General features: G+C 68.1%; 232 protein-coding genes and 5 tRNA genes (2 of these 237 running past the window's edge). 113 read left to right on the plus strand and 124 right to left on the minus strand.

Translation table 11 applies throughout. The features are described 5' to 3' along the window. On the minus strand, positions 1 to 57 hold the 5' end (the start) of the coding sequence (locus tag RYH79_RS02345) for a PadR family transcriptional regulator (RefSeq protein WP_370895839.1). Its footprint begins 225 nt before the window's first position; 57 of the gene's 282 nt are visible here — the first part of the coding sequence; the start codon lies at positions 55 to 57; its stop codon lies off the left edge, out of view. A 264-nt stretch (positions 58 to 321) separates the two neighbouring features. On the opposite strand from RYH79_RS02345, the gene sucC reads away from it, so the two are divergent. The 4 genes from sucC (at position 322) to uppS (ending at position 4376) form a co-directional block, all read left to right on the plus strand. Then, a complete protein-coding gene (gene sucC / locus RYH79_RS02350; RefSeq protein WP_370895841.1) occupies positions 322 to 1467 on the plus strand; it encodes an ADP-forming succinate--CoA ligase subunit beta in 1146 nt (381 codons plus the stop codon). Beyond that, positions 1464 to 2330, plus strand: a complete 867-nt coding sequence (gene sucD, locus RYH79_RS02355) for a succinate--CoA ligase subunit alpha (RefSeq protein WP_370895843.1) — start codon at positions 1464 to 1466, stop codon at positions 2328 to 2330. Before sucC ends, sucD begins: the two co-directional genes overlap by 4 nt. A gap of 51 nt (positions 2331 to 2381) precedes the next feature. Then, positions 2382 to 3308 (plus strand): mechanosensitive ion channel family protein, encoded by a 927-nt coding sequence (locus RYH79_RS02360; RefSeq protein ID WP_370895845.1) that lies wholly within the window; start codon positions 2382 to 2384, stop codon positions 3306 to 3308. A 129-nt stretch (positions 3309 to 3437) separates the two neighbouring features. Then, the gene (gene uppS, locus RYH79_RS02365) at positions 3438 to 4376 is read left to right on the plus strand and encodes a polyprenyl diphosphate synthase (RefSeq protein ID WP_370895847.1); all 939 of its coding nucleotides are present in this window, start codon (positions 3438 to 3440) and stop codon (positions 4374 to 4376) included. 8 nt (positions 4377 to 4384) lie between these two features. On the opposite strand, the gene RYH79_RS02370 is transcribed toward uppS, so the two are convergent. Together RYH79_RS02370 and RYH79_RS02375 are read right to left on the minus strand one after the other, a co-directional pair. Next, complete coding sequence (locus RYH79_RS02370) at positions 4385 to 4831, minus strand: RNA-binding protein (protein ID WP_370895849.1); 447 nt, start codon at positions 4829 to 4831, stop codon at positions 4385 to 4387. Between the two features lie 52 nt (positions 4832 to 4883). Further along, positions 4884 to 5111, minus strand: coding sequence for a DUF1918 domain-containing protein (locus RYH79_RS02375; RefSeq protein ID WP_370895851.1), 228 nt, complete (start codon positions 5109 to 5111; stop codon positions 4884 to 4886). Between the two features lie 107 nt (positions 5112 to 5218). Between RYH79_RS02375 and RYH79_RS02380 the strand changes: the two genes are divergently transcribed. The 5 genes from RYH79_RS02380 to RYH79_RS02400 all read left to right on the plus strand — a co-directional run bounded on the left by RYH79_RS02380 (position 5219) and on the right by RYH79_RS02400 (position 7241). After that, on the plus strand, positions 5219 to 6013 hold the full coding sequence (locus RYH79_RS02380) for a glycosyltransferase (RefSeq protein WP_370895853.1): 795 nt from the start codon (positions 5219 to 5221) through the stop codon (positions 6011 to 6013). Further along, complete coding sequence (locus tag RYH79_RS02385) at positions 6006 to 6485, plus strand: GtrA family protein (protein ID WP_370895855.1); 480 nt, start codon at positions 6006 to 6008, stop codon at positions 6483 to 6485. Before RYH79_RS02380 ends, RYH79_RS02385 begins: the two co-directional genes overlap by 8 nt. 82 nt (positions 6486 to 6567) lie before the next feature. Continuing rightward, positions 6568 to 6642, plus strand: a tRNA-Met gene (locus tag RYH79_RS02390). Between the two features lie 128 nt (positions 6643 to 6770). Continuing rightward, a tRNA-Thr gene (locus tag RYH79_RS02395) sits at positions 6771 to 6843 on the plus strand. 173 nt (positions 6844 to 7016) lie between these two features. Further along, complete coding sequence (locus tag RYH79_RS02400) at positions 7017 to 7241, plus strand: hypothetical protein (RefSeq protein ID WP_370895857.1); 225 nt, start codon at positions 7017 to 7019, stop codon at positions 7239 to 7241. A gap of 264 nt (positions 7242 to 7505) precedes the next feature. Here RYH79_RS02400 and RYH79_RS02405 read toward each other — a convergent pair whose 3' ends face one another. Together RYH79_RS02405 and RYH79_RS02410 are read right to left on the minus strand one after the other, a co-directional pair. Beyond that, complete coding sequence (locus RYH79_RS02405; protein WP_370895859.1) at positions 7506 to 7772, minus strand: phospholipase D-like domain-containing protein; 267 nt, start codon at positions 7770 to 7772, stop codon at positions 7506 to 7508. Between the two features lie 151 nt (positions 7773 to 7923). Beyond that, entirely contained in the window at positions 7924 to 12039 is a 4116-nt protein-coding gene (locus RYH79_RS02410) for a DEAD/DEAH box helicase (RefSeq protein ID WP_370895861.1), read from the minus strand. A gap of 1461 nt (positions 12040 to 13500) precedes the next feature. Between RYH79_RS02410 and RYH79_RS02415 the strand changes: the two genes are divergently transcribed. Genes RYH79_RS02415 through RYH79_RS02425 form a run of 3 tightly spaced genes read left to right on the plus strand, consistent with a single transcriptional unit; the run spans position 13501 to position 16817 of the window. Then, entirely contained in the window at positions 13501 to 14013 is a 513-nt protein-coding gene (locus RYH79_RS02415) for a DUF6884 domain-containing protein (RefSeq protein WP_370895863.1), read from the plus strand. Beyond that, positions 14013 to 15284 (plus strand): tRNA-guanine transglycosylase, encoded by a 1272-nt coding sequence (locus tag RYH79_RS02420; RefSeq protein WP_370895865.1) that lies wholly within the window; start codon positions 14013 to 14015, stop codon positions 15282 to 15284. Before RYH79_RS02415 ends, RYH79_RS02420 begins: the two co-directional genes overlap by 1 nt. Next, entirely contained in the window at positions 15285 to 16817 is a 1533-nt protein-coding gene (locus RYH79_RS02425; protein ID WP_370895867.1) for an ATP-binding protein, read from the plus strand. A 43-nt stretch (positions 16818 to 16860) separates the two neighbouring features. Here the strand turns inward: RYH79_RS02425 and RYH79_RS02430 are convergent, their stop codons facing one another. The 6 genes from RYH79_RS02430 to RYH79_RS02455 all read right to left on the minus strand — a co-directional run bounded on the left by RYH79_RS02430 (position 16861) and on the right by RYH79_RS02455 (position 29357). Beyond that, the gene (locus RYH79_RS02430; protein ID WP_370895869.1) at positions 16861 to 17544 is read right to left on the minus strand and encodes a DNA repair protein RecN; all 684 of its coding nucleotides are present in this window, start codon (positions 17542 to 17544) and stop codon (positions 16861 to 16863) included. Continuing rightward, positions 17534 to 20521, minus strand: coding sequence for a P-loop NTPase family protein (locus tag RYH79_RS02435; RefSeq protein WP_370895871.1), 2988 nt, complete (start codon positions 20519 to 20521; stop codon positions 17534 to 17536). Before RYH79_RS02435 ends, RYH79_RS02430 begins: the two co-directional genes overlap by 11 nt. Further along, positions 20518 to 21342, minus strand: a complete 825-nt coding sequence (locus tag RYH79_RS02440) for a hypothetical protein (protein WP_370895873.1) — start codon at positions 21340 to 21342, stop codon at positions 20518 to 20520. Before RYH79_RS02440 ends, RYH79_RS02435 begins: the two co-directional genes overlap by 4 nt. A 177-nt stretch (positions 21343 to 21519) precedes the next feature. Then, the gene (locus tag RYH79_RS02445) at positions 21520 to 22464 is read right to left on the minus strand and encodes a hypothetical protein (protein ID WP_370895875.1); all 945 of its coding nucleotides are present in this window, start codon (positions 22462 to 22464) and stop codon (positions 21520 to 21522) included. Next, entirely contained in the window at positions 22461 to 27227 is a 4767-nt protein-coding gene (locus RYH79_RS02450; protein WP_370895877.1) for a DEAD/DEAH box helicase, read from the minus strand. Before RYH79_RS02450 ends, RYH79_RS02445 begins: the two co-directional genes overlap by 4 nt. Before the next feature lie 144 nt (positions 27228 to 27371). Further along, positions 27372 to 29357, minus strand: coding sequence for a DUF5591 domain-containing protein (locus RYH79_RS02455; protein WP_370895879.1), 1986 nt, complete (start codon positions 29355 to 29357; stop codon positions 27372 to 27374). A gap of 431 nt (positions 29358 to 29788) precedes the next feature. Between RYH79_RS02455 and RYH79_RS02460 the strand changes: the two genes are divergently transcribed. Both RYH79_RS02460 and RYH79_RS02465 read left to right on the plus strand, forming a co-directional pair. Next, the gene (locus RYH79_RS02460) at positions 29789 to 30157 is read left to right on the plus strand and encodes a hypothetical protein (RefSeq protein ID WP_370895881.1); all 369 of its coding nucleotides are present in this window, start codon (positions 29789 to 29791) and stop codon (positions 30155 to 30157) included. 240 nt (positions 30158 to 30397) lie between these two features. Continuing rightward, on the plus strand, positions 30398 to 31303 hold the full coding sequence (locus tag RYH79_RS02465) for an HNH endonuclease (protein ID WP_370895883.1): 906 nt from the start codon (positions 30398 to 30400) through the stop codon (positions 31301 to 31303). A 96-nt stretch (positions 31304 to 31399) separates the two neighbouring features. Here RYH79_RS02465 and RYH79_RS02470 read toward each other — a convergent pair whose 3' ends face one another. Both RYH79_RS02470 and RYH79_RS02475 read right to left on the minus strand, forming a co-directional pair. Further along, positions 31400 to 32167: a hypothetical protein gene (locus RYH79_RS02470; RefSeq protein WP_370895885.1), complete on the minus strand. Its 768-nt coding sequence runs from the start codon at positions 32165 to 32167 to the stop codon at positions 31400 to 31402. Between the two features lie 141 nt (positions 32168 to 32308). Beyond that, the gene (locus RYH79_RS02475; protein WP_370895887.1) at positions 32309 to 32662 is read right to left on the minus strand and encodes an ArsR/SmtB family transcription factor; all 354 of its coding nucleotides are present in this window, start codon (positions 32660 to 32662) and stop codon (positions 32309 to 32311) included. Positions 32663 to 32765: 103 nt separating this feature from the next. Here RYH79_RS02475 and RYH79_RS02480 point away from each other — a divergent pair, with 103 nt between their 5' ends. Further along, positions 32766 to 33029 (plus strand): hypothetical protein, encoded by a 264-nt coding sequence (locus RYH79_RS02480; protein ID WP_370895889.1) that lies wholly within the window; start codon positions 32766 to 32768, stop codon positions 33027 to 33029. A 429-nt stretch (positions 33030 to 33458) separates the two neighbouring features. Here RYH79_RS02480 and RYH79_RS02485 read toward each other — a convergent pair whose 3' ends face one another. Next, positions 33459 to 34127, minus strand: a complete 669-nt coding sequence (locus tag RYH79_RS02485) for a hypothetical protein (protein ID WP_370895891.1) — start codon at positions 34125 to 34127, stop codon at positions 33459 to 33461. 119 nt (positions 34128 to 34246) lie between these two features. Between RYH79_RS02485 and RYH79_RS02490 the strand changes: the two genes are divergently transcribed. Further along, positions 34247 to 34939 carry a phosphoribosyltransferase gene (locus RYH79_RS02490; protein WP_370895893.1) on the plus strand — a complete coding sequence of 231 codons (693 nt, stop codon included), beginning with the start codon at positions 34247 to 34249 and terminating at the stop codon, positions 34937 to 34939. 82 nt (positions 34940 to 35021) lie between these two features. On the opposite strand, the gene RYH79_RS02495 is transcribed toward RYH79_RS02490, so the two are convergent. Then, positions 35022 to 35555 (minus strand): DUF5815 family protein, encoded by a 534-nt coding sequence (locus tag RYH79_RS02495; protein ID WP_370895895.1) that lies wholly within the window; start codon positions 35553 to 35555, stop codon positions 35022 to 35024. Between the two features lie 143 nt (positions 35556 to 35698). Here RYH79_RS02495 and RYH79_RS02500 point away from each other — a divergent pair, with 143 nt between their 5' ends. From RYH79_RS02500 to RYH79_RS02555, 12 genes are all read left to right on the plus strand, one after another. Continuing rightward, a complete protein-coding gene (locus RYH79_RS02500; protein WP_370895897.1) occupies positions 35699 to 37090 on the plus strand; it encodes an NAD(P)/FAD-dependent oxidoreductase in 1392 nt (463 codons plus the stop codon). Positions 37091 to 37166: 76 nt separating this feature from the next. Continuing rightward, positions 37167 to 37916, plus strand: a complete 750-nt coding sequence (locus RYH79_RS02505) for an MBL fold metallo-hydrolase (protein ID WP_370895899.1) — start codon at positions 37167 to 37169, stop codon at positions 37914 to 37916. Between the two features lie 89 nt (positions 37917 to 38005). Next, positions 38006 to 38665: an ArsR/SmtB family transcription factor gene (locus tag RYH79_RS02510; protein ID WP_370895901.1), complete on the plus strand. Its 660-nt coding sequence runs from the start codon at positions 38006 to 38008 to the stop codon at positions 38663 to 38665. Positions 38666 to 38674: 9 nt separating this feature from the next. Further along, a complete protein-coding gene (locus tag RYH79_RS02515) occupies positions 38675 to 40024 on the plus strand; it encodes a S8 family serine peptidase (protein WP_370895903.1) in 1350 nt (449 codons plus the stop codon). Between the two features lies 1 nt (position 40025). After that, a complete protein-coding gene (locus RYH79_RS02520) occupies positions 40026 to 40421 on the plus strand; it encodes a DUF5658 family protein (RefSeq protein ID WP_370895905.1) in 396 nt (131 codons plus the stop codon). 121 nt (positions 40422 to 40542) lie between these two features. Continuing rightward, the gene (locus RYH79_RS02525) at positions 40543 to 41181 is read left to right on the plus strand and encodes a 50S ribosomal protein L1 (RefSeq protein WP_370895907.1); all 639 of its coding nucleotides are present in this window, start codon (positions 40543 to 40545) and stop codon (positions 41179 to 41181) included. Further along, on the plus strand, positions 41178 to 42242 hold the full coding sequence (locus RYH79_RS02530) for a 50S ribosomal protein L10 (RefSeq protein ID WP_370895909.1): 1065 nt from the start codon (positions 41178 to 41180) through the stop codon (positions 42240 to 42242). The genes RYH79_RS02525 and RYH79_RS02530 overlap by 4 nt, the downstream gene beginning before the upstream one ends. A gap of 15 nt (positions 42243 to 42257) precedes the next feature. Then, complete coding sequence (rpl12p, locus tag RYH79_RS02535) at positions 42258 to 42614, plus strand: 50S ribosomal protein P1 (RefSeq protein ID WP_370895911.1); 357 nt, start codon at positions 42258 to 42260, stop codon at positions 42612 to 42614. A 125-nt stretch (positions 42615 to 42739) separates the two neighbouring features. Further along, the gene (locus tag RYH79_RS02540; protein ID WP_370895913.1) at positions 42740 to 43948 is read left to right on the plus strand and encodes a tripartite tricarboxylate transporter permease; all 1209 of its coding nucleotides are present in this window, start codon (positions 42740 to 42742) and stop codon (positions 43946 to 43948) included. Positions 43949 to 44021: 73 nt separating this feature from the next. After that, a complete protein-coding gene (locus tag RYH79_RS02545) occupies positions 44022 to 44204 on the plus strand; it encodes an HVO_2753 family zinc finger protein (protein WP_370895915.1) in 183 nt (60 codons plus the stop codon). A 2-nt stretch (positions 44205 to 44206) separates the two neighbouring features. Next, the gene (locus tag RYH79_RS02550; RefSeq protein ID WP_370895917.1) at positions 44207 to 44473 is read left to right on the plus strand and encodes an elongation factor 1-beta; all 267 of its coding nucleotides are present in this window, start codon (positions 44207 to 44209) and stop codon (positions 44471 to 44473) included. Between the two features lie 33 nt (positions 44474 to 44506). After that, positions 44507 to 44899: a hypothetical protein gene (locus tag RYH79_RS02555; protein ID WP_370895919.1), complete on the plus strand. Its 393-nt coding sequence runs from the start codon at positions 44507 to 44509 to the stop codon at positions 44897 to 44899. A 5-nt stretch (positions 44900 to 44904) separates the two neighbouring features. Here RYH79_RS02555 and hisF read toward each other — a convergent pair whose 3' ends face one another. Continuing rightward, a complete protein-coding gene (hisF, locus tag RYH79_RS02560; protein WP_370895921.1) occupies positions 44905 to 45720 on the minus strand; it encodes an imidazole glycerol phosphate synthase subunit HisF in 816 nt (271 codons plus the stop codon). A 90-nt stretch (positions 45721 to 45810) separates the two neighbouring features. On the opposite strand from hisF, the gene gcvT reads away from it, so the two are divergent. Next, positions 45811 to 46926: a glycine cleavage system aminomethyltransferase GcvT gene (gene gcvT / locus RYH79_RS02565; protein WP_370895923.1), complete on the plus strand. Its 1116-nt coding sequence runs from the start codon at positions 45811 to 45813 to the stop codon at positions 46924 to 46926. A gap of 43 nt (positions 46927 to 46969) precedes the next feature. Then, positions 46970 to 47344, plus strand: a complete 375-nt coding sequence (gene gcvH, locus RYH79_RS02570) for a glycine cleavage system protein GcvH (protein ID WP_370895925.1) — start codon at positions 46970 to 46972, stop codon at positions 47342 to 47344. Here the strand turns inward: gcvH and RYH79_RS02575 are convergent. From RYH79_RS02575 to RYH79_RS02600, 6 genes are all read right to left on the minus strand, one after another. Continuing rightward, positions 47338 to 47727, minus strand: a complete 390-nt coding sequence (locus tag RYH79_RS02575; RefSeq protein ID WP_370895927.1) for a hypothetical protein — start codon at positions 47725 to 47727, stop codon at positions 47338 to 47340. The two genes, gcvH and RYH79_RS02575, sit on opposite strands and share 7 nt — an antisense overlap. 42 nt (positions 47728 to 47769) lie before the next feature. Then, complete coding sequence (locus RYH79_RS02580) at positions 47770 to 48231, minus strand: NuoI/complex I 23 kDa subunit family protein (protein ID WP_370895929.1); 462 nt, start codon at positions 48229 to 48231, stop codon at positions 47770 to 47772. Position 48232: 1 nt separating this feature from the next. Beyond that, positions 48233 to 49297, minus strand: coding sequence for a complex I subunit 1/NuoH family protein (locus RYH79_RS02585; RefSeq protein ID WP_370895931.1), 1065 nt, complete (start codon positions 49295 to 49297; stop codon positions 48233 to 48235). A gap of 609 nt (positions 49298 to 49906) precedes the next feature. Continuing rightward, a complete protein-coding gene (locus tag RYH79_RS02590; protein ID WP_370895933.1) occupies positions 49907 to 51574 on the minus strand; it encodes an NADH-quinone oxidoreductase subunit D in 1668 nt (555 codons plus the stop codon). Between the two features lie 7 nt (positions 51575 to 51581). Next, on the minus strand, positions 51582 to 52289 hold the full coding sequence (locus RYH79_RS02595) for an NADH-quinone oxidoreductase subunit B (protein WP_370895935.1): 708 nt from the start codon (positions 52287 to 52289) through the stop codon (positions 51582 to 51584). Beyond that, positions 52286 to 52702, minus strand: a complete 417-nt coding sequence (locus RYH79_RS02600) for an NADH-quinone oxidoreductase subunit A (protein ID WP_370895937.1) — start codon at positions 52700 to 52702, stop codon at positions 52286 to 52288. The genes RYH79_RS02595 and RYH79_RS02600 overlap by 4 nt, the downstream gene beginning before the upstream one ends. Before the next feature lie 146 nt (positions 52703 to 52848). On the opposite strand from RYH79_RS02600, the gene RYH79_RS02605 reads away from it, so the two are divergent. Then, the gene (locus RYH79_RS02605) at positions 52849 to 53985 is read left to right on the plus strand and encodes a hypothetical protein (RefSeq protein ID WP_370895939.1); all 1137 of its coding nucleotides are present in this window, start codon (positions 52849 to 52851) and stop codon (positions 53983 to 53985) included. A 151-nt stretch (positions 53986 to 54136) separates the two neighbouring features. Continuing rightward, the gene (locus RYH79_RS02610) at positions 54137 to 54790 is read left to right on the plus strand and encodes a Panacea domain-containing protein (RefSeq protein ID WP_370895941.1); all 654 of its coding nucleotides are present in this window, start codon (positions 54137 to 54139) and stop codon (positions 54788 to 54790) included. Positions 54791 to 54795: 5 nt separating this feature from the next. Here the strand turns inward: RYH79_RS02610 and purE are convergent, their stop codons facing one another. The 3 genes from purE to RYH79_RS02625 all read right to left on the minus strand — a co-directional run bounded on the left by purE (position 54796) and on the right by RYH79_RS02625 (position 58987). Next, positions 54796 to 55428: a 5-(carboxyamino)imidazole ribonucleotide mutase gene (gene purE / locus RYH79_RS02615; protein ID WP_370895943.1), complete on the minus strand. Its 633-nt coding sequence runs from the start codon at positions 55426 to 55428 to the stop codon at positions 54796 to 54798. Then, complete coding sequence (locus RYH79_RS02620; RefSeq protein WP_370895945.1) at positions 55425 to 56771, minus strand: 5-(carboxyamino)imidazole ribonucleotide synthase; 1347 nt, start codon at positions 56769 to 56771, stop codon at positions 55425 to 55427. Before RYH79_RS02620 ends, purE begins: the two co-directional genes overlap by 4 nt. Before the next feature lie 317 nt (positions 56772 to 57088). Further along, positions 57089 to 58987, minus strand: a complete 1899-nt coding sequence (locus tag RYH79_RS02625; protein ID WP_370895947.1) for a flippase activity-associated protein Agl23 — start codon at positions 58985 to 58987, stop codon at positions 57089 to 57091. Positions 58988 to 59095: 108 nt separating this feature from the next. On the opposite strand from RYH79_RS02625, the gene RYH79_RS02630 reads away from it, so the two are divergent. The 4 genes from RYH79_RS02630 (at position 59096) to RYH79_RS02645 (ending at position 61423) form a co-directional block, all read left to right on the plus strand. Then, positions 59096 to 59536, plus strand: a complete 441-nt coding sequence (locus RYH79_RS02630) for an SHOCT domain-containing protein (RefSeq protein ID WP_370895949.1) — start codon at positions 59096 to 59098, stop codon at positions 59534 to 59536. Between the two features lie 68 nt (positions 59537 to 59604). Next, positions 59605 to 60012, plus strand: a complete 408-nt coding sequence (gene ribH / locus RYH79_RS02635; RefSeq protein WP_370900742.1) for a 6,7-dimethyl-8-ribityllumazine synthase — start codon at positions 59605 to 59607, stop codon at positions 60010 to 60012. Continuing rightward, positions 60005 to 61165 (plus strand): pyridoxal phosphate-dependent aminotransferase, encoded by a 1161-nt coding sequence (locus tag RYH79_RS02640; RefSeq protein ID WP_370895951.1) that lies wholly within the window; start codon positions 60005 to 60007, stop codon positions 61163 to 61165. The genes ribH and RYH79_RS02640 overlap by 8 nt, the downstream gene beginning before the upstream one ends. Before the next feature lie 51 nt (positions 61166 to 61216). Then, positions 61217 to 61423 (plus strand): hypothetical protein, encoded by a 207-nt coding sequence (locus tag RYH79_RS02645; RefSeq protein WP_370895953.1) that lies wholly within the window; start codon positions 61217 to 61219, stop codon positions 61421 to 61423. A 20-nt stretch (positions 61424 to 61443) separates the two neighbouring features. Here the strand turns inward: RYH79_RS02645 and RYH79_RS02650 are convergent, their stop codons facing one another. Genes RYH79_RS02650 through RYH79_RS02670 form a run of 5 tightly spaced genes read right to left on the minus strand, consistent with a single transcriptional unit; the run spans position 61444 to position 67947 of the window. Beyond that, positions 61444 to 62748 (minus strand): ABC transporter ATP-binding protein, encoded by a 1305-nt coding sequence (locus RYH79_RS02650; RefSeq protein WP_370900744.1) that lies wholly within the window; start codon positions 62746 to 62748, stop codon positions 61444 to 61446. An 11-nt stretch (positions 62749 to 62759) separates the two neighbouring features. Further along, the gene (locus RYH79_RS02655) at positions 62760 to 63821 is read right to left on the minus strand and encodes an ABC transporter ATP-binding protein (protein ID WP_370895955.1); all 1062 of its coding nucleotides are present in this window, start codon (positions 63819 to 63821) and stop codon (positions 62760 to 62762) included. Continuing rightward, positions 63818 to 64969 carry an ABC transporter permease gene (locus RYH79_RS02660; protein WP_370895957.1) on the minus strand — a complete coding sequence of 384 codons (1152 nt, stop codon included), beginning with the start codon at positions 64967 to 64969 and terminating at the stop codon, positions 63818 to 63820. The genes RYH79_RS02655 and RYH79_RS02660 overlap by 4 nt, the downstream gene beginning before the upstream one ends. Next, positions 64969 to 65949, minus strand: coding sequence for an ABC transporter permease (locus tag RYH79_RS02665; RefSeq protein ID WP_370895959.1), 981 nt, complete (start codon positions 65947 to 65949; stop codon positions 64969 to 64971). Before RYH79_RS02665 ends, RYH79_RS02660 begins: the two co-directional genes overlap by 1 nt. Before the next feature lie 36 nt (positions 65950 to 65985). Beyond that, on the minus strand, positions 65986 to 67947 hold the full coding sequence (locus tag RYH79_RS02670) for an ABC transporter substrate-binding protein (protein WP_370895961.1): 1962 nt from the start codon (positions 67945 to 67947) through the stop codon (positions 65986 to 65988). 318 nt (positions 67948 to 68265) lie between these two features. Between RYH79_RS02670 and RYH79_RS02675 the strand changes: the two genes are divergently transcribed. Further along, on the plus strand, positions 68266 to 69303 hold the full coding sequence (locus RYH79_RS02675; protein WP_370895963.1) for an NAD(P)/FAD-dependent oxidoreductase: 1038 nt from the start codon (positions 68266 to 68268) through the stop codon (positions 69301 to 69303). Here RYH79_RS02675 and RYH79_RS02680 read toward each other — a convergent pair. The 6 genes from RYH79_RS02680 to RYH79_RS02705 all read right to left on the minus strand — a co-directional run bounded on the left by RYH79_RS02680 (position 69300) and on the right by RYH79_RS02705 (position 75508). After that, positions 69300 to 70097 carry a DUF4097 family beta strand repeat-containing protein gene (locus RYH79_RS02680; protein WP_370895965.1) on the minus strand — a complete coding sequence of 266 codons (798 nt, stop codon included), beginning with the start codon at positions 70095 to 70097 and terminating at the stop codon, positions 69300 to 69302. The genes RYH79_RS02675 and RYH79_RS02680 overlap by 4 nt on opposite strands. A 97-nt stretch (positions 70098 to 70194) precedes the next feature. After that, positions 70195 to 70404, minus strand: coding sequence for a YgaP-like transmembrane domain (locus tag RYH79_RS02685; protein ID WP_370895967.1), 210 nt, complete (start codon positions 70402 to 70404; stop codon positions 70195 to 70197). Positions 70405 to 70430: 26 nt separating this feature from the next. After that, positions 70431 to 70874, minus strand: coding sequence for an acyl-CoA thioesterase (locus RYH79_RS02690; protein WP_370895969.1), 444 nt, complete (start codon positions 70872 to 70874; stop codon positions 70431 to 70433). A gap of 40 nt (positions 70875 to 70914) precedes the next feature. Next, a complete protein-coding gene (locus tag RYH79_RS02695; protein WP_370895971.1) occupies positions 70915 to 73362 on the minus strand; it encodes a GAF domain-containing protein in 2448 nt (815 codons plus the stop codon). After that, positions 73359 to 74468, minus strand: coding sequence for an FIST signal transduction protein (locus RYH79_RS02700; RefSeq protein WP_370895973.1), 1110 nt, complete (start codon positions 74466 to 74468; stop codon positions 73359 to 73361). The genes RYH79_RS02695 and RYH79_RS02700 overlap by 4 nt, the downstream gene beginning before the upstream one ends. Positions 74469 to 74650: 182 nt before the next feature. After that, positions 74651 to 75508, minus strand: a complete 858-nt coding sequence (locus RYH79_RS02705; RefSeq protein ID WP_370895975.1) for a 3-hydroxyacyl-CoA dehydrogenase family protein — start codon at positions 75506 to 75508, stop codon at positions 74651 to 74653. Between the two features lie 143 nt (positions 75509 to 75651). Here RYH79_RS02705 and RYH79_RS02710 point away from each other — a divergent pair, with 143 nt between their 5' ends. The 4 genes from RYH79_RS02710 to RYH79_RS02725 all read left to right on the plus strand — a co-directional run bounded on the left by RYH79_RS02710 (position 75652) and on the right by RYH79_RS02725 (position 79276). Continuing rightward, positions 75652 to 76548: a DUF7409 domain-containing protein gene (locus tag RYH79_RS02710; RefSeq protein WP_370895977.1), complete on the plus strand. Its 897-nt coding sequence runs from the start codon at positions 75652 to 75654 to the stop codon at positions 76546 to 76548. A gap of 90 nt (positions 76549 to 76638) precedes the next feature. Next, positions 76639 to 77457 (plus strand): class I fructose-bisphosphate aldolase, encoded by an 819-nt coding sequence (locus tag RYH79_RS02715; RefSeq protein WP_370895979.1) that lies wholly within the window; start codon positions 76639 to 76641, stop codon positions 77455 to 77457. Continuing rightward, a complete protein-coding gene (locus RYH79_RS02720; protein ID WP_370895981.1) occupies positions 77457 to 78299 on the plus strand; it encodes a class 1 fructose-bisphosphatase in 843 nt (280 codons plus the stop codon). Before RYH79_RS02715 ends, RYH79_RS02720 begins: the two co-directional genes overlap by 1 nt. A gap of 110 nt (positions 78300 to 78409) precedes the next feature. Beyond that, on the plus strand, positions 78410 to 79276 hold the full coding sequence (locus tag RYH79_RS02725) for a hypothetical protein (RefSeq protein ID WP_370895983.1): 867 nt from the start codon (positions 78410 to 78412) through the stop codon (positions 79274 to 79276). Positions 79277 to 79326: 50 nt separating this feature from the next. Here RYH79_RS02725 and RYH79_RS02730 read toward each other — a convergent pair whose 3' ends face one another. The 3 genes from RYH79_RS02730 to RYH79_RS02740 form a co-directional block, all read right to left on the minus strand. Further along, positions 79327 to 80172 carry an aldo/keto reductase gene (locus tag RYH79_RS02730; protein ID WP_370895986.1) on the minus strand — a complete coding sequence of 282 codons (846 nt, stop codon included), beginning with the start codon at positions 80170 to 80172 and terminating at the stop codon, positions 79327 to 79329. 38 nt (positions 80173 to 80210) lie between these two features. Next, a complete protein-coding gene (locus RYH79_RS02735; protein WP_370895988.1) occupies positions 80211 to 81557 on the minus strand; it encodes a sodium-dependent transporter in 1347 nt (448 codons plus the stop codon). Positions 81558 to 82434: 877 nt separating this feature from the next. Then, positions 82435 to 82509: transfer RNA gene (locus RYH79_RS02740), tRNA-Val, on the minus strand. Between the two features lie 135 nt (positions 82510 to 82644). Between RYH79_RS02740 and RYH79_RS02745 the strand changes: the two genes are divergently transcribed. After that, positions 82645 to 83175: a hypothetical protein gene (locus RYH79_RS02745; RefSeq protein ID WP_370895990.1), complete on the plus strand. Its 531-nt coding sequence runs from the start codon at positions 82645 to 82647 to the stop codon at positions 83173 to 83175. Here RYH79_RS02745 and RYH79_RS02750 read toward each other — a convergent pair. The 4 genes from RYH79_RS02750 to RYH79_RS02765 are packed head-to-tail and all read right to left on the minus strand — an operon-like array spanning position 83169 to position 85683. Continuing rightward, a complete protein-coding gene (locus RYH79_RS02750; protein WP_370895992.1) occupies positions 83169 to 83702 on the minus strand; it encodes a cob(I)yrinic acid a,c-diamide adenosyltransferase in 534 nt (177 codons plus the stop codon). The two genes, RYH79_RS02745 and RYH79_RS02750, sit on opposite strands and share 7 nt — an antisense overlap. Next, positions 83699 to 83950 (minus strand): glutaredoxin family protein, encoded by a 252-nt coding sequence (locus tag RYH79_RS02755; RefSeq protein ID WP_370895994.1) that lies wholly within the window; start codon positions 83948 to 83950, stop codon positions 83699 to 83701. Before RYH79_RS02755 ends, RYH79_RS02750 begins: the two co-directional genes overlap by 4 nt. A gap of 38 nt (positions 83951 to 83988) precedes the next feature. Next, positions 83989 to 84861: a serine/threonine-protein kinase Rio1 gene (gene rio1, locus RYH79_RS02760; RefSeq protein ID WP_370895996.1), complete on the minus strand. Its 873-nt coding sequence runs from the start codon at positions 84859 to 84861 to the stop codon at positions 83989 to 83991. A gap of 51 nt (positions 84862 to 84912) precedes the next feature. Next, positions 84913 to 85683: a transcriptional regulator TbsP domain-containing protein gene (locus RYH79_RS02765; protein ID WP_370895998.1), complete on the minus strand. Its 771-nt coding sequence runs from the start codon at positions 85681 to 85683 to the stop codon at positions 84913 to 84915. Between the two features lie 305 nt (positions 85684 to 85988). On the opposite strand from RYH79_RS02765, the gene RYH79_RS02770 reads away from it, so the two are divergent. The 8 genes from RYH79_RS02770 to RYH79_RS02805 all read left to right on the plus strand — a co-directional run bounded on the left by RYH79_RS02770 (position 85989) and on the right by RYH79_RS02805 (position 95022). Beyond that, positions 85989 to 87509, plus strand: coding sequence for an extracellular solute-binding protein (locus tag RYH79_RS02770; RefSeq protein WP_370896000.1), 1521 nt, complete (start codon positions 85989 to 85991; stop codon positions 87507 to 87509). Positions 87510 to 87728: 219 nt separating this feature from the next. After that, positions 87729 to 88739 (plus strand): carbohydrate ABC transporter permease, encoded by a 1011-nt coding sequence (locus RYH79_RS02775; protein WP_370896002.1) that lies wholly within the window; start codon positions 87729 to 87731, stop codon positions 88737 to 88739. A gap of 236 nt (positions 88740 to 88975) precedes the next feature. Further along, positions 88976 to 89887: a carbohydrate ABC transporter permease gene (locus RYH79_RS02780; protein ID WP_370900746.1), complete on the plus strand. Its 912-nt coding sequence runs from the start codon at positions 88976 to 88978 to the stop codon at positions 89885 to 89887. A 6-nt stretch (positions 89888 to 89893) separates the two neighbouring features. Continuing rightward, the gene (locus RYH79_RS02785) at positions 89894 to 91081 is read left to right on the plus strand and encodes an ABC transporter ATP-binding protein (protein WP_370896004.1); all 1188 of its coding nucleotides are present in this window, start codon (positions 89894 to 89896) and stop codon (positions 91079 to 91081) included. 1 nt (position 91082) lies between these two features. Continuing rightward, on the plus strand, positions 91083 to 91277 hold the full coding sequence (locus RYH79_RS02790; protein ID WP_370896006.1) for a DUF8005 family protein: 195 nt from the start codon (positions 91083 to 91085) through the stop codon (positions 91275 to 91277). Positions 91278 to 91345: 68 nt separating this feature from the next. Beyond that, entirely contained in the window at positions 91346 to 92398 is a 1053-nt protein-coding gene (locus RYH79_RS02795) for a Gfo/Idh/MocA family protein (RefSeq protein ID WP_370896008.1), read from the plus strand. A gap of 138 nt (positions 92399 to 92536) precedes the next feature. Continuing rightward, complete coding sequence (locus tag RYH79_RS02800) at positions 92537 to 93607, plus strand: zinc-dependent alcohol dehydrogenase family protein (protein ID WP_370896010.1); 1071 nt, start codon at positions 92537 to 92539, stop codon at positions 93605 to 93607. Then, positions 93604 to 95022 (plus strand): DUF4147 domain-containing protein, encoded by a 1419-nt coding sequence (locus RYH79_RS02805; RefSeq protein WP_370896012.1) that lies wholly within the window; start codon positions 93604 to 93606, stop codon positions 95020 to 95022. Before RYH79_RS02800 ends, RYH79_RS02805 begins: the two co-directional genes overlap by 4 nt. Before the next feature lie 53 nt (positions 95023 to 95075). On the opposite strand, the gene RYH79_RS02810 is transcribed toward RYH79_RS02805, so the two are convergent. Genes RYH79_RS02810 through RYH79_RS02925 form a run of 24 tightly spaced genes read right to left on the minus strand, consistent with a single transcriptional unit; the run spans position 95076 to position 108032 of the window. Beyond that, a complete protein-coding gene (locus tag RYH79_RS02810; RefSeq protein ID WP_370896014.1) occupies positions 95076 to 95570 on the minus strand; it encodes an uL15m family ribosomal protein in 495 nt (164 codons plus the stop codon). After that, the gene (rpmD, locus tag RYH79_RS02815; protein ID WP_370896016.1) at positions 95567 to 96031 is read right to left on the minus strand and encodes a 50S ribosomal protein L30; all 465 of its coding nucleotides are present in this window, start codon (positions 96029 to 96031) and stop codon (positions 95567 to 95569) included. The genes RYH79_RS02810 and rpmD overlap by 4 nt, the downstream gene beginning before the upstream one ends. Next, on the minus strand, positions 96031 to 96687 hold the full coding sequence (locus RYH79_RS02820; RefSeq protein WP_370896018.1) for a 30S ribosomal protein S5: 657 nt from the start codon (positions 96685 to 96687) through the stop codon (positions 96031 to 96033). The genes rpmD and RYH79_RS02820 overlap by 1 nt, the downstream gene beginning before the upstream one ends. Before the next feature lies 1 nt (position 96688). Next, on the minus strand, positions 96689 to 97246 hold the full coding sequence (locus RYH79_RS02825) for a 50S ribosomal protein L18 (protein ID WP_370896020.1): 558 nt from the start codon (positions 97244 to 97246) through the stop codon (positions 96689 to 96691). Then, on the minus strand, positions 97246 to 97707 hold the full coding sequence (locus RYH79_RS02830) for a 50S ribosomal protein L19e (protein ID WP_370896022.1): 462 nt from the start codon (positions 97705 to 97707) through the stop codon (positions 97246 to 97248). The genes RYH79_RS02825 and RYH79_RS02830 overlap by 1 nt, the downstream gene beginning before the upstream one ends. Further along, positions 97700 to 98419 (minus strand): 50S ribosomal protein L32e, encoded by a 720-nt coding sequence (locus RYH79_RS02835; protein ID WP_370896024.1) that lies wholly within the window; start codon positions 98417 to 98419, stop codon positions 97700 to 97702. The genes RYH79_RS02830 and RYH79_RS02835 overlap by 8 nt, the downstream gene beginning before the upstream one ends. Further along, positions 98420 to 98959: a 50S ribosomal protein L6 gene (locus RYH79_RS02840; RefSeq protein ID WP_370896026.1), complete on the minus strand. Its 540-nt coding sequence runs from the start codon at positions 98957 to 98959 to the stop codon at positions 98420 to 98422. Between the two features lie 10 nt (positions 98960 to 98969). Beyond that, positions 98970 to 99362 (minus strand): 30S ribosomal protein S8, encoded by a 393-nt coding sequence (locus RYH79_RS02845; RefSeq protein ID WP_370896028.1) that lies wholly within the window; start codon positions 99360 to 99362, stop codon positions 98970 to 98972. Positions 99363 to 99364: 2 nt separating this feature from the next. Then, positions 99365 to 99559 (minus strand): 30S ribosomal protein S14, encoded by a 195-nt coding sequence (locus tag RYH79_RS02850; RefSeq protein ID WP_370896030.1) that lies wholly within the window; start codon positions 99557 to 99559, stop codon positions 99365 to 99367. After that, entirely contained in the window at positions 99556 to 100083 is a 528-nt protein-coding gene (locus tag RYH79_RS02855; RefSeq protein ID WP_370896032.1) for a 50S ribosomal protein L5, read from the minus strand. The genes RYH79_RS02850 and RYH79_RS02855 overlap by 4 nt, the downstream gene beginning before the upstream one ends. Before the next feature lie 46 nt (positions 100084 to 100129). Further along, positions 100130 to 100828 carry a 30S ribosomal protein S4e gene (locus RYH79_RS02860; RefSeq protein ID WP_370896034.1) on the minus strand — a complete coding sequence of 233 codons (699 nt, stop codon included), beginning with the start codon at positions 100826 to 100828 and terminating at the stop codon, positions 100130 to 100132. A 1-nt stretch (position 100829) separates the two neighbouring features. After that, on the minus strand, positions 100830 to 101192 hold the full coding sequence (rplX, locus tag RYH79_RS02865; RefSeq protein WP_370896036.1) for a 50S ribosomal protein L24: 363 nt from the start codon (positions 101190 to 101192) through the stop codon (positions 100830 to 100832). Next, positions 101189 to 101587 carry a 50S ribosomal protein L14 gene (locus RYH79_RS02870; protein WP_370896038.1) on the minus strand — a complete coding sequence of 133 codons (399 nt, stop codon included), beginning with the start codon at positions 101585 to 101587 and terminating at the stop codon, positions 101189 to 101191. The genes rplX and RYH79_RS02870 overlap by 4 nt, the downstream gene beginning before the upstream one ends. 46 nt (positions 101588 to 101633) lie before the next feature. Then, complete coding sequence (locus RYH79_RS02875) at positions 101634 to 101960, minus strand: 30S ribosomal protein S17 (protein ID WP_370896040.1); 327 nt, start codon at positions 101958 to 101960, stop codon at positions 101634 to 101636. Beyond that, entirely contained in the window at positions 101945 to 102424 is a 480-nt protein-coding gene (locus RYH79_RS02880; RefSeq protein WP_370896042.1) for a ribonuclease P protein component 1, read from the minus strand. Before RYH79_RS02880 ends, RYH79_RS02875 begins: the two co-directional genes overlap by 16 nt. 4 nt (positions 102425 to 102428) lie before the next feature. Then, entirely contained in the window at positions 102429 to 102635 is a 207-nt protein-coding gene (gene rpmC / locus RYH79_RS02885) for a 50S ribosomal protein L29 (protein ID WP_370896044.1), read from the minus strand. A 2-nt stretch (positions 102636 to 102637) separates the two neighbouring features. Beyond that, positions 102638 to 103561, minus strand: coding sequence for a 30S ribosomal protein S3 (locus RYH79_RS02890; protein WP_370896046.1), 924 nt, complete (start codon positions 103559 to 103561; stop codon positions 102638 to 102640). Next, on the minus strand, positions 103561 to 104022 hold the full coding sequence (locus tag RYH79_RS02895) for a 50S ribosomal protein L22 (RefSeq protein ID WP_370896048.1): 462 nt from the start codon (positions 104020 to 104022) through the stop codon (positions 103561 to 103563). Before RYH79_RS02895 ends, RYH79_RS02890 begins: the two co-directional genes overlap by 1 nt. A gap of 4 nt (positions 104023 to 104026) precedes the next feature. Continuing rightward, positions 104027 to 104449: a 30S ribosomal protein S19 gene (locus RYH79_RS02900; protein ID WP_370896050.1), complete on the minus strand. Its 423-nt coding sequence runs from the start codon at positions 104447 to 104449 to the stop codon at positions 104027 to 104029. A 3-nt stretch (positions 104450 to 104452) separates the two neighbouring features. Then, positions 104453 to 105175, minus strand: coding sequence for a 50S ribosomal protein L2 (locus RYH79_RS02905; protein ID WP_370896052.1), 723 nt, complete (start codon positions 105173 to 105175; stop codon positions 104453 to 104455). Between the two features lies 1 nt (position 105176). Further along, positions 105177 to 105428: a 50S ribosomal protein L23 gene (locus tag RYH79_RS02910; protein ID WP_370896054.1), complete on the minus strand. Its 252-nt coding sequence runs from the start codon at positions 105426 to 105428 to the stop codon at positions 105177 to 105179. Further along, the gene (gene rpl4p, locus RYH79_RS02915) at positions 105425 to 106171 is read right to left on the minus strand and encodes a 50S ribosomal protein L4 (RefSeq protein WP_370896056.1); all 747 of its coding nucleotides are present in this window, start codon (positions 106169 to 106171) and stop codon (positions 105425 to 105427) included. Before rpl4p ends, RYH79_RS02910 begins: the two co-directional genes overlap by 4 nt. Next, positions 106168 to 107184 (minus strand): 50S ribosomal protein L3, encoded by a 1017-nt coding sequence (locus tag RYH79_RS02920; protein WP_370896058.1) that lies wholly within the window; start codon positions 107182 to 107184, stop codon positions 106168 to 106170. Before RYH79_RS02920 ends, rpl4p begins: the two co-directional genes overlap by 4 nt. Positions 107185 to 107207: 23 nt before the next feature. Further along, positions 107208 to 108032 (minus strand): putative RNA uridine N3 methyltransferase, encoded by an 825-nt coding sequence (locus tag RYH79_RS02925; RefSeq protein WP_370896060.1) that lies wholly within the window; start codon positions 108030 to 108032, stop codon positions 107208 to 107210. Between the two features lie 344 nt (positions 108033 to 108376). Here RYH79_RS02925 and RYH79_RS02930 point away from each other — a divergent pair, with 344 nt between their 5' ends. The 6 genes from RYH79_RS02930 (at position 108377) to RYH79_RS02955 (ending at position 115345) form a co-directional block, all read left to right on the plus strand. Continuing rightward, positions 108377 to 108835: a hypothetical protein gene (locus RYH79_RS02930; RefSeq protein ID WP_370896062.1), complete on the plus strand. Its 459-nt coding sequence runs from the start codon at positions 108377 to 108379 to the stop codon at positions 108833 to 108835. A gap of 111 nt (positions 108836 to 108946) precedes the next feature. After that, positions 108947 to 110506 carry an amidohydrolase gene (locus tag RYH79_RS02935; protein WP_370896064.1) on the plus strand — a complete coding sequence of 520 codons (1560 nt, stop codon included), beginning with the start codon at positions 108947 to 108949 and terminating at the stop codon, positions 110504 to 110506. Positions 110507 to 110709: 203 nt separating this feature from the next. Beyond that, the gene (gene nadA / locus RYH79_RS02940; RefSeq protein ID WP_370900748.1) at positions 110710 to 111843 is read left to right on the plus strand and encodes a quinolinate synthase NadA; all 1134 of its coding nucleotides are present in this window, start codon (positions 110710 to 110712) and stop codon (positions 111841 to 111843) included. 2 nt (positions 111844 to 111845) lie between these two features. After that, complete coding sequence (locus tag RYH79_RS02945; protein WP_370896066.1) at positions 111846 to 113480, plus strand: L-aspartate oxidase; 1635 nt, start codon at positions 111846 to 111848, stop codon at positions 113478 to 113480. Further along, entirely contained in the window at positions 113477 to 114319 is an 843-nt protein-coding gene (gene nadC / locus RYH79_RS02950) for a carboxylating nicotinate-nucleotide diphosphorylase (RefSeq protein WP_370896068.1), read from the plus strand. Before RYH79_RS02945 ends, nadC begins: the two co-directional genes overlap by 4 nt. An 87-nt stretch (positions 114320 to 114406) precedes the next feature. Next, positions 114407 to 115345, plus strand: a complete 939-nt coding sequence (locus RYH79_RS02955; protein WP_370900750.1) for a universal stress protein — start codon at positions 114407 to 114409, stop codon at positions 115343 to 115345. Positions 115346 to 115373: 28 nt separating this feature from the next. On the opposite strand, the gene RYH79_RS02960 is transcribed toward RYH79_RS02955, so the two are convergent. Next, on the minus strand, positions 115374 to 116180 hold the full coding sequence (locus RYH79_RS02960) for a DUF7537 family lipoprotein (RefSeq protein WP_370896070.1): 807 nt from the start codon (positions 116178 to 116180) through the stop codon (positions 115374 to 115376). Positions 116181 to 116297: 117 nt separating this feature from the next. Here RYH79_RS02960 and RYH79_RS02965 point away from each other — a divergent pair, with 117 nt between their 5' ends. Next, on the plus strand, positions 116298 to 116477 hold the full coding sequence (locus RYH79_RS02965; RefSeq protein WP_370896072.1) for a DUF7836 family putative zinc-binding protein: 180 nt from the start codon (positions 116298 to 116300) through the stop codon (positions 116475 to 116477). Positions 116478 to 116487: 10 nt separating this feature from the next. On the opposite strand, the gene RYH79_RS02970 is transcribed toward RYH79_RS02965, so the two are convergent. Continuing rightward, on the minus strand, positions 116488 to 116892 hold the full coding sequence (locus RYH79_RS02970) for a translation initiation factor IF-2 subunit beta (RefSeq protein WP_370896074.1): 405 nt from the start codon (positions 116890 to 116892) through the stop codon (positions 116488 to 116490). Between the two features lie 189 nt (positions 116893 to 117081). On the opposite strand from RYH79_RS02970, the gene RYH79_RS02975 reads away from it, so the two are divergent. Continuing rightward, entirely contained in the window at positions 117082 to 117321 is a 240-nt protein-coding gene (locus RYH79_RS02975; RefSeq protein ID WP_370896076.1) for a UPF0058 family protein, read from the plus strand. A gap of 51 nt (positions 117322 to 117372) precedes the next feature. On the opposite strand, the gene RYH79_RS02980 is transcribed toward RYH79_RS02975, so the two are convergent. Next, positions 117373 to 117873 carry a DUF555 domain-containing protein gene (locus RYH79_RS02980; RefSeq protein ID WP_370896078.1) on the minus strand — a complete coding sequence of 167 codons (501 nt, stop codon included), beginning with the start codon at positions 117871 to 117873 and terminating at the stop codon, positions 117373 to 117375. Between the two features lie 118 nt (positions 117874 to 117991). After that, a tRNA-Gly gene (locus tag RYH79_RS02985) sits at positions 117992 to 118062 on the minus strand. Between the two features lie 161 nt (positions 118063 to 118223). Here RYH79_RS02985 and RYH79_RS02990 point away from each other — a divergent pair. Further along, positions 118224 to 119270 carry a thiamine pyrophosphate-dependent enzyme gene (locus RYH79_RS02990; protein WP_370896080.1) on the plus strand — a complete coding sequence of 349 codons (1047 nt, stop codon included), beginning with the start codon at positions 118224 to 118226 and terminating at the stop codon, positions 119268 to 119270. A gap of 6 nt (positions 119271 to 119276) precedes the next feature. Here RYH79_RS02990 and RYH79_RS02995 read toward each other — a convergent pair whose 3' ends face one another. Next, on the minus strand, positions 119277 to 120095 hold the full coding sequence (locus tag RYH79_RS02995; protein WP_370896082.1) for a hypothetical protein: 819 nt from the start codon (positions 120093 to 120095) through the stop codon (positions 119277 to 119279). 448 nt (positions 120096 to 120543) lie between these two features. Next, a tRNA-Ala gene (locus tag RYH79_RS03000) sits at positions 120544 to 120615 on the minus strand. Between the two features lie 149 nt (positions 120616 to 120764). On the opposite strand from RYH79_RS03000, the gene RYH79_RS03005 reads away from it, so the two are divergent. Beyond that, a complete protein-coding gene (locus RYH79_RS03005; protein ID WP_370896084.1) occupies positions 120765 to 121448 on the plus strand; it encodes a DUF1405 domain-containing protein in 684 nt (227 codons plus the stop codon). A 107-nt stretch (positions 121449 to 121555) separates the two neighbouring features. Here the strand turns inward: RYH79_RS03005 and rpsJ are convergent, their stop codons facing one another. The 4 genes from rpsJ to RYH79_RS03025 all read right to left on the minus strand — a co-directional run bounded on the left by rpsJ (position 121556) and on the right by RYH79_RS03025 (position 124691). Beyond that, positions 121556 to 121870, minus strand: coding sequence for a 30S ribosomal protein S10 (rpsJ, locus tag RYH79_RS03010; RefSeq protein ID WP_370896086.1), 315 nt, complete (start codon positions 121868 to 121870; stop codon positions 121556 to 121558). Beyond that, the gene (tuf, locus tag RYH79_RS03015; RefSeq protein WP_370896088.1) at positions 121871 to 123136 is read right to left on the minus strand and encodes a translation elongation factor EF-1 subunit alpha; all 1266 of its coding nucleotides are present in this window, start codon (positions 123134 to 123136) and stop codon (positions 121871 to 121873) included. It abuts the gene before it with no gap. A gap of 164 nt (positions 123137 to 123300) precedes the next feature. Then, a complete protein-coding gene (locus tag RYH79_RS03020) occupies positions 123301 to 123969 on the minus strand; it encodes a ribulose-1-phosphate aldolase (protein ID WP_370896090.1) in 669 nt (222 codons plus the stop codon). Next, a complete protein-coding gene (locus tag RYH79_RS03025) occupies positions 123966 to 124691 on the minus strand; it encodes a ribulose-1,5-bisphosphate 5-phosphatase (RefSeq protein ID WP_370896092.1) in 726 nt (241 codons plus the stop codon). The genes RYH79_RS03020 and RYH79_RS03025 overlap by 4 nt, the downstream gene beginning before the upstream one ends. A 92-nt stretch (positions 124692 to 124783) precedes the next feature. Between RYH79_RS03025 and RYH79_RS03030 the strand changes: the two genes are divergently transcribed. Continuing rightward, positions 124784 to 125029 (plus strand): hypothetical protein, encoded by a 246-nt coding sequence (locus tag RYH79_RS03030; protein WP_370896094.1) that lies wholly within the window; start codon positions 124784 to 124786, stop codon positions 125027 to 125029. 27 nt (positions 125030 to 125056) lie between these two features. On the opposite strand, the gene RYH79_RS03035 is transcribed toward RYH79_RS03030, so the two are convergent. Next, complete coding sequence (locus tag RYH79_RS03035; RefSeq protein ID WP_370896096.1) at positions 125057 to 125830, minus strand: DUF5781 family protein; 774 nt, start codon at positions 125828 to 125830, stop codon at positions 125057 to 125059. A gap of 165 nt (positions 125831 to 125995) precedes the next feature. Between RYH79_RS03035 and RYH79_RS03040 the strand changes: the two genes are divergently transcribed. Then, complete coding sequence (locus tag RYH79_RS03040; protein ID WP_370896098.1) at positions 125996 to 128179, plus strand: elongation factor EF-2; 2184 nt, start codon at positions 125996 to 125998, stop codon at positions 128177 to 128179. Positions 128180 to 128245: 66 nt separating this feature from the next. Next, the gene (locus RYH79_RS03045) at positions 128246 to 129040 is read left to right on the plus strand and encodes a DUF6338 family protein (RefSeq protein ID WP_370896101.1); all 795 of its coding nucleotides are present in this window, start codon (positions 128246 to 128248) and stop codon (positions 129038 to 129040) included. A gap of 12 nt (positions 129041 to 129052) precedes the next feature. On the opposite strand, the gene RYH79_RS03050 is transcribed toward RYH79_RS03045, so the two are convergent. Beyond that, entirely contained in the window at positions 129053 to 129505 is a 453-nt protein-coding gene (locus RYH79_RS03050; protein ID WP_370896103.1) for a PadR family transcriptional regulator, read from the minus strand. 307 nt (positions 129506 to 129812) lie between these two features. Between RYH79_RS03050 and RYH79_RS03055 the strand changes: the two genes are divergently transcribed. Together RYH79_RS03055 and RYH79_RS03060 are read left to right on the plus strand one after the other, a co-directional pair. Beyond that, positions 129813 to 130400, plus strand: coding sequence for an amino acid-binding protein (locus tag RYH79_RS03055; RefSeq protein WP_370896105.1), 588 nt, complete (start codon positions 129813 to 129815; stop codon positions 130398 to 130400). Between the two features lie 2 nt (positions 130401 to 130402). Beyond that, positions 130403 to 131374 carry a homoserine dehydrogenase gene (locus RYH79_RS03060; protein WP_370896107.1) on the plus strand — a complete coding sequence of 324 codons (972 nt, stop codon included), beginning with the start codon at positions 130403 to 130405 and terminating at the stop codon, positions 131372 to 131374. Between the two features lie 36 nt (positions 131375 to 131410). On the opposite strand, the gene RYH79_RS03065 is transcribed toward RYH79_RS03060, so the two are convergent. From RYH79_RS03065 to sdhC, 3 genes are read right to left on the minus strand one after another with little or no spacing between them, the layout of a single operon-like run. Beyond that, on the minus strand, positions 131411 to 132295 hold the full coding sequence (locus RYH79_RS03065) for a succinate dehydrogenase/fumarate reductase iron-sulfur subunit (RefSeq protein ID WP_370896109.1): 885 nt from the start codon (positions 132293 to 132295) through the stop codon (positions 131411 to 131413). A 2-nt stretch (positions 132296 to 132297) separates the two neighbouring features. Beyond that, positions 132298 to 132669: a succinate dehydrogenase hydrophobic membrane anchor subunit gene (locus tag RYH79_RS03070; protein WP_370896111.1), complete on the minus strand. Its 372-nt coding sequence runs from the start codon at positions 132667 to 132669 to the stop codon at positions 132298 to 132300. Between the two features lies 1 nt (position 132670). Continuing rightward, the gene (gene sdhC, locus RYH79_RS03075; RefSeq protein WP_370896113.1) at positions 132671 to 133063 is read right to left on the minus strand and encodes a succinate dehydrogenase, cytochrome b556 subunit; all 393 of its coding nucleotides are present in this window, start codon (positions 133061 to 133063) and stop codon (positions 132671 to 132673) included. Between the two features lie 113 nt (positions 133064 to 133176). Here sdhC and RYH79_RS03080 point away from each other — a divergent pair, with 113 nt between their 5' ends. Further along, positions 133177 to 134289, plus strand: coding sequence for a TrmB family transcriptional regulator (locus tag RYH79_RS03080; protein ID WP_370896115.1), 1113 nt, complete (start codon positions 133177 to 133179; stop codon positions 134287 to 134289). A 52-nt stretch (positions 134290 to 134341) separates the two neighbouring features. Further along, on the plus strand, positions 134342 to 135784 hold the full coding sequence (locus RYH79_RS03085; protein ID WP_370896117.1) for a replication factor C large subunit: 1443 nt from the start codon (positions 134342 to 134344) through the stop codon (positions 135782 to 135784). Here the strand turns inward: RYH79_RS03085 and RYH79_RS03090 are convergent, their stop codons facing one another. The 3 genes from RYH79_RS03090 to RYH79_RS03100 all read right to left on the minus strand — a co-directional run bounded on the left by RYH79_RS03090 (position 135785) and on the right by RYH79_RS03100 (position 137428). Next, positions 135785 to 136258 (minus strand): pyridoxamine 5'-phosphate oxidase family protein, encoded by a 474-nt coding sequence (locus RYH79_RS03090; protein WP_370896119.1) that lies wholly within the window; start codon positions 136256 to 136258, stop codon positions 135785 to 135787. 77 nt (positions 136259 to 136335) lie between these two features. Next, positions 136336 to 137100 (minus strand): DUF2103 domain-containing protein, encoded by a 765-nt coding sequence (locus RYH79_RS03095; RefSeq protein WP_370896121.1) that lies wholly within the window; start codon positions 137098 to 137100, stop codon positions 136336 to 136338. Positions 137101 to 137146: 46 nt separating this feature from the next. Next, positions 137147 to 137428, minus strand: coding sequence for a DUF5808 domain-containing protein (locus RYH79_RS03100; protein ID WP_370896123.1), 282 nt, complete (start codon positions 137426 to 137428; stop codon positions 137147 to 137149). 204 nt (positions 137429 to 137632) lie between these two features. Here RYH79_RS03100 and RYH79_RS03105 point away from each other — a divergent pair, with 204 nt between their 5' ends. Continuing rightward, a complete protein-coding gene (locus tag RYH79_RS03105; protein ID WP_370896125.1) occupies positions 137633 to 138214 on the plus strand; it encodes a hypothetical protein in 582 nt (193 codons plus the stop codon). Between the two features lie 35 nt (positions 138215 to 138249). Beyond that, complete coding sequence (locus RYH79_RS03110) at positions 138250 to 138990, plus strand: SDR family NAD(P)-dependent oxidoreductase (RefSeq protein ID WP_370896127.1); 741 nt, start codon at positions 138250 to 138252, stop codon at positions 138988 to 138990. Here the strand turns inward: RYH79_RS03110 and RYH79_RS03115 are convergent, their stop codons facing one another. Beyond that, a complete protein-coding gene (locus RYH79_RS03115) occupies positions 138991 to 140139 on the minus strand; it encodes a pyridoxal phosphate-dependent aminotransferase (RefSeq protein ID WP_370896130.1) in 1149 nt (382 codons plus the stop codon). It lies immediately after the preceding gene. 495 nt (positions 140140 to 140634) lie between these two features. Here RYH79_RS03115 and gatE point away from each other — a divergent pair, with 495 nt between their 5' ends. Beyond that, entirely contained in the window at positions 140635 to 142503 is a 1869-nt protein-coding gene (gene gatE / locus RYH79_RS03120) for a Glu-tRNA(Gln) amidotransferase subunit GatE (RefSeq protein ID WP_370896132.1), read from the plus strand. Between the two features lie 12 nt (positions 142504 to 142515). Here the strand turns inward: gatE and RYH79_RS03125 are convergent, their stop codons facing one another. Then, positions 142516 to 142953: a DUF7575 domain-containing protein gene (locus RYH79_RS03125; RefSeq protein WP_370896134.1), complete on the minus strand. Its 438-nt coding sequence runs from the start codon at positions 142951 to 142953 to the stop codon at positions 142516 to 142518. A 97-nt stretch (positions 142954 to 143050) separates the two neighbouring features. Between RYH79_RS03125 and RYH79_RS03130 the strand changes: the two genes are divergently transcribed. The 3 genes from RYH79_RS03130 to RYH79_RS03140 are packed head-to-tail and all read left to right on the plus strand — an operon-like array spanning position 143051 to position 146640. Beyond that, positions 143051 to 144754 (plus strand): tRNA uridine(34) 5-carboxymethylaminomethyl modification radical SAM/GNAT enzyme Elp3, encoded by a 1704-nt coding sequence (locus tag RYH79_RS03130; protein ID WP_370896136.1) that lies wholly within the window; start codon positions 143051 to 143053, stop codon positions 144752 to 144754. A gap of 49 nt (positions 144755 to 144803) precedes the next feature. Further along, entirely contained in the window at positions 144804 to 146105 is a 1302-nt protein-coding gene (locus tag RYH79_RS03135) for a mechanosensitive ion channel family protein (protein ID WP_370896138.1), read from the plus strand. A 49-nt stretch (positions 146106 to 146154) separates the two neighbouring features. Next, positions 146155 to 146640: a redoxin domain-containing protein gene (locus RYH79_RS03140; protein ID WP_370896140.1), complete on the plus strand. Its 486-nt coding sequence runs from the start codon at positions 146155 to 146157 to the stop codon at positions 146638 to 146640. A gap of 28 nt (positions 146641 to 146668) precedes the next feature. On the opposite strand, the gene RYH79_RS03145 is transcribed toward RYH79_RS03140, so the two are convergent. The 3 genes from RYH79_RS03145 to RYH79_RS03155 are packed head-to-tail and all read right to left on the minus strand — an operon-like array spanning position 146669 to position 152752. After that, the gene (locus RYH79_RS03145) at positions 146669 to 147418 is read right to left on the minus strand and encodes a creatininase family protein (protein ID WP_370896142.1); all 750 of its coding nucleotides are present in this window, start codon (positions 147416 to 147418) and stop codon (positions 146669 to 146671) included. A gap of 40 nt (positions 147419 to 147458) precedes the next feature. After that, a complete protein-coding gene (locus tag RYH79_RS03150; RefSeq protein ID WP_370896144.1) occupies positions 147459 to 148586 on the minus strand; it encodes a DNA topoisomerase IV subunit A in 1128 nt (375 codons plus the stop codon). Further along, complete coding sequence (locus RYH79_RS03155; RefSeq protein WP_370896145.1) at positions 148583 to 152752, minus strand: ATP-binding protein; 4170 nt, start codon at positions 152750 to 152752, stop codon at positions 148583 to 148585. The genes RYH79_RS03150 and RYH79_RS03155 overlap by 4 nt, the downstream gene beginning before the upstream one ends. 175 nt (positions 152753 to 152927) lie before the next feature. On the opposite strand from RYH79_RS03155, the gene gyrB reads away from it, so the two are divergent. Together gyrB and gyrA are read left to right on the plus strand one after the other, a co-directional pair. After that, positions 152928 to 154862, plus strand: a complete 1935-nt coding sequence (gene gyrB, locus RYH79_RS03160) for a DNA topoisomerase (ATP-hydrolyzing) subunit B (RefSeq protein ID WP_370896146.1) — start codon at positions 152928 to 152930, stop codon at positions 154860 to 154862. A 68-nt stretch (positions 154863 to 154930) separates the two neighbouring features. Then, positions 154931 to 157420 (plus strand): DNA gyrase subunit A, encoded by a 2490-nt coding sequence (gyrA, locus tag RYH79_RS03165; protein WP_370896147.1) that lies wholly within the window; start codon positions 154931 to 154933, stop codon positions 157418 to 157420. 6 nt (positions 157421 to 157426) lie between these two features. On the opposite strand, the gene dnaJ is transcribed toward gyrA, so the two are convergent. Beyond that, entirely contained in the window at positions 157427 to 158608 is a 1182-nt protein-coding gene (gene dnaJ / locus RYH79_RS03170; protein ID WP_370896148.1) for a molecular chaperone DnaJ, read from the minus strand. A gap of 101 nt (positions 158609 to 158709) precedes the next feature. Here dnaJ and RYH79_RS03175 point away from each other — a divergent pair, with 101 nt between their 5' ends. Continuing rightward, positions 158710 to 159258 carry a GNAT family N-acetyltransferase gene (locus tag RYH79_RS03175; RefSeq protein WP_370896149.1) on the plus strand — a complete coding sequence of 183 codons (549 nt, stop codon included), beginning with the start codon at positions 158710 to 158712 and terminating at the stop codon, positions 159256 to 159258. Positions 159259 to 159264: 6 nt separating this feature from the next. On the opposite strand, the gene RYH79_RS03180 is transcribed toward RYH79_RS03175, so the two are convergent. Continuing rightward, on the minus strand, positions 159265 to 160470 hold the full coding sequence (locus RYH79_RS03180) for a DNA cytosine methyltransferase (RefSeq protein WP_370896151.1): 1206 nt from the start codon (positions 160468 to 160470) through the stop codon (positions 159265 to 159267). Between the two features lie 132 nt (positions 160471 to 160602). Here RYH79_RS03180 and RYH79_RS03185 point away from each other — a divergent pair, with 132 nt between their 5' ends. The 9 genes from RYH79_RS03185 (at position 160603) to RYH79_RS03225 (ending at position 169687) form a co-directional block, all read left to right on the plus strand. Continuing rightward, on the plus strand, positions 160603 to 160893 hold the full coding sequence (locus tag RYH79_RS03185; protein ID WP_489753359.1) for an ArsR family transcriptional regulator: 291 nt from the start codon (positions 160603 to 160605) through the stop codon (positions 160891 to 160893). Then, positions 160886 to 161992: a hypothetical protein gene (locus RYH79_RS03190; protein WP_370896155.1), complete on the plus strand. Its 1107-nt coding sequence runs from the start codon at positions 160886 to 160888 to the stop codon at positions 161990 to 161992. Before RYH79_RS03185 ends, RYH79_RS03190 begins: the two co-directional genes overlap by 8 nt. Before the next feature lie 68 nt (positions 161993 to 162060). Next, positions 162061 to 162546 carry a DUF5810 domain-containing protein gene (locus RYH79_RS03195; protein WP_370896157.1) on the plus strand — a complete coding sequence of 162 codons (486 nt, stop codon included), beginning with the start codon at positions 162061 to 162063 and terminating at the stop codon, positions 162544 to 162546. A 182-nt stretch (positions 162547 to 162728) separates the two neighbouring features. Then, positions 162729 to 164489, plus strand: coding sequence for a DNA primase DnaG (gene dnaG / locus RYH79_RS03200; RefSeq protein WP_370896159.1), 1761 nt, complete (start codon positions 162729 to 162731; stop codon positions 164487 to 164489). Positions 164490 to 164541: 52 nt separating this feature from the next. After that, positions 164542 to 164961: a DUF5791 family protein gene (locus tag RYH79_RS03205; RefSeq protein ID WP_370896161.1), complete on the plus strand. Its 420-nt coding sequence runs from the start codon at positions 164542 to 164544 to the stop codon at positions 164959 to 164961. Positions 164962 to 164963: 2 nt separating this feature from the next. Further along, positions 164964 to 165899: an NAD-dependent epimerase/dehydratase family protein gene (locus tag RYH79_RS03210; RefSeq protein WP_370896163.1), complete on the plus strand. Its 936-nt coding sequence runs from the start codon at positions 164964 to 164966 to the stop codon at positions 165897 to 165899. A 93-nt stretch (positions 165900 to 165992) separates the two neighbouring features. Beyond that, complete coding sequence (locus RYH79_RS03215) at positions 165993 to 167168, plus strand: DHH family phosphoesterase (protein WP_370896165.1); 1176 nt, start codon at positions 165993 to 165995, stop codon at positions 167166 to 167168. An 85-nt stretch (positions 167169 to 167253) separates the two neighbouring features. Beyond that, entirely contained in the window at positions 167254 to 169428 is a 2175-nt protein-coding gene (metG, locus tag RYH79_RS03220; RefSeq protein ID WP_370896167.1) for a methionine--tRNA ligase, read from the plus strand. Between the two features lie 88 nt (positions 169429 to 169516). Continuing rightward, the gene (locus tag RYH79_RS03225) at positions 169517 to 169687 is read left to right on the plus strand and encodes an HVO_0758 family zinc finger protein (RefSeq protein ID WP_370896169.1); all 171 of its coding nucleotides are present in this window, start codon (positions 169517 to 169519) and stop codon (positions 169685 to 169687) included. A 4-nt stretch (positions 169688 to 169691) separates the two neighbouring features. Here the strand turns inward: RYH79_RS03225 and RYH79_RS03230 are convergent, their stop codons facing one another. After that, complete coding sequence (locus RYH79_RS03230; protein ID WP_370896172.1) at positions 169692 to 170786, minus strand: aldo/keto reductase; 1095 nt, start codon at positions 170784 to 170786, stop codon at positions 169692 to 169694. 101 nt (positions 170787 to 170887) lie between these two features. Continuing rightward, entirely contained in the window at positions 170888 to 172009 is a 1122-nt protein-coding gene (locus RYH79_RS03235; protein ID WP_370896174.1) for a glycosyltransferase, read from the minus strand. 129 nt (positions 172010 to 172138) lie between these two features. Here RYH79_RS03235 and RYH79_RS03240 point away from each other — a divergent pair, with 129 nt between their 5' ends. Then, positions 172139 to 172540: a helix-turn-helix domain-containing protein gene (locus RYH79_RS03240; RefSeq protein WP_370896176.1), complete on the plus strand. Its 402-nt coding sequence runs from the start codon at positions 172139 to 172141 to the stop codon at positions 172538 to 172540. A 42-nt stretch (positions 172541 to 172582) separates the two neighbouring features. After that, positions 172583 to 172798 (plus strand): YgaP family membrane protein, encoded by a 216-nt coding sequence (locus RYH79_RS03245; protein ID WP_370896178.1) that lies wholly within the window; start codon positions 172583 to 172585, stop codon positions 172796 to 172798. Here RYH79_RS03245 and RYH79_RS03250 read toward each other — a convergent pair whose 3' ends face one another. Beyond that, positions 172799 to 173230, minus strand: a complete 432-nt coding sequence (locus RYH79_RS03250) for a halocyanin domain-containing protein (RefSeq protein WP_370896180.1) — start codon at positions 173228 to 173230, stop codon at positions 172799 to 172801. 99 nt (positions 173231 to 173329) lie between these two features. Between RYH79_RS03250 and RYH79_RS03255 the strand changes: the two genes are divergently transcribed. From RYH79_RS03255 to RYH79_RS03270, 4 genes are read left to right on the plus strand one after another with little or no spacing between them, the layout of a single operon-like run. Then, complete coding sequence (locus tag RYH79_RS03255) at positions 173330 to 174892, plus strand: long-chain-fatty-acid--CoA ligase (protein ID WP_370896182.1); 1563 nt, start codon at positions 173330 to 173332, stop codon at positions 174890 to 174892. 48 nt (positions 174893 to 174940) lie between these two features. Then, entirely contained in the window at positions 174941 to 175507 is a 567-nt protein-coding gene (locus RYH79_RS03260; protein ID WP_370896184.1) for a hypothetical protein, read from the plus strand. A gap of 48 nt (positions 175508 to 175555) precedes the next feature. Continuing rightward, entirely contained in the window at positions 175556 to 176389 is an 834-nt protein-coding gene (locus RYH79_RS03265; RefSeq protein ID WP_370896186.1) for an enoyl-CoA hydratase/isomerase family protein, read from the plus strand. A gap of 38 nt (positions 176390 to 176427) precedes the next feature. After that, positions 176428 to 177696, plus strand: coding sequence for a DUF4365 domain-containing protein (locus RYH79_RS03270; protein ID WP_370896188.1), 1269 nt, complete (start codon positions 176428 to 176430; stop codon positions 177694 to 177696). Here RYH79_RS03270 and RYH79_RS03275 read toward each other — a convergent pair. Then, positions 177693 to 178007 carry an ASCH domain-containing protein gene (locus RYH79_RS03275; protein ID WP_370896190.1) on the minus strand — a complete coding sequence of 105 codons (315 nt, stop codon included), beginning with the start codon at positions 178005 to 178007 and terminating at the stop codon, positions 177693 to 177695. The genes RYH79_RS03270 and RYH79_RS03275 overlap by 4 nt on opposite strands. A gap of 122 nt (positions 178008 to 178129) precedes the next feature. On the opposite strand from RYH79_RS03275, the gene RYH79_RS03280 reads away from it, so the two are divergent. Then, positions 178130 to 178468 carry a 2Fe-2S iron-sulfur cluster-binding protein gene (locus RYH79_RS03280; protein WP_370896192.1) on the plus strand — a complete coding sequence of 113 codons (339 nt, stop codon included), beginning with the start codon at positions 178130 to 178132 and terminating at the stop codon, positions 178466 to 178468. Positions 178469 to 178522: 54 nt separating this feature from the next. Here the strand turns inward: RYH79_RS03280 and RYH79_RS03285 are convergent, their stop codons facing one another. Continuing rightward, positions 178523 to 179737: an MBL fold metallo-hydrolase gene (locus tag RYH79_RS03285; RefSeq protein ID WP_370896195.1), complete on the minus strand. Its 1215-nt coding sequence runs from the start codon at positions 179735 to 179737 to the stop codon at positions 178523 to 178525. 59 nt (positions 179738 to 179796) lie between these two features. Here RYH79_RS03285 and RYH79_RS03290 point away from each other — a divergent pair, with 59 nt between their 5' ends. After that, positions 179797 to 180438, plus strand: a complete 642-nt coding sequence (locus RYH79_RS03290) for a rubrerythrin family protein (protein WP_370896197.1) — start codon at positions 179797 to 179799, stop codon at positions 180436 to 180438. Positions 180439 to 180514: 76 nt separating this feature from the next. On the opposite strand, the gene RYH79_RS03295 is transcribed toward RYH79_RS03290, so the two are convergent. Beyond that, complete coding sequence (locus RYH79_RS03295) at positions 180515 to 181123, minus strand: undecaprenyl diphosphate synthase family protein (RefSeq protein ID WP_370896199.1); 609 nt, start codon at positions 181121 to 181123, stop codon at positions 180515 to 180517. A gap of 103 nt (positions 181124 to 181226) precedes the next feature. On the opposite strand from RYH79_RS03295, the gene RYH79_RS03300 reads away from it, so the two are divergent. Then, positions 181227 to 181760, plus strand: coding sequence for an Rrf2 family transcriptional regulator (locus RYH79_RS03300; RefSeq protein WP_370896201.1), 534 nt, complete (start codon positions 181227 to 181229; stop codon positions 181758 to 181760). A 21-nt stretch (positions 181761 to 181781) separates the two neighbouring features. Here the strand turns inward: RYH79_RS03300 and RYH79_RS03305 are convergent, their stop codons facing one another. Then, the gene (locus RYH79_RS03305) at positions 181782 to 182030 is read right to left on the minus strand and encodes a DUF8142 family protein (RefSeq protein WP_370896203.1); all 249 of its coding nucleotides are present in this window, start codon (positions 182028 to 182030) and stop codon (positions 181782 to 181784) included. Positions 182031 to 182077: 47 nt separating this feature from the next. Further along, on the minus strand, positions 182078 to 182368 hold the full coding sequence (locus RYH79_RS03310) for a DUF7520 family protein (RefSeq protein ID WP_370896205.1): 291 nt from the start codon (positions 182366 to 182368) through the stop codon (positions 182078 to 182080). A gap of 82 nt (positions 182369 to 182450) precedes the next feature. Between RYH79_RS03310 and cdd the strand changes: the two genes are divergently transcribed. Further along, on the plus strand, positions 182451 to 182858 hold the full coding sequence (cdd, locus tag RYH79_RS03315) for a cytidine deaminase (protein WP_370896207.1): 408 nt from the start codon (positions 182451 to 182453) through the stop codon (positions 182856 to 182858). A 90-nt stretch (positions 182859 to 182948) separates the two neighbouring features. Here cdd and RYH79_RS03320 read toward each other — a convergent pair whose 3' ends face one another. Beyond that, positions 182949 to 183794: a DUF8054 domain-containing protein gene (locus RYH79_RS03320; protein ID WP_370896209.1), complete on the minus strand. Its 846-nt coding sequence runs from the start codon at positions 183792 to 183794 to the stop codon at positions 182949 to 182951. Positions 183795 to 183958: 164 nt separating this feature from the next. Between RYH79_RS03320 and RYH79_RS03325 the strand changes: the two genes are divergently transcribed. Then, a complete protein-coding gene (locus tag RYH79_RS03325; RefSeq protein WP_370896211.1) occupies positions 183959 to 184465 on the plus strand; it encodes a halocyanin domain-containing protein in 507 nt (168 codons plus the stop codon). A 2-nt stretch (positions 184466 to 184467) separates the two neighbouring features. Here RYH79_RS03325 and RYH79_RS03330 read toward each other — a convergent pair whose 3' ends face one another. The 7 genes from RYH79_RS03330 to RYH79_RS03360 all read right to left on the minus strand — a co-directional run bounded on the left by RYH79_RS03330 (position 184468) and on the right by RYH79_RS03360 (position 192809). Then, positions 184468 to 185163, minus strand: coding sequence for a DUF7546 family protein (locus RYH79_RS03330; RefSeq protein ID WP_370896213.1), 696 nt, complete (start codon positions 185161 to 185163; stop codon positions 184468 to 184470). Then, entirely contained in the window at positions 185160 to 187829 is a 2670-nt protein-coding gene (locus RYH79_RS03335) for a heavy metal translocating P-type ATPase (RefSeq protein WP_370896215.1), read from the minus strand. Before RYH79_RS03335 ends, RYH79_RS03330 begins: the two co-directional genes overlap by 4 nt. Next, positions 187826 to 188596: a sulfite exporter TauE/SafE family protein gene (locus tag RYH79_RS03340; RefSeq protein ID WP_370896217.1), complete on the minus strand. Its 771-nt coding sequence runs from the start codon at positions 188594 to 188596 to the stop codon at positions 187826 to 187828. Before RYH79_RS03340 ends, RYH79_RS03335 begins: the two co-directional genes overlap by 4 nt. Positions 188597 to 188609: 13 nt before the next feature. Beyond that, a complete protein-coding gene (locus RYH79_RS03345; protein ID WP_370896219.1) occupies positions 188610 to 188801 on the minus strand; it encodes a DUF8131 family protein in 192 nt (63 codons plus the stop codon). Between the two features lie 127 nt (positions 188802 to 188928). Then, on the minus strand, positions 188929 to 190377 hold the full coding sequence (locus RYH79_RS03350) for a D-aminoacyl-tRNA deacylase (RefSeq protein ID WP_370896221.1): 1449 nt from the start codon (positions 190375 to 190377) through the stop codon (positions 188929 to 188931). Beyond that, on the minus strand, positions 190374 to 191705 hold the full coding sequence (locus RYH79_RS03355) for a sodium:calcium antiporter (RefSeq protein WP_370896223.1): 1332 nt from the start codon (positions 191703 to 191705) through the stop codon (positions 190374 to 190376). Before RYH79_RS03355 ends, RYH79_RS03350 begins: the two co-directional genes overlap by 4 nt. Positions 191706 to 191750: 45 nt before the next feature. Continuing rightward, positions 191751 to 192809 (minus strand): calcium/sodium antiporter, encoded by a 1059-nt coding sequence (locus RYH79_RS03360; RefSeq protein ID WP_489753345.1) that lies wholly within the window; start codon positions 192807 to 192809, stop codon positions 191751 to 191753. A 165-nt stretch (positions 192810 to 192974) separates the two neighbouring features. On the opposite strand from RYH79_RS03360, the gene aroE reads away from it, so the two are divergent. Further along, complete coding sequence (gene aroE, locus RYH79_RS03365; RefSeq protein WP_370896225.1) at positions 192975 to 193784, plus strand: shikimate dehydrogenase; 810 nt, start codon at positions 192975 to 192977, stop codon at positions 193782 to 193784. Positions 193785 to 193852: 68 nt separating this feature from the next. Here the strand turns inward: aroE and RYH79_RS03370 are convergent, their stop codons facing one another. The 4 genes from RYH79_RS03370 to eif1A are packed head-to-tail and all read right to left on the minus strand — an operon-like array spanning position 193853 to position 196450. After that, the gene (locus tag RYH79_RS03370; protein WP_370896227.1) at positions 193853 to 194920 is read right to left on the minus strand and encodes an enolase-like domain-containing protein; all 1068 of its coding nucleotides are present in this window, start codon (positions 194918 to 194920) and stop codon (positions 193853 to 193855) included. Positions 194921 to 194945: 25 nt separating this feature from the next. Next, positions 194946 to 195686, minus strand: a complete 741-nt coding sequence (locus RYH79_RS03375; protein ID WP_370896229.1) for a DUF1405 domain-containing protein — start codon at positions 195684 to 195686, stop codon at positions 194946 to 194948. A gap of 50 nt (positions 195687 to 195736) precedes the next feature. Next, positions 195737 to 196111 carry a WNWW family protein gene (locus RYH79_RS03380; RefSeq protein WP_489753346.1) on the minus strand — a complete coding sequence of 125 codons (375 nt, stop codon included), beginning with the start codon at positions 196109 to 196111 and terminating at the stop codon, positions 195737 to 195739. Between the two features lie 48 nt (positions 196112 to 196159). Further along, positions 196160 to 196450 carry a translation initiation factor eIF-1A gene (gene eif1A, locus RYH79_RS03385; RefSeq protein ID WP_370896233.1) on the minus strand — a complete coding sequence of 97 codons (291 nt, stop codon included), beginning with the start codon at positions 196448 to 196450 and terminating at the stop codon, positions 196160 to 196162. A gap of 96 nt (positions 196451 to 196546) precedes the next feature. Here eif1A and RYH79_RS03390 point away from each other — a divergent pair, with 96 nt between their 5' ends. Then, complete coding sequence (locus tag RYH79_RS03390) at positions 196547 to 196726, plus strand: DUF7470 family protein (RefSeq protein ID WP_370896235.1); 180 nt, start codon at positions 196547 to 196549, stop codon at positions 196724 to 196726. A gap of 7 nt (positions 196727 to 196733) precedes the next feature. Here the strand turns inward: RYH79_RS03390 and RYH79_RS03395 are convergent, their stop codons facing one another. Further along, on the minus strand, positions 196734 to 197744 hold the full coding sequence (locus RYH79_RS03395; RefSeq protein ID WP_370896237.1) for a tyrosine--tRNA ligase: 1011 nt from the start codon (positions 197742 to 197744) through the stop codon (positions 196734 to 196736). 54 nt (positions 197745 to 197798) lie between these two features. Beyond that, entirely contained in the window at positions 197799 to 198893 is a 1095-nt protein-coding gene (locus RYH79_RS03400; protein WP_370896239.1) for a LolA family protein, read from the minus strand. 110 nt (positions 198894 to 199003) lie between these two features. Here RYH79_RS03400 and RYH79_RS03405 point away from each other — a divergent pair, with 110 nt between their 5' ends. The 4 genes from RYH79_RS03405 (at position 199004) to RYH79_RS03420 (ending at position 202464) form a co-directional block, all read left to right on the plus strand. Continuing rightward, positions 199004 to 199600: a DJ-1/PfpI family protein gene (locus RYH79_RS03405; RefSeq protein WP_370896241.1), complete on the plus strand. Its 597-nt coding sequence runs from the start codon at positions 199004 to 199006 to the stop codon at positions 199598 to 199600. A 318-nt stretch (positions 199601 to 199918) separates the two neighbouring features. Beyond that, positions 199919 to 200905: a universal stress protein gene (locus tag RYH79_RS03410; protein ID WP_370896243.1), complete on the plus strand. Its 987-nt coding sequence runs from the start codon at positions 199919 to 199921 to the stop codon at positions 200903 to 200905. 46 nt (positions 200906 to 200951) lie between these two features. After that, positions 200952 to 201833, plus strand: a complete 882-nt coding sequence (locus RYH79_RS03415; RefSeq protein ID WP_370896245.1) for an NOP5/NOP56 family protein — start codon at positions 200952 to 200954, stop codon at positions 201831 to 201833. Beyond that, positions 201817 to 202464: a fibrillarin-like rRNA/tRNA 2'-O-methyltransferase gene (locus tag RYH79_RS03420; RefSeq protein ID WP_370896247.1), complete on the plus strand. Its 648-nt coding sequence runs from the start codon at positions 201817 to 201819 to the stop codon at positions 202462 to 202464. Before RYH79_RS03415 ends, RYH79_RS03420 begins: the two co-directional genes overlap by 17 nt. Here the strand turns inward: RYH79_RS03420 and RYH79_RS03425 are convergent, their stop codons facing one another. Further along, positions 202465 to 204282: a DEAD/DEAH box helicase gene (locus tag RYH79_RS03425; protein WP_370896249.1), complete on the minus strand. Its 1818-nt coding sequence runs from the start codon at positions 204280 to 204282 to the stop codon at positions 202465 to 202467. Between the two features lie 138 nt (positions 204283 to 204420). Here RYH79_RS03425 and RYH79_RS03430 point away from each other — a divergent pair, with 138 nt between their 5' ends. The 3 genes from RYH79_RS03430 (at position 204421) to RYH79_RS03440 (ending at position 206038) form a co-directional block, all read left to right on the plus strand. Then, positions 204421 to 204711, plus strand: a complete 291-nt coding sequence (locus tag RYH79_RS03430; protein WP_370896251.1) for a hypothetical protein — start codon at positions 204421 to 204423, stop codon at positions 204709 to 204711. Then, positions 204712 to 205239, plus strand: a complete 528-nt coding sequence (locus RYH79_RS03435; RefSeq protein WP_370896253.1) for a PIN domain-containing protein — start codon at positions 204712 to 204714, stop codon at positions 205237 to 205239. It abuts the gene before it with no gap. Between the two features lie 67 nt (positions 205240 to 205306). Beyond that, positions 205307 to 206038 carry a hypothetical protein gene (locus RYH79_RS03440; protein ID WP_370896255.1) on the plus strand — a complete coding sequence of 244 codons (732 nt, stop codon included), beginning with the start codon at positions 205307 to 205309 and terminating at the stop codon, positions 206036 to 206038. On the opposite strand, the gene RYH79_RS03445 is transcribed toward RYH79_RS03440, so the two are convergent. From RYH79_RS03445 to RYH79_RS03455, 3 genes are all read right to left on the minus strand, one after another. Continuing rightward, on the minus strand, positions 206035 to 206655 hold the full coding sequence (locus RYH79_RS03445) for a hypothetical protein (protein ID WP_370896257.1): 621 nt from the start codon (positions 206653 to 206655) through the stop codon (positions 206035 to 206037). The two genes, RYH79_RS03440 and RYH79_RS03445, sit on opposite strands and share 4 nt — an antisense overlap. 78 nt (positions 206656 to 206733) lie before the next feature. Further along, positions 206734 to 207294 carry a TATA-box-binding protein gene (locus RYH79_RS03450; protein ID WP_370896259.1) on the minus strand — a complete coding sequence of 187 codons (561 nt, stop codon included), beginning with the start codon at positions 207292 to 207294 and terminating at the stop codon, positions 206734 to 206736. A 171-nt stretch (positions 207295 to 207465) separates the two neighbouring features. Next, positions 207466 to 207870 carry a hypothetical protein gene (locus tag RYH79_RS03455; protein ID WP_370896261.1) on the minus strand — a complete coding sequence of 135 codons (405 nt, stop codon included), beginning with the start codon at positions 207868 to 207870 and terminating at the stop codon, positions 207466 to 207468. A 231-nt stretch (positions 207871 to 208101) separates the two neighbouring features. Between RYH79_RS03455 and RYH79_RS03460 the strand changes: the two genes are divergently transcribed. Continuing rightward, positions 208102 to 208854 carry a hypothetical protein gene (locus tag RYH79_RS03460; RefSeq protein WP_370896263.1) on the plus strand — a complete coding sequence of 251 codons (753 nt, stop codon included), beginning with the start codon at positions 208102 to 208104 and terminating at the stop codon, positions 208852 to 208854. A 5-nt stretch (positions 208855 to 208859) separates the two neighbouring features. Here RYH79_RS03460 and RYH79_RS03465 read toward each other — a convergent pair whose 3' ends face one another. From RYH79_RS03465 to RYH79_RS03490, 6 genes are all read right to left on the minus strand, one after another. After that, the gene (locus RYH79_RS03465; protein ID WP_370896265.1) at positions 208860 to 209156 is read right to left on the minus strand and encodes a DUF8124 family protein; all 297 of its coding nucleotides are present in this window, start codon (positions 209154 to 209156) and stop codon (positions 208860 to 208862) included. A gap of 38 nt (positions 209157 to 209194) precedes the next feature. Next, positions 209195 to 209794, minus strand: coding sequence for a DUF655 domain-containing protein (locus tag RYH79_RS03470; protein WP_370896267.1), 600 nt, complete (start codon positions 209792 to 209794; stop codon positions 209195 to 209197). A gap of 129 nt (positions 209795 to 209923) precedes the next feature. Beyond that, positions 209924 to 210097, minus strand: a complete 174-nt coding sequence (locus tag RYH79_RS03475) for a hypothetical protein (protein ID WP_370896269.1) — start codon at positions 210095 to 210097, stop codon at positions 209924 to 209926. A gap of 376 nt (positions 210098 to 210473) precedes the next feature. Further along, positions 210474 to 211412: a branched-chain amino acid transaminase gene (locus RYH79_RS03480; protein ID WP_370896271.1), complete on the minus strand. Its 939-nt coding sequence runs from the start codon at positions 211410 to 211412 to the stop codon at positions 210474 to 210476. Positions 211413 to 211697: 285 nt separating this feature from the next. Further along, positions 211698 to 212495 (minus strand): hypothetical protein, encoded by a 798-nt coding sequence (locus RYH79_RS03485; protein WP_370896273.1) that lies wholly within the window; start codon positions 212493 to 212495, stop codon positions 211698 to 211700. Between the two features lie 357 nt (positions 212496 to 212852). Continuing rightward, complete coding sequence (locus RYH79_RS03490) at positions 212853 to 213230, minus strand: hypothetical protein (protein WP_370896275.1); 378 nt, start codon at positions 213228 to 213230, stop codon at positions 212853 to 212855. A 278-nt stretch (positions 213231 to 213508) separates the two neighbouring features. Between RYH79_RS03490 and RYH79_RS03495 the strand changes: the two genes are divergently transcribed. The 7 genes from RYH79_RS03495 to RYH79_RS03525 form a co-directional block, all read left to right on the plus strand. Continuing rightward, positions 213509 to 214720 carry an MFS transporter gene (locus RYH79_RS03495; RefSeq protein WP_370896277.1) on the plus strand — a complete coding sequence of 404 codons (1212 nt, stop codon included), beginning with the start codon at positions 213509 to 213511 and terminating at the stop codon, positions 214718 to 214720. A gap of 220 nt (positions 214721 to 214940) precedes the next feature. Beyond that, the gene (locus RYH79_RS03500; RefSeq protein ID WP_370896279.1) at positions 214941 to 217166 is read left to right on the plus strand and encodes a CDC48 family AAA ATPase; all 2226 of its coding nucleotides are present in this window, start codon (positions 214941 to 214943) and stop codon (positions 217164 to 217166) included. Positions 217167 to 218105: 939 nt separating this feature from the next. Next, complete coding sequence (locus tag RYH79_RS03505) at positions 218106 to 219071, plus strand: AAA family ATPase (RefSeq protein ID WP_370896281.1); 966 nt, start codon at positions 218106 to 218108, stop codon at positions 219069 to 219071. Positions 219072 to 219075: 4 nt separating this feature from the next. Continuing rightward, complete coding sequence (locus RYH79_RS03510) at positions 219076 to 220149, plus strand: DUF58 domain-containing protein (RefSeq protein ID WP_370896283.1); 1074 nt, start codon at positions 219076 to 219078, stop codon at positions 220147 to 220149. Then, positions 220146 to 222464, plus strand: coding sequence for a transglutaminase TgpA family protein (locus tag RYH79_RS03515; protein ID WP_370896285.1), 2319 nt, complete (start codon positions 220146 to 220148; stop codon positions 222462 to 222464). Before RYH79_RS03510 ends, RYH79_RS03515 begins: the two co-directional genes overlap by 4 nt. A gap of 239 nt (positions 222465 to 222703) precedes the next feature. Further along, positions 222704 to 222997 carry a stress response translation initiation inhibitor YciH gene (gene yciH / locus RYH79_RS03520; protein WP_370896287.1) on the plus strand — a complete coding sequence of 98 codons (294 nt, stop codon included), beginning with the start codon at positions 222704 to 222706 and terminating at the stop codon, positions 222995 to 222997. Positions 222998 to 223122: 125 nt separating this feature from the next. Further along, on the plus strand, positions 223123 to 224810 hold the 5' portion of the coding sequence (locus tag RYH79_RS03525; protein WP_370896289.1) for a CARDB domain-containing protein. Its footprint extends 565 nt past the window's final position; the window shows 1688 of its 2253 coding nt (coding positions 1-1688); its start codon is at positions 223123 to 223125; its stop codon lies beyond the right edge, outside the window.

Consider the following 224810-nt stretch of genomic DNA (forward strand, 5'->3'; position numbering starts at 1 on the left):
GTCTAGACCGGCGATCACGTACAACAGGTCTCGCTGGAAGCCTGTCAGGTCGTACATCGGTGATGTCTGTCAGACCGTTAGTGTCGAACAGAAATAAACATACCGACGACTCTCACTGAAAGCCCATCCACCCGGCGTCTCCCGCCGTCTCCCGCCCGCTCGCCGTCCGCCGAACCCGTCAACCGACTGTGACGAATTCCGTCGTCCGCCCGTCCACCCGCGGCCGTCGCCGTAACTAACAGAAATCCGACACTCGTGGCGAGGGGTCGAGCGGACCGAATCGACTGGATTTAAGCGGCCGGTTCCCCCCAGTCCAGACGCATGCGACTCCACGAGCACCAGGCGAAGGACGTCTTCTCCGAGGCTGGGGTTCCGATCCCGGGGTCGGCGCTGGCGACGACGACCGACGAGGTCGTCGACAGTGCCACGGAGATCGGGTTCCCGGCCGCGGTCAAGGCGCAGGTCCACGTCGGCGGTCGCGGCAAGGCCGGCGGGATCGAGATCGTCGAGAGCGCCGACGAGGCCCGTGCGGCCGCAGACCGCATCCTCGGGATGGATCTCAAGGGGTACACCGTCGAGAAAGTCCTCGTCGAGGCCGCCGTCGACTTCGTGAACGAACTGTACGTCGGGATCACGATGGACCGCGGCGCGGGGAAGCCGGTCCTGATGGTGTCGACGGAGGGCGGCGTCGACATCGAGCAGGTCGCCGAGGAGACGCCGGAGGCGATCGCGCGTGTCCACGTCGACCCCGTCGCCGGACTGCGGCCGTACCAGGCCCGGAAGGCCGTCTACGAGGCGGGTGTCCCGGACGACGTAGCCCTGGACGTGGCGGGCGTCCTCTCGACGCTGTACGACCTGTTCGACGAGCGTGACGCCTCCGAGATCGAGATCAACCCGGTGATGGTGACTGACGACCGCGAGGTCGTCGCCGCCGACGCCGTGATGAACGTCGACGACGACGCCCTCTTCCGCCAGGAGGAGCTGGCAGCCCTCGAAGAGGAGTCGTACACGAACGACCTCGAACGGAAGGCCGGCGAGTACGGCTTCGACTACGTCCGGCTGGACGGCAACGTCGGGATCGTCGGCAACGGCGCCGGGCTCGTCATGACGACGCTGGACCTGGTCGACTACTTCGGCGGGGCGCCAGCGAACTTCCTCGACATCGGCGGCGGGGCGAAGGCCGAACGGGTCGCCAACGCGCTGGACGTGGTGTTCTCCGACGAGAACGTCGACAGCGTGGTGTTCAACATCTTCGGCGGGATCACCCGTGGCGACGAGGTCGCGGAGGGGATCAACACCGCCCTGGAACAGCTCGAGGAGATCCCGAAGCCGGTGACGGTACGGCTCGCCGGGACGAACGCAGAAGAGGGGATGGAGATTCTGAACACGGACCTCGTCCAGGTGGAGGCGACACTGGAGGACGCGGTCGAGCGTGCGGTGGCCGACGCCACGGAGGTGGACGAATGAGCATTCTCGTCGACGACGACACTCGTGTGGTGGTCCAGGGGATCACCGGCGGGGAAGGGAAGTTCCACACGGAACAGATGCTAGCGTACGGCACGAACGTGGTCGCGGGCGCGGTGCCCGGCCGTGGCGGCCAGGAGGTGGCGGGTGTCCCGGTGTACGACACCGTCACCCGGGCCGCCGAGGCCGAAGACGCCGACGCGAGCGTGATCTTCGTCCCGCCGGCGTTCGCCGCCGACGCGATCTTCGAGGCACTGGACGCGCCGATCGACCTCGCGGTCGCCATCACCGAGGGGATCCCCACCCAGGACATGGCTGCGGTGAACTCCGAGCTGTCGGACACGGACACGACGCTGGTGGGTCCCAACTGCCCCGGACTGATCACACCCGGCGCGGCGAAGCTGGGGATCCTGCCGGGCAACATCTTCGAGGCCGGCAACGTCGGGCTGGTCTCCCGCTCGGGGACGCTCACCTACCAGGTCGTCTCCAACCTCACCGACCGCGGGCTCGGCCAGTCGACGGCCGTCGGGATCGGCGGCGACCCGATCATCGGCACCTCCTTCGTGGACGCGTTGGAGCTGTTCGAGGCGGACCCGGAGACGGACGCCATCGTCATGTGCGGCGAGATCGGCGGCGAAGACGAGGAACAGGCGGCCGCGTTCATCGACGAGCACGTCGACACGCCGGTGGCGGGCTTCATCGCCGGCCGCACCGCCCCGCCGGGCAAGCGGATGGGCCACGCCGGCGCGATCGTCTCCGGCTCCGGCACCGGGACGGCACAGTCGAAGATCGACGCGCTGAACGACGCGGGCGTCCCGGTCGGCGACACCCCCGAGGAGGTCGCAGACCTCGTCGAAGGGTTCTGAGTCGGGCGCTGGCGGCCCCGAACTTTTAACCCCCGGAACTGTCGCTGGGGTATGGTCGGTGTCTCACCCGTCCCCGCCGGGGGCAGTGTGCTGTTGCAGAGCGGCGACATCGTGTTCCAACTGTTCGGAATCTCACAGGAGGAGCTCGGGAGGCAACTACTCGACGTCGCGACGGCGGCGGTGACGTTCGTCCTGGCGTTCACCGCGGTGTACGTGGCCGGGTCGCGGCTGTTGTCACCGTTGGCGGCCCGGGCGATGTCGAGCCGGGAGTTCGACGACACGGTCCAGAGTCTCGCCGAGAGCGTGGTGAACGCGGCCGTCCTGTTCGCGGCCGTCGCCGTCGCGTTCACCGTCGCCGGCTTCGGGTCGTTCCTGACGGCGTTCGCCACGTTCGGGTCGGCGTTGGCGCTGGCAGTCGGCTTCGCCGCCCAGGATCTCGTCGCCAACTTCGTCGCCGGGATCTTCATCCTGAAGGACAAGCCGTTCGAGGTGGGTGACTGGATCGAGTGGTCCGGCGGCTCCGGGCGTGTCCGCGACATCGACCTCCGGGTGACCCGGATCCAGACGTTCGACAACGAACGGATCACGGTGCCCAACTCCGACCTGGCGAACGACGCCCTCGTCAACCCGGTCGCCTACCAGACGCTCCGCGGGAAGTTCACCTTCGGGATCGGCTACGACGACGACATCGACCACGCGACGGACTGTATCCTCGACGAGGCAGAGAACGTCGACGACGTGCTCTCGGACCCGGCGCCGTCCGTCCGGGTGACGGAGCTGGGCGACTCCGCCGTCGGGCTCCAGGCCCGTTACTGGATCGACGAGCCGAGCCGCGGCGACTACGTTCGAGTGCGGTCGGAGCTCGTCTCGGCGGTGAAACGTCGGTTCGACGCCGAGGGGATCGACATGCCGTACGTCCACCGGGAACTCACCGGTGACGTCGAGGTGATCGAGCAGGCCGTCGAGGAGCCCGTCTGACGCCGTCTGAACGTCGCCGGTCGGAGCGCCGCGCCGGCGACGTGACCCCCACCCCGAGACGCGCTGGCGGCCGACCACCGCGACGTATCTCACAAAACACATTAGGAGGCCGGTCGGAATCGTACCGTAGTGACTGACAGGGGCCGACTCCGCGGGCTGGTCCACGGGGCCTACGAGCGACTCCTCCGCCGCGAGATCGACGGTGCGCCGACACACGTCGCCATCATCCAGGACGGCAACCGACGGTACGCTCGTTCGAACGGCGGAGACGCACCGGACGGCCACCGGGCCGGAGCCGAGACGACAGAGCAGGTGTTAGACTGGTGTAGCGAACTGGGCGTGGAGGAGCTGACGCTGTACGCCTTCTCGACGGAGAACTTCCAACGGCCGGACGAGGAGCTGGAGCCGTTGTTCGACCTGTTGGAGCGGAAGCTCCGCGAGTTCGCGGACGCCGACCGGGTCCACGACCAGGGGGTCCAGATCCGCGCACTCGGCGACGTGGCGATGTTGCCCGAACAGGTGCGGTCGGCCGTCGACTACGCCGAGCGCCGGACACGGGAGTACGACCAGTTTCGGCTCAACGTCGCGCTGGCGTACGGCGGTCGGAACGAACTGCTGTCCGCGGTGCGGGCGGTCGCGGGCGACGTGGCCGCCGGGGAGCTGTCGCCGTCGGCCGTCGACACCACCGAGATCGAGTCGCGACTGTACGACCGCCCGGTGCGGGACGTGGACCTGATCGTCCGGACCGGAGGGGACGAACGCACCTCCAACTTCCTGCCGTGGCACGCCAACGGGAACGAGGCGGCGGTGTACTTCTGTACCCCGTACTGGCCGGAGTTCTCGAAGGTGGACTTCCTCCGGGCGATCCGCACCTACGAGGCCCGCGAGGAGTCGTGGCGACGAGCGCGGGTCGAACGAGCGGTCGCACTCCTCCAGGCCGTCGCGCAGGCGGAGTTGGCGGAGGCGCGGACGGTCGCGGGACGGCTCCGCGACCGGCTCCCCGGCGGGACGGAGGAGGCGGTCACGGAGGCGCTGGAGTCGACAGAGCCGACGGAGCCGGCCGACTGACCTCCCGACTACGCCGGCTCCGTCTCCTCGCGCAGCGTCGACAACACCTCGTGGGCGTTCTCGACGGCGTTCTCGTGGCGTGCCGGGTACGCCTCCACCTTCGCGCGGAGGGTGAGCCCCTCGCCGAGGCTGACCCGGCCACCGAAGGCGTCCTGTTTGTCGAGTCGGAGGAACAACGAGCAGTTGTCGTCGACCCGGTCGTCCAACTCCGACAGCACGCGGTCGATCTCCGCGAGGCTGGCGAGCCGCGAGAGGACGTGTCGCACGTCGTCGGCGTTCTCGACGCGGGTAGAGAGGGTCCGGATCCGGTCGCCGTTGTGTCCCTCGACGGTGTCCCGATCGATGTCGAACTCCTCCGGGAGGAACGTCCGGAGGGCGTCCTCGACGCGACGGTCGTCCTCCGTGGCGTACGAGAACGTCCGGAGATCGACGTAGTGGAAGGGTACACGAGCCATACCGGTCGCTACGCGACTCGGGGTCAAAAAGGGCCGACTCTGTAGCGGGCGACTACTCCTCGTCGGCGTCCGTGTCGGCTCCGCCCGCGTCGCCGTCGGACTCGACGAGTTCGAGCTGGTCTGCGGGGATTCCCTGCTCTTGGCCGTCTTCGAACGAGACCGTGTAGGTGGCGTCGCCGAACATCGTCTCCATCACCTGGGTGACGGTGCCGGTCTCCCCGTCGAAGTCGCTGTGTTCGTCCGAGAGTTCCACGCTGTCGTCCTCTTCGAACTCGGTCATGCGGCAGGCTTCGACGCGCCGGTACAAAAGCGTCGTGAAACGCTGGCTCGCCGGTGTCGTCCCGCGAGTCCGTACGGTTTTTGTCCAGCCCCGGAGAAGACCGCTCCATGTCGAACAGTGTCGGGGTGGTGGTGCCGGCCTACCGGCCCGACCCAGACCGGCTCCGTTCGTACCTCCGTGCCCTCCGCGAGACGGTCGCCCCGGAGACGATCCGGGTGGAACTGGACGCCCCCGACCCCGGCGGGGTCGACTTCTCGCTCCCGCAGTGGGTCGACGTGGACGTCTCTCGGCGCCGCCGCGGCAAGGGCGGCGCGATCACGGACGGGTTCGAGGCACTGTCGACGGACGTGCTCGTCTTCGCCGACGCCGACGGCGCGACCCCGGCGTCCTCGCTCGCGGCCGTGATCGACGCCGTCCGCGCGGACGGGGGGCTGGCGGTCGGCTCCCGCCGACACCCGGAGGCGTCGATCCGGTCACACCAGACGTTCGCTCGGCGGTTCCTCGGCGACGGCTTCGCCTGGATCGCCCGCCGGCTGTTGGACGCACAGCTGTACGACTACCAGTGTGGCGCGAAGGCGATCGACGCGACCGTCTGGCAGGCCGTGCGCCCACACCTCTACGAGCCGGGGTTCGCCTGGGACATCGAGCTGGTCGCCGTCACGGCGGCGATGGAGTACCCCGTCGCGGAGGTGCCGGTGACGTGGGAGGACCAGCCGGGCTCTACCGTCTCGCCCGTCCGTGACGGGCTGGCGATGGCCCAGGGACTGCTCGTCGCCCGCCACCGCGCCCGACTCCTACGGAACGACCGCCTCCACCGGCTGTTCGACAGCGGCGACGACACCGCGCTCGTCGACCGCGACCCACACTCGGCAGACGAGCCCGGAGGTGTCGACGGTGAGTGACGACCGGACGACGGCGCCGGACGGCGGAGAGTCGTCGACCGGCACCGTCGACGCGTTGCTGTCCGGCACCCGGATCGGTCAGTTCCTCTCCGTCGGCGTCGCCGGCGCGACCCTGGAGACGGTCGTGTTGTCCCTGTTGGACCCCGTGCTCGGACTGCCGTTCCTGGTCGCCAAGGCCGTCGGTGCGGAGGCGTCGATCACGCTGATGTTCCTGTTGAACGACAACTGGACGTTCGACGGCGAGTCCGACGCCTCCGTGGTCCGGCGGTGGCTCCGGTCGAACTCCGTCCGGATCGTCGGCGTCGGGATCGCCGCCGGGATCGGCCAGGCGCTCGTCACCTTCGTCGACCCCGGGGTGGTCGTCGCCGGCTTCGACGTCTGGGCGCCCGTCGCCAACCTCGCCGGTATCGGGGTTGCGATGGTCGTCAACTACGTCGCCGAGAGCCTGTTCACCTGGCGAATCGGCGTGTGACCGACGGACCGTGGTGTGTGACCGCGGGACAGCGTCGACTCCTAACGCAACCCTTACAAGTCGCGCAGCGTTCGTACCTGGTAGCGGGATGGGATAGCCAGGAGATTCCGCCGGGCTCATAACCCGGAGATCGGTAGTTCAAATCTACCTCCCGCTACTCCTCTGGTGACCGACGCCCCCCAGCGTCGGGTCCGTCCCTGCCTCCGTTCTCGCTCGTGACTGTGTCCCAGGACGGCGTCCTTTCGGAACGATTAAGTCTGGGACGGCGATACGTCGTGGTGAAGCGCCGGTGTAGCTCAGCTGGCAGAGCGATTCCTTCGTAAGGAATAGGCCGAGGGTTCAAATCCCTCCACCGGCTTCCTGCCGTGAACGAATGTGAACAGCGGAAGCCGTGCGGAGTGGTTTGAACCAGGGAACGGAGTGTGTGGCCGGGTCTGAGATCCGTGGCAACGCGACTGATTTCGGGCAGGGAACGAACGCAGTGAGCGACCGTGGTTCAAATTCCTCCACCGGCTGTACGACGGAGGTTCGATGTCCGAGGAGGCACCGACGCACAGATTGAATCTCCGGCGTGTCGTCTCCCGCCCGACCTCCGAGATTCGGGCTGCACAGGAGCGTTGGGCACGGCTGGTGTTGATCGCCGGCGTGGTGATGGGTACCAACAGAGAACTGCTACGGCCACTGTCGGAAGGAGAGCGCCGATTCAGCCAGCAAGCCTCCGCAGGGAACGTCGGCGACCGTTCCGGGTTGATCTGACGGCCATCGGTGAAGCCGGTGGTGTCGGTACCCAAGCGGAGTGTAACTCCTCCGAGGAGCTGCGTTGTCTCGTCACAAGAACGGCGGTGACGCGGCAGGTCATCAGAAATCCAGACTTCTCCCGGTCGTTCGCGGCCAAGCACGGTGTCTCTCCGTCAGTTGTCGTCGGCTGTAACGATCGATTCGAGCTCGGGTCTGCACTCGAAGCCGAACTCTGGAGACGAACCACCCGGCGTCAAAACCCCGATGGAACGACAGGATCCGTCACCAGTCCAGCTGTAGTTCCGCGTCGAGGAACGCTTCCACACTCCCGTACTCGTTCTCGACGACCTCGCACAGTTCGCGGTTGTCCCGGAGCCCGCCGCGGGTGATGTTCGCCGATCCGACGTAACGGAACTCCGGTGTGACAATCGCCTTCGCGTGAAGGTCATCGACGCTCTCGACACGGACGCGTTCGGGGAGCCGGCGCCGGACGTAATCGTTGTGTGACTCGCCCTCGCGCAGGTACACTTGGACTTCCGTCTCGACCACGGAGAGTGCAGTCGAGAGGCGTACTCGCCGCGGTAAACCACGCTCGGGGTCGGTCACTGGTAGCGAAATCCGCACGTCGCTCAGCCACGGAGAGACGACGGCGACCCTCTCCGACCGCACCAGTGCGAATCCGAGGAGCGCTCCCAGCGCGTCAGAAGTCGAGGAAAATGCTCGTGTCATCGAACTCTGCCGCAGGTGTGGTTTCGAGGCCGAACATCGTCTCGACCGTCGCACTCGCGTCGACACTCCGGAGGAGGTGGTTGCGGAGTCGCTCGGCAACGACGTAGCTAAGCCCGTCGCCCTGCTCGACGCCAGCGATACAGCCCGACAGCTGAAGCGTCTCGACACAGTCGTCTACGTCCGGAGAGTGGAACAGCGTCTCTAGTCGGTCGTGATCGACGCTGTCGTCGACGAGGGTGTCGACGGCCGACTCGGGGTACTCGCGCTCCCCGCCCAACTGGGCCTCGGCGACAGTGTGTTTGATCCTGAGCGCAGTCGTAGTCGACAGTGTCTCCGAGTCGCGCCCGAGCTGCCGACAGCGGTCGACCCCCGCCAACACCTCTTGTGTCACCTGGTCGACGACGTACTCGAACGGGGTGTCGAGCGTGGCGTCAACGGCGGCTCGAACGCCTGACTCGGCGATGTCTGGAGAGAGCCGGTCGACGAACGCTTCGCTGGTCCACAGCCGTTCGGCTTCGACCTGTGGGTTGTAGCCGACACGGAGAAGCGACTCCAGAACGCTCCCTGGGTCGCGGTCGATCTCCTCGAAGGCGAGGTCAACGACACCCTGGCCCCCTTCGGTCCGTTCGAACACGTACACCTCCCGTTCGGCTTCGTCGAACCCGTACAGGAGACTCGTCGTGTTGACACTGCTCACGTCGGCGACGAGCTGAAGCAGGAAGTGCGCGGCCGTGTGGTGGACCAGATACTCGAACGGTACGTCGGCGTCCTCGGGCTGGTACTGCTCTACGGCCGCTCGGACACCGTCACCGAGGCTGTCGAGGAACGGTCCGAGGTCGAACACGAGCCCCCGGGTGTTCAGGTGAAATCCCAGCGGGCGCTCCGGGCTCTCGATCCGGCGTTCGTCTCGCTCGGATGCGAACCGGTACACCCACTCGCCGTCGACCTGTATCGGATCCGCGGGCGTGATTTCGAGTGTGACCCCTTCGAGCGTGACTGTGGGCGACACGTCCGCGAGTGCGAGGTTGCCGACCTGTTCGTCGACGTGCCGGTCTCGCAACTGGGTGGCGACTTCCGGTTCGGCGTGGATCTTTCCCTCTTCGTAAGTGTCGTGCCGGAGACAGTCTCCGTCGGTGTGGGTCAGACAGACCGGACAGTACTGGACGACGTTCTGCGCCTCGTCGCCGGCGAGATCTTCGTACTCCGTGAGCCGGATCTCGTCGGGGACGAGGACACCGTCCTCCTGACGGCCGTCGACACTCTCGGTGAGCGTGAACTGGACGGTGCCGTCGTCGGTGACCTCCGTCCGCGGGAGGAAGGCACGAAGCGTGCCCTGGTCGGACCGGTACTCGCTGCGGTACGGAACGTACGTGCTGAGGATACTGTCGATCGACTCCTGGCTACCGTCGACCGCGTTCTGGTCGCCGAAGACAGTGACGAACCGACCGGCAGAGCCGTAGTAGTCCGGTGGGACGAACCAGATCTCTTCGTCCACCGACTCGCCGGCCGCTTCCCAAAACCGACTGACGTAGTAACTACACCGGAGAAGGTGTTTGACGCCGTACAAGCTCTTGTACGGCTGCTCGCTCAGGTCGATGTACGCTTCGAGTTCGTCGACTGCTTCACCGAGATAGAACAGTTGGGTCCGTTGGTCGAAGTACCGTTCCAATCGGCCGTCCGACTGGAGATCACGGAGCCGTTCGAGCACGTCGTCCACCTCGTCGAGTCGACCGGCGTTCACCCGGGGGACAGCCCCGTCGTCGGCACGGTCGGCCGCCCGTTGGATCGGACGCATCCGCCCCGAGACACCGAACAGCCTGTCGACGACGCTCTCGAACTCGGAGACCGACTCGGTCGGTGTCCACGACCCGCGCGTCGCCGCCGCCGTCTCCTCTCGTAGCGCCTCGAGTTCGGCTTCGAGTTCCTCCGGGTCTCCCGGCGGTGACTCCCCGGCGCTCTCGATCCGGTCGACGTAGCCCTGAATCTGTCCCCGGAGGCTGTCGATCAGGTCTCGGAGCTCGTCGCGGACACGGAAGGTGTACTCTCGGACGGCCTCGCTTCCGCGGACGATCGTGTCGCCGTCCCGATCGAAGTGTTCGGTCAGCTCGGCGAGTTCGGCGTCGACCTCCTCGGCGGTCGCCTCGACGGCGGCCGATAGCCCCCCGGCGACGTGCTCCGACAGCGCTGGCTCGCCCGGCACGTCGACCGAGCGGTCGAACCACTCGTCGAAGAACGTCTGCGGGTCGGTCACGAACTCGTAGACGGCATCGTAGCCCAACTCCTCACGGAGGAACCGGTCGAGAAACTCGAGGTGTTCGTCTCGCTTCGAATCGAACCCGCCGCGGTACTCCGCCTCGACGGCGCTCGCACACTCCGAGTACAGCCGCAACGTCGAGTGAATCCACTCGACGACGGGGTTGTCGATCTTCAGCGGAGTCCGAATGTCCGATCCGAGGAAGCGTTCGGCCCGGTAGAAGACGTTCGCGTCGTCGGTGAGGTTCGAGAGGAGCACGACGACGTGAGCGTCGTCTCCACGCTGACGCCCGGCGCGTCCGGCACGCTGGTTGAACGACGACAGGTCCCACGGTGTCCGGTACTGGGTGACGACGCCGATGTCACCGATGTCGATTCCGACCTCCAAGAACGAGGTGGAAAACAGGAGGTTGCTGTCGGCCGCCTCGCCGGCGTCGAACCCCTCGTCGGCGTACACGCGGGTCGTGTTCAACGGTCTGTCGACGAACGACCGGCCGAACGACGACGCGACCGCCGGCCAGTTCTCCTCTCCGTCACCGCCGAAGTGGTAGCGCCACAGCCCCCGGTCTGCGTCTGCCTTCCGGAACTGCGCGGACTTCTGGTTGATCTGGGAGATACTGTCGATGAAGGACAACACCTTACTCTCGCTGCCGTCGGCGTCGGGGCCGGTGAGGGTGTGCCCGAGCAGCATCGACTGTTGGATCGCCATTGAGGAGACGGGGACATCCTCGGCCGCAGACAGGAAGTAGTAGTGCACACTGTCGTCGTGGCTGTCGTCGTAGTCGCTGTCCGGGGGTTCGACGGTCTCGATCCGGTCGTCGTCGTCGATGCCGAAGATCCGCCGACCGAACTGTTCGGGGTCGTCGATGGTCGCGCTGGAGCCGATCCACCGCAGCGGGCTCTCGGAGACGCTGTCGACGTTCCGGACGATCCGCGCCGCGTGAGCTCCCCGAAGCTGAGTGTAGAGGTGGACCTCGTCGAGCACAATCGTGTCGAGGTGGTCGACGAGATCGTAGTTGGGCTTCAGTGCGAAGCTCTCCAGCGATTCGAGCGTCGTCAGCAGGATGTCGGGACGACTGTCGTGGACGACATCACTGCGCGGGAGGACAACCTGACGGTGGTCGAACCGGTGGCTCGGGTCGGCCTCACACTGGAGTCGGTAGCCCCGACCGTCACGGGTCACTTCGAAGGCGTTGGGGTCGCCGTCGTCGCCACACCAACAGTTCGTGAGTGCGAGCCGGTCGGGGCCACCGGCGCTCCGCTCGACGTAGTCTCTCTGGCCCACCTTGTCGTTCCGGTACGGCTGGCCGCCGGTGTAGAGCCCGACGGAGAGGTCTGTCCCCGTCTGCTCGCCGATCCGGTGGACGTACTCCAGCACACGTTCGAGTTGGTCTTGCAGCAGTGCTCGCCGTGGGTAGACCATCGCCACGCTGTCCTGTCGATCGTCGACGAGGTGCTGGAACAACGCCCCCAGGAACGCCTCCGTCTTGCCGAAGCCCGTCGGCGCCGACAGGACGGCCGCGGTCGACGACCCACGACGCTTCGCCTGGCGGTGGAGCCGATTCACCGTCTGCCAGCTGTCCACTTGGAAGTCGAGCGGATCGAACTCGAAGATGTCCGCCACCCGCTGGACGAACTCGTCGTCACCGTCGTACGGCGAAGAGGCACGCCGGTCCTGCCGCTCGTGTTCGTACTTCACCGCGTCCGCGACGTACGGACGATCACCCTGATCGTCCGAGTCGAACAGCTGCCGGTTGGACAACATCGCGTCCAGTAAATCGGCGACTCCGTCGGGGTACCGCGTCTCGTCGGAGGCTCGATCGAAGTAGCGCACGTCGCCTCTCTGGAGGGTGAGAGGGCGTAAAAAAGGTCGGGTCCCGCCGAGTCTACCGGAGATCGCGCGGACCGACGGCGTTGTCACTATCCGCCGTCGCTGGCGTCGTGGTGGGAATCATCTGTCGTTGGGCGTGACTTTGAGTTTAGACGTAGCTCGCCGCGGGGCGAGCGTCGGTCGGTTCATCGCTAGCCTCGGTTCAGGTACTTGAGTGCCGCACAGACGAGCGGGACAGCCAGAATCCCGACAGGCACCCACGGGGGCAATGTGAAGCCTATCAGCCAGGCCAATCCTTTGAGGAGACCGACCGCTGGGCTAATCCGACAGTAACCCTGCCAAATCTCCTGCATCGGTGTGACCTGCCCACCGTTGGATGGTCCGTCACCGTCGCTGTCGCTGTCAGTTGTCTCGCTGTTCGCCTCGTTCGTACCTCGTGTCTTCTCAATCATATCAGATTTTAGCGCTGGGTAGCCGCCCATCGCCGTCGCTGTCGCTGTCAGTTGTCTCGTTGTTCGCCTCGCCCGTGCCGCGTGTTGTCTCAGTCATCTTTCGATTTGGCTGTTGCTGGTACCCCCGATACACCGGCGTCTGTCGCAGTCGGCTGGAGCTATCGCTGCTCCTCCGCCCCTGCGGCCGCTTGACACCCTGGCGTCGGGGTGGTGGCCGAGAAGCTTCACGCTTCACGACCACGTCGTGCTGGTTCGCTCCGCCAGTCCCCTCGCCCACTTCTGTAGCAGGGACAGGTTCTCTTCCGCCTGGCGGTGGTCTCCTCTTCACGCTGACGTACGGCGGACTAGCTCGCCCCTTCTTGCACCCATCGCCGGGCGCAGCAAGACTTGCCATCCGTTCCCGAGGGTTCTCAATGCCTCGGGGAGTCGCGTACATTCCCGTGTATATAACAGGGAGGCCATGGTTATAAACCTTTGTTCCAGGATTACAATAGATAGATAAACAAGATAATGTCGACTATATTTTGCCTTGTATGTAGACAGTATGATCAGGAGTAGAAATTTGAGGATTTCCTGTGGTCTGTGAGGGGAGGGGGAGGGGGGTCCGACGAGGTTGTGTGTGGTATCGAGCCTAAAGTTTGAATCAGACATCCATGGTTTGGACACAAGTCTCGGCGGGGATGGCTCCTCCTCTTAAATGGGTGTCTTCGCCCAGGTTTATTTGGAATGCTGATGCTTGAAATAATGTTTGAGGGTCGGACTACTTCTGCAGTGACTCCTACACTTTGGAGGCAGTATTTCATAGTTCTGGAATTCTGGCCCTCCCGTATACTGCCTCTCCAGCCAGCACAATAGCTCCAAGGGCGCTCTAGAGAGAAATTCGCTCTAAAGAGAGGCTTACGAAGCACAGCAGTAATTCAAGACGCATCAATACAGCCAGTGTAATAGCTATGACATGAGAGCGCCAATGCAGAGACAAAGATCTTAACCCACACGATCCCCACCACGCTCCGTGAACACGCTGCTCGTCCAATCCTGCTCTTCTCGGAAGACAGCAACGACAGAGCCTCTCCCGGCGATAGAGCTGTACGACGGCTACTTCTACCGCATCCTGAAGAAGGCGCGCCGTGAGACGGATGAACTCCCGGTCGATATCCGGATTCTGTCTGCCGAACACGGACTACTCCACCCGGAGACGCCCATCGAGCCGTACGACCGAGAGATGGACGCCGAGCGCGCCGCCGAGTTACGCGAGTCCGTCGTCGCGACGCTCGCCGACCTCGCGGGCGACTACGACCGGGTGGTAATTGTCGGGGGCACACAATACCGCTCCGCGACCGAGGGGCTCGCGGCGGCGACGGACACGCCGGTCCACTACGTTCGCGGCGACGGGATCGGGGAGATGGGGGGGAAGCTGAAGCGGTTCCTCCACGGTGACGACGCGGCAGTCGTTGACGACACCTCGACGGACGACGATCCACGTCGAGCAGACGAGCAACGACCGTCGAGCTGCGCGGGGGACTGATGTCGAACACGCGCACGCACGCGGACGGAGACGAGCGAGACGGAGACGAGCCACCGTTCGCGTTCACCGTCGAGGCGACCGCCGGCGACGCGCGAGCGGGACGGCTCCGCGTCCGCGACACGGAGCTTCCCACCCCGGCGATGTTCCCGGTGGTCAACTTCTACGGCGGTGGTCGCCCGAGAAGCTTCTTCGGCGGGGGGATCTACCGAACCGTGAAGGAACTCGCCGTCGGTGTCGAGCGTGTCGACGGCGTCGCCGCGCCGGAGTACTTCGACGCTACGATGATGTCCGTCGCCTCGCTCACCGACTACGGAATCTCCGAAGACCTGTTCGAGACGTACCGCGACACGGAGCTGTTGGAGCGTTCGGAGTTCGAGTCGTTAGAGAGCCTGCTGTTCCTCGACTCGGGCGGGTTCAAGTTCCTCGGCGACGGCCAGTTGGAGGGGAACGGCTTCGCCGTCGAGATGGACCAGACGGCTGTGTACGAGATTCAACGTGATCTCGGCGGCGACGTGCTCGTCAACCTCGACCACCCGATTGCACCGGACGACGACCACGCGACCCGCGTCGAGAAGGCCAGGAAGACCGCCGAGAACGTCGAGACGTTCCTGTCGCTGACGGCCGACAGCGACGCGGCGCTGTACCTCACTCTCCACGGCTACAACTATTCGATGATGGACGAGTTTTTGGAGACAGTCACGGATGTCGTCCCGGCGTCGGTGCTTCGGGAGGGGTTCGACGGCATCGCGCTCGGGAGCCTCGTTCCAAAGAAAGACGATCGCGAGGCGTTGATCCAAGCGGTGAGTGACTGCCGTGAAGTGCTCGCCGACTGGGGAATGCGCGACCGACCATTGCACGTCCTCGGAATCGGCAGCCGTGCTATCCCGCTCCTCGTCGGAATGGGCGTCGACAGCTTCGACTCGACGACGTACGTCCAGAACGCCATCAACGGGAAGTACCAACAGTCGTTGGTCGACACCGTCCCGCTGGACGACGCCGACTTCGACCGGTGCGACTGTCCGGTGTGTTCTTCCGACGTGCTCGTCTCGCGGATGCGTGGCGACGCCGAGTACAAGAAAGACGTGCTCGGACCCGTCGCCGTTCACAACCTGATCGTCCAGAAGCGCGACGTGGCGGCGCTCAGAGAGACCGTCGCGTCGGGCGAGACCGGGCAAGTAATACAGTACCTCGAAGATACACTCGGACACCACGAGACGATGAGGAAACACGCACACGCAGTCGTCAACCGTTCGTTGGGAGGGTACTTCTGAATGCTCCGTGAACCGACAGTGAACGAGGTCAACGAGTTTCTGGAGATCGCCTCCGACTTCGAGGACCCGTTGGAGGTGATCCGGGAGTCGTTGTCGAACGCCTACGACGCCGAGGCGACGACGGTCCGGATCGCCATCGAGCACGCCGAGAACGGCTCCGACATCGTGGTCGCCGACGACGGCCACGGCATGGACGACCGCGACCTCGCGTCGTTCTTCGACCTCGGTAACTCCCGCAAAGAGGACAGTATCGGGTACAAAGGACACGGAACCAAGATTTTCTACAAGTCCGACCGGATCACAGTCGAGACGGTCCACGACGGGACGGAGCGACGCGCGGTCATGGACGACCCCTGGCGAAAGCTCAACGACCGTGTCCTCCCGGAGTACGAGGTGACGGAAGACGACACGGACCTCGACGAGATGTCGACTCGAATCCGGATCGAGAACTTCCGGTCTGGCCAGGGGTTCGACCCGTCGAAGCTCACCTACAACAAGATCGAACACTACCTCTACTGGAAGACAATCGTCGGGTCGACCGCACACCACTTCGGAGACGACCACCGTCGGATGCAGGTCGTCGTCGACCTCGACGAGCGAATCGACGACACCCGAGACAGTCTCGACACCCGGACGGGGTTCGAGTTCCCGGACGAACAGCTCGACCCCGGCGACGGCGACCAGCCGGCGGCGTACATGTGCAAACACTACCCACCCCGGGAGCTGTCGGTCGAGTACGACGGCGGGGAGACGACGGTTCAGATGGTCGGGATGGTCGGCGGGAAGGCGGCGCGAAACGAACTCCCGACCTACGGGAAACACTCCGCGCAGTTCGGCGTCTGGCTCGCCAAAGACCACATCAAAGTCGAACGGATCAACGACACCCTCGCGCACGACAACGAGTTCCTCCACTTCATGTTCGTCGCCAACTGCCAGGACATCGAACTGGCCGCCAACCGGGAGTCGATCCGGAACAAGGCGAGTCCGGTGTTCGCGGCCATCCGCGAGGAGGTCTCGTACTACATGTCGAAGGTCGCCAACGACCCCTGGTTCGAGACGTACCTGGAGGCTCGAAAGCGTGGTCGGTACGAGCGCCGCGTCGACGACGAGGCCGGCGGCGTGTCCGAGCGTCGCGCGGCCGTCGCCGACCGTGGCGGCTTCTCACCGTCAAACCGCCCGGAGCTGCTGGTCGGCCTCCAGCGTGCTACGGCCCGCGACGACACTCTCGACGTGACCGTCGAAGACTTCGCTCCCGGCTCCGAGGTCAACGCGCTGCTCACACGCGACGGAACGCTCGAGAACGCCGCCGTCGCACACACCCTCACCGGGCTCCTCGACGACGGCGTGCCACTCGAACCGGTCGACGTGGTCGTCTGTTGGGAGCAGGGCGACCCGACGGAGCTCCGCGAGTGGGAACGGCGCGACTACTTCGGCGGCAGCCTCGCAGTCGACACCGACGCCGGACGGCTCACCTACGACTCCGACGGTCGCCACACAGTCGACGTGCTCGAACTCGCACCGTACTTCGAGTGACGGCGGGAGGGTCAGTCCGCCACCCGGGTCACTCTCGGTCAGTTCACGACAGCGACAGTTCGACGTACGCCGACAGGTCCGACTCGGCAAGCAGCTCTCGTTCTTCTGCCGACAGATCACCGTAGGTGAGCCGTTCGTCGTCGAGCAGTCGCTGGACGACCGGCCACACCTCCGTGCCGCGGTACGGACCGAACAGTTCGTCCTGCAGCTCCTGTGAGTGGCCACGGAACTCGTCGCCCACCGTCGCTGCGTCGTCGAGCGCAGCCTCGAAGTCGTCCGCGCCGACCTCAACGTTCGCCCGCCAGTTCCAGTCGTCCAACAGAGTCTCGATGGCCGCCAGCCGCTCGGGGTCGACCCGCTCCACCCGTTCGTTCAGCCGTTGCATCGCTCGGACGCGATTCAACGCGTCGAGCCGCTTCGGCTGCACCTCGTTTTCCAGTCGTCGCTTCGCGGCAGACACCTCCGTCGACACGTCGTCGAGTTTCTCGTCTAGGCTCGCGTACGAACCCTCGTCGAGCAGTCCTCGAGCGTCGTCGACCGCCGCCTGCGCCTCCGGTTCGATTTCGAACTCGGCGTCGAACAACGCTGCCGCGAACGCACGCTGGAGGAGTGTCTCTTCCATCTCCACCGCGAGGGCCGACAACGACTCCGCCAGGTCTCGTCGCCGATACCGCTCCTGTGTCTGTCTGAGCTGTTCCGCGAAGCCACCCGTCGTATCACTCGACATAGTAGTTGCTCACCTCCGAGAACCGGCCCCCGAGACTGTCGGTCTCACTGCCCGGGTCGAGCGTGACGTTCTGGAACCGCTCGTACGGCTCGCTCCGCCGAACGTACACGTCCAACAGCCGCACCCGCAGTTGGTCTAACGGCGACCGACTCTCCGCGAGTTCGAGCGCCCCGTGTGCCGCGTCGATGGTGTCCTCGAACGCCTCGTCGTCGACCCGGGCGAACTTCGCCAGCGACTCCCGCACCTGCGGGCTGACACTGTCGTACGTTCGGAGCGTCTGGTGGATCTCTCTCACCTCGCCGAGGTCGATCACCCCGAGTTCGTTGACGACCGTCTCGATTGCCGTAGGGTTACCGCCCGTCTCGATCAGCGCGTCGACACGCTGCCGGAGGTCGTACGCGCCGTTGGCGACCGATCGGAGCTTCTCGTCGCCGATTCGCACGTCCGTGCTGATGTTCTGGATGTACCCTCGACCGAGGTACTTCAGCACCTCGTGCGGGGGACTGTTCGACAGTCGACTACGAAGCTCCGGCAGATCTAACGCCGAGCCGCCGACGCCGAGTAGTTCACCCAGCAGGTCTTCGAGCACACCGGCGTCTTCGACCGCCGACTTCAGCTCTCGGAACTCCTCGACCGACAGGCTCTGTTCACACCAGTCGACGACACGGGGGTGGATCTCGAAGTCGTCGGTCTCACCGTACCGCTCGGCGAACGTCTCCGCGGTCACCGGTCGGGTGGGGTCTTCGAACACCATCGCCGCCGCGTACGTCGAGACGGCGAAGTCCACGAGACCGTAGTCTGCGTGCCGCTTGTACAGTACGTCGTCGTCTTCGAGGTACGTCGCCCTGAGCGTCCGCCGCCAGGCGTCGGCGTACCCCGTCAGCTGCGTTCCCATCCGGTCGAACAGTTCGTCGCGCCGCGGCGTCCCCGTTCCTTCCTCACACCGAACACCGTACGCCAGGAGTCGACGGAGCGCAGACGACCGGAAGTCGTCCGGGTCGACCTCGATCTGGTACGGTTCCGGCGCGTCGGTCGTGTTGCCGAAGACGAACGGGTCCTGTTGGTTGCTGACGTTGAACGTCAGGTTCGTCCCCTCGTACAGCGCGAATCCGTCGGTGAGGTACTTCAGCGCGTCACGCAGCCCGGCACGGAGGTAGATCCCCGTCTGGCTGTTCTCGCCCGGTCGTTCCTTCCAGGCACCGACGAGCGGCTTGTGTTCGTCGATCTTCTCTTGGACGAGGTCCCGTGTCGTTCCGCCGGTCCCGCTGCCGCCACCACCAGTGCCAGTGCCGCCGCCACCTGTGCCAGTGCCGCCGCCACCTGTGCCAGTGCCGCCGCCACCCGTGCCAGTGCCGCCGGTGGGGGGCGACCCCCCGCCACCGCTCCCGGAACGAATCCGAAGTGTTCCGTCGTCGCTGTCGCGGCCCCCTTCGACGTGTTCCGGGAGTTCGTCGACATCGAAGCCGAACGCCATCGGGAACCGGTAGTCGACGTGTATCCACCCGTCGTTCTCCTCGCCGTACCACCGGAACACCTCCGCGAGCTCCGGGTGTGCCTCCTCTACGTCGTCGTCGACGAGCAACGGCTGTTTCAGCGTCTTCAACGCGCCGGCGCTCGACGGCGCGTCGACGCGACCCTTGTAGTAGTCCTCCAACACCTCGAACACGATCATCACGATCTCTCGTGGCGACTGCTGGCTCTCGGGCAGTCCGGCGTACACCCGTTCGACGAACCGCTCGTGGAACGGGAACAGATCGCGGAACGACTCGTCACACAGCCCACACGTCGCACAGGTGGTCCCGTCGGGTGCCGGGCGCAGACGCTCGACGGCCCCGTCCGCGTCGCGGTCGTACGAGACGCTCCCGTCGAGCGACTTGAAGTACCCCAGGTACGGCCTGACGAAGTCGACGACCGACTCCTCGTCTAGGAACAACACGCTGTTGGAGTCGGGGTCGTTCGTCTGGAAGAACTCGAAGCGGTCCTCTGCAGTCCGCGTGTGGAGTACTTCCGTAGAGTCGCGAGTGCCGGCGACGACGAAGTCCCAGTTGTCGCCGTCCTTGTCACGCTCCATGTAGTTGCGGAGCTGACGCGCCTCCATCGCGGTGATGGCGAAGTCCTCGAACACGATCACCGGCCGGGTGTCGTCGAAGGCAGCCCCGACACGTTGGAGCACCTCGTTCAACGACGCCGTGCCGTACCGGTCACGGATCTCTCGCCACAACTCCGTGTTCAGCGCGTCGATGGCAGTCTCCTCGTCTGGGGCCTCCCCGTCTGTGAACACCTCGAAACAGTCGCGCTGCCGGTATGCACCCTCGGAGACGAACTTCACCTCCGTCCCGTACTGCTCGCGCTCAACGAGCTGTTGGAGCTGACTCCGGACGTGATCCTGAATGCCGTCCTGTTGCTCGTTCGTGTAGTCGACGTCGAACCCGCGGTCCGCGAGGTTCAACAACGCGCCCGAGGACGCGTACCGCGCGACGGCGTCGGGCGTCTCGCGGATGTCCGCCTCCAACTCCTCGAACTCTGTCTTCCCCGGCAGTTCCTCACCGACGTGTTCCTGGTAGAAGTCGGGAATCCGGTCGGTCAGCAACGACATCAGGTCGTCGTCTTTGTCGACGTGGAGAATCGGCCGGTCGTCGTCGTCGAGCCGGTGGGCGAGGTACGCACACAGCTCCGACTTCCCGGTGCCGACCTCTCCTTCGATGACGACGGCGAAGTTACCCCTGCGACTCTCGGAGAACAGTTCGTACACCTCGTCTTCGGAGACGACCGGCGCACTCGACACGTTCGCGCCAGTCGACCGGTAGACGTCGATCTCTCGGTGCGTGAAGTCGAACAGGTCCCGATCTTCCGACCGTACGGCCGCGACCTTGCTGAACAGTCGCCGGAGCGTCTCCTCTTCGACGTTGTCGAAGTGTGGACACCGGTCGTACTCCCAGGCGTCCGACTCCGCCGCCGGCGTCGTGTTCTGACTCACGACAGCACCTCGATCGTGTTCGCCTCGGTGTCGATTCCGGACCGTCGCGGCACGTCGTCGAGCCCGACTGCACCCGCGTCACCCCGTTCGACGAGTCGAATCGTGCCGTCACGCACGAGTTCGAACAACAGCCGGGCCAGCGGCGCTGGCACGGTCCCCTCCTGGAGCGTGACCGGCAGGAGGTTCGTCTGGAGCCACTCGAAGTACTCCCGAATCCCGAGGTAGTCGTCGCCGTCGGCCGCGAGCCTGACCGACGCCTCGATCAACTCCGGGGTCGGTCTGACGGCGTGCTCCCGGCCGGTCGTCTTGTACACTAACCCGAGGAAGTTCGCCTGCCGCGACCAGTTGACGAACTTCGGGTCGTTCAGCGTGATCGACCCCTGTGAGGACTGCGGATCGTAGCTCAGTTCGCTCCGGTACCAGTCGTCGATTCTGTCGTACAGCCCCGTGTCGTTGTTCTCGAAGTACTGGACATCGTGTTCGAGCATGTACTTGTAGATCAGGAGCACGACTGACTGCTTTCCCCAGTCGGGGCCCGTACACTCCCGGGCGAGGTTGTGGAGGATCGTCAACCGGAAGTCACGGTCGTCGTCACCGGTGTCGAAAGCGTACTCCACCGTGTGGAATTCGTAGTCTTCCTTGCCAATCATCCGATACTGTCGCAGGCCGTTCAGGCCGTCGCTCAGCCGTTCTTCGTCGAACCCCAGTTCCGCTTCGAGTTCGTCGCGGGCTGTCACTCCACGATCGATTGCGTCGTAGAGGGGTTTGATCGGCTCCGGCGTCTGGAGCGTGTTGAGAACGTACCCCTCACTCGTACTCATACCCACATATCGGCCACGTATATTAATGTAGCTTACTGTCGAGCAGCGACAGTACACCCGACGACCGTCGCGCCCCCGAGGAACACCGAAAAGCGGGGGTCACGACGGAGCCACATCGACCACCCGATTGTGCCTGGACCCCCGCGGTCGACGACTGTCACCAGCTACGATCGAGACTCACACGACTGCCGTGAGCGACCGCGTCAGCCACCCGTGGAGTCGCGCGTCGACCGGCGACGCGTCGGCTCTCAGTCGATCCGCGGCGTCTCGGCCCCGCTTGAGCGCCGGCATCTGGTTCGCGTGTGCCGGATCGAACGTCTTGCCGTCTCTCCCGACCCGCCTGTTGTACTCGGCGACGATCTCGCGTGCAGTGCCACGGTCCAGCTCCACCCGACGGCGGAGCCACCGCGAAACGTCGTCGACGGCGTCGTCCGAGTCCAGCGGCGCGGTACCGTACTCCTCCGGCCGCGAGAACAATGCCGCGAACGTGTCGTACAATGGGAGGTACGGCGCGTCCGGCAGCGCCTCGAACAGTTCGACGGTGGTGCGGGGCGGCTCGCCTTCCACGAGCTCGTACAGCAGCGCGTTGTCCTGGACGAAGAGGTTCCGGGTGTCGGACAGCGGGAGGTGGTGGCCGAACCGCTCGTACCGACGCTCGAACGCGTCGAACACGCGGTCGTAGTCGCCGATCCGGTCTGCAAACGGCTCCTGATCCAACGGACGCTGTCCGCCGACGGGGGTGAACCGCCGGTCGTCCGTCACGACGACGAGCGACCCCTCGTGGGTGTACCGCTCGATTACTGCCGAGACGGAGTGGGTCGTCTCCGTCTCGTAGTGTCCGTTCGTCACGATACACAGTTCCTCTGGTTGGTCGTCGTCCGGCCCGAGCTCCGAGAGGTGTCGGTAGGCGAAGTCGAGGTAGTCGTACTGCTCGTACCCCCAAATCTGGCGCCACGTCGTCGGGTACGTCACGTCGACGACACCGAGGTACCGCAACGCCGGAACGGCACGCAACAGCCGCCACCGACTGTTGTCCACGGGGTCGTAGACGACCGACACCCGACTCTCGCACAGCCGGGCGAGAACGGGCTCCTCCGGTGACGGGTCGGACGTGCGGTTCATACGGTTCCCTCGGCCCCAACACTCGCCGTCTCACCCCGCTGTCCGAAGACGGCCTGGAGGGTGTGTCGGTGGAGGAGGTCGTTCTCGAGGTAGTGTGCAGGCGTCCGTTCGAGCAGGAGACACTCGTCGCAGTAATCAGTACAGTCACAGTCAGCGACCTGAGTAGCGTTGCGCTCTATCCGGTTGAGCTGGTCTCGCACCTGTCGCGCGACCCCGTTGCCGCCCTGCCGGGCGTCGACTACGTGGACGAGAACCCGCCCACCACTCGTCCGGGAGACGATCCGGAAGTCATCGAGGTCGGAGTCGGTGACGACTGAGACCGACCGTCGGAGCGCTTGCTCGAGACTCGTCAACGCCTGCGCCCACGACGCCGTGTCGTGGCCGACGGCGGCGACCCGACTCCGGAGCTCCGTCTCGTCGAACTCGAGCGTGACCCCGCGGGTCCCGTACTGCTGGCCGACTGGGCGGTACGTCTCCTGTTCTGCGTCGGCCATCTGCTCGCGCCACGAAGTGGCGTCGGTAGTGGATCCCGAACTGTCCTGTTCGATCAGCGCTTCCGACGGGAGGAGTTCTTTGTCGGGACTGCTGCTGTGGTAGCGCTCGAATGCGTACACGAAGTCGGTGACGTTCCGGAGCCCGTACGTGACCGTACAGTCCAGCCCGAACATCGTCGCCTCAGCTGTCTCTTCGTCGGCACTCGTGTCGGTGTCGACGTAGGTGGTCGTGATCCCTCGAGTGCTGTAGTTGCGCTGGCCTCCCCGCGCGAGCTCACACTCTACCGAGTCGATTCCGTGGACCGTGGTCTCGGCCAGCTCTGTCTCACAGTGGGGACAGAGGTCTACGTCCGGCTCGTAGCTGTGGAACGGCCGCCCACAGTCGTCGTTCGTACACAGCTTGACGCTGACGAGCGGCTCTGTCGTCCCTCGCACGTCGTCGACGAGGTACGTGTTACCGTGGAGTGTCACCGCCCCACCCAGCCCATTCCCCTCGCCGGGGAACATGTCGTGGAGTCGTCCGCTCCCTTCGAAGCTAACCTCTTCTCGCCTGCCAGAGAAGGTCACGGGGAAGCTCCCACCGAAGCTCCGGTAGTTCGCCAGGAATCCCAACTGTCGGAGCCACTGGTCCAGCCGTCTGTTCTTCTGGATTACGTCTTCGCCGGCGCCACCCCCGCCGGTGACGAGCTTCGAGTACGTGTTGTCGACCCGGTGCGTGAGCGACAGCGCGCCGTCACCGTCGAACACCCGTTCGAACACCTCCACGCCGGCTTCGCCGAACACGTTCTTCAGGTGTCGCCTCAGTGCCGTCGCCCGTTCGTCGAGCGTGAACTGCCGGAGAACGTCCATCCGCTTGCGAACCTCCTCGACGAACGCCTCCGTGCTCTTGTTCGTCTCCTCGATCTGGTACATCTTCTGGAAGACGTTCTCTTCGTGCGGGTTGCGCGCGAGGTAACCGAACACCTCCGTGACGACGTGGCCGGCGAGCAGTTCCTCGTACTCGAACGGGTCCGGGACAGAGACTGGCTCCATCGTCTCGAAGAACTCGTCCAAGTCACTGTAGTAGTGGCCGTCCACCGGGTGGTTCCCACGGATTGCAGTGACGACGAGCGAGGAACTCCCTCGCGAGCGTCCCGTCCGACCGCTCCGTTGGACGTAGTTCGTCAGCGTCGGTGGGATGCCGACCTGCCCGACCGTCTCCAGCGTCCCGATGTCCACCCCGAGCTCCATCGTCGGCGTGGCACTGACGACGTTCACTTCCGGGTCCTCGCGTCGGAACCCCTCTTCGATGGCACCACGGACTGCGTGGGGGGTGTCGCCCTTGTGGATCCCGACGGTGATGAACTCCGGCTCGTCTCCGCCACGGATTGGCGTCGTCACGTCGTGAGCCCAGTGGTCGAGAGCGTACGACCACTCCGACGAAAGCTCCACGTACCCCGGGTCGGCGACGAGCCCGTCGTCGCCCTCACTGAACCGCTCGGCGACCACCAACGACGACCCACAGTCCGGACACCGCTCGACGGTCGTCCCGTCGTCGAACGCCGGGACGGCATCGTAACAGTCCGGACAGACCCCGGCCGTCCGCACGAGCCGGAGGTCGGAGTCGTCCTTCCGTGTGGTGCGCGTCAGGAGACCGCTCTCGGGGTTGTCGACGACCCCACGCTCCGCCAGCGACTCCTTGGCGTCTTCGAGGTACTCGCGCACCTCGGCTTTCTTCTCGTCGGCGACGTTCCCCTTCGTGACCCGTTCTCTCACGTCGTTGTGTGACGCTTCGACGAGGATACCGGCGTCGAGGAACGCCTGGAGAGCGTCGTCGAGCACTGCGCCGATCTGCTCTCGGTCGAAGCCGACCCGAGACTCCAGGCGGTCGAGCAGCTTCGGTCGGGTCAGCCCGTCGAAGCTCACCTTGTTCATCGTGAACCCCGTGTTGGGGTCGAGCACGAACAACGTGTACAGCCGGTGTCTGACGAGCAGGTCCACCGGGTCGTCCGTGTCGAAGACGGGCACGGCCGTGACGAGGGCGCTCTCCAGCAGGTGCTCGCAGTTGTACAGCGAGGCCTGTTCCTCGATTCGGTCGCGGTACGCGACGAGGAACTTGAACGCCTCCCCGTTCTCGTCCATCTCCGTCTGCATCAGTGGCTCCCAGTACTCCTCGCGGAGTCGGTCGGCGACGGCGCTGTAAGCGTCGTAGTTGTCGAGCCGCCCCTCGTTTGCCAACAGCTCGCGGACGTACAGCGTCTCCGCCATCAGCCCGTACTCCGTCTCGATAATCTGGTCGGCGACGCTCTCGGCGGTCGCCCGGGAGTCGGAGAAGACGAGTGTCTTCTCCGAGGGCGTGTCCCGGCTCATCTGCGTCAGCATGTACGAGAACAGCGTCGGCGTCGGCACTGTCACGTCCGTCAGATTCGGCGTCCGACCACAGCCCGGACAGGTGCCCGTCTCGACCCACCCCGTCACCGGGCGGAACGACGCTTCGCTGCGGCGGCCGGGAGACCCATCTTCGGTCTCGTCTGCCTCGACGTACACCTCGCGGCAGCGCTTACAGAACTGGATCTCCGGAAGCTCGCGGTTACACTCCGGACAACTGTCCTTCCGTGTTACTTGTTCGCAGTCCCGACACCAGTACACCTGTGCCGGCGGCTTCAGGAACGTGTGATACTTCTCCGTCACAATGCCGGCCAGCCGGCCGAACGCCATCACGGTCGACAACGCTCCAACGGGGTCGTCTGCCCCCTCGTCGACCGCTCGGCGCCGGAGTTCGTCGTACTCCAGAAACCCGACTTCGCCGGTCGTGCCTTCGTCGAACCACGCAGCGAATCTCGCCACCTCTGGGACGCGTTCTGTGACGAACGCCACCCAGCCGGAGTCCGTCCCGCTGGCTTCCAACACGGCCTCGCTGAGCCGGTTACGCCCTCGGCGCGTCCGGACCACGTCCGCCGCGTCCTCGAACCCCGGCTCCGTCAGCAGCTCGTCGAGCGTCTCGTCGACCGGATCACGCAGCCATGGCCCCGCCGCGGATCCGAGACTGAGCGTGTCGCCGGGGCTCAGGAGTCGAACCTCGCGGAGCGTCTCGATTGCTCCGTCGAGTTCGAACCGCTCGCGAGCGGTCTCGACGCTCACGTCGCCGGCCCGCGCCAGCGCGAGCACCTCCGTGATGTCGTCGACGCTGCAGTTGGCGAACCGACCGAAGTCCGGCTCGTCTGTTACTCCGAAAGAGCGCCCGGTGAAGGTCACAGCGTCGATGTCCTCTGGCTGTCCACCCGTGAGTCCCGCTGCGAGCTCTCGTGGGTTGTCGACGGTCGCTGACACCATCGTCACCTGTGGGTCACGGTCGGCGTAGAACTCCTTCAGTCGTCGAGCGAGCAACGAGATTGCTGCACCCTGAATTCCACTCCAGACGTGGGCCTCGTCGAACACGATGTGTTTCACCGGGTTCGCGCCCGGCTCGTGGCCGAGTATCGACCGCGTGTCCGGATTGTCGGAGACGAACATGTAGTCTAACGCCTCCGGGTTCGTCAGGAGAATATCGACACCCTGTCTGATCGACTCTCGTGTCACTCGGAGCCACGGATACTGGTGGCTGTCCGTCCCGACACCGATGTCGTCGAAAATCTTCAGCTTCGTGTCCTCCTGGCGAGGGCACTCCAGCCCGCGAACGAACGAGCCGTTCTCGATCTCGTAGTCCCGGGTGCCGACTCGTTGCGGGGTGTCGGAGTCCCAGATTCCGACTGTGATCCGATCACCCGGGTCGCGGTAACGGTTGATCTGGTCGAGGTACGCGACGAACCGGTTGAGCTGGTCGACACCCAACGTCTTCATGGGGTACAAGATGATAGACTTCAGCCCCGGTTCGTCCGTCTCCAGACAGTGCTGGAGAATCGGGAGGAAGAACGACTCTGTCTTCCCGGTCGCGGTCGGTACCGCGAGAACATTGTCGTTGTCCGACCTCGCAATATTCTCCATCGTCTCTGCTTGGTGACGGTAGAACTGTCCTTCCTCGCCACCGAACAGCTCCTGACGCACGGCGTCGACGACCGCCTCGTCGTACTCCAGTTCCGACAGCAGTTCACTGCCGGATCGGTCGTCGAACGCTGGCGCCTCGACGTACTCCACGTACGGTCCCTTCTGTTCGATTAGCTCGTTCTCGACGAACTCTCGAGCGTTCTCGACATCCGGCACGTCGACCAGTTCCGTAACGTTCCGGTTCCACCAGGTGATCTCTGCGGCCCGGTCGACGGCGTTCCCGAGGGTCTCCTGTGGATCTGTCATTCTCGTTCGAGTCGCGGCGCCCAACCGCGGGCACCGTCGTCTGTGATCCTCGTTAGTTCTCGGCACGTAAGAAACCCACCGGACGACGAACACTCTCGGACGACCTCCGTGTCTGACAGTCCGACGCCTATCGACGACACTCGGTCACGCCTGCTCGTCGAGGTACGCCCGGAGCTGCTCGATGTTCGAGTTCCGGAAGTACTCCGACAGCTGGAGTGCCTCCGGCTCACGGGGGAACACCTCGCCACGCCCGTGGCTCTCGAACGCGTCGACGACGACTTGGCGGTACGTCTTGCTCGTCACGTACGCGAGAATCTGGTCGTAGGCGCTCCCGTGTTCCTGCAAGAACTCCACGAGTCGGTCGGTCACCCGTCGAATCTGTCGTTCGTCCTCCTTCGCCAGGACGTACTCGTAGCTCAACACTGACTCCTCTTCCTCGTACTCCTCGGGCACGGGACCGTACATCCCCGAGACGGACACTTTGTGCACTCGGTCGGTCCGGTCACCGAGCTTGTCCCACAACACCCGGTGAGTCCGAGACTCCGAGTACGGTTTCGCCTGACTGCACGGGAGGATCAACAACACGTCTTCGTCCGGAGGGGTGAACGACTGTCGTCGGAGGTCGAAGCTCTCTGGACCGTACTTCAGTGATACGCTCCGCGCCTCGTCGGTCTCCTCGATTCCACCGCTCCACCGTGAGAGCTTCGTCTGATCGCTCGTGATCGCCGGACCAGGGAGGTGGTCGTGAGCCCCACGCTCTCGTACCGCCGCCCGAAGGTGTTTGTCACGCCGCTGTGCGTACCGAAGCCCCTTCGCAATCTCTTCGTGATCACGGGCGAAGTCGATCAGGTACGACAGCAGTTCTCCTTCACGGATGCGTTCGCGGACTCGCGCCATCTCGTCGTTGTACACCTCGAAGTTGTGACGCGCCAGCAGCGCGTAGTAGTAGCTCTTCAGCTTCTCGTCCGACTCGTCGCTCCGCCGTCGTTGCATCTCCTCGTAGCCGTAGTCGTCGTTGATGCCCTCGACGAGGTCCTGGTAGTCGAATCCATCTGAACCGTACAGCGGGCTGTGATCCATCTCTCCCGGGAAGGATCCGTCCTCTCCGACGACTGCTTCGAGATCGTCGAGCGTGTACCGCTCCCATGTCTCCGGGTGGATGAACTTCCGGTACTGTGCGGCCTGGACGTGTGTCGAACAGTCGAAGGAGTCGACACCCAGTAGTGACAGCAGCGAGACCTGCTTACCCCCGATTCCAAACACATGGAGGCCGATTTCGTCTCGCCGACCGTTCGGAATCGCGTCTTTGGCCCCCTGGACGATGTCGACGAGCACCTCCGTGCTACTCCGGAGTGGGACCAGAGAGCCGACCGCGAACCCTTCGAACGACCGCGAGACGGACTCCTCTTCGATTCGTTCGAGGAAGTTCCCGACGTACCAGTTGATAGTCTCGTAGTCGTGACCGTGGAGTGCGACGTAGACGCCCGGATCCTCACCTGCGTCGATTCGCTGTTGCAGCCGCTCGGCCGCGCGGTCGTTCTTGTCGAACGCCTCGGCGAGCCGTTCCGGTTGCTCCAGTAGCTCCAGGCACTCGACAGCACTCTCGATGCTGTCCCGCATCCTCTCGACCTGCTCGGCGTCGTTGAGCTTCGGCGGGATGGGGTAGTCCAGTGTCGCCAGCAGGTCGCCGCCGAAGTCGACCTGTAGTCCGAGGATGCTCTGCGGGTCCGTGTACAGCCCCCACTCGTTCTCGACTCCTCCCTCGGACGGCGCCTCACCGAACGTGTCGGAGTTCATCAGCTTGAATCCGCCAGAGTCGACGAACACCGGCACATCGAGCTCCTCGAACCGCTCGTGGAACGACTGTTCTCGCCACCACTCCAGGTTCTCCGGTGTGACACCGTACTCGGTGAAGCTCATCGCCTGGAACATCACTCCTTGGAGCCGATTACTGGTCAGCAGCTCGTCACGGATACGGCTCCAGATTCCACCGGACTTCTTCGTGGTCCCCCCAATAAGATTGATAACTGGAAACAGCGCAGGCGTCTCTACTGGGCCATGGGGGATGTCGAGTTCTCCCGTTCGGCCGAAGGCGTCGTCGTCGTCGACAACCGATCGAAAGGACGGCATCGAGTTTACTCACGTCTCTCGGAGTTAGGGTGAAAAAGGCGTTTGGATCTGATGTGTCGATGTCCCCTTCACTGTCTGGCTTCAGGTACTCCACTCGTCGGAGTACCACAGCGGCGAGGCGTGGGACTCGCCTGTAGTACAGGCGAAATCTGCAGCTGTTCAGCCGTCCGACCGCCGCGGGCGTGATGTGCCGCCGCGACCCACCGTGTCGGCGAGGTGGACGAGCCGTTCGAGCGGCGTCGTCGGCGCTGGACCTCGTCGAGCGCCGCGGTGACGGGCTCCGACTCCGCCCGCTCGGTGCCGAGGTCGCCCGGGTCACTCGCCGCGTCGAGGGCGGGGTGAGACAGGCACTCGACCGGATCGACGACTGGAGCAGGTCGCGTCGGCGGTTCTGTGATCTCGCGCCGCGCTGGGGAGACTTGACCCGACGTGTGTTGTACCGGTACCCGGCGACGGAGACACTCGTGACCGAACTCCAACGGCTCGCGGACGACGGTGTCGCGTCGCCGACAGTCGTCGACGTCGTGCGTCGACTCCACGAGCTCCGCCCGGCGTTCGCCGTCGAGTTGTTCGTCCGGGGCAGTGACGCCGCCCGTCGGCGCGTCCTCGACGACGGCGGCGGTCTCCGCGAGGCCGCGCTGACGGAGTCGAGCGTCTATCACTCCCCGACGCTGTTCCAGTACAAGACGATGCTGTACCACGCCGGCCTGCTCGCGGAGCGGGGAACGGAGCCGTCGGAGCTGGACGACCCGACGGCGACGAACTGGGGCTTGTGTGAGCCGTTGTCACGTGCGGGGTGACTGTCTGACGAGTCGTCTGTACGAGTGTAACGACCCGCGTTCTGTGCAGGTGAGTGATTCGTCGGTCACACGGGAGCGGGTGAGGACCGAGGTCGAAAGTCACTCGCCGAAGACGACCGATTGCACAGCCCAGGAGTCCGAGTCCGAACGTGACACGACAGCAGAACACTTCTCTTTTCGGCAGCTTGGCCCAGCCCGACCACCACCAGTAACTTCACCCTCGTGGCCACACCGACAGACGTGTCGCGTTCACCGCTGTCGGAGTCGCTCACCGTCGACGAGACCCTGACCCAGGCGGAAGTCGAGTACCGGTTCGACACCAACTTCGGCTACCAGTTCAACGGGATCACATACCGCAACCCCGACGCGGGGCGGTACGTGATCCTCCTGGCGAACGAGGGTGCCGTCTACGACGACCGCCTCGGCGGCGGCGAGACGTTCACCTACGTCGGCGAGGGGGTGCCGGAGAAGGGGGATCAGGAGGAGACGCACCGGAACCGGGCGTTGTTGGACGCCGTCGACGAGGCGTTTCCGATCTACCTCTTCACGAGCACGGACGGCGAGGATCGGTACCGCTACGAGGGGCTCGTCGAGGTGACGGACGCGGCGTACGTCGACGACGGTGACCGGATGGTGTACCGCTTCCAGATGCGTCGTCTCGGCGTCGCGTCGTGGAGTGAGTACACCGACGGGGTGACCGAGATCGAACGGCAGTCGAGGGAGCCGCCGACACTGAACGCGGACCGAGAGACGAGTCGGGGGGAGCGAGTCACGCGCAGCGCCGCGTTCGCGCGGCGCGTGAAGGAGCTGTACGACGACCGTTGTGTCGCCTGCGGCGCGCGACGACGTTCGCCCGAGGGCACACCGGAGGTCGAGGCCGCACACGTCTACCCCGTCGCGGAGGGCGGGCCGGACGACCTCCGGAACGGGATCGCGCTGTGTCGCACCCACCACTGGGCGTTCGACCACGGGTGGTTCGCGGTCGACGACGACCGACGGATGCTCGTCCGCGAGACGGATCGAGAGCCGCCCGCGACGGTCGCCCGCCTGGCCGGCGACAGGCTCCGCGAACCGTCGGATCCGGCGTTCGCGCCACACCCCGACTACCTCGCCGCACACCGAGCGTATCGGGGGTTCGAGCGCTGAGTCGGGTCGAGCGATCACGGGGCGTTCACTCGCCGGACGGCAACACGCCCGCCGCTCTAGACGAAGTTCCACGCCCGTAGCGGACCTCACACCCAGCTACGACCCACCACCGTCGCCGGCCGCGCCCCCCGACGACACGCCCGGACCGGGACCAGACACACGCTCCGGCTCGCCCGCGTCGAACTCCGAACGCAGCGCTTCCAGGTCGTCGATGGCCCCCTCCAGCGCCTCGCGGGCGGTCGCCTCGTCGTAGAAGTTCGCCAGCGAGTGGAGACGGTTCTCGACGGCCTTCTGGCAGGCGTCGATCTCGTCGTACCAGTCGTGGCCGTTCTGTTTCATCAGGTAGTGGATCGACACCCAGTCGCCGACGCCGGCCGGGTTCTCCTCGCTCGGCTCGGCGACGGCCGGGAGGTCCTCCTCGAACTCCTCCAACAGGTGGACGGTCGTCCGGGCGATCAGGGGGCGCAGCCGGAAGCTGCGGTCGCCGCCCACCGGGCCGAAGTTGTCGAGCATCTTCTCGCGGGCGCTGTCGTACGGACTGTCCGCGTCCGCCCACGGTGTCACCTCGACCGTGTCGAGCAGTCCCTCCTCTCGCAGTCGCTCCCAGCGGTCGCGTTCCGCCTCGACGACCGGCGCCGGGTCCTCCCCGGTCACGACCAACACGACCCCGCCGCCGTCGACGGTCTCTCCCTCGGCGAGTTCGACCGGCGGCTCGTGTCGGGCCACGTCGCCGAACCGCCAGAAGTACGCCGAGCCGACGGCCGAGTGGGCGTCGAACCGGTCCCACGCCGCCGTCAGGTACTGTCGGAGGAACGCTCGTTCTCGATTCAGTCGCATCCGAAACGTCACCTGGACGCTCTGCACGCTACACACCCCGGCCGCCGGAGTGAAAACTGCTCGTAGAAACGAGTTTCTAAAAGTCTGCTGACACGTCTGGCGACAGTTCACCGGAGCACTCGACGCGGTCGGCGACGGTGTCGGGGGCGGCGCCGAGAGTCGCCGGCGTCAGGCGTGCTCGGCGAGGTGGACGTGGACCAGTCGGTCGCAGTCCGTCTCGCCACACACCGGACAGGCGCCGTCGTCGGTCGGCTCGGTCTCGACGCGCACGCCGCCCTTGCCGGCGACGACGAGCCCTTCGCCACGGTAAGTGAGGGTGTACCCCTCCTCCGTCCGGCGGACGAAGTGTTCCCGGAGTTCGCCGAGGTGGTAGTTGAACCGTCCGGGGTCGGCGACGTCGACGCGCGACTTCAGCTCGGTGAACGTCAGCGGGGCGTCGGCGTCCGCGAGTGCCCGGAGCACCTCCACCCGGGCCTCGTGAGTGAGCGCCGATAACGCCCCCGTGAACTCCTGGTCGACCACGACTACACTACCGCCACGCACCGTGGTGTAGTTTGTGGGCCGTCGGTACACGCACCACGCGAGGGAAGAACAGGAACCGTGTCACGGACGGTCGCCGTCCGCGGTGGGCGCTCTGTTCGCGCCCGTCGGCGTCACCTGGGCGGCCGTCGAATCACTGGCGGCACGACCGTCACCCGGACCGTCTCCCAGCGGGCTCCGCGGCGAGGCACTGCGGGTAGACGCGCCGCTGTCAGTGTTCGCGGGCGGCGTCGGCAGCGTCGCCGGCGGGCTTGTACTCGTCGACGCTGTACTCGTCGCGGCGCTGCGCGGGATCTCGGCGAAGACGCGAATGACGACGGAGGGGGCAGATGTCGGGCAGGAACAGTAGACCGACGACCACCGTGATCGGTGATCCTGATCTACGAGTACAGCATCACAGTGACACTACCGACAGACGCGGACGACAACCCGTCGGCAACGGGGAGGTAGTCGCCAACCCAGATCACAGAGACCCGAGGAGTTCGTATACGAAGTCTGAGCCCGTCGCCAGCGAGAGAAACAACACAGTGAAGATTATGGCGAGACTCAAGCTGAACGTCAGCAACAGGCCAACCGGCCCAACCTCAAGTGCGATGAGCGGAAACGTAGCTGCTCCCAGAAGTACGACAGCGGCCAACGTGTTAGCGTACCAATCGACTGCCGACCGCCTGAGCCCAGACGCGTTTCCACTTCGATTCATGCTTATTGTACTTGATAGCGCTACCGAAGTCGCCCTATACGTTCTAGAGTAGGATCTAATGGATAAAGAATCTTTTGTCTAGTCCTCTCTCTCCCACCCGAAACCCGCACCGTATCCTCTTCCGTGTTCTCGTACGGTGTGCCTAGTACTGTCGTGAGCTCCCTCGGATACCTCGTCGCTGCTCTCCCTGGCCGATTCCTTCTGGTTCGTAGATGGGACCGGATCCGTCTCCTCCCGCCCCCGACTCTCGCTTGCCAAGGCGAGTACTGGAGCGAAGCACGAGAGAATGAAGGAGAGTCCCGTGAACAGGAGTGCCCAGACGAACGACACCTGTGTAAAAATCTTTAGACTGGCAACTACAGCCAGGAACGCCGACACAGAGACAAAGAGGAGTGCTAAAAGCACCACGAGAAACAGTAGCTTGTCGTTCTCGGCATCGAACCGGGAAGACGAGTCCATGAACCGAAACGCGGCGACGATCACAGCGAAGTACAAGACGGCGACCTGCATCAGACGAGGGGCCATTTCGAGCCGTGTGCCAGGTCTGTAACTAGGCGACACTGTCGGCACGTCCACGTTGAACGAGACCACGAGACTGTTCAGAGACTGCGAGATCGCAGGCACGACGTACAGATCTATGAGGGCGATCGGCACGGATAGTAAAACCGACGCAAGAAAGGTGTAGACCAGTAGTCGTACATCGGCCGTACCTGTTCTAGCCTCTCTGTCCTCGCCTTCACTAGTCATATTTGTCTTCGTCGTATTGAGAGACGACTAGCACACCAGTAAGATAGTAACGATCCTCTCCGCCACTCCCACCCCGACTCTAAACGCTTATTTCCCTGCCAGTGCCACTACCGGGCGGAATGAGCGATCTCCCGGAGGAGTTCGACTGCACGATCACGAACTGGGAGTACATCTACGACCTCTGTCGTGAGGTGTCGAACCAGGTGAAGGCGGACAACTTCGAGCCGGACGTGGTCGTCGCGCTCGCCCGCGGGGGGTGGTTCGCGGGCCGCGTCGTCTGTGACTTCCTGGGACTGAACGACCTGACGAGTCTGAAGATGGAACACTACGTCGGGACGGGCGAGAAGTCCGGCGAGCCGACGGTGCGGTACCCGATGCCGGAGGGGAGCGTCGAGGGGAAGGACGTGCTCATCATCGACGACATCGCGGACACGGGCGGCTCCATCGAGCGCGCCCACGAGTACGTCACCGACCGCGACGCGGCGGCGGTGCGGACGGCGACCCTCCAGTTGCTCCAGACCTCGGAGTTCGAGCCGGAGTTCGTCGGCGAGCGGCTGTCGGAGTGGACCTGGGTCGTCTACCCGTGGAACTTCCTCGAGGACATGGTGGACCTGACCGCGAGCGTGTTGGAGAAGGGTGACGGCGGACCGTACGGCCGCGAGGAGATCAGGAGTCTGTTGTCGGAACACCACGGAATCGACCGGATGGAGATGGAGATCGCCCAGCCCGGTCGCCTGGGGGAGGTGTTAGACGAGATGGTCCGCCGAGACGTGGCGGCGGAGGCCGGCGACGGCTACCGGCTCGTCGACTGACGGCGACGCCGCCCGGTGCCGACGACGGTCGTCTCGCGCGCGGTCGGACGGTCGACACCGAGAGCGGCGTGTCCCGCGCCGGTCAGGCGTACACGTCGTCGGCTTCGACCTCCCGTTCCCGGCGGTACTGATCGACGAACTCCGTCACGTCGAACTCCAGCATCCGTTCTTCGAACGACGAGACGGCGTTCGGGTCGTCGCTGTGGGAGACGGCGTGTTCCATCAGTTCGACGACCAACTCCACGATCACCTCGTGGAGCCGGCGGGCGTCGAACGTCGACACCCAAAGCATCGTGTAGCCGATCTCCTGGTCGTCGCTCACGTCGACGACGGCCACCTCGCTCGGGAACTCCTCCAACACGATCCCGAGGAGGTGTGGCGTGCCGAACTCCGGCATCTCCTCGCTGGTCGTCTCGACAGCCTCTTGAAGCGTCCCGACGAGGAACTCCGGCAGGAATCGGTCGGGGGGGTGAACGTCCGTCACGACGGCGTGGGTCTCTCCGCAGTCACAGTCGAACTCCCGCATCCCCATGTCGACGTCGCGGAGGCGCAGCGTCTCGCCACACGGGAGGTCCGTCGTCTCCCCACCGCCGCCCGGCACTCGCGGCTCTGTCATACTGTCGTCGCCTACGAGTGCGACGGGCATAAAAGCCGAACTTTCCCGCCACCGTGTCGCCTCCGACGAGCGACAGGTCCGTCGGCGCGCCGACCTGGTCGCGGTTCCACAAGCGACTTACTCCGGCCACGCGCACACGGCGTATGATCGGAATCGTCGGCGGCGGGCTCGCCGGGCTGGCGGCGGCCTACCGACTCCAGCAGCACGGTCACGAGGTGACCGTCTACGAGGCTGGCGGGCCGGAGGCGCTCGGTGGACTCGCCCGGACGTACGAGACGAGCGGGGACGACGTCGAACAGTTCTACCACCACCTCTCGAAGAACGAACAGACGATCGTCGACCTCGCGGGAGAGATCGGCGTCGGCGACGAAGTGGAGTGGCTCGTCGGCAAGAACGCCTACTACGTCGACGGGACGGTGTACCCGATGGACACGCCGTGGGAGCTGTTGGCGTTCCCGTACTGGAGTCTGTACGACACGTTCCGCCTGGGGATGTTGACGCTGGACGTGGACGTGCGCGGCGGGGTGCCCTCTCTCGACACCTACGAGAACCTCACGGACTTCGAGGACCAGACTGCAGTGGAGTTCGCCCGCGAGCACACCACGGACAACGTGTACGAGACGTTCTTCGACCCCCTGCTGGAGGCGAAGTTCGGGTCGCTCAAAGAGGAGGTGAGCGCGGCCTGGCTGTTGGGCCGGATCAAGTTCCGCGGCGAGCGGGACCTGTTGCGCGGGGAGATCCTGGGTTACTTCCAGGGTGGGTTCCGGACGTTCCTCGACGCCTTGGTCGACGCGGTGGGACGCGAGAACATCGTCACTCGTGCGCGCGTGAACGACCTCCACACGGCGGACGGCGCGGTCGAGGCGCTCACGGTCGAGCGGGCCACCGAGCCGGTCGCGGCCGACGGCGCCGGCGAGGCGACCGAGGGGGCCGGCGAGACGGAACCGCCGGCGACGGAGACGGTCACGGAGTCCGTCGACGACGTGGTCGTGGCGGCGATGCCGAACGTCCTGGAGGAGCTGACGGGCTACCCCTGTGACGTGCAGTTCCAGGCGTCGGTGTGTGCGGTCGTCACCCTGTCGGAGGGGGTGACGGACACCTACTGGCTCAACGTCGCCGACGACGCGCCGTTCGGGGCGTTGATCGAACACACCAACTTCGTCCCGCCCGAACGGTACGGCGGCGACCACCTGTTGTACCTCGCCAGCTACGTGCAGGAGGAGTCGGAGTGGCTGTGGCAGGCGGACGACGACGAGGTGGAAGAACGGTGGCTGTCGGGGGTCGAGGAGCTGTTCCCCGGGTTCGACCGGTCGACGGTGGAGTCGTTCCGGTTGGCCCGCGCGCCGCGGGCGGCCCCGGTGTACGAGTGTGGCTACCTCGACTTGGTCGTCCCGTACGACCTCGCGGACGATGTCGCGGACGGGCTCTACTACGCCGGGATGGCGAGCGAGGCGCAGTACCCGGAGCGGTCGACGAACGGCGCCGTGCTCGCCGGCTACGAGTGTGCAGACCGGATCGACGAACGGCGGAACTGACGGGAGCCGGTCGCTCTCGCCGAGCTCCACCGCAGACACCCAGACGACTCTTGCCGACGGAGACCGTAGTCTGTTCGTGTCACAGCAACTCGGCGAGGCGGTCTGGCGGATCGAGGGGTCGGCGGCCAACGTGTTCCTGACGGTCGACCACGCGGCTCCAGTCGACGAGGACGACGCCGTCCGGACCGGCGACGACGGGCCGACCGGGGCCCTGGTGTTGGTGGACGCCGGGACACCCGGCGACGCCGACACGATCCGGCGCGGGGTCGAGTCGGCCGGGTTCGCCGTCGGGGACGTGTCTCGGGTGTTGCTCACACACTACGACTACGACCACGTCGGCGCGCTGTCGAAACTGGACGAGCTGTCGGCGACCGTCTACGCCCACGAGCCGGACGCCTCGTTTCTGGACGGGAGCGACAGCCCGGGGCTGTGGCCACACAAGGCGTTGCTCCAACGGGCGACGGCGCGGTTCCTCGACACGCCGGGGCTGTCCGTCGAGCGGGTGCGCGACGGGGACACGGTCGGGAGCTACACCGCCTACCACACCCCCGGCCACGGGCCGGGGCACCTCGCGTGGGTGAGTGAGACGGCACGGACGGCGTTCCTCGGCGATCTGGTGCGGGAGTCCGGCGGGCAGCTGTCGCCGTCCCCGTGGCTCGTCAGCTACGACACGGACGCGGTCCGGGACAGCGTCGGGGAGTTGGCCCGGCGGGCACCGTCGTTCGACACGGCCGGGGTCGGCCACGGCGCGCCGTTGTCGTCGGACGCAGACGAGGCGCTCGCGGCGCTGGCGACGGAGCTATCGAATTCACCACACTCCGAGTGAATCACGGACGGCACCGAGAAGATACATCCAGCCTGTGGTGTGAGAAACGCTCCCGAACTGTTTTATCACAGCCTGTGGTACGTATCCGTATGTCGGAGCCGATGCCGTCGGAGCCGGACGACTCCGGCCGAGACGGGGAGCCACCGGAGACCGACGGTGGCGTCGTCCGCCAGTCTCCCGGCGGGGTCGTCGGCGAGGAGACGGCCGGTGAGCCGGACACGTCTGCCCGGATCTGTTGGCTCGACGACGACGACGCCGAGGACGTGATCTGTGCGTTGTCGTCGGACACTGCGCGGTCGATTCTCTCGGCGATCCACGAGCGCGACCGGACGGCCTCTGAACTGGCGGAGGCGGCCGACACCTCCGTCCAGAACGTTCGTCACCACCTCGACAACCTCTCGCAGGCGGGGCTGGCAGAGGTAACTGACACGCGGTACTCCGTCAAGGGCCGCGAGATGGACGTGTACGGTCCGCCCGAAGAGCAGACGGTCGTCGCCGTCGGCCGGGAGTCGGAGTCGACCTCGCTGTTCGACTCGCTGCGCGACCTCCTCGGTGGACTGGCGGCGCTGGGTGGCGTGAGCCTGTTGATCCAGGCGTGGGCGACCCGGACCCCGACGGGTGCGTCGCGGGTGCCCGACGCCGTCGGCGCGCCGGCGACCGGGGCCGGGCTCCCGCCGGGGCTGCTCGTGTTGCTCGGCGGGCTCGCGTTGTTGACCGGAGTCGCGGTCGTCGCTCGGCTGTCGGCGTAGGTGGTGATCGTGATCGGGGCAGACCGTGGGACGGCCGGCGGCTCGGGGTCGCGCCGTCGCGCGTACCTCGCGGTCGTGTTGCTCGTGGCCGTGACGACCAGCGGCGCGGGCGTCGCGAGCCCCGGCGGGCTCGGTGGGCTCCCGGGCGCGACCGTCGTCGGCGGGGAGTCGGCGGCGGCCGTGGCCGCGGCCCAGGGGGACGACCCGGTTCGGGTCGGCGTGATCGGCAGCGCGTTCGCTCCCGAACGGGGTGCCGTCGCACAGCGGGTGGTCGCACAGCACGATGTCGGCGGCGGTCTCGGCTGGGGCCGGCCGACCGCCCACGACACGGCCGTCGCGGAGGTGGTGGCCGAACGGTCGCCGTCGGCGGCGCTGTACCTCGCTGGCGTCGGGAGTCGACCGACGGCCGACCGCTACGCGGCCGCCGTGGAGTGGCTCCTGGAGCGTGAGGTCGACGTGATCGTAGACGCAGGGAGCTACTTCCCGCGGACGGCCGCGGGGCTGGAACGGTTCGAGGCGGCCGCACGGTCTGTGTCGGCCGCCGGCGCCGTCTTCGTCACGTCGGCGGGCAACTACGCCGACCGCCACTGGCGCGGGAGCACGCCCGCCGACGACTGGGTGCAGTTCCGAACGGGCGTGACCCGGAACCGACTCGCGGCGACGGACGGTCGGGTCGCCGGTCCGGTGACGCTCCGGCTGTACTGGCAGGGGGAGGCGGACTACGACCTGTACCTCTACCGCGATGTCACCGACGGCCCGGACCACCTGGTCGCTCGCTCCGTCCGCGAGACCGGAACGGCGGAGGCGATCGACACACAGGTACGGCCGGGCGACTACTACGTCCGTGTGCACGCAGACGAGGGGACGGCACCGGTCGACCTGTTCGCCGCTCGCCACGACCTCACACACGCCGCCGGGGGCGGCGGGACGCTCCCCCCGGCGACGGCGCCCGGGGTGGTCTCGGTCGGGGCGGTGACGAACGGTGGGACGGTGGCGTCGTACTCCGGCGACGGCGACGTGAGCGCCGTGGACACGGTCGTGACCGACGCCGCGGGGGAGTTCCGCGGCACCTCGGCGGCCACGCCGGTCGTCGCCGGGACGGTGACGGAGGTGGTCGCCACCACCGACGGCAGACTCTCGCCCGGCGAGGTGGAGACGATCATCCGGGAGACTGCAGACGGGGAGTACCGACAGCTCGATCCGGACGCCGCGCTGGCGCGTGCCAACCGGGTCGGCAACTGGAGCCGGCCGTCGCGTCGAACCGGCAGTCGTGACACTGCCTCGACGGGGGCGGACGGCGACGAGACGGACGGCAACGACACCGGCAACGAGACGGACGGCACGAACGAGGCCGACTGACGTGGTACTCCGTTCACTGGACGACCGCGAACTGACGGCCCGTGTCGGGGAGTACTGGGACTGGATCGCCGTCGCTCTGTTCCTGCTGACGACGGTGGACCTGTTGACGACGTTGTTGGCGGCCGCGGCCGTCGGCGTCGCCTACGAGGGGAACCCGTTGGTGCGGTGGTTGTTGCGTCGGTCGCTGCCGGCGTTGGTGGCGGTGAACCTCCTGGCGGTCGCGGCCGGCGCCGTCGGCTTCCGGGCGGTCGTCGCCACGCTCCGCCGGACGCCGCCGCGGATCCGGCCGTACTACGCGCTCGTCGTCGAGGTCTGGCTCGGACTGTTGGTCGCCGCCGGGCTGTCCGTGTTCGCCAACAACGTCTCGGTGATCCTGTTGGGCCGGAGTCTGCTGTGACCGGCTGCGTTCCGACGGTTCGACGGCCTTAAGAGGCTCGTGACCGACTCCTGGAACGAGACAGGCAAACGCCTGTTTCACTGACCCGTAGGAGCGTTCCTGCGTACTACGGAGGTGAAAGATGGCAAATTCGATAGAAGACGCAGTCTCCCAGGCGCTCGAGGAGGCCCCCGGTCGCAACTTCACCGAGACCGTGGACCTCGCAGTCAACTTGCGCGATCTGGATCTTAACGACCCGTCGAACCGTGTCGACGAGGAGGTCGTCCTGCCGGCCGGAACCGGCCAGGAGACCTCTATCGTCGTCATTGCGGAGGGCGAGACAGCCCTCCGTGCAGAAGACGTCGCCGACGAAGTGCTGTCCGGTGACGACCTCGGTGACCTCGCCGACGACGAGGACGAGGCGAAGGACCTGGCGGAGGAGACGGACTTCTTCGTCGCCGAAGAGGCGCTGATGCAGGACGTGGCCTCGAACCTCGGTCGAATCCTCGGCCCTCGTGGGAAGATGCCGACCCCGTTGGGCGTAGACGAGGACGTCGTCGAGACGGTCAACCGGATGACCAACACCGTCCAGTTGCGGTCCGGCGACCGCCGAACCTTCCACACCCGCGTCGGTGCGGAAGACATGTCCGCGGACGAAGTGGGAGAGAACATCGACGTGATCATGCGCCGGCTGGAGGCGGACCTGGAGAAGGGGCCGCTCAACATCGACACCGTCTACGTCAAGACGACGATGGGGCCGGCGGTGGAGGTGCCCGCATGAGCGACGCAGACACCAGCCACAAGACCGCGAACGTCCCGCAGTGGAAGCGCGAGGAGGTGGACGAACTCGTCGAGTTCGTCGACTCGTACGACGCGGTCGGCGTGGTGGATCTCACGGGGATCCCCTCCCGGCAGCTCCAGGACATGCGCCGTGAGCTCCACGGCCAGGCGTCGCTGCGGATGAGTCGGAACACGCTCACCGTGCGCGCCTTGGAGGAGGTCGGCGACGGAGTCGCCGACCTCACGGAGGAGATGACCGGCCACGTCGGACTGATCGGGACGAACGACAACCCGTTCGGCCTGTACAAGCAGCTGGAGGCGTCGAAGACCTCGGCACCCATCGGTGCCGGCGAGGTCGCCCCCAGCGAGGTCGTCATCCCGGAGGGGGACACGGGGGTCGACCCCGGTCCGTTCGTCGGTGAGCTCCAACAGGTGGGCGCAGACGCGCGCATCCAGGAGGGGTCGATCCAGGTGTTGTCGGACTCCGTCGTCGCCGAGCCCGGCGACGAGGTGAGCGCCGACCTCGCCAACGTGCTCGGAGAGCTCGGTATCGAGCCGAAGGAGGTCGGACTCGACCTCCGTGCCGTCGTCGCCGACGGCGTCGTGTTCGAGCCGGACGACCTGGCGATCGACGTCGACGAGTACCGCGCGGACGTCGAGGCGGCGGCCGCCGGCGCTCGGAACCTCTCGATCAACGCCGCAGTCCCGACCGCCCGGACGGCCGGCGCGCTGCTCGGGAAGGCGGCCGGCGAGGCGAAGAGTCTCGGGCTGTTCGCGGCCGTGGAAGACGAGGACCTGATGCCGGACCTCGTCGCCAAGGCCGACTCGCAGGTCCGTGCACTCGCCGCCGAGATCGACGACGAGGAGGCGCTTCCGGAGGAACTGCGCGGTGTCGAGCCCGCAGCCGCCGAGCCGGACGACACGGAGTCCGAGCCGGACGCGGAGCCGGACGCCGAGGAGACGGCAGACGAAGACGCACAGGAGACGGCAGACGACGCCGAGGAAGACGACACCGACGACGACGACGGTGCTGCCGGACTCGGCGACATGTTCGGAGACTAACAACGGAGGACAAAGATGGAGTACGTCTACGCAGCACTCATCCTGAACGAGGCGGGCGCAGAGATCGCAGAAGACAACGTGACCGAGGTCCTGGAGGCCGCGGGCGTCGACGTGGAGGAGTCCCGCGTCAAGGCGCTGACCGCAGCCCTGGAGGACGTCGACATCGAGGAGGCCGTCGAGACGGCCGCCGCGGCCCCGGCAGCCGGCGCAGCCCCGGCTGGCGGCGCCGACGCCGACGAGGCCGACGAGGCAGAAGACGACGCCGAAGAGGAGGCCGACGAGGCCGACGAGGCCGAGGAAGCCGCCGACGAGGCGGACGACGACGACGACGACGACGCCGCGGGCGAGGGCCTGGGCGAGCTGTTCGGCTGATCGGCGGCGACGAACCACCAGTCGCGGTCGCGGTCACGACTTCTTTCGACGCGACTCTCCAGTGACGCCGCTCCCCAGCGACACGCCCCCCAACGTTCAAATCCTGGCGGGCGACCACACCCCCGGTGACGGACGGCACGGCGCTCGCGGCGGCGACGGTGGCGGGCTGTGGGCTCGGACTCTGTAGCGGGCTGGTCCCGGGGTTGCACGCCAACAACCTCGCAGTGCTCCTGTTGGCGGCGGCGCCGCGGCTCGGCGCCCCGCCGCTCGTGCTCGGGTGTGCGATGCTGTCGGCCGGCGTAGTCCACACGTTCTTGGACGTGGTGCCGTCGCTCGTGCTGGGCGTGCCGGACGCCGCGATGGCTGCGAGCGCGCTGCCGGGCCACGAACTCGTGTTGGGCGGGCGGGGCCGGGAGGCGTTGCGGCTGTCGGCCGTCGGGAGTGGGCTGGCGCTGGCGACGGCCGTCCCCGTCGCGCTGCCGCTGACGGCCGTCGCCGTGGATCTGTACCCACGGCTCCGGCCACACCTCCCACTGTTGCTCGCCGGGGTGGCGGTCGTCGGAGTAGCGACGGAGCCGACGTGGCGCCGACGCGGCGTGGCGGCGGTCTCGTTCCTGTTGGCCGCACTGCTGGGGGCGGCGACGCCGGAACGGACGCCGACGGCGCTGGTGGCCGTCGGTGGCACGCTCACGCCGTTGTTCGCCGGGCTGTTCGGCGTGCCGGTGCTCGTGGACGCGTTGGACGGCGGCGGTGTGCCGCCGCAGGCGGACGCGCGGCTCGCGTTGGCTCCACGGGCGGTCGGGGTCGCGGCCGGGGCGGGCACGGGCGCGGGCGCGGCGGTCGGCTACCTCCCCGGCGTGTCGGCGGGCGTGGCGGCGACGCTGGCGCTGCCGTTCACGACCGGGCGTGACCCCGCCAGAGAGTACATCGTCGCCACGAGCGGGGCGAACACGGCGACGGCGGTGTTCGCACTGTTCGCGTTCGTCGCCCTGGGTACTCCGCGGTCCGGCGTACTCGTCGCGATGTCGGAGGCCGGGGTCCCGCCCCGACTCCCGCCGTTGCTCGCGGCGACGGTCGTCGCCGGCGGCGTCGGGGTGTTGGGGGTGACGCTCGCCGGCGACGCGGCGTTCGCGGTCGCCCGCCGCGTGCCACAGCGAGAGCTGGTCGTCGCCGTCTTGGGGTTCGTGACGGCGTTGTCGGCGGCGTTCGCCGGTGTCACCGGCGTGGTCGCGCTGGCGGCCGCCGGCGCCGTCGGCTTCCTCCCCGCTCGGTTCGGCTGTCGACGGGTCCACCTCATGGGGGTGTTGTTGGGGCCGATCGTCGTCGGTGCCTGACGGTACCACGTGCAGTCCCGTCGGCCGCGCACGAAAGACAACGGTTAAAGCCCACGGCGCGGTTCGTACGCACATGAGCGACGCACGAACGGACGACACCGAGCGCCGGTGTGTCTCCTGTGGCGTCAACGTCGCGAGCCTGTCGGCCGCGTCGTTCGACTGCCCGGAGTGTGGCACCGGCATCCACCGCTGTGGCACCTGTCGAAAACAGAGCAAGCTGTACGAGTGTCCGGACTGCGGATTCAGGGGGCCGTAACGATGGGGAAGGTCGCCGCACAGCTGAAAGTGATGCCGGAGAGCCCCGAGATCGACCTCGACGGACTCCAGGAGACGCTGGAGGAGGCGCTGCCGGAGGGCGCCGAGATCAGCGGCATCGAACGTGACGACGTCGCGTTCGGGTTGGTCGCGCTGCTCCCGACCGTCATCGTTGCCGACGACGAGGGCGGGACGGAGGCCGTCGAGAAGGCGTTCGCGGAGCTGGACGACGTGGAGTCCGTCTCCGTGGAGTCCGTCGGCCGGCTGTAAGCGACGACGCCGGACCACCCTCTCAGTGTTCCCGTGACCACTGTCGACCAGCGACTGAGCCGCGTGGCCGTCTCCGTCGTCGCCGGAGCGCTGGGGTTCTACGCGCTGTCGGAGCCGTTCTTACGGGCCAGCGGCGTCACCGGTCGCCGGGCTGTCCCGGTGTTAGTCGGCTGTGCCGTCGGTCCGGCGTTGGTCGCCCGGGTACTGTACCCGGGCGTGCGTTCGAGACTGTCGGGACCGGCCCGGGTGACACTCGCCCGGGCGTTCTACTTCGCGTCGTCGTTCGCGGTGTTCTTCGGCGTCGGCGCGAGCGTGGCGTACGTCGCCGGGACACAGTTCCTCCCTGGGGTGGGGCTGTCGACGCTCACGGCGGTCTGTGGAACGCTCTCGGGTGTCGGGCTCTCCGTGGTGTTCTGGCGGGACTGACGCCGTTACAGCCGCACCGGAACGCCACGCTCGTCGAGGTACTGCTTCACCTCGTCGATGCCGAACTCGTCGAAGTGGAAGATCGACGCCGCCAGCCCGGCGTCCGCGTCGGCCTCGGTGAACACCTCGTGCATGTCTTCGGGGCCGCCACAGCCGGAGGAGGCGATGACGGGCGTGGAGACGGTGTCACACACCGCCCGGGTGAGCGGGATGTCGTAGCCGTCCTTGGTGCCGTCGGCGTCGATGGAGTTGACGAACAGCTCGCCGGCGCCCCGGTCTTCCGCCTCGGCGACCCACTCGATCACGTCCACGTCCGTCCCCTCGCGGCCGCCCTTCACGGTACACTCGAACCAACAGGACTCGCCGTCGACCTCGGCGTAGTGTTCTCCCTGTTCGTCGAACCGACGGCGGGCGTCGACACTGACGACGATACACTGGCTGCCGAAGGCGGCGGCACCCTCCTCGATCAGCGCCGGACGAGCGATGGCGCCGGAGTTGATCGACACCTTGTCCGCGCCCGCCCGGAGCGTCTCCCGCACGTCGTCTCTGGTACGGATGCCGCCGCCGACGGTCAACGGGATGAACACCTCGTCTGCGACCCGTTCGACGGTGTCCAGCATCGTCTCGCGCCCCTCGGCGCTGGCGGTGATGTCGAGGAAGACGAACTCGTCTGCGCCGGCAGCGTCGTACTTCCGGGCCATCTCCACCGGGTCCCCGGTGAACTCCAGGCTCTCGAAGTTCACGCCGGTGTAGACGGCCGCGTTCCCGTCGTCGTCCAAGTCCACGTCGATACACGGGATGATCCGTTTCGTGAGTGTCACTGTCGGGGGATTCGCCGGACGCCCGCTTGTCGGTTTCGGCTCCCCGGTCGCTTCGCAAGGCATTACTCGATTCCCTCCGACCGCGGAAACGTGACACTACGAAAGCCCCCGCTGCGAGACCACCACGCCGACCGAACGGGAAAGTTCACCGAGTTCGGCGGCTGGGACATGCCGGTGGAGTTCGACTCCATCACGACGGAACACCGGGCAGTCCGGCAGTCGGCCGGGATCTTCGACGTCTCGCACATGGGCGAGATCGAGGTGGCCGGCCCGGACGCGACCACCCTGATGCAACGGCTCACCACCAACGACGTGACGACGATCCAGCCGGGAGAGGCGCAGTACACCGGAATCGTCGACGAGGACGGGCTCCTGATCGACGACACGGTCGTCTACCGACTCCCGGACGAGCGCGTCCCGGAGATCGCCGACGGGGACACGACCGAGGGAGCGGCGTTCCTGTTCGTCCCCAACGCCGGCAACGACGAGGACGCTCACGACCGCTGGCTCGACTTCCGCGACGAGGCCGACCTGACGGCGACCGTCCGGAACGCGACGGAAGACTGGGCGATGTTCGCGGTCCAGGGCCCGGAGGCGCCGGAGCTGGTCGACGCGACGACGGAGACGGATCTGACGGCGCTGGGGCGGTTCGACGCGACGTTCGCGGCCGTCGCGGGCGCGGAGTGTCTCGTCGCCCGGACGGGCTACACCGGCGAGGACGGGTTCGAGGTGTTGTGCCCCTGGGAGGCAGCCGCAGACGTGTGGTCCGCCTTCGACGCTCAGCCGTGTGGCCTCGGTGCCCGCGACACGCTCCGCATCGAACAGGGGTTCCTCCTGTCGGGCCAGGACTTCCACCCGGACGACGACCCCCGCACCCCGTACGAGGCCGGGATCGGCTTCGCCGTCGACACGGACACGGAGTTCGTCGGCCGTGACGCGCTCGCGGACGTCGCCTCCCCGGACGAGCAGTTCGTCGGGTTGGAGCTGCTGGACCGCGGGGTGGCCCGCCACGGCTACGACGTCGTCGACGAGGACGGCCACGTCGTCGGCGTCGTCACCAGCGGGACGAAGGTGCCGACCCTGGAGCGTGCGGTCGCGCTGGGCTACCTGCCGACGGAACACACGGACCCCGGGACCCGTGTCGGCGTGGTCGTCCGTGGCCAGGAGAAACGCGCCCAGGTGGTAGAGCCGCCGTTCGAGAGCTAACGGAACCGACAGTTACACGGCGGCGACACCCGAGGGTCCGCACGTGAGCTTCGACGTACCTGCCGACCGCCGTTACTTGGAGTCCCACGAGTACCTCACAGACGACGAACCCCACCGCGTGGGGATCACCGACTTCGCACAGGACGAACTCGGCGACGTGGTGTTCGTCGAACTGCCGGACGAGGGCGAGGAGATCGACGCCGGCGAGGAGTTCGGCGTCGTGGAGTCGATCAAGGCCGTCTCGGACCTGTACATCCCCGTCACGGCCGAGGTGACGGCCGTCAACGAGGACCTGTTCGACCGCCCGGAACTCGTCAACGAAGACCCGTACGGCGACGGCTGGATGCTGGAGGTGGAGCCGACCGGCGACGACGACGACCTGTTGACCGCAGACGAGTACGACGACCAGATTCAGTAGCCTCGCAGTTCGATTCTGCCGCGAGTCTCCCGCGCCACCCTCCGTCCTCGACACTCCCGAGCCCCGCGAGCACCACTCACACGAGCGGGACGGCGGCGACGACGAACGCAACGTCCAACAGTGCCAACGATCACCAGAGTCGCGCCGGAGACGCCCGCGAGCCCACAGACGACGACGGCAGCCAGCGACAGTTCGACACCCGCCCCGAGGCGGTTGGCGACGACAGAGACGACCCCGAGGGTCGCGTTCACCGCGAGCGCCCTCGCCGCCTTCGGCAGGCGGTAGCCGACGACGCACCCGACCAGCGCGACCGCGACGACCCCGAGTATCCAACGGTGTGACCGTGCCTCGACGTGGGCCGGGGAGATGGCTCTCGTGGACACGTCACCCGCGAGAAGGCGGCCGTAGACGACGCTCTCGCGTCGCTACTGGTAGTCCACTTCGCCGTCGCCCTCGCCGATCCAGGCGCCACGGTCCGGCTCCCGGGACTCCAACGGGTCGATCCCCTTGTACCACGGGACGTTCTTCAGCTGTTCTTTGTTGTAGACGAACTCGTCTTTGGTGTCGGCGGTGAACTCGAAGTTCTGCGTCAGCAGGATCGCGTCCACCGGACACACCTCCTCGCACAGCCGGCAGTAGATACACTGCCCGATGTGGAGGTTGTACTGTTCGCCGTTGCGCATGTCGTCTTGCACGATCTGGATCGTGTCGTTCGGACAGACGTTCTCACACTGGCGACACCAGATGCACCGCTCCTGTGAGAACTTGTGAACGCCACGGAACCGGGGGCTGACCTCCGGTGCCGTCTCCGGGTACTGCACCGTGAACGTCTCTCCGCTCAGTGCGTGCTTCATCGTCGTGGCCATCGACTTGAGAACTCCGATCATGTTACACGAGCACCCCCACGATCACGGCCGTGAGGACGAGGTTTGTGAACGACAGGATCAGCATCCCCTTCCAGCCCACGTTCATGAACTGGTCCGGTCGGAGACGCGGCACTGCCGAGCGAGCCCACTGCGTGAACAGGTAGAAGGCCCACATCTTGACTGTGAACCACACGAACTCGGGGATGAACGAAAGCGCCGAGATGGGCGCGGAGCCACCGCCGAGGAACAACACCGCCGCCAGCGCGCCACCCAGGAAGATGTGGATGAACTCCCCCAGGTAGATCAACACGAAGTACACCGAGGAGTACTCCGTCTGGTAGCCGGCGACGATCTCCGTCGGCGCCTCCGGAATGTCGAACGGGTTCCGTCCGACCTCCGCGAGGTTCGCCAACAGGAACAACGCGAACGCGAACGGGTTGACGAACGCGAACCACTGCGGGATCGACACGCCAGCGAACGCGATCAGCGAGTTGTTCGCCTGCTGGGCGACGATCTCACTCATCTGGAGCGTCCCGGTGAACAGGACGACGGACGCGGCCGTGACGACGAGCGGGATCTCGTAGGCGATGTTGGACGCGACGGCCCGCAGCCCACCCAGCAGGGAGTACTTGTTGTTCGACGCGTACCCCATCATCAGGAGTCCCAGCGACGCGATGGAGGAGGCGGCGAACGCGAACACGAGCCCAGTCTCCGGATCTGCCAGCTGGACGCCGTTGCCCATCGGGATCACGGCGAAACCCAGCAGCGCAGAGAAGGGGATCAGCAACGGCGCGAGGTCCCACGCGGGACGGTCGACCCCCTCCGGGACGATCAGCTCCTTCGACAACAGCCGGAGCGCGTCTGCGACGATAATGAACAACCCGAACGGCCCGATCCGGTTGACCGCGATCCGGTCCGTGAACGCGGCCGTGATCTTCCGTTTCGCCCACGGACCTGCGACGGCCGTGTTGACGAGCAGGAAGTTGGCGATCAGGAACGCCCCGATCAGGGCACTCAGGATCTCACCGGCCAGTCCACCGACGGGGAGGTACCCGCCGATGACGTCGGAGAGCTGTAACGGTGTCATGCTCTCCCGTCGGCGACCGGCCGTCCGGTCGGTGCGGTTCGGCCCGCCGCGGCGGCGAGCGACGCGCGCGCTACAGTGAGGTCCATCTACCCGACACTACGTGAGCCACCACATAAGACTTCTCAATCGCCACACTCCGGCGCTTATTCGGTTTTGAGAGGTCTTATCGGGTGATCTGTCGTTGGGTGGCGGATCCAGATTCGGTTGTGGGGTGTCTCTCCGGCGGGCGTGGATCTGTGAGCGGCTCGGAGGGCGCCCTACGAGTTGTTCACCGCCACGAGCGCGGAACGACGAACGACCCGAAATCCCCACCCGTATCGGTCCCACCCGAGACCGCAACCACACCCTCCCCGCCGACTGTGCTCCTCGGTCGCTCACTCCGTTCGCTCCCTCCGGTGCCCGTCTTAGGTCGGAGCGAGCCCCGACGAGGTCTCGCTCGCTTCGCTCCCAACGACCGTGGTAACCGTTCGCGGGGCTCCTACCCCGTTCGGACACACGAGAAAGTCGGAGGAGCGAACGAATCGCGGGGGTTCCACCGGACGAGGACACACCAGAGAAGAACGGCGAACCGAACGAGAGAACCGGGAGAAGAGACGGACCGAAACGGATCTACCGGTCCACTTCGCCCATGATCGTGTCGAGGCTACCGAGCGACGCGATCAGGTCCGGAATCTGGCCGCCCTCGGCCATCACCGGCAGGGCCTGGAGGTTCGAGAACGACGGTCCGCGGATCTTGAACCGACCCGGCGTGTTCGTCCCGTCCGCGCGGATGTAGATCCCGAGTTCACCCTTCGCGGCCTCTACTGCGCTGTAGATCTCCTCGTCACTCTCCGGCTTGAGCGTCCGTGGAACGTTCGACTGGACGGTCCGGTCGTCCTCCGGCCAGTCTTCCAAGAGGTCGACACACTGCTCGATGATCTTCCCGGACTCCTCCACCTCGCGGAGGCGAACGAGCAGTCGACTGAAGTTGTCACAGCCGTCCTCGACGGCGACGTCCCAGTCGAGGTTGTCGTAGTAGCCGTACGGGTCGTCCCGACGGATGTCGTAGTCGACACCCGACCCGCGGACGACCGGCCCGGTGCAGCCGTACGACTTCGCCTCCTCCGGCGGGAGCACCCCGGTGTCCATCGCGCGCACCTGGATGATCTCGTTGGAGGTCAGCAGGTCGTGGTACTCCTGGAGCCGCTGGGGGAGCTCGCTGAGGAACGACCGCACCTTGTCGAAGAACTCCCGACGTGGCTCCGGCAGGTCCCACGCGACACCACCCAGCCGGAAGTAGTTGAACATCAGCCGTTGGCCCGTCAGGTCCTCCAGGATGTTCTGAACCACCTCGCGGTCCCGAATGGCGTACATGAACGTCGCCGTGAAGTCGCCGACGATGTCCAGCGCGTACGCCCCGGTCGCCAACAGGTGCGAGAGGATGCGGCTCAGCTCGGCCGCCATCGTCCGGATCACCTGTGCGTACTCCGGCACCTCGATGTCGTTCAGCCGCTCTGCGGCGCGTGCGTACGCCCACTCGCTCGTGAGCCCCGCCCCGCCCCAGTCCCACCGATCCGGGTACGGCATGATCTGGTGGCGGTAGGTGCCCCGCTCGCACATCTGTTCTTCACACCGGTGGATGTAACCGATGTCCGGCTCCACGTCGGCGACCTGCTCCCCGTCCAACGTCGCCTTGACGTGGAGCACGCCGTGCGTCGCCGGGTGGTGCGGGCCGATGTTGAGGAACATCGTGTCCCCGTCGCCCTCGTGGTCCTGCTCCAACGGGTTCGCGTGCTCCCGCAGCGGGACGATCTGGGGACGATCCTGGTCGTAGTCGTTCGACAACGGGTGCCCCTGCCACGTCTCCGGCAGCAGGATACGCCGCATGTCCGGGTGGTCGTCGTACTCGATGCCGAGGAGATCGTACGCCTCCCGTTCGTGCCAGTCGGCCGTGCGGAACTGCGGGGAGCCGGACTCGCTGACGGGGTCGTAGCTGTCCGTCGGGACGACGACGCTCACCTCCTGTGTGGGGTCGTCGTACTTCTTCAGGTGGTAGATCGTCTCGTACCGGTCCTCGTACTGCTGGGCGGTGACGCACGAACAGTGGTCGTAGCCCGCCTGCGTGCGCAGCCGCTCCAGCGTCTCCTGGACCGTGTCCGGCCGGACGACGAACCCTGGCGCGTTGAGGTGGTCGTCGCGGCCGATCACGAGATCCCCCAGCAGCGTCTCCAGCTCCGCGTCGGACCGCTGCACCGTCGTGGCGTCCGTCTCCGGATCGCGTGGATCTTCGAGACTCATCTGTCGATCACGGGCTGTCTGCCCAGTTGTACCGCATGACGAGATCCTCCTCGTCGATCTGGTCCGCGAGCTTGTCCACGATCTCGTCGCGGGTCAGATCGCCGAACTTCTCTAGCTCGTACGGCTTCACCGTCACCGGCGAGGACTCGCCGTTGGCGACGCGCTCTTGGAGCTTGGCGACGCCGTAGACGAGCGCCTCCGGCCGCGGCGGGCACCCGGGGACGTGGATGTCGACCGGAATGACCTCCTCTGCGCCCTTGATGACGTTGTACCCTTCCTGGAACGGGCCGCCGGAGATCGTACACGACCCCATGCCGACGACGAACTTCGGCTCCGGCATCTGGTCGTACACGCGCTTCATCCGCGGGGCGAACTTCGACACGATCGTCCCCGGGACGATGATCACGTCCGCCTGACGGGGCGACGCCCGGGGGACACCGGAACCGAACCGGTCTAGGTCGTGTTTCGTCCCGTAGGTGTGCATCATCTCGATGCTACAGCAGGCGATCCCGAACTGTAGCATGAACATCGACGACCCCCGCACCCAGTTCATGAACTTGTCGAACTTGGTGAGGATGAACGGCGAGGAGCCGAACGCCTCCCGCAGCTTCGAGTTGAAACGGTTGTCCTCGCCGGAGCCCGTCATCCGGGCGTCGCGCGTGTCGGTCAGTACCTCCGAGTCGTCCGTGACGAACGGCTGATTTTCGCTGCTCATGAGTTACGTTCGATCCGGTTCCGCGTGGCGCGTGGACTGGACGCCCAGTCGACCGCGCCCTGTCGCCACGCCCAGACGAGTCCGATCACCAGCGTCCCGATGAAGACGAGCATCGGTAGCAGGATTCGGGCCAATCCGACCCCGGCCTCCAGGGCGGACCCGTAGATCACCGTCCACGGGAACACGAGGACGGTCTCGATGTCGAAGACGACGAACAACAACGCCACCATGTAGTACTGGACGTTGAACTGGATGCCCGTCGCCTCGCCGGTCGGTATCTCCCCGGACTCGTACGTGGTTCGTTTCCCCTGTTCCGGCACGCTCGGGCGCAGTACCCACGACGCAGCCATCATCCCGACCGGGATGCCTACGCCGACGAGCGCCAACGCGCCGATTGCTATCCATGGACTCATACCGGGTGCTCCGTGTGAGCGGGGCTTGGTGAGGCGACTACATAAGCGCTTCACCTCGGGGGTTGGGATGGACAGGCGACGAGACATTGAATATGAAGTCGTTTGTTTCGAAACTCAATTATAGGGTCTGTTTCTGATTCGGAGGCGTGCAACGACGAACGCTCGGGATGCTCTCGTCGTACGATGTCGTCTCGAAGTCGATTCCCGGGGTTGTGATCAGTGCTGTTGCCGTCTCCCTGTACCCGAACAGCACCGACGTGCTCTCGATACCTATCGGAAACAACCTTGCAGACTACGCGCTGATCCTGTTTGCCTCTCTGTTGTTGGCGTTGTTCATCGGGGAAGGGGTCCACATCGCAGGCATATTCCTTGAGAAGACGCTGCTATTTCTCGGGCGGTCAGTTCGTAGTATCGGGGTTCGTCTCATGCATCTGTACCGGTGGGTTAAAAAGTGGTTCCGGACTCTGAGCATCAGTCCGATCGGATTCCTGCTCGGACTGTTGGCTGGGCTCCTTTCCCGTATACGCGATTGGGTCCCACTTGCTGGTCTTCCTGATTCTCTCAAGGGTCCTGTTAGCTCAGTCAGCACCAAACTTGAGCAGGCCTGGGACTGGGCACGCAAACGTCCTGGGGAGGTCCATCAGACAGCTGTCGACTGGCTTGACCGGCGGTACTGGGGACTCCACGACACGTTCAAAGCGCATAGACTACTCTTTGCAGACTCGTTAATGTGGAACTTCGCAAAGGGTGAAGGACTCAAGAAGACTATTGGGGACCGGTGGAACAAGGGGGAGAAGGACCTCCCCTACGATCGGTTTAATAGGGTACTGACAGAAGGCTTTGACAAAGACATTCAAAAACTCGATGTCGATGACCTCCAGTTTGAGAACGAACTCCAGAACCTGTACACGATGGTTCGGGCCGAGATCGGCGCTGCCAACACTGGACAGTCGGCTCGATACCAGGCAGTCTACGCCTTCTGTCGCAGTATGTACTTAGTGTGTCTGCTGACGGCGTTCACGTATGCCGTTGTCCTTGGGTTTCGGCCAACGGTGGCACCTCCTTTTTTCGTTCACACACAAAAAATATACAAAACAAAATTGATCGCGTCTCTCCCCCCTGGTTCACACGAGTTTATCCCAGTAGCCTCTTTTGGACTGGCAATTGTGTTTATGATTGGTGCTGGTCGGTACAAGCGACACTTCGTCGACTACACCATTGCAGAGTTCTCTACTGCGGTGGGTCAGCAGTACGACACAGTAGGCACGACTGATGAGGACTGATCAGATCTGTACCCTTCTGATGTCTTCACGGCCAAAAGCTAAATACTACGCCGCACAAGATGCGGGGTGTGTCGACATCAGTCATCCAACTCGGCGCGGCCGCTCAGATGGTTTCGAATAGTACTTACGGCAGAAAATCTGAGTGGCTCTAATGGCACAGAGCGATGACGGTGGGGCCACTGGTCTCCCATCTAGAGCGTGTGATCTAAGCGATATCATCAGGGAGGTGCTGAGCTACAACGGCGGTCGATTCTCTGTCGAAGTCCAGAAACTGTGCTTCTTCAGTGATCTGTACGCCGTTGAGCGGTACGGACGACGACTGACCAATGTGAGATACGGCGCGTATATGTACGGGCCGTACTCCGACGAGATCGCCGACGAGTTGGGGAACGCTGAGTCATCTAACTGGATGGAGATGACCCCGGCAATGCGCGACGGCCACTCGGACACTAGGTACAACGCGAGCGACGGAGCGGACCTCACAAAAGGCTGTGAACACGTGATCCGAGCGGCTGTCGACAAACTTGAATCCCTGTCGCACGACGAGCTCACGATCAAGAGCCGTGAGTCTCTCCCATACAAACGAACACCTGGTGGCGAGCCAATCGACTTCGTAGATCACTACGAACGGGGTGACCTGAGTTTCGCAGAGGAGCGAAGTCCGGTCGCACGACAGCTAAATGAACTGGACCGACTCAACGAGAGCGGTCGGATCCTACGTGCGGCGGCTGAGGCCAAACAGCTTACACCGCGCGACCAGCAAGAGTTCGAACTAATCACTACGCTCCGACCACTTCGGGACTGAGACTGTCACTTCTCTGCGTCCCGAAACGACGTGACGCCCTCGTCGTGGAGCCGCCCGGACACCTCGACCACCTCGCCCTGCAGCTCCTCGTGGTACGCCACCAACCGCTCCCGCAGTTCCTCGTGCTCTCGCGCGAGCACCTGGACCGCCGACAGCGCCGCGTTGAACGACTTTCCGGCGTCGACGGCGACCAACGGCGCTCCGGTCGGCATCCCGAGCACGGAGTCGACGGACTTCTCCTGGACCGGGACGCCGATCACGGGGACGGGGTAGGCGAACGACGCCGTCACGTTCGGCAGGTCCGCGGCCTTCCCGCCGGCGCCGGCGATCACCACGTCCAGCCCGCGGTCGCCCGCCGTCCGGCCGTAGGTTCGCATCAGCTCCGGCGTCCGGTGGGCGGAGACGACGTACGTCTCGTAGGTGAACCGGGTCTCGGGCGGGTCGTCGAAGGCGGTCTGCTCGGCGAAGCCGAGTCGGTCGAAGGCGTCGAATGCCCCCTGCATCGTCTCCAGGTCGGAGTCCGACCCCATGACGACGCCGACGTCGGGCGTCGTCGCCGGGTCGGCCTCGGCGTCGGCCTCCCGTTCGAGTCTGTCACACAGTTCCGCTACCGTCGTGGGTGTGTCGTCTGTCGTCATCGTCGTGTGGCCTCGCTGAATTCGAGCTCACTCGCGTGCGCACGGGCGCCGTCCAACACCGCCTCCGGGTCGTCGTCCCGGCTGACGGTGACGTGACCGGTCTTCCGCAGAGGGTACACCTCGCGTTTTCCGTACCAGTGGAGAGCGGCGTCGCCGGCCGCGAGCACCTCGTCGACGCCCGTCAACACGACGCCGTCTGCGTCGTCCGTCGTGTCTGTCTCCTCGCCTGCGTCGTCCGTCGTGTCTGTCTCCGCGCCTGCGTCGTCCGTCGTGTCTGTCCTTTCGTCCGCGTCACCACCCCGAACGTCGCCGGCGGCGCCGGTTTCGAAGCCGACGACCGGACGGCGGCCCTCCAGCGACTCGCCCCCGAGGAGGTTCGCGGTCGCCGACGGACTCCGGGTCGTCGTGTCGCCCAGCGGGAGCCCCAACACCGCGCGGACGTGTTGCTCGAACTGCGAGGTGGCGGCCCCCTCGATGGTCCAGTGGCCGGAGTTGTGTGGCCGCGGCGCGACCTCGTTGAGCAACACCTCGCCGTCGGTTGTCTCGAACAGTTCGATCCCGTAGACGCCTCTTCCCTCCAGCGCCGCGAGCACGTCCTGGGCGACCTCGCGGGCGCGCTCGGCGACCGCGTCGGTCGTCCGCGCGGGCACGAGCGTCTCCCGGAGGATCTCGTCTTCGTGGATCGTCTCCGTCGGCGCGTACGCCCGGGTCTCCCCGTCGCCGACGACACCGATCACGGACAGCTCTCGCCGGAAGTCGACGAACCGCTCGGCGACGGCGCCGCGGTTGCCGTCGGCGCCCACGGTCGCCAGCGCCGCCGCGGGGTCGTCGCCGGCGGTCACCGGCGTGTTGCCGCGGCCGTCGTACCCGCCGGTCCGCGCCTTGCACATCACGCCGTCGAACGCCTCGACGGCCGCCGCCAACTCTGCCGGCGTGTCGACGCCGCGGTACGCCGGCAGCGGCACGCCGGCGTCGTCGAACGCTCGGGTCTGGACGAGCTTGTCCCGGATCGTCCGGAGCGTCTCCGGGTCCGGGTGGACCGGGGTGTCGTGGGCCGCGCTCGCGGCCGCCAGCGCCTCCGGGTCCGCGAGTTCGATCTCTACGGTGACGGCGTCGGCCCGCGCCGCCAACTCCCGGATCGCCGCCTCGTCGTCGAACGACCCCTCGATCTGGTCGGCGACTCGCGACGCCGGACAGCCCGGCGTCGGATCGACGACCACCACGTCGACGCCCAGCGGGGACGCCGCCTCCGCGAGCATCCGCCCCAACTGCCCCCCGCCGACGACGCCAAGCGTGTGTGCGGAACTCGGCTTCACGGCTCCACCTGGGGCGGAGTCGTGCATAAGCGTTGCCGAACGAGGCCGCCGACTGGGCACGTTCGTGGACAGACGTTCGACGACCCCGGTGGCGACGCCGACGCTCCTCGTCTCGATTACTAATCGAAGTAGTCTGCTGCATCTCGTCGAACAACACAGTACGGATACGGACCGTGACCGGCGAGAGAACAGTGACACGGATTTGAGCAACGAGAGTGGAACTCGGGAGAAAAGCGAGAGTGACTGAGGCGTGACGATGTCGAACGGTGCGACTCGTGGTCCAGTCGAGACGCTGTGCGCCGTTGTCCGTCGTCACCGCGACGAGTGACGAGACGGCCCGGCAGCTACGACTCGACTCTCGCCTCCACAGACGCCGCCGCTTGCGCCTCCTCGAGCACCGACGACTCCACGTACACGACGACCTCCTCGCCCCAGAGCTTGAAGTCGTGGCGGTGGGCCTCGTAGCCAGCCGGGAGCCGCGTGGAGACGTTCTCGTGGTCCCAGGCGTACGCGATCACGACCGGCGGCGGGTCCGCCGGCAAGCCGTCGTACCGCGCGGACGCCGGGGTGCTCGTCACGTTGGCGTCGACCCGTTCCGTGTACCACGGCAACGGGAGCCTGGAGTGCCAGTTCCCGGCCGGCGGCGCCCGGTCCAACGCGGACTCGTTGCCGACGTAGAACAGCTCGTTGCCGTTTCGCTGTGTCGTGCCGACGTACAACACGTCCGTCCCGTCGTTGTGGCGGGCGACCGTCTGCACGTCGGCGAGCGTGTCGCCGAGGTCGTTGCTCGGCTGTGCCCACTGGATCAGCGCCTGGTCCTCGGAGGCCGTGGTGTTCCAGTAGTCGACCGTCGGCACGACGAGCCCGCCGGCGGCGGCCACGAGCACGAACGCCGCGAGCCCGACCCGGACGCCGTCGTCGGCCGAGAGCCCCGACTCCAGCCGGTCGACGACCGCGACGAGCCCGACCGCGCCCGGCACACACAACGGCAAGACGACGTGGACGGCGATCCAGGGCGCCTGGATGTCCGTCCCGACTGGGTAGCCGAGGAGCGACACCGCGGCCCAGTAGACACAGAAGGCGACGAGCCGACGGTTGCGACCGCCGTAGCCGTCCGCGAGGAAGCCGACGGCCGCGAGTGAGACGACGACCGTCGAGCCGTAACCCACCGTCTTCGACAGGTCCCACAGGAACGCGAGGTAGGGGTTCCCCTCGCCGGCAGACACCCAGCTGTCGACGAACCGCTCGCCGGCGCCGAACGTCGCTGTCTCCAGAACGGGCCCGAGCGGTTGTTCCCCGGCGAGGGCCTGCCACAGCTCCGGCCGGGGGGCGTAGAAGGCGACGACGGCAGTCAGGAACGCGCCGGCGGCGACGACGGCGACGACCGGCAGCCAGACGGCGACGTGGACGGCGACGGCGGTCGTGTCGCGGTCGACGCGTCGTCGGACCGCCCCGCGGAGGCGTTTGCCAGCGGTCCAGTCGTCGACCGTCCGGAGCCCGGCGACGGCAGTGTCGACGACGGCGTCCAACAACGACCCCGTCCGTGTAGCCACGGCGACGAGCCGGTGGTCGAGCATCAGCGCCGCCGCCCCGCCCAGGCACAACACGTACACGAGCGCGTTCTCCTTGGCGGTGAACGCCAGCCCGATGGCGGCCGCCGCGGGGATCACGTACAGCCCGTTCCGGCGGTCGATCGCCGCTACACAGAGGACGAACGCCGTGAACGCGAACGTCGCGACGACGACGTCCGACCGCATGAACCGGCTGTAGTACAGCAACAACGGGTCGACGGCGAGCAACACGGCCAGCGCGACGGTCTCGCGGTCGGAGAGGCGGCCGCGTAGTGCCAGCGCCGACAACGGCAACAGCCCCCCCAACAACGCGACCGGGAGTCTGGCGACGGTCGGCGACGCGGAAAACAGGTCGAACAACGATCGGTTGACGACCGGGAGGAACGGCCCGTGAATGATCGGGCGGTAGAAGAACTCGCCCGTCTCTTGGAACCGGAGCGTCCAGTAGCCGACCCGACCCTCGTCCCAGTGGAGCACCCGGCCGCCGAGGTCGACCACCCGCAACAACAGCCCGACGACGGCGACTGCGGCGACGACGAGCCGGACACGACCCGCGAGCCCACGGTCGGCGGCGGCGACCGGATCCGGTGGCGTCTCGTCGCCGTCTGGCGGGGCCTCCGCCCCGGCCGGGGAGGCCGTCGGGTCGTCCGTCTCCGCGCCGTCGTCGCTCATCGCCAGCCCCTCACACGGCCCGGGATACAACTCTTGTGATACCGACGACTGTCCGCGGCTGCCGAGACACCGACTGGATTTATGTTCTCGTTTTACGTCGACCGAGGCATGAGCAGTGCCTCTCCGGTCGCGCGCGCCAGAGAGAATCTCGTCGGCATCGTCTCGCTCGTCGTCACCGGCGTCTGGATGCTCGGACTGTTCACCGGCCAGGAGTGGTGGCTGCCGGTGCTGATCGTCGGCTACGCCTTCGTGCTCCCGGTCGTCGCCATCCTGTTCGGCGACGAGGAGGACGTCGAGGAGTACTGGGACGGCGACGCGACGGTCTCGACGACGGAGTCGTCCGACCGGACGGACGAGGAACAGTCGACGGCCGACGCCCTCGACACGCTCCGAGACCGGTACGCCCGCGGCGAACTCACCGAAGAACAGTTCGAACGGAAACTCGACCGACTGCTGGAGACAGAGACGGTGGAAGACGCGTCGGAGCACCGTCGGCGAGCCGAACGGGAGCGGGAGCGAGAGCGCGAACCCGAACGCGAACGCGAGTGACCCTGGCAGACAGCGCGGCGAGCGGTACGTCTATCACCACGGGGAGCCGACTGGGAGACGTGACCGACATCGCACTCGGTCTGGTGGTGGCGCAGTACAACGCGTCCGTCACCGACCGTATGGAGGAGGCCGCGCTGGGGGCCGCCGAGGAGCGCGGCGTCGCGGTGGTCGAGACCGTCGAGGCACCAGGGGTGTACGACACGCCGTTGGTCGCCGACCGGCTCGCCCGTCGTGGCGACGTAGACGCCGTCGCCGTCGTCGGCGCGGTCGTCACCGGCGACACCGCCCACGACGAGGTGATCGCCGACGCGGCCGCCGAGAAGCTCTCGCAGGTGAGCCTCGACCGAGACGTACCGGTGACGTTCGGTGTCGCCGGGCCGGGGATGAGCGGCGCAGAGGCGCGCGAACGGGTGGAGAAGGGGGCCGAGGCGGTCGACGCCGCGGTCGACACACTGGAGGCACTCGCCGATGTCTGACTCGGAGTTCGCGTTCCCGACGAGCGAACGCGTCGACCGGGTGGAGCCGTCGGCGACGCTCGCCATCGGCAACGCCGCGGCCGCGCTGGAGGCCGACGGGGTCGACGTGGTCGACCTCTCCGTCGGCGAACCGGACTTCCCGACGCCGGACAACGTCGTCGAGGCCGGGAAGGCGGCCCTCGACGCGGGCCACACGGGCTACACCTCCTCGAACGGGATTCCGGAGCTGAAGGAGGCGACCGCAGAGAAGCTGCGGGCCGACGGGATCGACGCCGACCCCGGTGAGGTGATCGTCACGCCCGGCGCGAAGCAGGCGCTGTACGAGACGGTCCAGACGCTCGTCGGCTCCGGCGACGAGGTCGTCCTCTTGGATCCGGCGTGGGTGTCGTACGAGGCGATGGTGAAGCTGGCCGGCGGCGACATCACTCGCGTCGACACGGCGCCGTCGTTCCAGCTGGAGCCGGCTCTGGACGACCTCGCGGCCGCGGTGACGGACGACACGGACGTGCTCGTCGTCAACACGCCGTCGAACCCCACGGGCGCGGTGTACACGGACGCCGCGATCGAGGGAGTGCGGGATCTCGCCGTCGACCACGACCTGACGGTGATCGCCGACGAGATTTACGGCGAGATCACCTACGGCGTCGAGCAGACCAGCCTGGCGAGTCTCGACGGGCTGGCCGAGCGGACGGTGACGATCAACGGCTTCTCGAAGGCGTACTCGATGACGGGCTGGCGGCTGGGCTACCTCCACGCGGACGAGGCGTTCGTCGGCGCCGCCGGCAAACTCCACTCACACTCCGTCTCCTGTGCGACGAACTTCGTCCAACGGGCCGGAATCGAGGCGCTGCGCAACACGGACGACGCCGTCGCCGAGATGGTCGACGCCTTCGAGTCCCGCCGCGACCTCGTCGTCGACACGCTCGCGGACGCCGGCGTCGACGTGTCCGTTCCAGACGGTGCCTTCTACGCCATGCTCCCGGTGGACGACGACGACCAGACGTGGTCGGAGCGAGCGATCGAGGAGGCACACGTCGCAACCGTCCCTGGCAACGCCTTCGGCGCTCCCGGCTACGCTCGCATCTCTTATGCCGCGAGCGAGGAACGACTCCGCGAGGCGTTCGACCGGTTGTTCGCCCACGACCTGTTGTAGTCGCCGCCCGGCGGCACACGTATTTGTGTCTGCGACCCGACGGCCCGGACGATGGTCGGGGCGCTCCGCTTCGTCTCGCTGCTCGTCGGCGCGCTGTCGGCGCTGACGCTCGTCTTACTCGTCGCCGCCGGCGTCGCCGCGCTCGTCGGCAACCTCGGGGTCGGCCGACAGCTGTTCGGCTCCGTCGTCGGCCTGTGGCTGGCGCTCGTCACCGCCGGCGCCTTCCTGTTGCTCCTCGACCGTCTCGTCACCGACTGAGAAAAACCGCGTGACGCCGGCTACTCCGCCTCGGCGGGCTCTTGTGCCCAGTCGGCCGTCGACTCCGAGGGGTCGGTGTCGTGCTTCAGACACGCGGCCGCGTGGCCGGCCGGCGTCGGCCGGGGTGACGGGTTGGTCTCCTCGCACGGCGACTCGAACTCCGCGGCCAGCCGCTCGGCCGCGTCGGACACCTCCTCGCGGACGATCTGGTCCAACGCCTCTTCGACGGCGGCTTCGGCGTCGCGGTCACCGATCCGCTCGGGAATGTCGTGTTCCCGGCGGAGTTCCGCTCGCATCTTCCGGGCGTCCTCGTCGGTGGCGGACTCACCGTCGTCGAGGCCGACGAACTCGCGGAGTCCCTCCAGCTCGATCCCCTGACGCTCGATCGACACCCGGAGGTCCATCACGCCGCGGTAGGCGGCCTGGTCGATCTCCAGCCCGTCGGGCTGGATCACCTCCGGACACCGGGTGTAGAAGTTACAACCCGACGGCGGGTTCGACGGCTCCGGCACCTCGCCGGTGAGCCCGGAGTCGATTCCGCGGCTCGTCGGGTCCAGCGTCGGGATCGCCGACAGCAACGCCTTCGTGTACGGGTGTTGTGGGTCGTTGAAGATCGTCTCCGTGTCGGCCAACTCGACGATCTCACCGAGGTACATCACGGCCACCCGGTCACACACCTCGCGGACGACGGACATGTCGTGGCTGATGAACAGGATCGAGAGGTTGAACTCCTCCTGAATGTCCTTCAGCAGCGAGATCACGTCCGCTTGGACGGAGACGTCCAGCGCCGACACCGGCTCGTCGGCGACGATCATCCGAGGGTTGACGACCAACGCCCGCGCGAGCGCGACACGTTGCTTCTGACCGCCCGACATCTCGTGTGGGTAGCGATCGGCGTCGTCCGCGTTGAGCCCGACACGCTCCAACAGGTCTCGAGAGATCTCCTCGCGGCGCTCCCGGGGGCCGACGCCGTGGATCGACAACGGCTCCGCGATCGACTCCCCGACGGTCATTCGAGGGTCGAAGCTGGAGTCCGGGTTCTGGAAGATCATCTGTGCCTCCCGGCGGAACCGCTTGAGCTCCGTGTCGTCGTACTTCGTGATGTCCTGCCCGTCGAAGATCACGGAGCCGTCCGTCGGGTCCTCGAGTCTGAGGATCGACTCTGCGGCCGTCGACTTCCCACAGCCGGACTCCCCGACGAGCCCGACCGTCTCCCCGCGGTCGACGGAGAAGGAGATTCCGTCGACGGCGCGTACGCGGCCGACCTCGCGGTTGAGCAGTCCCTTCGTGATCGGGAAGTGTTTCTTCAGGTTGCGAACCTCCATCAGCGTCTCGCTCACTGTCGCTCACCTCCGTCTGCGCGGGTCTCCCCGACACCGCCACTACTGGGCCCGAGTCCCTCGGCTTCCGCCACGTCGTGAGCCGGGCCGTAGTAGACACAGGATGCCGTGTGGTCCTCGCTGCCGTCGACGGGGTACATCGGCGGCTGGTCGCCGGCCGAACAGCCCTCCGTCGCGTACTCACACCGGGGGTTGAACCGACACCCCTCCGGCGGATCCGTCGGGTCTGGCAACGACCCGTCGATCCGACGCATCGAACTCCCACGGCCGGGGAGACACTCGATCAGCGCCTTCGTGTACGGGTGCGAGGGGTTCTCGAACACCGACTCCACGTCGCCACGCTCCATCACCTTCCCGGCGTACATCACGACGACACGGTCCGCGATCTCCGACACTACGCCCAGGTCGTGGGTGACGAAGATGACGCTCATGCCGAACTCCTCTTGGAGGTCCTCCAACAGGGTGAGGATCTGCGCTTGGATCGTCACGTCCAGCGCGGTCGTCGGCTCGTCTGCGATCAGCAGGTCCGGGTCCTGCGCCAACGCCATGGCGATCAACACGCGTTGCTTCATGCCGCCGGAGAACTCGTGGGGGTAGTCGTCGATCCGCGCGCTGGCCTCCGGAATGCCGGTCCGGTCCAGCAGGTCGACGACCTTCCGGCGTACCTCCGACTTCGACATGTCGTCGCGGTGGATCCGGAACACCTCGCCGATCTGGCGGCCCACCTTGTAGACGGGGTTGAGCCCGTTCTGTGGGTTCTGGAAGATGTGGCTGATCCGGTCACCCCGGATCTCCTGGAGTTCCTCGTGTGACATCGAAGTGAGGTCGATCCCGTCGAACGTGACGGATCCCTCGACGATCTCGCCGGGCGGCATGTCGAGAATCTTCGTCACCGACTCGCTGGTGACGGTCTTCCCGGAGCCGGACTCCCCGACGATGGCGACCGTCTCGCCGCGACGAACGTCGAAGTCGACGCCGTCGACGGCACGGACGGTCCCCTCCTCGGTGTGGAAGTGGGTCTTGAGTCCCTCGACCGCGAGCAACGGGTCGCCGTTCATAGCCCACCACCCTGCTCGATCTGCTGGCGCGGGTCCATCGCGTCACGCAGCGCCTCGCCGACGTAGTAGAACGACAGCACCGTCAGGAACAGGAAGATCCCGGGCAGCGTGGTGATCCACCACGCGCTGGCCAAGTTCGACTGGCCGTTCGAGATCGTCCGTCCCCACGAGTACACCGTCGGGTCGCTGAACCCGAGGAACGCCAGCGCGGCCTCGCCCAGGATGAACCCCGGAACGAGGATGGTCGCCGAGATTATGACACTGTTCGCCGAGTTGGGGATGAGGTGTCGCCGGACGACGTACATCATGTCGGCGCCCGACGCGAGCGCCGCCGTGATGTACGCCTCCGAGGACCGTTGGAGCGCCTCGCCCCGCACGGTCCGTGCGACCCCCTCCCACGAGAGGAACGAGTACACCATGATGATGAGCCAGAGCTTCGCACCGAACAGGTACACGAGCAACAACAGCAGCAGGAAGCTGGGGAACACGGACTGGACGTCGACGTACCGCATCAGCACCTCGTCGAGCCAGCCGATGTCCATCGCGGTCGCCAGCGCCGCGACGGCGCCGACGACGGAGCCGATGACGACGGTGAACACGGTCGAGATCAGCCCGACCTGCATACTGACACGCATTCCGTAGACGATCAGCTTCAGGATGGACTGCCCCTTCCCGGTCGTCCCGAGCGGGAACTTCCAGGTCCCGGTCTTCGCAACGCCGCCGATGGTCGCGGTGATCCCGACGGGCGGACGGATCCGGTTGGTGAACCGTACCTCCGGCGGCTCGAGGACGAGCGGCCCGATCAACCCCGTGAAGAACACGAGCACGAGGAAGCCGGCGGCGAACACCGCCACGCGATTCTGTTTGAACCGCTTCCAGTAGAACCCCCGCATTCGTGGGTTCTGGTACAACGGGAGGACCCCGTGGAAGAACATCGCCACGATCGTGCCGGCGAACAGCCACTCCACGCTCAACACGTCCCAGCTGCCGATCAACGGCCCCTCGTTCTGGAGCACGTAGTGGTCGTACAGGAACGTCACGACGATCGCGCCGTACACCAGCAGCTCCGCGACGGTCTCACGCGACAGACTGAACGACGAGACGTCCTGATCGTCCCAGTCGATGTTGTCGAAGGTGTCCGTCGCCATCAGCGATCACCGTAGTCGATGCGTGGGTCGAGCACCACGTAGGCGATGTCCTCGAGCAGGTTCCCCACGATGGCGAGCAGCACGCCGATCAGGCTCGTTCCCAGGATCAACGGAGTGTCCTGTTCGACCAGCGCGGTGAACGACATCAGTCCGAGCCCGGGAATGGCGAAGATCTGCTCGATGATCACCGATCCACTCCAGAAGATGGCCAGCAGTTGGCCGACGAAGCTCGTCGACAACGGCACTGCTGCCATCCGGAGGACGTGCCAGATCATCAGCCGGTAGTCGTCGGCCCCCTTGGCCTTGGCGACCTTCACGAACTCCTGGTTCATCTGCTCGATGGCCTGCGCCCGGCAGTACCGCATCTGGAACGCCAGCGACGCCGTCAACAGGACGAACATCGGGATGATCAGCTGTTTCAGGTTGGCTATCGAGAACCACCCCTGTTGGGCTGGTACGCCGCTGTTGTAGAACGTCGGTATGAAGTCTAACGGCACTCCTAACAGGATGATCAACAACAGCGCGAACCAGAAGTTCGGAATGCTGATCCCGAAGAACCCGACGAACGACGCGAGGTAGTCCGTCTTCGTGTACGGCTTGTACGCCGAGTACAACCCGAGGCCGTAGCCGACGACGGTCGATATCAGCAACACGGGAATGGCGTACTGGGCGGTGTACGGCCACGCCGACAGGATCGCCGGGATCACGTACTGTGATCTGGAGTCGGCCCACCCCCAGTTGAGCGTCACCATGTTGACCATGTAGTTCATGTAGCGTTCCGTCACCGGTTGGTCGAGGTTGTTCCGTTCGCGGAAGTCCTCTCGACACTCCTCTGGGTTCTCACCGACGGCGGCACAGCTCATCGTGGCCCGCATCTGGCCTTGGTTGGGGGAGGCCGCGAGCAGACCGAACGTGAGCGACAGCGCGATCCACGCCACCACGAACGTCCACAGGAGTCGTTTGGCGATGTACCACTTCATAGATACTGTGTGGGAGGGGAGGTCGGTTAGCGTACTCTACCGGCCGGGGTTACCGTCGGAGAAGTACATCCTGTCCTTCTCTTGGTCGACGTAGTAGCTGGCTGCCGGGTTGTCCGGCTTGCCCAGCACCTCCGAGCGGTAGGCAGTGTAGTTGATCGGGTTGTACTCGAAGACAACCGGCCGTTCCTCCGAGAGGTACTGGAGCATCTCCGTGATCGTGCTCTGTGCGGCCTCGCGGCTGTCGGCGGTTCTCGCCTGCTCGCGGAGCCCGACGAGGTCACGATCCGGCGCGTACCCGTAGGCGTTGAAGTTCTCCTTCTCGCCGAACAACGCCGTGATCGTCCCCGCGGGAGTGAGCGGCCCGTAGCTGAACCCGAGCGTGAGCATCAGGTCCCAGGACTTCGAGGAGACCGCCTCGTCGTACGGACCGAAGTTGTACGTCGACGGGCGAGCGTTGTCGTCGCCGTAGCCGATTTCCTCCTGAGTGACGCCCTCGGCCGGATTGTTCGTCCGGAAGTAGTTCGACAGGAGGCTCGTCCAGGAGGTCGTGTTGATGTTCAGCTTGATGCCGACCTTGCTCAGCCGTTCCTTGAGGTACGACGCGCGGAGGTCGTCCGTCTCGTCGGAGACGTACGCCAGATCCAGTTCCAACTGGTTGCCGTCCGGCCCGACGAACGTGTCACCGGAGTAGCCGTAGTCACTGGAGGTGCCCTCCTTCAGCAGCTGACGTGCCTTGTCCAGCGAGCCCTCGAACGAGACGACGTCGTCCGGGTAGTACGGCCCCCACTTCGGGTACAGGGTGTCCTGAACCCCAGCGCGACCCTTGGCGATGTTCTCTGCGACGAACTCGTTGTGGTAGATGTGCGAGAGGGCCTGACGAACCTTCTTGTTCCGGAGTTCGCTCCAGCCGTTGACACGCTGGTTGATCCCGAGGTAGCCGGAGTAGGAGATGAACGGGTTCTCGTACAGGTCGACCCCCTCACGGTTCTGCCAGTTGCCCACCTTCGTGGACGGAATTCCGACACGGTCGATCCCGTCGGCCTTGACCGCCTGGCGGGCGGTCGAGGACTTGTCGAAGTACTGCACGTGGTACTCGTCGAAGAACGGTGCCTCGGTGAACACGTTCGGCACGGCGTCGTCCTCTTCGGCGACCTCACGCAGGTAGTAGTCCTCCGCGCGCTCGAACTCGTAGACAGACTGCTGTTCCCACCGCTTGAGGTCCCACGCACCGAGGTTCCCGTTGAACGTCGCCCGCAGGACTTCGTCGTCTTTCGACAACCCGTCGGCGTCCTGATCTTCGACGTACGGCTGTGCGACCTCCTTCGGGATCGGGATGATCCCGCCGAGCGGCTCGTTGTACGGGAAGAACGGCCGTGAATCCGGAATCGACGCCTCGAGCGTCAGCTTGTCCACCTTGTTGATCTCGATCGGGTCGTTGTTCTTCCCGATGGTGAACAGGTACGAGTAGGTGTAGCTCGCCCAGTCGGCCGTGAAGATGTTCTCGATGCTGTACACCCAGTCTTCGGCCGTGAACTGGCCGTACCCGTTACCCCACTCCAGGTTGTCACGGAGCTTGTACGTGATCGTCGTCAGGTCGTCGCTAACGTCGAAGCTCTCGAACCACAGCGGGAAGACGTCCTCGTACTCCGGGCTGTTGCGCTCGAAGCCGAAGTCCATCACCTGACTGACACGGTCACTCGTGTTCCCGTCACCGATTCGGAAGACGTTGAGCCCGTTGGCCGTCGACGTGCTGGAGACCTTGAACGTCCCACCCTTCGGAATCTGGTCGGCTCCCTCCTCCGTCTCGGCCGGGGTGTCGGTCCCCTTGACCGGCTCCGGCGTCGGGGTGTTCGCTTCCGTCGCGGTCTCCGTCGACCCGCCAGAACTACTGCTACAGCCTGCCAGCCCGACTGCGGCACTGGTGGCGCTGAGGTACTTCAGGAAACGCCGTCGGTCGTCCGACGTTTCGCTGCCGTTCTCGGAGTTGTCGTACGGCATGTTAGACGGTGTCAGTTCTCACGTACATATACCCTGTGGAATTCTCCCACGACACAAGGTGTGTGTTCACTCGAGAGCCGGCAATGTCTTCAAGAACCAGATATTGTTGCCGGATCAGCCGTGTGGTCGCCGTTCACTCCGGGGGGGTGTGACACACGACTGACACCGGATCGACGGTCGTCGTGTCGCGCGCGCCAGACGACGCCAGGTACCGACAGGACTGTCCACCGGTGTATCTCTCTGGACACTAGCGACACGACGGGTCGGCGTCGGGCCCCAGGTGAAGCGCTCTTGTGGTGCCCGCCCGTACACCGTCGTATGACACGAGTCGGCGTAATCGGCGCGGGTGCGGCGGCGGCGGCGGCAGTCTTCGAGCTGTCTGGCGCCGACGCGACGGCGGACGTGACGGTGTTGGAGAAGTCCGGTGGGCTGTGTGGTCGAGCGGCAACCCGTCGTCAGGGGCCGCTGACGTACGACTACGGCGCCAACTACGTCAAGTCGGACGACGACCGAGTGACGCGACTACTCACCGAACGGCTGGACGACGACGGACTCGCCGACGTGACGGAGCCGGTGTACACGTTCGGCGCCGACGGCGAGGTCTCTCCCGGCCGCGAGCCGGACGGGCACAAGTGGTCGTACGAGGCCGGACTCACCCAGATCGCAAAGCGGTTGTTCGCCCGGACGGACGCGACCGTCAACCGCCGGACCCGGGTCGAGACGATCCACCGCAACGACGACACCTGGCGACTGACCGACACGGACGGCGAGACCTGGGGGCCGTTCGACATCCTGCTGGTCAACCCGCCGGCGCCACAGACGGCGGCGCTGTGGGAGGCTGCCGACTGGGACCACCCTCTCCGTGCCCGGCTCGCCGACACGGTCTCGGCCGTCGACTACCGCTCTATCTGGACGGCGGTGTTACACTACGAGTTCCCGTTGGACGTACCCTACTACGCACTCGTCGACACGGAGAAGCAACACCCCGTCGGTTGGATCTCCCGCGAGGAGTGCAAGCGCGGCCACGTCCCCGACGGGGAGACGTTGTTGATCGTCCAGGCCGGCGCCGACTGGTCCCGCGAGCGGTACGACCACGACCCCGAGCAGAACGTCGCCGACCTCGCGGCCCACGCGGCCGATCTCGTCGGCGACGACAGGCTCACCGACCCTGCCTGGACCGACCACCAGGGTTGGCGGTACGCCCTCCCGGAGGAAGCCGTCGACCCGGCGCCGTTCGCCGACGCCGAAGCCCACGGTCTCTTCCACCTCGGCGATTGGGTGCCCGGCGAGGCCAGACTCCACGCCGCCCTCCGCGACGGACTGGAGACGGGCGAACGGCTGGCCGAGACGGTCTAGAGCCGCGACAACGAGATCTCGCCGGCACCTGCCTCCACCGTCAGCCGGTGGGTGCCGTCGCCCAACTGTCCGCTCACCCCCTCGTCGTCGTCCGTCAACGGGAGTCCGTCGACGTTCACCGACCCGAGCGCCGCCTCGGCGCTCACCGTCGCGTCCAGGTCGGGCGCCAGCGCGGCCGACAGCCTGCCGGTCGCCGTCGACAGCGTCGTGTCGCCTCTGATCGCCGACACGTTGGCGTCCACGTCGCCCGCGGCCGTCGTGATGCCGTCGACGCCCCCGACGTCACGGACGGTCACCTCGCCGGCGGCCGCCTCGGCGGTGACGAACCCGGGGACGCCGGTCACGGTCACCTCGCCGGCGGCGCTCTCGACCCGGGGGTCGCCGGCGACTCCCGTTACCCGGAGCGGGCCGGCGGCCGTCTCGGCGCGCTCTAACGGGAGTGACTGCGGCACCCGGAGGTCCACGTCGATCCGGCCCCGGGGCACGTCCGGCCGCCGACCACGGACACGGATTCGGTCGCCGTCACGCGTGACGGCGACGGAGAAGTCGTCGAGCCGGTCGCCGGGTGCCCGTTTCGTCGCCCGGACGGCCAGCGTCTCGCGGTCCTCGGCGACGACGGTCGTCTCGCCGGCCGCGACGGAGACGGTGAGCCCCGTCGCTCCGTCGACCCCGAGCGTCTCTTCGGTCTGTTCCGTCTGTAGCCCACCGCCACCCAGTCGGCCCCGACCGGCACAGCCAGCAGAGCCGACGGCGGCTGCCAGGGCGCCACAGACGCGGCGTCGTGTCGGTGTCACGTCGACAGTTCGACTCGACACCGACGTGAAACACGGCCGACTGTGTCCGTACGCGAAACACGGTTACGGCGTCGGAGAGCGCGCCGCCCGCACCCGGTCACTCCTCGGTCGTGTCGACGCCCAAGAGCGCGTTCAAGCCGCAGAACTGCGTCGTGACGTTGAACCCCGCGCCGAGCGCCGCCAGCCCGGCGACGAGTCCGGTCTTCCGTCGTCCCGACGCGAGCGCCCGGACGGCGACGACCGTCCCCACGACCGCGACCACGGCGCGCACCAGTCTGTCCGTTCCGCCGACGTTGTCTTCCGGCATACTCGTGTCTACGGCGGCCTCCGTATTCAGTCCTGCCGTTCCCCCGCGAGTGCAGCCTCCTGTAGCTCTCGACAGCGCTCCCCCTCGACGGTGAGCTCCGGCACCGTCGTCGGGTTCATCTCGTCGTCGACGGCGACGAACACGAAGTACGAGTCCGTCGTCTGCTCACGCTCTCCCGTCCGGGGCGACTCCCGGTAGGCGCGCAGCCGCACTCGGACGCTCGTCTCTCCGGTCGCGTAGGCGTACGACTCCACGACACAGATGTCCCCTCGTGGAATCGGCCGTTCGAAGTTCAGGCTGTTGATCCGTGCGGTGACGCAGGTATCGCCGGCGAGCCGCATCGCCGACATCGCTCCCACCTCGTCCATCCACTTGACGACATTCCCCCCGTGTGCGGAGCCGTAGTTGTTGACGTCGTCCGGCTGGACCCGTTCGCGGTTCTCGATGTACGTCTCGCTGACTGACGGCACGGAGAGAGACAGGCGCTCTACGGCCTTGAGTCTGGCCGGGTTACAGGACGATCCGCACGGTCGTGCCCTCGCCGGTCGTGTCGAACGCGACGGTCCCCCCGGAGTACCGGATCACCCGGTCGACGATCCACAGGCCAGCGCCGCTGCCGTGGACGAGTCGGGTCTCCTCGCCGGCCCGCAGTGGCTCCACCTCCGCCTCCGGGATCCCCGGGCCGTCGTCGCTGATCTCGATCACGGTCCGGTCGTCGTCCGTCTGCGCCGTCACCTCCACCCGGGGCGTCTCGGTGTCCGTGTGTTCGATCCCGTTCTCGACGGCGTGACGCACGGCGGCGTCGAAGTGCGGGTGGACGGAGACGGTCGCCGCCGGGAGTTCGCCGACGTGAACCTCCCCGTCCGGGGCGTCCACGGCCGTCGTCGCCGCGTCGACGATCTCCCGGAGACTCGCCTGTGCGCGCTCGTCGCGTCGGTTCACCACCTCGCGGATCTCCTTGGCGTGTTCCGCCGTCGACAACACCTGCTGTGCGGTGTCGACGATCCGTTCTGCGTGCTGGGCACACTCCGCCGGTCCGCGCTCGACGATCATCTCCGCGCGTCCTCGGACGACGTTGAGGTCGTTGCGAATGTTGTGCCGGAGAATGCGCGCCAGAACCCCGTCTAACACGTCTAACTCTCGTTGCTTGCGGACGATCTGGAGCGCCGACTCCGCGCTGGCCGCCAGCGTCTGGAGGATCTCGAACTCCTCGTTGGAGAAGTCACCGGGGAGTCGAGAGCCGCTGGCGAGTACGCCGTACTCCCCCAACGGCACGATCACCTCCGACTGCATCACGCTGCCGGGGTCGTACGCCGCCTCGTTCCCCGAGACGCTGTCGACACGTCTGGCTTCGCCCGACTCGAACACCTCCCAGGCGATGCTGTCGCCCGCCTCGAACGTCGGCACCTCCCCGTCGCCGAGCACCGCCTCCGTCGCGTCCGTCCAGGCGACCGGGGTGAGCTGACTCTCGGTGGGGTCGTGGCGCCAGACCGTGGTGTACGGCCCACTCGTCGTCTCTGCCACCCGCCCCACGAGCCGCTCGGCGACCGCAGCCGCCGACTCGGCGGTGACGAGCGACCGGGTGGCCGCCTGGACCTCCCGCAGCGACTGTTCGCGTGTCGTCCGGTCCAGGGCGGTCTGGAGCGTCCGCGCCAACAGCTTCCCGAAGTACTGGTCGGCCTCGTCGAAGGCGCCGCGCACCGTTGCCGACGCGATGAACACGCCGTGGCGCCCCAACGGCAGGATGAGCCCACTCCGGGCGGTCGTCGTGTCCGGCAGCCGGCCGTCGAACGTCGCCGTGTCGGAGACGACCACCGGCTCCCTCTCCCGGTAGACCTGCCAGACGACGGTCTCGTGGTCCGTGTACGTCGGTGGCCCGTCGTCTAGCGCCTCCGACGTGCCGACGGACGCCATCGGAACGAGCCCCTCGGTCCCGCGGTCGTACAGGTGGACGCCACACGTCGAGAAGTCGAGCACGTCCGCGGCCGCCTGCACGGCTCGACGACACACCGCCTCGCGGCTCTCGGCGTCGAAGAACGACCGGACGGCCCGGTAGAGCCGTTCCAGCGTCCGCTGTCGCTCGCGTTGTTCCGTGATGTCGACGTACAGCCCGAACTGCTCGTGGTCGGCCTCCGTCGCCGGCACCGGCACCGTCCGGAGCCGGAACACACGCTGCCCGTCCGGCGTCGGCCGCACCACCTCGCGTTTCACGGGCGTCTCGCTGTTCACCCAGGCGGTGTCCACGCCGTCCGGTCCGAGGGTCGGCCTGTCGGCGGCCAGCTCCGTCGCCGGCCCCCCGTCCAACACGCTCGTCTCGGCGCTGTGCCGGTCGTCGGTCGGGGCGTCGAACAACGCCGCGAGCGACTCTCCGACCGCCTCCTCGCGGTCACAGCCGAACGTCGCCTCGAACGCGGAGTTCACGTCCCGGACGACGGACTCCCCGTCGTGGGTCACCACGTTCACCATCGGCTCCGGCACCGTCTCCACGACCGCCTCGAACCGGTCGCGTTGGCCGCGGAGCTCACGCTCCACCTGTTCGGCCCGACAGGCGTCCGCCAGCTTCCGGTTGAGCGCACCCAGGGCGCCGACGGTGTTCTCGCCGATCCGGTTGCCGCGCTTCACCAGTACGAGCACGCCGAACCCCGGCAGCTCCAGGAGGTACACACGCGTCGACTCGCCGACGGACAGCATCTCCGGCAACGGGGGTGTCTCGTCGTGCTCTCGGAGCCAGTCGACGGCCGCCCGGTACCCCTCGTTGAGGGTCGGCCGCGCCGGGACGGACGCGACCGGCTCGTGCTCGCCGGCGTCGTCGTCGGCCAACACCGCCCCGGCCGCACAGTTCAGCTTCCGGAGGTACGCCGACAGTCCTTCGCGGGCCGTCTCCTCGAGGCCGTCCCCCCGGCCGACGGCCAACGAGATCTCGTACAGCACCTGCACCCGTTCCTGACGGGAGTTCATGACTCGTCCACGCTGGCGACGACAGCCGTCTTGTTGTAGTACTCCAGGTGGCCGTGGCCGTCGTTGGCGATCTCGCCGACCGTGAGCGCCCCCACCGGCGGCTCGCCGTCGTCGCCGATGGCCGCGAGCTCCCGCGAGAAGTCGTCTTCCAGGAACAACACCCGGGAGATACAGTCGAAGAACCACAGCGTGTCGTCGTCGCCCGCGCCGTCACTCGCGTCGTCGCGCGCCTGGCGAGCGGCCGCGACGAGCCGGTCGGGTTCCCCGTGGAGGACGTGGACGAACTCACCCTCCGGCACCGAGCCGAAGCAGTCGACGCTGCCGTCGTCGCCGACGGCGTACGGGTCTCGGACGACCGTCTCCGCGCCCACACGAGAGATACCGAACGGGTACGCCTTCGCCGTCTCGAAGAACTCCTCCCGGGTCGGCGTCTGCCCGGCGTCGTCGGCGACCACCTCGCAGTAGCGCTCGAACGCCGGCTCACTGTCCAGGGTCCGGACGGTCCGGCCGTCGGACTCCGTGACGCGGAACGGGCCGGCGATCTCCTGCCAGCCGTGGTGGACGCCGACGGAGCTCGACAACGGCGTCGCCGCCACGACGGCGCCGTCCGTCACCGGCCCGGCGCCCGTGAACAGACTCGGGCCGTCCGGCTCCGACAGCGGGCCGGCGCCGCCGCCGACGAACGTCACCTCGACGCCGTACGTGTCGAACAACCGGTCGACGAACGCGCCGACCCGGTCGGCGTGTGAGTCCACCAGGACGAACGCCGTCTCGTGGCCCCGTTCGGGCACAGTCGGGTCCAACTGGCTACGAATCTCGGCCGTCTCGTCGCTCAGCCCGGTCACCGTCTGGATCTCCGGCGCGACCGGGAGCCCGACGACGACCGTCGCCGTGTCCGTCCGTTCGCCGGCGCGGATCACCTCCGGAAACACGCCGCCGACGACCGGTACGTCGACGCTCCACTGGTCTGGCGCGAGCGCCTCCACTCCGGCCGGTGCCGCCGCGCCGACCAGTACGAACAGTCCCCGAACGCCCTCCTCGGCGGCGACCCGCTCTGCGACTGCTCGGACTACTGTCTCGTCTCCTGTGGTGTGCTCCTGGCGCATCCTCGTCCCATCGGTAACAGTCCCCGAACCGTGTTAACCGCTCCGACCAGAAATATCATTTAGCTGACTATTGGAGGCCCGTTGCCGCGGTCTGCCCGCAGCCCGACGGGGGTCTCAGCCCGGCCGTAGCTCCACGGCAGACAGACCGAACACGCGCCCCGGTCTAACGGACGAGAAGAGGGCTACTCGTACTCGTAGAACCCCTCACCGGTCTTCTTCCCGAGCTTCCCGGCGTCCACCTTCCGCTTCAACAGGTAAGCGGGCTTGTACCGGTCGCCCAGTTCCTCGTGGAGCGTCTGGCTGGCGTCGAGACAGATGTCGAGCCCGATGTGGTCGGCCAGCTCCAGCGGTCCCATCGGGACGTTCGTACCGAGCTTCATCCCGCGGTCCAGGTCGTCTCTCGTCGCCACACCCTCGTCGAACGCGCGGATCCCCTCGTTGATCCAGGGCATGAGGACCCGGTTGGTGACGAAGCCGGGCTTGTCGTCGGACTCCCAGGTCTCCTTGTCGAGGTCGGCCGCGAACTCGTGAGCGAGCGCGGTCACCTCGTCGGCGGTGTGTTCGCCGACGACCACCTCGACGCCGTCCATGATCGGGACGGGGTTCATGAAGTGGACGCCGACGACGAGTTCGGGGCGCTCCGTCGCGGCGGCGATGGTCGTGATCGACAGCGTGGAGGTGTTCGTCGCCAGCACGACGTCGTCGTCGGTGATCTCGTCGAGGTCCGCGAAGATCTCCCGTTTCACGTCGACATCTTCGACGGCGGCCTCGACGACGAGGTCGGCGTCGGCCAGGTCGCCGAGGTCGGTCGTGCCGGTGAGCCTCCCGCGGATCGTCTCGGGCGACTCGGAGAGCGCGTCCTCGTCGGCGAGTCGGGACAGTGAGTCGTCGATGCTGTCGAGCCCGTCGTCGACGAACGACCGTTCGATGTCGCGCATCACCACGTCGTAGCCGGCGGCCGCGGCGACCTGCGCGATGCCGTTACCCATCGTGCCGGCGCCGACGACGCCGACCGTCTCAACGTCGGAGAGTGAACGCATACGAGAGGGTGACACCGGCAGGGTCGTAAGCGTAGCGACAGCGAGCGACCGCGGTCGGTCCCCCCGTCGCCCGGGCGAACGTGGGGGTCGGCCACAGAAACGTTCAAGACGGGTCGTGGACAAGGGCCGACCAGTGACGCTCCGTGCCACACGACGCCGAGACTGACGACCTGGACCCGACGGAGCTGAAGTTCGTCGGGCCGGCGACGGCCGAGGTGATCGAGGCGGCGTCCTTCGGACCCGAGGCAGTCGCACGCAAGGAGGCTTCCTTCGGGATGTTGTTGGACGCCGGCGTCAACCACGGCGTGGCCGCTCGCATCAGACGAGAGCACTCGTTGCCGTGGTCGTTCGACACGGAGGCGGACCGCGAGGACCTGGACCGTCGCTCCGACCAAATCCGCGGGCTCGGTGACGGGGAGCGGGCCTGGGTGTCGGCCTCGACGGGTGACTGGGCGGACGCCGACGCCGACGCCCCGCCGACGAGCGAGGGCGCACGGCGCGACGACGGACCGGCACCCCGGGGCGAGTGGCCGGAGACGGCGCGCCCAGACGAAGGGACGGACGAGCCAGACAGTACCGGTGAGTGGCCGGAGACGGCGCGTCCGGACGAGGAGACGGACGAGCCAGACAGTACCGGTGAGTGGCCGGAGACGGCGCGCCCGGACGAGGAGACGGGCGAGCCAGACAGTACCGGTGAGTGGCCGGAGACGGCGCGCCCGGACGGGGTGGTACCGGACGACGAGGCGCCGAGCAGTGGCGGCCCCACGGACACGGACGACCGGACGCCGGCGACCGCGGACGGCTCCGGCGATCCGGTCCAGGCGGAGACGGCCTGGCGGGAGCGGTCGGCCCCGGTGCCGGTGTCGGAGCTGGACGGCGTCGACGAGACGGTCCGAGACAGACTCGCGGCCGCGGGGATCACGTCCGTCCGGTCGCTGGCGACGGCCGACTCGGCGGCGGTCGCGGCGGCGCTGGACCTCTCCGAGGAGACGGTCGCACAGCTCCGTGCCACCGCCCGGTCGTTCGCCGGCAGCCCCTGACGAAACGAGTTGTCACTCGCCTCCGAGTTACAGTTTTCTGGCCGACCACCGGGCGATTTATGATCCGCCGCGCCGCGACACACGAACGAGATGTTACCCGACGCCGACGACGCGATCACGCGGGACGGGAAGGCGCTAATCCTGGCGTACGACCACGGGCTAGAGCACGGACCGGTGGACTTCGAGCCGAACCCGGAGACGGCCGACCCGACGGAGGTGTTCGACCTGGCGACACACGACGCCGTGACGGCCGTCGCCGTCCAGAAGGGGATCGCGGAGGCGTACTACCCGGAGTACGCCGACGAGGTGAACCTCCTGACGAAGCTCAACGGCACCTCCAACCTCTGGATGGGGGAGCCGGACTCGGCGCTCAACTGCACGGTCGAGTACGCGGCCGAGGAGTTGGACACCGACGCCGTCGGGTTCACGCTGTACGCGGGCGCCAACGGCGAGGTAGAGATGGCAGAGGAGTTCCGCCGCGTCCAGGAGGCGGCCCGCGAGCACGACCTGGGCGTCGTGATGTGGGCGTACCCCCGCGGCCAAGGGCTGAAGAACGACACCAAGCCGGGCGTCATCAGCTACGCCACTCGGATGGGGCTGGAGCTGGGGGCCGACATTGCCAAGGTGAAGTACCCCGGCGACAGTGACGCGATGGCACACGCCTGTGACGTGTCCGGCCGGACGAAGGTGGTGATGTCCGGCGGGTCGAAGACGGACGACCGGGCGTTCCTGGAGACCGTCTCCGAGGCGGTCGAGGCGGGCGCAGACGGACTCGCCGTCGGGCGGAACGTGTTCCAACGCGACAACCCCGCGGAGATCTTGGACGCCCTGGAGGCGGTGATCTTCGAGGACGCCACCGTCACGGAGGCGTTGGAGTACACCGGGGAGACGGCCGTCGCCGGCGACTGATGACGGACGGAGTCGAGGCGGTGTTCGACGCGGTCGCCGCCGCCGCGGCGGAGGTACGCGCCGGGCTGCCGGAGCGACGCGGGTACACGGACGAGACGAACCCCTCCGGCGAGACGGTGTTGGCGGCCGACGTCTACGCGGACGACCGTCTGGAAGACCGGCTGACGGCGTTGGACGCCGTCGGCGCGTACGCCAGCGAGGAACGCGACGGGGTCGTCGACGCCGGCACGGGGCTGTCCGTGACGTGTGACCCGCTCGACGGCTCCTCGAACCTCCCGACCGGCAACGTCGTCGGCACGGTGGTCGGCGTGTACGACGACGACCTCCCGGCACGCGGTCGGGCGTTGGTCGCGGCGGGCTACGTCCTCTACGGCCCGGTGACGACGATGGTCGTCGCCCGCGACGATGTCACGGAGTACCTCGTCGAAGACGGCGCCCGCGAACCGGTCGGCGACGTCCAGGTTCCGGCGGAGCCGTCGGTGTACGGTTTCGGCGGCCGGGTGTCCGACTGGACGCCCGCCTTCCGGGAGTTCGTCCGCTCGATCGAGTCCGCGGGGGAACTGAAGCTGCGGTACGGCGGCGCGATGGTCGGCGACGTGAACCAGGTGTTGACCCGTGGGGGCGTGTTCGGCTACCCCGCCGTCGACGGCTCCCCGGACGGGAAGCTCCGGCTCCAGTTCGAGGGGAACCCGGTCGCGTACGTGGTCGAGACCGCCGGCGGCGCCTCCTCCGACGGCGACGGCTCGATCCTCGACCGGCCGGCCGACCGGCTCCACGGCCGGACCCCCGTGTTCGTCGGTAACGAGACGACGATCGACCGCCTGGAGTCGGCAGTAGAGTAGTCCCGCCACGCGACCAGGGTGGCCGCGTAGTCGTCCGGTCGAGCGACTGGAGTCCACAGCGGCGTCGCCCCGTCGGGCGACTGAAGTGGCCGGGTCGCGGAGACGCGGCCGTGACAGACACCGATCCGGGCCACCCGTTCGACCGACTCACCCCGGCGCCGTCGCCCTCGGAGTCGTTCCTCGCGGACGGTCACGTCTGGCGTTTCGAGCACCCGCCGGGGACCCCGGTTCGCGCCCGCCTCCGCCCGGACGGCCGGCTGGAGCTCGGGGTGCCGGCGGACCCGGGCTGGCCGGCACTCGCCCGCGGCGTCGACCGGTGGCGTCGCCTCGCTGTCGACGACGCCCCGCCGACGCTGGGGTTCGTCGCCCGAGCGCTCCGCCGTGGGTTCGACCGCGACACGCTACGAGCGGCGACGGACGACGCCTCGCAGGTCGCGTTCGAGTGTGTCGCCGTCCACCGCCGGCGGGAGGACGTCGACCCCGACGGAGCGCCGGCGGTCGTCGCCGTCGACGCCGCCGCTCCCGGCACCGACTGGTTGCCTCACGAGCTCCGCCGGCTGTTCGAGGCCGTCGGGCTCCCGGCGGCGCCGACGCTGGAGTCGGAGACGCCCGTCGCTCGACTGGACCCGACGGCGACGCCCGACTCCAGGCTGTCGGACGCCCCGGCGTTCGGGGTGGGCTACCACAAGAAGCCGAGCGGCGCCGCCGTCCGTTCGTGCGGGCCGGCGACGCTGGACCGCCCGTCCACGCCGCCGACGGACGCCGAGCGCGTCGCCGCCGACTGGGTGACCGACGACCGGCTGGACCGTCTGGTCGCGGTGACGGACGGGGACCCGACGGTCGACCGGCTCGGGACCGCGTCGTTCGACCGGCTCGTCCGGGCACAGTTCCCGACGGTCGTCGCGGCCGGGTTCGACGCCGAGACGCTCCGAGACGCCGTCGTCGCTCGGATCGCTCGACAGTGGGAGTCCGGCTGAGCGTTCGCCGTCACCCGACTCTCGGGGTCCGAGTGCACCCCGCCTCGCCGTCACCCCGGGAGCGCGTCACGCAGCCGACTGCCGACGGCGAGACGGGCCGTCCGGAGCAGCGACGGTCGGGTGATCCGGTCGTGGTCGCGCCGCGAGAGCGTGAACCCGAAGCTGTCGCGGTTCTCCGCCAGGTGGGCGCGGCTCGTCGACTTCGGAATCACGACCACGTTCTCGTGTTGTGTCGCCCACCGGAGCGCGACCTGTGCGGGCGTGGCGTCGTACGACCGTCCGACATCGGCGAGCACGTCGTCCGACAGCGCCGCCCCCTCCGCCAACGGGCTGTACGCCGTGAGGAGCACCCCTTCGCGCTGGCAGTAGTCGAGCAGTTCGTGCTGGGGGTGGAACGGGTGGAACAACACCTGGTTCGTCACGACCGGGACGGACGCGAGCCGCCGGGCGCGGTCGAGTCGATCGACGCCGAAGTTGCTCACCCCGACGTGACGCGTCTGGCCTCGCTCCTGGGCCGCCGAGAGGGCGTCCATCACCGTCTCCAGATCCGCGACCGGGTTCGGCCAGTGGATCAGGAGGAGGTCGACGCTGTCGACGCCCAGCCGGTCCAACGAGCCGGCGACGGAGTCGGCGATAGCCTCGCGGGAGGTGTTCGTCGGGTCCACCTTGGTCGTGAGGAACACGTCCTCGCGGGCCACGTCGCTGTCGGCCAACGCCCGCCCGACCGCCCACTCGTTGTCGTACAACTGCGCCGTGTCGAGGTGTCGAAGCCCGACGGACAGCGCCGCCCGGACGGCGTCGTACGCCGTCTGGTCGGTGAGCTGCCAGGTGCCCAACCCCATCGCCGGCACCGCGGCGTCGTCGGTTTCGACCGTCGGAATCGTCGTCTCGGTCATCGCTCGGACGTAGACGGCCGTCCGTGAAGTCTCCCCGGTTAGCCGAGCACGATCGCCTCCGACAACAGGCCCGCCCGGAGTGCCAGACTCTGCAGCCCCAACACGAGCGTCAGCCCGATTCCGGCGGGAACGACCACCCGGACGAACCACAGCCACGCGGTAGCCACGGCGGCCGGCAGCCGCGTCCCGCGGCGAAGTTCGCGGGCGGCGCCGTCACCGAACACCCACCCGACGTAGACCACTAGGAGCAACACCGCGACCGGCAACAGGAGGTTGTACGCGACCGCGTTGAACCACCCCAAGTAACCGAAGGCACTCGGGACGCCCAGGATCGCGCAGCCGGCGCCGACCGCTACCGCCACCGTCGGACGGTCCGCCGTCGTGTTCTCGACACCGACGCTCACTACTACTTCCAGGAGGCTGATCGCCGACGACACCGCCGCCAGCAACAGGACGAAGAAGAAGACGGTGCCGAGCAGCCGCCCGGCCGGCAGCCGGGCGAACGCGCCGCCGAGGGTGACGAACGCCGTGCCGGCGCCGCCCCCGCCCGGCTCGATCCCCAGCGAGAACAACACCGGGAAGATGACGAGTCCGGCCAACAGTCCGACGAGCGTGTTCAGGACGACGATCACACCACCGTCGACGGGGAGGCTGTCGTCGTCACCGAGGTACGAGGCGTAGGTCAACATCGCTCCCATCCCGAGCGAGAGGGTGAAGAACGCCTGGCCGACCGCACTCGGCAGGATCGTCGCCAGGTTCGTACGGACGGTCGTGAGGTCCGGCGAGAGGTAGTAGCTGTACGCCGCCGTGACGCCGTCGAGCGTCGTCGCCCACGCCGCCAGCCCGCCCAACAGGAGGACGATCGTCGGCACCATCACCTTCGTCGACCGCTCGATCCCCCCTTCCACGCCGGCCGCGACGACCACGACCACGATCGCCATGAACAGGACGTGGAACGCAACCGCGTCCGGCCCCGTCGAGACGACATCGGCGAAGAACGACGCGGGCGCGTCGAAGTACACGCCGCGGAGACTCCCGACGGTGTACCGGATCACCCAACCGCCGACGACGCTGTAGAAAGAGAGGATCCAGAACGCCCCCACTGCCGCGACGGCACCCGCGATCCGCCACCGGCCGCCGCCGGCGACCCGCTCGAAGGCGTCCACCGAGTTCGCCTGGCCCGCCCGTCCGAGGACGAACTCCGCCAGCATCGCCGGGAAGCCGATGCCGACGACGACCGCGAGGTAGACGACGATGAACGCCGCTCCGCCGTTCTGGCCCGTCTGGAACGGAAACTGCCAGATGTTTCCCAGTCCGACTGCGCTCCCGACCGCCGCGAACACGAACCCGAGCCTGGAGGCCCAACTGGCTCTGTCGCTGCTCACGTCCCTCCGGCCCAGGGTGAGGCTGAAGTGCGTTGTGAAACGATCCGACGGGAGCGGGGCCGAGTCGCCGTATCTCACACGATCGATCCAGATAGTCTCGGCGACTCGGGGCTCTTCGCCCGCGTGGGCAACTGCCGACGACGCACTCGGATGACCCGGTAGTGACAGCTGGAACGCCCCGTGGACGACGGCGGCGACTGTCGGCTCTGACCCTTGACTGTCTGTTCTGTCGCTCACCCCGACCGTTGGTGCTAGAAGGAGACAGTCGGAAAACGCATCTGTCGCCCGTGGCGCACGCGGTGTCGGCTATGGGGAGTCACGGTCGGGGCACGCCCGAGCACGAGCGGCCGCGCTCGGAGTCGACCCCGGTCACGCCGCGTCGAGGAGCCGAGTCGAGAGGAGATCCGAACACCGTCGGCCTCTACGGTCGTTCCCTGTTCGGATTCGCCAGACGACAGTCACGGCTGCGCGGTTCCTCGCAGTGCTTCCTCCGGTCGCACTGCTCGTCACGTTGTGTCGGGAAAGTGGGTTGGGGCGGATTCGAACTGGGTCACTCCCTACGGTCGCTCCCCGCTCGAAGCTCGCTGCCAGGCGAGATTCGAACGACGGTCGTTCCGCTCACTCCGTTCGCTCCACTCCCTCGTTCGAATCCTTCAGCAACAACCCCTGCGGCGCGGTTCCTCACAGTGCTCCCTCCGGTCGCACTGCTCGTCACGTTGTGTCGGGAAAGTGGGTTGGGGCGGATTCGAACCGCAATCGCTCGTTCCCTCCGGTCACGTCGCTCTCTGGTTCGAATCCTTCGGCAACAACTCCTGCGGCACGGCTCCTCACAGCACTCCCTGGCGGTCGTGCTGTTCGTCGCAGTGTGCCGCAGGAGTGGGTTGGGGCGGATTCGAACCGCCGGCCTGCTCCGTGTGAAGGAGCCGTCATAACCGGACTAGACCACCAACCCTCACCTCGTCGTACCGCAGTCCCGAACTTAACCCTTGTTTTTCGCTCACGCCAACACGCCCACAGATACTTGTCACCGCCAGCCACCACACTCTCTGTGTTCTCTCTCCCCGACCGTCTCCGCCCGTGGCACGGTGTGCTAGTCACCGTCTTCTGTCTCGTCACCGGCGCTGCCGTCCGCGACATCGACACGACTGCGGGCCTCGGCCCCGAGGCGATCTACGTCCCGGTGATGCAGGGACTCCTCGCGGCCGTCGTCTTCCAGTTCACCGTCGGCAGCGTCTGGGGCTACGTCGTCGAGTACCGCGAGCACGGCGGCGGCTGGACGGACAACACGCTCCTGGCGCCGTTCGCCCTCGCAGTCCTCTCCGGCCTCGCCGGCACCGCCGTCTGGCTCACCTACGGGATGCCCGTCGCGGGCGACCTCCAAGCCCTCGCCGTCGCCGCGCTCGGCTCGTTCCTCTGGGCGGCGTTCTGGGGGTTCGTCCTCTCGGTGGTCGTGGTCAATCTGGCCGCACAGCTCCTGAAGGGGTACTCCGACGCGACCGACGGAAGAGACGGTGTGACCGACGACGACGAGGCTGTCGACACGACCGACGGTGACACGCACTCCAGAGAACGGGACGGTGGCCGCGCGTCGGAACGCGACCCCGAGCGGGCTCAGTAGTCGGGGTTCTCCTCGGGCTCGCCGTCGCGGGCGTTGACGAGTCGTGCGAAGGTGAACAACGCGTCCGACAGCCGGTTGAGGTAGCTGACGACCGTCTCGTCGATCTCCTCCTCGCGGGCGAGCGCCACCGTCCGGCGCTCGGCCCGCCGGACGACCGCCCGGGCGTGGTGGAGTCCGGCGCCGGCGTCGGAGCCGGTCGGGAGCACGAAGTCCGTCAGCGGCTCCAGCTCGTCGTCCGCCTCGTCGATCCACGACTCCAGCCGCTCGACCCGTTCGCTCGTCATCCGAGGGTCGTCCTCCTCCGGGTCGGGGTTGGCCAACTCCGCCTGGACGACGTGGAGGTGGTTCTGGATCCGGCGGAGGTAGTCGTCGACGTCGTCGTAGCCGGTCGCTCGGATCGTCCCGAGGAGCGCGTTCGCCTCGTCGACGGTGCCGTACGCCTCGATCCGGGCGTCCGTCTTCGACACCCGGGACATGTCCCGGAGGTCCGTCTCGCCGTCGTCGCCGCGTCCCGTGTAGATGCTCATGCTGTCTGGCCCGCCAGCGTCCGCTCGACGTACTCTAAGACGTTGTCCGACTCGTTCATCGTGACGCCGCGCTCGTCGTCCACGAGCACCGGTACGGCACGCTGGCCGCTGACTCGCTTCACCTCGTCGCGCTCGGAGTGGAGCGCGCCGACCCACTCCGTCTCGTAGTCGATCCCGTGGTCGTCCAGTGCGTCGCTGACCTTCTCGCAGAACGGACAGCCGTCAAGCGCGTACAGTGTGATCGCCATACGTTCGCTTCGGTCGGACTCCGGAAGTGTCTTTCCCGCTACTCCTCGGTGAGGTCCGCGGTCGGCTCCGGCTCCGGCTCCGTGACGAACCGCCGCAGCGACGTGGTGTCCGTCTCGACCCCCTGCCGGGAGAAGAAGGCGGCGACGTTCCGACAGTCACGCTCCAAGAACTCCCCGGCGTTCGGGTGGTGGACGGTGACGGCCTGCCCGAGGTCGATCACGAACAACTCCCCCTCGTAGACGATCAGGTTGTACTCCGACAGGTCACCGTGGACCAGTCCGGCGGCGTACAGCCGGCGCATGTACTCCCGGACGACCTCGAAGGCGGTCTGTGGGTTCTCGACGGTCACCTCGGCGAGCCGGCGAGCGCGGTCTTCGGCGTGGCCGACGAGGTCCATCACCAGGACGTTCCGCTCGACGGCGATCGGTTCGGGCACCCGGACGCCCGCCCGCATCGCCCGCCGGAGGTTGGCGAACTCCTTGCGCACCCACGCCAGGACAACCTTCTTCTTGTCCGAGCCGATTCCCTCGAACCGTGGGTCGCCGGTGAGGTACTCCCGCATCTGTTGGAAGTCGGAGGCGTTGATCCGGTACACCTTGATCGCCACCTCCGTGTCGTCGGGCCCCAGCGCCTCGTACACGTTCGCCTCCTTCCCCGTCGACACCGGGCCGCCGAAGGCGGCGACGTGGCCGTCCTGGACGAGCTTGTAGACGGCCGCGAGTGTGGCGTCGTCGAAGACGGACGCCTCCACCTTCAGCGACTCGACGTTCTTGATGCGCTTGCGGAACTCGTCGAACGCCTCGTCCTGGCGTCTGGCGATCTGGTCGGCGTCGGAGTCCTCGACCTCGATCTCCTCGAACTCGTCGCCAGGGCTGTCGGCGGCCTCTGGGGCCACGAACCCTCCTGTCATGTCGTTCGCCTCTGGATTCGTGTGCCACCGGGAAAACGTACGGGGTCGGTCCTACAGCCGGTCGATCACTCGGACGAACTCCCGGGCGTCACTGTCGGCGTACGCCCCCGTCAGGTGGAGTTCGTGTGTCCGAGCGCCACCGACGGGAGCGGTCCGCACCACCTCGTGTGCCTCCAGGCGACGCTTCCGCGCGGAGACGGTGCTCTCGGCGGCCAGCCCGGCCTCCGTCAGCCAGTCGCTCACGCGGTCGTTGCGACAGCCGGCCCGAGCGGCCGCGAGCAACACCGCCGCGACGGCGTCGAAGCCCGCGTCCCCCCGTTCGCCCGCGGCGGCCGCCACCTCGCCGAACGTCGCCGGCACGGTCGGCGGGAACCGCTCGGCGAGCCCGGCCGTGAGTCGCCGTCTGGCAGGCGTCTGGAGCCCGACCCGTGGCGCCGTCGCCCACAACTGCCGACACCGAGCGAACTCGAGGGTCCCCCGGACCGTCTCCACTTCGTCGCCACGGTCGGCGAACCGCACGGTCGTCGCCGGCGCCACGAGCGTCGGGAGCCGGTCGGGACCGTCGTACCGAGCGAGCGTGACCGTCCCACGCTCCGTGAGGTTCGCGGCCGCACTCGCCGGCAGGAACCGGTCGCGCAGCGCCGCCAGCGCCGACGGCGCGGTCAGGAGCCCGAGCCGTGGCGCCGTCTGGACTCCGTTGTACACCGCAACCGTCGCGCGCAACACACGCGGCGTCGGGTCGACGAGGTACGCCGCGGCCGCCCCCGAGAGCGACTCGACGACCGACGCGACCGCCGACTCGTGTGGTGAGTGCTCTGACACGCCCGGCCGGTGTGTACGCCGAGTTGATAAGTAATACTAGGAATTACAACTTTCCCGTCCGAAACTGTACCGCAGCTCCCCGCCCATCACGACGGTCGTGTCCGCTCACCACAGTACCGTCGGGAGTCTCTACGGCCCTAGACGACCGAGAATCGTCGGTTCGTAATCTCACACTCATAAATTGTGTTTCTGACACAACACTCGCCAACGACCGATACGGCCGCTCTCCCCCGAGTAATCGCGTTTACAACAGCGGTTGTGAAAACCGTGGGGTTGAAGAAGGGTGTGAATAAACGGACACGTGGATGTCTGACAACAGTTCACAGGGAAGCGGCGTCTCGCGGCGTCGTTTCGTCAAGGCTGCCGGTGCATCGGGGGCGGTGTACGGACTCGCTGGCTGTGCCGGCGGCGGTGGCGGCAGCGACGGCGGCGAGACGGAACAGGTCGACACGGAGCCGCCTTCAGAGAAGGTGACCGTCGAACTGGCGACGGACTCGAACTTCAAGAGCGCCGGCGATCAGATCGTCCAGTCGATGCGCGACCACGGCGGACTGCCGGACACGGTCGACATCGAGTGGACGGCCGGCTCCTTCGAGTCGGGTGACCGCCAGGCGAAGTACCAACAGCTCCTGAACGCGGGCAACGCCTCGCCGGCGATCATGATGATGGACAACGGGTGGACGATCCCGTTCATCGCCCGCGACCAGCTCACGAACCTCTCGCAGGCGCTGCCCGACGAGATCACCTCGACGGTGAAAGACGACTACGTCCAGACGATGGTCGGCACCGCGATGAACCAGGACGGCGACCTGTTCGGCGTCCCCCTGTTCGCGGACTTCCCGACGATCCAGTACCGGAAGGACGTGCTCCGGGAGGCGGGCTACTCCGACGCCGACTTCGACCAGTGGTCGACGGAGCCGATGACGTGGTCGGAGTTCTCGTCGGTGGTCGCCGAGGGCCGCGAGGCGCTGGACGGGATGCTAGACGCCGGCACCACCGCACAAGGGTTCAACTGGCAGGGGAAGGCCTACGTCGGGCTCGCCTGCTGTGACATGGTGGAGTTCATGGGGTCGTGGGGCGGCTCCTACTTCGGCGAGTTCGGGAACCTGTTCGGCCCGGTCGGCGACCGCCCGGTCACCGTCGACGACGAACAGGTGGTCGACGCGATCCGGATGATGCGGACGTTCATCTACGGCTCCGACGATCCGGTGGCGCTGGACGGCTACGAACAGATCTCGCCGAAGAACGTCGTCAGCTACACCGAAGAGCCCTCTCGGACCCCGTTCACCAAGGGCCGTGCGGTCGCACTCCGCAACTGGCCGTACTCCATCAACATCAACGGCACCGAGGAGAACTTCGGCGAGGACCTGGGCGTCATGCCGATGCCGTACGCGGTCGGCGCCGACGAGTCGCAGTACGGCCCGGAGATCGGCGGCTCCACGTCCGCGCTGGGCGGTTGGCACCTCGCGCTCAACCCCAACGCGCCCGCCGAGAAGAAGAACGCCGCCTACCACGTGTTCAAGGCGCTCCAGACGGACCAGGTCCGGCTGGACCTGTTCGAGATCGGCGGCTGGATCCCGCCGATCCCGGACCTCATCGACACGGAGCAGACTCGTCAGCTCGACCTGATCGGCCGCTACGTCGACTCGCTGGCGGTCGCCAGCGAGAACGCCGTCCCACGTCCGGTGACGGCCGTCTGGCCCCAGCAGTCCAGCAAGGTCAGCCAGGAGGTGAACGCGTCGCTGCGTCAACAGAAGACCCCCGCAGACGCGATGTCCTCGCTGAAGGAGACGATCCAAGCCATCGAGGAACAGGGGTCGAGCTGAAGCCGCAACGCCGGTCGCGCCGGAGACGGTCTCTCCCGTCTCCGGAGGCGTCGCAGGCAGAACTATAATCGTGGGCCTTGACACCACACAACATGGAAACACAACGGGCGGAGGAACTTCGACCGTGACAGACGATCCGGAGGTGACCGACAGTGACTGACAGACGACGACGGACGAGACGGGCGGCCGACGAGCCACTGGTCCGTCGGGAGGTGGGTCGTGGCGACTGAACGACCCGACGCGGCGCCCGGTCGGAAGTCGGGAGTGTACGCGGGGTTCGTCCGGTGGATGGAGAACCTCACCGAGACCCAGTTCGCCTACTTCCTGTTGACGCCGGCGTTGTTGTTGTTGGGCGTCGTCGCCTTCTGGCCGTTGCTCTCGACGTTCCGGCTGTCGTTGTTCGCCGACAACATCACCGGCGCCGCCACCGTCGGCGACTTCGTGTTGTTGGACAACTACGTGGCGATCCTGACGGGCGAACGGAACGCGCTGATGCCGGCGCCGTTCCTCCCGGAGACGCTGACAGTCGGGGCGTTCTTCGAGAGCGCGCTGACGGTGACGTTGATCTTCACCGTCGTCAGCGTCCTGTTCGAGACGCTGATCGGCTTCGGCCAGGCGCTCGTGTTGAACCAGGACTTCAAGGGCCGGAGGTGGGTGCGCGTCGCCATCATCATCCCGTGGGCGATCCCGATCGTCGTCCAGGGGATGATCTTCTACCTGTTCTTCGCCCCCGACGTCGGGATCTTCATCGGCGACGGAGCGTTGTCGCTCCAGGGGCTGGGGCTCCTCTCGGACTCCCCGCTCCAGACGGCACAGGACTCGACGCTGATCGTGATCGTCGCGGACATCTGGAAGACGACCGCGTTCATGGCGTTGTTGATTCTCGCGGGGCTCCAGAGCGTCAACCGCGACCTGTACGACGTGGCGAAGGTCGCGGGCGCGTCGCCGTGGCAGCGGTTCAAGATGATCACCCTGCCGATCGTGTTCCCGACGGTGTTGGTGGCGATGCTGTTCCGGACGATCCAGGCGATGCGCGTGTACGGAGTGATCGAGGCGACGAACGTCGGCTGCAACACGCTGCCGTCGCTGTCGTGTCTCGTCGTCTCCTCGTTCTTCGGCGGGACGCGGCTCGTCGGCACCGCAGCGACCGTCGCGTTCCTGACGGCCGCGATCATCGGGGTCGTCGTGTCGGTGTACATCGTGTTCTACGCACGGGAGGACGTGGAATGAGTCGAGACGACCCAGACACCACGACGGACACAGACGTGGAGACACACGACGACGCGCCGGGGTACGACGCTGCCCGGTCCGAGGACTCGGGCGGCAGCGCAGGTGCCGGCGGCACGGACGCCGACGGGGATCCCAGTGGAACGGACGCCGACGGCACGGACGCCAGCGGCACGGACGCCGCCGACGGTACTCCCACCACCCCGGGAACGACGGCTCCCCCGCTCCGCACCGACGGGATGGGGACGGAGCCGGAGCCCAACAGGGGGATCCTGCAGAAGTGGGTCGACAGCACGATCTCCGACCCGGAGAAGGCGTACCGCGCGATGTTCTACGTCGCCACGATCTTCTTCGTCGTGACGACGCTGTTCCCGTTCTACTGGATGCTCGTCGTCGCCGTGACGCCTGGCAGCTCCTACGCGCTGATCCCGCCGACGCTCGGCGCCGGGTCGTTCGACTCGTTCGTCGACGTGTTCGAGCGGATCGCGTTCGCCCGTTACATGTTCAACAGTCTGTTCCTCGCCACAGTGACGACTGCGTTGGTCCTCCTGCTGGCGAGTCTGGCGGGCTACGTGTTCGGCCGGCTGGAGTTCCCCGGCCGGCGGCCGCTGATGCTGCTCATCCTGGCGATCAGCTACTTCCCCCCGGCGGCGTTCTTCCTCCCGTTGTTCCAGCTGTTCACCGGGAACGTGTTCCCGTGGGTGGAGCTGTACAACACGCCAGGGGCGCTGATCCTCCCCTTCTCGTCGTTGTTCATGCCCCTGTCGATCTTCATCCTCACGACGTTCTACGGGCAGATCCCCGACGGGCTGGAGGACGCCGCCCGCGTCGAGGGGACGACACGGCTGGGGGCGTTGTTCCGCGTGATCGTCCCGCTGTCGGCGCCCGGCGTCGCCACCGCGGGCGTCCTCACGTTCATCGCCGTCTACAACGAGTTCTTCTTCTCGTTCCTGATGACCGACGGCGGGGCACAGGACTGGGCGCCGGTCGTCGGCGGCCTGATCCAGCTCCAACGGGCGGGACAGTTCGAGATCACCTACAGCGTGATGGCCGCCGGCAGCATCATCGCGGTGTTGCCGGTGACGCTTCTGGTCGTGGTCGCACAGGAGAAGATCGTCAGCGGCCTCACCTCGGGGGCGCTCAAGGAGTAACAGAACATGGCACGAGTCAAACTCGACGGCGTCACCAAGCGCTACGACGACGTAACGGCGGTCGAAGACATGAACCTGGACATTCGAGACGGGGAGTTCGTCTGTCTCGTCGGTCCCTCCGGCTGTGGGAAGTCGACGACGATGGAGACCATCGCCGGGCTGACCAAGCCCACGTCGGGGAGCGTCAACATCGGGGACCGCGACGTGACGCGGCTCCCGCCGAAGGATCGCGGGATCTCGATGGTGTTCCAGAACATCGCCCTGTTCCCGCACATGGACGTGTACGACAACATCTCCTTCGGCCTCCGCCTGCGCGACTACGACGGCGAGGAGATCGACCGTCGCGTAGAGGAGGCCGCGGAGATCGTCCAGATGAGCGGGATGCTCGACCGGATGCCCGACGAGATGTCCGGCGGGCAGCGCCAGCGCGTCGCCATCGCCCGCGCCATCGTCCGCCAGCCGGAGGTGTTCCTGATGGACGAGCCGTTGGCGAACCTAGACGCCAAGCTCCGGGTGTCGATGCGGACGGAGCTCCAACGACTCCACAAGGAACTGGACACGACGATCATCTACGTCACCCACAACCAGGCGGAGGCGATGACGATGTCCGACCGGATCGCCGTCCTCAATCAGGGTGAGCTCCAGCAACACGACCCGCCGTTGGTGTGTTACAACGAGCCGACGAACAAGTTCGTCGCCGGCTTCATCGGCTCCCCGTCGATGAACTTCACTGCGGGTGAACTCACCGCGACCGGGTTCTCCTCGGAGTACTTCGACGTGGAGTTCGACACGGGCGACTTCGAGCGACACGTCGGCGACTCGGTCGACCTCGGTATCCGGCCGGAGGACGTCTCCCCGGTCGAGGCCACCGGCGAGGCCCGCGACCCCACCCACCCGGTCGACGCCACGGTGGACGTGATGGAGCCGATGGGCGACGAGATCTTCGTCTACCTCGTCCTGTCGGACGACGTGGGCGTCGGGATGGGGCGTGGTGCCAGCGGTGCCGACCGTCTGCTGATGTCCGTCTCGCCCGACAGCACCATCGAGGAGGGCGACGACATCAGCGTCCGGCTCGACCGCGCGAAGTTCCACCTGTTCGACGGACGCGGGGAGGCGATCACCCACAGCGTCGCCTCGCCGGCGAACTCGACGGCCGACGCCGGGGCCGGAACCGGCACGGAGGAGGCGGAGTAGCGTGGCCTCCGTGTTGTACCTCGTCGCCGTGTCCGCGTTGTTCGTCCCGTGGGTGTACGGGCTGTACGCGCTCGGCCGCGACACGAAGAACCGCCTGCTCCCGGCCATCCGCCAGTACCGCCGCGGACGCCGCCGCCAGAAGGAGGAGGCGGAACGAGAGGAGGAACGCGAGGAACGCCGGCGACAGCTCTACTGAGCGCCGGCCGTCACCCCAGTTCGAACGGAACGTGAGTGTTAACAACTGATGTACACAACTTCGACAAGATGACAGAGACCCGGGTCGGTATCGTGGGCCTCGGAGGGATCGCACACCACCACGCGGAGCGACTCGTCGAGACGGACGCACGGCTGGTCGGCGGGATGGACGTGGCCGAGTCGGCCCGCGAGCGGTTCGGCGACACCTTCGACGTCGTGACGTTCGCCGACGCCGCTCCCCTGTTCGAACAGATCGACGCCGTCGTCGTGACGACGCCCAACCGCTTCCACGAGGAGTACGCCGTCGCGGCCTTGGAGGCCGGACTGGACGTGCTCATCGAGAAGCCGTTGGCCCACACCGTCGACAGCGCCGAACGCATCGCCGCCGCCGCCCGCGAGGCGCCCGGTTTCCTCGTGGTCGGGTTCAACAACCGCTTCGCTCCGCCGGTGGAGGTGTTACACGACCGCGTCGCCGCCGGCGAACTCGGCGAGATCACCCACGTCGAGGCCAACTACGTCCGCCGGCGGGGTGTCCCCGGCCGCGGGTCGTGGTTCACCGACGAGGCCGTCGCCGGCGGCGGCGCGCTCGTCGACCTCGGCGTCCACGCCGTCGACCTCGCCTTACACCTCGCCGGCTTCCCCGCCGTCCGCGAGGTGTCCGGAGTCACCCGTTCCGAGTTCGGCGGCGACGAGGAGTACGCCTACCTGGAGATGTGGGGCGACGACGACGGTCCCGAGGCGTTCGACGTCGAGGACTCCGCGTCCGCGTTCCTCCGCTTCGACGGCGGCACCACCGTCTCGCTGGAGGCTGCCTGGGCCGTCAACCGCCCGCCGACCCAGGAGTTCTTCGTCCGCGGCACCGACGGCGGCGCCCGCTTCGACCGCGCGACCGGCGAACTCACCCTGTTCGACGCCGGCACCGACGGCGGCCACCACCTCGCCGACACGGAGATCCGGACCCGCGACGGAGACTCCCACCGCGCCGAACAACGCGCGTTCCTGGAGGCGGTTCGGGCGGGTGAAGCGCCCGAGCGGAACACCGTGGCGGAGGGGCTGGCCGTCCAACGGGTGTTGTCCGCGATCTACGAGTCCGACGAGTCCGGGTCGGCCGTGGAACTGTAGTCGGGTCGATTCGTTCGGCTCTCTGGCCTCGTCGTGGGGCGAACGACGGTCGAGACCACCCGTCCCACCACCGAACAGACACGGAGACGACCGACCCACACACGGGTAGTTAACAGCCACCCCCACTCAACTGTTGCCGTGCGCGCAGCAGTGTTACGCGAGTACGGCGAGCCGCTCGAAGTAACCGAGATCTCGGCTCCGGAGCCGGACCCACACGGCACGGTCGTGGCGGTCGAGGCCTGCGGCGTCTGTCGGTCGGACTGGCACGCCTGGCAGGGCCACGGGGAGTGGGCGGACGACCAGGTCCCCCTGGACTTCGTCCTCGGCCACGAGCCCGCCGGCGAGGTCGTCGCCGTCGGCGACGACGTAGAGCGCGTCGAGGTCGGCGACAGGGTCGCAGTGCCGTTCGACCTGGGCTGTGGCGCGTGTCTGGAGTGTACGAACGGCCACGGCAACACCTGTCTCGACGGGGCGGCGCTGGGGTTCGAACGCGCGGCGCCGGGGGCGTTCGCAGAACGAGTGCACGTCCCGAACGCCGACTACAACGCCCTGCCGCTGCCCGAGGGGGTCGCGGCCCGAGACGTGGCGGCGTTGGGCTGTCGGTTCACCACGGCGTACCACGCCCTGGCCCACCGCGCGGACGTGACGGCCGGCGACTGGGTGGCGGTCCACGGTGCAGGCGGCGTCGGCCTGTCGGCGATCCACGTCGCCGACGCCACCGGAGCACGCCCCGTCGCGGTGGACGTCGACGACGCGGCACTCGAACGAGCAGAGACGGCAGGCGCGGCGGCGACCGTCGACGCGACGGAGACCGACCCGGTCGAAGCGATCCGAGCGCTGACGGCCGACCGCGGCGGCGAGGGGGCCCACGTCTCCGTCGACGCGCTCGGGCGGGCAGAGACGTGTCGCAACTCCGTGGACTGTCTCCGGCAGCGAGGCACCCACGTCCAGGTGGGGCTGACGACGGACGCGGAGGCGGGCGAGGTGGCGTTGCCGATCGACGAGATCACGCGGTGGGAGATCGACGTGGTCGGGTCCCGTGGGATGCCGCCGACACACTACGACGAACTCCTGGGGCTGCTGGCGTCGGGCGCGGTCGACCCGAGCGTGTTGGTCGGCCGGGAGCTGTCGCTGTCGGAGGTGCCGGATCGGCTGGCGGCGATGACGGACTACGAGACGGACGGCGTAGAGGTGTTGACCTTCGAGTGACTGACGACCGCAACGGGGTCGACGGGGACGACGACGTTCGGTTCGACACGGACGGCCCGTCCACGCCGGCCCGGGAGCTCGCCCGCGACTGTCTCGCGGCGGGCGTCCGAGCGGCGCGTCCGGCGGCAGCCGTCGCCGACGGCGTCCACGTCACGGACGGCCAGCTCCGGGTCGCCGACACGCGGACGACGACGGAGACTGAGACTGAGACTGAGACAGAGACTGAGACGGTGACGGCAGATCTCGCGGCCGCAGACCGACTGGTGGTCGTCGGCGGCGGGAAGGCGGCGCCGGCGCTGACGCGGGCGCTCGTCGACCGACTCACGGCTGCGGGCCACCCCCCGGGCGACGGGGTCGTCCTCGTCCCCCCGACGGCGGCCGGCGAGGGGCCGGGACGGGTGCGGTTCGCGGCCGGCGGTCACCCGACACCCACGGCCGAGGGGGTAGCGGCGACCCGCGAGGCGCTGACGCTCCTCGACGACGCGGGCCGAGAGACGGTCGTGCTCGCACCGATCACGGGCGGCGGGAGCGCACTCCTCGCAGCTCCGGCTCCGGGCGTCGACCACGAGGCGGTCGCAGCCGTCACGACCGACCTGCTCGCGGCCGGCGCGACGATCCGGGAGACGAACGCCGTCCGGACGGCGCTGTCGGCGGTGAAAGGCGGCCGGCTGGCCACACGCGCCGCCCCGGCGCGGGTGGTCGCCGTCGTCGTCAGCGACGTGGTCGGGGACGACCCGGCCGTCGTCGCCAGCGGCCCGACCGTCCCTCGACGCGACCGCCCGGATCCGCTCGCGGTGCTCGACGGCTACGACCTCGCGTCGCCCGCGGTCCGGCGGGTGATCCGGAACGACGACACACCCCCGACGCCGGCGCCCGACGGCGAGACAGCGGCCCGAACGGACACGGCCGTCGTCGCGGGCGGCCGGCGGGCGGTCGACGCCGCCGTCGCCCGTGCCCGCGACCGCGGCGCCAGAGCCGTCTCGCTGGGTGAGACGACGGGCGAAGCACGACGCCGCGGTCGCCGTGCCGGCGGGCTCGCGGCCGCACTCGCACCGGGCGACCGTCCCGTGGTCGTCGTCACCGGCGGGGAGACGACTGTCACCGTCCGCGGCGACGGCGTCGGCGGGCCGAACTGCGAGTACGCGCTCGCGGCCGGGCTGACGCTCGCCGACGCGGACGCCGGTCGGGAGACGGTCGTCGCCGCCGTCGACACGGACGGCCACGACGGCTCGACTGCCGCCGCCGGCGGCGTCGTCGACGGCACGACCGTCACCGACCCGGCGAGCGCGCGGGCGGCACTCGCCGACAACGACAGCCTGTCGTGGCTCGCGGACGCCGACGGCCGCCTCCGGTCCGGCCCGACCGGGACGAACGTGAACGACCTCCGCGTGACGGTCCGGCTGCCGGACGGGTAGTGGCGCCGCCGTGGGGTTCGACACTCGAGAGAGAGTGAGACCGCGGGAGGCCGTCAGGCCTCGTCGTCTTCGCCGTCTTCGTCGTCCGCGTCGGCCTCTGCCTCCTCGGCGCGCTCCGTCAGCTCGACGGAGCCGCCGGCCTGTTCGATCTCCGCCCGCGCACCGGACGTGAACGCGTCGGCGGTGACGTGGAGTTCCTGCCGGGCCTCACCGTTGCCCAGCACCTTCACCACGTCCACCTCGTGGCCGTCCTCGGCCACGTCGCGGGCGTCCAGGTGGTAGGCACCGTCCGCCTGCTCGGCGACCCCCTCGGCCGCCAGCAGCGCGGCGTCCTCGTCCAGTTCCTGGACGGACACCTCCGCGACCACGTCCTGGGCCTTCTCCGGCGGGGAGAACCCGTGTTTCCCCAGGGGCGGGTGGTTGTGGTACTCGTGTTTGTCGCGGCCGGCCGCACCGCGACCGCCTCTGTGGCCGGCGCCACGGTTGTGCTTGTGCGAGCCGCCGCCGTGCGTGCGCGTCCCACGCTGGCGCTTCTTCTTGCTCGTCATCGCATGTCCTCCAGGAGTTCGTCGATCTCCTCGGTCGTGTGTCGACCCAACTGTCCGCCGTCGGTGACTGGCTGTTTGATCCCGTCGTGACCGCCACGCGGGGCGTGGAGCCGGAACACCGGCGCGAGGCCGGCCTCACGGAGCGTGGTCTCTTCGGCGACCAACGCCTCCGCCAGCGCGTCGGCGTCGTCGTACGCCGTCTCCGCCGCGATCCACTCGTCGTCGACGTCGGCGTCACCCTCGACGGGCTCGCCGCGGCGACGCAGCAACATCGCCACCGTCTCGGCGGACGGCTCGCCGAAGGCGACGTAGTCGTTCACCTTCGCCACCATCCCGTCGTAGCTGTCCCGCTCGGGGACGAGCGTCGCGTGGTTGACGGAGTGGAGGTTGAGCATGGCCAGGGTGTCGTGGATGTCGTCGGACATGTCGACCTCGCCGCGAAGCTGGACGATCGCCCGCATCACTCGCTCACCCCTTCGCGTGCCTCCCGTTGGACCCGGCGTGCGCGGTCCGGCGTCCGGGCCTGCGAGGCGCTCACCAGGGCGTTGAACGTGGCCTTCGCCAGGTTCACCGTCGTCCGGGTGTTGCCGTTCGAGGAGGTCCAGGCGTCTTCGACGCCCGCCAGATCGAGGATGTTGCGGACGGTCTCTGCGCCCGCAAGCCCGAGCCCCTGCGGGGCGGGCTTGATCTCCACCTCGACGGAGCCGGCCTTCCCCTCTGCCGTCCGGGTGAGGGAGTTGCGGCCGCCCGCGGAGTCTTCCCACGAGCCGGAGCCCCGGTCGACGCTGATGACCTGGAGCTTCGCCACGTCGATCGCCTTCTCGATGGCGCCGCCGACCTGGTCGTCCCGGGCCTCGGCGTAGCCGAGGTAGCCGTTGCGGTTGCCCACCGCGACGGCGACGCGGAACTTCACCCGCCGCCCGGAGTCGGTCATCCGCTGGACCATGTTGATGTCCAGCACCTCGTCGTCCATGTTCGGCAGCATCTGGTCGACGATCTCCGGCTCCTTCAGCGGGAGCCCCGTCGCCAGCGCCTCGTCCATCGAGGTCACGTCACCTGCCTGTACCTGTCGGCCGAGCCGCGTCTGCGGCGTCCAGCCGCTGTCGTTGGCGCTCATGTTACTCGAACTCCTCCGTCAGTGTTGCACGCACGTCGTCGAAGTGCTCGGGCAGGTCCGCCGCGTCGAACTCGCCGCTGTACAGCGGCTCGTCCAGCTGCTCGTCGTACTCGGCGATGTGCTCGCCACGGTTGCGTGGCCAGTCCGCCAGCACGTCCTCGTTGTGCGGGATCTGGAGTCCCGCGTCGATCGCGCCCTCCTGCACCGCGAACACCTTGTTGCCGGGCGTGGCCGTGTTGAGGCCGATGTCTAACACCGCCTCCTCCAGGCCAGCCGCGACGGCTCGCAGTCCCGCGAGGTACCCCGTCAGGTACGCGCTCGGCAGGTTCCCCGTTGGAGCCTCCCAGCCGTACTCCGACAGGTCCTCGCTGGACGCGGCCGCGTGTGTCTCGTCGCCCTCCGGACCGGGACTGACCAGCTGCGCCCTGACGTGTCGGTTGGAAACCCGCGCAACGAGACGCGGCTTCCCGGATTTCAACAGGCGCAACCTCTGGTGGTAGTCGGTCCGAACCTCGCGGCGACGCCGCATCGATACGTTGTATCGTGGTCCGGTTGCCATCAGTCGTCCTCCAGTGTTACGTCGTAGTTCTCCTCGACGTACGAATCGAGCCGGCGGACGTCTTCGAACTCGCCGCCGGACGCTTTGTCGTACAGTTCGCGGTACTGCGAGCTGTCGAGGGGGCCGTCGTCGCGCAGTTCACGCAGCCGTTCCCGCTGTGCCCGGATCCGTTGGATCCAGTCGTCGCGCTCGTCCTGGCGACCGCCTGCCTGCCCCTTCCGGGTGCCGGCGCCGGTGCCGTGGCCGTACGAGCGGGTCTCGGCGCGTTCGCGGGCACGACCCTGGGAGTTGGACTCGGCGTCCTCCGCCTGGATCGTCCCCTGCTCGATCTGTTCGCGGATGTCCTCGCGTGTGATCGCGTCCGCGAGCTCCGACTGTGCCTCCGGGTCGAGCCAGACGCGGTCGACACCGACGTCGAGCTCGTCGGCCGCGAGTCGCTTCTGTGCGCTGAGGTCAGTCATCGCCGTTCACCTCCACCTCGACGTACGTCGGGTTGAGCACGCGGATCTCCCGTTGCTCACACTCGTCTTCGATCCGTTCACGCTTCCGTCCGCCCACCTTCGAGGCGATTCGGACGGCCTCCGTGTCCGGGTCGACGCCTTCGAGATCGTCCGTGTTGTGGACCCGCACCTCCTCGAAGCCGCTGGGGTGGAGATCGCGCGACGCCGTCGGCGACCGGAAGCCGGCCTGGACGGTGTCGCCTTTCCCCTTCATCCCGCGGCGTTGCTTCGAGAGCGTGCCGCGCGGTCGCCGCCACGAGGTGGACACGCGCTTCTTCTTGTGGTGGTCCTGACGGTTGAACTTCGGCGTGTTCTCGCGGTGCTTCTGGGCGAGCGCACGCGCCGTCTCCGCGTCCAACTCCGGCGTCTTGTCCGCGTGACCCCGGGGACGCAGCTCCGTCTCGGCGTCCGTCTCCTCGTCGTCCGTCTCGACTTCCTCTTCGGTGTCGTCTTCGATCTCGGCTTCCGTCTCCTCGTCGACCTCGAGGCCGCCGACGTCCGCCTTGACCCGGGCCGCCAGCGCGTTGCCGACGCCGTCGACGTCCGCGAGCTCCGACTGGGCGGCCGCCTTCACGTCCTCGACGGACTCGTAGCCGGCCTCCCGCAGCGCCTCCGCCTTGGAGGCGCCGACACCGGAGATGTCTTCGAGGGCCTCGATCTCGTCGTCCGCCATCTAGGCACCTCCACGGGGCTTGTTCGTGATGTAGACCCCGTCCTGGAACACCCGTTCGTCCTTCTCCGTGACTCGGGTGAGCTGTTCGACGTTCGCTGCCGTCTGGCCGACATCCTCCTTCGAGGGGCCAGAGAGCGTGATCTCCTCGCCGTCGATCTCCACCTCGGTGTCGCCGAGCACGTCCGCCCGCCGCGGCGCGCGCTCGCCCAGGAAGTTCTCGATGACGATCTCGCCGCTCTCTTCGGCCACGTCCATCGGGAAGTGCGCGTAGAACACCTCCATCTCGTAGGTCCACCCCTCGGTGACCCCGTGTACCATGTTGTGGATGTGGCTCTCGAAGGTGCCGACCGTGGCCTCCGTCTGGCGGTCGGCGTCGTCCGGTCGCTCGATCGTGACGGTGTCCCCGTCTGCGAGGACGGTCACGTCCGGGTACCAGAGCTGCCGCGTGACGGAGCCTTCCGGCCCTTCCAGGGTCAGGTCGAGGTGGTCGACCTCGGCCGTCGCCTCGTCTGGGATCTGAATGGTTGTCTGTCGTGTCATGTCTGTGTTGTCAGTAGACGTACGCGAGCAGTTGGCCACCGACGCCCGCCTCTCGGGCCTCGTAGTGGCTCATCACGCCGTGTGACGTGGTGACGATCAGTGCTCCGTAGTCGCGGGCGGGGAGGTAGCGCTTCTCCCACTTCTCGAACTCGTCTGCCCCCGCCGAGTAGCGGGGCTTGACGACGCCACACTCGTTGATCGCGCCCTTCAGTTCGACCTCGAACTTGCCGGCCCTACCGTCTTCCACGTACTCGAAGCCGTCGACGTAGCCGCCGTCGTACAGCACCTCCAGTACGGAGCCGACCGTGTTCGAGGCGGGCTGGACCGTGTACGCCAGGTTGCCGACGTTCTCCGCGTTGTCGATTCCCGCGAGCGCGTCGGCGAGTGGATCATTGCCTGCCATCGTTATCGGTACTTCCGGAACCCCATCGATCGAGCGACCTCGCGGAAACACTGCCGGCAGAGGTTGATGTCGTACTTCCCGACCAGCCCCTGCTTGCGGTTACACCGCCGGCACGCGACGTTGTCGTCGGTGCGCTTCGAGGCCTGCTCGCCCGTTGGCGTCTCCTGTGTGTCTGTCTCCGTGTCTGTCTCGCTCATCTGTCGACCTCCACGTCGAACTCGCGTTCGAGATACGCGACCGCGTCCTCGACGCTCATGCGGTGGTCGTTCGGGATCGAACGGGTGCGTGCGTCACGCTTGGCCACCCGGTAGCCCGGGCGCGTCAGCGTCACGGTCACGTCCAGCCCGTAGATCCCGACGTTCGGGTCGTACTCCTGGCTCGGGAACTCCGTGTGTTCCTCGACGCCGAAGCTCACGTTGCCCACGTTGTCGAACTGCGAGATCGACAGGTCCGAGAGCGGGAGCGCCGTCCCGAGGAACGCCGTGGCGTCGTTGCCACGCAGCGTCACCTTCGCGCCGATCGGGTCGCCCGGCCGGATGTTGAACTCGCCGATGGCCTTCTCGGCCTGGGTCCGGACGGACTCCTGGCCCGTGATCTCCTCGAGGATGTCCTCGGCGTCCGCGAGCTCGCGGCCACCGCGGCCGACACCCATGTGGACGACGACCTTCTCGACGGTCGGCTTCCGCATCGGGTGGAACCCGGCGTCTTCACTCTCGGACATCACTTCTCACCTCCTGAAGACTTCGTCTTCCGTGGATCGGAGTTCATCACTCCTCACCTCCTTCGGTGAAGTTCTCGTCGATCACGACGACGTAGTCGGCGATCGTCTCGAAGCCACCGTCCGCCTGCGTGACAACGACCGCGTTGTCCCCGGAGCCCGGGGTGACGCGGATCTCCTCGATCTCGCCGATCTCGCCGGCGTGTCCGCCGTCGACGGCGGTCACGAGCGCCCCCTCCTCGTACGGGAAGTGGGCGACGATCTCCTTCGTCTCGTTGTCGACCACGAGCGAGTCCCCGCCGGCGTAGCTGTCGTCCGCCCGCAGCGTCGTGCCGTCGTGGAGCGTGTACTGGAACGCCCCGCCGGCCACCTGCTGCTTGCCGACGACCTTCCCCAGCCGGGAGGCCGCCGCGTCCTCGTCGATGGGGGTCAGCGACAGCCGACCGCCCTCCGACGGGAACACGCGGTAGTACTCGTCTCGCTCGGTGAACGCGAGGATGTCGAACATCCCCACCGGACGGTCCTCGGCGACGTTGCCGTCACCGTTGACCAACACGCTGCCGCCCTCTAGGGCGTAGCGTGCCTCCTTCCGGCTGTCGACGTACCCCAGCACGTCCCGCAGGACGATCAACAGGGGCACACCCGTCTCGCCGTGTGGACCGGCGTCCGCCTTCACCGTGAACGTCTCCTCCTTCCGTTCGACCGGCCACGAGTCCGGGGCCGAGAGTCGTTTCTGGTGGTTGCTCATCTTACGCAGCCTCCTCGTCGGACTCCAGACGTGCCTCGCGGCGGTCGTCCTCTAAGTCGAGCTCCGTCACGCGGAGGTTCGAAGCGTCCAGCGGACGCGGCACCTCCTCGCCGTCTGCACTCTCGACGGTGACGTCCTCGACGTGGACGACCGCTTCCCGCAGGTCCACGCGCACGACCTCTTCCTCCTCGCCGGCGTGGTCACCGCGCATCACTTCGACGGTGTCGCCGACGTTGACGCGGACGTTCCGCTGGTCGTACTCCTCTCGGAGCTCCGCCGAGAGGGTCGCGCGAACCTGGGTCTGCCGCTCGTGGAGCGGCGCGTCCCGTGTCTGGGTCCGTTGCTTGTGTGGTTGCTCGGTCATACGATCTGTGTCGCGGTGCTGGCGATGCTCCCGAAGCGCTCGGCGACCTCACGCGCGATGGGACCCTTGATCTCCGTCCCGCGCGGCTCCTCCGCGTCGTCGACGACGACTGCGGCGTTGTCCGCGAACTTCACGCGCGTGCCGCTGGGACGGCGGATCGGCTTCCGCTGCCGGACGACCACCGCCTCCAGCACCTGGCGGCGCATCTCCGGGGTCCCCTTGGTGACCGAGACGGTCACCTTGGCGCCGACGCCGGCCTTGGGGTGTCTGTTCTTCGTGCCGCCGTAGCCCGAGACGCTGATCACCTTCAGCTCGCGTGCGCCAGTGTTGTCGGCACACGTGATCAGCGATCCCTTCTCCAGACCCTGCGTCACGTCCGCCTTCAGGGCCTGCATCAGTCGTCACCTCCTGAGGACACGGTCTCCTGTGGGTCGGAGCACATCACTCCTCACCTCCGACCGTCTCGACGACGACGTGTGACTTCGTCTTCGAGAGGGGTCGTGTCTCGGCGATCCGCACCTCCTCGCCCTCCTCGACGTCGAGGCAGGGCGGGTGGTGTGCGGACACGCGGCTCCGTCGCTTCATGTAGCGGTCGTACTTCGGGACGTACACGTCGTACTCCCGTTCGACCACTACGGTCTTCGTCATATCTGTGGAGGCGACCTCCCCTTCGAGCGTCTGTCCGCGCACGCTGAGCGTGCCGTGGAACGGACAGTTCTCGTCGGAGCACGTCGTCTCCGGATCTGTTACGTTCAGTCCGATTGCCATGTCGAATCACCTGCACGTTCCGTGCGGAAGGCGGGTCGTGAGAGCAGTCGTCTCCCATCCACCGTAACGTAGACCACGTCCTCGCAGCCGCCAGACTTCTCGGCTGGCCGGGCCGACCCCGTGCCGAGAGTTTCCCACGGAAGTTCGAACGCGGACCCCGACCCCTTGCGGCGGTCGGCGGCTTCATCTGTGAGACCGCTCGCCGGCGGAACTGTCGCCCCGCCGGCCGTCTCGTCTGCCACACTGGAACTGTCTGCCGGGAGCCCGAACAGGAACTGTGTGTCCCCCTTCGGCACCCGGCGGTCGCGGACACCCGAGGCTGTCGGCCCGCGGACCACGAGGGTCCGCTCCGTCTCGGCCGCGACACGGCCCTCGATCCCGACGAGGTCGGGGTTGGGGGCGTCGACCACCCGTACCGGGAGGCCGACGAGTTCGTGTCGTGTCAGTGTCTCGGGTGTCGGCATTGTGTTACTCTACGTCGCCTTCCTCGCGCTGGATCGTCTTGATCCGCGCGATCGTTCGCTTCAGCTCACCGTACCGACCGGGGTTCTCCGGCGCACCACCGGCCGCCTGAACCGCCTTCGCGTTGAGGAGCTCCGTCTCCAGATCCTCGAGCTCCTGCTGGCGTTCCGCCGCCGTCATGTCGCGGATCTCCTCGGTGTGGAGGATCGCCATCGTCACTCACCCCCCTCGTCTTCGTCGCCTTCGGACGCCTCTTCCATCTCGCCGACGAGGTCGGCCGCCTCGCTCTCGACTTCCTCGTCGAGGTCGTCCAGTTCCTCGTCGATCTCCTCTTCGTCGCCGCCGGGGACGTCGACGGCCTCCTCTTCGCCGGGGAGCTCCGTCTCCTCGACGACCTCCTCGACGACCTCCTCGGAGACGGCGTCGTCCGGCTCCTCGTCGGTGTCGACGTCCGCCGGTTCGGCCTCGGGCACCTCGTCGGGCTCCTCCAGGAGCGACTCGACGCCCTCGTCTTCGACCTGTTGTTCGACCTCGGGGGCCTCGGCGTCCTCGCTGACCTCGAAGTCGTCCGGCAGCTTCGCCTCCGGCGGGATGATCTTCACCGTCACGCCGATGGTGCCGAGCTGCATCACGGCGACGCCCTGGCCGTCGTCGACCACGTCGTTCGCCGGCTCGCCGTTGTGCTTGATGTAGCCGCGGTTGAACTTCTCGACGCGCGAACGAGCGCCCGTCACCTTCCCGGAGAGGACGATCTCGGCGCCCAGCGCGCCCGCGTCCATGATCCGGTCGATCGTCGTGTGGCCGGCCCGCCGGAAGTACCAGCCCCGTTCGAGGGCGTTGGCGAGCTTGTCGGCGACGACCCGGGCGTTGAGGTCCGGCTCGTCGACCTCCTGCACGTCGATCTGCGGATCGTCCATGTCGAACCGATCTTCCAGCTCCGTGGTGATCTTCCGGATGTTCTTCCCACCCTTGCCGATCACCATCCCGGGCTTCTCCGCCTTCAGGACGATCTGTGTCCCCATCGGCGTCTTGGCGACGTCCATGCCGCCGTAGCCCGCTCGACCGAGCTCTTCTTCGAAGAACTCGTCGATCTGCGTGCGCTGGAGCCCGTCCTCGATGAACGCCTGTTCGTCCGCCATCAGTTCTCGACCTCCTCGATGATCATCTCTACGTCCACCTCGGGTGTGTTGTGCGGACTCGCCCGCCCCATCGCACGGGGCTGCTGGCTCGTCTGTTCACCCACCTTGTGGGGTGCGGTGTGTTTGATCTCCATCGCGTCGGCGTCGAACCCCTGACGGTCGGCGTTGTTGGAGACGTTCTCCAACAGCTTCAGGAAGTCCTCGGCGGCCTTCTCCGGGTACCGACCCGCGTCCCAGCCGTCGATGTCCCCCCGGTGGCCGACACCGGAGTTGTGCTGCCGGAACGGCACCGACTGTTCTTCCGCGATCACGGCCTCCAGGTACGCCTTCGCGTCGGCGACCGTCTCGCCGCGGAGCTCGCGGGCGATGGCCTTGCTGTGCTTCAGACTGATGTTGCGGTCTCGGAGCATCCCCTTCGCGGTGGTGTCCGGGTCCGCCTCGACGCTGTAGCTGATTCCCATGGTGTCACTTCAGGGGCACGAACTTCGAGGACCGGGTCGCGCCGATGCCGGCCTGTCCGTGTTCGACGGACGTGCGGGTCAACTGGAACTCCCCGAGGTAGTGGCCGATCATCTCCGGCTCCACCTCGACGCGCTCGAACGACTGACCGGTGTACACCGCGAACGTCAGTCCGACGAACTCCGGGACGATCGGCATGTCCCGGAGGTGCGTCCGGATCGGGTCGTTCGCGGTCTCCTCCTCGCCGGCCTCGCGGGCCTGTTCGAGCAGCTTCTGTTGTTCCGTGTCCAGCCCCCGCTGGATGCTTCGCCGCGCGCGTGCGGGCAGCAGTTCCGTCACCTCGTCGAGATCCATCTCGTCGAGCTCGTCGAGCGTGTGGCCGCGGTAGGTGAACTCACCCTCGCGGCCGGTTCTGTACTCTGTCGACATGTGTTACGAGTCCCTCCCGGTTCCGGTTCGTTTCGAGGCGATGTCGCCCACCTTCCGTCCCGGCGGAGCGTCCCGCGAGATGGACTTGGGCTTGCCGGGGTGCTGGCGCCCCCCGCCGCCGAACGGGTGGTCGATGGCGTTCATCGCCACGCCGCGGACACGCGGGTACTTCGTCCCACGTGCCTTCATCTTGTGGTGTTTGTTGCCGGCCTTCACGAACGGCTTCTCCGTCCGGCCGCCGGCGGCGACCACGCCGATCGTGGCCTGGCAGTCCGGGTTCAGCCGCTTGACCTCGTCGCTGGGCAGCTGGACGACCGTCACGTTGCGGTCGTGGGTCAGCAGTGTCGCCGACACGCCCGACGCACGGGCGAACTTCCCGCCGTCGCCCGGCTTCGACTCCACGTTGCAGACGGGGACCCCCTCCGGGATCTCCGCCAACGGCAGCGTGTTGCCCGGCTCGATCTCCGCCGAGACGCCGATCTGGATCTCCTGGCCGGTCGTGATCCCCTCCGGGGCGAGCACGAGGCGGCGGTCGCCGTCCTCGAACTCCACGTCCGCCAGCGGTGCTGACCGCGCCGGGTCGTGTTCGATCCCGACGACCTCACCGGTCACCGTGTCGTCGTCCTCGACGGTCTTGTGCTGTTTGTCCGACTTGTAGCGGTGCGACGGGGCTCGGAACGTCGAGCCGCCGCGACCACGTCGTTGTCCTTGGATTCGTGCGCCCATGTCAGAACACCCCGATTCTGGAGGCGACGTCCTGTGCGTCGTCCTCCTCCGAGAGCCGCAGGGTCGCCTTCTTTCGACCCTGTGGCGTCACCTGCGTGTTTACGCTCGTCACCGCCACCTCGAACCGCGACTCCACTTCCTCGCGGATCTCCGGCTTCGTCGCGTCCGAGTCGACGACGAACTGGAGCTTGTTGGCGAAGTCCATCTCGTCCATCGCCTTCTCCGTCACGAGCGGGTGGTGAACGACACTCATCGGTCACTCACCTCCGCCAGCGCGGACTCCGTGAACAACGTCAGCCGACCGGGGTGGGTGCCGGGAGCGAGATCCTCGGCGTTCACCTCGGCGGCGGTCGTCACGTCCACGCCCGCCAGGTTGCGAGCCGCACGCGACGGCTCCTCGCTCGTCACGAACAGGACCGAGACGGGTTCTCTGTACTTCCGGCCACGGGTCGACCCCTGACCGGCCTTGATCTTGCGGCCGTCGTCGGCCCGCTCGACGTCCGCGTACACGCCGAGCGACTCCAGGAGGTCGGCGACCTCCCGGGTCTTGACGAGGTCCTCGAACTCGTCGGTGACGACGAGCGGAACCTCCAGGTCGTCGTCGAACTCGTGGCCGCGGTCGGCGACGAGTTCGGCGTCGGTCGTCGCCGCCAGCGCCGACCGAACTGCGAGCTTCCGTTCTTTGTCGTTGATCTGTTTGCCCTGGTCCTTGTCGGCCTTCGGCGGGTGGGCCTTCCGCCCGGAGACGGTCTGGGGCACGCGCCGCCCCTGCCCGTTCTCCCGGGGGACGTGGGCCATCCCGCGGCCCGAACCCTGGGACTCCGCCGGCGTCCGCATGCCGGCGAACTCGTCTACGCCGTAAGCCTGCTTCCGGTTCGCCTGCGCGGCGAGCACGGCCCGCCGGATCACGTCCGGGCGGAACGTCGTGTCGAACACGGCCGGGAGCTCCGTCTCCCCGCTCGCTTCGCCGTCCAGGTCGTACACTGTCGTCGTCATCCTTGGTTAGACTCCGTGGACACGTACCGCACCTCGGGGTCGAGACGCGGCTGGTCGTTCGGTCGGACCGCCGGACGGAAGCGGAGGAGCCGCTTCTCCGGACCGGGCAGCGAACCCTTCACGAGGGCGTACCGCCCGTCGACCTCGCCGTAGTTGACGAAGCCGCCGTCGACGGAGGCGTCGTCCCCCTCGCCGAAGTCCAGCAGTCGCTTGTTCAGTTCCGTCCGCTGGTGGTAGCCGGTCTGCCCCTGCTGGGGCACCGTCGACCGGACCCGGGAGGGGTTCCACGGACCGAGGTTGCCGATCCGGCGCCGCCACCCCTGGCGGGCGTGCTTCCCCTTCCGCTTCTGGACGCCCCAACGCTTGACGGGGCCCTGAGTTCCCTTCCCCTTCGTGATCCCGGCGGTGTCGAGGTACTCCCCCGCCCGGAACACGTCACCGAAGGTGTGGCTGCCGCCACCCTCGACCAGGTCGAGGGCGTACTCCAGCCGATCCTCGATACTGCCGCCGCCGACGCGCGTCTCCATCACGTCCGGCTCCTTCTTCGGGACGTTCGACAGCGTCGCCGGCTGCGTGTGGGTGATGAACCGCAGGTCGTCGACCGTGCCGTCGTCGACGAGCTCCCGCAGCTCCGCGGCGTCCGGCTCGAAGGTGTCCTCGTTCGGGAGGTCGAGTGTGCGGTCCAGTTCGCTGTGGAACTCACTCGTCCACACCTCCGTCAGCGGTTTCTTTCCGTACGACGTTTCCTCGTAGGCTCTGACTGCGACCGCGCGCATCTCCGGGACCTCCACGACGGTGACCGGTACGGACTCCTCCATCCCCTGTCGGGCGGAGTCGTCCTCGTCGTTCACCATCACGACGTGGGTCATCCCTGCCTTGTAGCCCGCGAAGCCCTGCACTCCGGCGGCCCCGTCGTCGTCGGGCCACGAGCGGAGGCGCGGGACTTCGCTGGCCGAGCGCGTGCGCGGGCCGAAGCCCGTCGAGCCCTTGCGTGGTCTGCTTGGTTGTGGCATGTTGTTGTGTTCGCGGCGTTCGATCACGGGGGCAGCGAGAGGGCGCTCAGCGAGGCGAACATCGCCTCCTCCGTGCGCACCACCTCGCTGCCCTGGTTCGGAACCGTGTTCAGCCAGCGGTCGAACCGCGTGTCTGCGGGGTCGACCGCCGCGTCCTCGGGGTACCCGAGGATCGACGGCAGCCCCCTGGCCGGGGCGCCGAACGCGACGGCGACGCGGTCCGCGTCGCGCAGCCGGGCCGTGACCACCTCTAACTCCGTCACGGAGAGGGTGTCCCCGTGACGGGAGGCGGCGACCGACACGTCGGCGTCGGCGAGGGCGTCCGCGAGGTCCGCACGCTCGACGGCCGGCGACGGTGTGTCGCCGTCCGCCAGCTTCGCGCGGACCGGCTCTCTCGAAGAGACCCTGACGGTGACGCGCTCTCCCTCCGAAGGCACCTCGTCTGGAGGCGCCCGCAGGGAGATCGGGTGTTGCGTTCCGCAATTGACCCGGACGCGGCCTTCAGGTCCGACCTCGGTCACGATTCCGTCTCGTAGCTCCGACCCGTCCGGGCCGGAGGTGTCTGGCAGCAGGGGCGGGAGCACGCCGACGTGTTGGAGCTCCTCGCGGCGGTCCCACGCCTCGCGTCTGAGGTAGGGTGCGGTCGCCGCGTACGCCAACACCGTGTAGACGAACTCCTCGCCCCTGTCTGTCTCGCCTTCCCCGTCGGGGAAGACGGCCAACCGGTCCGCCCGGAAGACCGTCGCCGCGCGGGCGACGTAGCCGAGCTTTCGCGTGGCCTCGCGGCCGTCCTCGGCCTCCCGGACGAGCGACGACGGCACGAGCACGTCGAGTCCCGTCCCGTTCATTGTCGCTTCACCGGACTGTGTCCGTACTGTTCCCTCGCAGCTTAAAAGGACTCCGGATCGGTCTGCGCCCGAGACGGCTTGTCACACCCGTTGTCGGTGGCGTCCGGCGGTGGAGCGAACACCGCCCGTCGGTTCGTTGTCGACTGTGGCCGCCGCCGGTGGTCGTCACCCGCCCGGCGCGCCCACGGCGGCGCGAGACGAGAGCCCAGCAGTTCTCCAGCCGTGCTGTGGCCGACCCGGAGATCTCTACTGTCGCCCTCGTAGACAGTCGCTGACAGTCGCCACGCTCTCGTTTCTCCGTAAATGAGTAGTTTTATCTGTAGAGTGAGTAATCTGCAACTGCAATGTTCGATACCACATCCCTCGAGAGAGGAATCGTCGCCTTCTGGACGCTGTGGACTGGCATCGTGTTCTCCACCAACTTCTTCGACGGGCTGAAAGCCCTCGGCGTGCTCGGGGACGGCTGGTCGTACGCCTCGGGGAACTGGGGGTACATGCTCGACGTCACGTCCGTCCACGGGACGCCGACCGTGGTCGTCGGGGTGTTGTTCGTCGGCGTACTCGTCTGGGAACTCCTCTCGACCGTGTTGTTCGCCCGGGCGTACACTGCCGTCGAAGAGCTCGGTGACGAACAGACCGGACCGAACCCGGTGACCGTGGCGTTCTTCGTCTCACTGGCGTTGTGGGCGGCGTTCATGCTCGCCTCCGAGATCTTCGTCGCGTACGGCGCCGAGGCGACCCACCGCCGGATCTTCACCTCACAGCTGCTGTCGTTGGTCGCACTCTTCTGGCTCCCCGACTGAGGCGACACGACGGTGTCGGGCCCACGGTGACTCGACCGAGAACACCCCCCGAGGCCGGCGAACGGGGACAGGAACTGATATTTAAAGTCGGGAGCCGTCAGACAGGCTACCGTGACAGACGCCGCAGATCTCGTGATCTCGGACGGGGTGGTCCACACGCTCGACGAGCCAGACGAGGTGTACGAGGCGGTCGCCGTCCGCGACGGCACAGTCGTCCGTCTGGGGTCGACACACGACGTGGAGTTCCTCGCCGGCCCGGAGACGGAGCGGATCGACCTGGAGGGGCGCGTGCTCCTCCCGGGGTTCGTCGACGCACACACCCACCTGACCAACGCCGGGCGTAGCCTGGTCCACGCCGACCTCTCTCCGGCCGGGTCCGCCGACGAGGCGGTCGACCTGCTGGCCCGGCGAGCCGCGGAGACGGCCGACGGAGCCAGCGCGGCCGACGCCGGCGACCCCGCCGAGTACGTCCTCGGGTTCGGCTACGACGAGAGCACCTGGCCCGAGGGGGAGTACCTCACCGCCGCACAGTTGGACTCCGTCGGCGACGACCGCCCGGTCGTCGCCTTCCGCGAGGACATGCACGTCGCCTCCGTCGACAGTGTCGCGCTGGAGCGCCACCGCGACGACATGCCGGACGACGATGTCCAGACCACCGACGGTGAGCCGACGGGTGTCGTCGTCGAGGAGGCGGTCGACCCACTGTACGAGGCCGTCGAGCCGGACCCCGGCGACACCCGCGAACTGATCGAGGCCGCACAGGCGGCCGCTGCCAGTCGAGGCGTCACCGGTGTCCACGACATGGTTCGGCGTTCACACGCGCCCGGAGTGTACCGCGAGATGGCCGCCACGGACGACCTCGACGTGCGGGTCCGGCTCAACTACTGGACGGACCACCTCGACGCCCTGATCGAGACCGGCGCGCGGACGAACCACGGGAGCGAGATGGTCCAGACCGGCGCGGTCAAGACGTACACGGACGGCTCCTTCGGCGGCCGGACGGCGAAGCTGTCGGAGCCGTACGCCGACGGCGACGGGACCGGACAGTGGGTCGTCGACCCGGCGGAGCTGCGCGAACACGTCCGGCGCGCGACGGCTCACGGCTTCCAGTTCACCGCCCACGCCATCGGTGACGAGGCCGTCCGGGCGGTCGTGGAGGCGTACGAGACACACGGCGACCCGGACGCCCGCCACCGGATCGAACACGTCGAACTGGTCGACGACGACCTGCTCGACCGGATGGCCGACGCCGGGATCGTCGCGTCCGTCCAACCGAACTTCCTGAAGTGGGCCGGCGAGGACGGACTGTACGACGCCCGGCTGGGCGACCGACGCACCCGGACGAACCGCCTGGCCGACTACCGTGACCACGACGTTCGGCTCGCCTTCGGCAGCGACTGTATGCCGCTCGACCCCCTGCTCGGCGTCCACCACGCCGTGAACGCCCCCGCCGAGCGCCAACGACTCGGCGTCACCGACGCGCTGCGGGCGTACACCGGCGGCGCGGCGTACGCCGGCTTCGACGAGGACCGTCTCGGGACGCTCGCGCCCGGCAAGCGCGCCGACTTCGTCGTCCTCGCCGACTCTCCGTGGGAGAACCCGGACGCGATCCGGGAGATCGACGTGGCCGCGACGCTCGTCGACGGCCGACTCACTCACGACGACCTGTAGCCGACTCCCGACGACTCCGGAGCCCTCCGGAGTCGGACCACGAATCTTCTCCACACGAGCTGTTCGATGGAAAACTGCCGCGCTAGCCGACTGAAGGTCACTATCTGTCTACAACTGCGGGTCGTCAGAGTACTGTTCTCTGAGAAACGGGTATCGAAGAGAAATCTTCTTCAATGCTCCGGATCGAACAGTCAGTGAACACAATGCCTCGGATGGAGACGGCAGACATCGAGACGGACCTGAGTCTGTTCAAGTACGACAACTTAGAGCAGTTGCCGGCCCACTACCGGGAGCTGTCGGAGCCCGAACGGACCGAACGAATCGAGTCGGCGCTGTCGACGCTGGGTGACGACGTGGTGATCCTGGGTCACAACTACCAGCGCCGAGAGATCGTCGAGCACGCGGACTTCGTCGGCGACTCCTACCAGCTGTCGAAGCAGGCCGCCGAGTCGGACGCGGAGTACGTCGTCTTCGGCGGGGTGACGTTCATGGCGGAGTCGGCGGACATCATCACGGACGACGACCAGACCGTCCTGCTGCCGTCGATGGAGGCGTCGTGTCCGATGGCGGGGATGGCGGAGGCGCTACAGGTCGACGCGGCGTGGGCGGAGATCACCGAGGCGGCGGGCGACAGGGAGATCACACCCGTCACCTACATGAACAGCTACGCGGACCTGAAGGCGTTCTGTGCCGAGCAAGGGGGGCTCGTCTGTACCTCCTCGAACGCGGCCGACGCCTTCGAGTGGGCGTTCGAACGGGGTGACGCCGTCCTGTTCCTCCCGGACAAACACCTCGGGACGAACACCGCCTACGAACTCGGGATGGAGGACAGCGTTGTGGAGTGGGACCCGTGGGACCCCGAGGGCAAGGACGTAGAGGAGGTCGCCGACGCGGAGATCGTCCTCTGGGACGGCTACTGTCAGGTTCACGAACGGTTCCGCGAGAGCCACGTCACGGAGCTGCGCGAGCGACGGCCGGACGCCAACGTCGTCGTCCACCCGGAGTGTCGCCGCGAAGTCGTGGAGGCGGCGGACGTGGTCGGGTCGACGGCCACGATCACGGAGGTCGTCGAGACGGCCGACCCCGGCGACACCTGGGCCATCGGGACCGAGATCCACCTCGCCAACCACCTCGACCGGTGGAACCCGGAGGTGGAGGTGTTGCCGTTGTGTGGCGACGCCTGTATGGACTGTAACGCCATGCGCCAGATCGACCCGAACTACCTCTCGTGGATCCTCGACGGGCTCGTCGAGGGGGAAGAACGGAACGTCGTCTCCGTCCCGCCCCGCGAGAAGGAACTGGCGGGTGTCGCAACCGAACGGATGCTGGAGCTGTGACCATGTCGGACACGACCACCCCCGCGTTGGCCACTCGGACGGACGGCGGCGACCCCGAGCAGTTCGAGGCGGACGTGCTCGTCGTCGGCAGCGGGATCGCCGGCTGTGCGGCGGCGCTCGCGGCCGCCCGCGAGGGCGCAGACGTGCTCGTCGCCACGAAGGCGACCCGGCCGGAGGACGCCGCCACCGACTGGGCTCAGGGCGGCATCGCCGTCACCCAGTCCGACCCGGCGTCGTTCGCGGCCGACGTGCACGCGGCCGGCGCCGGCGAGTCCGACGACGAGGCCGTCGACGTGCTCGTCTCCGAGGCTCGCGCGGCCGTCGACGACGTGTTGCTGGACACGCTGGGCGTCGCGTTCGACCGCGACGGTGACGACCTCGACCTCGGCCGGGAGGCGGCCCACTCACAGCGGCGCATCCTCCACGTCGACGCCGCCACCGGCCGTCACCTCCTCCGGCCGTTCCTCGCGCACCTCGACGACCACGACGACGTCCGCATCCGAGCGGACACGGCCGCCTACGACCTGCTCACTCACGAGGGGCGCGTCCACGGCGCACTGTTGGAGACGGACGACCCCGACCGAGCGGCCGTCCCGGCGTACGCCGGCGCGACCGTGTTGGCGACCGGCGGGGTCGGCGCGCTGTACCGCGACTCCACCAACCCGGACGGCGCGACCGGCGACGGCGTCGCCATGGCCGCGCTCGCCGGCGCGGACGTGTCCGACACACAGTACGTCCAGTTCCACCCGACCGTCCTCGACACAGACGCGGTCGAGACGGACGACCCGTTCCTGATCAGCGAGGCCGTCCGCGGCGAGGGGGCCGTCCTCCGCGACGGGAACGGGGAACGGTTCATGACCGAGGTCCACGAGGACGCGGAGCTGGCGCCGCGGGACGTGGTCGCGCGCGGCGTCGCCGACGCCCGCGAGGCCACCGGCGAGGTGCGACTGGACGTGTCGCCGTTGTCGTTCCGCGAGGAGTTCCCCGGACTCGCCGAGAAGTGTGCCGACCGCGGCGTCGACCCGGACGACGGCGTCCCGGTCGCGCCCGCCGAACACTTCCTGTGTGGCGGCGTCGACGTAGACACCCGTGGCCGCGCGTCGCTCGACCGGCTGTTCGCCGCCGGCGAGTGCGCCCGGACTGGGGTCCACGGCGCCAACCGGCTCGCCTCCACCTCACTCCTGGAGGGGCTCGTCTGGGGGCGTCGCGCCGGCGAGACCGCGGCCGGCTTCGACCCCGCGCCCGAGGCCGTCGACGCCCCGGAGCCACGGGACAGCGACCCGGCGATGCCGGACAACTTCGCCCGCGGGAAGTTCCGTCGGCTCCGGCGCGTCATGACGGAGACGTTCGGCTTGGAGCGCGACCGGACGTCGATGCGCCGGGCGGCGGCCGTCCTCCGCCGGCTGAAGGGGGAGGTGGACGCCTACACCCGCACCCGCACCTCTCGGGGGCTGTACGAACTCCGCAACGCCGCCGTGACGGCACTCCTGATCGCCCGTGACGCCGTCGACGCTCCCTCCGCCGGCACACACTACGTCGTCGACGAGGAGAGTGCCGACGACCCGGAGAGTGCCGGCGACTCGGAGAGTGAGGGAGCGCAGAAGACTTCGCCGGACTCCGGGGTGGGCGGGTCGTGATCACGGACGCGGACGTGGAGCGGTGGCTCCGCGAGGACGTGGGGCACCACGACGTGACGAACCACGTTCCCGGCGAGACGACGGGGCGACTCGTCGCCAAGGAGTCGGGGGTCGTCGCCGGTCTGGACGCCGCCGTCGCCGTGTTCGACTACCTGGGCGTCGACGCCGTCGCGGAGACGGCCGCCGACGGTCCGGTCGGGGCCGGTGACGCCGTCGCGGCCGGCGGCACGGCCGAGCCCGGCGACACCGTGTTGCGGGTCGCCGGCCCGGCCCGCGAGGTGTTGCGCGGCGAGCGGGTGGCGGTCAACCTGGTCGCGCACGCCTCGGGAGTGGCGACGGAGACGCGCCGAGCCGTCGACGCCGCCCGCGAGGTCGCCGACGACGTGGAGATCGCCGCCACCCGGAAGACCACACCCGGGCTGCGGGGCGTCGAGAAACGGGCCGTCGTCGCCGGCGGCGGCGACACCCACCGGCTCGACCTCTCGCACATGGTGATGGTGAAGGACAACCACGTCGCGGAACTCGGGCTGGAGACGGCAGTCGAGCGGTTCTGCGAGCGCACCTCCTTCGCCACGAAGGTGGAGGCGGAGGTGGAGACGGCCGCCGACGGTCGGCGGGCAGCCGAGGCGGGCGCGGACGTGGTGTTGTTCGACAACCTGTCGCCGGCGGCGCTGCGCGAGGGGGTCGAACGGCTGCCCGAGGACACGCTCGCGGAGGCCAGCGGCGGCATCGGCGTCGCGGACGTGTCGGCGTACGCCGAGACCGGCGTGGACGTGATCTCGATGGGGTCGCTCACCCACTCTGCGCCGGCCGTCGACTTCTCCTTCCGGACGGGGTAGTCTCTCCCGCGCGCCCGGTTCCGACCCGCCGGGAAGCGGCCAGCGCGGTGAAGTACCGGGTCCCCGTAGCTCCGCTCGGTGACTAGCATGACCGACACGATTCTCGTCCCGACGGACGGCAGCGACCCGGCGGCGGCCGCCGCCCGGCACGCACGACTCCTGGCGACCGGGCTGGGGGCGGACGTACGAGTCCTGAGCGTCGTCCCCGAGGGCGGATCTGGGGGCCAGGAGAACCCGCGGACGGCCGCGGAGTCGGCCGCCGCAGACGCCGCCGCGCTCGTCGGCGGCTCCGACGCCGACGCCGGCGAGACAACGGTCGAGGCGACCACCGTCGTCCGCCAAGGTGATCCCGCGGAGACGATTCTGGAGTACGCCGACGCCGCACACGCCGACCTGATCGTGATGGGGACACACGGTCGGACGGGCGTCGACCGGGTCGTCTCCGGCTCCGTGACGGAACACGTCACGCGGCTGTCTGAGGTGCCGGTGTTCACCGCTCGCGGGTCGGAGACGCCAGCGCCGACGACGTACGACCGACTCCTCCTCCCGACGGACGGCAGCGACTGTGCGGAGGTGGCCGTCGCGGCGGCGATCGACCTCGCTCGCGCGCTCGACGCGAGCGTCGACGTGGTGAGCGTCGTCGACGTGAACACGGTCGCGGCCCAGTCGGAACTGACGAACGCCCGGCTCGTGGTCGACGAACTGGAGCATCAGGCGCAGGCCGGGGTCGAACGAGTCGCCGACCGACTCGCCCAGGCGGGCGTCGGCGGCGAGACGGCAGTCGTCCAGGGGACGCCCGCGACCGGGATCGCCGACTACGCCGACGACTCGGGCGCGGACCTGATCGTGATGGGGACCCACGGCCGCAGCGGGCTCGGACGGTTCCTCCTCGGGTCGACCACGGAGCGGCTGATCCGGCACGCGCCCGTGCCGGTGTTGTCCGTGCGGGCGGGCGACGCGAACGGAGAGGCGAGCGACGCGAACGGAGAGACGAGCGACGCGAACGGAGAGGCGAGCGACGACTGACGCGCGGCGGACGACCCACGCGCTCGCGTCAGCCGTCGTCCGTCTCGGCCCACTCGGGCCGCTCGACGGTCGCCTCGCCGAGGGCGTCGTAGCGGACGGTCGTCTCCACCCGGACGCGCTCGCCGTCGACGGTCGCGCCGTAGGTCACGGTCAGTTCCGTCACGACGCCGTCGGCGTTCACCCGGAGCGTGGCGTTCGCCGAGCCGGGGTCGGAGACGTACGAGGGTGCGATGGGCTGTGCGCCCGCGAGTCGGATCACAGTCGGCCCGTCGTTCGCCGGCGCGGGCGACACCTCGACCGACTCCGCCGAGACCAACAGTTGGTAGAGTCGGTCGTCGTCCACCAGCCCGAGTCGCTCGACGACGACCGCCGACGCCTCGCGTGGCGGGGAGACGGACTCCGAGCCGTCCCAGCCGACGATCAGCCGCCGTGTCGTGTCGCCGTCGGCGTAGTAGGCCACTCGTGGGCCGACGCCGACCGGGGTCCACGCGCCGCGTTGTTCGACGGTGGCGGTGTAGTGGTCGCTGGCCGCGACCGAGCCCGAACGGCTGATCGCCGCGTACACCGTCCCGTTGGCGTACGTCACGCGCGTCGTGTAGTTCACCTCGTAGGCCGTCTCGGAGAGGCTACTCCCGTGCGCGTTCGCCAGGTCCTGGGGGACGACGCCGGTCTCGTTCACTCCGGGCGGGAGTGGTGTAGTCGTCGTGTCGGTCGCCGTGGTGGCGTCGCCGGACGACACCGCGCCGCCACAGCCGGCTAGGAGGACGAGGAGGGCGAGGGCGCCGACGACGGCCGGGCGCACCGGTCTGATTCGGCTCGTTCGGCTCGGGGACATGCGCAGAGTGATTTTCTCCCACGGATAAACAACTTTGTGGTGGTTCTCTGCGCTCTACCAACGATCGACGCTCTCGCGTGCCAGCTTTTTTACTGCTCGCGAGAGTGGCTTCGGGGCATGGTCGAGACGTTCGTCAGACTGGTGTGTCCCGAGTGTGGGAAAGACTGGGAGGAGAACCCGACGGCGCTCGACGACCACAGGAGTCAGTTCTCCTGTCCGGGGTGTCACGCGACACGACGCCTGGCGGAGTTCGCCCGGACGGAACACGACCTAGAGAACATCAAACAGTTCCAGTAGCTGCGACTCCCTACGACTCCGTCGGCGACAGGGCGCCACAGGCGTCACACCGCAGCATCTCTGCGCCGCGTTGGGTGACCAGATTCGTGTCCGGGAGTCCACACTCCGGGCAGATGACGAACCCTTCGGTGTAGGCGTCGAGCGCGTTGCCGACGCGGCGTTGCTTGAAACCGCCGGTGAGGCGCGCGCGCCCGCTCTCGTCGATGTGTGCGGCCGTGCCGAGCTCGTCCTGGAGGAACTTCAGGACCGCCTCCTCGTCACGGTCCAGCCTGTCGACGATGTCCTGGTAGTTCTCGACGACCGTCGTGTTCCCCTCCTGGCGGACATTCGCGTCCGGCACCTCGAACCGAGACTCCCCCTCCTCGATCTCCGGGGTCTCTTCGACCGCACGGTCGAGCATGTCCTCGTAGTCCATACGCCACGGTGGGCGGGCCACCGGGAAAACGTTCGCGGAGTCGCCCCGGGTGGTCGGGGCCTGAACGACCGTGACAGTCCGACAGCCGGATTCCGGCGACTCGGGGGCTCACGCCGCCGCCCAACCCGAATCGTGGTAACGACACTCAAGATAGATCTTTAACCCCTCGGTCGTTAACGGTTCGTGCCCATGAAGAAGCAAGAGCTCATCCACCTGCACGGCCTTCTCAGCGAAGTACAGACCCAGTACGAACACTGGAACGAGGACGTCGACCTGGAGTCGTACGACGAACTCGGCGTGAAACCGACCTCTATTCACAAGTCGAAGACAGACCACAAGGCTGCAGTGTTCGAACTGGCGGAGGGGATCACCGGAGCGTCTCCGGAGAAGAACACGGAGTCCGAGCCGGTCGCCCCGAAGGCCGACTGAGGGTTCTCGCGCACTACTCCACACAGCAGACGCGCCAGTGGCGACGCCGTCTCACGACGACTCCTCTTCCACCATCTCCTCGAACTCCGGGAGGAGTTCGTCGTCGTCGCTCGTCGCCGTCTCTGCCGTCGCCGCCTCCGTCGTCTCCGCTGTCTCCGTCGTCTCCACCGTCTCCGTCCCGCCGGTGTCCGTCTCCTCTGTCTCGGGCTCTCCGTCGTCGGCCACCTCCTCGACCCGGACGACTTTCAGTGGGATGTTCTCCATCCGTTGGCCGATCTCCTTGCGGGCGATCCGCGAGGCGTGTTCGTCTCGTTCGACGTTGAACACTGTCATCTCCAGCTCCAGGGCGACCAGCGCCTCGTCGGCCGCGATGAACGCGGGCGGGAGCTCCTCGCCCCCGGGCGAGGTGCGGTCCGCCATGTCGATCTCGACGTAGTTGAGGTCCGGGTTCAGCATCTCACCCGTCTTCGAGATGGCGATCCGGACGGCCTCGTCGGGAGACCCGACGTCGTACACGGGCACGGCGGCCTCCACGACAACTCTGCGGTCCATGTCGTGTCACTGTTGGGTTTCACACAGTATGAAGGTGTTGCCGGGGTGTATATTTCCGGTTCTCGATAACTGGCACAGTTAAACCGCGAGGCCGCGGCTCGGCGTGTGAGAACGGAGATGCGTCGGCCGGGATTTGAACCCGGGTTGTGACCATGGCAAGGTCACGTGATACCACTACACTACCGACGCGCACCTACACGTACCGCCGAGTGACACTTAAGCCCGTCGAATCGACAGCAGACAGGGGTGTGGTGGCGCGAGGCGTACGCGACGTCCGCAGGTGGGAACCGCCCGCGGCCGGGGAGAGAGGAACGCCGGCAATTTATACCGGTCGGCAGCGACGCTGGTGTGTGAACCGGATCATCGGCGAGCGCGACCTGGCAGAGACGTGGTTCGACTCCACGGACGCCAGAGCAGCGCTGCGTGATCTCCTGCGGACGCGACGGTTCGACGAGCGTGCCCTCGCCCTCCAACGGCGGGGGTGGATGTCCGGCTACCCGCCGTTCGAGGGTCAGGAGGCGGCCCAGGTCGGGGCCGCCCACGCGCTGCGGGACGCGGACGTGGCGTTCCCGACGTACCGGTCGAACGCACTCCAGATCGCCCGCGGGGTCCCGATGTCCGACGTTCTCCTGTTCCGGCGGGGGTTCCCGGAGTACCACTCCGACCACGACGAACGAGTGTTCCCGCAGGCGGTGCCCATCGCCTCGCAGATTCCTCACGCCGCCGGCGCGGGAATGTACGCCGCTCGGGAAGACGAGTCGTGGGCAGCACTGTGTTGTCTCGGCGACGGTGCCACGAGCGAGGGGGACTTCCACGAGGGGTTGAACTTCGCGGGCGTGTTCGACGCCCAGACGGTGTTCTTCTGCGAGAACAACGGCTGGGCGATCTCGCTGCCGCGACAGCGCCAGACCGCGAGCGACACGATCGCCCAGAAGGCGAACGCCTACGGCTTCGACGGCGTCCGGGTGGACGGCAACGATCCGTTGGCCGTCCGCGAGACCGTGACGGAGGCGCTGGCGAGCGCGCGCGACGGCGAGCCGGTGCTCGTCGAGGCGCTCACCTACCGTCAGGGGGCACACACGACAGCCGACGACCCGAGCCAGTACCGCGACGGCGAGCCGGATCTCCCGGAGTGGCGACTGGCCGACCCGGTGGAACGCTTCCGGGGGTGGTGTCTCGATCAGGGGATCGTCGACGACGACTGGATCGAGACGACCGAAGCCGAGGTAGAGTCGGAGATAGAGACCGCGGTGGAGACGGCCGAGTCCGTCGACCGCCCGGAGCCGGAAGACATGTTCGAGCACGTGTTCGCGGAGGCGACGCCGCACCTCGACCGCCAGCGCGACGAGGTCCGCGCGTTCACCGACGAACACGACACGTACGAACTGGAGCGATAGCGGTCGTCAGGCGGTGCGTGTCTCGGTCGGCAGCCGGCGGAGCACGAACTCACCGAGCGCGACGGCCGCGAGCAGAACGGCCAGCGTCACCCACTTCAGCGCGTAGTCCGGGCCGGGCGAGAGACTGATCCAGTTCGGTTGGCTGAACTCCGTCAGTGGCAGCACACTCGCCACCCGCCAGGTCTCGGAGACACCGAACGCGAGCCACCCCGCGAGCACGGCCAGTGGAGCGATCAGCTGGCGAGACAGCCAGAGGTACACCGGAAGAGCCCCAGTGACGGCGAGCCCGACCATCGACACACAGACCAGCACCCCGAACAGGACGCGACCGGCCGAGAACGCAGAGACGACGCCCGTCTGGCGCGACAGCGACTGGATGGCGTACCCGACGAACAGGTGTCCCATCCCGGCGGCGACAGCGTACTGTCCGTCCGTCTGCGACAATGCGGCGGTGACTCTGTTGGGGAAGCGTCCGACGGCCTCGACAGCTCCCAGCACGAGCAGTCCGACGAACGGGATCGCGGGGGTGCCCGGGCTCGCAACCCTCGTCGAGACGAACAGCCACGGCCAGCACGCGAGCAACAGACAGCCGGTCACGGGGGCGACACGGAGCCCGAAACCCCAAGCCACCGCCAGTCCGCCGGCCGTCACACCCAGAATCAGAGCGTACAGCCACGGATCGGCGCTCGCAAGCGGCCGCACCACGACCGGAACGTCTTGGAGACGCTGGACACCGATCTCGTAGCCGAGGAACGCCGGCGGCACTGCGAACGCTGCAACGATGGCTAGCCTGGCACCCCTGGCCGACAAACTGCTGTCCCACATGTCGATCCTACCCCTGCGAGAGGTACTCTGTTCGTACCCGGCGGCCGTACTATAAATAAGTTCGAATTCAGACGAGCCCTCGATACACGAGTGAGTGACCGCAGGGGGCGAGCAGACAGGCCCAACAAAATCGAAAGACGCACCCCGAGTAGACTCGCCGGGAGTCGTGCTCGTTCCCTCAACAGAATACCCTCACACAGATGGACTCGCCGGGAGTCGTGCTCGTTCCCTCAACAGAATACCCTCACACAGATGGACTCGCCGGGAGTCGTGCTCGTTCCCTCAACAGAATACCCTCACACAGATGGACTCGCCGGGAGTCGTGCTCGTTCCCTCAACAGAATACCCTCACACAGATGGACTCGCCGGGAGTCACGCGAGCGAGCGCAGCGAGCGAGCGTGACTACGGCGAGTCCAGTGACTGAGCGAACGAAGTGAGCGAAGGAACTGGACTCGCCGGGATTCGAACCCGGGGCCTTCTCCTTGCGAAGGAGACGATCTACCGCTGATCTACGAGCCCGCAATCCGATGGATGGGAGAGTGACACTTGAGGATTCCGTTCTGTCGCCGTCGCGTGGGGGACACACACGCTCCCGAACGTCAGCTACTTCCCGACGAACGCCACAGTGTCGACCGTCCGACGACGGCGGGAGCCGGGAGGGGCCACAGATGGGACCGACAGACACAGTCGACAGCCTGTCCGCACCGCTCGCGCCGCTCCCGGAGCGAGTGGAGACGGCGACACTCAGGCTCGCCTGGGTGGTCGTCGGAGTGAACCTGCTGGGCACGGCGTTCGGCTTCTGGCACTACCGGTTCCAGCTGTCTGCGGCCCCGCTGGCGGCGTGGCCGGTGGTGCCGGACAGCCCGGTCGCCACGCTGCTCATGGCCGGGAGCGTGGCCTCTTGGAAGGTGGGCCGTGACGACGACTGGCTCCACGCGCTGGCCTTCCTCGGTAGCCTGAAGTACGGTCTCTGGGTGGTGTACGTCCAGCTCGTGGTCAACGACGTCCTCGTCTCGGGGAGCCTCTACCAGTGGTTCCTGTTGTGGAGTCACCTCGGGATGGGGCTCCAGGCGTTGGTCGTCTACCGGTACGCGACGTTCGACCCGCGGGCGGTCGCCGTCGCCGTCGGGTGGTTCGGGTTCAACGACGTCGTCGACTACTTCGTCCCGATCGGCGGCGACTACTACCACACCCACTTCGGACCCGGGCTGGCGGGCGCCAGCAGCCACGCGGGCTCGGTTCACCACCTGGCTGCGGTCGGGGCCGTCGGGCTGACGGCGCTGGGGACGTACCTGGCGCTGGCGGTTCGTGTCCGACGACTCGAACGTCGACAGGAAGAGAGACGATCGTGAGAACGCCGATGTCGTCGGGCGGTGCCCGACGACCCGCGCGGAGTCGAAGACTCCGCTCAGTCCTATCGAGCGAAGCTCGACGACCCTCGCGAGGCCTCCGGCCTCGCTCAGTCCTCGAGGACGATCTCGATGTTCACGTCGTTCGGCACCTGAATCCGCATCAGCTGCCGGAGCGCCCGCTCGTCCGCGTCGATGTCGATCAGCCGCTTGTGGACCCGCATCTCCCAGTGCTCCCAGGTCGCGGTCCCCTCACCGTCCGGGGACTTGCGAGCCGGGATCTCCAGCGTCTTCGTCGGCAACGGGATCGGTCCCGACAGCGCGACGCCGGTCTTGTCCGCGATCTCGCGCACGTCGCCACAGATCTCGTCGAGGTCCTCCGGCGAGGTTCCGACCAGTCGGACGCGAGCCTGCTGTCCGGGCATCTATCGCTCTTCGACGCCCAGGACCTGGCCGGCCGCGATGGTCTGACCCATGTCACGCACGGCGAAGCTGCCGAGCTCCGGAATCTCGCTTGCCGCCTCGATCGAGAGGGGCTTCTGCGGTCGCACGGTGACGACCGCCGCGTCGCCGGACTTGATGAAGTCCGGGTTCTTCTCCTCGACCTCGCCGCTGGACGGGTCGATCTTCTGGTCGAGCGACTCGATGGTACACGCCACCTGCGACGTGTGGGCGTGGAACACCGGCGTGTACCCCTCGGTGATGACCGACGGGTGCTGCATGACGACGACCTGCGCCTGGAACGTCTCGGCGACGGACGGCGGGTCGTCGGCCGGCCCACACACGTCGCCACGACGGATGTCGTCCTTGCCGACGCCACGGACGTTGAACCCGACGTTGTCGCCGGGGCCCGCGTAGTCGACCTCCTCGTGGTGCATCTCGATCGTCTTCACCTCGCCGCCGATGTCACTCGGCTGGAACGAGACGTTGTCGCCCGGGGTCATCTCGCCCGTCTCCAGGCGCCCGACCGGGACGGTCCCGATACCGGAGATGGTGTAGACGTCCTGGATCGGCAGCCGAAGCGGGGCGTCCGTCGGCGGCTCCGACTCCGGCAGATTGTTCAGCGCCTCCAGCAGCGTCGGTCCGTCGAACCACGAGAGCTCGTCGGACTCCTCGGCGACGTTGTCGCCCTCGAACGCCGAGATCGGAATGAACGAGGCGTTGTCGCTGCTGAACTGGACCTGCTTCAGCAGGTCCTGGACCTCGGACTTGACCTGCTCGAACTCCGTCTCGCCGTAGTCGACGAGGTCCATCTTGTTGACGCCGATGATGAGTTCGCCGATTCCCAGCGTGCGAGCGAGGAAGACGTGCTCGCGTGTCTGGGGCGCGACGCCGTCGTCGGCCGCAACGACGAGGACGGCGTTGTCCGCCTGGGAGGCGCCCGTGATCATGTTCTTCACGAAGTCACGGTGGCCCGGACAGTCGACGATGGTGAAGTAGTACTCGTCGGTGTCGAACTCCTGGTGGGCGATGTCGATGGTGACCCCGCGCTCACGCTCCTCTGCGAGGTTGTCCATGACGTAGGCGAACTCGAAGCCCCCCTTGCCCTTCTCCTCGGCTTCCTCTCGGTGCTGCTCGATGACGTGCTCGGGGACGCTCCCGGTCTCGAAGAGGAGCCGGCCCACGAGCGTCGACTTCCCGTGGTCGACGTGGCCGATGATGGCCAGGTTCTGGTGTGGTTTGTCGCTCATTTGTGGATCACGCGCGAAGGCGCTCTGTACTGTCACGTTCGTTCGATCCGGGTAAAACCATTTCGATACGTCACACAGGCCGTCTGCCCGCCGTCCTGCGATTATCGCGTGTGGACTACTCCCGTGTGCTCCGTTCGCACGACGACCCTCCCGTCTGCGGGTTCTCACTCCTCGGGCTGTTGACCGTACGTCTCGAACCGGTCGCGGGCGTCCGCGAGGTCCGTCGCCGACAGGGTCGTCGGCTCGCCGACGCTCCGGGCACGGAGGTACGCGCCCGCCGACGACTCTACGTGAACGGTGTTCTCGACGGCGTCTTCGAGGTCGTCGCCACAGACGACGAGCCCGTGGTTGGCCAGGATCACCGCGTCCGCGTCCGCGGCCGCCATCGCGCCGACGGCGTTGGCCGCCAGCTCCGCCGTCCCGAACGGCGCGTAGTCCGCCACCGGCACCTCGCCGCCGACGGCCACGAGCATGTAGTGGATCGGCGGCAACGGCTCGCCGAGGATCGACAGTGTCGTCGCGGCGGGTGCGTGGGCGTGGACAATTGCTCCCACCTCTCGCTCCCGGTAGATCCCGGTGTGCATCGGCACCTCGCTAGAGGGCGCCATCTCGCCGTCGGTCCACTCCCCGTCCAGACTGACCACCGGCACGTCCGCCGGCTCGAACCCGTCGTAGGCGACGCCGGTCGGGGTGACGGCGACCCGGTCGCCGACCCGGACGCTGAGGTTGCCGCTGCGGCCGGGCGTCAGTTCCGCCAGCCGTGGGGCGTACGTCACGACCGCCTCGCGGGCGGCCGCGACGCTCTCGGCGCCGCTCGTCGGGTCGTCGCTCACGCCACCACCTCCCGGACGGCGGCGAAGGAGTCGACGTAGTGGTCCGGGTGCTGGGTCTCCGGCAGCGTCTCGTCGACGGCGTCCCCGTCGCCGTGTGCGTGTGCGTGGTCGAACAGTACGGTGTCGATCCCGAGGGCGTTGGCCCCGGCGACGTCTGCTGCCGGGTTGTCGCCGACGACGACCGCGTCGCCGACTCGACAGTCCACTCGGGCCAACGGGAGAGTGAACATCGCCGAGCCGGGCTTGTCCCGGCCGACCTCCTCGGAGGTGACGAGCGCGTCTACGGCGTCGCCGACCCCCAGCGCCGACAGCTTCCGCAGCTGTGTCCGAGTCTGGAGGTTGGTCGTGACGGCGACGGCCGTGCCGGCCGACGCCAGCGCCGACAGCGTCGGCCGCAGTTCGGCGAACGGCGCCATCGTCTCACAGAACTCGTCCCAGTACGCCTCGCCGAGGGCGTGGGCGTCGCCCGGCCGCGGCTCGCCCGTGTACTCCTCCAACCCACGCTTGAAGTAGGCGAACCGATCGTGGCTCGCGGCGCCGGCCGGCACCTCCCGTTTCGCCTCCCGACGGCCCGTCTCGTAGACGGTCTCGAACGTCTCGCGGTCGAACTCGTAGCCGAGCGTCCGGGCTCGCTCGAACGCCGCCGTCCGCCCGGCTGTCGCGGCCGGCTCGTACGGGTAGAGAGTGTCGTCGAGATCGAACAACACTGCCTCGTAACGCATGTGTCTCCGGTGTCTCGGGAGGCTCAAACCTCTGTCGCCACCGTCCGGTGAAAGCGGGAGAACTACGTGCCGGCGGCCCGTGACACGACACGATGGCGGGACCCGACGATCCGATCACGGAGGTCGACGAGGAACTGTTAGACGAAGAGGCGTCCGACGACTCCTCGTCGGACGACTCGATCCCGGACGAACTCCTCCTGTTCGCAATCACGGGGGTGATGGCCGTCGCCACTGCGGGGGTGTTCCTCACCGTCGACATCCCGAACGGGTCGGCGGTGATGCCCGTGACTATCGGACTCGGGACGGCGGCGCTCGGCGTCCGGGCACGTCTCCGCTGACCACGCACCGACCGAACCGGGGTCTCGTCAGTCCGCCGCCGGCTCTCCCGGCCCCGCCGCCGCCGACTCCGCCGCGTACGCTCGTGTCACGTCGACGAGCTCCTTCCGGTAGTCCGACTCGCTCGGCTCCGCCGCCAGCGACGCGAACCGCTCGCGGAACAGGTCCAAGTCCACGCCGGGCGCTTCGCCCGCCAGCGCGTCGGCGAGCTCGTAGATCCGGTGGTCGTCGTCGGCGAGGTCGTGTCGCTCCACCATCGCCAGCGCGAACGCGGCGTTCACGACGGAGATGTCCGGGTCCGTCTCCGCCGTGTCGGCGTCCGTCCCGTGGGACGGGGTGTAGCCGGAGCGGTCGGCCAACGCAGTCGCCAGCTGTGACTCGAAGAAGGTGACGAGCTTCGACGCCGGCGCGACCGAGAGCGTGATGTCGTCGGCGTAGATGTCCTTCATGTGGTTGGCGATCTGGTAGCAGTGGGTCACCTTCCGGCGCTCGACGGACTGGCCGGCCAACGCGAGGAACAACGCCTCGTCCGTCGACTGGGTGTGTGACGGGTGGTCGTTCTCGTACCGGACCATGTGAGCGAACTCGTGGAGAGCGAGCTCGCGGGCCATCGCGCTCGTCGCCGCTTTCCGGGAGATCTTCAGGACGTGTCGGTCGTCGTAGTGGGCCGCCAGCGTCCGTTCGTCCGGGTGCTCCCTGATCTCTACGTCGACCGGGAGCGCCAGGTCGTGTTCCGTCTCCAGCAGGCTGGCGGCGCCGAGAAAGGGGTCGGTCGGGCCGGTCCCGCGCACTCGGATGTCCATGCGTACAGTTCACAGGGTGTCCGGCGGTTTGACTCTTGTGTCGGGGGTGGCGTGGCACCGTGGCTCACGGAATTTCGTCGCACAGAGACACGAACGGCCGAGACGACCCGTCTCCGGCACCGGAAAGCACTACCCTTTTGACGGGGCGTCCAGTACCGGACGCCAATGGGCCGACGAAAGAAGATCGTACAGGAGTGCGAGACGCTGATGGACAAGCCGGACCAGATCCGGAACATCGCCATCGCGGCGCACGTCGATCACGGGAAGACGACACTGACGGACAACCTCCTCGCTGGGGCCGGGATGATCGCCGACGAGGGCGAGGCCACCAAGCTGATGATGGACACCGAGGAGGACGAACAGGAACGCGGAATCACCATCGACGCGGCGAACGTGTCGATGACACACGAGTACGAGGAGACGAACCACCTCGTCAACCTCATCGACACGCCGGGCCACGTCGACTTCGGCGGTGACGTGACCCGCGCGATGCGAGCGGTCGACGGGGCGCTCGTCGTCGTCGACGCCGTCGAGGGAGCGATGCCGCAGACAGAGACGGTGCTCCGGCAGTCCCTGCGAGAGGGTGTGAAGCCGGCACTGTTCATCAACAAGGTCGACCGCCTCATCAACGAGCTCCAGGAGGGGCCCCAGGAGATGCAACAGCGCCTCCAGGAAGTGATCAGCGACGTGAACGAGCTGATCCGGGGAATGACCGAGGAGGAAGACTACGACTGGACCGTCTCCGTCGAGGAGGGGACAGTCGCGTTCGGCTCCGCGCTGTACAAGTGGGGTGTGTCGCTCCCGTCGATGGAGCGGACCGGCATCTCCTTCGGCGAAGTGATGGAGATGGAACGGGACGACGACCGGCAGGGGCTCCACGAGCGGACCCCGTTGTCGGACGTGGTGTTGGACATGGTCGTCGAGCACTTCCCGGACCCGTTGGACGCCCAGCCGCGTCGTATCCCGCGTATCTGGCGGGGTGACGACACGCTGGACGTCTCCGAGAGCATGCAGCAGGTGGACCGTGACGGCGACACCGTCCTGATGGTGACGGACATCGAGATGGACCCCCACGCCGGTGAGGTCGCCATCGGCCGCGTGTTCTCCGGCACGGTGAAGAAGGGCGACGAGCTGTACGTCTCCGGCACGGCCGGCAAGAGCAGACTCCAGTCCGTCGGGATCTACATGGGCGGCGAGCGCGAGGAGCTCGATCGAGGCGTTCCGGCGGGCAACATCGCGGCCGTCACCGGGCTCGCGGACGCCATCGCCGGCTCCACCGTCTCCGACACGGAGATGACGCCGTTCGAGTCGATCGAGCACATCTCCGAGCCGGTGATCACGAAGAGCGTGGAGGCGACGAACATGGACGACCTGCCGAAGCTCATCGAGACGCTCCAACAGGTCGCCAAGGAGGACCCGACGATCCGGGTGGAGATCAACGAGGACACCGGCGAACACCTCATCTCCGGGCAGGGTGAGCTCCACTTGGAGGTCATCACCCAACGGATCCGCGACAACCAGGGTATCCCGGTCCACACCGGTGAGCCGATCGTCGTGTTCCGGGAGTCGCCACAGGGCGAGAGCGACGAGGTGGAGGGGATCTCCCCGAACCGTCACAACCGGTTCTACATCTCCGTCGAGCCGCTCGGTCAGGACGTCGTCGAGACGATCCAGCTGGGCGAGGCGACGATGGACATGCCCGAACTGGAACGCCGCGAGGCGCTCCAGGAGGCCGGCATGGACAAGGAGACCTCCCAGAACGTCGAGCACATCCACGGCACCAACGTGTTCATCGACGACACGAAGGGGATCCAGCACCTCAACGAGACGATGGAGCTCGTCGTCGAGGGGCTGGAGGAGGCGTTGAACGACGGGCCGCTGGCGAACGAACCGGTCCAGGGTTCGCTCGTCCGGCTCCACGACGCCCGGCTCCACGAGGACACGATCCACCGCGGTCCGGCGCAGGTGATCCCGGCCACCCGAGAGGCCGTCCACCGCGCGCTGATCGACGCGGAGATCATGATGCTGGAGCCGATCCAGGACGTGCGGATCGACGTGCCCAACGCCTACATGGGCGACGCCTCCGGCGAGATCCAGGGCCGCCGTGGCCGTGTCGACGACATGTACCAGGAGGGTGACCTGATGGTGATTGAGGGAATCGCCCCCGTCGAGGAGATGATCGGCTTCTCCTCGGACATCCGGTCTGCGACGGAGGGGCGCGCCTCCTGGAACACGGAGAACGCCGGCTTCCGCGTGATGTCCGACACGCTCCAGCGCGACCAGATCATGGACATCCGCGAGCGCAAGGGGATGAAGCAGGAGCTGCCCGAGAGCATCGACTACTTCTAACGCTCTGCGGGCTTCTTCGGGCGTCTTTCTGGTGGATTTTAGGCAAGAGTGACGACGTTCCACAGGATGGCGAATCCAGGGACGCTCCCCGTCACGTTGGTGACGATCCTGTTGTTGGTCGCGCCCGGCTACCTGGCGATTCGGGTGTTCCTCCGCGTCGCCGAGCGCAACGACACGCTCGACCGAACTGCGAAGATCGTCTGGAGTTCGGCCGCGAGTCTCGGCTCGCTGTTGCTGTTGTACCTCGCATCCCCGGTCTACTTCGACCGTGTGACCGACTTCGGGAAGGCGCTGACAGAGTCCGGCGTAGTCACAGGAGAGACGCTGTTCGGCTCGTCACTCTCGACGGGCGTTCTCCTGTACGGCAGCCACCTGCTCGTGTTGTTCGTCCTAACCGGGCCGTTGGGCCTCGCGGACAGACAGCGAGGTGACGACGACCGCGACAGACGCGAGCCGTGGCGGTACGCCTTCGACGACGCTGGTGGCGGACAGATAGAGGTGTTCTTGGAGAACGGTCCCCACATCCGTGGTGAGTTCGATCCCTCCGCGTGGGACTCCTCGCGGAAGGACCTGTACCTGAGAGATCCGAAGAGTCTGTCCGACGGCAAGCCGGTGCCGCTCGAACAGAGTATGCTTATCAGATCGGAGTGGATCACTGGCGTCGTGTTCCCCGAAGACGATCCAAACGGTGGACTGATGGAAAACGAAAAACTGTCCGAACAGCAAATGCAGATTCTCGACAATTATCTCGGCAGTTTGGAGTTGGTCGGAACAAATTCATTCACGACACGTAAATCTGAAATAAATGACGGCCTGAACAACGACAGCACCGAAGACACAGACGGAGATGAGAGTTCGTAGCTGGAGTAACGGCTACGCCCCCTCAGCAGAGTTCAGTCCACTCTCTGTGGTGTACTGCGGATACGTCTTGTACACCTGCCGCAGAACCCTGTCGATCGTCTTGTCGCCTAGGTCCCGTTTGAGTTCCTCTACAGAGCCGAGTACACGCTCTAAGCCCTCTTGTTCGCGGAGCAGTGCCTCGACGAGTTTTGCCCCCTCGTCTGTGAGTGAGTAGACGAGAATCTCGCTGCCGCCGGGGACCTGTTCCTCACGCTTCTCCACGAATCCTTTCTGTTCCAGCGCGTTCACAGTACCCGCCAGACTCTCCGAGAACGGCCCGTATCTGTCAGGCTCGAACTCGTGGAGTTCCTCGACACCGTACTCCTCCTGTGCGAGAAAGGCCAGCTTCTGGAGCTTGGTCGCACCGCGGATCTCGCTGCGGCCGTCGGCGTACAGCAGCGCGAGCGGGAGCAGCACGTCGGTCACAGTCGCCCCACCTCGCAGATCATACTCGACAATCCATCGGCTCTGAAGCTAAAGCCTGCGGCTCGCTCCCTCCGACCGGTAACGTTCGCCAACGGCAGGCAGTTTATACGGTGGGGGCGTCGAAAGGGTAGTATGCGCCAGTGTGACTCCCACCGACGGCGCGACGTGCGCGAACTGTTCCGACTCGCCGGCTCCCGGACGGGAATCGGTATCGGAACACGCACAATTCCGGGAGTCACGACACTCCCCCCACACGGCCGCGACGACGACGCGAACGCGACCGTGCCCGACACGCGGGGGTATCGACGTGCAGTCTGACACCGTCGGCGACGCCACAGACGGGGACCCGAGCGACGACCTGGAGACGGACGGCGGCCGCGGGGACCCGCAGGTCCACACGGTCCAGCTGGAGCTCCCGGACGAGCCCGGGCAGTTGTTGGCGGCCCTCCAGCCGATCGCGGACAACGGCGGTAACCTGATGTCGGTCGTCCACGAGCGGGGCGAGCGAACGCCACGCGGCCGCATTCCCGTGGAGATCGATCTCGAGTGCCCGCCGGCGCGGTTCGACGGCGTCCTGGCGGGGCTGCGTGACGCGGGCGTGACCGTCGTCACTGCGGACGCGGAGGCGTACGCCGACGAGGTGACGGTCGTACTCGTCGGTCACCTCGTCGACACGGGGCTGTCGGGGACGCTCCAGGACGTGCGTGACGACGCCGAAGTGACGGTCGCGGACGTGGCGTTGTCGGCGCCGGACGCGGACGCCCGCGAGGAGCCGTCTGCGGCACGGCTCCACCTCCGGACCCGCGAGGGGTGTACGGAACGGGCCTTGGAGGCGGTTCGGGCGGTGGCAGCGGAGAAGGACCTGACCGTGATCGAGCCGCTGGGGGGTGTCTGACCGTGCGGCTCGCAGTGCTCGGCGCCGGTGCGGTCGGCGGCGCGGTCGCGGAGCTGGCGGACGAGTACGGCCACGAGGTGGTGGCGCTCGCGGACTCTTCGACCGCGGCCGTCGACGACGACGGCGTCGACGCCGCGGCGGCGCTGCAGGCGAAGGCCGCCGACGCCGGCCTCGGCACGGCGGCCCCCGAAGACGCTCTCGCGGCCGACTACGACGTGCTCGTGGAGGCGACACCGACGACGCTGGGCGACGCACAGCCCGGCTTCGACCACGTCGCGTCTGCGCTCGAACGCGACCGAGATGTCGTGTTGGCCAACAAGGGGCCCGTCGCCGAGCGGTACGCCGACGTGCGTGCGCTGGCGGCCGACTCCGCCGGCAGCGTCCAGTTCGAGGCGACCGTCGCCGGCGCGATTCCGGTGTTGTCGACGCTGTCGGATCTGGGCCCCTCGCGGGTGGACGCCGTCCGAGGGGTGCTCAACGGGACGGCGAACTTCGTCCTCTCGCGGATGGCCGCCGAAGGGTTGGGGTACGAACACGTGCTCGCGGAGGCCCAGGACCTGGGCGTCGCGGAGGCGGACCCCGCCTTCGACGTGGAGGGGACGGACGCCGCGTTGAAGTGCGTGATCCTGTCGAACCGGCTCGCCGAGGCGGAGACGGAGTCGGTCGCGGAGCTACGGGCGGCGACGACGAGCCTGGCCGAGGCAGAGATTCAGGGGATCACCGACCTGCCGCCGAACGCGCTGGAGCTGGCGGCAGACGACGGCCAAACGGTACGGCTGATCGGCGAGGCCACCCGCGACTCCGTCCGGGTCGGCCCGCGGCTCGTCCCGGAGAACGGGACGCTCGCGGTGTCGGGCACCCGTAACATCGTGGAACTGGAGACGGCACACGCCGGGCGGCTGGCGATCTCCGGACGCGGCGCCGGCGGCGACGCCACCGCGACGGCGGTGCTGTCGGACGTGAACCGGCTGTAGCGAACGACGCGCGTGGATCCCCCGCCGAGGGGGTCGTCACCAGAACTTGAGGTTGTTCTTCACTGCCTCCCGCTTGAGCTCCTGGATGTGCTCGGTGAGCGGGATGTCCTTCGGACACACCTCCGTGCAGGAGAACTGGGTCTGACACCGCCAGACGCCGTTCTCCTGTTCCACGATCCGGAGCCGGTGTTCTTTCATCTCCTCGCCTTCGCGTTCGTCCATCGTGAAGCGGTAGGCCTTGTTGATGGCCGCGGGGCCGAGGTACTCGTTGTTTCCGGCGGCGACGTTACAGGAGGACATACACGCCCCACACCAGATACACCGGGTGGACATCTTGATCTTCTCGCGGTTCTCCCGGCTCTGGCGTTGTTCGGCCAACTCCTCGTCCGGTGTCTCGTCCGTCTGGAAGTACGGCTCGACGGACTCCATCTGGTCGTAGAAGTGCGACATGTCGACGACGAGGTCCTTGCGCACCTCGGCGTGAGGCAACGGCTCCACACGGACGGGGTCCGCGAGGTCGGCCAACTGCGTCTTACAGCCGAGCCGCTGGCGGCCGTTGACGAACAGGGCGTCGGAGCCACAGATCGCCTGTCGGCAGGAGTGACGGAACGTGAGCGAGGCGTCGTAGTTGTCGCGGGCGTAGATGAGGGCGTCCAGGACCGTCATCCCCTTCTCGAAGGGGACGTGGAAGTCGTCGAACCGGGGCTCCATCTTCCCCTCCACGTCCGGGTCGTACCGGAACACCTTGAGGTGAACCGTGTCCTCGTCCCCGTCGGGCGCGGCCTCTGTCTCGCGGCGGAGGCGTTCGGCCGCGTCCGAGCGGCCCTCGTCGCGCTGCCGACGCCGTTGGTCGCCCGGGCTCTCTTCGGTCTCTGTCTCGGCTTCTGCGTCCGTCTCGGACTTCGGAACTTGTGTGCTCATTGTTAGATCAGTGAGATACCGGCCCACTCGTTCGCGGTTCGGACACCCTGGACGATCAACACGGCGCTGGCGGCGATCAGCGTCCACTTGACTGCCCGGCGCCGACGGCCGGACAGCCCTTGGTTGATGAGTGCGTTGTACACGCCGTTGACCCCGTGGAACGTCGCCGTCAACAGGAACAACACCATCAGCGAGTAGTAGGTCCACTGGCTCATCCGGGCGCTGGAGGCGGCGAACGACACCTCGGCGGCGTGGTTGACGAAGTGCAACAGGAAGAAGTGGAACGCGAGCACGACGACGAGGAACGCCGCCGTGATGCGCTGCCACAGCCACCGTCGCCCGCCCGGCTCGAACGAGGAGTAACGTTCGCTCACGTCAGAACACCCCCGCGAGGAACGTCGGGACGGACGCGACGACGATGGCGCCGGTCAGCCCCAACGAGGCGTAGAACGCCCGATCCTGTGCCTCCAAGCCGATGCCGAGGTCGACGAGCAGGAGCCGGAGCCCGTTGAGGATGTGGAAGACGGCGACGGCCAACAGCCCGATTTCCAACACCCGCACGAGCAACAGACTCTCCAGCGTCGCAATGGTTTCCGTGTACATCCCGGGGCTCTGGAGCGCGGTACTGAGGACGGCGATGTGGGTGAACAGGTAGCCGACGAGCACCCAGCCCGTGAACTTGTGGAACACCCAGGCCCACATACCCGCGGAGAACTCCCGCCACCGGCCGAAGTCTTCCACGAGACCCCGTTCGTACGACTGGCTCATGTCCGGTCGTGAGGTTCCTCCCGGCTTAGTAGTTTCGCGTGCGGGTCGTCACCGCCACGACCGGCGGACGGACCGCGGAAAGGCTTTGAGTTGGGGGTGGGTTAGGGGGTGACATGGAGACGGACGCGCTGGTCGACACGCTCCAGGACGCTGGCCTCTCGCCGTACCAGGCGAACGCCTACGTAGCCCTCCTGGAGCTGGGTGTCGCCTCGGCCACGGAGGTGGCGGAGGTGAGTGACGTGCCGGCCCCACGCATCTACGACGTGCTCGGCGCCTTGGAGGATCAAGGGTACATCGAGACGTACGAACAGAACACGCTCCACGCCCGCGCCCACAGCCCGACGGACGTGCTGGAGGACCTCCGAACCCGGTCGGATCGGTTCGAACGCGCCGCAGACGAGGTGGAAGACCGTTGGGAGCAGCCGGAACTGGAGGGCAACGAGGCCAGTATCGTCTCGCGATTCCGGACGGTGTTGGAGCGTGCGGAGACGTTCGTCGACGAGGCCGCCCACCAGGTGCTGCTGTCGACGACGACGGATCACTTCCGCCGGCTGCGCCCGAGCCTGGAGGCCGCCTACGACCGGGGCGTCAGCGTCCGGGTGTCGCTCCACACGGAACGCGAGACGGACGTGGACACGCTGCCAGACCCGGCCGGCGTCGCCACGGAGGTGCGTCACCGACCGCTGCCGGCGCCGTTCCTGGCGCTCGCGGACCGCCGTCGCGCCTGTTTCGCACACCACCCGGAGGCGTACGACCAGTACGGCGTCCTCATCAGCGACCGGACCCACACGTTCGTGTTCTACTGGTACTTCCTGACGAGCCTCTGGGAGCAGTGGGAGCCGGTCCACGACGACCAGACTGACGGGCTCCCGGTGGAGTACATGGACATCCGCAACTGCGCCCGCGACCTCTCGGCGTTGGACCTGTCGGAACACGACGCCCGGCTGCGCGTCGAAGGGTACGACGTCGACACCGGGGAGGAACGGGAGCTCGTCGGCACCGTCGAGGCGATCAGGTGTCCCGTGCCGGTGGAGCCGGACACACACGTCGTGGACCTGGTCGGTCAGGTCACGCTCGACGTGCGGACGGAGGAGGGGACGGTGCCGGTCGGCGGCTGGGGAGCGCTGATCGAGGACGTGGAGGCGACTCGGATCACGCTGTTGTCGGTCGAGCCGGACCCCGGGTCGGAGTGGGTCGACGCCCACCGCGACCGCACGCTGGAGTGACGCGGCGGCGGCTCCGGAATGGATAAACGGGCGCTGGCCGAACGACGAGTAGATGAGCGATTGGACGGAGAAGTACCGACCGTCGTCGCTGTCGGAGCTGCGAGGCAACGACTCGGCGGTCGACGCGGTACGCGAGTGGGCCCGCTCCTGGGACGACCACGGCGAGGCCGCGGTGTTGCACGGTTCCCCGGGGATCGGGAAGACCTCGGCGGCACACGCCCTCGCGGCGGACAGGGGCTGGGAGACGGTGGAGCTGAACGCCTCCGACCAGCGCACCGCCGACGACATCGAGCGGTACGCCGGCCGGGCGGCGAGCAACACCACCCTCGGGAGCGCCGGCGACGACGGGGACGACGGCCGTCAGCTCGTGATCGTCGACGAGGCGGACAACATCCACGGCAACTACGACCGTGGCGGCGCGGGCGCGGTGACCCGGCTCGTCGAGGAGGCGCGCCAGCCGGTCGTCCTGATCGCCAACGACTACTACGACATGTCCCGCGGGCTCCGCAACGCCACCCGCGAGATCGAGTTCCGCGACGTGTCCGCGCGGTCGATCCTCCCGGTGCTCCGTGACCTCTGTCGAAAGGAGGGGATCGAGTTCGAGACGGCGGCGCTCGAACGTATCGCCGAACAGAACGACGGTGACCTCCGGGGGGCGGTCAACGACCTCCAAGCGGTCGCCGAGGGGCGCGAACACCTGGAGCTCGCGGACGTGGTGACGAGCGACCGCGACCAGACGGTCGATCTGTTCCCGTTCTTGGATCTCGTGTTGAAGGAGACGGACGACGCCCGGGAGGCGCTGCAGACCTCATACGACGTCGAGGAGACGCCGGACGACCTCGTCGGCTGGATCGAGGAGAACGCCCCGAAGGAGTACGACGGCGCGGCGCTGGCCCGCGCGTACGACAGTCTGGCGAACGCCGACCGCTGGCTCGGCGTCGTCCGGGCGACCCAAGACTACTCCTACTGGCGGTACGCGGGTGACGCGGCGACTGCGGGCGTCGCCGCAGCCCGCGACGGCACCGGCGGCGGCTGGACCCGATGGACCCGGCCGACGTTCTACCACTCCAGTTCGAACACGGCCGACCACGTCGTCAGACAGATCGCCCGGGCCGAGGGGACGAGCATGGCGACGGCCCGCCGCGAGGTGTTGCCGTTCCTGTCGACGCTCACTCACCACTGCAAGCCACGAGAGCTCACGGTCCGGATGGCGGCCGCCTACGACTTAGAGGAGGATCACGTCGCGTTCGTCACCGGCTCCGGCGAGACGACGAACAAGGTCCAGTCCATCGTGGAAGACGCCGCCGAGCGCCGTGCGGCGTTGGTCGAGGAACACGCCGCCGGCGCGTTCGAGGGGACCGCCTCTCTCGCCGAGGACGCGGAGCAGCCGGACGACGCGGCGGCAGACGACGCGTCGGCGGACACGGAGACCGACGCGGACGCAGAAGGAGAGGAGGAAGACGACGATCAGTCCGGACTCGGCGACTTCGTGTAGCTACGTGGACGGCGACGCGGCGTAGCCGGTGACGGCCGTCGCCTCCAACGCCCACAGGTCCACGCTCCCGCGCGGGTCGGCCTCGCGGAACAGACTGGGGTACCAGCCGTTGTCGTCGATGGCCTCGCGGGCGGCCGCCCACTCCGCCTCCGACTCCAACTGCTCTACGGCCCCGCGGACGAGCACACTGTGCCAGTCCGTCCGACTGTCCTCGGCGTACACTGTCAGCGTCGCCCGTTCAGTCGTCTCCGCGAACGTCGCCTTCGTGCTCGGCTCGTGGTAGCCGACGAACACGAAGTGACAGTGGTCGCCGTCGTAGCCGAACGACACCGGCACCGCGTACGCCTCGTTCTCGCGGGCCAACGCCAACACACCGGTGCCGTGGTCTCGCAGCGCCTCGTCTCTCGCCCCGTCCGACATCTCGTTGGCGACGAGCGCGTCCACGTCCGCCGACGTCTCGGATGGATCTGTCATGGTACGGGTGTGGGTACGATTGACACGCTAATCAACGTACCCCCGGTTCACCACACCAGAACGTCGTGTCGGTGGTCTCAGGCCTCCGCGAGTTCCTCTTCGAGCAACACGTCGTTGAGAGCGTCTCGGACGCGCTCCCCGGTCTCGCGGTCGCCGGCGGTAGTGACGATCCGGTTCTCCTGGACGCTGGAGCCGTCACGGAGGAGGAGTCTGACGTTGCCGTGTTCGTCGGCGCGGGTCACCTTCGCCCGCAGCCCGCGCTGGGAGCCCTGGCCGCCGGCGTCGATGGGGCCGGGGATGATCTTCTTGACGTGTGGGTGTTCGGCGACCGTCTGGATCGCCCGCCGACCGACTCGTTCGCCGATCAGCGTGGAGTGGCTGCCGCCGATCTTCTCGGCGGGCGACTTCTCTACCACCTCCAACGCCGGCTCGCCGCGCCGCCGGAGCACGGCCGTCACCGGTTCCTCGTCGGGCACCCGGAGGAACTCGTAGTGGAGCTGTGCCCTGGTCTCCCGGAGGGCGGCGCGGTCGCCGGCGGCGTACACCGTCTCCGGGCGCTTGCGTCTGATCTCGTCTGCCACCCGCCCGGCGTAGTTGCGGAGCTGGGCGCGTCTGGTGCGTTCGCCGTCGTCGGGCACGGTCGTGATATCCGTTCGGCCGAGGAACGCGGCCGTCTCCGACGGTGCCGAGAAGTCGGGGTCGTCCGGTTCGCCGTACAGCATCGTCAGCCGGGCTCGGTCCGGACCGAAGACGACGACGACACTGTCCGCGTTGGCCGTCTCGCAGGCCAGACAGTAGTCGCCGGGCCGATCTAACGACTGGCCACACCGGCGACAGTTCATCGTCACTGTTAGCACCGCCGGCCGGATAAGTCTCTCCGTCCGGTCGCTACTCCTCGTCGTCGACGACGACCTCGGCGGGCTCCGACTCCTCCGAGCCGTCGTCGTCGCCGCCTCCGGACTGTTCCTGGTACAACAGCCCTCCGACGACCAACACGACGATCCACGACCGCCAGTTGGCGAGGTTCAGAGTGTAGCCGACGCCGAACGGCTTCTGTACGAGCATCCCCTCGCCCGGCTGCCAGTACGACGACAGCATCCGGCCCAGGCTCGGGCGCTCGAAGTTGTACGGTACTCCGAACAGTTCGCCCGACTGCGGTTTGTCTGCCATACGCGACGTTTCTCCACGCCGCTGTATATCTCTTGCCGTCGACCTCGCCGACTCGAACTGATCGCCGACTCGGGTCGACCGTCGAGTCGAACCGACTGTCGACACACTAATCGAACCGGCCGACGAGTCGATACATCGGTTTACGTTAAACGTAGCGTCACGCTAGAGCGGACGTGTTGTCAGTACGATGACGTGCGTGGTGGCGTGGTCGACCGTCGGCGGCCGACAGGGCGACTCGTGATCGGGGGTGTCGCGGACACGGAGGTGGACGGGGAGATCGTCCAGATCGTCACGGACAGCGCGGCGACCGTCTCGGCCGTGTTCGAGGAGAAGGTGCGGCACGTGCTCGCCGCCAACGGTATCACGGGGGTGTCGGACACGGCGTGGTACACGGTCCCACCGGTCGCTTGGACGCTCGAACGGATCGGTGAAGCCGCAGGACGGACGGTTCTCCGCCGAATCGGCGGGCGAGTGGTGACCGACGACCGGTCGCTGTCGGTGCCGCCGGAGCCAGGGCGGGCGTTCGTGGCACTCGCGGAGTTCGTGAGCGAGGACGTCCACCGGGGGCCGGCGGCAGACCGTGTGGCGGCCTGTCGGGCACGTCGTCGGGAGCCGGGGCGTTGGCGGTTGGCGGCGGTGGACGGCTACCAGTACCCGCCGGCGTTCGCCGAGGGCGTGTTCCGGGCGACGGCCGCGACGGCCGCCGGCGTGGCGCCCGAGCGGGTCGCAGTCGAGGCGGTCACGCCGGCGGCGGACGAGCGACACGCGGTCGCGCTCTCCTGGTAGCCAACACACAAGTGCGCCCCCGGCGAGGTGTGCGTGTGCCAGCAGCAATTGTCACCGGCTCCTCTCGGGGGATCGGCGCGGCGACCGCGATCCGGTTCGCGCGTGACGGCTACGACGTGACCGTCAACTATCACACGTCACCGGACGCGGCCGCGGAGACGGCCGCGACCGTCCGCGAGGCCGGCCGGGAGGCGACGGTCGTGGAGGCGGACGCCAGCGACCCGGCGGGCGCCCGGCGACTCGTCGACCGGACCGTCGAGGCGTTCGGCGGCGTCGATCACCTCGTCAACAACGCCGGCATCGACCAACACGTGTACACCGACGAGCTGTCGCCCGACGACTTCGACCGGGTGATGGACGTGAACGTCAACTCCGCGTTCTGCTGTACGAAGGCGGCGCTGTCGGCACTCCGGGAGAGCGACGGCGGCGAGGCGTCGACGGCGTCCGTGACGAACGTCTCGTCGATCCTCGCGTTCACCGGGGCACCCGTCGAGGTTCACTACGCCGCCTCCAAGGGCGGACTGATCTCGCTGACGAAGAGCCACGCGGCAGACTTCGCCCCGGAGGTCCGGGTGAACGCCGTCGCTCCCGGTCACGTCGAGACGGACATGACCGCCGACCGCACGCCAGCGGAGAAACGCGAGGAGTTGGCGGCGATTCCGGTGGATCGGTACGGCCAGCCCGAAGACATCGCCGAGGCGGTCGCGTACCTCCGTGACGCCGGCTTCGTCAACGGAGAGACGCTCCACGTCAACGGTGGGGAGCTGATGCGGTAGCTACACCGCGTCCGCCAGTCGATCCAGCCCCGTCTCCAGCCGTTCACGGGAGTTGGCGAACGACAGCCGCAGACGGCCCTCGTCGCCCTCGCCGAAGCCGGAGCCGGGGGCGAGCACGACGCCGTGCTCCGAGAGGAGTCGTTTCGCCAGCGCCAGGCTGTCAGTCGCGCCCTCGACGTCGAGGAAGGCGTAGAAGGCCCCCTCCGGTCGTGGTGCGCGCACCCCGTCGATCTCGTCGAGTCGGCGGGCGACGTAGTCGCGGCGCTCGCGGAACGCCGCGTACATCTCCTCGGCCGGCGCCGCCGGGCCGGTGAGCGCCGCCAGCGCGGCGTGTTGGGAGGGTGCCGGCGGGCAACTGGTCGTCCCCTCTCGAACCTTCGTCGCGCCGTCGACGACGGCGTCGGGGGCGGCGAGCCAGCCGAGCCGCCAGCCGGTCATCGCGTGGGTCTTCGACAGCGAGCCGACGGTGACGACACGCTCCGGGTGGTCGACGACCGCGGCGACACCGGTCGGGTCGCGGTCGTACGTCAGGCCGGCGTACACCTCGTCGGCGATCACGTAGGCGTCGTGTTCGGCGGCGGCTTCGGTGACGCGCGCCACTGGCTCCGGGTCGTACACGCGGCCGGTGGGGTTGGAGGGGGTCGTGAGGACGACCGCGGCGGTGTCGTCGTCGACGGCGTCGATCACGCGGTCGGCGTCCAGGTCGTACGGGTACGACAACGGCACTTCCCGGAGGTCCCCCCCGGCGAGGGCGGCGTGGATCTCGTAGTTGGGCCAGACGGGGCTGGGGGTGACGACAGTCTCGCCGGGGTCGACGAGCGTGAGCATGGTGACGTGGAGCGCCTCCATGCCGCCGACCGTGGCGACGACCTGGTCGGGGTCGTACGGGAGGTCGTAGTCGGCGGCGAGGGTGTCGGCGATCGCACGCCGGAGGGGGTCGATGCCGGCGCTGGCGGTGTAGTCGGTGGCGCCGTCGCGGACGGCCTCGAAGGCGGCCTCGGTGACGTGTTCGGGGGTGTCGAAGTCGGGCTCGCCGACCTCCAGCCGGACGGGGTCTTCGCCGGCGGCCTCGGCCTCGCCGGCGAGGTCGAACATGACGCGAATCTGGGAGCGCTCGAAGTCGTCGACGCGCCCCGCGAGTTCGTGCATACCTCTCACTGTGACGGCTGGGTGATAACTTCCTCGTCACGACGGTCGACGGGGGGTGAACGCGAGACCGGAGTGACCACGGCGGACCGTCTCCGCGACAGAACTCTGTGGGGCGGTTGCGGTGCGGCGGTGGCGGTGCCGCCGCGGCGGCGGCGGTGCGGAGGTCAGACAGACCGAGGTTAGGGCACGACTAACGGCCCGCTCGACAGGATCTGTGTCGCGGTCGCGGTGTGGTGGCGGGGCGGTGGCGGGGCGGTGGCGGCACAGCGACCGAACAACAAAATTCACCGGTGCGGTTGCGGTGCGGAGGCGGAGCGGAGGCAGTGTGGAGGCGGGACGGCACTAGAATCGGGACGCGAGCGAGGGCCGAAGGCCCGAGCGAGCGCCTTTTTAATCGACATTTTTGCTCCGAGTGGTGCACGCCGCAGGCGCGCACCCGAGGAGGAAAAGTGTCGGTCGAAGACTTTTCGACTGCGGCTGTTGGAGTCTTGATCGATGACCGACCACGACTACGACGACGTGGGACTCGTCGCCGGCTTGGAGATTCACCAACAACTGGACACGGAGACGAAGCTGTTCTGCGAGTCGCCGACGGAGCTACGGGAGCCCTCGGAGGCGACACGGACGTTCACGCGGTACCTGCACCCGACGAAGTCGGAGTTGGGAGAGATCGACGAGGCGGCCCTAGAGGAGTCACAGGTCGACAGAGAGTTCGAGTACCTGGCGTACGACACGACCTGTCTCGTAGAGGAAGACGACGAGCCGCCGGGCGAGGTGGACGAGGAGGCGTTGTCGGTGGCGATCCAGATCGCGGAGCTGTTGGACGCGGAGGTGGTCGACGAGATCCAGGTGATGCGGAAGATCGTGATCGACGGCTCGAACACCTCCGGGTTCCAACGGTCGATGTTGGTCGCCCGCGGCGGCGAGATCCAGACGGACGAGGGTCCCGTCGGGATCGAGGACATGATGTTGGAAGAGGAGTCGGCACAGAAGGTGGCCGAGACGGACTCGGGGGTGCGGTACTCCTTGGACCGGCTGGGGATCCCGCTCGTAGAGATCGGGACGGCACCGGACATCCGGACGCCGGCACAGGCGCAGGAGGCGGCAGAGCAGATCGGGACGCTGCTGCGGTCGACCGGTGCCGTCCGGCGGGGGCTGGGGACGATCCGACAGGACGTGAACGTCTCCGTCGCCGAGGGGGCGCGGGTGGAGATCAAGGGCGTGCAGGCGTTGGATCAGATCGACGAGATCGTCGCGCTGGAGGCGGACCGCCAGTTGGCGCTCGTCGAGATCGCGGAGACGCTCCAGGAGCGTGACGCGGCCGTCGGGGATCCGGTCGAGGTGACGGACGTGTTCGCGGAGACGGAGTCGGCGGTGATCGGCGGAGCGTTGGACGACGGCGGCGAAGTTCACGCCGTCGGGCTGGCGGGCTTCGACGGGCTGGTGGGACGAGAGATCCAGCCGGACCGGCGGCTCGGGACGGAGCTGTCGGACCACGCCAAGCGCGCGGGCGCCGGCGGTGTGTTCCACACGGACGAACTGCCGGCGTACGGCGTGACGGACGCGGAGGTGACGGCGCTGCGGGCGGCGGTCGACGCCGACGACGGTGACGCGGTCGTGTTGGTCGCGGACGACCCGGAGACGGCCGCGGCGGCGATCGAGAACGCGGCCGACCGGGCGCAGACGGCGATCGACGGGGTGCCAGAGGAGACCCGCGGCGCCAACGACGACGGGACGACACGGTACCTCCGGCCGTTGCCGGGGGCCGCACGGCTCTACCCGGAGACGGACGTGCCGCCGGTGGAGCCGGACACGTCGTCGGTCGAGACGCCGGAGGTGTTAGACGAGAAGGCGGCGCGGTACGCCGACGAGCACGGCCTCGATCCGGACCTGGCCGAGCAGGTCGCCTTCGGTCGGCGGTGGCAGACGTTCGAGGCGGCCGTCGACGCGGGCGTCGACCCGACGCTGGCGGCGACGACGCTGGAGTCGACGCTGACGGAGCTCCGGCGAGACGGCGTCGCCGTCGAGGAACTGGACGACCCGGCGCTGCGGGGGACGCTCGAACTGGTGGAGACGGGGGACCTGGCCAGCGAGGGGATCACGGAGACGCTGACGACGCTGGCCGAACGGCCGGAACTGTCGCCGTCGGAGGCGGTGGAGGCCGCCGGACTGACCGGCGTCGACGAGAACGAGGTGCGCGAGGCGGTCGTCGAGGTGGTCGAGCGCAACGAGGCCCAAGTGGCCGAGGAGGGGATGGGTGCCTTCTCCGGACTGATGGGTGAGGCGATGGGGGCGCTGCGTGGGAAGGCGGACGGCGACCTCGTCAGCGACGTGCTGCGCGAGGAGATCCAGAAGCGCGCCTGAGTCGGCGTCGGTCTACTCCGTCTCCCGTTCCCGCTCCGGGTCTGGGCGGGCCTCGCCGGCGGGGACGACGGTGAACTGGTCGAGATCGGTCGTACACCAGTGACAGAAGCTCAGCTCCGGGTCCACGTCGTTGCCGCAGACGGGACACGTCAGGAGGTCACCCTCGCTCGTGATCGTGAGGTACTGTTGGCTCTGGCGGGCGATGCCGACTGCGTCGACCGTCGCGGCGACGACGAGGAGGTACACCGGGGCGAGCGCGACGAGGTCGAGACTGCCGTTCGACAGCGCCGTCAAGGCGGACTCTTCGACCCACAACCCGGCGGTGGCGACCGTCAACAGCATCCACGCCGCCCCGCGGCGGAACCGCCGGAGGTAGAGGTGGCCGAGCCCGACGACGAGCAGCCCGAGCAGCCCGGCCGTCAGCGGGCGGCGCAGGCGGGAGACGTTCACGTCCCGACAGTGACGAGGTCGGGGCTTGAACCTTGTGACCAGTCTCACCGTCGGGGCTCCGACACGCTTACGACCGCGAGGCGCCGAGTGACGGTCGATGAGCGGCACCGCGGCGGACGGCGACGACAGCGAGGAGCCACCGGCGTTCAGACGAGTGTGTGAAGAGCTCGTCGAGCGCATCCTCCAGGGAGAGTTGGACCGCGACGGGCTGGAGTCGGCGAAGCTCGACGTCTGTTCTGAACACTCCTCGCCGAAGGTGCCGAAGAACACGGACATCCTCCAGCACGCGCCGAAGGGGCGCCGCGAGGAGGTGAAGGAGGTGGTGCGGCGCAAGCCGGTGCGGACGGCGTCGGGTGTCTCCCCGATCGCGATCATGACCTCCCCGCACACCTGCCCACACGGGAAGTGTCTGTACTGTCCGGGCGGGCCGGCCTCGGAGTTCTCCAGCGCCCAGAGCTACACGGGCCACGAGCCGGCGGCGGCGCGCGGGAAACAGAACGACTACGACCCGTACGGCCAGGTGACGCTCCGACTGGAGCAACTGCGACACATCGGTCACCCGGTTGACAAGGCGGAGCTGATCGTGATGGGGGGGACGATGACGTCTCGGAGCCACGACTACCAGGAGTGGTTCGTCAAGCGGGCGCTCCAGGCGATGAACGAGTACGACACGGACTCGCTGCCGGCGCCGTCGGACTCGGAGTCGTTCGCCCAGGCGCCCGAGGAGTACGACTTCGAGTACCTGGAGGACGTGAAGGCCCGCAACGAGACGAGCGACGTGCGGTGTGTCGGGATCACGTTCGAGACGAAGCCGGACTGGTGTGACCCCGAACAGATCGACCGGATGCTGCGGCTGGGCGGCACGAAGGTGGAGGTGGGGGTCCAGACCACGTACGAGCGGATCAACCGGGAGATGCACCGCGGCCACGGCGTCGGCGCCTCCCGGGACGCCAACCGCCGGCTGCGTGACGCGGCGTTCAAGGTGGGGTTCCACATGATGCCGGGCCAGCCGGGCATGACCGAGCGGATGGTCCGGGAGGACTTCCAGCAGTTGTTCGACAACCCGGACTGGCGGCCGGACTACCTGAAGATCTACCCGACGCTCGTCGTCCGCGGGACGCGGGTGTACGACCAGTGGCGCCGCGACGACTTCGAGCCGTTGGACAACGAGCAGGCCGCGGACCTGATCGCGGACGTGATGCGGGAGGTGCCGAACTACTGCCGGCTCCAACGGGTCCAACGGGACATCCCGGCCGACTTCATCGACGGCGGCGTCTGGAAGTCGAACCTTCGGCAGTTGGCCCAACAGCGCGCCGAGGAGAAGGGGTACACCGTCTCGGACATCCGCGCCCGGGAGGTGGGTCACAGCGACGAGACGCCGGAGCCGGACGACGTGGAACTGACCGTGACGGAGTACGAGGCCGGCGGCGGGGTCGAACAGTTCCTCTCGTTCGAGGACACCGAACGGAACCTGTTGGTCGGCTTCTGCCGGCTCCGGTTCCCGTCGTACTCGCACGCGGCCCCGGGGACGGGCGACGACGACCCGGTCCGGCGGGAACTGCGGGACGCGGCGCTCGTCCGGGAACTGCACGTCTACGGCTCGCCGGCGACGTTCGACGGCGACGACGGCGACTGGCAACACCGCGGCTACGGCCGACGACTGATCGAGGCAGCCGAGGAACGGGCCCGCGAGGCCGGCTTCTCCAAGCTGTCCGTCATCTCCGGAGTCGGCGTCCGGGGGTACTACCGGGAGAAACTGGACTACTACCAGGACGGCCCGTACGTGAGCCGCCGGCTGTGACCCTCGCGCGGGAGTGGAACTTTTACCCCGTGGCGACGGACCGTGAGCCGTGAGCCAATCGACACCGACCGCCACGCCCGCGACCCCGACACCGACGGGTGAGCCGGCGGAGGGGGGGAGCCTGGTCGGCTCGTTGGGCGAGCAGACACTGTCGACGATCGCGGCGGCCGTCGACGGACTGGCGTCGACGGAGGCCAGGGTCGCGGTGACGGTCGCGGTGGTGGGCGGGCTGGTGGTCGTCGGGCTGTTGGCCGTCCCGGCGGGGGTGCGGCTCGTCGGTCGACTGTCCGTGCGGCTCGTCTTGAGCCGCGAACCTCCGCCGGACGAGACGCACGGCTACGACTACGTGCTCGCGGAGACGCTGGTCGTCCGGACACTCCAGTTCGGGCTGGGACTGTTGGCAGTCGTCTCCCTGTTGTTCGTCTGGGAACTGGACACGATAGCGGCGGCGTTCGCGGATCTGTTGGGCGGCACTGCGCCCAGCATCGGCCGAGTGTTGGTGACACTCCTCCTGTTCGCCGGCGCGTTCGTCGGCGCGGACCTGTTGGAGACGAAGATGACGACGTTCGCGGAGCGGTCGACCCTGATCAACCGCCACCAACAGGGGATCGCCTTCCAGGCGATCCGGGTGTCGTTGCTGATCGCGGTCGGGTTGACGACACTGTCCGTCTGGGAGTTCTCGTTGGACGGGCTGCTCGTCGGGGCGGGGTTCCTCGGGATCGTCGTCGGGATCGCCGCCCAACAGACTCTCTCCGCGTTGATCGCGGGGTTCGTCATCATGTTCTCCCGACCGTTCGAGCTGGGTGACTGGGTGGAGATCGGCGGCACGGAGGGTGTCGTCACGGACATCACGATCATGAACACCCGGCTGCGAACCGCCTGGGGTGACACGGTCGTGTTGCCCAACGACGCCGTCAGCAACGCCACCGTGACGAACCACACGGCCCAGAACCGACTCCGCCTGTCCGTCGACGTGGGCGTCGACTACACGACGGAGTTAGAGAAGGCCCGGGAACTGGCGCTGGAGGGAGTAGAGTCCGCGGACAAGGCACAGCCAGTGCCGACACCGCAGGTGTTGCCGAAGGCGTTCGGCGACTCCGCGGTCGTCCTGGAGTGTCGGTTCTGGATCGAGAACCCCAGCGCCCGGACCCGGGCGTTGGCGACGGCCCAAGTGGTGTCGGCGATCAAGGCTCGCTTCGACGAGGCGGGCGTGAAGATCCCGTTCCCACAGCGGGAACTGTCCGGGCGGGCGGAGACGGGGGGCTTCCAGGTCGCCGACGACCGGACGACCGTCCCGACGGGCGACGGCGAGCGAACCTCGCCGCCGGAGGGGGCCGAGGCGGACGAGTGACACCCCACCGAGCGGCACACTGATAGTTCGCAAGCCCGTGACACTGGCTGTGATTCGAGCAGGCGCGACGGCACCGGAGTTCGAGGCGTCGCTCGTGACGACCGAAGGGGAGTTAGCCCGGACACGGCTCTCGGAGTGGACCCAGGAGCCGCCGGTGGTGCTCGCCTTCTTCCCGGCGGCGTTCTCGGGCACCTGCACGGACGAGGTGAGAGCGATCCAGACGGACATCGAGCGGTACGCCGACGCCGGCGGGACCGTCTTGGGTGTGAGCACGGACCTCCCGTGGACGCTCCGGGCGTTCGCCGCCGAAGAGGGGTTGTCGTTCCCGTTGGTCGGCGACCACGACCGCGAGGCCGTGCGGGCGTTCGACGTGGTCGACGACTTCCCCGACCTGGGGCTGTCTGCCGTCGCCCGCCGGTCCGTGTTCGTGCTCGACGGCGACGGCACCGTCACGTACGCCTGGGCGGCCGACGACCCGGACGCGGAGCCGCCCTACGAAGACGTTCTGGCGGCTGTCCGGGGCACACAGTCGTAGTTCCCTCTCGGTTCACTGTCGGTCGCAGTCACGGGTCGGCCGACTCGGAGCGGTCGCGCTCGCACACCGCCCGGACCACGTCGACGAGCGCCTCGCTCGCGGTCGACAGTAGCTCTCCGCCACGGTCGGCGTCACCCTCGCGCGGGTCGCCGACGACGCCGTTGTCGGTGAACTCGTGGCTGTCGTGTGCGAGGTTGACGCCTCGAACCCACTCCCCCCAGCCGTCGGCGGCGTCGGCCGCGGCCGTCTCGACGCGGTCCTCGCGGACCAGACCCGGCGCGACGTGACGCAACAACGCCGTCTCCAACGGGCCGGCGTGGCCCATGTCGCTCGCGTGCTCGCCGACCGCCTCGAACCAGGTGAACGCGACCGTGTACGGCCCCGTCTCCGACCGGGAGAGTCGACGGGCCGTCTCTGCCAACGCCTCCACGTTGCCGCCGTGGCCGTTGACGAGCACCGTCCGGGAGACCCCGTGGCTCGCCAGGCTCTCGACCGTCTCGCGGACGTACGCTCGGAACGTCTCCGGCGACACCCAGAGTGTCCCGTCGAACGCCCGGTGTTCCTCGCTCACGCCGACGTGGACCGGCGGCGCGACGACCGCCGTCGGGTCCGTCTCGTCTAATCGGTCGTCGGCGGCTTCCGCGACCGCCGCGGCCGCCGTCGCGTCCGTCCCCAGCGGGGCGTGTGGGCCGTGTTGCTCCGTGCTCCCGACGGGCACGAGCGCGATCTCGGGTGTCGTCTCGCGTACGTCCGTCCAGGTCGCCTCCGAGAGGTTCACACGGACGCTCGGACGGGCCGACACTTCAACGTCGTCGGTGTCAGATCACATCCATCTCGTCGAGCCGCTCGGGGAGGTACGTCTCCGTCACGAAGTCCAGCCCCTGGGAAGCCAGTGACTGTTGTTCGGCTTTCCTCTCCAAGTCGAGTTGGAGCTGGATCTGTTCTTCCCAGAACTCCGTCTGGAAGCGGGGGTCTTCCAGCTCCGACTCCAAGGCGTTCACGTCGGAGTCCGACAACGGATCCGTCGGGAGGTCGTAGTCGACGATGTCCTGCGGTCGGATACCGACGAACTCCGCCTCGGGGGTGGCGAGGTACTCCGAGAGGTGAGCGGACTTGATGGAGCCGTAGGCGACGGAGCCGTAGATCCGGTACGACCACGGGTCACTGTCCGTGAACACCACCACCGGCACACTGAGTTCGTCGTGGACCCGTTTGGTGATCCGACGGGTCGCACGGGCGGGCTGGCCCTTGAGGTGGACGACCAGACAGTCGTACGCCTCGTCGAACCCGTTCTCGATCAGCCGGTCGCGCATCCCGCCGGTCTCGACGGCCAACGCGAACTCGATGTCGTGGTCGAGGAACTCGATCATGTCCGGGTTGTTCGGAATCTGGTAGCCACCCTCGCCCACGTCCTCCTGGCAGTGGATGACCCGCTCCCCCCGGCGGGTCTGCTCGCGCAGCTTCAACGGCCCCATCAGCGTCGCGCCGGACTCCTCGGGCCGCATGTGGAAGTCCTCGCGGGTGACCCCCGACACCACCTCTAAGTCCTCCACCAACTGGTTGGACTCGTCCTGGCTGTCGAACTGCGCTTCCTCGGAGTCCCACGACTCCGAGAGGTAGTACAGCTCCCGCAGCGTCGACGACCGGTCTTCCGCGAGCTGTTGATCGAGGAACTCCACCGTGTAGATGGACTTCAACAGCTTCCGGGCGCCCCGGACGGAGTTGGCCGACCGCGTGGACGTGCGGTCACCGTACACCCACACGTCCGACTCCTCGTCGTACTCGATGTTGCTCTTCGTCCGGGTGGGTAGAGACAGCGAGGGCACGTCGCCGGACTCGAACTGCTCGTACAGCTCCGAGGCCAGTGACAGCAGCTCCTCGCGGGCCCGTTGTTCGTTCAGTCGCGTTCCGTCGTCCGTCTCGTCCGCGTCTGTGTCCGTGCTCATGCGTCCGTCTCCGTGGTGAGTTTCTCGTCTGTGACGCCGTCTACGCTCAGTTCGACCGTGGCGTCCGTCGGGAGGTCGACGGCGACCGTCTCCGTCTCGCCGCCGGCCACCTCCGGGTGCCACTTCAGGAACCACTCGCCGTCCACCTCGACCACGGTCGCCCCCTCCGGGGTCTCCGCCGGCTCGGCGGACAACACGGCGGTCACGTCCGGCGACTCCGTCGTGTCCGTGTGGTTGCGGACCGCGACAGTGACCGTCTCCCCGTCGCGTTCCGTTTCGACGGCGACGTTGTTCATGATTCGGGCGAGCGCGCCGCCGATCTCCGGCCGGTCGCGGTCGGTCACCTCCGCAACCTTCTCGGCCATCTCCGGGAGGATTCGGCCGAGCACGTCCTGCTTCTGGCGGCGCTTCCGGAGCGACCGCCGCTCGTTGAGGAACGACTTCAGGTCTCGGGCGGCCTCCCGGATCGCCAGTTCGATCTCGTCTTCGATCTCCGGCACGTTCGCCACGGCGTCTTTCGACTCGCTCGTGAACGGGACGTTGGTGGAGGCGACGTGGACGCTGATGACCGCCGGCCCGTTCGGCAGCCCGCTGCCGCCGGGGTGGTCCAGCCCGTAGTTGCGCCAACCGATCCGTTTGACCACGTCCGTCGTCGCACACGCGCCGCGCTGGTAGACGAGCGGCACCCGGTTGGCGAACCGCAACACGTCCACCTGGCCGCCGTCCTCCAGCTCGCCGCCGTAGGCGATCCCCGCCTCCACGACGAACGGGTCACCGCCGCTCACCTCCGCGTCGCGGGTGGCGGCCGCGTAGAAGTCGGCGTCGAACTCCTTGCGGAGCCCCTCCTCGACGAGTTCCTCCGTGATCGGTGCCAGACAGTCCGTCGGGGGCGAGATCACGTCTGTCGCCCGCATCGCCTCTAGGAGCGCCGACGCCGTGTCCCGCTCGCCGGCCACCGTCGACACCTTCGGCGGGTCGTCCGGCACCGCGACCGTCCGGTCCCACAGCGCCTCCGTCACGTTCTCCCGGGCGGTGTCGCCGAACGTGGCGTCGTCGTACTCCTGCGTGTCGTCTGCGGCACCGTCGACGTACCCGCGGAGCCGGGCGCGGGTGAGCCGGTGGCCGTCGTCGTGGTCCGCTATCCGGCGGGCGAGCCGCGTCGCGACGCCGTGGACCACCTCGTCGTCCTTCTGGGTGGTCGTCGCGTCGTCAACGACCGTGTACAGGTCCGGCGTGAGCAGGTCGAACTCACCGCCGTCCTCGCGGCGGTCGGCGCCCGCCGAGACATCGATCGTCTCGCCGAACGCCGTCAGCGCCGCCCACGCCGCCGCCACGGCGTTCTCGCGGACGGTGTCACCGAACGTCGTGTCGTACTCTTCGGCCACGTCGTCGGCGACTGTGCCGACCACGTCGACGACCTGCGAGCGGCTCGTCCGCTCGCGGCTCTGGAGAGTGTCCGCCACCCGGTCGGCGAACGCCGCCGTCGCCTCCGCGCCCTTGTTGGCGACCGCGTCCTCGACGGCCCGCCCGAGGTCGACCGGCTCCGCCGACCCGGGAGCGCTCCAACCCAACTCCCGGCCGACGTGCCGGTCCATGAACCCCTCGATGATGCTCGCGGCGGACTTCTTGCCCACGCGGGTGAACTCCTCCTGGAGGAAGCCGGACAGCGAGTACGACTCCGTCGACTCCAGCATCTTGATGAGCGTCCCCAGCTCCACCCCGTGGGGGTGGGGACGGATCTCCTCCGTCTCTGCCGGAAGGTCGTCCGTCGCCCGTTCGAACTTCATCGGCTCGTCCAGTCCGGGTTCGTCTAACTCCAGCCGGGCGTGTGGGTTGACGACCGCCGTCTCCTGGATGTAGTCGCGGAGCTGTGACCGCGCCCGCATGTTCGCCTCCATCTCCAGCTCGATCCGCGTGCCGTAGCGGTCCCACGACCGGTGTTCCTCCCGACGGATGTCCGGCTCGTTTTCGTCCGTGTCGATGATCAGCTCGAAGTACTGCGCGTCCGACTGTCCCCGAGGGCGCGAGGTGATCTTGGCGGGCTTGCCCGAAGTGAGCTGAGAGTAGAGTACAGCGGCTGAGATGCCGATACCTTGTTGACCGCGGCTGTTCTTCACACAGAGTCCGCCCTCGTTGGCGACGACGAAGTTCTCGTCGTCGCCGTTGACGCCGGGCACCGAGATGTCGTAGACGTACTCCGGCGGCTCCGTCTCGGTCACGTCTGTCACCTCCAGCAGACACAGGTCCGTCTCGGTGAACCCCTGGATACTGTGGAGGGCGTCCCACAGCGACTCCAGCCGTCCCGTCGGCTCGTTGTCCTCGGTGAACAGCCCGTAGTCGGTTAGACGTGTGGTGAAGCGGTCCGACGGCACGTCCTCGCCCGCCAGTGCGGTCTCGATCCGGTCCCGGTACTCCGCCGCGAACGTCGGGCTGGAGCCGACGCCACAGCCACACAACAGCCCGGGAATCGTGTCCGGCACCGTCTGGTGTGACGGCTCTCCGACGGCAATCGGCTCCAAGACACGAGTCGGAATCCGTTTGTGTGCTTGTTCTCCGGCCTCGGTGTGGAGGTCGAACCGGTCACCCAGCGCGGCGTCCTCGCCGTACACCTTCGTCCGGTGCACCTCCGTGTCGCCGTCACCGTACCCGTCGGACGTGGTCGTCTCGCTAGAGGCGACGACGCCCAGCGAACTCCACAGCGCCGACACCTGTCTGGCGAGGGTCTCGCTCGCGGTCGTGTGTGACAGTTCGTTCGACGGGTGACTGTCGGAGCCGTCCCCCTCGTGGAGCGCCCGCAGGAACGTCTCTCGGTGCTCCGGCGCTACGTCGAACACGAACCGTGGGACACGCTTGTTCGCGGCCGCGTCCCCGCAGGCGTCCTCCAAGAACGACGCGAGCGGGCTCCCGAACGCCTTCACCCGTGTCGAGTTCCGTTCCCGCTCGACGGTCGTCGTCTCCGTCCCGACGGTCGCCGCGACCGCGGTCTCCGTCGCCTCGACCAACTCCGGCTCGTGTGACCCGAAGGTGAATCCGACCTGGCGGTCGTCCGCGTGTCCCTCCGCGACGTAGTAGCCCAGCAGTTCCATCAGCTCCTCCGTCACCGGCACGGTCACCGGAACCTCGGTGGGCTCACCGCCGACCTGGTACGTCCGGAGGCGACAGTCGCTCGCACGCTCCTCCCAGCCCAGTCGCTTGACCGTCTCGGCCGGGAGGTAGCCCTGCTCGACGTAGTTCGACCGGAAGCTGTCCTTCAGCACGTCGACGCCGTCGTACCGGTAGTAGTACCGCTTCCGGTCGCTGTCCGGGTTGGGGTACTTCCGGACCGTCTCGCCGGTCTCGATCTCCCGCAGCGTCTCCTCGTCGAAGCCGTAGACGTACATCCGGCGGTCGGTCAGCTCGTCGACCGTGAGGTGGTTCAGGAGATTGACGGACGTGACCGTCCGACCCGTCTCCGGAAGCTGCTGGGGGGCGAGAACGACATCGCCGGCGGTCAACTCCGAGGCGGCGACCTCGCGGGTCTCCCCGCGCTCGTCGACGGTGAACACGCTGTGGTCGCCGGTGACTTCCGTGGTCCGGCCTCTCTGTGTGGTGATCTCGTACGTCGCGGCGTCTGTCTCGTGTCTGATCGCGTGGGTCACGTCCTGCCACGATAGCTCGTGTGTGTCGCGGTCGAACGACGGCGCGCGGATCTCGTCTGGAATCCGCGCCGTGCTGGCACCCTCCCCCGAGATGTAGGCGTCACACAGTCGACCGATGGGAACGGACTCCACCCCACCGTCTCGTTCGATCAGAATCTGTTGATCTGGCGTCAGTGACTGCTCGCGCTTGTGAAATCTCGACCCGTACAGAAGCTTACCGAAAACTTTCGGCAGTTGTTCTCTCGTGATTCCAGGACCGTTGTCCTCGATGACGAGTCGGTAGTAGTCGCCGAGATCCTCGATTTCGACGTAGATGTCGGGCATGACACCGGCCTCCTCGCAGGCGTCGAGCGCGTTGTCGACGCCCTCCTTGACGGCGGTGACGAGCCCGCGAGCGCCCGAGTCGAACCCGAGCATGTGCTTGTTCTTCTCGAAGAACTCGGCGATGGAGATCTGCCGCTGGCTCTCGGCCAGCTCGTCGGCGATCCCCTCTTCCTCCTCGCCGAGTGTCGACTGGAACGAGGTCATCTACGGACAGCTATCCCGGCTTCGGTTAAAAGGGTGTGGCCACCGAGGCGGAAGTGGAGCACGCCGGGGGCATTCGCCCTCAGTAACTCTGAGGTGATCTTATTTAGACCGGGCGCCCTCGCGCGCGCCTGCGAGGGGTTTATACCCGAAGGTGCCCTAACTGGAGTAGGTTCCTATGTCAGGCTCAGGCGAAAGCGAGTACGGAGCCGGCCAGATTCAGGTTCTGGAGGGCCTTCAGGCCGTCCGGAAGCGACCGGCAATGTACATCGGCTCCACCGACTCGCGTGGCCTCCACCATCTCGTCTACGAGGTCGTCGACAACGCTATCGACGAGGCGCTCGCGGGCCACTGCGACGAGATCGAGGTGACGATCCGCGACGACGGCGCCGTGTCGGTGGTCGACGACGGCCGCGGTATCCCCGTCGACACACACGAAGAGTACGACCGCCCCGCACTGGAGGTGATCATGACGGTCCTCCACGCCGGCGGGAAGTTCGACAACAAGTCGTACCAGGTGTCCGGCGGTCTCCACGGTGTCGGCGTGAGTGTCGTCAACGCGTTGTCTCGGTGGTTGGAAGTAGAGGTACGGCGCGACGGCTACCGGTGGCGTCACCGGTTCGACCACGGTGAGCCGGAGGAAGACGGCTTCGAACGGGTCGAACCGCTCGCGGACGACGACGACACCGGCACGGAGATCACCTTCTGGCCGGACACGGAGATCTTCGAGACGGACCAGTTCTCCTTCGACACGCTGGCGACGCGACTGCGCGAACTCGCCTTCCTCAACTCCGGCGTCGAGATCACGCTCGTCGACGAGCGTGACAGCACCGAGGAGACGTTCCACTACTCCGGCGGGATCAAGGAGTTCGTGGAGTACCTCAACGAGACCCGGACGCCGCTGCACGAGGAGGTGATCTACGTCGAGGACGCGGCCACAGTCGAGGACGGCGAGATCGAGATTCAGGTGGCGATGCAGGCCACAGACGAGCTCCAAGGCTCCGTCCACGCCTTCGCGAACAACATCAACACCCGCGAGGGAGGCACCCACCTCACCGGGTTCAAGACGGCGCTGACGCGGCTCGTCAACGACTACGCGGACTCTCACGATCTCGTCTCCGATCTGGACGACAACCTCCGCGGCGAGGACGTGCGCGAGGGGTTGACCGCAGTCATCTCTGTCAAACACCCGGACCCGCAGTTCGAGGGTCAGACGAAGACGAAGCTGGGCAACAGCGAGGTGCGAGGCGCCGTGGAGTCGACGATCCACGACCACCTCGGCACCTTCTTCGAGGAGCACCCGGACACGGCTCAGGCGGTCGTCCGGAAGGCTGCGGAGGCGGCGCGTGCCCGCAAGGCCGCGAAGAAGGCAGAAGAGCTGACGCGCCGGAAGTCGGCGTTGGAGTCGACGGCGCTGCCGGGGAAGCTGTCGGACTGTCAGAGCCGCGACCCCGCAGACTCGGAGCTGTTCGTCGTAGAGGGTGACTCCGCCGGCGGCTCCGCGAAACAGGGTCGCAATCCGGAGTTCCAGGCGATCCTCCCGTTGGGCGGGAAGATTCTCAACGTGGAGAAACACCGTCTCGACCGAGTGTTGGAGAACGACGAGATCCGCAACATGATCACTGCGGTCGGCACGGGGATCGGCGACGAGTTCGACATTGACGAGACCCGCTACGAGCGGGTGATCCTGATGACGGACGCGGACATCGACGGCGCTCACATCCGGACGCTGTTGCTCACTCTGTTCTACCGTCACATGCAGCCGCTGATCGAGGCGGGCTACGTGTACGCGGCTCAGCCGCCGCTGTACCGCATCCGGAACGGCGGGGAGACGTTCGACGCCATGACCGAGGCAGAACGCGAGCGTATCGTCGCCGAGGAGTGCGACGGGACGCCGGACCAGGTCCAACGGTTCAAGGGGCTCGGGGAGATGAACCCCGACCAACTGTGGGAAACGACCATGAACCCGGACAACCGGGTGTTGAAGCAGGTCACCATCGAGGACGCCGCCGAGGCCGACCGGATGTTCAACGTCCTGATGGGCGACGCGGTCGAACCCCGCAAGCAGTTCATCAAGGAGAACGCCCCGGAGGCGGACTGGGTGGACATCTGACCGCCCTCCGGCGACCGACGGTACAGTGACGCGACACAGACGGAGTCAGGCGGCCACGAGGTGACTTAATGAGTTCGAAACGAGGAGAACACGCAGCCCGGGTCGAAGAGGTCCGGATCGAAGACGAGATGGAACAGTCGTACATCGACTACGCGATGTCCGTCATCGCGGGGCGGGCGCTCCCGGACGTTCGGGACGGCCTGAAGCCGGTTCACCGGCGGATCCTCTACGCGATGCACGAGATGGGAGTCACGTCCGGCTCCGGCCACCGGAAGTCCTCCTCCGTCGTCGGGGAGACGATGGGGAACTACCACCCGCACGGTGACAAGGCGATCTACGACACGCTCGTCAACATGGCACAGGAGTTCTCCATGCGTCACCCGTTGGTGGACGGCCAGGGGAACTTCGGGTCGATGGACGGCGACCCGGCGGCGGCGATGCGGTACACGGAAGCCCGGATGTCGCCCATCGCGGAGGAACTGTTGGATGACATCGAGCGCGACACCGTCGACTTCCAGCCCAACTACGACGACCGGCTGGAGGAGCCGGGGGTGTTGCCCGCGGCGTTCCCGAACCTCCTCGTCAACGGCTCGACGGGGATCGCCGTCGGGATGTCGACGAAGATCCCGCCACACAACCTGGGCGAGGTGATCGAGGCGACGATCCACCTGATCCGGAACCCGGACTGTGACGTGCGGGAGCTGATCGACACGGAGGCGCTCCTCCCCGGCGAGGGCGGAACGGACGGCCCGATCCAGGGGCCGGACTTCCCGACGGGCGCCCAGATCGTCGGCAGTGACGGTGTCATCGACGCCTACACGACCGGCCGGGGTCGGATCCGCGTCCGGGCCACCTTCGAGGAGGAGACGAGCGCGAACGGCCGCGAACGGATCGTCGTGAAGGAACTGCCGTTCCAGGAGAACAAAGCGCGGATCGTCGAACGAATCGCCGAGGACGTGAACGAGGGGACGATCGAGGGGATCGCCGACCTCCGAGACGAGTCCGACCGGGACGGCGTCCGGATCGTGATCGACCTCAAGCGAGGCGCCTCTCGGGACGTGGTGAAGAACCAACTGTTGGAACACCACCTGGAGTCCACGTTCGGCGTCATCAACCTCGCGCTCGTCGACGGGCAACCCCGAGTGTTGACGCTGAAGGAGACGCTGGCGGAGTACGTCGACCACCGGAAGGAGGTCGTCACCCGGCGGACGGAAGACGAACTTGCGGAAGCCGAAGACCGTGCACACATCCTGGAGGGCCGGCTCCGGGCGTTAGAGCAGGTCGACGACGTGGTCGAGACGATCCGGGACAGCGAGGACCGCGACGCGGCGAAGGCGGCGCTGCGCGAACGGTTCGACCTCTCGGAGCCACAGGCGGCCCACATCGTCCGGATGCAGTTGGGCTCGCTCACGTCGATGGAGGCGACGGAGATCGAGGCGGAGTACGAGGACCTCACCGACCGGATCGAACGACTGGAGGAGATCCTGGCCGACGAGTCGGAGCTCGAAGACGTGATCGTCTCCGAGCTGCGGGAGGTGCGCGAAGAGTACGACGAACCACGCCGGACGGGGTTCGTCCGCGACGCCGGCAACGTGACCCGCGAGGACCTGATCGCCGAAGAGGACATGGTGGTCGTCGTCACGGAAGACGACTACGTCAAGCGGGTGCCCGCAGACACGTTCACGCCGCAGCGCCGCGGCGGTAAGGGAGTGATCGGCGCAGACCCGAAGGAGGACGACCGGGTGGCGTCGGCGTTCGTCGCCAGCACCCACGACAACCTCCTGTGTTTCACCGATCACGGCCAGGTGTACCGGATGAAGACGTACGAGGTGCCGGAGTACGGCCGGACGGCGCGTGGCACCTCGATGGTGAACGTCCTCGACTTGGACGACGGAGAACAGATCACGGCCGTCGTCAACTGCGGGGCGTTCACCGAGGGGAGCTACGTGACGATGGTCACCCGACGGGGCTACGTGAAACGGACCGCCGGCGAGGAGTTCGAGAACATCCTCTCGACGGGAATCCGCGCCATCTCGCTGGCCGACGGCGACGAGCTCGCGGACGTCGAGGTGACCGACGGGAGTCAGGACGTGGTGATCGGCACGGAAGCCGGGATGGCGATCCGGTTCGACGAGACGGACGCCCGGGCGATGGGGCGGTCGGCGCGTGGTGTCCGCGGGATCAGCCTCCGCGAGGACGACCGCGTCGCCGGGCTCGCGGCTATCGACGACGACGTGTCGTGGACGCTGACGGTGACGGCGAACGGCTACGGCAAGCGAACGGCTGTCTCCGCCTACCGCCGGCAGAACCGCAACGGCCACGGCCTGATCGACATCGACACCGGGGAGCGCAACGGGCCGGTTCGCGCCATCGAGACGGTGTCGCCCGGCGACCACCTGTTCGTGGCCAGCGAGCAGGGGCAGATTACCCGCACGCCGGTGGAGGAACTGTCCGAGCTCGGGCGCAACACGATGGGCGTGAAGGTGATGGAGACGGACGACGACGACGCCGTCGCCTGCGTCGCCATCGGCGAGCCAGACGAGGGAGACGAGGAGTAGTCGCCGTCAGAAGAAGTCGTTCAGCTTCTGGAAGAACCCCTCTCCGACGTCGACCTCCTCGCCGCCGGCCTCGGCGAACTGTTGGAGCGCCTCCTTCTGATCCTTGTTGAGGTCGTCGGGAGTGACGACCCGCACCTGGACGTAGAGGTCACCGCTGCCCCGGCCACGGAGCCGCGGCATCCCCTTCCGCTTGAGTCGGAACGTCTCGCCGCTCTGGGTGCCGGCGGGCACGTCCACGTCGATCTCCCCGTCGAAGTGGTCGACGCGGATCGTGTCGCCGAAGACGGCCTGTGGGAACGAGATCGGCTCCGTGACGTGGAGGTCCGTGCCGTCGCGCTCGTAGCGGTCGGACGACTCGATCTCCACGTCGATCAGGAGGTCGCCGTCGGGCGCGCCCCGTTCGCCGGGGGCACCCTCACCGTCCATCCGGAGCGTCTGACCGCTCTCGATGCCGCCGGGCACGTCGACGGTGAGCGTTGCCTCTTCGCGGGTGATGCCGGAGCCGTCACAGACGGCACACGTCTCCTCGGGCACCTCGCCGTTCCCCTCACACTCCGGACAGGTGGTGGTCTGTTGGACACGCCCGAGCGGGGTCTGTTGGACCTGTCGGACCTGGCCGCGGCCGTTACACTCCGGGCAGGTGTGGACGTCGGCGTCTCGGGGGTGTCCCCGACCGCCACACTCGTCGCACTGCCCCGGACGGGCGGCGGTGAACTCCTTGGTCGTGCCGGCGTACGCCTCCTCCATCGTGATCTGCATCCGAGTGCGGAGGTCTTTGCCGGCACGGCGACCGTTGCGACCGCCGCCGCCGCCGAAGAACTCCTCGAAGATGTCGCCGATACCACCCATGCCGCCGCCGCCACCGCCGCCGCCGCCGAACGGACCGCCGGCACCGCCGCCGAACGGGCCCTGCCCCGGGCCACCGCCACCGCCGCGGCCGTCCTCGAACCCGCCGCGCTTCTCCGCCTGTTCGAACTGGTCGTGGCCCATTCGGTCGTACGCCTGCCGTTTCTCCTCGTCCGTGAGGACCTCCTTGGCCTTCTTGATCTGCTTGAACTTCTCTTCGGCGTCCGGCTCGTCGCTCACGTCCGGGTGGTACTCCGTTGCTTTCTGGCGGTACGCCTGCTTGATCTCCTCTTCGCCGGCGTCTCTGGAGACGCCCAACACCTCGTAGAAGTCCTCGCTCATCGGTCGTTGTGTGGCGTTGGCGGCGACGGTATTTGAATCGCCTGCCTCGTGCCCCGAGACGACCGCGTGCAGTTTATCAACGGCGCGAGCCAACCCGTTCCGTGACGACTGTGGCGTCGGGTAACCACGACGGGGGGGTCGTCGTCCGGGAGGCGTGTCGTGAGGACCTGCTGTCCGTCTACCGGATCGAGAAGACCGCGTTCGAACAGCCGTGGCCGTACGCGGCGTTCGAGCGACTGCTGTCTGCGCCGGCGTTCCTGGTCGCCGAGCGGGACACCGACCGCCCGCCCGTCGACCCGGCGGCCGAGCAGTACGCCGACGGCTCCGGAATCGTCGGCTACGTCGTCGGCGACGTGACGCCGAACCACGGCCGCGACATCGGCCACATCAAAGACATCGCCGTCAGACCGGACGCCCAGGGGAGCGGGCTGGGGCGGCGGCTGCTCCGACGGGGGCTCCACCGACTCGCCGCCGCCGGGGCGAGCGTCGTGAAGTTAGAGGTCCGGGCGTCGAACACCCGCGCACAACGGCTGTACGACTCCGAGGGGTTCGAGCCCGTCCGGACGGAGCCGCGGTACTACGGCGACGGGGAGGCGGCGTACGTGATGGCGCTGGAGTTGGGCGACTGGATCCGGGGCGAACGGGGGTGACCTCGGTCAGTCGGCGGAGTCGAGCGTCGCCTGCTTGGCGAAGCCGTCCGTCGTCGCCGACGATTCGAACTCCGACAGCGAGCGGCCACCGGACCGGAGCCGGTGGACGCGCTCGCGGTCTCCACGCGACAGCGTCTCGCCGAACACGTCTCTCCGGAGGTAGTAGCCGACGGCCTCGGCCAGATACGGCGGCACGGCGTTCCCGATCTGTCGGCGAACGGAGACGAGCCCACCACTGAACCGGTAGTCGTCCGGAAACGTCTGGAGCCGTGCCCCCTCGCGGGGCGTGAGCCCGCGGTCCTCGAACGGATGGATACACCGGGCGCTCGACGGCTTGGACATGTTCGAGGTGATCGCAACTGCCGGCGCCGTCGAGTCCAGCCGAGAGTAGGAGTTGTGGTAGCCAGACGACGGCTGTAGCTCCGCTGGAATCGCCGTCCGGTCGCCGCCGTCTGGGATGTGTGAGATCATCTCCACCATGTCGTCGCTGTGGTTCGCAGCGACGTGTGCAGACAGTTTCGTCGTGTCGCCGCGGAGATCCGCCTGTAGCGCGGTCTCTGGCTGTGCCGTGTACTGGGTGGCTTCCTCGCCGGGAGCGACGCGCGGCAGATCGCCGATGGCGTCTGCGACGCCCGGTTCGGAGATTGTGTCGAGATCGAACTCGTCGAACGGACTCTCGGCAACGTCAGACTTCGAGGCCAACACGAGGAGCCGTCGGCGGTGCTGTGGGACGCCGAACTCCGATGCCTCGACCACGCGGTGTGTCACGTCGTAGCCGAGACGGTCGAACGAGGCCGTCACCGCCTCCAGAAACTCTCCGCCGGCGGTCTTCTGCATCCCACGGACGTTCTCGAACAACACCGCCGTCGGATCGAGCGCTGCCACCCAGTCGACGAAGTTCTCGAACAGGTGATTCCGCTCGTCGGAGCCATCCGGGCTGACAACCTCCGAGAACCCCTGACACGGCGGCCCCCCGACGACGAGATCGACACGGTCGCGGCCGACGACTTCTGGGATCTCGGCCAGCGCTACCTCGCGGATGTCGCCCGAGAGGTCTGTGGCCGCGAGCCCGTCCCGGTTGTCTGTGAACGTCTGGCGGGCGTCTTCGTCCACCTCGACCGCGTGGACCAACTCGAAGCCCGCCCGTTCGAGCCCGACGGACAGCCCACCTGCGCCCGCAAACAGGTCGACGTAGCTCAGCTCTCCGGCCATCACACGTCTTTGTCGCCAGATGCTGTTTAAGGATTCGCACCAGGGCAATAGTTGGTAACTGTCTGGTAACCATTTGGTAGCTTTTTCTTTACTCGGTGCTCGTAATGAGTAGACGGCAAGGTGACTGCGACAGTGAACGCCGGAGACGACGGCGAGGCGGAGCTACTCGAACTCGTCGCGTACGTCAGTAGCTCGAAGTACCGTCGTCTGGTGACCGAGTGTCTCGATGCTCGTCCGAGACAGCCGAGTCGAATCGCAGACGAGAACGACCTGGCGAGACCACACGTTAGCCGCGCTCTCGCCGAACTGCGCGAGAGGCAGTTAGTCCGCTCGCACTCGTCGGACTCCAGAGCCAAGCTCTACACTCTGACAGATTTAGGCGACGAAGTCGCAACACGACTCGAGGGGCGTTCGGATGACTGACCCGGAACTCCCGACGGAGGCCCGCGAATTTCTCTCCGACCACTTCCCCGAACGGGTGCCGGTGTTCGACGGGACGCCAGCAGAGCGTGACACAGTCCAGTCGATGGTGGCGACTGTCGCCGACTCACTCCACGACAACGTCGGGGAACTAGGAGTCGCACTCGACTTTCTGATCGTCGCGGAAGAACTATCACAGGTGGACGGCTGGCGGTCAGGGTTCGACCCGGATATCACGACAGACGACATCTTCGACCGATACGATACGAAGGACACGAAGACGCTGACGGTCCTCTATGATGGCAATCAGTACGGGATTCGCTCTGTTCAGAACGAGATCCGTGACCTGTTCATCTACGATCTCCGACGGACGAACTTCCCGAGTTCGCCAGGACACCACACTGGAAACTGGCGTGACTACAGTGATCTCCTGGAACAGGCGTTCAGACTCTCTCGGTCCGGCCGATTCGAAGCTACGGTGCGGCTGTTCGAAGTTGGACTGGAGAAGCTGCAAGAGAAGCGTCTAGAGTCGAGAGAACCGGCGTTTCCGACACCGTTCTCTGCCGTCGTCCGCGAGTACGAGCGGAGTCATCCGGACGAGAACGGCGGACTGGCGTTTCAGGCGATTGCGTACGGCTACAGTAAAGCCGAGTGGTCTCACCTCTCGTTCCGTGCCAGTAAAGTCCGCACTGGCTCGTCGAGACAGAACCGATACGGAGACATCGACGGATTCCTCGGCCCGGATCTGATGATTTCGGTCGAGGTAAAGGACCTTCTGATCGACGAGTCGAACGTCGACGGGGAGCTTGGAACGACAATACAACTCGCGGAAGACACGACGACAGTTCCGATTGCGATGTGTCGAGAACTGTCTGACGGAGCGAGAAATCACCTCCGGTCGCGTGGTGTGGAACCACTCGACGACGGCGACCTCCTCTCTGAACTACGCCGGTGGGACTACCACAAGCAGAATCGAGCTGTTCAGGCGACACTTCACTATCTCGCCAACGTGGAGGAGAATCCCGATGCCGTCCAGCGGTTCCTCCAGTTCATCGAAGAAGTCGACGAGGACAACCGCGCACTGGATCACCTCATCGACTGACGAGCGAACACCGACTCTATCCGCCCGCCTCCGACACGCCTACGGCCGTCGAACCCCCACTCGGGAGCATGGGCTACGCCTGTCCGGTGTGTGACACCCCTCAGCGGGACGCCGAACACCTCGCCAACCACCTCGCCTTCACCGCGATGCTGCGCGGCGGGGATCACGAGGCGTGGCTGGACGACCAGGTGCCGGAGTGGGAGGAGCTAGAGCCGTCGTCGCTGGCGGACCGCGCCGCCGACCACGCCGAGTCGGCGACGTACGACGAGGTGTTCGAGGACACGACCGAAGGCGACGACCACGGTCACGGACCGGACCACGGTCAGGGCGGGGACCACGCACACGGTCGGGACACGGTGCGACAGACGCCCGCGGGCCGGGGGTACGACGCCACGGCGGACGCGGAGGAGACGGAGAACGTGCTCGCGGAGGCACGGCGACTCACGGCAGCGATGTACGACGACGGCGACGACACGACGGGGGACAGCGACGCGGAGACGACCGACGGGGACGACGACGTGGACACGGCGGACGGCGACGACTCGACGGCGTGATACCGTCGGTGGACCGTTTGTCTCAGCCTGATTCTGGAGAAATGTGTTCGACGGGACCACAGTTTTCGGAGGTACGACAGGTATATCCGACCGGGCCGGGTTACACCGCTCGGTGACACGATCAGCCGCACCACGACGGCAGTTCACCAGATCACCATCACACCCCCGAGGAGGGGATCACAATGGAAGACACATCGAAGTACCTCATTCACGCACGCATCACCGCGGACGGCGTCGTCGAGCGGTCGGACGTCGTCGGCGCGGTGTTCGGACAGACGGAGGGACTGTTGGGCGACGAACTGGACCTCCGGGGCCTCCAGGAGTCCTCGAAGATCGGGCGTATCGACGTCGAGATCGACAGCGAACACGGACAGTCGTTCGGCGAACTGACGATCACCTCCAGTCTCGACAAAGTCGAGACGGCGATTCTGGCGGCCTCGTTGGAGTCGATCACGCGGGTGGGCCCGTGTGAGGCGCGCGTCGAGGTCGCGGAGATCGAGGACATGCGCGCCGCCAAGCGTCGGGAGGTAGTCGAACGCGCGAAAGAGCTGTTGGCGGAGTCGTTCGACGACGGCGTGATGGACTCGACGGAGATCCTCGCGGAGGTTCGTGACGCCCAGCGGGTCGAACGGATCGACGACTACGCCGGCTACCCCGCCGGCCCGCGAGTGACCGACTCCGACGCGGTGATCGTCGTCGAGGGACGCGCGGACGTGACGACACTGCTGGACTACGGTATCAAGAACGCCGTCGCCGTCGAAGGGACGAACGTCCCGAGCGAGGTGGCCGACCTCACCCAGGACCGTACCGTGACGGCGTTTCTCGACGGCGACCGCGGCGGCGACCTGATCCTGCGCGAGCTCGCGCAGGTGGGCGACGTGGACTACGTCGCGTACGCCCCGGAGGGGACGTCCGTCGAGGACCTCTCTCGCGAGGCCGTGATGAACGCGCTCCGGGACAAGGTGCCGTTCGAGACGCTGCCGGCGGCCGACCAGGAGGAGGCGACACGGCCGAGCAGCCGGGCGTCGACGAACGGCGCCAGCGAGTCGGAGCCGTCGGTGGCCGCGGACGACGAAGACAACGATCGGACGACCGGGAGCGTCCGCACGAGCGGCACGGACAGTCGCGAGGCGATCGGCGGCGTCGGGACGACGAGCGACGGCACCGTCTCCGTCGACCCGGAGGCAGTCGCCGACGAGATTGCCAACGACGGGCCGACGACCGACGGTGACGACACGACCGACGGTGACGATACGACCGACGCCGACGGCGACGGAGTAGACCAGAGAGTCGACGGTGAGGAGACGGACGGATCGGTCGACGGCGAGGCGGAGAGCGAGACAGGCGAGTCGGTCGACGGCGAGGCGGAGAGCGAGACAGACAGATCGGTCGACGGCGACGTGGAAAACGAGACGGACGGATCGGTCGACGGCGACGAGAGAGCCGACAGCGACGAGACGGACGGATCGGTCGACGGCGACGAGAGAGCCGACAGCGACGAGACGGACGGGTCGACCGACGGCGAGGAGGAGGCAGAGACAGACGAGAGAGCCGACAGCGACGAGACGGACGAGTCGGTCGACGACGAGGAGGAGCGTGAGACAGACGAGACGGTCGACGGCGACGAGTCGAGCGCCGGCACCCCGGCGACCCTGCGCGGGCACGTCGAGGCGGTGATCGACGCCGGGACGAACACGGCCCGACTGCTGGACCGCGAGATGGAAGTCGTCGCGGACGTGCCGGTCGGCGCGGCGTTCGACACGCTCGCAGACGAGGAGACGACGGGGTTCGCGCTCGTCGTCGACGGCCAGGTGGACCAGCGACTGTTAGACGTGGCCGCCCAACGGGGGGTCGAACAGATCGTCGCGCAGTCCAGCGGGGAGTTCGTCAAACGGCCGGCGTCCGTCCGGGTCGTCACCGCAGACCGGCTCGCGTCCGCGTGAGCGATCTGCGGGAGTGGCAACGGTTTTGCGGGCACGGTTCCCATCGACGGACATGTTGTACGACGCGTTGCCGGAGGCAGACGAGCCGACGCCCGCGGACCTGGAGGCGGCGTACGCAGCCGAGCTCGGGGCCGTGGTCGACGAACACGGCCGGGAGACGGTCGCGGACGCCAGCGGCGTCCCCGCGGAGACGCTCGCGGCGTTCCAGTCGGGGGAGGTGGCCGACGCGACCGTCTCGGACGCCGCGGCGGTGCTCGCCGTCGACGGACCCGACGCGGACGTGGTCGTCGCCGAGGTGCGCGACGACCTCATGATGGGGCTGTCGACCGCGATCCTGGACGTAGACACGGTGGCCGTCGAGATCGACAGCGAGCTGGACGGCCGCGAGGTGCGCCAGGCGCTGGAGGGGCAGATCAGACTGCGGCTGGACGAACTGGCGGCGATCCAGTCGTTGATCCGATCGCGGGAGTAGCCGTGCGGGTGACTGTCGTCGGCGCGGGCTACGTCGGGCTGGCGCTGTGTCGCCGGCTGGACGGCCTGGGCCACGAGGTGACTGGGGTGCGGCGGTCGCCGGCGCCGGTCCGTGAGGCCGGTGTCTCCGCCGTCGCCGCGGACGTGACGGACCCGGAGACGTTGGAGGCGCTGCCGGACGCGGACGCGGTCGTGTTCGCCGCCAGCAGCGGCGGCCGCGGCGCCGACGCCGCCCGGCGCGTGTTCGTCGACGGGCTACGGAACACGATCCGGACGTACGCCGACCGGTCGTCGCCGCCGGACAGGCTCGTCTACACCTCCAGCACCGGCGTGTACGGCGACCACGACGGCGACTGGGTGGACGAGGACACCTCGCTGGACCCACAGACGGAGAAGACGGAGGTGCTCGTGGAAGCCGAGCGGGTCGCCGTCGAGACGGCCGGCGAGGCGGGTATCGACGGCACGGTCGCCCGCTTCGCGGGGCTGTACGGTCCGGAGCGTTACCGCCTCTCCCGGTACCTGGAGGGGCCGGTGACGGAGGGGTACCTCAACTCCGTCCACCGCGACGACGCGGCCGGTGCGGTCGCGTTCCTCCTGACCGGCCGCTCGAACGAGGAGTCGGGCGGCGACCCGCGGGCGCGGCCGGCCGACCACGCCCGTGGCGAGGTCGTCGTGGTCGCGGACGACGAACCGGTCGACAAGTGGTCGTTCGCCGACTGGCTCGCCGACGAGTGTGGCGTCGAACGCCCGGACAAGCGGACGAAAGCAGAGCGACTGGCTGCGGGTGACCTGTCGGCGGCCGCGCGCCGACGGATCCAGACGAGCAAGCGCGTCGACAACGCGAAGCTCCGCGGACTGGGGTACGACCCCGAGTACCCGACCGTCCACGAGGGGTACCGAGCGGCCGTCGCCGACCACCGCGCGGCCGACGACGGGTGACGACGAACGTCGAAACTCGGGGAGAATCCGTCGCAGTCGGGCGGTTGAACGGTCGCGTACTTTCTTGTGTCTCGGTCTACTGCGTCTGTGTGTATGTTCCCGCCACAGATCGACCGACTGTCGCAGGCGACACGCGAGGCCCTGGGTGTCGGGCCAGACGTGCTGGCGGCGGCGGTCGTCGTCGGAGTGGTCCTCGTGGGGCTGGCGGTGGTCGTCGCCCGGCGACTGCGCCAGTCACCCGGCGAGCGACTCCGGGACGTGTTGCGGGAGTACGACGAGGTGTCGGTCCTGCTGCACCCGGACCCGGACGCGGACGCGATGGCCGCCGGCGTCGGCGTCGCGAAGCTGGCAGACTGGGTCGACACGGAGACGACGATCCAGTACTCCGGGCAGGTGCGGCGCCAGGAGAACCGCGCCTTCCGGACGGTGTTGGACGTCGAGCTGGAGTGTATCGACCACGTCACGGACATCTCTGCGGAGGCGGTCGTCCTCGTCGACCACAACGAACCCCGAGGGTTCGGCGGCGCCGACGGCGTCCTCCCGGCGGTCGTGGTGGACCACCACCCCGGGGACGGCTCCGCCGAGGAGTTCACCGACGTGCGGACGGACTACGGCGCCTCCGCCAGTCTCGTCGCGGAGTACTTCCGGGATCTGAACGCCACCCCGGTGCCGCCGGACCGTCACGACAGCGAGGTGGCGGACCCGGCGCTGCCGACCTGGATCGCCACGGGGCTGTTGTACGGGGTGTTGTCGGACACGGCCCGGCTCACTCGCGGGGCGTCGGACGCCGACTTCGCGGCCGCGGGCTACCTCTCTCCGGGCGTCGACGAGGACCTCCTGTCGCGTATCGCCGACCCGGACGTGTCGACGGAGACGCTGGAGGTGAAGGCCCGAGCCATCGCCGGCCGGGAGATCCAGGGGTCGTACGCCGTCAGCGACGTCGGGTCGGTGTCGAACGCGGACGCTATCCCGCAGGCCGCAGACGAGCTCGTCGGACTGGAGGGGGTGTCGGCGGTGGTCGTCGTCGGCGACAAGGACGGCACGCTCCACCTCTCCGGACGGTCGCGCGACGACCGGGTTCACATGGGTCGAGCGTTGGACGCGGCCGTCGGTGACCTCCCGAACGCCTCTGCCGGCGGCCACGCCCGAATGGGCGGCGGGCGCGTTCCGCCGGCGGTCCAGGCGGACGGCACCCGCGAGGTGACCGCGCCCCGGGGCGAGCAGCTGGAGTCGCGGTTGTTCGACGCGATGGACGGGGAGCTCCAGTGACCGGCGACGGGAGCGGTCGGTGAGTCCGGCGACGGGCGGCGACGAACGGGGCGTTTAATGAGTCCCCGACTCCAGAGACACGGACGTGAGCCACGAGGACTTTCCGACGGAGTCGCCGGCGGTGGTGACGTGTGGGCTGCCGTACGCCAACGGTGACCTCCACATCGGACACCTCCGGACGTACGTCGGCGGCGACGTGTACGCCCGGGCGTTGGAGTCGGTCGGCCAGGAGACGGCGTTCGTCTGTGGGTCGGACATGCACGGCACGGCCATCGCCGTCCTGGCCGAACAACGGGGGGTCGAGCCGGCGGAGCTGGCGACCGGCTACCACGAACAGTACCGGGAGACGTTCCCGGAGTTCGGCGTGGAGTTCGACAGCTACGGCCACACGGACGACGAGACGAACCACGCCACCACCCGGGAGTTCGTCCAGACCCTGATCGACGAGGACCACGTCTACGAACGATCCATCGAGGTGGCGTACGACGTGGCGGCCGATCAGTCGCTGCCGGACCGGTTCGTCGAGGGGACGTGCCCGTACTGCGGCGAGCGAGCCCGCGGCGACGAGTGTGACGACGGCTGCGGTCGACACCTGGAGCCGGGAGAGATCGAGTCGCCGGAGTCGACGATCACCGGCAACCCCGCGGAGTACCGCGAACAGGAACACCGCTTCTTCCGGGTGTCGGAGTTCCAGGAGTACCTCTCGTCGTTCCTCGACCGTCTGGAGGGGACGGCCAACGCTCAGAACCAACCCCGCGAGTGGATCGAAGGGGAACTGCGGGACTGGTGTATCTCCCGCGACATGGACTGGGGTGTCGACTACCCGGGAGACGACGAGGGGACGGACGATCTCGTCTTGTACGTCTGGGTGGACGCCCCCATCGAGTACGTCTCCGCGACGAAACAGTACACGGAGCAGGTCGGCGCCGAGACGTTCGACTGGGGCGAGGCGTGGGGGGTACCCGAGGCCGACGGCGGCTTCGAGCCGTTCGCGTCGCCGGAGACGGCCAACGACGGCGGGGAGATCGTCCACGTCATCGGCCGGGACATCATCCAACACCACACCGTGTTCTGGCCCGCGATGTTGCGGGGCGTGGGCTACGGTGAGCCCCGGGCGGTGATGGCCAGCGGCTTCATGACGCTCGACGGCGAGGGCTTCTCCACCTCGCGTGACCGCGCCGTCTGGGCCCAAGAGTACCTCGAGGAGGGGTTCCACCCGGACCTGTTGCGCTACTACCTCGCCACCAACGGAGCGTTCCAACGGGACGTGGACTTCTCCTGGGAGAAGTTCCGCGAACGGGTGAACACGGAGCTGGTCGGCACGGTCGGCAACTTCCTCTACCGGTCGTTGCTGTTCGCGTACCGCAACTTCGACGGCGTGCCGGACGCGACCGCCTCGGAGCCCGTCCGCGCGGAGATCGAAGACGCCGTAGACGCCGTCCGGGACGGGGTGAACGACTACTCCGTCCGGCAGGTGGGCGAGGCGGTGACGGATCTCGCACGCTTCGGCAACGAGTACATCCAGCGGGAGGAGCCGTGGAACCTCACGGACGACGACCCCGACCGGGCCGCACAGGTGATCTTCGACTGTGTCCAGCTGGCCCGTGCGGTGGCGGTGTTGTTCGAGCCGGTGGCACCCGGGAAGGCGGAGGAGCTGTGGACACAGCTCGACGAGGACGGGTCGGTCCACGACACGACCGTCGAGGACGCGACCCGGGCACCGTCCGGCGACCTCCGGGAGCCGACGGAGCTGTTCGAGAAGATCGAAGACGAGCGGGTCGAGGAACTCAACGAGAAGCTGGAAGAACGGGTGGCCGCCGCGACGGACGGTGACGAGACGGACGGAGACGACGCGGACGCGGCAGAGACGGACGAGACCGAAACTGACGAGACCGCCGCGGCCGACGGCTCGGACGTGACCGATCTCGACCCCGTCGCCGAGGACCGCATCGGCTTCGACCAGTTCCAGGAACTCGACTTGCGTGTCGGGGAGATTCTCGTCGCCGATCCCGTCGAGGACGCGGACGACCTCGTCCGTCTCGAAGTGGACGTCGGCGTCGAGGAACGCCAGATCGTCGCCGGGATCAAACGGCTCCACGACACGGACGACCTGCCGGGCACCCGAGTCGTGATCGTCGCCAACCTGGAGCCGACGGAGCTGTTCGGCCTGGAGTCGAACGGAATGCTGCTCGCGGCCGGCGAGGAGGCGGACCTGTTGACCACCCAAGGGGACGCCGTCCCGGGGACACAGGTGCGGTAGACTACCCGGTCTGCCGTCTGTGCGGTCCGTAGTCTGTGCCGTCACCTCTGTCCGGACGTTTATCCTCCGGGGGAGCGTAAGCGAGGGTATGGAGAGCGTGCGGAAGGGGCTGCGGAGAGGAGATCTGGCGAAGGACAACTACGAGCGGCTCCAGTGCGCGAACTGTGACGAGAACCTGAAGACGGAGAACGACCCGGACGAGGTGTTCACGCGACGGGTCTGTCCGGAGTGTGGCGGGGAGTGGAAGGAGATCGGGTAGCCTACTACTCGAACACTTCGTCGAACTGGCCCGCGCCCATCGGGTCGAACGTGCCCGCAGCGACGTTCTCGCGGAGGTGGTCGACCCGTCTGGCGCCGACGAGCGCCGCCGTCACCGCCGGCGCCGACCGAGCGAAGTTGAGCGCACGCTGTGCCGGCGTGTCACCCTCTAGCCTCGCGTCGACGGCCGGCGGGGTCGACCCCTCCGTCGTCAGCTCCCCCTGTGCGAGGCTGGCGCTCGTGAACACGGACAGCCCCTCGCGGTGGGCGAACTCCAGGGCACTCACCCGGTCGCCGTCGTGGTCGTGGGCGGCGACGGTGAACGCGTCGGCCATCCGGACGTTGAACGGGAGCTGAACGGCCGCGAAGCCGTGGTCGTCGGCGCCGACGGTGTCGGCGGCGGCCCGCGCCCGGGTGAGAATCTCCCCCAGGTCCAGGTGGGCCTCGGCCGACGGCGGGACGCGGAGGGCGTCCCAGGTGGCGACGCCGTACCGGCCCAGGTCGCCGGCGGCGCGGCGCCGCTCCAACAGCTCGAAAGCGGCCTCGATCTGGTCGTAGACGGCCGCACGGTCGCGGACGGCCAACTGCGTCTCCGGGTTGTGGAGGTAGTAACAGTCGACACGGTCGACACCCAGCCGGGACACCGAGCGGTCGAGTTGATCGGCGAGGAAGGCGGGGGTCAGGGCGTGGCTGCCACGCGCCAGGTCGCCGGGCGCCAGGGGGCCGTCGTCGACGAACTCCCGGCGGACGTACGCGGCGGGGTCGTCCGGCCGCTCCCCGTCGAACGGGACGAACCCGCCTTTGGTGGCGACGACGACCGCCTCGCGGGGGGTGTCGCTGTCGGCGAGCGCGTCGCCGACCACCCGTTCGCTGCGGCCGGCGCGGTAGTTGCTCGCGGTGTCGAGGAGGTTCACCCCCGTGCCGAGCGCGGTCTCGAGGCTCTCGCGGTAGCGGTCGTCGTCGTCGTCCGTCGGGTCACCGAGGTAGGTGCCGACGCCGACGCTGGAGACGACGCCCGGGCCGAACCGTCTGAAGTAGGTGCGACCGAACTCCTCGCCGAAGCGGTCGCGGAACCGCCAGGTGTCGTCTGCGGTGGCCATACGGCGGGTTCGCCCGGCCGGGTGTTGAACCGTTCGCTCGCCGGCTCGTCGACCCGGCGGCTCGCCCGCTCGCCGGCTCGTCGACGCGGCGGCTCACCGACTCACCGCACGTCGTCGTACACGTCCGCCAACACGTCGACGGCGTGGTCGGCACTGGCGACGGAGCGGTCGTCCAGACAGTTCCGTCGGAGCCGTTCGCGGTTCGCCAGCGCTCGGTCGACGGCGTCGGCGAACGCGGCGGTGTCGCCGGGCGGGAAGTGGAGGCCGTTGTGGCCGTCGTCGACGGTGTCGGCGAGGGCGCCGGCGTCGACGCCGACGACGGGGGTGCCGCAGGCGGTCGCCTCCAGCGCGACGAGCCCCTGCGTCTCGACGGGCGAGGGGAACAGGAACGCGTCCAGCGCGGAGTAGAACGTCGGCAGTTCCTCGCGGTCGAGGAAGCCGAGGAACCGGGTGTCGACGCCGTGGTCGTCGGCGGCGGCCGCGACGGCCTCTCGTGCGGGCCCCTCCCCGCCGAACACGAGCGTCGCGTCCGTCTCGGCGGCCGCGACCGCCGGCGGAATCGCATCGAGCTCCTTCTCGAACCCGTGGCGCCCCGTGTAGCCGACGAGCGGACCGTCGGGGAGGTCGTGGCGCTCGCGGAAGGCGGCCACGGCGTCGTCGCCGGCCGGGGAGAAGAACGCCGCGTCCACGCCGTTGGGGACGATCCGGACGGGGCTGTCCACGCCGATCTCGCGGAGGTGTTCGCGGGCGGGCTCGCTGGGGGCGACGACCACGTCCGCGCGGTTCATGAACCACCGTTCGTACCGACGGGCGGACCCCTCCACGACGGACGCGACCGGGCCGCGGGCGAGGTAGTCGGCGTACTCCGCAGTCGGGGTGTGGTAGGAGGCGACCAACGGAGCGTCGATCCGGCGCGCGAGGTACAGTGCCGACAACCCCAGCCCGAACGGGGTGTGGGCGTGGACCACCTCTGGCTCCGGCCGTCGGACGGAGTCGGGCACGCCCGGCAGCCCGAACCGGAACCCCTCGTAGAAGGGGAACCCGAAGCTGCGGGTAGGGTGTTCGCCCGCACCGCGGTCCGGGTCGTAGCTGGGCGCCTCCGGGAACACTACGTCCATCCGTCCGCCGCGGTCGAGCCACCGGTCGCGCCAGGTACTGACAGTGTAGGTGACGCCGTTCACCGTCGGGAGGTACGTGTCGGTGAAGGCGGCGACACTGTGCATCCGGGCGGGGGTATCCCGCCTCGCCTGTAAACCGTTGTGATACGCGACGACGACGCCGACACGACACTCCCGCGGAGTAGTTCACGAACCACACAACACTTTTTGCCGGGGGTGGCGTACCCTCGGGGGATGCCGGACGCTATGAGCGACTACCTCGGCCGGGAGATGACGTGTGAGGGGTTGTTGGACTGTTTTCACGGGCTGAAGGATCTCGACCGAGAGGTGTTCGAGGTGCTCGCGGCCGCCGAGACGGCGATGACCGTCGACGACGTCGCCGAGGCGGTCGACCGGGAGCGTTCGACCGCCTACCGCTCCGTACGCCGACTCGTCGAGGCGGGTGTGGTGGAGCGTGAACAGATCAACTACGACGACGGCGGGTACTACCACGTGTTCGCCCCCCGGCCGGCCGACGAGGTGGCCGACGAGATGCAACGGATGCTCAACGAGTGTTACGCCAAGATGGGCCAGCTCATCGGGGAGTTCCGCGAGGAGTACGACGAGGCCGACGCGCCCGTACCAGCGGAACACTGAGCCACCCCAACACTGACTACCCTCCAGGCAGTATTGTGCAGTGTGCAACAGAACGTCGGAGAGACGGACGGGCTCGCTCGCGTACTGGTCGGCGCCGTCGCCGGGGCCGTGTCGCTCGCAACACTCGTCGGCACGACCGGACTGCCGGCGCTCGTCGCCCCGGTCGCGGGGCTGGCCGCCGCGATCATGTTGTTCACCGGGCTGACGAGCAGCTGCCCGGCGTACAGTCTGTTGGGCGTGAACACGCTCCGCCGGTAGCTAGACCACCTCGACGACGCCGAGCATCCCCGCGCCGCGGTGGGGGGCGCAGTAGTACTCCACGACGCCAGTCTCTTCGAAGGTGTGTTCGTACGTCTTCCCCTCGACGACGTAGTAGCTGCTGGACAGCGTCCCGTCTTCGGCGGCGACGTTGTGTCGGCCGCCCTGGCCGGTCCACTCCCAGCGGACGGTCGTGCCGGTCGTCACCGTCACTGCCGCGGGGTCGAACGCCAGCCCCTGCCCGGCCCCGACGGCCACCGTGACCGTGTCCGTGTCCGTGCGGTCGGTGACGCCGTCGAACCCGTTCGCGTCCGCGAGGTAGCCGCCGTACGGTCCCTCGTTCGTCGACTCCAGACAGCCGGCCGCGGGGACGGCGACGGTCAGCGCCGCCAACAGTCGCCGCCGCGTCGGCCCCGTCTCCGTGTCTCTCATCGACCGTGTTACGGCCGCGACGGGCTTCACTCCCGTGGTGTCGTCTCGTGGCTTCCGGCGCGCGAAAGCTTTTGACAGACGCTGTCGTGTCACACACACATGGTGAATCTCGTCACCGAGGTGGCGGCGACGGCCGAAGCGCACCCGGACGCCCCGGCGGTCGCGTTCGACGGCCAGGAGTTCGACTACCGGGCGCTGTGGGGGCGGATCGGCGCGTTCGCGTCCGGGCTGGCGGACGCCGGCGTCGCCGCCGACGACCGGGTGGCGCTGTACCTGCCGAACCTCCCGCAGTTCGTCGTCGGCTTCCACGGCACCCTCCGAGCGGGCGCCGCGGTCGTTCCGACGAACCCCCAGTACAAGAGCCGGGAGATCGAGCACATCTTCGCCGACTCCGGCGCGAGTGTGGTGGTCACGCTCCCGGATCTGGTGCCGTTCGTGGAGGAGGTGCGCGAGGACACCCCGGTGGAGACGGTCGTCACCGTCGGCGACGAGACCGAGACCGGCGAGTCGTTCGAGTCGTTCCTCGGCGACCCGGGGTTCGAGACGGTCGCGCGCGACGACGACGACGTGGCGTGTCAGCCGTACACCTCCGGCACGACCGGCCAGCCGAAGGGTGTCCTCCTGAGCCACGAGAACCTCCGGTCGAACGCGGCGGTGTCGACGACGCTCGCACCCGACGACGGGATACGGTCGTCCGACCGGATGCTGGGCGTCCTCCCCCTGTTCCACATCTACGGCATGACTGTGACCATGAACGCCACGTTGTTCGCCGGCGGGACGTACGCCCCGTTGCCCGCCTGGGACGTCGAACAGGCGTTGTCGACGATTCAGGCGACCGGCGTGACGGTGTTCCACGGCGTGCCGGCGATGTACAACGACATCGTCACGACGGACGGGGGCGAGGCGGACCTCTCCGGGCTCCGGCTGTGTGGCGTCGGCGGCTCCGGCATCCCCGAGGAGGTGCTCCGGCGGTTCGAGGAACTGTACGACGCGGAGATCTACGAGGGGTACGGGCTGACGGAGACGAGCCCGGTGACACACTTCAACACCCCCGACGCGGGGCGTCGCGTCGGCTCCATCGGTAAGTCACTCCCGGGGATCGACGCACGCGTCGTCGACGAGTCGTTCGACGCCGTCGCCCCCGTGTCGGAGGGGCCCGTCGACGAGTCCGAGACGGATCTGGACGGCGTCACCGGGGAGATCGTCGTCAGCGGGCCGAACGTCTGTCTGGGCTACCACGACCGACCGGCGGCCAACGAGACATCGTTCACGGAGGCGGACGGCGAGCGGTGGTTCCACACGGGTGACGTGGGCTACCACGACGAGGACGGCTTCTTCTACGTCGTCGACCGCGAGAAACACGTCATCGTCACCGGCGGCTACAACGTCTACCCCCGCGAGGTGGAAGAGCTGTTGTTCGAACACGAGGCGGTCGCGGACGCGGCCGTCGTCGGCGTCCCGGACGAGCGCCGCGGGGAGACGGTTCGGGCGTTCGTCGTGCCGACGCCCGACGCCGAGGCGACGCCAGAGGAGCTGAAACAGTACTGCCTCGACAGCCTCGCGGAGTACAAACACCCCCGCGAGATCGAGTTCGTCGAGGAGCTCCCCCGCACCACGACCGGGAAGGTCCAGAAGTTCGAGCTGGTCGAGGAGTCGGAGTGAACGGACGACGGCAAGCCTGAAGTACAGTGCCGGGACCACTCCGGTCCCGTGGACGACTCGGACACGACGCCGGAGGACGACGAGCCGCACGGTGACGACACAGGGGGTGACGGAAACAGAGAGACCCGGCTCCGAGACGTTCGACGGGCGGCCGTCGTGGCAGTTTCGACGGTCGTCGGGCTGTGCGTCGACTGGGTCGAACGCCGGAGCCGTCTCTCGCAGTTGTTGCTCGGCGGTCTGATAGCCGTCTCGTCGGAAGCGACGGTCCCGGTCCTCCAACGGCTCGGTGCGCTCGCGCTGGCGAACCTCTCGTCGGTGACCGCGACCAGTTGGCTCTCGATGCTCGTCGGGACGCAGATCGGACAGACTGTGGTTCAGATGCAGAAACTTGATAAGATAGGTGAAGAAATGGAGGCTATGGAGGCGGACACGGGAACCACGGAGACGGACGGTGGCCGCCCCGCCCGCTCGTGGCGAACCGGCGGCGGGATCATCGGCGGTGCCATCGCTGGGGCCGGCTTCGGCTCGTCGTTCGGAACACGGGGACTCTTCGTCGGACTGGCCGTCGGTATCGTACTGGGCGACACCTTCGAGGAGTGGCTGTTGTCGTCGTGACCGACGACTCCGGCAGAGGCAAGTCCCCCCGCGACCACCCGCCTGACGATGGCGACCGACGAGATTCCCGACGAGACGGACCACACCGGCACCGACCGCGTCGAACTCACCCGCGACCCGGAGAGCCGGATCGCGCGCGTCACGCTGACTGACCCGGATCGACGCAACGCCCTGTCGACGGAGCTGGCGAGCGGCGTCGTCGCCGCCTTAGACCGCTTGGAGGGGACGGACACTCGGTGTGTCGTCGTCGCGGGTGAGGAGTCGGCGTTCTCCGCCGGCGGCGACGTGGAGGCGATGGTGGAACGCGCCGACGCCGACGAGCCGTTGGACGACGCCGTCAGACACGTGATCCAGGACACCGGGCGGTGTGTCCGGCGGCTGTACGAGTCGGAGTTCCCGACCGTGGCGAAGGTGACCGGGCCGGCGTTCGGCGCCGGGGCGAACCTGGCCATCGCCGCCGACGTGCTCCTGTTCCACGCCGACGCCCGGATCGGCTTCGGCTTCCGCAACGTCGGACTGGCGGTGGACTCCGGCACCTCCTTCCTCCTGCCGCGGCTCGTCGGCGACAACGTCGCCGCCGAACTGGTGTACACGGGTGAACTGCTGGACGCCGACCGCGCGCTGGAGCTCGGGATCGCCAACCACGTCTTCGACGCCGAGACGTTCGAGCGGGAGGCGGAGGCGCTGATCGAGGAGATCGCGTCCGGGCCCTCCGTCGCCTTACGTACCTCGAAGCGACTGCTCCGGGCCGACAGCCCGTCGCTCGGGCAGGCGATCCGCAACGAGGCGAGCGCGCAGGCGGCCGTGTTCGACACCCAAGACCACGCCGAGGGGGTCTCGGCGTTCGTGGAGAAACGAGAGCCGGAGTTCGAGGGGCGTTAGCCGAAACTGATAGTTGGTGTCCGTCCGGCTAGAACGGTGTGGGCAAGAAGATCTCCTCGAATCAGGCGCTGGAACAACGTTCCCGGACGGAACTGAAGTCGGCGTTCGAGGGCTGGGCCGTTAACGACTTAGAGAACGACTTCGGGCTCGACTTCGTCGTTCAACTGGCGAGCCCGGCCAGGCGAGAGGAGGAACAGCACACCGAACTGACACCGTTCAGCTGTTATGTCCAACTGAAGGCCGCCGAGTCGTTCGACGGCGGAGAGTCCGTCAGCCGTTCGATCAGCACCGATCTGTTCGACTCCTACTGGGGGAGTCCGGTCCCGATCGCCTTCGTGTTCTACGAAGACTCGACAGGGGACCTCTACTACCAGTTCCTGCAAGACATCGTCTGGACCGACCTCTGGGAGTCGACACCGACGTGGCGGACACAGGAGACGGTGACCGTTCGGATCGACAGGGACCGACAGCTGACGGACAGAGACGACTTCGGGGAGGCGGTCGAGGCGTGCCAGCGACGGATCGAGACACGTCGGTACAGGCAGCAGTTGGTCGAATCGGCGCTTAGCGAGCGTGTCGGTGGAAGAGGGGCCCTCGCCGGAACAGAGCATGTAATGGCCTACTTCGCTAACATCGTTGACAACGGTCCTCTTCCATACGAACTGAAACCGATACGACAATGTCTGAGCGAACTCGCCCCGCTTGACTTTCACACCACCGTCACGGGATGTGATCCGGCTGCACCGTTGTTCACCCTGTACGACTGCTGCCGGGTGGCGGCCCGCATTTGCACGGACGAAGTCCCAGAGATGGCCGAGTTCTTCTCGGGGTACGCAGACCGAACCCGCGCGTCCCTACGACACTGGCTCGTCGGGAACGTCTACCTGAACTGTGAGATAGACGAGACGTTCGTGATGCTCGACGTGTACGAACTCACCCAGGAACCGACCGAATTCGGTCTCTGGATGGCAACACAGCAGTACGAGGACGGAGTGTTCTGGGACGAGAACCCACGATCGATCTGCAACACACCGACCTACAAGCTCGTTGAACAGGTCCCGTACGAGGAGGCGACTGCTCCACACAACGCCTGTGAGGAGGGCGACCACGAGATGATCGTCACAAGCCCAGACGGTATCGATCCGTTTCTCTCCTGTGAGCGCTGCGGCCTCTCGATGGATGTTCTGTGTGAAACCCCGTGCCATGTGCCTGAACTGACGTGTAACCGATGCGGTGAGAACACCCTCGGAGAAGTAGTCGACGAGTCGGGGGTATACTGTAATGCCTGTGCGGCCAATCGGCGCTAAACCGCCTCGAAGGCGTGCCGGACGACCTCGCTGTCGTCGTCCCACTCGAAGTTGCCGCCGTGGACCATCTTCATCCGGCGCTTGTACGCCTCTAAGTCCTCGGAGCCTTCCGCCTGTGCGTCCTCGTCGGTGAGGTCGCCCAGGGTGCGGTGGGTGATATCCGTCACCTCGAAGGTGGTGCCGTCGATCTCGAAGGTGTCACCCTCCTCCGCGTAGGCGTGGCCGCGGTGGAGCTGTGTCACCTCGCCGTCGGCCGCCATCTGTTGGACGCGCTCGTTGGGCAGCATTTCGCCGGGGTCGATCTCTGCCATACGTTCGTCTGTGGGCTCCGGCACCGAAACGGTGTCGCCACGCGACGGGATCGGCGCCGTGGGGCGATCCCGACGCGAGCGGGATAACAAGGTTTTCGGGGGGACCACACCACCGAGAGAGTATGACCGACTACACCGTGGAGTTCGTCGGGACCGGCGAGGAGATCACGGTCTCGGACACGGAGACGATCCTCGCGGCGTGTCTCGACGCCGGGATCGCCCAGGAGTACTCCTGTCGCGTCGGTATGTGTCTGGCGTGTTCCGCGGAGATCGTCGAGGGCGAGGTGAACCAACGGGTCGCCGTCGCGCGGGCGCTCACGGAGGAGGAAGCAGAGGAGTACGCTCTGACGTGTATGGCGCGACCGGCGTCGGACCTGAAGCTGGACCGCGGGACGTACCCCCCGAGCATCGAGGGCGACGGCCGCGTCGAAGGCGAGGAGACGGCGGCCGCCGACGACTGATCCGGTTCGGGCCCGGAGTCGACGCCAGTCTCGGAGTCGACGCCAGTCTCGAACTCAATCCCCGGCGACGGCGCAGTTGTTCGGCCCGAGTTCCGCCTCGAACGCGTGGTCGTCGTCCATCGACCGCCGGCCGAGGTTGGTCGCCACAATCTCCGAGAAGTTGCTCGGCCGCGGCGGCAGCTCCGCGGAGACGGCGTCGACGAACGCCCCACGAGAGAGCGACAGGAGATCGAAGCCGAGATCGCCGACGCGGGCGGTGAAGGCACCGTCGCGGGTGTTCGCCACGTCGGCGGCGTGTCCCGGCGCGAGGACGGTGTGGTCGGGAACGGCCAGCAGTCGGTCGTGGAGGCTGTCGTAGGCGGCGGCCGCGAGGTCGCGGGCGGGCTCGCCGGCGCCCGCCTCCAGGTCCGGCCGGCCGACGCTCGTCGTGAACAGTGCGTCGCCGGAGAACAGGTGTTCGAGGCCGACGAGCGCGACGTGTTCGTGGGTGTGGCCGGGGGTGTGACGCACCCGGAGCGTCCGGTCGCCGACGGCGACTGTGTCGCCGTCCTCCAGCAGCCGTGTCTCCGGCGTCGCGTCGAGTCCCCGCTCCGTCGCGCCGGCGGGGACGGCCGGCGTCGCGCCGGTCGCGGCCGCTAGCGCCGGGACGCCCGAGACGTGGTCGGCGTGGACGTGAGTGTCGACGACCGTCCGGACCTCGACGCCGAGACCGGCCGCGTCTCCGCGGTAGCGGTCGACGAACGCCCGCAGTGGGTCGACGACGACTGCGTCCCCGTCGGCTTCGGTGTCTCCAGAGTCGCCGCCCTCGGCGCCGAGGTCACCGCCGACGGCGACGAGGTAGGAGAGACAGCCGGACGCCGGACGCTGGTACTGTCTGACCGTGACGCCCGTCGGCGCCGGGAGGTCGGTCGCCAGCAGCGTCTCGGCGTACGCCGCCGTGCCGCCGACGAGGTTGACCGCCCGTCGACCGTGTTCGCGGAGGGTCGCGGCGACGTCGTCGGAGGCGGCGCCGCGGGCACAGACGACGACGACGGGATCGGCGAGGTCGTCGGGCAGGGGGTCGAGCGGGTCGCCGGTCACGCCGGCGGCGACGAACTCGACGTGTGGCACCTGCCGGGCCGTGACGCCGGCGGCGTCGACGCCCCACGCCTCGAACTCGTCGCGGTCGCGGAGGTCGAGGACGGAGACGCTCGCGCCGTCGCGCAGCGCTCGTGCCAGCGTCTCGGCCGTCACGCTGTCGCCGGCCAACGAGTCGGGGGTGTCGTCCATGCCCTCACTCGGCGGGGGGACGGGGAAACGTTAACGCCCGGACACGCCGAGGGTGAAACATGGACGCAGAGACGTTCCAGACGGATCTAGAGTCGGCGAAACGGACGGAGTTGGACCGACTCGCCTCGAACAAACTGCTGATCGCGCTGACGGACGCCACACTGGAACGGACGGCGGTGTTGTCGGCGGCCGCCGACAGCGAACACGCCGCCCACGAGACCTTCCGGACGTGGGCCGACGCCGAGACGGACCCGGAGGCGGCCGAGGCGTTCGCCTGGACCCGCGACCGGGAACTGGAGCACCGCGACCGCGTGGTGTCGTCGCTCGCGGCCGACGACACGGACCACGACCCGGCCGACGGCGGCCCGTTGCACACGTACCTCCGCGAGCGGACGGACACGGTCGAACGGGTCGCCGCGGGGCTGGTCGCCCGGCCGCTCGTCTCCGAGAGGACCCACACGCAGGTGATCTCCTTCTTCGTCAACGACGCCGACGAGACCCGCGCGAATCTGTTCCGAGAGCTGAAGTCGGAGACCAGAGAGGAGTTAGAACGCGGACTGACGCTGTTAGAGTCGTCGTGCGACGGCGACGACGACTGGGAGCGCGCCCGGATGGTGGCGGAGTACACGATCCAGGTGGCGTACGACGACTACGCCGACGGGCTGGCGGGTGTCGGAGTGGACCCGAAGCCGATCTGTTAGCACCTCCAACGGCCGAACTCTCCGGTGTACGGACAGTCGCGGCGCGGTTCTGACGGCCGAACCGAGGCACAGTTCGTCAACGGCCGAACCGGCGCTGGCGTCGTTCGTACGCCAACACCGCCCGGAGGTAGTCGCGCCGCCGGAAGTCGCGCCAGTTCACGTCCGTGAAGTACAGCTCCGAGTAGACGGACTGCCAGATCATGAAGTCCGACAGTCGTTCGGCGCCGGTCTTGACGACCAGGTCCGGCTCCTCCGGGAACACGAGCCGCCGCTCTACGTCCTCGGCGTCGATCTCGTCGGGCTCTAACTCCCCCGCCTCCACGCCCTCGGCGATCTCTCTGACGGCGGCGGCGAACTCCCGTTTGCCGCCGAGACCGATGTTGACCTGGATGGGGGCGTCCGCTCGCTCCGTGTCGTCCGGTCGGCGGACGGTGAGCGGCCGCGGGGCCTCCACCCCCTCCAGTTCGCGTGCGAGCGTCTCGACGACCGCCTCGTCCAAGACGGACACGGAGACGGTCACGCGGCTGGCGCCGTAGTCGAACGCCCACGAGAGCACGTCCGAGAGGGTGTCGTAGGCTCCCTGTTCCAACAGGTCCCGCTCCGTGAGGACGACCGCGACGTGGTCCGGCGGGTCGGCGTCCTCCAGCCGGTGACGGACGGCGAGGTAGATGTCGTACAGCCCCACGCGCTCCGCTGTGTCGCCGGGAGACAAAAGCCGACCGGCTCGTCGGCCGCGTGGCCCCCCGACTCCGTGGATTTATAGCTACAGGCGAGCAACTCTGGTGCAAATGTCGTCTATCGAACTCACGTCGAGCCAGCGTGACATCCTGTCTGCGCTGGTCGACCTCCACCGGGAGCGGGAGGACTCGGTCAAAGGAGAGACCATCGCCGGGGAGGTGGGGCGCAACGCCGGCACCATCCGCAACCAGATGCAGAGCCTGAAGGCGCTCCAACTCGTCGAGGGAGTACCCGGGCCGAAGGGTGGATACCGACCGACGACGAAGGCGTTCGAGGCGTTGGACGTCCAACAGATGGACGACCCGGCGTCGACGCCGTTGGCGCTGGAAGGGGAACACCAGGAGAGCCTGAACGTCCAGGAGATCGACCTCACCTCCGTCCACCACCCGGAGCTGTGTCGCGCGGAGGTGACGGCACAGGGATCGATCCGTCACATCAGCGACGGCGACAGCGTCACCGTCGGCCCGACGCCGTTGTCGAAGCTCGTCATCGAGGGGACCGTCGACGGGAAAGAGGAGGCCGCCAACACGCTCGTGTTGAAGATCGACGGGATGCGAGCACCCGCGGGAGAGTCGTCACACTAGCCCGTCGCTCGTGGCCCGGGGTCAGGTTCGGTCGTCGAGGAAGTCCGTCGAGAAGGCGAGGTACGCCAACGCGGAACAGAAGAGGATCGGCGGGAGGATCATGAACCCCCACAGTGGGTTGATCCCCCACCACAGCAGGAGGAGCACGTCCGCGAGCCCGAGCGCGAGAAACGGGGCGACGTACAACACCGCCCGGCGACGCCGAGTCCTGTCGGTTCCCAGATCCGGATCGAGATTCGGGCCGTCGTCGACTGCGGCCTCGTCGCTCATACGCGCGGTTCGTCCCCCTGGGACAAAAGCGGCCCGACGCGTCGCCGTCACTCGGCTGCGTCGTCGAACCGCGACAGCACCCGAACGACGGTGAACAGCCCGGTCACGACGACGCCGGCGAGGGCGACGCCGTAGGCCGCGAGCGAGAGGCCGCTGACGGGCAACACGAGCACGCTGAGCAGTCTGACAGTCTCTGCGGGGCTGTTCGAGCCGAGGGTGTAGCCGGCGATTCCGGCGAACACCACGACTGTCGCGGCCGCTCCCAGGAGGTAGCGTCGGCCGTTGCCGCCCGGTTGGATCTCGTCGGGCCGGAGCGGCCGGTCCGTCTCGTCGGTCACAGCCACACTCTGAGCCGCGGCGGCTTGTCGCTGTCGAACCCCGTCTCGGTGTGTTTTTGCCCCGACCCGGGTAACCCCCGGTATGGACGAGGAGGTAGCCGACCTGTTCGAGGCCGCCGAGACGGCGATGGAGTCTGCACACGTCCCCTACTCGGAGTACCCGGTCGGGGCCGCACTGGAGACGGCCGACGGCGAGGTGTTCGTCGGCTGTAACGTGGAGAACGCGAACTACTCCAACTCGCTGCACGCCGAGGAGGTGGCCGTCGGCGAGGCTGTCAAGCGAGGACACACGGCGTTCTCGCGGCTGGCGGTCGTGTCGGCGGCCCGCGACGGCGTCACGCCGTGCGGGATGTGTCGCCAGACGCTGGCAGAGTTCTGTGCCGAGTCGCTGCCGGTGTTCTGTCTGGACGGTGAGACGGTCGTCGAGTACAGCCTCGGAGAACTCCTGCCGGCGGCGATCAGCGAGGAGACGCTGTCGGACAGTCGGTAGCTGCGCCGACGCTGTCGATTGCGCCAGCTCTGCCGATTGCGTCAGCACTGTCGATTGGGCCAGCTCTGCCGACTGCGTCGGCGTTGCCGGCTACGCCGTGTCGTCGTCGGGGAACCGGTGGATCACCGCCCCACAGTCGGCACACGCCAACACGTCGTCCGCCAGCGAGCCGTAGACGCCCCCGGCGCCGCCACAACACTCCGCCTGGGTAGTCTCCTCCACGTCGCCGCCACAGACGGGACACTCCGGGAGGAACAGCCGGAGCGGCCGTGTCGCCGGCTGCCAGTAGCGTGGCGGGACGCCCGCCGACGACAGCGCCTCCACGCTGGCGGTGTCCGTGATCGCCGCCGGCCGCGACAGCGCTGTCCCCGTCGGCCCGCCCACCTGGACGCCGTCGGCGACGACCGTCGCCTCGTCGGTGAAGCCGGCGGCGTCGGCGACCCGCGCCGCGAGCGTCTCGTCGCCGGCCGCCCGTAGCTCTCGGACCGCGTCGAGCCACTCCCGCTCGAACGACTCCCCGAGGTGGAGCCGTTCCTCGCCGGTCAACACGCCGGCCGACAGCAACGCCCGTGTCACCTCGTCGCCACTCGGCGCCTCGTCGTCGGCCGCCTCGCGGTCCGCGTCCGCGAGGGTGGTCTTGGGGTCGGCGCCGTCGCCGCTCCCGCCCCCTCCACCGCTCCCGCCGCCGCCGTGGTCGAACCGGATCGGCAGCCACGCGGCGACGGCCGGGGCGAACTGCGGCGTGTACGGGACGACGTACCCTCGGAGCGCGACCAGCGCCAGCCCGACCCCGACCGCGAGGCCGGCGACGACCGGCGAGACGACGGCCAGACCGGCCCCAGCGAGCGCCACGAGCGCGACGTTGACGACAGTGCAGGGAGTACACCGGTTCTCGCCGGTGTACTCCGGTCGGCGGATGGCGGAGACGACGGACATCGACAGTCGGTTGGTGACGGAGCCGCCTGAGAGTTTCGCAGGCGGCGAAGTCGCCTCGGCGACGGTGTCACTCGACGGCCGGGCCGGTCCCCTGCCCGATCTCTTCCCGTGCGTCGGGAACGCGCGAGAGCGACTTGCCCGCCGGTCGCCTACCGACCGAGTCGATGCACGGAGAGCACGCGCGACGGGAGGCGCTCCGGGTCGGAGGCACGGCCGTGGCGGTCGCACTCGCCGGGTGCTCCGGCGGCGGCGACGGAACGGAGACAGCCGGCGGTAGCGGCAGTGGCGGTAGTGCCGGGGCCGCGAGCGGCGACGACGGCGGCGAGCAGTTCGACGGCTACCTCTCGGACGTCGAGAACTTCGACGGGGTCGTCGACCGCACCGGATCGGACCGGACGACGGTGAAAGTCGGCGTGGAGAACGGCAGCGGCGCGTTCGGGTTCGGGCCGGCGGCGATCCGGGTGTCGGCCGGGACGGAGGTCGTGTGGGAGTGGACCGGCCGCGGCGCCTCGCACAACGTCGTCGCCGAGGACGCCGCCTTCGAGAGTCGACTCACCGCGACGGAGGGACACACGTACTCGCGGTCGTTCGACGACCCGGGGACAGTGAACTACTACTGCCAGCCGCATCGGTCCATCGGAATGAAGGGCGTCGTCGTCGTCGTCGAGTGAGGCTACGACGGCGACGTCCGGGCCAGGAGTCCGTCCAGCCAGCGGGCGAGTCGGCGACGCCAGACGAGCGCGGCGACCGCCAGGAGGTACGAGGCGGTCGCCAGGAGGTACGTGGACAGTCCGAGTCCGCCGACAGCGAGCCCGGCGGACCCGAGTCCGGCGCCCAACGACGCCACCACGGGCAGCGAGCAGCCGGCACACGACGCGACGGCGACGGCGCCGCCGGCGGCCGAGCAGACACCGGTCCCGTTGCTCTCGTGGCCCGCGAGCGTCTCCGCGGCCGCGACGGCGACGAGGTAGCCGACCGCGAGGTAGCCGGCGACGCGGTACGGCAGCAGCCGTGCGGCGACGAACGGGCCGTCCCAGCCCACGGCCGGCCCCCAGCCCGGAGGGAGCGTGAAGAGGTGGAGTTCGGCGGCGTCGCCGGTGGACACGGAGACGAGCCCGGTGAGCCACGCCAGCCCGAGGGTGTAGCCGGCCCCGACGACGGCCGCGACGACGCCGACACGGCGGGAGACCGACGGCGTGTCGACGACCCGGACCGCGGTCGCGGCGGCCGTCAGCCAGACGAACGGCACCGCGAGCGTCGTCGGCGCCGCCAGCCCGGCGTCCGTCGCCAGGAGGTACACCAGCGCCGACCCCGCCTGGAGCCCACAGACGCTCACGAGGAACCGACTGCGTCGGCCACGACCGATCACGGTGACACCTCGGTCTCTGTGTCGGGCGTGTCCCTCGTACCGTTCGTGTCTCTCGTCTCGTCTGTGTCCCCCGTACCGTCCGTGTCTCTCGTCTCGTCCGTGTCCCCGAGCGACCGAGTGGAGTTGGCGACGACGAGCAGGCTGGAGGCGGCCATCGCCACGGCCGCGAGCAACGGCGTGACGACGCCCAGCACGGCCGCGGGGACGGCGACGGCGTTGTAGCCGAACGCCCACGCCAGGTTCTCTCGAACCCGACGCCGGGTGTCCGAGAGGATCGACAGCGCGTCCTCGACCGCCCGGAGATCCGGGCGGACGACGACGGCGTCGGCGGCGTCTGCGGCCAACTCCGTTCCGGTGGCGACGGCGACTCCGAGGTCGGCGGCCGCCAGCGCCGGCGCGTCGTTGCTGCCGTCGCCGACCATCGCCACCGTCCCGTCCTCGCTCAGCCGGCGGACGGTCTCCGTCTTCGCCTCCGGCGGGAGCCCGGCGTACACCTCGTCGACGGCGTCCGCGTCGGCGACTCGGTCCGCGGCCGCGCCGTCGTCCCCGGTCAACACGACGATCCGACGGCCGTCGTCGCCGCCGGCCGCGATCTCCGACAGCGCCGTCTCCCACCCCTCGCGGTGGTCGTCGCGGGCGACGACCACCCCGTGGACCCGTGGTGTCGCCGTCGCCGGCTCGTCGGGGGCCGTCCAGCCCACGTACGCCGCGAGGTCGCCGTCGTCGTCCGCCCCGTGGTAGGCCCGGCGGAGGCGTTCGGGGACGGTCGCGTCCGCGAACAACGACGCCCCGCCGACCCGCACCCGACGACCGTCGACCCGGCCGCCGACGCCGCGCCCGGGGTGGACCTGGAACGAGTCGACCGTCGCGCCCGGGCCACCGACGGGAACGGACCCGAACCGCCCGTCGCGTGCCGCGTCCACGACCGCGTCCGCGACCGGGTGGTCGGAGTGTGCCTCGACGGCCGCGGCGTACCCGAGGACCGTGCCGGCGTCCGGCCGCTCGGCGGTGTCGTCGCCCGTGGCCGCGACCCCGCCGTCCGCCGTCGGCTCGCGGGCCGTCACGAGGTCGGTCACGCGCATCTCCCCGGCCGTGAGCGTGCCGGTCTTGTCGAACGCCACGGTGTCGACGTCGGCGGCCGCCTCGACGGCGCTGCCGTCCGCGAGGACGACCCCCGAGGCGAGCAGGTCCCGCGTGCCGGCCGCGGTCGCCAACGGCGTCGCCAGCCCCAGCGCACACGGACAGGAGACGACCAACACCGCGAGCCCGGTCAGCAACGCGGCCGTCGGCGTCGCGCCGAGCGCGAGGTGGACGGCGAACGCCAGCACGCCCAGACACAGCACCACCGGGACGAACACGGTCGCCAGCGCGTCCGCGAGCCGCTGTGGCGTGCCGCCGTCCCCCCGGGCGTCCCACAGCAGCGACACCACCCGGTCCAGCGTCCGCTCGCCGGCCTCGTCGGCGACGACGACGAGCCGGCCGTCCGTGACGAGCGTGCCCCCCCGGACCGGGTCGCCGGGACCCCGTCGGACGGGCAGCGACTCCCCGGTGACGAGCGACTCGTCGACGCCGGCCTCCCCGTCGAGAATCTCGCCGTCCGTCGGCAGCCGTTCGCCCGGCTTCACCACCAGCTCGTCGCCGCCGGACACCTCGGCGACCGGGACGGTCTCGGTCCCGTCGGCCGTCCGGCGACGCGCCTCCGTCACCCGTTCGCGGGTGAGGTCCGTCAGCTCCGACACCGCCCGCGACTTGACGCGGCGCTCGTAGTAGCTCCCGACCGTCACCGCGACGACGACCACGACGCTCACGTCGTAGTACACCTCCACGCGCCCGGCCAACAGAGCGACCGTGCTGTAGAGGTACGCCGTCACAGCCGCGAGCGACACGAGTAAGTCCATGTTCGGCTCTCCCGTCCGGACGGCGACGTACGCGCCGCGCAACAACGGCGCGCCGGTGTAGCCCAAGACGACACTCGTGAGCGCCCAGACGTTCGCCAACAGGAACCCGCCGGCTCCGCCCCGGAGGTCGAACAACAACGCGTCCGACGGCAGTCCGAAGTAGGTGGGGTACAGGAACAGGACGTACCACCCCATCACCATCATCCCGAAGAAGCCGCCCACGAGGATACGCCCCAGGGTCTCCGAGGCGGCGTCGTCAGTCGCTCCCGCGCCGTCCAACGGCTCGGCCGCGTAGCCGACGCCGGACACCCGGTCTGCGACCGTCTCCGGGTCCACGTCCGCGTCGTCGTCGACCGTCAGCCGCATCGCGTCGGCCGGGTAGCTGGCGTCGGCGGCGGCGACCCCGTCGACGGCCGCCGCCCGCGACTCCAGGAACGACTCACACGACGCACAGTGCATCCCCGTCACTCGGAGGTACGCCTCCTCGCCGTCTACGGACGCCGACGACGACTGCTCGCGCACCCGGTCGCGGGCGGCCGCGGCGTCCGTCCCGGCCGGGTCGTCCAGGGTGCGTGACACCTCCAGACAGCCGCGACAACAGAACGACCCCGGAGCGTCCGCGTCCGTGACGGGCGGGTCCGGGGTCGCCAGCCCACACAGCGTGCAGGTCGCGTCGTCGACGGTGGTGGTGTCGCCAGGGGGGCTCTCGTCCCCCTCGCCGCGCGCGCCGGCGTCGCTCCCGTCACGGCCGTCGCTTCCGTCCGTCACGGCGTCGGCACACCCCCGTAGTGTGGCAGGTGGAGCGTCGGCACCGGGGCGCCGAGCAGTGCGAGTCCGTGGAGCAACGGCGCCAGCCCGAGGAGGAGAAACGCGGCCCCGAGCGCGCGGTGGAGCCGCGACCGGTACCTGGCCGGCACCGCGCCGATCACGGTCGCGTACCCCACCATCGCCGGCGCGGTGCCGACGCCGAGCGCGGTCAGCGCCACCGCCCCGGCGACGGGCGACCCGCGGGCGAAGGCGTACAGGTACGCGGGGTACAGCAACGGACACGGCAGTATCGAGTGGACGGTTCCCAGCAACGCCACACGCGGGCCGTCGGCCCAGGCGTCCGCTCGCCGGCCGACCGCCCGGCCGACCCGCGCGAACGCGCCGCCGACGCCCGGCAGCGGCAGCCTGCCGGGATCCAACGGTCGGCCGCGGAGGTAGCCGACGCCGATTGCCAGCACCGCCACCCCCGCGAGCACGCCCACCGTGCCTCGGAGACTGTCGACGGCGACGAACAGCCCGCCGCCGCGGACGACGGCGTCGCCGAGCGCGCCGAACGCCGCGCCCCACGCCGCGTACGCGGCGATCCGACCCAGGGTGAACAGTCCCTGTTGGCGCACGTCCCGGAGCGTCACTCGGCCGTCTGGGCCGCCGCCGGCAGCCGCGTACCGCGTCACCAACGGGCCACACATCCCGAGACAGTGGGCACCACCCAGGAGACCGACGAGCGCGAACGCACCCACCTCCACTCCGACGCCCAGGAGACTCACGCTCGTCACCCCGTCACAGCGCGTGGCCGTCCTCGTTCGTCTCCTCGCTGCCCCCGAACATGAGGTACAGCGACGCCACGACGACGGCCACGGAGACGGCCGACGAGACGGCCGTCACCGAGCTACTCAACACCGCCAGCGCGTACAGCGTCGCGGGACCGACCACGACCAGCCCCAGCGCCGCGAGTGAGCTCGTCTTCACCATAGCCGACGGTTCGTCTACACCGACTAATCCCTTCACTCCGGTTCCCGCAGTTCGGGAACGCGCCGTTCGCGTCTCGTCACAGGCTGCAACTCGTCACGAACCGCGGCCCGTCACGGGTCGCGTCCCGTCACAGGTCGCGGTCGACGGGGAACGTCTCCCGTTCCGTCGTCGACACGGCCCCCGGCGTGACGGTCTCGCCGTCGACCTCGACGGGCTGGCCGTTCGCCAGCCGACCGAACGCCGGCCCCTCCGGGACGCCACGCTCGCGGGCCGCGGCGGGGTCGAACGACGTCTTCGTCGCCGTCACCGTCCCCTCGGCGCGCTCGACCTCGTCGTACCCTTCGCGCAACACCGTCACGAGTGCGTCGACGACGGCGTCGTACGCCGTAGCGGCGGTCACGTCGTCACTCCCGTCCGGGAGGGCGGCCCGGTCGCCGACGCGGTTGCCGTTCTCTCTGGTCTCGACGGCGACGGCGTGGTCGAACACGACCTCACGGGCCGCCTCGGCGTCGACGCGGCGCGCAGCCGAGAGGAGTTCCGTCGGTAGCTCGACGACGGCGAACCCGTCCGGGTCGGTGCGTCGGGCGCCAAATCGGAGCCCGTCTGCGACCGGCCGGAGCGCAGACTCGACGGCGTCGACGAACGGGAGCGCTCGGTCGTCGACCGTCCGCACCCAGGTCTCCGAGACGACCCGGACGCCGGCGTCGGTGTCGGCGAGCGCGTCGACGGCGTCGTCGCCGCCGGCGTCCGCGAGCACCGCGACGGCGTCGCTGGCGGCGACCGCCCGTCGGAGCGTGTCGACGTTCGCCTCGGGGTCGCCGAGCTCCGACAGCTGCCACTCGGAGGCGACGTGACCGACGCCCCAGGCCGTCTCCCGGAGGACTCGCTCGAACCGCGGGGCGTAGTGGCCGCCGCCGACGCCGAGCAGGTGCCGGGGTGTCTCGCCGACCGCGGGCGACGCCGCCGACCCCGTGACGGCGTCCGTCGCCAGCGACCGGATCGCCCGCGCGACCGCCGCGGCGCCCGCGGGGTCGTCCCACGCCGCCTCGTCACTCCCGAGCTCGGCGAACAGGGACGGCACGGACACGTCCGTCGGGCCGTGGTGGGTACACTCCACGCCGACGCCGTACGCCTCGGGCGCGTAGGCGTCGAACGCGGCCACGAGGTCCCGCTGAACCCCCGGCGCCGCCGGCGCGAACGCGCGGTCGTCGCCGCCGTACTCCGCGTCGCCGAAGTTCCCGGTGAAGTGACACGTCAGGAGCCGGCCGGTGTCGCCGGAGTGACGCGACGCGAACACGAGCAGTCGTGGCGTCGCGGAGAAGGCGTCTCCGGGCGCCGCGAGCCGGAGGTGGAGGTCGGCGAACGTCCGCACCTCCAGGGGAACTACCGTGTCGACGGCGCGGTGGTAGACGCCACCCCCCTGGTCGCTCGGGCGGTCGCCGTCCTCGTGCGTCTCCCACTCGCCCAGATCTAGCAGTTGCTCGCCGACGTGCTCGGACGCCCGGTCGGCCTCGGAGACGACGACCGCGACGGGTGCCTCGCCGCTGTCGTCGCTGCCGTCGTTCTCGGCGGTCACTCCGCTCCACCCCCGTCTGCCGCGAGACTCTCGCCACGGACTGCCCGGACGGTGAGTCGGCCGAGTCGGCCGAAGTCGTCGCGTCTGACCACCACCAGCCCGAGCGTGGCGAGAGCGTAGACGACCGTGTACCCGGCCAACAGCCAGATGGAGTAGGTGGTCTCTACGCCCAGCAGGCTCGCGGTCGCCGACTCTCCGACGGTCTGTACGACGACGAACTCACCCACGACCTGGGTGACGAACAACACGAGGATCGCCAGCGCCTCGGGCACGGAGATCCGGAAGTCGACGAGCACGGCCAGCGCGAAGAGGCTCTGTGCGGCCGTCAGCCAGATCTCCGCCGACTGCTTCAGGTCGAAGGCCAACACGCCGTACTGTCCGCGCGAGACGCTGTACACGACCGCGAGCGTCCCGATCAGCAGCGTCCACTGGTTCAGCTTCGAGGAGATCAGGGCGTTGAACGCCGCGGTCGAGCGCGCCTTGTCGACGAGGTACGCCGTGACGATCAGCTCCGGCGACTCGCTGGCCAACGGCGCGAACCACTGGATCATAAAGAACTCCGGGATGCCGAGCGCGAGCCCCAGTTCCTCTAACCCGTGTGCGAACGGCTCGACGGCGGTGAAGATCAGGAACCCGGAGTAGGCGAACAGGGTCAGGACGGCCGTCACCCGGGGGCCACGCGGCAACTGTTGGAGGTAGGCGGGCACCCCCACCTGTTCGTCGTGTTCCGCCACGTCTCCCCGGAGGATCACGGCGATGTAGCCGACGTACAGTCCGACGAGCACGAGCGTGTCGACGCCGCCGATGCCGCCGCCCAACGGGACGAAGAAGGCGAAGATCGTAGCGAGGAACAAGAACAGGATCTCCGTGGCGATTCCGCGGTCCAGTTCCACGTAGCTCGTGGTCGCGCCGGCGTCGTCGCCGCCGGAGCGACGCGCCCGGAGGATGGAGAAGATAGCGATCCCGGACCACCCCAGCCCGATCAGAATGCGATTCGCGCCGGTCATGTTGGCGACGGCGAGGTTGCCGGCCTGTGGATCGCCCGCGCCGGCCTGCCAGGCGTACAGCGCGTCGACGGCGTACTCCGGCGCGACCGCCAGCACCGCCAACACCGCCAGCGCGAACGCCCGCGGCACGTCCTTCTCGGCCGTCTCTGCGCCCCACGCCAGGAGGAACGACGCGCCCAGCACCGCCAGCCCGGCCACGAGAACGACCGTCACGGGGGCGAACCCGGCCGCGCCCCCCGTGGCCCACGACCCGACCCACGGGAGGGTCGACACGACACCGAAGAGAACCGCCACGAGCGGGTGACGCAAGCCTCGACTCATCGTCCGGTGGTGAGCAGGCTCCGTCGTATGTGTTGTGCTTGGCGGCTACAGGAGGAGTGCGACGTACAGCCCGTAACAACCCAACAGGACGACACCCTCCGGACGGCCGATCCGGCCGCGAGCGACGAACAACGCGGCCGCCACCCCGGTCACACCGATCAGGAACGGGAAGTCCGTCTGGACCATCGCCGCCGGTACGGAGGAGGGGGCGATCAACACGAGCACACCCACGACGGCGAGGATGTTGTAGATGTTGGAGCCGACGACGTTGCCGACGCTGAAGTCGTCTTTCCCGCGAACCGCCGACACGACGGACGCCGCGAGCTCCGGCAGCGAGGTGCCGAGCGCCAACACGGTGAGCCCGACGAACCGGTCGCCGGCACCGATGTAGTACAGCGTCGTCCGCCCGCCCTGGATCAGCTGTCTAGCCCCGATCACGAGACACAACAGGCCGACGACCAGGAACGCCACGTCACGCAGCCGGAACGGGAGTCGGTCGGTGACGACCGCGACGCCGCCGTCGACGGCGACGGCGTCGTCGTCGTCCGACTCCTCCAGTTCGTCCATCCCCTCGATCACGTCCGACTCCGTCGGGTCGCTCGTCCTGATCAGGACGACCGTGAACACGACGAGCGCGACCCCGAACAACGCACCCTCGAGGCGGCCGAACGCGCCGTCTGCGCCCATCCCGACGAACATGACGGCCGCGAGGATCATGAACGGGAGGTGGCGCCGGACCGTCTCGTCCGACACCTCCAACGGCGTGATGAGCGCCGACACGCCGAGCACGAGCCCGATGTTGGCGATGTTGGAGCCGACGATGGCGCCGTACCCCAGCGTCTCCCCGAAGTTCAGCCCGGACAACACGGCGACGGCCAACTCCGGCGCGGTCGTGGCGAAGGCGACCACGGTGACGCCGGCGATGGCCGCCCGCATTCCGACGTCCGTCGCGAAACTGGAGGCGCCCTTGACCAACGCCTCCGCACCCACGTACAGCAGGACGAACCCAACGAGCATCTTCACTCCGGCGCCGCCGGAGAGGGCGGTCGTGATCGCGTCCCACCCCGTGTTCAGCTGTAGCCCGACCCCCGTCGCGTGAAACATACCTCCCTCTCCGGGTAGGTCGCCACATAAGCCCCCTGATCCGTCGCCGCCGTGCCCCGTCTCGTCGCCGGCTGCTACCCGCCGACGTGGCGGGGCGTGTCGGTCAGTGCCACACGGCGGCACGGTGACCGCCGCGACTTAGTGGCGCCCGCCCGCGGTGTCGGTATGGACGTGTACGCGCTGATCGGGCGCCCGGTCGAGCACTCGCTGTCGCCGCCGATGCACGAGGCGGGCTACGAGGCCACCGGGGTCGACGCCCGGTACGTCACCTTCGAGCCGTCGTCGGCGACGGACGCGGTGGCGGCCGCCGTCGACCTGGGGGTCGCCGGGCTCAACGTGACGGTGCCGTTCAAAGAGGAGGTGTTGCCGGCAGTCGAGCCGACGGAGCGGGCTCGTCGCGTCGGTGCCGTGAACACGGTGGACTTCGCCACGTCGCCGCCGACGGGTGACAACACCGACGTGGCGGGGGTGCGGCGGGCGTTCGAACACGCCGGCGTGTCGCTGTCGGACGTGCGGGCGGTCGTCGTCGGCGCCGGCGGCGCCGGGCGAGCGGCGACGGCCGCGCTCGGGGAGTCTGCCGCGAGCGTCCACGTCGCCAACCGGACGCTGTCGCGCGCCGAGGCGTTGGTCGCGGACCTGGACCCGGCGGTGCCGGCCACGCTGTCTGCCGGCCCGCTGTCGGACGTGGACGACCGAATCGCCGAGGCGGACGTGCTCGTCAACGCCACGAGCGTCGGGATGGAGGCCGACGAGACCCCCGTTCCGGCGGCTGCACTCCACGCCGACCTCGCGGTGTTGGACGCCGTCTACACCCCCCTGGAGACCCGACTGCTGCGAGACGCGGCCGCCGCCGGCGCGGAGACGGTCGACGGCGCCTGGATGCTGTTGTTCCAGGGTGTCGCCGCCTTCGAGCGGTGGACCGGCCGCGACGCCCCGGTCGACGCGATGAACGAGACGCTGCGGGCGCGACTGTAGGCGGCGCTGCGCGTCCGACTCCGGAAGACGCTGCGGGCACGACCCCAGAGGACGCTGCGGCCCCGGGGCTAGAAGTCGAGTCCGAGAGCCCCCGAAGACGGCGCCAACGGACTCGCCGGCAGCCGTTCGGGCACCGTCTCACCGTTGTAGGCTGCGGGCGCCACGTCGTTCGGCCCGGTCGGGTACAGCAGCGACGCCAGCGTCTGAACGTGGCTCCGGCCCACCCCCAACTCGAACTGTCCGCCGCCGTACAGCTCCACACCCTCCGAGTCGGCCCACGCCAGCGTCTCGAACAACGACTCCAGGCTGCCGAACCGCGAGGGCTTGACGTTGAGCCAGGCCGACTCGAACGGGGCTTCACGGAGGTCGGCGAGGCTCTCGACGGGGGCGTCCCAGGCGATCCGGTCGGCCTCGTCGGCCAGCAACGCCTCCGTCTCCGGTACGACCGCGGGGTCTTCCACGACGGCGTCCGGGAACGCCGTCAACACCCGTTCGTACAGCTCCGGGTCCGGCTCCTGGTCGACGACTGTGCCGTCGTAGTGGCCCTTGAAGTCGACCACTCGGACCCGGTCGGCCGGCAGGGCGTCGATCAACGCCGGCGTCCAGTCGCTCGTCGGATCCAGTTTCAACTCGACCCCGGGGGCGTGGTCCGTGGTGGTGTCGACCCGTTCCGTCGTCGGCGGGTCGCCCAACCGCATCGAGGCGACGAACCGGACGGGTTCCGGCGTCAGCCCCAACTGCTCGCCCAGGCTCGTGTCCGCCCGCCGCAGCGCCAGGTCCAACGCCGCGCTCTCGAAGGCCCACCGGCGGTAGTGGTGCGCGGCCGCCCGTTCGGGCTCGTGGGTCGGAAACAGGTCGATCTCGGCGAGTCGGTCGGAGAACTCGTCGACCGTCCACTCGCCGACGAGTTCGTCGAACCCGACCGCGACCGTCCCCGCGGCGGGGTCGTCGAACAACGCGTCGTGGTCGTCGGTGTCGTAACACACGTCCTCGCCGCGACCACGGTCACCAGGACCGTGGAGACTGACGGTCGTCGTCACCCGTTCGAAGCCGGAGGAGGTGTCTCTGCTCCGTCGTTCGAGGGCGACGGACTCCACGACGAACGGGAGGTCGGCGACGGCGTCGTAGTAGCTCACGGCCGGACGGAACAGCCCGAGAGAGTTAGCCCTGTGGGCGGCTCCGTGCGGTCGCCAGCGCGAGCGCGGCGCCGGTGACAGTGAGGAAGACGGCGCCGGCTGCGGCGATCTCGTGGGTCGGCGACGGGTGGGTGAACCCGAACCCCTCGGCCAGCCGGGCCTGCCCGGGGACGAGCGTGTGGTGTGGCGTCCCGACGATCGGCAGGAAGTAGTCGACGACGTCGTTCAGGACATACCACCCGACGGCGACGGCGACCGCCCGGCGCGGGAACGTCGAGACCCGGTACAACAGGAACCCCTCCACCGCCATCCCGAGGTGCGAGACGAACAGGAACAGGTACATCGGCAGCGGTGTCGTCGCCAGGAAGCCGTCTGCGAACGCCACGAGCACGAACGGCGTCCACAGCCCCAGCTTCCAACACCCGAGAAACGCCAGGGCGGTGACGTAGTCGTTCTGGCGGTCGACGAGCCACAGCCCCAAGGCGAGTGCGATGAACCCCGTCGCCACCGGGCTGTCCGGCACGAACACCCACATCGCCGGCGGCGTGCCCGCGAACTGCCAGACGATCGGCGGGTCCGAGAGCGGCAACGGGTGGAAGCCGTAGTACCAGAAGCCGAACGCCGTTCCGACGAGGTTGACCACCACGATCGGCAGCGCGAACCGGAGTCCGACCGACTCCAGCCACGCCGGCAGCGGGGCGACGTACCGGGGGACGGACGGCCGGGCGGGCGGCGACGGCAGCCACGAGGTCGACCTGTCGCTCATCGAGCGGTGTACCGCCCCGTCGGTCAAATGAGTGGTGGTCCCGGGTGTCGCTACGCGTTCAGGTCCGTCTCGTCGCCGACGGCCCGGACGCCGAACTGCTCGTAGCCGCCGTAGGCGGTCTCCAACGAGCCGATCCACCAGTTCCACCGCTCGACCACGTCGGAGCCGTCCGGCGCGTCTGCGAGGTCGTCGGCGATTCCGTCGGCGGTCACCGGCGTCCCGCGGTCGTCGGCGAGTCGGCCGGCGTCCGCCAGATCGCGGGCCTGTCTGGCCACCACGCGACGCTGCTCGTCCGTCCCCTCGAACTGCTCTAGTGCCGGGCGGATCTCTGTCGCGTCCACACCACCCATTCGGGCGCGAGCGGCTTGACTCCGTCGGGTCCGGCAGAGGTGGCCCCGGCCGTGACAGTCGCTACCAGTTGACACGGGCGAGAGGAGAGACGGCGTCTGGTGGCGCTGACGCCCGGCGACGGGCTACTGGATGTGGCCCTCGTCGCGGAGCTGGTCGGCCTCGTTCTTCTCGTAGCGGAACGTCACGTCGGCTTTCTCGTCTTGCCAGTCCCACGGCTCGACGAGCACCACGTCCCCCTCGCGGATCCAGACGCGTTTCTGCATCCGGCCGGGAATTCGAGCGGTTCGTTCCTCGCCGTCGACACAGCGAACCTGGATCCGGTTGGCGCCCAGCATGTTCGTCACCTCGGCGAACACCTCGTCGTCGTCTGGCATCCGGAGGTTCCTGCGCCCGTTTGACTCGCCGTCGCTCATCGTCGGCCGTTGGCCCGCTCCGGGCATAAAGCCGGTGGAGCCGAGCCGGCGGCGCCAGACCGCGGACGTTTTGACCGCCGGCGACGACGCTCCGGTATGCTGAAACGTCTCGGGACGCTCGGCGTGGTCGGCCTGTTGCTGGCTCTCGCCGGGCTCGGTCTCGTCGCCTACGTCGCGCCGCTCGTGGCCGCCGGCCTCGCGTTGACCCTCGCCGGCGTCGCTCTCGTGGTCAAGGGGCTCCTCGACGGACTGATGGCACAGTTCGGGTTCGCGTAGCGCCTCGTCACTCCCGCGCCCGGATCTTCTCTCGTCCGGGCGCGATCAGCTCGTCCAGGTACGACGCGAGCGCCGGCTTGGCGTCCGCGGGGTGGAGGTCACCGGACTCCAACGCCTCCGCGAGCCCCTCGTACGTCTCGTAGGTGAGGTTGCCGCCGTACTCCTCCGGGCGCTCGATCTCGACGGTCTCGAACCGCGGGAAGACGTGGTACTGGAACAGCTCCAACACGGGGTTCTCTCGTTCTTCCCCGTCGTCCGTCGGCTCCGGGTCCCGCGTCGGCGGGCAGTAGGCGTCGTTCACCTTCGACTCGATGTCTCCGGCCGAGTCCTCCATCGAGATCGTCACCCCGGACGAGGAGGACATCTTGCCGACGCCGGTCCCGAGGTCCGCCAGGATCGGCGTGTGAATACACGGCCGCGACTCGTAGCCCAAGCTCTCGATCTCCTCGCGGTGGAGGACGTGGACCTTCCGTTGGTCCAGCCCACCGACCGCCAGGTCCAGATCCAGGTACTCGATGTCCAACGCCTGCATCAACGGGTAGACGACGTGGCTCACCTTCGCGGTGTCGCCGCTCTGGATCTCCGCCATCGCGCGCTGGGCACGATTGAGCGTCGTCGACAGCTCCAGTTCGTGGAGGTCCAGCACGTACTCCTCGTCCGTCTGGAACTCCGAGCCGTAGACGAACTCCGTCTGGTCCGGATCCAACCCGTACGCGAGGAACTGCTCGCGCATCCGTTCGCCCGTCTCGCGGATCTCCTCGAAGCTGCCCTTGTCGTTGAGGTAGGCGTGGACGTCCGCCAGCAGGATCACGACCTCCATCCCGGCCGCCTGGAGGTCCAACAGCTTGTTCGCCGTCAGCATGTGCCCGAGGTGGAGCACCCCGGACGGCTCGTAGCCGACGTACGCCCGCTTCCCCTCGGGGTCGTCGGCGAGCGCGCGCAGCTCCTCGTCGGTGATGCCCTCCGTGGCCCGCCGGGTGAGCAGGTCGTAGGGGTCCGCGTCCGTGTCGGTGGTCACACCGTCACGTCTCCCGTGGAGCGATTACGTCTTTCGGAAACCGGGAGAGAACTGTCAGCCCTCGATCAGATCTGCCGCGACGGCCAGCAGCGTCTCGCGGTCCGTGTCCGCGACCACGCCGTAACGGGTGTCTCCCTCGGTCCACCAGACGGCCAGTCCGCGGTCCGTCTCGGCGACGGAGACGGTCGTGTCGGCGACGGTCGTCTCCGTGACGTTCTCGGCGGATGCGGTCTCGCCGGGCGCCCGGTCGGCGTCAGTCGTGACGACGGTCAGGTCGGCCGGCCCGGTGTACTGCTGGACCGCGACGACGCTGTCGCCGTACGCGACCGTCGACCCGCGGTCGAACGCGAACCGGTCGTCGGTCGGGGCCGGCAGCGTCAGGTCGGTCGTCTGCCTGAGCGCGTCCAGCGACTCGACGGTCTCGCCGACGGTCGGAGCGTCGTCCGTCGGCGGCTGGAACGTGCTGTCGGCGACGGAAGCGTCGAACTCCGTCCGCGTCACGTCCACGACGACCGTCCCGTTCGGCCCGGCCAGCTCCTGGCGCACCACCGTCGAGTCCTCCGTCGTGACCCAGACGGTCAGCTCACCCTCGGTGTCGTCGGCCGGGGTCACCCGGACGACGTACGCCTCGGTGCCGTCGACGGTCTCCGTGCCGATCCGTTCGACCGTCGCGTTCTCTCGGCTCCAGTCGTACAGCTTCGCGCGGTCGCTCGCGTCCCAGGAGGTGTTCTCCTCCCAGGCCGCACGGCGCTCTTCGGACTTCGCCTCCACCTCGGACTCGTCGTACACCCGAGTCAAGCCGGTCGCCTCGTCGTGGACCCAGGCGACCGTCCCGTTCGTGCCGAACACGTAGGTACCGTTGTCGCCGGTCACGGACACCCGCGACTCGTTGTCGCCGGTCGCCGCGAACGACACCTCGTACTCGCTGGTCGTCGTGTCGTTCTCGACAGTGACGACCGCCGCGCCGACGATCGACTCTGCCGACTCGTAGCGGTCTGCCGTGTCGTTCAGGATCGTGTCGCCGGTCGGGGCGTTCGGGGCCGCGATGCCGACGCCCGCCAGTCCGGCGGCCACGAGGGCCGCCAGCGCGAGCGCGATCACCGCGCCGTTCCGTGTCAGCCCACGGTCGCCGGCCTCGTCTGTTGCCATCGTCTATTGTGGGTGCCAGACGGTCAAAGGTGCTTCGCTCACCCCGTCGCCCGAGAGCGTCGTCACTGCCGGCCGGAGAGACTAAATCCAGTCCGGGAGACACGTCGGGTATGGCAGGCAAGAAGCTCCTGATGATCGTCGGCGACTTCGGGGAGGACTACGAGATCATGGTGCCGTTCCAGGCGTTCCAGGCGGTCGGCCACGAGGTCGACGCCGTCTGTCCGGAACGGGAGAGCGGCGAGGTCGTCAAGACCGCGATCCACGACTTCCGGGGCGACCAGACGTACTTGGAGGAACGCGGCCACGACTTCGAGCTGACGGCGACGTTCGAGGAGGTCGACCCGGCGGACTACGACGGGCTCGTCGTCCCGGGCGGCCGGGCGCCGGAGTACCTCCGCGGCTACGACGCGGTGTTGGAGACGGTGCGACACTTCTTCGAGACGGACAAGCCCGTCGCGGCGCTGTGTCACGGCCCGCAGATCCTGGCGGCCGCCGGCGTGTTGGACGGCTACGAGGCGACCGCCTACCCGGCACTCCAGCCGGAGGTGGAGGCGGCCGGCTGCACTTGGACGGACGAGGTGACGACCGACGGCAACCTCGTCACCGGCCAGGCGTGGCCCGACCACCCGGAGTGGATCGCACAGTTCCTCGACCTCCTCGGGACGGAGGTGGACCACGGGTCGGCCGCGGTGCCCGCGGACGACTGAGCCTCGCGACTCGGCGGCCGTCTCGCGGCGCGCGGTCGGCGACGCCGGCGCCGGCCCGAAGAACCCGAAGCCGACCTCGTCGGGGGGCTCGCCGAACACCTCCACGAACGGGGTGTGTGCGTTCGAGCCCGGCGAGGGTGTCGGTCGTCTCGCCGTCGCCGAGGAACTCGTCGCGCGCGGCGTCGAGACTCGTGTCGTTCACCCGTCGACACAGCCGACCCCGGCAGGTAACTCCACCACTCGGTCGCCACTCCGTAAGAATGTCTTGACCGCCGACACCACCCGAGGATTGACCACGCTGGTGGCACAAGCCGGGGTGTGTACGAGACGATCCTCATGCCGACCGACGGCAGTTCTCACTCGCGTCGCGCCGCCGACCACGCGTTGACGCTGGGGCGGGCGTTCGACGCCACCGTCCGGGCCGTCTCCGTGGTCGATGTCCAGGGCGCCGCGGGCGTGTTCGGGGCCGGCGGCGTCGGCTCGGAGTTCCGCGACCAGCTCACCGACGAGGCGAACGCCGCGCTCGACGCCGTCCGAGAGCGGGCCGACGACGCCGACTTGGAGACGGCGGTGTTGGACGGCGACCCCGCGACGGCGATCCTAGACGACGCCGTCGACTGTGACGCCGACCTCGTGGTGATGGGCACCCACGGTCGCACCGGGATCCACCGCTACGTCGCCGGCAGCGTCACCGAACAGGTCGTCCGTCGGGCGCCCGTCCCGGTGTTGACGGCCCACGCGTACGACGACGACGACGGTCCGGCGCCGGAGCCTGGGCGCTTCGACCGGGTGTTGTTGCCGACGGATCGGAGCCCCGCCGCCGAGGCGAGTGTCCCTCACGCGATCGCGTTCGCCGAGATCGCCGACGCCGAGGTCAACGTGCTCAACGTCGTCGACGTGTCCAACACGACCGGCGGGGCGACCGTCGCGGTGGACCCGTCCGACGAGTTCCACGAGGCTGGCGAAGCGGCGACGGAACGGATCGCCGACCGCGTCCGCGAGGCCGGGCTGTCGGCGACGACGACTGTCGTCGACGGGTTCCCGGCTCGCGACGTGTTGTCGTACGCGGACGACAACCCCGTCGATCTGATCGTCATGGGCACTCACGGCCGGACGGGCGTGAGTCGGTTCCTGCTGGGGTCGACGACGGAGCGGGCGATCAGACACGCCGACGCCCCGGTGTTGGCGGTAAACACGCGGGAGGAGGCAGAGGAGACGGCGGACGACGAGACGGTGACCGGACGAGAGCGGGGCGACGAGACGATACCCGGGGAGACGGGCGTCGCCGACCGCGACGACTCGTGAACCCGGAGCCGACAGCGCTTACTGCCGTCGCCCGCTCGCACCGAGCGTGACCGACAGAGACGATCCGGCGGCGGCAGCCTGGTTCGCCGCCGACGGGGAGACGGAACGCGCCGCCGCCGTGCGCGAGGGGACGGCGGCGGCGCCGGCAGACTGGCCGGCGTTGGCCGTCGAGACGGGCGTCGCCGACGACGAGGCCGACTACGAGACGGCGCTGCGGGCGGCGACGCTGTCGGCGGCCCGCGACACCGTCCGGGAGCGGGAGCGAGCGGACGACCGACAGCTGATCCACGCGGTCCGGGCGGCCGACGACGCCCGCCGGACGGCCAACGAACTCGCCGAGCGGGTCGCGGAGTGGGGCGGCAGTCTGTTCGAGTTGGACGACACAGACGACACCCGAGCAGAGGACGCAGACGCCGGTGTCGCCTACGCCCGCGAACTGGCGGCCCGCGAGCCAGACGGCCCAGCGGAGACCCGGGCCGTCTCGCTGGCCCAGCGGGTCGTCGACCTCCACGAGGAGGCCGAGCGGCTGGAGGCGTCCGTCGCCGACAACGCGCCGGCGGTGGCGCCGAACCTCGCCGCGCTTGCGGGGCCGACGCTCGCGGCGCGACTGCTCTCGCTGTCGGGCGGGCTGGAGTCGTTGGCGAAGAAGCCCTCCGGGACACTCCAGGTGTTGGGCGCCGAAGACGCCCTGTTCGCGCACCTCCGGGGTGACGCCCCGTCGCCGAAACACGGCGTGATCTACACGCACGACTACGTCCGCAACACCCACCCCGCAGAGCGCGGGTCGGCCGCCCGGGCGCTCGCCGGCAAGCTCACGATCGCCGCCCGGATCGACCACTACAGCGGGGACAGACGGCCGGAACTGGAGGCAGAGCTGGACGAACGGATCGAGACGATCCGCGCCCGCCGGGGTGGTGACGGTGACTGACGACGACCTCCCGGCGGGGGTGCGTCGTCGGCCGTTCGACGGCACGGAGTCGTTGGCGACCCGCGGCGAGCCGGTCTACGGCGAGCCGACGGACGGCGACTGGCGGGCGTGGGACCCCCACCGGTCGAAGCTGGCGGCGACGTTCGAGGCCGGCCTGGACACGGGCCTCGCGGGCGACGACACCGTGCTGTATCTGGGGGCCGCCAACGGGACGACCGTGAGCCACGTCGCCGACTTCGCCGGCCGGACGTACGCGGTGGAGTTCGCCGCCCGGCCGGTCCGGGACCTGTTGACGGTGTGTGAGAGCCGCCCGCGACTGTTCCCGCTCGTGAAAGACGCCCGCGAGCCGGCGACGTACGCACACGTCGTCGAGAGCGGCGTGGACGCCGTGATCCAGGACGTGGCGACCCGCGACCAGGCGGCCGTCGCCGCCCGGAACGCGCAGTTCCTCGCCGACGACGGCCGGCTCGTGCTCGCGGTGAAGGCCCGCAGCGAGGACGTGGCCCGCGAGCCGGCGGCGGTGTTCGAGGAGGTGCGAGCGGAGCTGCGGGAGACGTACGAGATCCTGGCGGAGACCCGTCTGGAGCCGTACCACGACGACCACCTCGCCGTCGTCGCCCGGCCGAAGTAACTACTCGACGGTGCGTTCTCGTACCCGAATCCCCTTCTCGGAGAGGTGTTGCATCCGGCGGCGGGCGAACTCCTCTTCGGTCGTCCCGCGGGTCGCCAGAACGTACACGAGCGCCGACCCGGACGGGCGCATCGTCCGACCGGCCCGTTGTGTGCCCTGCCGGCGGCTCCCGCCCAACCCGGACGCGACGATCGCCAGCTCCGCGTTCGGGAGATCCAACCCCTCGTCCGCGATCCGGGAGACGATCAGCGCCTCCAACTCCCCCTGCCGGAACTGCTCGAACAGCCGTTCCCGCTCGCGGTGGCGGGTCTCCCCGGAGACGAACGGGACGCCGAGCGAGGCCTCCAGGTCTCGACCCTGATCCAGGTAGTCGACGAACACGAGCGTGCGGGCGTCCGGGTGGGCCTCGCGCAGCCGGCGGACGGCGCCCACCTTCGCGGGGTTGGTCGCGGCGATCTGGCGCTGCTCGCGGCGGTCTGCGGCCGCGAACTCCGTCTCGGCCGTCTCGTCCCAGGGGACGTACCGGATCTCCACCTCCGGCTCCACGACGTGGCCGGCGTCGAACAACGCCCCCCAGTCCGTCCCCAGGGGCGGACCGATCAGGGTGAAGATCTCCTCCTCGCGGTCGTCCTCGCGGACGGCGGAGGCGGTCGTGCCGAGCCGGTGGCGGCTCTGGAGGTCCGCCGTCCGGCGGAACACGTCCGACGGCAGCCGGTGACACTCGTCGAAGATCAACAGTCCCCACTCTCGAGAGTCGAACAACGAGCGGTGACGGTCCATCCCGGCGGTCTGGTAGGTGGTGATCGTCACCGGCCGCTCCTCCTTGCGCCCGCCGTGGTACTCCCCGACCTGATCGTCGTCTAAGTCGGTGTGTGCCAGCAGTTCGTCGTGCCACTGCCCGGCGAGCTCCCGCGAGGGAACCAGGATCAGCGTCTCGCCGCCCACCTCGCTCAACACTCCGATGGCGGCGATGGTCTTCCCGGAGCCCGGCGGCGCCGTGAGTACGCCCGACTGGCGTTCGAGGAACCGGTCGACCCACTCCCGTTGGTAGTCGCGCAGTTCCGTCTCCAGTTCGACCGTCAGCGGCTCTCCGGACTCCAGATTACGGTCGTCGCGGACGGGGTAGCCGGCGTCGTACAGCGTGCGCTTGATCGCGCCGACGGCCGCCTCGTTCACCCACGACTCCGTGTCGGAGATGGCCGCCCGGAGGTGGTCGTCGGCCAGCTTCTGGCGGGCGACGTTGCCCATCAGCTCCTCGCGGTCGGCCCGGAGCACGACGTAGCCGTCCTCGTGGGTGTCGAGGACGAACTGGTTGGCGCGCTTCCACTGCTCGCCGATCCACGACTCCAGGTCCGGCACCTGGCGCGGCAGGACGGACCGTACCCGGTCCAGCAGGGCGTCGAGTTCGTCGAACGGCGCCGCCCAGACGTCCTCCGGGCGGATCTCGTAGAGGTAGCCCCGCGTCCCCGGCTCCGTCCGCGTGGAGTCGACGAGGTGGGCGAACTGCGCCAGCGACGCTCGAGTGTACTGTGTGGGCCTGTCGGCGACGATCTCCCGCCGGTCCGGGAACACGACGAGCCGCTCGCGGTCGGCGAGGTCGCCCCACGACTGGGGGTAGTAGACGACGGGGTCGGCGTCCGTCTCCACCCGCGCCACGTCGCCGTCGGCCGCGAGTTCGTCCAGCGCCTCGGTAGCCGTGGCCTGCGAGCGCCCCGTCTCTCTGGCCACGGTCGTCGCCGTCACGACCGGGCTGCCGGCCGCCTCCACCGTGTCGTACAGTTCGTCGAGAGAGAGATCCGTCGCGTCGTCGTCGGTCATCGTGTGTCGTTGGCGGTCGGGGTGTAAATGGGGTGTGTTCGGCTTGCACCGGGTTCGCGTCCCCTGTGCCGACAGCGACAGTCGCCGTCGCCGACGGCAGCCGAAGCGTTTGTATACGTCGTCTACACAGTATACAACATGGGAACCGTCTCTGCGCGTCTCCCCGAGGAGATCGAGTCCGAACTGGAGACGTACCTCGACGCAGAACAGCTCGATCAGAGCACGGCCGTCCGCCGGCTCCTCGCGGACGGGCTGGAGCAGTGGCGGAGACAGCGGGCGCTCGAACAGTTAGATGCGGGTGAGGTGAGCTTCACCCGTGCAGCGGAGTTGGCCGACGTGTCGCCGTGGGAGTTCGCTCGCCTCGCGGAGAAACACGACGTGACCTGGGTGAGCGGCGACGGCCTCGACGCCGATCTCGACGCGTTGTGAATGTACGTTCTCGACGCGACACCGTTGATCTATCTCGGGAAGACACAGCGAGTCGGCGTTCTCGACAGCGTCCCGGAACGGTGTGTCGTTCCCGAGTCGGTGTACGAGGAGGTCGTGGTCGTCGGCCGCGAGGCGGGCCACCCGGACGCGCGGCGCGTCGAACGGGCTGTCGAGGACGGAACACTACCGACGGTCCCGACCCCCGAGACGGAGACCCGCGAACGGCTCCGTGAGAACCGACGGTTGAGCGACCCCGACGCGGCGGTGCTGGCAGTCGCCGCCGACGCGGACGCGACCGCGGTGATGGACGAACAGTACGGCCGCGACGCCGCCAGCGCCGAGGGAGTCCCGACACGAGGAACGGCGTATCTGGTCTTATCGGCGCTGAAACACGGCGAACTCGACGGGGAGACGGCACGCGAGACGGTCGACGAGATGGTCGACGCCGGGTGGTACTGTGCGCCCGACCTGTACGCGCGCCTCTGCCGGAAAATCGAGCGGCTGGCGGGCGAGTCGGGCAGCGAGTAACGGCTCGACTCGAATCCCCGACACCCCCGGCGGAACCCACAAGCCCGCGGCGCTCGTACCCGACGGCATGACAGACGCACTCCTGGCGGCGGGCGTGGAACAGTGTCGCCGCCGCGGCTACGAGGTCTCTCGCCCCGAGGACGGCGGGGAGCCTCCTGGGGTCGCGGTGCCGGGGACGGAGGCGGACCCGCCGTTCGGCCCCTCGCGGGCGCTCGGGCTGGAGCCGCTGGCGGAGGCGGACCCGACGACCGTCCTCTCGCGGCTGTGGACCAACCAGGAACACGACCGTGGCACCGTGTTCCTCGTCCCGGACGACCGGGTGGCGGCCGAGGTGGAGTCGATCCTGTCGGCGCCGGTCGGTGTCAGAGCCGACGACAACGGTCGGCTGTTCTACACCGGCCCGGACCGGGTGCCGTTGGCGGAGGGCGGCTACGCGGCCGTCCCGACCGGGACGGCGGTGGAGTGGCGCGAGACGGCGGCGTCGCTCCCGCCGGAGCTGACGGAGGAGGACTCGACGGACGGGCGGCTGGAACTGCGTGCCGACGGCGAGCCGTTGGCAGTGCTGTCGAGTGTCGACGCGCTGAACTGTCCGCCCCGCGAGCGGTTCCCGTACGCCTACGAGCGGGACGCGGACAAACGGATCAGGGTGCGGGACTACGCCGGGCGGCCGGTGGAGACGTTCTCCGGGGTGTCGGCGATGCGAACCGGCGGGTTCCGACCGGTCCCCGCGCCGCTCGTCCCCGAACACATGCTGAACGGCGACCCCACGGGGTGGTGGGGGGTCGTCGTCGCCGACTAACGGCGACAGCTCTTCTCGACGAGCGCACGCTTGGACCGGAAGCGGCCGCCACAGTCGTGACACTCCACGAAGCCGTCGCCGGACGCGGTGCTGACGCGGTGGTCGCCGAGTTCGAACGGTCGCGCGACCGTCCGGGGCCTGATCTCGCCGGGACACTGACGGTCGCTCTCGGACGCGAGCGCCGACCGGAGCGTGATGGTCTCGACGTCCAGCCGCGACCAACGGTCGCGTGCGAGTGCGGTCTCACGGTCGGCCACCTCCGTCCAGCCGGTGACGAGGACCGGCGAGTCCGTCCCGGTGTCGCTGACCACGGTGACGAGTCTGACGCCGTCGATCACGGCCGCGAACCGCCAGCCGTCGGCGGAGTTGAATCGGAGTTGGCCCTCTCGAATCGTGTGTGCGACGAGCGGGAGCGAGAGGTACCGACCGGTCTGGCGCAGACGACGTCGGAAGTGGTCCGTCTGCGCGTACCGTGACGGCTCCCGGGGCGGCACCGACGCCGCCTGTCGGCGGTCGGTGGCCGCGGCGGGGTCGGCGGGGGCGTTCGTGAGCGACACGCCGTGTGAGTCGGTGGCCGACACGCCGTCGGTGTCGGGGCCGCCCTGTCGGGATGCCACTACGACACGCTTGGGCGGTCCGATACAAGTGATTTGTGCCCGTGGCGAGGTATGACACACCTCACTGGGGAGCGACCGTCAGTTCAGCAGGCCCAGCGACTCGATCCGGTCGACGATCTCGCCGACCGCCTCCTCGGCGTCGTCCGTCCGCTTGCCGCCGGTGATGACGATCTTCCCGGAGCCGAACAGGAGGATCACCACGTCCGGCTCGTCCATCCGGTACACCAGCCCGGGGAACTGCTCGGGCTCGTACTCCACGTCCTCCAGCCCCAGGCCGATGGCCAGCGCGTTCAGGTTGAGCTGGTGGCCCAGGTCGGCCGACGAGACGATGTTCTGGACCGTGATGTCCGGGTCGTCGTCGACGGGGATCGAGAGGCCGCGCAGCTTCTCGAAGATGATCCCCAGCGCGTCGTGGACGTCGTCGATGCTCTTGGCGCCAGTACAGACGATCTTCCCCGACCGGAAGATCAGTGCCGCGGCCTTCGGGTCCTGGGTGCGGTAGACGAGACCGGGGAAGTTGTCCGGGTTGAAGTCCGCCCCCGGGAGGTCCTCCGCCAGCGCCTCGAGGTCGAGCTCCTGCCCGATTCCCGTCGATGCGACCACGTTCTGAATCTCGATGGAGTCTGCCGGGTCCGTCATTCGTTCTTCCTCGTCCACGTTTATAAACCGACGGTTTATAAAGACGGGGGCTCCGGGGCGAGACCGAGCGCCGATTCGGCGCCGACGGAGGGACTTTCCGGCGCGAACCGGGCGAGCCGTGGGTTTATGAGGGTCGCGGCCGTTTCGCTCGACGACTCTGTCTTTATTTCCTCACGTTCTGTCACTGGTACTGTCCTCGTCGCCGCAGTGGCTCGGGAGTCGGCGGGCGACGCGCGCGACTGTCTCCGGCGGCGTGTCGGCGACGGCCGCGACGCGGGTCAGCGGCGCGTCGAACCGGCGACAGGCGACTGCGGCGCCGACCACGACCGGCGCCGCCTCGGCCACCGGGTCACCCGGGGTCGCCGGCGACGGCGGCGTCGGCGGCGGTTCGCGTGCGGCGGCGACCGACACGAGCGCGACCGTCAGGTCGTCGACTGCACCCGGGCTGGCGGCACACGCCGTCCGTTCCAACAGCCCGGTCAGTCGGAGCCCGACCGCGTCGCCGTCTGCGGTGAGTGCGCGGTCGACCGCGGCCGACTGGACCGTCGTGAGCGGAGTCTCTCGGTCCGTCGTCACTACACTCGAGTGGGGGCTGGAGCGTAAAAACCGCCTCGATAGCGTTGCTCACCGGACTTCTCTACGGATTCGCACGATTGTCTGACGGGATGAGACGTTCCGGCAATTTTATAATGGTAGAATACGTTGTAAAACCACATGGCACTGGAGGGGAACGGACGGGGGGAAACCGTTCTTCACGCCGACGTCGACTCGCTGGCTCACGCGACGGGCACAGCGGAAGGGCGTCACGTGGGGATACTCTCCGACTACTCCGTCCAAGAGTGGCAGCGTCGTATCGACAGCACACCGTCACCCGCCGACGACCGGCACTTCCTCAAGCTCGGCGGGAAGCTCCGGAGTGCGACCGCGACCGCGGGCGGCATCCAGACTCGCCCGATGGGTCCGAACCTGGACGTCACCGTCGTCGAAGAGGCGACGACGGACGACCTCGAGGACGCACTCGACACGGCACTCGGCGACGCCGACGGGGGCGTCCTCGCGGTCGAGGACCCGTCGTTCCTGTTCACGCAGGAGACGGACGCCGGCGAACGGCTCGACGAGTTCATCGAGCTGGCGACGGAACGGTGTGACACGGTCCACGCCAGAGTACCCAACGAGCCACGGGCGATCACGACGCTGGCCCGCCGGTTCGAGTTCGCGGACGACCGCTGTCGTCGGTGGATCGCGGAGACCGGCGTCACCCAACTCCGCGAGGACGACCCGACGAACTTCGGCTACCTCCGCAGCAACTGGCGGGAGGCCCGCCGCGGACTGGAGACCGTCGACATGGCGTACCCACAGTCCAAACAGATCCACGAGGCCATTCCCGACCCCGAGACGACCCCCCGGACGCTGGGAGCCGCGCTCCAGGCGTTCGTCGAACTGGGCGCGCTCGGCGTCTGGGGCGACACGGTCGCGGCGAACCGCTACGACATGACCGGCTACGACCCGGAGATGATCTCGGCCATCGGCCGCGCGGTCGAACAGCTCCACGACGAGTAGCCCGGTTACTCCGTCTTCGGCCGCGACAGTGACTCCGCAGTCACCTCACCGTCCGGCCGCATCGTCACCGTCCCCAGTCCGACAGTGTCGCCCGTCTCCGCGAGGGACGCGACCGCCGCCAGCGTCGCTTCCCGGTCCAACTGCTCCCAGGTGTACGACTCGATCTGTCGTTGGAACGTCTCCGGGTCCGTCCACCCGGCGTCGATCTCCGAGGGGACGTGGACGACGAGCCGGAACTCTGCGTCCGTCACCCGGATGCCGACGCCGAACGTGTCGCCGTCGGCCGCCGTGTCGTCTGTCACGCAGTGTAGTTTCCCCCCCGCAGAGAAAGGCCCGTCGCTCACTCCTCTGCGTCGACGAACGTCTGGTACTTCAGGTCGTCCTCGCGGATCTCCTCGACGATCCGGTCGGTCAGGAGCTCGCAGGGGTTGTGGAGCCCGGACACCCGTTCTTCGATGTCGTCGAACGACTCGAACGGCCCGCGCTTTCGCTCGTCCAACACGTTGTTGCGGAGCTTCTTCCCGATCCCGGGCAGGAGATTGAGCTGGTGGAGCCGCAGCGTGATCGGCTGTGCGTCGTTGTAGAAGTCGACGAACCGGCGTTCGTCCCGTTCGACGATCTCCTCGACGGCGTACTCCAGCTCCTGACGAGCGCCGCGAGTGAGGTCGTCGAACTCGATGGTCCGCGACCGGGCGACCGCGGTCTGTTCTTCGGCCGGCTCCACGACGAGTCGGTCGCCGATGCCGACGCGGTCGTCCGTGTCCAGCGTGAGTTCGTACAGCCGGAAGTCGGCCTCTCCCAGCGCGTGTGCCAGCGGCGACTTCTGGTACTGCGGCCGGTCGTCGTCCGGGTGGCCGTGTGCGAGGTAGTCCAGGACGACCGTGTGACTCGCAGTCTCTCCGTCGGGCGGCTCACTGTCGCCGGTCGACTCGTCTGTCATACGGTGGCGTTGTGTGCCCGGCCTCTTAAACGCCGACCTCGGCTCCCGGCGGTGACGCCGCTCGCGTTGAGGTCGGAAGACGGCAGAGTCAGGGGTGTTACAACCGCGCGAACGTCGTCAGCGAGGGCGTTACAGCCGTGCGAACGCCGTCGCGAGGGCGAAGCCGGCGACGACGCCGACCGCGGCGGCGGGGTACGCGATCGCCAACAAGACGGCGACCGGGAGGGCTGCCGCGACTGCGGTGGCGGTCAGTGTCGGCTCGGTGTGGTGCGGCTCGTGTGTCGGGGTTAGTGACTGGTACATCGTGTGGTGTGTGGGGGACAGTCGGAACGCGGTACAGGAGTCGACGGACAGACAGGAGGGCGAACGCAGTCGAACGGTTACGGCGCCGTGACGACGCGGCCGTCGATCCACGTCGTGGCGACGCCGGGCCGAGTCGGCCCGTCGCAGTCGCCGCGCGAACACAGAACTTCGGTGTTGCAGATCATGTCGTCACCTCCACTCTCTCGTAGGGGCGCCGACTACTTCAGTCTCTCGCGCACACGGTACCAACCCACACGGGACCGAGACACACTCTACCGAGAGAGAGGCTCACACGGAAGACTGGGCGACGCCGGTACAAAACCAGTGTGGAACGATACAGAAAACTAATCCGACCCTCTCGGTGTCGTCGCGGCCGTCACTCCACGTAGGTGAACCACTCCTCGTGGTCGTCCGTCTCCCGGTCCACGAGCTCGAAGAACGCCGTCTGGAGCTCCTCCGTCACCGGGCCGCGGCCGCCGTTCCCGATCTCGACGTTGTCCACCTGGCGGATCGGCGTCACCTCGGCCGCGGAGCCGGTGAAGAACAGCTCGTCGGCGGTGTGGAGCTCACCCCGCGAGATCGACACGTCGTCGTGGACCTCGTAGCCGCGCTCCTCGGCGAGCGTGATCAGGGTGTCGCGCGTGATCCCGCCCAGGATCGACTCCGACAGCCCGGGGGTGTACAGCTCCCCGTCGCGGACGAGGAAGATGTTCTCGCCGGGGCCCTCGGCGACGTTCCCCTCCTTGTTGAGGACGATCGCCTCCGTGTAGCCGTTGCGACGGGCCTCCTCGCCCGCGAGCATGGAGTTGACGTACAGCCCGGTGGTCTTCGCGTTCGTCGGGATCTGGCTGGAGGCGTGCTTCCGCCACGAGGAGACCATCACCTCGACCCCGTTCTCCAACGCCTCCTCGCCCAGGTACGCGCCCCACGGCCACGCGCCGATCACCACGTCCGTCGGGCAGTCACCCGGAGACACGCCCAGCGAATCGTAGCCGTAGTAGGCGATGGGCCGGACGTAGGCGCTGTCGAGATCGTTCCGGCGGATCACCTCCATCGCCGCCTCCGTCAGCTCCGCCGGCTCGTGTTCGATCTCTAAGTCGTACGGCTTCGCGGACTCGTACAGCCGTTCTAAGTGCTCTTCCCACCGGAACACCGCCGTCCCCTTCTCCGTGTCGTACGCCCGGACCCCCTCGAACACGCCGGACCCGTAATGGAGCGCGTGGGTCATGACGTGGGTAGTCGCGTTCTCCCACTCGACGAACTCGCCGTTCATCCAGACGACGCCGTCCTCCTCCATCTCCTCGAAGGCACTCATACTCTCTGGTGACACCCCGACGGGTATAAATTGCCACGGATTGCGGTCTCTCCGGGGAAATCTGTCACTCAGATCCGAGTTGTCGAGCGTGGACGTGACAGCGGGAAGCTCACCACGCTGGGCGTCGACGGAAGCCGACCCGATGCTCGCCTGTTCTATCGGCATCGACGGCCGGGTTCACGTCGTTCCCGCAGTTGCCGTCGGCCGGTGCCGATCCTCTCCGCGAGACGGCCGACGGCAACGACTGCGTCGGACTCTGGGCGTACGAGCTACTGACCAGCTACTCTAGCTGAGACGGTTCGGGTGTGTGGGGGCCGGCAGGACAGTCTGTAGCTCACCCTTGCTCTGGTGATAGCCGCCGCCGATCTGCGCCCCGTACAGGGTCTGTGTGTAGCCGAAAGCAGACTTGTCGAACTCGATTGCTCCGAACGTGAGGGTGTACGTGTTCGTCACGTACGCTGCGAGACCCCCGACGAGGGCGATTGCCCCGGAGATGAGTGCCGTCAGACCGCCACTGAGCGCAGACGACCCGACGAGCGCGATGAGTGCCGTGCTGATAGCTCCCCACCCGATGTCACCGACTTTGTTGGGGAACTCGGCAGTGATCCCGACCCACTTGTGTGTGTAGTCGTACGCATTACAGCTGCCGTTGGTGTCCGTGTACACGTCCGAGCGCTCGATGATGTCCTTCGCCTGGACCGTGACACCGTTCGCAGACACCTGCACACCGTCGTCGGTAGCCGTCGTCTCTACGGCCTCGTTGGCCGTCACTCTGTCTTCATCAGCGAGTGATGCCATTGCCTGGAACTTCTCCTTACTGACCTCACTCACACTGGCTGTGTCTGCTCTGTTGTCGACGACGGCGACGAACCGCTTGCGTTCCCGCTTCTCCTTGTTGGTGACGTCGACGACGTGGACATCCTTGCTCCCGCTGTCGGCGATGATCGCCTTCTTGTGGATGTCCAGAACCTTTTCCGCCGACCGGTCGCTGTCGCTGCTGGCTGCGGCGACACCTGGGAGACCGGCCATTCCGATGCCTGCACCACATCCGCGAAGGAGTTGCCTCCGGTTCAGATCTGTCATGGGTTTGTACCCGACACATGGTTTCTCCCGAGACAAAATAAACCAACCGATTTTAGCTTGGTGTAACTCACACAGATAAATTTCCTGTGGCAGAAAGTGCTATCTACTAGATAGACAGAGAACGACTACTCGCAACGAAGTGTTAAGTATAATATAGTCAAAAGAAAGACTTTGAGCCGCCGTCCGAACCGGATTCGCTAATATCGTCTATCTGTTTCCTGGACCTTCGTGCTCGGGGCGTCGTCGCAGGACGCAGTTGTTGACGTTCCACCTGTAGTAGACCCCCCCAGCGTCTCGGATCGGCGAGGCAACTGTACGTGCACGGACACGGCCTACCCACCGACAGTGCAGTGCCCCTCACTCGGCCAACGAGAGCGTAAAGGCAGCACCGACCGCGCTTCCGAGGCCGATTCCGACAGCAACTCCGAGGATAATCTCCGGCGCAACCACTCCGTAGACGAACAGAAACGTGACTGCGATAGCCCCAATCGTGACGAGCCACTGCCCACGCTCGAACACGGCCTGTAACGGGCCAACCCGCTCGGCGACAGCAGTTACGGTTGCGAACCCACCTCCGAGGACGACGCCGACGGGTGACGCCGACCACACGGTGAGATCACTCGCCACCACTGCCACGCCCGCAGCAGTGACGGTGACGACACCGACGAGTAGCCGCAACAACACGCCTTCGAACCTTTCTCTTCGACTGATAGCACTCATCTTGTCGAGGTCCACCCCAGCGACGTGGTGTGTTTACGGGCGAGGTTGCGTGTGTATTCAATTGTCTGTAGATTAGTCGAGCGCATTTGTCACCAGCACGTACCCCCGGGAGAGGTATATGTTTGTCTCTTACGCTCCCACATAAGGCAAACCAGAGGCAGTCCTGACGCTTCAGAGTCGCGTGTCCGGTGGCCCAGGTGTGAACAGGCGACCTACTGCACCCCGGTCGACGACATACCTAGGAGTGCCGACTTCCGTCTCCTCTTGTTCGTCGCCGTCGAACCCCCAGACGGATGTCGTCCGGACTGATTGCGAGGACACGCACACGGCTCCGACGACTCGCCGGCTTCGACGCCCTCCTGTTGTCGGCGGCGATCTGGTTCCTGGCGAAGTTCCTGCGGTACGCCTTCCCGCCGTTGTTCCCGACGTTCGGGGAGACGTTCGCGGCCTCGAACGCAGAGTTGGGCGCCGCCTTCACCGCGATGATGACGGTGTACGCCGCGATGCAGTTCCCGAGTGGTGCGCTCGCGGATCGAGTCGGTGCCGTCCGCGTCGTCGTCGCGGGCGCGGTCGTCGCCGCGGTCGGCGCGCTCGTGCTCGTCGTCCCGTCTCCGTTCGCGGCGCTCGTGGGTGCGATGCTGCTCGTCGGGTTCGGGACGGGCGCGCACAAGACCGTCGCCGTCCGACTCCTGTCGCGCACCTACCCCACACACACCGGGCGAGCGCTGGGAGTGTTGGACACGTTCGGCGCGCTCGGCGGCGTCGCGGCGCCCGCGGCGGTCGTCGTCGCGCTCGCCCGGGCCGACTGGCACACCCTGTTCGCGGTCGCCGGCGCCGTCGGGCTGGCGCTGGCGGTCGCCTTCGCCGTCCGGGCCCCTCGACGCGTGCCGCCGCCGGCCGAGGACGCCGGCGACGACGCCGGACTCCGGACGTACCTCGGGCTGTTGACCGACCCGTTGTTCGCGGCGTTCGTCGGCGTTACGCTCGCCTTCTCGTTCGCGTACAACGGTGTCGTCGCCTTCCTCCCGTTGTACCTCGCGGAGCGAGGCGGGCTGTCGTCGGCGACGGCGTCGCTCGTCTACAGCGGCCTGTTCGCCGTCAGTCTGGTCCAGCTCGTCACCGGTGACCTCTCGGACCGGGTCGGTCGACTGCCGGTGATCGGCGTCACGCTCGGGCTGGCGGCCGTCGGGCTGACGGCGTTGGTCGCGGTCGGGACCGCGCCGCTCGCGGTCCTGGGGGCGGCGGTCGTGGCCGTCGGGCTCGGCAGCCACGGCTTCCGACCGGTCCGGGGAGCGTACCTCGCGGCAGTGATCCCCGAGACGGCCGCCGGCGGCGGACTGGGTGTCGTCCGGACGTTGTTGATGGGGGCGGGCGCGGTCGCGCCGGCGGTCGTGGGCGTCGTCTCCGAGCGGGCCGGCTTCGGGGTCGCGTTCGGGCTGTTGGCGGCGTCGATGTGCCTCGCGGTCGTCGGGGTCGGGGTGGTCGCGGTGTTGGACCGGCGGTGACCTGCGCCGCGCCGGCGAGGGTCTGCGCCGTGCCGCGCGCCGGCGAGGGTCTGCGCCGTGCCAAAATCTCTCCCGCGTGCGGACACGGAAACGAACCGACCACGACCCGTGGTGTTTTCACCCTGGCTCCCTCAATCCAACGTAGAGGCACGGGCGTGTCGTGGGCCGCGGTCGGCCGTGGTGCCACGGACGCCCGAACCACGACGCACCCGCCACAACGATGAACGAAGTTCAACTCGAAGTTGCGAAGGCGTACCCGAACGACTCGGGGCGCGGTATCGCTCGGCTCGACCCCGACACCTTGCTGCACCTGAAGCTGTCGCCCGGCGACATCATCGAGATCGAGGGCGCAGAGACGACGGCCGCCAAGGTGTGGCGGGCCGACCGGCAGGACTGGAACACGGACACCGTCCGCATCGACGGGTTCACCCGCCAGAACGCGGACGTCGGGATCGGCGAACGAGTCACGATCCGGAAGGCCGAAGCGGAGAAAGCAGAGAGCCTGACGCTGGCACCCCCGGAGGAGGCGTCCGTCCAGTTCGGCTCCGACGCCGCGGGGATGGTGAAACGCCAGATCCTCAAGCGGCCGGTCGTCGAACGCGACATCGTCCCGGTGATGTCCTCCACGAACCACCCGTTCATGCGCTCGCCGGGGCAGGCCATCCCGTTGATCGCCGTCGAGACGGAGCCGGAGGGGGTCGTCCTCGTCACGGAGGACACGGACGTGGAGCTCCGCGAGGAACCCATCTCCGGGTTCGAGAAGACCGGCGGTGGGATCACTTACGAGGACATCGGTGGGCTCCAGGGGGAGATCCAACGGGTCCGCGAGATGGTCGAGCTGCCGATGAAGCACCCCCAGATCTTCAAGAAGCTGGGGATCGAGCCGCCCAGCGGCGTGCTCTTACACGGCCCGCCGGGTACTGGAAAGACGCTGTTGGCGAAGGCCGTCGCCAACGAGACCTCGGCGTCGTTCTTCTCCATCGCCGGGCCGGAGATCATCTCGAAGTACTACGGGGAGTCGGAACAACAGCTCCGGGAGGTGTTCGAGGACGCCAAAGACGAGTCGCCGTCGATCATCTTCATCGACGAACTGGACTCCATCGCGCCGAAACGCGAGGACGTGACCGGCGAGGTGGAGCGTCGGGTCGTCGCCCAGCTCCTGACGATGATGGACGGGCTGGAGTCGCGCGGCCAGGTCGTCGTGATCGCGGCGACGAACCGCGTGGACTCCGTCGACCCGGCGCTGCGCCGGCCCGGTCGCTTCGACCGCGAGATCGAGATCGGCGTCCCGGACGAGGCGGGCCGCAAGGAGATCCTCCAGATCCACACCCGCGGGATGCCCCTGTCGGACGACGTGGACCTGGGACGGCTCGCAGACGAGACCCACGGGTTCGTCGGCGCAGACATCGAGAGTCTGACGAAGGAGTCTGCGATGAAGGCACTGCGGCGTTACCTCCCGGAGATCGACTTAGACGAGGAGGACATCCCGCCGAGCCTGATCGACCGGATGATCATCAAGCGCCAGGACTTCTCCGGCGCGCTCGCGGAGGTGGAGCCGTCGGCGATGCGGGAGGTGCTCGTCGAGCTCCCGAAGATCACCTGGGACGACGTGGGCGGGCTGTCCGACGCCCAACAACAGGTCAAAGAGGCCGTCGAGTGGCCTCTCACGTCACCCGAGAAGTTCGAACGGATGGGCGTGGAGGCGCCGAAGGGGGTGCTCCTGTACGGTCCGCCCGGCACCGGCAAGACCCTGATGGCGAAGGCGGTCGCCAACGAGACGAACGCCAACTTCATCTCCGTGCGCGGCCCGCAGCTGCTGTCGAAGTGGGTCGGCGAGTCGGAGAAGGCGATCCGCCAGACGTTCCGGAAGGCGCGGCAGGTGTCGCCGACCGTCATCTTCTTCGACGAACTGGACTCGCTGGCGCCCAGCCGCGGCCAGGAGATGGGCAACAACGTCTCCGAGCGGGTCGTCAACCAGCTCCTGACGGAGTTAGACGGCCTCGAAGAGATGGGTGACGTGATGGTGATCGGTGCCACCAACCGCCCGGACATGATCGACCCGGCGCTGATCCGGTCGGGCCGCTTCGACCGGCTCGTGATGATCGGCGAGCCGGACGCCGAGGGGCGCGAGCAGATCCTGAAGATCCACACCCGGGACACGCCGTTGGCACCGGACGTGAGCCTCCGCGAACTGGCGGAGCTGACGGACGGCTACGTCGGCTCCGACCTGGAGTCGATCGCCCGGGAAGCCGCCATCGAGGCGCTCCGGGAGACGGACGACGCCGAACACGTCGGGATGACTCACTTCGACCGGGCGATGGAGAGCGTCCGGCCGACCGTCACCGAGGAGATCCAGGAGTACTACGAGAACGTGGAAGACCAGTTCCAGTCCGGCTCTCGCGAGCAGCTCCGGCGCGACGCCGGCGGGCCGGTCGGGTTCCAGTAATACGACCTTTTTGCTCCTCGGGTGAGCGCGCTACGCGCGCTCACCGCTCGGAGCAAAAATGTCGATCAAAAAGGCGCTCGCTCGGTCGCTCCGCTCCCTCGCTCGCGTCCGAATCCTAGTGCCGCACCGCCCCGCACCGCAGGGTTTGGCCCTCGGCCGTCGCTCGTGCACTGGATCGCAGTGCCGAACCGCAACCGCTCTGCAGGACTTGCTCTTTGGCTCTCGCCTGCGTCCGAACTCTGGTGCCCTACCGCTCCGCTTTGCAGTGTCTGGCCTACCCCTCTCGCTCGTCCTTCGAGCGGACGACCCGCGCCCACCGGTGGGTGGTTGGCGCACGACGCCGCTGAAGCAGTCCGCGCGTACGCGAAACTGCGCCCGCGCGACTCACAGTGACTACTCTACTCTGCTCGCGCCCGTCGACGGCGTGTTGGACGACTGACAAGCTACCGGTGGCGGTGGCACGTCGTCGCCGACGAGTGACCGACCTCGAACGGATCGAACCCAACAGACTCGGCGCCGTCGTGGTGCGGAACGGCAGCGGAGGAGAACGGCTCGACACGGGCGGCAGGTGGACTGGCGACAGGAACCAGACAGCAGCAGAGGGCAGTGTGGACGATCTAACGTCCAATTCGAGCGTGAGCGGCCCTCTTCCTCGCAAAATCTCCCAATTGTGGTCGCGGTGCGGGGGCGGTGCGGTCGCGGTACGGCACTACGATTCGGAACGCGAGCGAGGGAGCGGAGCGACCGAGCGAGCGCCTTTTTCATCGACGTTTTTTCCTCGGGTGGCCCGCCGAGGCGGGGCCGAAGGCCCCGCCGCAGGGAGGCCACCCGAGGAGTGAAAAAGGTCGTGCGGCAGCGTTAGGTTCCTCCAGAACGAGTGTCGGAGTGTGACTCACTGCCACCACGGTCGCGTGCCGTTCGGTGGGGTGGGCTGTTACCATGAGTGAGAGCGACGTCGACGTAGACGGAGCCGAGCGCACCGCCCTCCCCGTGGACGAGGCCGCGGCCCTCGTCGAGCGGGTGAGCGACAACGTCGCAGACGTGATCGTCGGGCACGACGACGCAATCGAACACGTCCTGGTGACCGTGTTGGCGCGCGGCCACCTCCTGCTGGAGGACGTGCCCGGCGTCGGGAAGACGATGCTGGCACGCTCTATCGCGCGGTCAGTGGAGTGTGAGTTCAAGCGCGTCCAGTTCACCCCGGACCTACTGCCGGCGGACGTGACCGGGTCGAACGTGTTCAACCAGAAGACCCAGGAGTTCGAGTTCCGGCCGGGGCCGGTGTTCGCGAACGTCGTCTTGGGCGACGAGATCAACCGTGCGCCGCCGAAGACACAGTCGGCGCTGCTGGAGGCGATGGAGGAGACACAGGTGACGGTCGACGGCGACACGCGGTCACTCCAGGAGCCGTTCACCGTCATCGCCACACAGAACGACGTAGAGCCGGGCCGGACGTACGAACTGCCGATGGCGGAGATCGACCGGTTCATGAAGAAGCTCCGGCTGGGCTACCCGGACTCCGCAGAGGAGACGGAGATGCTGGACCGGACGGCCGGCGACCACCCCATCGAGGCGTTGGAGTCGGTCGCCACCACGTCGGACCTCCGGCGGGCGCGTCGGACGGTCGGCGACACCGAAGTGTCGGAGCCGGTGCGGTCGTACGTGACCGAGCTGGCGAACTACACCCGCGAGGAGGCGCAGTTGGGGGTCAGCCCGCGCGGGAGTATCGCGTTGATTCGGGCGTCACAGGCGCGGGCCGTCGTCGACGGCCGCGGGTACGTCACTCCGGACGACGTCCAGACGGAGGTTCGGACGGTGTTCCCCCACCGGATCAGGCCGCGCACCGGCAGCGAGACCGGACTGGACGTGACCGAGGACGCGCTGGAGGCCGTCCCGGTCGAGTGACGGAATGCGACTCACACGACGCGGCAAGACGGTGGTCGCCGTCTGTCTGGTCGCGGTCGCCTCCGGCGTGACCTTCGGCCCGCGGTCGTTGGACGCGGTCGTCGTGCCGGGTGTGCTGGCGCTCGCGGCCGCCTACGTCCAGGTGTCGCGGACGGAGACGCCGACGGCCGTGCGGGAGACGCCCGCGGACGGCCACGTCGGCCGGGGCGGGACGGCCTCGCTGTCGTTCGTGGAGCGGGACGGCGCCGGCGCGGGGTCGGATCCGTTGTCCCGGCCGTTCCTCGGGCGCGTCGAGGAGACGGTGTCGGACGGGGTCGCGGTGGAGACGACGACCTACGAAGTGGTCGTCGGCGCGGAGCCGGCCGACTACGAGGTGACCTACGAGGCGCGCGGCCAGCACACGCTCGGGCCGGCGACCGTCTGGATCCGAGACGTGCTCGGGCTGTTGGAGGAGCGACGCTCCTGTCCGGGGACGGACACGGTGTTGGCGTACCCGGAGCCGAGAGCCATCGCGGCGTGGGCCAGACGCGACCTGCGGGCGCTGCACGAGACCGGCGTCCACGAGGAACGGTCGCAGTTCGACCGGCTCCGGGAGTACACGGACGGCGACTCGCTGCGTGACGTTCACTGGAAGACGACGGCCAAGCGCGACGAGCTGATCGTCAAGGAGTTCGCGGCCGAGGCGGAGACGGAGGCGGTGTCGCTGTCGGCGGGCGCGACCTCCGGCGGCGCAGACGGGATGGCTGTCGCGGCCGCGAGTCTGGCGCTGGCACTGATCGAGGACGGCGTCCCGGTGAGCGTGACGCTCCCCGACGGGACGGTGGAGGCCGGCCCGGACCGCGGGAGTCGAGTGCGGCTGTTGGAACGGCTCGCGCTCGTCGGCCCGGGGCGGACCGGCACGGACGACGCGGACATCGTCGTGTTCGGCGAGCCCGGGGAGACGACCGTCACGGTCGGAGAGACGGAGACGACGTTCGACTCGCTGACGGCAGACAGACTCCCGGCGTACCGCACGGTCGGGGACCACACGGCGCCGGAGCCGGACAACGACCGCCGAGAACGCGAGGTGGCCGCGTGAGCGGCACGACCCGCGGCGGCGGCGCGGGCGCCAGCGTCGGCGGTCGGATCGGGAAGCCACCGGGCGCGGACGACGGGGCGTCCGTCGGCTCGCTGCGTGAGCGACTGTCGACCCCGGCGACCGCCGGCGTCGTGGCGGCGACACTGGCGTACCTCTCCGTGTTCTACCACGTCACCGACGTGGTCGGCGGGGTCGTCCCGCTGGGCTTCGAGATCGCCGTCGCGGTCGGACTGGGACTGGCCGGCGCGGTCACCCTCCGCGAACGGACGGCGCTGGCGGTCGCACTCGTCGGCTTCGCGGCCGCGCTGGGTGCGTACGTCCTCTCCGTGCCGGAGAGTCAACGGGCGTTGTTCACGGTCGGCCGACTCGCCCGGGACCTGCTCGCGTTGGCCTCCGGACTGTCGGTGCTCAGACTCGTCAACGCGGGAGCGTGGGCGCTGTCTCTGGCGCCGGTGCCGACGTTCGTCGTCGCGTACCTGACCGGGCGTGGGCGACACGTCTGGGCGGCGACGCTCGCGGCGGCAGCGACCGGCTTCTTCGTCCTGACGGGCGACGCCGGCCTGGGAGCGACGCTCGCGGGCGCGGTCGGGCTGACGGCCGCAGTCGGGCTGGCCGGGCTCGCCGCCGGCGGGCGGCGCGGGCTGGCGGGACAGTGGGACACGGTCGTCGTGATCGTGACGGCGATGGTGGTCGTCACCTCGCTCGTGACGGTCGTCCCCGGGAGCGCACAGAGTCCGATCGTCCCCGGCGGCGGTGCGCCGTCGGTGGAGTCGAGTCTGGTGTCGAACGACCAACGAGTGGCGGTGTTGGGGAGTATCTCGCTGTCGCCGTCCGTGCGGTTCACCGTCGAGTCCAACCGTCCGGCCTACTGGCGTGTCGGCGCGTACGACCGCTACACTGGTGGTGGCTGGGTCAGGACCGGAGAGTCGTCGCCGTACCGCGGGGCCGTCGAGGGCCCACCCGGCGAGAGCGTCCGCGTCGAGCAGACGTACACCGTCCGGACGAAGTTCGACGCCGTCCCGGCGGCGTACAAGCCGGTCCGGATCCGTGGGGAGACACGCCAGATCGCCCAGGTGACGAGCAACGGCGGGTTCGCCCCGGCGACGACGCTCGCGGAGAACGAGTCGTACACGGTGATCTCGCGGCAGCCGTCGGCGACGACTGCCGAACTCCGGCGCACGGGCGTCGACTACCCGGCGGGGATCCAGAGCCGGTACACGCAGCTGCCCGGCTCCACCCCGGATCGGGTGCGCGACCGCACCCAACAGGTGTTGCAACAAGCGGACGCGAGCACGCCGTACGACGCCGCGGTCGCCGTCGAGCGGTACCTGGAGTCGACGAAGGAGTACTCGCTGAACGTCCCCAACCCGGACGGGAGCATCGCCGACAGCTTCCTGTTCGAGATGGAGTCGGGCTACTGCACCTACTACGCGACGACGATGGTGACGATGCTCCGGTCACAGGGGATTCCCGCACGGTTCGTCACCGGCTACACGACCGGCCAACGGGTCGGTCCCGACGAGTACGTCGTCCGCGGGCTCGACTCACACGCCTGGGTCGAGGTGTACTTCCCGGACGTCGGCTGGGTGCGGTTCGACCCGACGCCGGCGGCCGAGCGGACGGACGCCGAGCGGTCGACCGTCGCCGAGGCCCGGGAGGCGGGTGCGTCGAACGTCGACACGGCCGGCTCCGCCGACGGGGTGTACACCACGCCGGCACCGACGTTCGAGGAGACGGCAGACATCGGGGGCGCGAACGGGACGGACCCGAACCAGGTCGGGGCGATCGCCTCCCCCGGGCGTGCAGTCGACAACGGCACGCTGGCCGACAACCCGTTCGGCACCGCGCCGGGCGGTGGCGGCGGCAACGCGACGACCGGCGGCAGCGGTGACGGTGCCGGCGACGGCGGCGGCGGCCTCCCGTCCAGACGCGAGACAGTGCTCGGCGTGACGGCACTCGCCGGTGTCGTCGCCGGCGCCCGTCGTCTGGGGTTGACCGCCAGAGGGTACCGACTCCTGTGGACGGCGTACCAGCCGTCGGGCGACGACCCGACTGCGGCGGCGGAACGTGCCTACCGTCGCCTGGAGGCGACTGCCACGCGGCGCTACCGCGAACGGCGTCCGGGCGAGACACCGCGCCAGTACGTCGACAACGTCGTCCGGCGCGGGCTGGACGAGGACGCCCAGGCGGTCGCCCGGGCGTACGAACTGGCCCACTACGGTCCGGGAGTCGACGAGACGACGGCCGCGGAGACCGTAGCGACGGTCGACCGCATCGTCCGTGACGGGCTGCCGGTGATCCGTCGGCTGCGGTGACCGCTCGCCCGATCGAAGACCGCGCGCGAGTCTCGTCGGGGGTCGACGCCGTCGTCACGCCGGCCACACTCCCCACAACCGGTCGTGCGAGCGCCGGTTCGTTTAACACACGACGGTGACCGTCGCCCGCCACTCGGTCGAGTGCCGACGACTTGCGCCGTCTCCTGTCGGTTCTCCGACAGCCGTTCGCGGGGGCTCCCGACACTATTTAATAGGACGCCGCAGTACCTACGATCCGAATGTCCGAGGTATGCTCGACGTGCGGACTGCCTGACGAACTCTGCGTCTGCGAGGACGTGGCAAAGGAGTCTCAGGAGATCGAAGTCCGCATCGACGAGCGCAGGTACGGCAAGGAGGTAACGATCATCGAGGGATTCGACCCGGGCGACGTGGACATGGACTCGCTGTCGTCGGACCTGAAGTCGAAGTTCGCCTGTGGCGGCACCGTCGAGGACGGCTCGATCGAACTCCAGGGCAACCACACCGGCCGCGTGGAGGACTTCCTCCGCGACAAGGGGTACAACGTCGCGTGACCGTCCGTACCTGACTCCCGCACGTCGAGCCTCGCTCGCTCGGCGACTCCACACACCGCTCACAGTTCCCCAGTGGCGTCGCCGTGACCGCCGGACGTATCACCCGGTCGTGTGAAGCTGTCACTGTGTTGCGTGGACTGACAGCGCTGCTCGTCGCGCTCCTCGCAGTCGGTGCCGTCGCCGGCGTGGCGTCACCCGCCCCGGCCCCGACGGCTGGCGAGACGAACGCGACAGAGACGACCGACGGTAAGGCCCCGACGGCTGGCGAGACGAACGCGACAGAGACGACCGACGAGGAGACACTGACGGCCGGCGGGACGAACGCGACGACCGTGGTCGCCGACGAGACACCGACGACCGGAGCGGCGAGTGGACCCACCGAGGCGACGGTCGTGACAGCCGCGACTGCGACCGCGACGAGAACGGCCGACGCCGTGATCGAGCAACGGGTGACGCTCTCGCTGACGCCGGCGACGCCCGGCCGGATCAGGGTGCAGTACGGCTACGAGTTTCCGTCGTACCTGGGGGAGTTCCGGGTTCGACTGTCGAACCGGACGACCCTCCAGTCGGCGACCGGGTTCGACCGGTCGAACGGGCAGTACGTCTGGGACGGGACGAGCGACCCCACGATCACGGTGACGTACGCGGCCAACCGGACGGCCCGCGAGACGGGCTCCGAGGCGTCGGCCGCAGACGGCGACCACGGGTTCCTGTTCACCGACCGTGGGCCGTGGGCGCTCGTCCAGGTGCCCGGCTACGAGGCGGCCTGGCGCTACGAGCGGGGCCGCGAGCCGCCGGAACTCGTCCAGCGTGTCCGGACGGACGGCCCCGGCGTCGCCGGCACGAAGGTGGCGTTCCTCGGCGCGCACACGGTCCACGAACGAGTGGCACACGGGCAACGACTGCGGCTGGTCGTCCCGGGGGCGGCGACGCTCCGCCCGTCGCCGACGGCGGTGTTGAACGCCACGGCGACCGCGAGCGACGCGCTCCGGGTCGGCGACCGCGACGAGTCCGTCTGGCTGTTCGCGGCGCCGACGAGCGTCGACTGGGCCGTCCGCGGGCTCCAGACCGGGCCGACGGACGCCTGGGTCCAGGCCGACACGCCGGTGACGACGCCCGACAACGTCTGGATCCACGAGTACGTCCACACCCGGCAGTCGTTCACCCCCGCGAGCGAGACGGCGTGGCTGACGGAGGGGTCGGCGGACTACTACGCGGCGGCGCTGTCGCTGCGGGCCGGTACCGTCGAGTTCGACGCCGTCGCCGACACGCTCCGGCGTGGTCGGGCGCCACGAGTCGGCGACACGGTGCTCACCCGACCGGAGACGTGGGGCCAGTACGGCGCCTACCACGTCGGCGCACTCGTCGCCGGCGAGCTCGACCGTCGGCTACGGGCCGACGGTGACTCTCTCGACACGGTCCTGGCGGCCGCCAACGCCGCCGACGACACGTTCACGCCAGCCGACTTGGAGGCGACGCTGTCGGCCGCCGGCGACGACGACCTCGTCGCGGCCGCGACCCGCTACACCACCACGACGGAGCGACCGACGGTGTGGAACCGGTCCGTCCACGCGGCGACGTTCGGCGGCGTCGCCGCCTTCGAGACGGCGACGACCACACGTGTCGCCGGTCCGTACCGCGAGGGCCCGCTGTCGTCACCCGTGGTCACGGGCGAGACGGTCGTCGTCGACACCCGGGTGCAGAACACCGGCGACACGGCCGGCGACTACCGGCTCGTCGTGAGTGTGGACGGCGTCCGGACGGGAACTCGGACGGGCCGACTCCGCCCCGGGGAGTCGACGACCGTCACCGT

It is taken from the genome of Halobaculum sp. MBLA0143 (genome assembly GCF_041361465.1).
Taxonomy (GTDB): domain Archaea; phylum Halobacteriota; class Halobacteria; order Halobacteriales; family Haloferacaceae; genus JAHENP01.

What these genes read in the sequence shown, in the direction of transcription:
- RYH79_RS02795 (WP_370896008.1), top strand. Translation starts at nt 91,346, where the DNA reads ATGACAGAGACCCGGGTCGGTATCGTGGGCCTCGGAGGGATCGCACAC.
- RYH79_RS03390 (WP_370896235.1), top strand. Translation starts at nt 196,547, where the DNA reads ATGCTGAAACGTCTCGGGACGCTCGGCGTGGTCGGCCTGTTGCTGGCT.
- RYH79_RS02875 (WP_370896040.1), bottom strand. Translation starts at nt 101,960, where the DNA reads ATGGCAATCGGACTGAACGTAACAGATCCGGAGACGACGTGCTCCGAC.
- RYH79_RS02525 (WP_370895907.1), top strand. Translation starts at nt 40,543, where the DNA reads ATGGCAAATTCGATAGAAGACGCAGTCTCCCAGGCGCTCGAGGAGGCC.
- RYH79_RS03255 (WP_370896182.1), top strand. Translation starts at nt 173,330, where the DNA reads ATGGTGAATCTCGTCACCGAGGTGGCGGCGACGGCCGAAGCGCACCCG.
- RYH79_RS02925 (WP_370896060.1), bottom strand. Translation starts at nt 108,032, where the DNA reads ATGAACGGGACGGGACTCGACGTGCTCGTGCCGTCGTCGCTCGTCCGG.
- RYH79_RS02530 (WP_370895909.1), top strand. Translation starts at nt 41,178, where the DNA reads ATGAGCGACGCAGACACCAGCCACAAGACCGCGAACGTCCCGCAGTGG.
- RYH79_RS03325 (WP_370896211.1), top strand. Translation starts at nt 183,959, where the DNA reads ATGCACGGAGAGCACGCGCGACGGGAGGCGCTCCGGGTCGGAGGCACG.
- RYH79_RS02715 (WP_370895979.1), top strand. Translation starts at nt 76,639, where the DNA reads ATGTTACCCGACGCCGACGACGCGATCACGCGGGACGGGAAGGCGCTA.
- RYH79_RS02580 (WP_370895929.1), bottom strand. Translation starts at nt 48,231, where the DNA reads ATGATCGGAGTTCTCAAGTCGATGGCCACGACGATGAAGCACGCACTG.
- gatE (WP_370896132.1), top strand. Translation starts at nt 140,635, where the DNA reads ATGACCGACCACGACTACGACGACGTGGGACTCGTCGCCGGCTTGGAG.
- RYH79_RS02810 (WP_370896014.1), bottom strand. Translation starts at nt 95,570, where the DNA reads ATGACGAGCAAGAAGAAGCGCCAGCGTGGGACGCGCACGCACGGCGGC.
- RYH79_RS03320 (WP_370896209.1), bottom strand. Translation starts at nt 183,794, where the DNA reads ATGTCCGTCGTCTCCGCCATCCGCCGACCGGAGTACACCGGCGAGAAC.
- RYH79_RS02770 (WP_370896000.1), top strand. Translation starts at nt 85,989, where the DNA reads ATGTCTGACAACAGTTCACAGGGAAGCGGCGTCTCGCGGCGTCGTTTC.
- RYH79_RS03510 (WP_370896283.1), top strand. Translation starts at nt 219,076, where the DNA reads ATGCGACTCACACGACGCGGCAAGACGGTGGTCGCCGTCTGTCTGGTC.
- RYH79_RS03025 (WP_370896092.1), bottom strand. Translation starts at nt 124,691, where the DNA reads ATGCGTTACGAGGCAGTGTTGTTCGATCTCGACGACACTCTCTACCCG.
- sucD (WP_370895843.1), top strand. Translation starts at nt 1,464, where the DNA reads ATGAGCATTCTCGTCGACGACGACACTCGTGTGGTGGTCCAGGGGATC.
- RYH79_RS02920 (WP_370896058.1), bottom strand. Translation starts at nt 107,184, where the DNA reads ATGCCACAACCAAGCAGACCACGCAAGGGCTCGACGGGCTTCGGCCCG.
- RYH79_RS02870 (WP_370896038.1), bottom strand. Translation starts at nt 101,587, where the DNA reads ATGCAGGCCCTGAAGGCGGACGTGACGCAGGGTCTGGAGAAGGGATCG.
- RYH79_RS03285 (WP_370896195.1), bottom strand. Translation starts at nt 179,737, where the DNA reads ATGGACGACACCCCCGACTCGTTGGCCGGCGACAGCGTGACGGCCGAG.
- RYH79_RS02830 (WP_370896022.1), bottom strand. Translation starts at nt 97,707, where the DNA reads ATGACTGACCTCAGCGCACAGAAGCGACTCGCGGCCGACGAGCTCGAC.
- RYH79_RS02820 (WP_370896018.1), bottom strand. Translation starts at nt 96,687, where the DNA reads ATGAGCGCCAACGACAGCGGCTGGACGCCGCAGACGCGGCTCGGCCGA.
- rio1 (WP_370895996.1), bottom strand. Translation starts at nt 84,861, where the DNA reads ATGACAGGAGGGTTCGTGGCCCCAGAGGCCGCCGACAGCCCTGGCGAC.
- RYH79_RS02905 (WP_370896052.1), bottom strand. Translation starts at nt 105,175, where the DNA reads ATGGGCGCACGAATCCAAGGACAACGACGTGGTCGCGGCGGCTCGACG.
- RYH79_RS02945 (WP_370896066.1), top strand. Translation starts at nt 111,846, where the DNA reads ATGTCGGACACGACCACCCCCGCGTTGGCCACTCGGACGGACGGCGGC.
- RYH79_RS03040 (WP_370896098.1), top strand. Translation starts at nt 125,996, where the DNA reads ATGGGCCGACGAAAGAAGATCGTACAGGAGTGCGAGACGCTGATGGAC.
- RYH79_RS03375 (WP_370896229.1), bottom strand. Translation starts at nt 195,686, where the DNA reads ATGAGCGACAGGTCGACCTCGTGGCTGCCGTCGCCGCCCGCCCGGCCG.
- RYH79_RS03230 (WP_370896172.1), bottom strand. Translation starts at nt 170,786, where the DNA reads ATGGCCACCGCAGACGACACCTGGCGGTTCCGCGACCGCTTCGGCGAG.
- RYH79_RS03180 (WP_370896151.1), bottom strand. Translation starts at nt 160,470, where the DNA reads ATGGCCGGAGAGCTGAGCTACGTCGACCTGTTTGCGGGCGCAGGTGGG.
- RYH79_RS03065 (WP_370896109.1), bottom strand. Translation starts at nt 132,295, where the DNA reads ATGAGCACACAAGTTCCGAAGTCCGAGACGGACGCAGAAGCCGAGACA.
- RYH79_RS03405 (WP_370896241.1), top strand. Translation starts at nt 199,004, where the DNA reads ATGGCAGGCAAGAAGCTCCTGATGATCGTCGGCGACTTCGGGGAGGAC.
- purE (WP_370895943.1), bottom strand. Translation starts at nt 55,428, where the DNA reads ATGACGACAGACGACACACCCACGACGGTAGCGGAACTGTGTGACAGA.
- rpmD (WP_370896016.1), bottom strand. Translation starts at nt 96,031, where the DNA reads ATGCGGGCGATCGTCCAGCTTCGCGGCGAGGTCGACATGTCCGACGAC.
- RYH79_RS02860 (WP_370896034.1), bottom strand. Translation starts at nt 100,828, where the DNA reads ATGAGCAACCACCAGAAACGACTCTCGGCCCCGGACTCGTGGCCGGTC.
- RYH79_RS02685 (WP_370895967.1), bottom strand. Translation starts at nt 70,404, where the DNA reads ATGCCGGAAGACAACGTCGGCGGAACGGACAGACTGGTGCGCGCCGTG.
- RYH79_RS02425 (WP_370895867.1), top strand. Translation starts at nt 15,285, where the DNA reads ATGCTCCGTGAACCGACAGTGAACGAGGTCAACGAGTTTCTGGAGATC.
- RYH79_RS02895 (WP_370896048.1), bottom strand. Translation starts at nt 104,022, where the DNA reads ATGGGAATCAGCTACAGCGTCGAGGCGGACCCGGACACCACCGCGAAG.
- RYH79_RS02785 (WP_370896004.1), top strand. Translation starts at nt 89,894, where the DNA reads ATGGCACGAGTCAAACTCGACGGCGTCACCAAGCGCTACGACGACGTA.
- RYH79_RS02840 (WP_370896026.1), bottom strand. Translation starts at nt 98,959, where the DNA reads ATGACACGACAGACAACCATTCAGATCCCAGACGAGGCGACGGCCGAG.
- RYH79_RS02755 (WP_370895994.1), bottom strand. Translation starts at nt 83,950, where the DNA reads ATGGCGATCACACTGTACGCGCTTGACGGCTGTCCGTTCTGCGAGAAG.
- RYH79_RS02825 (WP_370896020.1), bottom strand. Translation starts at nt 97,246, where the DNA reads ATGGCAACCGGACCACGATACAACGTATCGATGCGGCGTCGCCGCGAG.
- RYH79_RS02835 (WP_370896024.1), bottom strand. Translation starts at nt 98,419, where the DNA reads ATGGCGGACGACGAGATCGAGGCCCTCGAAGACATCTCCGGTGTCGGC.
- RYH79_RS02360 (WP_370895845.1), top strand. Translation starts at nt 2,382, where the DNA reads ATGGTCGGTGTCTCACCCGTCCCCGCCGGGGGCAGTGTGCTGTTGCAG.
- RYH79_RS02625 (WP_370895947.1), bottom strand. Translation starts at nt 58,987, where the DNA reads ATGAGCGACGACGGCGCGGAGACGGACGACCCGACGGCCTCCCCGGCC.
- RYH79_RS03500 (WP_370896279.1), top strand. Translation starts at nt 214,941, where the DNA reads ATGAACGAAGTTCAACTCGAAGTTGCGAAGGCGTACCCGAACGACTCG.
- eif1A (WP_370896233.1), bottom strand. Translation starts at nt 196,450, where the DNA reads ATGAGCGACGGCGAGTCAAACGGGCGCAGGAACCTCCGGATGCCAGAC.
- RYH79_RS02450 (WP_370895877.1), bottom strand. Translation starts at nt 27,227, where the DNA reads ATGACAGATCCACAGGAGACCCTCGGGAACGCCGTCGACCGGGCCGCA.
- RYH79_RS03150 (WP_370896144.1), bottom strand. Translation starts at nt 148,586, where the DNA reads ATGAGCACGGACACAGACGCGGACGAGACGGACGACGGAACGCGACTG.
- RYH79_RS03355 (WP_370896223.1), bottom strand. Translation starts at nt 191,705, where the DNA reads ATGAGTCGAGGCTTGCGTCACCCGCTCGTGGCGGTTCTCTTCGGTGTC.
- RYH79_RS02485 (WP_370895891.1), bottom strand. Translation starts at nt 34,127, where the DNA reads ATGACTAGTGAAGGCGAGGACAGAGAGGCTAGAACAGGTACGGCCGAT.
- RYH79_RS02420 (WP_370895865.1), top strand. Translation starts at nt 14,013, where the DNA reads ATGTCGAACACGCGCACGCACGCGGACGGAGACGAGCGAGACGGAGAC.
- RYH79_RS02550 (WP_370895917.1), top strand. Translation starts at nt 44,207, where the DNA reads ATGGGGAAGGTCGCCGCACAGCTGAAAGTGATGCCGGAGAGCCCCGAG.
- RYH79_RS02590 (WP_370895933.1), bottom strand. Translation starts at nt 51,574, where the DNA reads ATGAGTCTCGAAGATCCACGCGATCCGGAGACGGACGCCACGACGGTG.
- RYH79_RS02975 (WP_370896076.1), top strand. Translation starts at nt 117,082, where the DNA reads ATGAAGAAGCAAGAGCTCATCCACCTGCACGGCCTTCTCAGCGAAGTA.
- RYH79_RS02900 (WP_370896050.1), bottom strand. Translation starts at nt 104,449, where the DNA reads ATGTCGACAGAGTACAGAACCGGCCGCGAGGGTGAGTTCACCTACCGC.
- RYH79_RS02970 (WP_370896074.1), bottom strand. Translation starts at nt 116,892, where the DNA reads ATGGACTACGAGGACATGCTCGACCGTGCGGTCGAAGAGACCCCGGAG.
- cdd (WP_370896207.1), top strand. Translation starts at nt 182,451, where the DNA reads ATGGACGAGGAGGTAGCCGACCTGTTCGAGGCCGCCGAGACGGCGATG.
- RYH79_RS02705 (WP_370895975.1), bottom strand. Translation starts at nt 75,508, where the DNA reads ATGCGTTCACTCTCCGACGTTGAGACGGTCGGCGTCGTCGGCGCCGGC.
- gyrA (WP_370896147.1), top strand. Translation starts at nt 154,931, where the DNA reads ATGAGTTCGAAACGAGGAGAACACGCAGCCCGGGTCGAAGAGGTCCGG.
- RYH79_RS02620 (WP_370895945.1), bottom strand. Translation starts at nt 56,771, where the DNA reads ATGCACGACTCCGCCCCAGGTGGAGCCGTGAAGCCGAGTTCCGCACAC.
- RYH79_RS03305 (WP_370896203.1), bottom strand. Translation starts at nt 182,030, where the DNA reads ATGAGCGACGAGGCCGCAGTCGACGACGGCCCGAATCTCGATCCGGAT.
- RYH79_RS03425 (WP_370896249.1), bottom strand. Translation starts at nt 204,282, where the DNA reads ATGACCGACGACGACGCGACGGATCTCTCTCTCGACGAACTGTACGAC.
- RYH79_RS02585 (WP_370895931.1), bottom strand. Translation starts at nt 49,297, where the DNA reads ATGACACCGTTACAGCTCTCCGACGTCATCGGCGGGTACCTCCCCGTC.
- RYH79_RS02850 (WP_370896030.1), bottom strand. Translation starts at nt 99,559, where the DNA reads ATGAGCGAGACAGACACGGAGACAGACACACAGGAGACGCCAACGGGC.
- RYH79_RS03190 (WP_370896155.1), top strand. Translation starts at nt 160,886, where the DNA reads ATGACTGACCCGGAACTCCCGACGGAGGCCCGCGAATTTCTCTCCGAC.
- RYH79_RS03235 (WP_370896174.1), bottom strand. Translation starts at nt 172,009, where the DNA reads ATGCACAGTGTCGCCGCCTTCACCGACACGTACCTCCCGACGGTGAAC.
- RYH79_RS03155 (WP_370896145.1), bottom strand. Translation starts at nt 152,752, where the DNA reads ATGACCTCGTTCCAGTCGACACTCGGCGAGGAGGAAGAGGGGATCGCC.
- RYH79_RS03430 (WP_370896251.1), top strand. Translation starts at nt 204,421, where the DNA reads ATGGGAACCGTCTCTGCGCGTCTCCCCGAGGAGATCGAGTCCGAACTG.
- RYH79_RS02595 (WP_370895935.1), bottom strand. Translation starts at nt 52,289, where the DNA reads ATGAGCAGCGAAAATCAGCCGTTCGTCACGGACGACTCGGAGGTACTG.
- RYH79_RS02650 (WP_370900744.1), bottom strand. Translation starts at nt 62,748, where the DNA reads ATGGAGGTTCGCAACCTGAAGAAACACTTCCCGATCACGAAGGGACTG.
- RYH79_RS03100 (WP_370896123.1), bottom strand. Translation starts at nt 137,428, where the DNA reads ATGGCAGACAAACCGCAGTCGGGCGAACTGTTCGGAGTACCGTACAAC.
- RYH79_RS03435 (WP_370896253.1), top strand. Translation starts at nt 204,712, where the DNA reads ATGTACGTTCTCGACGCGACACCGTTGATCTATCTCGGGAAGACACAG.
- RYH79_RS02455 (WP_370895879.1), bottom strand. Translation starts at nt 29,357, where the DNA reads ATGCCGTCCTTTCGATCGGTTGTCGACGACGACGACGCCTTCGGCCGA.
- tuf (WP_370896088.1), bottom strand. Translation starts at nt 123,136, where the DNA reads ATGAGCGACAAACCACACCAGAACCTGGCCATCATCGGCCACGTCGAC.
- RYH79_RS03085 (WP_370896117.1), top strand. Translation starts at nt 134,342, where the DNA reads ATGAGCGATTGGACGGAGAAGTACCGACCGTCGTCGCTGTCGGAGCTG.
- RYH79_RS03475 (WP_370896269.1), bottom strand. Translation starts at nt 210,097, where the DNA reads ATGTACCAGTCACTAACCCCGACACACGAGCCGCACCACACCGAGCCG.
- RYH79_RS03215 (WP_370896165.1), top strand. Translation starts at nt 165,993, where the DNA reads ATGTTCCCGCCACAGATCGACCGACTGTCGCAGGCGACACGCGAGGCC.
- RYH79_RS02495 (WP_370895895.1), bottom strand. Translation starts at nt 35,555, where the DNA reads ATGACAGAGCCGCGAGTGCCGGGCGGCGGTGGGGAGACGACGGACCTC.
- RYH79_RS02375 (WP_370895851.1), bottom strand. Translation starts at nt 5,111, where the DNA reads ATGACCGAGTTCGAAGAGGACGACAGCGTGGAACTCTCGGACGAACAC.
- RYH79_RS02880 (WP_370896042.1), bottom strand. Translation starts at nt 102,424, where the DNA reads ATGCCGACACCCGAGACACTGACACGACACGAACTCGTCGGCCTCCCG.
- RYH79_RS03090 (WP_370896119.1), bottom strand. Translation starts at nt 136,258, where the DNA reads ATGACAGATCCATCCGAGACGTCGGCGGACGTGGACGCGCTCGTCGCC.
- RYH79_RS03505 (WP_370896281.1), top strand. Translation starts at nt 218,106, where the DNA reads ATGAGTGAGAGCGACGTCGACGTAGACGGAGCCGAGCGCACCGCCCTC.
- RYH79_RS02910 (WP_370896054.1), bottom strand. Translation starts at nt 105,428, where the DNA reads ATGAGTGTCGTTCACCACCCGCTCGTGACGGAGAAGGCGATGGACGAG.
- RYH79_RS02695 (WP_370895971.1), bottom strand. Translation starts at nt 73,362, where the DNA reads ATGAACTCCCGTCAGGAACGGGTGCAGGTGCTGTACGAGATCTCGTTG.
- RYH79_RS03345 (WP_370896219.1), bottom strand. Translation starts at nt 188,801, where the DNA reads ATGGTGAAGACGAGCTCACTCGCGGCGCTGGGGCTGGTCGTGGTCGGT.
- RYH79_RS03280 (WP_370896192.1), top strand. Translation starts at nt 178,130, where the DNA reads ATGACCGACTACACCGTGGAGTTCGTCGGGACCGGCGAGGAGATCACG.
- RYH79_RS02675 (WP_370895963.1), top strand. Translation starts at nt 68,266, where the DNA reads ATGACACGAGTCGGCGTAATCGGCGCGGGTGCGGCGGCGGCGGCGGCA.
- RYH79_RS02965 (WP_370896072.1), top strand. Translation starts at nt 116,298, where the DNA reads ATGGTCGAGACGTTCGTCAGACTGGTGTGTCCCGAGTGTGGGAAAGAC.
- RYH79_RS02730 (WP_370895986.1), bottom strand. Translation starts at nt 80,172, where the DNA reads ATGACCGAGACGACGATTCCGACGGTCGAAACCGACGACGCCGCGGTG.
- RYH79_RS03030 (WP_370896094.1), top strand. Translation starts at nt 124,784, where the DNA reads ATGGCGGGACCCGACGATCCGATCACGGAGGTCGACGAGGAACTGTTA.
- RYH79_RS03115 (WP_370896130.1), bottom strand. Translation starts at nt 140,139, where the DNA reads ATGCACGAACTCGCGGGGCGCGTCGACGACTTCGAGCGCTCCCAGATT.
- RYH79_RS02490 (WP_370895893.1), top strand. Translation starts at nt 34,247, where the DNA reads ATGAGCGATCTCCCGGAGGAGTTCGACTGCACGATCACGAACTGGGAG.
- rpl4p (WP_370896056.1), bottom strand. Translation starts at nt 106,171, where the DNA reads ATGACGACGACAGTGTACGACCTGGACGGCGAAGCGAGCGGGGAGACG.
- RYH79_RS03265 (WP_370896186.1), top strand. Translation starts at nt 175,556, where the DNA reads ATGGCGACCGACGAGATTCCCGACGAGACGGACCACACCGGCACCGAC.
- aroE (WP_370896225.1), top strand. Translation starts at nt 192,975, where the DNA reads ATGGACGTGTACGCGCTGATCGGGCGCCCGGTCGAGCACTCGCTGTCG.
- RYH79_RS03205 (WP_370896161.1), top strand. Translation starts at nt 164,542, where the DNA reads ATGTTGTACGACGCGTTGCCGGAGGCAGACGAGCCGACGCCCGCGGAC.
- RYH79_RS02630 (WP_370895949.1), top strand. Translation starts at nt 59,096, where the DNA reads ATGAGCAGTGCCTCTCCGGTCGCGCGCGCCAGAGAGAATCTCGTCGGC.
- RYH79_RS02720 (WP_370895981.1), top strand. Translation starts at nt 77,457, where the DNA reads ATGACGGACGGAGTCGAGGCGGTGTTCGACGCGGTCGCCGCCGCCGCG.
- RYH79_RS02430 (WP_370895869.1), bottom strand. Translation starts at nt 17,544, where the DNA reads ATGTCGAGTGATACGACGGGTGGCTTCGCGGAACAGCTCAGACAGACA.
- rpmC (WP_370896044.1), bottom strand. Translation starts at nt 102,635, where the DNA reads ATGGCGATCCTCCACACCGAGGAGATCCGCGACATGACGGCGGCGGAA.
- RYH79_RS03275 (WP_370896190.1), bottom strand. Translation starts at nt 178,007, where the DNA reads ATGGCAGAGATCGACCCCGGCGAAATGCTGCCCAACGAGCGCGTCCAA.
- RYH79_RS02600 (WP_370895937.1), bottom strand. Translation starts at nt 52,702, where the DNA reads ATGAGTCCATGGATAGCAATCGGCGCGTTGGCGCTCGTCGGCGTAGGC.
- RYH79_RS02640 (WP_370895951.1), top strand. Translation starts at nt 60,005, where the DNA reads ATGTCTGACTCGGAGTTCGCGTTCCCGACGAGCGAACGCGTCGACCGG.
- RYH79_RS03470 (WP_370896267.1), bottom strand. Translation starts at nt 209,794, where the DNA reads ATGACAGACGAGTCGACCGGCGACAGTGAGCCGCCCGACGGAGAGACT.
- RYH79_RS02610 (WP_370895941.1), top strand. Translation starts at nt 54,137, where the DNA reads ATGGCACAGAGCGATGACGGTGGGGCCACTGGTCTCCCATCTAGAGCG.
- dnaG (WP_370896159.1), top strand. Translation starts at nt 162,729, where the DNA reads ATGGAAGACACATCGAAGTACCTCATTCACGCACGCATCACCGCGGAC.
- RYH79_RS03080 (WP_370896115.1), top strand. Translation starts at nt 133,177, where the DNA reads ATGGAGACGGACGCGCTGGTCGACACGCTCCAGGACGCTGGCCTCTCG.
- RYH79_RS03035 (WP_370896096.1), bottom strand. Translation starts at nt 125,830, where the DNA reads ATGGACATCCGAGTGCGCGGGACCGGCCCGACCGACCCCTTTCTCGGC.
- RYH79_RS02780 (WP_370900746.1), top strand. Translation starts at nt 88,976, where the DNA reads ATGGGGACGGAGCCGGAGCCCAACAGGGGGATCCTGCAGAAGTGGGTC.
- gyrB (WP_370896146.1), top strand. Translation starts at nt 152,928, where the DNA reads ATGTCAGGCTCAGGCGAAAGCGAGTACGGAGCCGGCCAGATTCAGGTT.
- rpl12p (WP_370895911.1), top strand. Translation starts at nt 42,258, where the DNA reads ATGGAGTACGTCTACGCAGCACTCATCCTGAACGAGGCGGGCGCAGAG.
- RYH79_RS02510 (WP_370895901.1), top strand. Translation starts at nt 38,006, where the DNA reads ATGTCGGAGCCGATGCCGTCGGAGCCGGACGACTCCGGCCGAGACGGG.
- RYH79_RS02545 (WP_370895915.1), top strand. Translation starts at nt 44,022, where the DNA reads ATGAGCGACGCACGAACGGACGACACCGAGCGCCGGTGTGTCTCCTGT.
- RYH79_RS02445 (WP_370895875.1), bottom strand. Translation starts at nt 22,464, where the DNA reads ATGAACCGCACGTCCGACCCGTCACCGGAGGAGCCCGTTCTCGCCCGG.
- RYH79_RS02380 (WP_370895853.1), top strand. Translation starts at nt 5,219, where the DNA reads ATGTCGAACAGTGTCGGGGTGGTGGTGCCGGCCTACCGGCCCGACCCA.
- dnaJ (WP_370896148.1), bottom strand. Translation starts at nt 158,608, where the DNA reads ATGAGCGAGGACTTCTACGAGGTGTTGGGCGTCTCCAGAGACGCCGGC.
- RYH79_RS03485 (WP_370896273.1), bottom strand. Translation starts at nt 212,495, where the DNA reads ATGACAGATCTGAACCGGAGGCAACTCCTTCGCGGATGTGGTGCAGGC.
- RYH79_RS02400 (WP_370895857.1), top strand. Translation starts at nt 7,017, where the DNA reads ATGTCCGAGGAGGCACCGACGCACAGATTGAATCTCCGGCGTGTCGTC.
- RYH79_RS03300 (WP_370896201.1), top strand. Translation starts at nt 181,227, where the DNA reads ATGTCGTCTATCGAACTCACGTCGAGCCAGCGTGACATCCTGTCTGCG.
- RYH79_RS03495 (WP_370896277.1), top strand. Translation starts at nt 213,509, where the DNA reads ATGTCGTCCGGACTGATTGCGAGGACACGCACACGGCTCCGACGACTC.
- RYH79_RS02930 (WP_370896062.1), top strand. Translation starts at nt 108,377, where the DNA reads ATGTTCGATACCACATCCCTCGAGAGAGGAATCGTCGCCTTCTGGACG.
- RYH79_RS02370 (WP_370895849.1), bottom strand. Translation starts at nt 4,831, where the DNA reads ATGGCTCGTGTACCCTTCCACTACGTCGATCTCCGGACGTTCTCGTAC.
- RYH79_RS03240 (WP_370896176.1), top strand. Translation starts at nt 172,139, where the DNA reads ATGCCGGACGCTATGAGCGACTACCTCGGCCGGGAGATGACGTGTGAG.
- RYH79_RS02750 (WP_370895992.1), bottom strand. Translation starts at nt 83,702, where the DNA reads ATGAGCATCTACACGGGACGCGGCGACGACGGCGAGACGGACCTCCGG.
- RYH79_RS02665 (WP_370895959.1), bottom strand. Translation starts at nt 65,949, where the DNA reads ATGAAGTGGTACATCGCCAAACGACTCCTGTGGACGTTCGTGGTGGCG.
- RYH79_RS03440 (WP_370896255.1), top strand. Translation starts at nt 205,307, where the DNA reads ATGACAGACGCACTCCTGGCGGCGGGCGTGGAACAGTGTCGCCGCCGC.
- rplX (WP_370896036.1), bottom strand. Translation starts at nt 101,192, where the DNA reads ATGACCGAGCAACCACACAAGCAACGGACCCAGACACGGGACGCGCCG.
- RYH79_RS02980 (WP_370896078.1), bottom strand. Translation starts at nt 117,873, where the DNA reads ATGGACCGCAGAGTTGTCGTGGAGGCCGCCGTGCCCGTGTACGACGTC.
- RYH79_RS03290 (WP_370896197.1), top strand. Translation starts at nt 179,797, where the DNA reads ATGGACGCAGAGACGTTCCAGACGGATCTAGAGTCGGCGAAACGGACG.
- RYH79_RS02960 (WP_370896070.1), bottom strand. Translation starts at nt 116,180, where the DNA reads ATGTCCCCGAGCCGAACGAGCCGAATCAGACCGGTGCGCCCGGCCGTC.
- RYH79_RS02645 (WP_370895953.1), top strand. Translation starts at nt 61,217, where the DNA reads ATGGTCGGGGCGCTCCGCTTCGTCTCGCTGCTCGTCGGCGCGCTGTCG.
- RYH79_RS02660 (WP_370895957.1), bottom strand. Translation starts at nt 64,969, where the DNA reads ATGGCGACGGACACCTTCGACAACATCGACTGGGACGATCAGGACGTC.
- RYH79_RS03400 (WP_370896239.1), bottom strand. Translation starts at nt 198,893, where the DNA reads ATGGCAACAGACGAGGCCGGCGACCGTGGGCTGACACGGAACGGCGCG.
- RYH79_RS02890 (WP_370896046.1), bottom strand. Translation starts at nt 103,561, where the DNA reads ATGGCGGACGAACAGGCGTTCATCGAGGACGGGCTCCAGCGCACGCAG.
- RYH79_RS02955 (WP_370900750.1), top strand. Translation starts at nt 114,407, where the DNA reads ATGACCGACACGATTCTCGTCCCGACGGACGGCAGCGACCCGGCGGCG.
- nadA (WP_370900748.1), top strand. Translation starts at nt 110,710, where the DNA reads ATGCCTCGGATGGAGACGGCAGACATCGAGACGGACCTGAGTCTGTTC.
- RYH79_RS03225 (WP_370896169.1), top strand. Translation starts at nt 169,517, where the DNA reads ATGGAGAGCGTGCGGAAGGGGCTGCGGAGAGGAGATCTGGCGAAGGAC.
- RYH79_RS02995 (WP_370896082.1), bottom strand. Translation starts at nt 120,095, where the DNA reads ATGTGGGACAGCAGTTTGTCGGCCAGGGGTGCCAGGCTAGCCATCGTT.
- sucC (WP_370895841.1), top strand. Translation starts at nt 322, where the DNA reads ATGCGACTCCACGAGCACCAGGCGAAGGACGTCTTCTCCGAGGCTGGG.
- RYH79_RS02845 (WP_370896028.1), bottom strand. Translation starts at nt 99,362, where the DNA reads ATGGCAGGCAATGATCCACTCGCCGACGCGCTCGCGGGAATCGACAAC.
- RYH79_RS03045 (WP_370896101.1), top strand. Translation starts at nt 128,246, where the DNA reads ATGGCGAATCCAGGGACGCTCCCCGTCACGTTGGTGACGATCCTGTTG.
- RYH79_RS02670 (WP_370895961.1), bottom strand. Translation starts at nt 67,947, where the DNA reads ATGCCGTACGACAACTCCGAGAACGGCAGCGAAACGTCGGACGACCGA.
- RYH79_RS02500 (WP_370895897.1), top strand. Translation starts at nt 35,699, where the DNA reads ATGATCGGAATCGTCGGCGGCGGGCTCGCCGGGCTGGCGGCGGCCTAC.
- RYH79_RS03130 (WP_370896136.1), top strand. Translation starts at nt 143,051, where the DNA reads ATGAGCGGCACCGCGGCGGACGGCGACGACAGCGAGGAGCCACCGGCG.
- RYH79_RS02855 (WP_370896032.1), bottom strand. Translation starts at nt 100,083, where the DNA reads ATGTCCGAGAGTGAAGACGCCGGGTTCCACCCGATGCGGAAGCCGACC.
- rpsJ (WP_370896086.1), bottom strand. Translation starts at nt 121,870, where the DNA reads ATGCCCGGACAGCAGGCTCGCGTCCGACTGGTCGGAACCTCGCCGGAG.
- RYH79_RS02655 (WP_370895955.1), bottom strand. Translation starts at nt 63,821, where the DNA reads ATGAACGGCGACCCGTTGCTCGCGGTCGAGGGACTCAAGACCCACTTC.
- sdhC (WP_370896113.1), bottom strand. Translation starts at nt 133,063, where the DNA reads ATGAGCCAGTCGTACGAACGGGGTCTCGTGGAAGACTTCGGCCGGTGG.
- RYH79_RS02440 (WP_370895873.1), bottom strand. Translation starts at nt 21,342, where the DNA reads ATGAGTACGAGTGAGGGGTACGTTCTCAACACGCTCCAGACGCCGGAG.
- RYH79_RS03005 (WP_370896084.1), top strand. Translation starts at nt 120,765, where the DNA reads ATGGGACCGACAGACACAGTCGACAGCCTGTCCGCACCGCTCGCGCCG.
- RYH79_RS02700 (WP_370895973.1), bottom strand. Translation starts at nt 74,468, where the DNA reads ATGCGCCAGGAGCACACCACAGGAGACGAGACAGTAGTCCGAGCAGTC.
- yciH (WP_370896287.1), top strand. Translation starts at nt 222,704, where the DNA reads ATGTCCGAGGTATGCTCGACGTGCGGACTGCCTGACGAACTCTGCGTC.
- RYH79_RS03250 (WP_370896180.1), bottom strand. Translation starts at nt 173,230, where the DNA reads ATGAGAGACACGGAGACGGGGCCGACGCGGCGGCGACTGTTGGCGGCG.
- RYH79_RS03450 (WP_370896259.1), bottom strand. Translation starts at nt 207,294, where the DNA reads ATGACGGACCCGGCAGACTCCATCGAGATTCAGAACGTGGTCGCATCG.
- RYH79_RS03360 (WP_489753345.1), bottom strand. Translation starts at nt 192,809, where the DNA reads ATGTTTCACGCGACGGGGGTCGGGCTACAGCTGAACACGGGGTGGGAC.
- RYH79_RS03095 (WP_370896121.1), bottom strand. Translation starts at nt 137,100, where the DNA reads ATGAACTGTCGCCGGTGTGGCCAGTCGTTAGATCGGCCCGGCGACTAC.
- RYH79_RS03195 (WP_370896157.1), top strand. Translation starts at nt 162,061, where the DNA reads ATGGGCTACGCCTGTCCGGTGTGTGACACCCCTCAGCGGGACGCCGAA.
- RYH79_RS03480 (WP_370896271.1), bottom strand. Translation starts at nt 211,412, where the DNA reads ATGAGTGCCTTCGAGGAGATGGAGGAGGACGGCGTCGTCTGGATGAAC.